Origin of the sequence: Dyella humicola (assembly GCF_026283945.1) — a bacterium.
In the GTDB taxonomy this organism is placed as follows: Bacteria; Pseudomonadota; Gammaproteobacteria; order Xanthomonadales; family Rhodanobacteraceae; genus Dyella; species Dyella humicola.
Genome location: NZ_JAPDPC010000002.1, coordinates 171657 through 401790, shown reverse-complemented (window position 1 = coordinate 401790; position 230134 = coordinate 171657). Strand labels below are relative to the sequence as shown.

Below are 230134 nucleotides of genomic sequence, written 5' to 3'. Positions count from 1 at the left end.
CGCGAACCGCTCCTCGGGAGACGGCGTTTTATTTCGTCAGGATCAGCTTGTCGTTGCGGGTAAGCCGCAAGTGGTATTCGCTACCCTGATGCTGGATCACCAGCTCACGCTCGCCGTTCAGCAGGAGCTGGCTCGAGATGCGCCGCGTCGCCGGGATGTCGGGAGCAGCGCTTGGCTTGAGGCTGAGCAGGCGAAACGGGCGGACGGGCGCTTCAGCACGTTGAGAAGGTGACAGGACGGGCATCGTCATGATGGAACTCCGCGGTCGGAAGTGGCCATCAGATGATAATGATTCGCATTTGAGTGTCAACACTCTGATTCGCCGCACCAGCTGTTGTTCAATGACCCGACGGGCCTGCGCCCTTCGCCTCCGCTCGTTCCTTGGCGAGGCGTGCCTGCAGCATCGCACGCCCGCTTTCGGCATAAGCGCGGCAGGCGTTAGCGTCGATGAGCGGATTGGGTCTGGTACCGGCATCGCGTCGCGCCACCCTGTCGAGGAAATCACTCTGGTCTGGATGAGGCGTGATCAGGATGTCGCAGGGCAGCGCGGCAATGGCCTCGATCCCGCGGCGATAGTCCTCGACGCGATGCGGATGCGCTGCGTCGTCGGTGAAGTGGTAGCCGTTCGCGCCGTAGGGGTAGAGGCTGTCCGCATAAACCATGTTCACGCAACGACCCGCATCGCACGACTGCCAGGTCCACGTCGTACTGCCCGGCGTATGGCCCGGCGTGTAGTGCGCGGTGATGGCAACGTCGCCTACACGCACCACACCGCCATCGGGCACCAGCGTCACCTTGGCAACTGGCGCAAACAGAGATGCGTCACCGAATTGCGGATCTTCCGGGTCCTTTCCGCCCAACATCAGCGCCTTCGCCCCGGCCTCGCTCGCTTCCACGCGTGCACCGCTGTCACGCGCCAGCGTGGCGATGGCACCGGCATGGTCAAAGTGCGCGTGCGTGTTGAGGATCAGCTTGATATCCGCCACGCGAAAACCCAGCGCTTTGATATTGGCTTCGATCTGCGGCGCATTGCGCTCCATCGGGGCGTCAATCAGCACGAGTCCCTGTGGCGATGCGATAAGAATCGCACTGAGTCCACGCGTGCCCACGTAGTACGAATTGCCGTAGATGCGGAAGGGCTTTTGCGGCTGAGTCCATTCAGGTGATTCGGCAAGCGCGAATGACGTGGATAGTACGGCCAGGCATGTGGAGAGGAGGATGGCGAACGGCTTCATGCAGAGGAATCTCCTTTTCTGACGATGTGTGTCGGCGGTGAGTTTGTTCCGGTGGCCATGCATGGTGACCGCGGAATAGGCGGCGGGAGCGGCCGGGCTCGGCGTTCGGGCGGGCGCAACATGGCTTTATTGAGCAAGCAAGTCCGCGCTACGGATCGGTTCCATGGGGGAGCGCACCCTGTGCGCGACCATCCGGCAGGACGGCCGATTTGCACAGCGCCAGCTGCCCGAAGGGCGAGGGCCAAGGCGGACCCGAGTGAACCGCCAACGACCGTGGTATCGCCGCGATCGCGCACAGGGTGCGGTCCACCAAGTGAAGGCCTCTGCTGCCTAGCGTCCCATCACTGCAGCGCTTCATTGATGCGCTTGAGCACGCCCGCATCCAACTTCGCCACCACCTCCAGCGCCGCCAAATTCTGTTCCAACTGCTCCAGCCGGCTCGCCCCCAGCATCACCGTCGACACGTGCGGATTGACCAGACACCAGGCGATTGACAGCTGCGCCAGCGACACGCCCAGATCGGCGGCGATCGGAGCGAGGCGACGCACCTTGGCGATCTTGTCGCCGCCCTGCTCCAGGATCGCGTCGCGCAACCACTCATAGCCCGGCTGCGCCAAACGCCCATCGGCAGGCACGCCATCGTTGTATTTACCGCTCAGCAATCCCGATGCGAGCGGTGACCAGATCGTGGTGCCCATGCCGAACTTGTCGTAGAGCGGCGCGTATTCCTGCTCCACGCGATCGCGATGCAGCAGGTTGTATTGCGGCTGCTCCATCACCGGTGCGTAAAAATGGTTTTCACGCGCCACCCTGTGCGCTTCCAGAATCGCCTCGGCGGGCCACTCGCTGGTGCCCCAATAGAGCACCTTGCCCTGGCGCACCAGGGTATCCATAGCCGCCACGGTCTCTTCGATCGGCGTGTCAGGATCGGGGCGATGGCAGAAGTACAGATCCAGATGCTCGACGCGCAATCGATGCAAGGCTTGGTGACAGGCTTCAATTACATGCTTGCGCGATAGTCCGCGCTGGGTTGGCAATGGATGTTCGGCGGCGCCAAAGAACACCTTGCTCGACACGCAGTAACTGTCGCGCGGAAAACGCAGGTCGGCGAGTACGTCGCCCATCAGGGTCTCGGCCACGCCATGATTATAGGTTTCGGCATTGTCGAAGAAATTGACGCCGCGATCGTGCGCCAGCGCCAGCAAGTCGCGCGCCAGCGAGCGTCCCACTTGTTTGCCGAAGGTGACCCAGGCGCCAAACGACAGCGCGGACAACTGCAGGCCCGATTTTCCGAGACGTCGATATTGCATGGAGGCACTCCGGTTGAATGGGGATGGACCAGCATGCAAGAGCATGCGGCCTGCGTCCATCTTGGCTGCTGTTGCCCTCGCCTATACGTCACGCCGACGCCCTCCCGGCTACGCTCTCGCGTCTTCGACGTTCAGATCCCATGCTGCGAAGGAATCATGCCATGTCACTCATGAAGGGTTGGGCCGCGCAAGAGGCGGGCAAGCCGCTGGTTCTCGCGGAATTTGATCTCGGGCCGCTCGGCGCTGAGGAGGTGGAAGTGGCCGTGGATTACTGCGGCATATGTCATTCCGACCTGTCCATGATCGACAACGAATGGGGCATGTCGCGCTTTCCGTTCGTACCAGGGCATGAGGTGATTGGTCGCGTCATTGCCGTCGGCTCGCATGCCAAGGGGGTCAAGGTCGGCCAGCGCGTGGGCATCGGCTGGACCGCGGAAAGCTGCATGCATTGCCATCAATGCCTGTCGGGCCACCAGAACCTGTGCCCCGAATCCGTGCCCACCATGGGCGTCCATCACGGGGGCTTTGCCGATAAAGTGCGCGCGCACTGGGCCTGGGTCATTGCGTTGCCGGAGAACATCCACTTGCCCAGCGCCGGCCCGCTGTTCTGCGGCGGCATTACCGTGCTCAAACCCTTCCTCGCCTACAACATCAGCCCCAGCGCCCGCGTCGGCGTGGTCGGCATCGGCGGCCTTGGCCATATGGCGATCAAGTTTGCCAATGCCTGGGGCTGCGAGGTGACAGCCTTTACGTCCACCGCGGCCAAGGAAGGTGAGGCACGCAGTTTCGGCGCACACCACGTGGTCGCCAGTCGCGATGCCGCGGCCATCGGCGCCATCGCCGGCTCGCTGGATCTGCTGTTGGTGACCGTCAATGTGCCCATGGACTGGAATGCGTTCATCGGCACGCTGGCGCCGCGCGGCCGCATGCATGTCGTCGGCGCCGTATTGGAGCCTATTCCCGTATCCGCCTTTGCGTTGATCCTTGGGGAACGCGAGGTCTCCGGCTCACCTACCGGCTCGCCCATCGACATCGCCACCCTGCTCGACTTCGCGGCCCGCCACGACGTGCGTCCACAGGTGGAAATGTTCCCCATGAACGAGGTCAATCAAGCGCTCAAGCATCTTGCCGATGGCAAGGCGCGCTATCGCGTCGTGTTGGAGGCAACAGCGGGCTAGCGCCTGGATTGTGCCCGGGCCGGGCAACGCACTACTCGCCAGAGGCTGGCTCCATGGTTGCTGGCAACCCTGCGCGGCCAGCAGCGCGTTTCGCCGCTCGCGGGCATCGGCATCGATGTCCGCGAGCGGCGAAACGGCACAATCAAACGACTCTTATCGCGATCCCCTGGTCACGCTCAGGGAAGCACATGGACGGCTGTGCGCCCGTCGAGGCCCTCGTCCGCATCTGAACGCCATAGCGCCTTGCGGATCCGGTCGCTCGTTCCCCACGTCTTCAGCGCCGCGAGGACCGCCTCATCCTGGGTGTCCTTCCTCACGTAGAAGTCCAGATAACGGTGGTCCTCGCAGGCAACGTCGCAGTGGAAGCTGGAGAATCCCAAGGCCTGGATCTGGCCGAACTCGTTGAGGATCACCACTGCCGCGTCACCCCCACGGTCATGTGATGGGACGGCCGCAAACAGGAAACGCTTGTCGTCCAGCAGTACGACGTGTTCCGGCGTACCCCCAAGGACCGTGAGCGCCTGTTCGCTCAAGGAACGATTGGAACGGAAGTAGTTGGCTTTCGCGCTGTTCGCGAAGTGTCCCAAAGCCTGGGCAAAGCCGGAGGACTTCACCAGTTCGTTGGCGTTGGGGCACGTCGACGGGTCGATCAACCTGCATGGTCCCGGAGGTAAGCTGCCCGCGGCTGAGGCCAACGATGGCGCGATCAGCACCGCGACCAGACATGCACTCTTGATAAGAAGCCTACGCATAACACCCCCTAGAAGTGAATCGAGAGCCTTGAACCGGCGTCGAGCCGTGCAGCACGCGAGTACTACGCCAGTAACCGCTGACGCCGCCAGATGGCTGCAACGTCAAAGTCCGGAAAATCGTTGTCCCCGATGTCAGCAACCCGGCCCGTGAACGCCTCACGTGGCGCTCCCGCAACCGCAGGATCGAACGCCCAATGTGCTCAAGAAATGACGCATCGGCATGCGTACTGCCGCCATATGGCAGGCAAAAGTCAGTGCGCCACGGACGTCCAAACGCCCCCTGTCCCGGATGGGACAAGATGTAACACTGCTATGCATGACACGTAAAGGCTTTAGGCAGCGAATGCCGCCTATGCAGGAATTATTCCTATGCTGCGCCTGCGCTGGCCTGCAGCACAGGGCACACACGTTCGATGAAGCTCGGGCTGGGCCCGCCACCGTCGGTGGAATGGGGCGCCCATCGTGCCACCCGAGCTCAGGCGCGCGTTAAAGCCGGCACTACCGCCAGCACGATGGCGGCAAACACGCCAGCCACGACATCATCCACCATCACACCGAGGCCTCCCTTGAGGCGTCGATCCAGCCAACCAATCGGCCAGGGTTTCCAGACATCGAACAGACGAAACAGGGCGAAGCCGATCACGACACTCCACCAAGGCGCCAGCAGCGCTGGAATCAGGGCGATCCACAAACCGACGAATTCGTCCCACACGATGCTGCGGTGATCGTCGACACCGAGCGCGCGCCCCGCGAGGCTGCAAGCCCATACGCCGATGGAGAACGCCACCAACAAGGTGAACATGTAGAGCTGCAACGGCAGGGACCGCAACAGCAGCCAGGGCAGGATGGCCGCCAATGAGCCGAAGGTGCCTTGCGCCACCGGCGCCAGCCCGGAGCCGAAACCGCAAGCGAGCCAGCCCGCCGGCGTGGCGAGCAGGCGTCGACGTTGCTCGGAGGTGAGGTTCTTCTTGTCGCTCATGCGGCGAAATGATCCCAGCCGCGGCGTGTCACTTCCAGCCATTGGCCATGTTCGTCACGCACCCGCACACCAGGGCTTTCGACCATGCGGCCGATACGTGTTGCGCCACAGCCCATGCGTGCCAGATCCGTCTGCACTTCGGCCACCCGCGCAGGTGGCACCGTAAAGCACAGCTCGTAGTCGTCGCCGCCGCTCAGGGCGAAGTCGCGTGCGGCGATATCGTCAAATGCACCAAGCAGCATGGACGAGCGCGGCAGCAAGGCTGCATCAATCTCCGCCCCGAGCCCGCTCGCTGCGCAGAGATGGCCGAGGTCGGCCAGCAGGCCATCGGAAATATCGATGCAGGCGCTGGCCCGCTCACGCAGGGCGAGGCCTGCGGCCAGCCGTGGCGTGGGGCGGTTCAGGCGTTCAATCAGATAGGCTGCACGTCCGTTGCCTTCGTCGATACGGGCGCCCTGCTGCAACAACTGCAGACCGGCGGCGGCATCGCCCAAGGTACCTGTCACCAGCACCACGTCACCTGCGCGCGCACCGGCGCGCGTCAACGCCTTGCCCGGCGGCACGAAGCCATGCACGGCGACGCTTACCGACAGCGTGCCGCGCGTCGTGTCGCCGCCGATCAGGGCCAGCCGGTGTGGCTGCGCCAGCAAGGCGAAACCTTCGGCGAAGCCGTCAATGAAATGCCGGACCTGTTCGGGCGCTTGCGTTGGCAAGGTGAGCGCAAGCAGCGCCCATGCAGGGCTCGCCCCCATGGCGGCGAGATCGGACAGGTTCACCGCCAATGATTTCCAGCCGATATCGGCCGGCACCGTGCCCTGCGGGAAATGCACGCCCTCGACCAGGGTGTCGATCGCGATGGCGATCTCCTGCCCTGGCGGCGGCGCCACCAGGGCAGCGTCGTCGCCAATACCCAGGCGAACGTCTTCGCGGCCTTGCGCAGTGCGTTCGCGAATGCGACCGATCAGTTGGAATTCCATGCGTGCGGCGACCTTGGATCAGTCAGCAGGAGAACATCTGGCCGCCGCCAGTGCAAGCCAGCATGGAACAAACGCAGGGTTTGGCCGTGCGATCACTTCAACGCAGCCGAGTTAGGCGCAAGCAGCGCAGCGCTGTCCTAGCGGGAGAACACCAGGGTGGGACTGCCGTGATAGGTGGTTTCCTGCCACCGTTGAAAGCCGGCTTTCTCAGCCACGCGAATCGACGGCAGGTTCTCCGGGGCAATGATGCAGACCGCGCGCAGCGCGCCGACATGCTGATCGCCCCAGGCGGTGACAGCGGCGACGGCTTCACTTGCATAGCCCCTGCCATGCGCCGATGGGGCCAGCACCCAGCCAAACTCCAGCATGCCGTCCAACGAAGGCAGCAGATCACGTTTGAGATCTGCATAGCCGATGTCGCCGATGTAGCGGCCGCTGTGCTTTTCCTCGACGGCCCAGTAGCCGTAGCCCAGCAGGCTCCACATGCCGGCGTACTGCAGCAGCCGCCTCCACACTTCTTCGGCGGTAAACGGACGGCCACCGATATAGCGGGTGACCTGTGGATCAGACCAGATCGCCGTGCAGGCCGCATGATCATCGGCCCGATGCGCACGCAGCCGCAGCCGCTCGGTTTCGAGCACGGGCACCGGACTTTCGACCAACCGCCCGTGGGGGCCAGTCATCAGCCGCGCTTCTCGGTGGCACGCAGGGTGCCGGCCAGCTTGTCGAGCACGCCGTTGACGTAGCTATGGCCGTGGTCGGCGCCAAAGCGCTTGGTCACTTCGATGGCCTCGTTAATGATCACGCGATACGGCACGTCCGGGCGGTACTTCAACTCGTAGGCGGCCAGGCGCAGCGCCGCGCGCTCGATCGGGTCGATCTGGCCAACGTCACGGTCCACGAAGGGCTTCAGGCTGATATCGATGGCGTCGATGTTGCGCTCCACCCCGTGCAGCAGATCCTCGAAGTATTCGAGATCGGCCACTTCCATGTCCTGCTCGTGGCGGAACTGATCGATCACCGCGTTCATGTGGCTGCCGCTGAGCTGCCACGCGTACAGCGCCTGCAGTGCGCGCCGGCGGGCGCGCGAGCGGGCGGCGAGATCGATGCCTTCGGGACGACTCATCACAGCTTCCCGTACAGGTTGACCATCTCGAGCGCGGCCAGCGCCGCATCGGCGCCCTTGTTACCGGCCTTGGTGCCGGAACGCTCGATGGCCTGCTCGATGCTGTCGGTGGTTAATACGCCAAACGCCACCGGCACGCCGGAAGCATACGCCGCCTGGGCCAGGCCCTTGGCGCATTCGCCGGCGACAAAGTCAAAATGCGGGGTGGAACCACGGATCACCGCGCCCAGCGCGATCACCGCGGCGTATTTGCCGGAGTTGGCGAGCTTATGGGCCGCCAGCGCGATTTCCCAGGCGCCGGGCACGCGGATCAGCTCGATCGCGTCGTCCTTCACGCCATGGCGCACCAGCACGTCACGCGCGCCGGCCACCAGGGGCTCGACGACAAAACCGTTGAAACGGCCGGCGACAATGGCAAAACGGCCTTTGGGCGTGGCGAAATCGCCTTCGATGGTCTTCATGGGGTGCGCTTCCTGAGGGCTCGGTGGCCCATGCGGGCCGGCTATTTTACGGGATTTGGGGCAACTTGCCCGGATCGGGCCGGGAAACCGCCCGAGAAAGGTGGGGATGACCGGAAAACTGCAGGTTGGCCTGCCCGTTCGCCACCTGCAGCCGGGCCGGCACGCCGAATGGCAAGGTGAACTTGTCCGGCTCGTGGCCGAACGGCAGGCCCCGTACCACCGGCACCCGTGCCACGCGGCTGATCTGCTCGAACGCTGCGTCGACGTCGTAGCCATTGTCGTAGCTATGCGGCCGACATTGGCTGAAATGGCCTAGCACCAGCGCGCGCTGGCGATCCAGTACGCCGGAGAGATGCAGCTGATACAGCAGACGCTCGATCCGGAACGGCGGTTCGCCCACGTCCTCGACGAACAGGATGCCGCCGTCGATGCGCGGGAAGTACGGCGTACCGAGCAGGCTGCACAGCATGGCGAGATTGCCGCCCCACAGAGGGCCGTGGACGTCCAGCTCCGTGGTGGTTCCGGTGCGCCAGCTCGCCGTCACCTCGGGCTCGCTGAGCGCGCGCCAGAAGTGTTCCCACATCAGCGGGTTCAAGGTCGGTGCCCCGAAGTCCGGCCCGAGCATGGGTCCGCCGAAGGTGCTGAGGCCGCTTTTCGCGTACAAGGCCATCTGGATCGCCGTGAAATCGCTGTGCCCGACCAGCAGCGTGTTCGACCCATCGAGCCGTTCGCGCAGCGCGCCGTAGTGGATGTGTTCAAGCAGCCGCGTGGCCCCGTAGCCGCCGCGGACGGCCAGCACGATATCGGGCAAGGACGGATGGATGGCCAAGGCGTTGAGATCCGCCACACGTTCGATATCGCTACCGGCGTAGCGGTGTTCGACGCGGTCGAGCACGTCCAGTCCATCCACCGTGCAACCGGCGGCGCGCAGACGCGCCGCGCCCCGCGTCATGGCGTCACGGTCATGCGGGTAGCCGGAGGGAGCGATCAGCTGGAATCGGGTCATGGCGGCGTCTGGTCTGGAGATGGGTCTGGAGTATGTGCTCAGAGAACTGGCGCCAGGAGGGCGCGCGTGGGCGAAAACCCTGCACCGCCTTCACACCGCCCCTCACCGTCATCCCAGCGAAAGCTGGGGTCCAGCGACTTTAAGCTTTAAGGCACTGGATCCCAGCATTCGCTGGGATGACGGAAGGGATGCGTGGCGGGGCGACGTATCCCCTCAAACGTACTCCACCACCTCAAGCCCAAAGCCGCCCAGACCGACCATCTTGCGCGGTGTACCCAGCACGCGCAGCTGGCAGATCCCCAGGTCGGCCAGGATCTGCGCACCAAGGCCGAGCTGACGCCACTCCTGCTGCTGCACTTCTTCCGGTGCCTGGGTCACGGGCTGGCGATTGAGGCGGCGCAGCAAGGCGTCCGCGGTGTCCGCACCGGAAAGCACCAACAACGCACCACGGCCTTCATCGGCAATCCGGCGCAGCCCTGACGTCACAGTAAGGCCAAGATCGTCGCGCTGCAGATGCAGCACGTCCGAGAGCGTATTGCGCACATGTACGCGGGTCAGCACCGGCGCGCCGTCATTCACCGTGCCGCGAACCAGGGCGAAATGCAGGCCGTGATGGATGGCGTCGCGATAAGCCACCAGGCGGAACGGGCCGAACTCGGTCTGCACGTCTTCTTCGTAGACGCGCTCGACGGTCTTTTCAGTTTCCAGGCGATAACGGATCAGGTCGGCGATGGTGCCGATCTTCAAGCCGTGCTTCCTGGCGAAAATTTCCAGCTCGGGGCGACGCGCCATCGAGCCATCTTCATGCAGGATCTCGATCAGCACCGCCGAAGGCTCGAGCCCGGCCAACGCCGCGAGATCGCAGCCCGCCTCGGTATGGCCTGCCCGCGTGAGCACACCACCGGGCTGGGCAGTGAGCGGAAAGATATGGCCGGGCTGCGAGAGGTCCTGCGGTTTCGCATCCGACTTCACTGCCACCTGGATCGTGCGTGCGCGATCGTGTGCGGAGATGCCGGTAGTGACGCCTTCGGCGGCTTCGATCGAGACGGTGAAATTGGTCTGGTAGGGCGAGGTGTTGTCGATGACCATGGGCTTGAGGCCCAACTGGCGCGTGCGCTGCTCGGTCAGCGTCAGGCAGACCAGGCCACGGGCTTCGCGCACCATGAAGTTGATGTCCTCGGGCCGCACCATCTGCGCTGCCATGATCAGGTCGCCTTCGTTCTCGCGATCCTCATCGTCGAGAATCACGACCATGCGGCCGGCGCGGATGTCTTCGAGGATTTCGGGGATGGTATTAAAGCTCATGGCGATTCCTTGGAATGTAGTACTTACTCCCTCCCCCGCCTGCAGGGGGAGGGGTTGGAGATCTCACGCAAAACCGTGCTGCTTGAGAAACGCCTCGTCGAGCTTCGGCGCATCACCGCTCCCAATCAGTCGCTCGATATAGCGCGCCACCACATCCACCTCGATGTTCACCGCGTCGCCCACGCGACGCGCGTGAAACGCGGTGTGTTCAACCGTATGGGGAATCAGGTTGACGCCGAAGCGATGGCCGGTCACTTCGTTGACGGTCAGGCTGGTGCCATCGATGCAGATCGAACCCTTGGCGGCGATATAGCGCGACAGCGCGGCCGGCACTTCAAACGTCCAGCGCAGCGAGCGCCCATCTGGCGTGATCGATACGACTTTGCCCAAACCATCGACATGGCCGGACACCAGATGGCCACCCAAACGATCGGCCAGGCGCAAGGCCTTTTCGAGATTGACCGGGTCGCCAGCTTTCAGTTTGCCCAGCGTGGTGAGCGACAGCGTCTCGTTGGAGACGTCCGCGCCGAAGCCTTGCGATTCCAGCGTCACGGCAGTCAGGCACACACCGGACACGGCGATGCTGTCGCCCAGCTGCACATCGGCAAGGTCAAGGTCGGCGGTATCGACATGCAGTCGCACGTCACCGCCACGCGGTTCGAGCCGCGCAATGCGGCCCACGGTCTGGATGATCCCGGTGAACATCAGCACACCTCCTTGGCGAAGGTGGCGACCGAACGGCAACGAAGCCGGTTGTAACGATGCTTGGACATGAAACGTTTCCCGCGTGGATAGCATGCGAAAAACGCCCCAAGGCGTCTGGCAGGCACGCGCCCGCGAGGGTGTGCGCCGTACCGTCTTCTCTCATCCGGACTTTCTGGAGGCTGTCGCCAGCTTCCAACCGTCGGCTCCGGATTTTGACCGGATCTGCTGACCTTCCGGCAGGACCGGAAGCGCTCGCGGGCTCGTACCTGTGACCTATCGGGTCTTGGGTACCTACCGCCGGTGGGGAGTCTCACCCCGCCCTGAAGACGTCGTTGTGATTTTGCCGGCGAACCGGCCGGGCCAGTCTACCACCTTCCCCGAAGGCGCCCTGCGCGAGATCGTGCATGCAGGTGAACAATCTGTCCGGCCAGCGGCTTGCGCGGGCTACGCCCCTATGGGTTGCCCCGCCTGGCGGCGATAGTCCCTCAACACCTGATCCATCACCCAGCTCGTGCGCGCGCCGCTTTCCGCCGTGGACGGACAGGCGCCCGCCTGACCAGTCAGCTCGGCCACGATGGTTTCCACCAGCGGCTGCTGGATATGCAGCGGATTGTTGATGCGCAGTTCCTTGGCACCCTCGGCATTCTCGACCCGGATGGGGCCGTCGCCAAAGGTGGCGAAGCTGATGCGGCCGCGATCACCGATCACTTCGATCTGATCGTGATGCTTGTAGCTGCCGAAATGCCACAAGCCGGTACCAAGCATGCCGTTGCCGAAGGCAAATGATATCGCCACGGTATCCTCCACCGGATAGGCGCCGAGCTGATTGCTCGCCTGGCCGCTGGCCGAAACGATGGGGCCAAACAGCCAGTCCAGGATATCCAGCGTGTGGCAGCCGATATCCATGAAGATGCCGCCACCGGAAATCTCCGGCCGCACATGCCAGGGCAGGTTCTTGGGATCGTGGTAGCGCGGATGATGCGGCTCATGCAACACGGTGTTGACGATGCGCGGCTTGCCGATGACCTGCTGATCGAAGATCAGCTCGCGTACCTTCAGGAAACGTGGCAGGCCACGGCGATAGTAGGCTACGAAGACGGGCACGTTCGCCTCGCGACCGGCATGGATGATCGCATCACATTCGGCGGCATCCATGGCCATGGGCTTTTCCACATACACCGGCTTGCCCGCGGCGATGCTCATCAGCGCGTATTGCTTGTGTGTCGACGGCGGCGTTGCCACGTAGACGGCATTGACCTCCGGGTCGGCAATCAACGCGGCGGCATCGTCGTACCAGCGCGCCACGCCATGGCGCTGCGCATAGTCGCGCGCCTTGTCGCCATCGCGGCGCATCACCGCTACCAGCGAGGAATTTGGTGTCTTGCTGAAAGCAGGCCCGCTCTTCACCTCGGTGACGTTGCCGCAACCGATGATGCCCCAGCGAATCGATGGCGTCGTCATGTGGTCTTGAACTCCTTGCCGAGAAACTGCTGGTGATAGGCGTGGAACATATTCACTTCCGGATGCTTCGCGCGCTCAACCAGATGAATACGCAAGGCCTCGCGCACGTTCGGTTCCAACGATGACAGATAGTCCAGCGTGTATTCGCTGTGATCGAGCACGCCGAAGTGGCAGGTCGGCGGGCGCGTACTGGAATGGAAGCCGAGATGGATGGTGATGCGCCGGTCCTTGAGCACGCCGCCGTAACCGCGATGGACCGCATAGTTGTTGTAGAACACCGCCTCGCCCGGCTGCACCACGATTTGCATGCCGCCGCTCAGTTCGGCGGCGTCCACCGGCGCCATCTTCTCCGTATTGCCGAAGATCGCACGCTCCTCCGCATTGAGCTGGCGACGGTGACTGCCCGGCACGATCCACAGGCAGCCATCCACGGTCAGCGGCATATTCATCTGCACGTAGTTGTAGGCGTAGTCGTCACTGAACCAATTCAGGTCGACCAGCTCATCGGGGACCTGCAGCACATCGCGATGCCAGCCCTGCCGGTAATCGATACCCGCGTCGCCGTAGAACAGCGAAGCACCATCAACGACGATGCTGTCACCGAGCAGATCACGGCATACGGCGAGAATGTCCGGATGACAGATGATGTCCTGGATGCCGCGAATGGCCTTGCCGGGTTGGAGGAATTGCAGGTTGCTCATACGCTGGGAATCGCCCCGTTCGCGGCGCGACGCTTCGATGGCGGCCACGTATCGGGCGACGCTGGCGGCATCCAGAATCTTGCGAATCAGATAACCCTGCTCGCGAAACGACGCGCGCTCCGACTCCGTCAATACGCTCGCCTGCGGGAACTGCGGCTGTGCCATGCCTGATACCTTTGGTCTCGAATTCTAAAAAAACGTTGCGCCTATGCGACTGGTCGCAATAGCAAACGCAGATCATCACCAACGGCGCGGCGATCGATCGTCTGCAGCTTCCAGCGCGATGCCATATCCGTCAGCGAAGGCAGATTCAGCAGCGGCCGCGCCATGTCGCCAAGCAGCAAGGGCGCCACGTAAATCAACAGCTCGTCGACCAGGCCCGCGGCGAAAAATGCGCCACACAAGGTGGGACCGGCTTCCACATGCACTTCGCTGCAATGGCGGCGTGCGAGCACGCCAAGCACGGCCGACAAATCCAGCGCACCGCCCTGCTCGGCTACCGCCGCATGTTCAGTCGCCTTGAAGCGCTCGTCGCTCGCCTTGGCATGCTCGCCGTGAAGCATCAGGGTCGGCGCGGCACCGTCCAGCACATGGCTACCCGCAGGCGTACGCAGCTGGCGATCAAGTACAACGCGCAACGGTGGCGCAAACGCCTCTCCTGCAGGCAGGCGCACATTCAATCGTGGATTGTCCGCCAGCACCGTGCCGGAACCGGTCAGGATCGCCGAGCTACGGGCGCGCCAGCGCTGCACATCGGCACGCGCCGCTTCGCCGGTAATCCACTTCGACTCGCCATCGGCAAGCGCGGTGCGCCCATCCAGACTCATGGCGAGCTTTACCCGTACCCAGGGGCGCCCACGCTCGATGCGGCTGAAGAAGCCGATATTGAGTTCGCGTGCGCGCTCGCGCATCAGCCCCGCCTCGACCACGATACCGGCATCGCGCAGCTTGCCTATGCCACGGCCGGCGACTTGCGGAAACGGGTCCTCGGCGGCAATCACCACACGCGCCACGCCAGCGGCGATCAGCGCATCAGCACAGGGCGGTGTGCGGCCATGATGTGCGCAAGGTTCCAATGTGACGTAGGCCGTCGCGCCAAGTGCCCGCTCGCCGGCCTCGCGGAGTGCGAACACTTCCGCATGGGGTTCGCCAGTGCGTTGATGAAAGCCCGCGCCAACCACCTGTTCACCATGCGCGATCACACAACCGACGCGTGGGTTGGGCTGGGTGGTGAACAGGCCGCGCTCGGCCACGCGCAGGGCCTGCGCCATGTGGGTGTGGTCGAGGGCAGTGAAGGTGGACGTCATTACCGAGCCGTTTCGCAGTGCGGTGGCGTCAGTCTATGCGAAGTGGTGACTTTTACTTCCTCTCCCCTCCGGGGAGAGGATTGAGGTGAGGGGTGGGTGCTCGCCGGATCGTATCAACGAAAGCCCGCTCTGGCTCAACGCTTCCGCAAGATTGCCCCCTCACCCCAGCCCTCTCCCCTTTGGGGAGAGGGAGAAGTGTCACGACTTCTTGCGCCGCGCGACACTCTCGCCCAAGAGCGAAAGCTGCAACGCCTCCAGGTCCGGCAAGTCGCGCTCCAGCTTCTCGATTTCCTCGCGGAACGCCTGCACGTCCTCGAACTTGCGATAAACGGAGGCGAAGCGCACATAAGCCACCTGGTCGAGCTTCTTCAGCTCACGCATCACCAGCTCGCCGACCTGCCGCGACGGCACTTCGCGCTCGCCGCAACGGCACAGGTCGTTGACGATCTCGCGCACGGCGGCATCCACCGAATGGGTCGGCACGGGCCGCTTTTGCAGGGCGCGCTCGAAGCTCACACGCAACTTGCGCTCGTCGAACGGCTCGCGGCGCTCGCCGCTCTTGACGATGGTGGGCAGCTTCAGCTCCGCCGTTTCGAACGTATTGAAGCGTTCACTGCACTTGGGACACTCGCGGCGGCGACGCACCGTGGCACCGTCTTCGGCAAGACGAGAGTCGATGACTCGCGTGTCTTCGTGCTGGCAGAAAGGGCAATGCATGGGTCAGGAGTGAGTATGCAGGAGTGGGAAAGGCGTGACCATGTCTGTGCTCTTTTCCCGCTCCTGTCTGCTCATGCCAGGCCTCAGCCGTAAACCGGGAACTTGTGGCACTGCGCCGTGACCTGCTCGCGTACGCGGGCGATCACCGCCTCGTCGTGCGGAGCGTCCAGCACGTCGCAGATCCACTGGGTCAGCTCGACCACGTCCGCTTCCTGGTAGCCGCGCGTGGTGATGGCAGGCGTGCCTACGCGCAGGCCCGACGTGACGAAAGGCTTGCGGGGGTCGTTCGGCACGGCGTTCTTGTTGACCGTGATGTGGGCCTTGCCCAACGCTTCTTCTGCGTCCTTGCCGGTGATGTCGCGGCCGATCATGTCGACCAGCATCAGGTGGTTCTCGGTGCCGCCGGACACGATCTTGTAGCCGCGCTCGATAAAGGTCTTGGCCATGGCCTTGGCGTTCTTCACTACCTGTTCCTGGTAGGTCTTGAACGACGGCTCCAGCGCTTCCTTGAAGGCGACCGCCTTGGCGGCGATCACATGCATCAACGGGCCGCCCTGGATGCCCGGGAACACGATCGACTGCAGCTTTTTCTCGATCTCTTCGCCCGCGTCCTTAGCCACGATGATGCCGCCGCGCGGACCGCGCAGCGTCTTGTGCGTGGTGGAGGTCACCACGTGAGCGTGCGGCACCGGGTTCGGGTACACGCCCGCGGCGACCAGGCCTGCGACGTGCGCCATATCCACGAACAGATACGCACCCACCTTGTCGGCGATGGCGCGGAAACGGGCCCAATCCATCACCTGCGAGTAGGCACTGAAACCGGCCACGACCATCTTCGGCTTGTGCTCGACGGCAAGGCGCTCGATTTCGTCGTAGTCGACCAGGCCCTGCTCGTTGACGCCATACTGCACTGCGTTGAACAGCTTGCCGGAGATGTTGACCTTGGCGCCGTGGGTGAGGTGGCCGCCGTGGGCCAGGCTCATGCCCAGGATGGTGTCACCCGGCTGCAGCAGCGCGAGGTAGACCGCCTGGTTCGCCTGCGAGCCGGAGTGCGGCTGCACGTTCGCGTAAGTGGCGCCGAACAGCTGCTTGAGGCGATCGATGGCCAGACGCTCGGCGATGTCGACGTATTCGCAGCCGCCGTAGTAACGCTTGCCCGGGTAACCCTCGGCGTACTTGTTGGTCAGCACGCTGCCCTGCGCTTCCATCACGCGCGGGCTGGCGTAGTTCTCGGAAGCGATCAGTTCGACGTGATCTTCCTGGCGACGCGCTTCGTCAGCCATGGCCTGGGCCAGTTCATTGTCATAACCGGCGATCGTCTCGTGCTTCGGGAACATCCTGACCTCATGGTGTGGCAAGCGGGTTCGAACGAGAAAGTGTAGCTGTCAAGGGGCTTGCCGGCCACCTCGAACGGTGGGCCCACCCCCCGGTGCGGCCCCGTGCCGGGGGTGCACGGCGTCGTTGCGCCGTCCGAAACGGCACGCCACCCAGGGTGACGCCCCGTCCCCTGGGGTAAGGCGGTTGGGAAAGGGAAACGAGGCCGCGGCACATGGCAATCGCATCGCCCGAGCGCATCATGCGCCGTTGCCTCCCACGGAGCTCTCCCCATGCAGCAACGCACCCTCGGCAAGCACGGCCCCCAGGTCTCCGCCCTCGGCCTCGGCTGCATGGGCATGTCCGGCATGTACGGCGCCGCCGACCGCAGCGAAGGCATCGCCACCATCCATGCCGCGCTCGATGCCGGCGTCGATCTGCTCGATACCGGCGATTTCTACGGCATGGGTCACAACGAGCTGTTGATCGGCGATGCGCTGGTCGGACGCCCGCGCGACAGCTATCGACTTAGCGTGAAGTTCGGCGCCCAGCGCGGCCCCGCCGGCGACTGGCTGGGCTACGACGCGCGCCCTGCCGCGGTGAAGACGGCTCTCGCCTATACGCTACAGCGCCTGCGCACCGACTACGTCGACATCTATCGCCCTGCTCGGTTGGACCCCAAGGTGCCGATCGAAGAGACCGTGGGCGCCATCGCCGACCTGGTCAAAGCCGGCTACGTGCGCCATCTGGGACTGTCCGAAGTGGGTGCCGATACGATCCGGCGCGCTCATTCGGTGATGCCGGTGGCCGACCTGCAGATCGAGTACTCACTGATCTCGCGTGGCATCGAGACGGCGATCCTGCCTACGTGTCGCGAGCTGGGCATCGGCGTCACCGCCTATGGCGTGCTCTCGCGCGGACTGATCAGTGGCCATTGGTCCAGGGACCAGGCCACGGACGCACGCGATTTCCGCCAGCACAGCCCGCGCTTCCAGGGCGACAACCTCGCGCACAACCTCGGCCTGGTCGAACTGCTGCGCGAGCTGGCCAAGGCACGCGGCGTCAGCGTGGCCCAGTTGGCGATCGCCTGGGTGCTGGCGCGCGGCGGAGACATCGTTCCTCTGATCGGTGCGCGTACCCGAGCACGCCTGACCGAAGCGCTGGGAGCGCTGGATATCCGCCTTGGCGCCGATGATCTGGCCGCCATCGAGCGCGCCATCCCGCCCGGCGCGGCCGCCGGCGAGCGCTACAACACGCAGGGCATGGCATCGCTCGATAGCGAGCGCTGAGCCGCCGCACCGTGACCGGGTGGCGCCGACCGCCCGTGGCATCAGCTGTCACCGGGATCGCCCCACAAGCCGCTATAATGAGTGGTTTACACCCACTCTGAATGCACCGCCTGCCCTCCTCGGCCGGCGTCGTGCACGCCGCCGGAGGCTCCATGCAATACATCTACACCATGAACGGGGTGAGCAAGATCGTCCCCCCGAAGCGCCAGATCATCAAGGACATCTCGCTCAGCTTCTTCCCCGGCGCCAAGATCGGCCTGCTGGGCCTGAACGGCGCGGGCAAGTCGACGGTGCTGAAGATCATGGCCGGCGTGGACAAGGACTTCCAGGGCGAAGCCCGCCCGCAGCCGGGCATCAAGGTCGGCTACCTGGCCCAGGAACCGCAGCTCGATCCCGAAAAGACCGTGCGTGAAGCGGTCGAGGAAGGCGTGTCGGTGATCCTCGATGCGCAGAAGCGTCTGGACGAGGTCTACGCCGCCTACGGTGAGGAAGGCGCCGACTTCGACAAACTGGCCAAGGAGCAGCAGGAGCTGGAAAGCATCCTGGCGGTGAACGACGCCCACGCGCTGGAGCGCCAGCTCGAAGTGGCGGCCGACGCCCTGCGCCTGCCGCCGTGGGACGCGAAGATCGGCCCGCTGTCCGGTGGCGAGAAGCGCCGCGTGGCGCTGTGCCGCCTGCTGCTGTCCAAGCCGGACATGCTGCTGCTCGACGAACCGACCAACCATCTGGACGCCGAGTCCGTCGACTGGCTGGAGCAGTTCCTGCAGGACTACCCCGGCACCGTGGTGGCGGTGACGCATGATCGCTACTTCCTCGAGCACGCCGCCGAGTGGATTCTCGAGCTCGACCGCGGCCGCGGCATTCCCTGGAAGGGCAACTACACCGACTGGCTGGAACAGAAGAGCGAGCGCCTAGCCCGCGAAGAAGCCGCCGAAAAGGGCCGCCAGAAGGCTCTTGCACGCGAGCTGGAGTGGGTGCGTTCGGCCGCCAAGGGCCGTCAGTCCAAGGGCAAGGCGCGTATCAACCGCTTCGAGGAACTGAACTCGGTCGAGTACCAGAAGCGCAACGAAACCAACGAACTCTACATCCCGCCGGGCGAGCGCCTGGGCCAGGAAGTGATCGAGTTCAAGAACGTGTCGAAGTCGTTCGGCGATCGCCTGCTGATCGACGACCTGTCGATGAAGATTCCGCCGGGCGCCATCGTCGGCGTGATCGGTCCGAACGGCGCCGGCAAGTCCACCCTGTTCAAGCTGATCACCGGCCAGGAAACGGCGGACCAGGGCGAAGTGAAGCTCGGCCACACCGTGCAGCTGGCCTATGTCGACCAGTCGCGCGACAGCCTCGATCCGAACAAGAACGTGTGGCAGGAAGTTTCCGACGGCGCCGACATCATCACCATCGGTCGCTACGAACTGCAGTCACGCGCGTACATCGGTCGCTTCAACTTCAAGGGCACCGACCAGCAGAAGCTCGTTGGCAGCCTGTCGGGTGGTGAGCGCGGTCGCCTGCATCTGGCCAAGACCCTGATGCAGGGCGGCAACGTGTTGCTGCTCGACGAACCGTCGAACGATCTGGACGTCGAAACGCTGCGCGCGCTGGAAGACGCGATGCTGGAATTCCCGGGTTGCGCGATGGTGATCTCGCATGACCGCTGGTTCCTCGATCGCATCGCCACGCACATCATCGCGTTCGAAGGCGACTCGCACGTCGAGTTCTTCCCCGGCAACTACAACGAATACGAAGCGGACAAGAAGCGCCGCCTCGGCGACGAAGCGGCCAGGCCGCATCGCGTGAAGTACAAGAAGCTGGCGTAAGGCCGCTCTTCCCCCTCTCCCCGTTGGGGAGAGGGTTGGGGTGAGGGGTCACGACTGGCCCCTGTCCTCCATAGAACCGCACCATCTTTTAGCGATACGGCAAGATTGTCCCCTCACCCTGCCTTCTCCCCGGAGGGGAGAGGGACAAAGCCGCGAGGAGACCCCGATGCACTTCATGCAATCCCTGCAACAGGCATGGACCCGCAACAACTCATTGGTCTGCGTCGGCCTCGATCCTGAACCCGCAAAGTTTCCGGCGCATTTACAAGGCTCCGCCGACGCCGTGTTCGAGTTCTGCCGCGCCATCGTCGACGCCACGGCCGACCTGGTGTGCTCGTACAAGCCGCAGATCGCGCATTTCGCCGCGTTACGCGCGGAAGATGCGCTAGAGCGCTTGATCGCGCACATCCACGCCAGGCATCCCGGCGTGCCGGTGATCCTCGACGCCAAGCGCGGTGATATCGGCAGTACCGCCCAGCATTACGCCACCGAAGCATTTGAACGTTATGGCGCCGATGCGGTGACGCTCAACCCGTATCTCGGCCGCGATTCCATCCAGCCCTTTCTCAATCGCGCCGACAAAGGCGTGATCCTGCTGTGCCACACGTCCAATCCAGGTGCCGCCGACCTGCAGGACCTGAAGGTCACTGACGAGGACGGCAACACGCTGCCGCTCTATCAACACGTGGCAAAGATCATTGCCAACGATTGGAACGGCAATCGGAACTGCGCGCTGGTTACCGGCGCAACATGGCCCGAGCAGTTGCGGGAAGTGCGCGCCCTGGTCGGCGACATGCCGCTGCTGGTTCCCGGCATCGGCGCGCAAGGCGGTGATGTGGAAGCCGTGGTGCGCAATGGTCGCAGTGCTGACGGTACGGGCCTGCTGATCAGCTCGTCCCGCGCGATTCTCTACGCCGGCAACGGCGAAGATTTCGCCCAGGCCGCACGCGCTGCCACGCTGGAACTGCGCGATAGCATCAATCGCTATCGCTGAACGAACCAAGCCCGGTTACGCCGGGCTCAGTCCGTTGCACTCGCCGGCTGTATCGCTTGCTGCCGTGGCACGGAAGACGAGAGCAGCCTCGTGCGCAAACGGCGCTCCGCTGGGGTGGAGATGAAACGCGCCACCATCGCGCCCAGCAGCCAACACAGCGGCAGCACAGGCAGGTACCACAGGAAGCCGAGCAGCGGATCGCCGCCCGTCGCCTTGTATGCACGCACGATCGCGAACACCACGAACATGTGGGTGAGATAGATCTCGTAGCTGAGCTGGCCCCATCGACGCAGCCAACCCAGGCCCCGCAGCGCCGGCAAGTCCTGCCGCCATTGGCAGGCGACCACCAGGCTCAGCGACGACAAGGTCAGTACCAGCATGGAACCGTCGTGCAAAAGCGGCCACAGCCAGTGCTCGGCCAGCAAGACCGCGAGCAGTCCAACGACGCCGATCCACTGCACAGCTCTCGCCACAACCGCTGACGGCGCGGGCCAACGTGACGTCAACAGCGCACCGATTACGCCCGTCGCGATCGCTGCCATGCCCGGCAGATAAGCCTTCTCCTGCCAGATCTCGTTGCCTTCGAGCGCTGCACGCGTGAACGGCAGCGACAGCGCCAATACCGCGAGCATCGGCACGAGTAGCCAGGCGCGCCTTGTCAGCAGGCACACGATGGGGAAACCGATGTAGAACACTTCCTCGATCGACAACGACCACAACACATCCCAGTTGCCCGGCAGGTAACCCGTCACGCCTTCGTACCAGTTCAAATGGAAACCCAATGCAGCCACGATGGCACGCGGCAGCGACTGCCCTTCGCGCTTGATCGCGTAGTCGTCCACGCCCAGCAAGTGCAAGACACTGAGCACGGCCACCAGCAACAGGAGGCAGGGCGCAATGCGCGAAAAGCGCCGGGCGTAAAACGCGCGCAGATCGATCTGTGCCAGCGAGCCACTGCGGCGAAGCGCGTGGCTGGTGATCAGGAAGCCTGAAATGACGAAGAACACGAAAACGGCCTCATAGCCGTTGTAGTTCAACGCACTCAGCAACCGTGTCGGCAAGACATCCGCGAGCAGGCTTTTCTTGAGCGGAATGCGCAGGCCGATGTGATGCAGCACGACCAGCAGGATGGAAATGCCGCGCAGCAGATCGATGCCGTGGTTGCGCGTATTCGTCGCGGCATTGCTCTGCATGATGCTCATCAACCCGGCTAATCCATGATTAAGTCGAACGACATGCGCGAAGTTGCTGCCGGCCGGGTTCGCCGTAGCGAGGCATTCCCGTTCAATGCTGCCAGGCCTGCCGGCTCAGAGCCCCAACGCTGAGCTTGCCGTAACTTCAGTGCGCGCCAGCGGAGGCTGGCACTGCGGCCGGCAGATCATCAATCATCTGCCGCGCCAGCCCTTCGTAGTTGTAGTCGAAGTGGTGGTCGCCGGTCTTCTCGTAGACCTTGATCCAGGACGGCAGGCCAGGATCGGCGCAGATGGTGTCGTCCTTGTCCTTGATGCCGTAGTAGCACACCACCGGCGGGTGGCCATTCAACGCCAGCAGCGGCGGCTTCGCATCCGAGTGATGGACGGGATTGATCCACTGGAAGAAGTCCTGGGTATGGGTCTTCCACCAGCCCTCCTTCATATAGCCTTCCATTTCAATCTCGAAGTTCACGTCCCTGCTGGGCGAAAGCATGACGATCTGGGCGATCCGGGCACGCCCTTCGGCGCTGAGATTGCCAACGATCGACGGCAGCACGTCGGCGCCGAACGAGAAGCCGATCAGCCAGATACGACGCTTATCGCCCTGGGCCGTCATGCGCGTGATCAACGCATCGAGGTCGGCCGCGGAGTCAGCGGCGGAGCGCTCACGCCAGTAGTACTTGAGCAGACTGATGCCCACCACCGGGATGCCGTGCGACGCCATGATCTTGCCCAGCGACTGATCAAGATCACGCCAGCCGCCATCACCCGAATAGAAGATCGCGACCACGTCCTCGCGTCCCGCCGGCGGCGTGACGCCTGGCGCGACAGGCACCATCACGATCGATTCGTCGATGCTGGCGTGATGCCACGGTTGCCAGGCCCACAGCCCAACGGCCGCAGCCAATACCAGAGCCAGCGCTACGTACTTCCAAAGTCGTTTCAACGGCGCACCATGCCCGAAAGTCCACCCGAAATGAGGCTCGCCACGTTGGCGAACACCAGCGGCAACGCAATGCCGTTAGGCACGGCGAGGTAGCGAGGTTCCCACACCGGGTCGAATTTGTCCTTGTACTTGTGCAGGCCGCGGAAGTTGTAGAAGCGCTCGCCGCGTCCAAACAGCATCGCGCCCAGACGGCTCCACAGCGGCGCGCTGCGTCGGTTCTGCAGGCCGGAAAGCGGCGCCATGCCGAGATTGAACCAACGGTAGCCTTCCTGCCTGGCCCAGGTCATCAGTTCGACGAACATGAAATCCATGATGCCGGCGGTGCCTTCAGGCAGGTGACGCATCAGGTCCAGCGATGCCTCCTCCTTGCTATCGGTGAGGAACAGGTTGGAAAACGCCACCAGCTCCTCGCCCTGCCATACCAGGGCCATCGGCGTGCGCTGCAGGTAGTGCGGATCGAACGTGCCCAGCGAGAAGCCTTTCTCGCGCACGCCCTTGTCGCGCATCCAGGCATCCGAGATTTTCTTCAGGCGTGGCAGCAGCGACTCCACCGCTTCCGCCGGCACGATCTCCAACCGCATGCCTTCGCGGGTGAGCTTGTTGACGGTGTTGCGCAGTACCTTCTTCGACTTGCCGTCGAGATTGAAGCTGCCAAGCAAGACCCGGGCTTCCTCGCCGATCTTCAGCAAGTTCATGCCCACTTCGAGATAGAGATCCAGATCTTCCGGCCGTACCTGGTAGAACAGCGGCCATCCGCCTGCGCGCTCGCACTGGTCACGAAAGGTCCACACCAGCTCACGACGCGCTGCTTCCGACTCACCCACCGGATCGCCCATGGCAACCCAGCTGCGGCCTTCCACGTCGTACATGATGAAGGCCTTGCCCTCGGGATCGAATAGCAGCGTCTTGTCGCCCATCAGCGCCAGATGTGCCTGCGCCGACGAATACTCCTTGATCAGCGGCAGTGCGCGCTCCAGCTCCGCTTCGTTCGGCAAGCGCAGGTCCGGTCGTGCCGGGCGGATCAGGTTGGCCAGTGCAAACAGCAGACCCGCTGCCGCCGCACCCACCAGTGCGCGCAAGGCGCGCGGCGCACCGCCGTGATAGAAGCTGAATTCCCACCACAGGTTGTTGCTGTATTCCACGTGCTTGTAGCTGAAGGCGACCAGCCAGCCGGCACAGACCAGCACGGCGAGAATCGCGATGATCCAGCCCATCGAGAAGCTGGCACTGAACAGCGACGTGCGCCGGTAGAACAGCTGATGCGCTGGCGCCAGTGCCAGGGCCAGCAGTGACAGCAGGATGGCTTCTTCGTAGTCGATGCCCTTGAGCAGCGACAGCACCGCGCCCAGCACCAGCAGCACGAGCGTCAGCACATAGGCCGCATCCAGCCGGCGCTGCAGGCCGCGCGCGAGAATCAGCAGCATCATGCCGACCACGCTGCTCAGGAAGTGGGAGACTTCCAGCACCGCCAGCGGCAATACATCGCGCAGGATCGCCATGCGCGTCGGCAGCCCCGAGGTGGCGCCGGAGAACAGCAGCACCGCACCTGAAACCAAGGTCAAGCCAGCGAAGAAAGGTGGCAGTAACGCCGTGAACCACGGCGCCAGCAGCGCCTTGGTGCGCAGACCGCGCGCTTCGCGCACCAGCACCACCAGCGTCGCGGCCAGCAACGGCAGGAAATAGTAGATCAGGCGGTAGGCGGCCAGCGCACCGAGGATCGGCGCCTCCAGTCCCTGGTTACCCGCGGCACCGAAGCCGGCCAGCATCACCGCTTCGAACACGCCCAGCCCGCCTGGCACATGGCTGATTAGACCGGCGATCTGCGCCAGCACGAAGATCGCCAGGAAATGTCCGAAGCCGGTATCCACCTGGTCCGGCATCAGCAGGTAGAGCACGTACGCGGCCAGCCCCCAGTCCACCGCACCCACCAGGATCTGGCGCGCGGCGACGCGCGCCGACGGCAGGCTCACCCGCCAGCGCCAAATGCGCAGCGGACGTCCCAACAGGCGATTGCCCACCAGCCATAGCAAGGGAATGGCGGTGAGCACGGCGGCCACCGGCAAGCGCCAACTGGCCAAGGGCAACGATGGGGGCACGGGCACGAACAACAGCGTCACGCCAGTCAACGCGCACAGGCCGAGCCAGAAACTGAGCGTGCAATACAACACGACCTTGGCCACCTCCGCGGTGGTCAGGCCGGCCTGGATATAGAAGCGGTAGCGGATCGAACCAGAAATCAGCAAAGCCATACCCAGCGCATTGCTGAAGGCGTAACTGATAAAGGAAATCAAGCTGACCTGGGCGCGCGGCAGGCGCTTGCCGACATAGGCCAGACCGAACCAGTCGTACAGGGTCATTACGCCATAACTGCCGGCGGTCAGCAGTACGGCCAGCGCAACGCGATAGTTCTCTAGGCCGTGAACGTAGCGGGCCACCTCGCGGTAGCTCACCTCGCTGGCCAGGCGCCGCAGCGCCCACAGCGCCAGGCACAGCATTGCCACTGAAAGCAGGGGACCGGCCAACCGGCGCAGCCTGGCCATCAGGCCAGGACGAGCCAGCACATCTCCGGAAATCGGGGCCTCCACCCCAGTCTGCTCCACCACGCGTTTACCGCCTCCACATCGACCTGCACGCAGGACCTTCGCTGCGACCGTCTAGGATAGCCGGTCAAGGCGCTCTCCTGTTCGATCGTGGCATGCAGGGATGACATTTGGTCGCGGCCGCTTCAGGCAGGCCGCGACCAGGATGATCAGGGTTTGGACGGCAGGTTGCGGGCCATGCCGGCCACCCAACGGTACATCACCACCACGATGGCCGCGAAGGCGATGCCGCCGATCCACTGCGCGGCGTCTGCGAAGCCCGGCCCCACCAGCGCTAGCGGTGCTGCCGGGTTGCTGAAGCCCAGCTTGTCGGCGAACGCCACAATGGCGGCGATCAGCACACCAACGATGCTCTCGCCCACGATCAGGCCCGAGGCCAGCAGTACGCCAAGCTGCTTGGTGCTCTCCGGCTTGGCTGAGCGATCCGCACGACGGTCGAAATACCAACCAACGATGGAACCCACCACCACCATCAGCGTGCTGACCGTGGGCAGATAGATACCCAGGCCCACCGCCAGGGGCGGCATGCTCAGCCGCTTGGTGGTACGGCGCAGGACCTCATCGATCGCGATGATGGCCACACCGATCCAGATGCCGGTAATGATCAGGCTCCAGTCGATGTTGTTGGTGACCACGCCCTGCGCCAGCGCCGAGATCAGGCCCGCCTGTGGCGCCGGCAGCGCATGCGCGCCAACACCGGCCACACCGACGAAACCGTAGGCCTTGTTGAGCAGATCCAGCACCGGCGGAATCACGGCTGCGCCTGCGACCACGCCGATCACCAGCGCCACCTGCTGGCGCCACGGCGTGGCGTCCACCAGCTGGCCGGTCTTCAGGTCCTGCAGGTTGTTGTTGGCAATCGCCGCCACCGTGAACACTACCGAGGTGATGAACAGCGCGAACGCCACCAGCGCCTTGCCCGCTTCCGGGCCCACGTACGGCTTGACGAACGCCACCAGCAGCAAGGCCGCGGCGATCACCACCAGGATGCCCACGCCCGACAGCGGGCTGTTCGACGAGCCGATCAGGCCGGCCATGTAGCCGCACACGGTGGAAACGAAGAAGCCCATCAGCACCACGAAGGCCACGCCGCCGACGGCAAGCACCATCAGGTGGTCGCCCAGACCGCTGATCGAACCGAAGTAGCCGAGCAGCCATGCGATCGGAATGAAGCACGCCAGTGTGATCAGGCCGACGATACCGATCGGGATGTCGCGCTCCGTGCGCGGCAGCGAATCGGCGTTGCCAGCCTTGCGCACGCGCGAGGCGGCCATGGCTGAAGTCAGGCCGCTGATCACCGGCTTGACCAGCTTGGCAAGGGTCCAGATCGCCGAGACGCCGATCGCGCCCGCCCCCACGAAACGCACCTTGTGGCTCCAGGTGGCATTGGCCACGTCGGCCACGGCACCGGAGGCCTGCGCCAGCAACGAGAAATGCGGCACGCCCCAGCCCCAGCCGATCACCGCGCCGATTAGCATCGCGATACCTACCGACAGGCCGACCAGGTGGCCAATGGCGAACAGCGCGAAGGAAAGATTGAAATCGAAGCCGCTGACCGAACCCTTGCTGCCCACGCGGAAGTACTGCACCACGTCACTGGCAAACACCTGGGTGGCCACCACCACGGCGAACACGGCCGACACGATCGAGCCCCACAGCACGGCCATCAGGCCGGCCTTGCCTTCCTCGACAGTGCCGTCGCCATCCTCTCCGCCACTGCCCACCTTCAGCACTTCGGCGCAGGCCAGGCCTTCCGGATACGGCAGGTCGGAATTGGTCACCAAGGCGCGGCGCAGCGGGATCGAGTACATCACGCCCAGGATGCCGCCCAGCGCGCACACGGCGAACGAAGTCCAGAACGGGAACCCGGTCCACCAGCCGATCATGATCATGCCGGGCAGCACGAAGATGATGGAAGACAAGGTGCCGGCCGCCGAGGCGATCGTCTGCACAATGTTGTTTTCCTGGATGGTCGAGTCCTTGAAGGCCCGCAACAGCGCCATCGAGATCACCGCCGCCGGAATCGAGGTGGCAAACGTGAGGCCAGCCTTGAGGCCGAAGAACACATTGGCGGCGGTGAACACCACGGTGATCACGACGCCGAGGATAAGACCGCGAAGGGTCAGCTCTTTGCGCGACTGGGCGCTGGGATGGTTGCCGCTCACGAATGTCTGCCCGTCATGGTGGTGGTCCCCTGCTGGCCGCCCTTGGGCGACATGAATGCGATGGCTGCCGGCGGCCGGCAGGACAGCGCGTAGATTTGCCAGATTTCGGGGGATACGCAATGGGTTTTTTTCACCTCCACCCGTGCCCAGAGGGCCGGGGTGAGGGGGCGGTCTAGTGATGAGGCGCATTCGGAGCGGGTTTCTTGTGGCCTTGCCGCGAGCACCCGCCCTTTACCCCCCTTTTCGGGGCTCACCTCGATCCTCCCCCCCATAGGGAGAGGAAGTAACGCGGCCTACTCGTCCGCGCCTGGGTCCATCCCCGGAAACAACACCTCGGTATACCCAAACCGGCTGAAGTCGGTGATGCGCGACGGATACAAGCGGCCGATCAGATGATCGCACTCGTGCTGCACGACGCGCGCATGAAACCCCTCGGCATTGCGGTCGATGCGCTCCCCTTTCGGGTCCAGCCCCTGATAGCGGATCAGCGAGTAGCGGCTCACTACGCCACGCAACCCCGGCACCGAGAGACAACCCTCCCAGCCCTCTTCCATGTCCTGCGAAAGCGGCGTGATCATGGGATTCAGCAGGATGGTACGCGGCACCGCCGGCGCATCGGGATAACGCTCGGACTGGTCGAAGCCGAAGATCACCAGTTGCAGGTCCACGCCGATCTGCGGCGCGGCAAGGCCGACCCCACCGGCATCATGCATGGTGTCGAACATGTCCGCGATCAGCGAATCCAGCCCTGCGCTGCCGATCATCGCATCAGGAACCGGTGGCGCCACCCGCAACAGCCGCGCATCGCCCATCTTCAGGATCTCTCGGATCATGGAACGCCTCGCTTGTCGCAGGTTTGCCGCCCAGCAGGCATTGGGCCAGCCGAAGCGCCAGTCTACCGCGCAGATGGCGATGCCAGCGTGCCCTGCGCCGCCGGGGAGCATTCGACCAATGGCTAATGTTGCCGAGCGCATAATGGCATTGACCACCGGGTCGGCCGGGACGACCCTTGCCGGGGACTGCTCAGGAGCCATTGCGCATGCATACCGCCGTTGCCAAACCGAGTCCCGCCGGCAAGATCCTCTGGGCCGTCATTGCCATCGTCGGCGCCTGGTGCCTGGGCGTCGTCGCCCTGCGCCGAGGTGAGCCGATCAATGCCATCTGGGTGGTGGCCGCCGCCATCTCCGTCTTCCTGATCGGCTATCGCTTCTACGGCAAGTTCATCAACGACAACGTCCTGCGCATGGATCCGAGCCGGGCCACACCCGCGGTCCTGCGCAACGACGGTCTCGACTACGTGCCGACCGACAAGTGGGTGGTGTTCGGTCACCACTTCGCCGCGATCGCGGGCGCCGGGCCGCTGGTCGGTCCGGTGCTGGCGGCGCAGATGGGTTACCTGCCCGGCACGCTATGGATCCTGTTCGGCGTGGTGTTCGCAGGTGCCGTACAGGACTTCATGATCCTCGGCCTTTCGCTGCGTCGCGATGGCCGTTCGCTGGGCAATATGCTGCGCGACGAGTTGGGGACCGTGGCCGGCGTGGTCGCCATGTTCGGTGTGCTGGTCCTGATGATGATCGTGCTGGCGGTGCTCGCCCTGGTGGTAGTCAAGGCGCTGACGCACAGCCCCTGGGGCACGTTCACCGTAGCCTGCACCATTCCCATCGCGCTGCTGATGGGCATCTACCTGCGCTGGATTCGTCCAGGCAAGATTCTCGAAGTGTCGATCATCGGCCTGGTGCTGCTGCTGACCTCGATCTGGTTCGGTGCGCACGTCAGCGCCTCGTCGACGCTCGCTCCGATGTTCAACTTCGACGCCAAGGCGCTCGCCTGGTTGCTGATCGGCTATGGCTTCTGCGCCTCGGTGCTGCCGGTATGGCTGCTGCTGGCGCCACGCGACTACCTGTCCACCTTCCTCAAAATTGGCACCATCATGTTGTTGGCGCTGGCGATTTTCCTGGCCGCGCCAACACTGCAGATGCCGGCCGTGACCAAGTTCATCGATGGCACCGGCCCGGTGTTCCAGGGCAACCTGTTCCCGTTCCTGTTCATCACCATCGCCTGCGGCGCGGTGTCCGGCTGGCATTCCATCATCGCTTCCGGCACTACGCCGAAACTGCTCGCCAGTGAGGGCGAGGCCCGCATGGTGGGTTACGGCGGCATGCTGATGGAGGCTTTCGTCGCCATCATGGCGCTGATCGCCGCTGCATCCCTGCATCCGGGCGTGTACTTTGCCATGAACTCGCCATCCGCCCTGATCGGCACCACGGCACAGCAGGCCGCCACCACGATCAGCGAATGGGGTTTCGTGGTGACACCGGACGAGCTGCTCAATACCGCCAAGAATATCGGCGAGACGAGCATACTCAGCCGCGCCGGCGGTGCGCCAACGCTCGCTGTCGGCATGGCCCAGCTACTGCACGGCATCATTCCTGGCGCAGGCATGATGGCGTTCTGGTACCACTACGCGATCCTGTTCGAAGCGTTGTTCATCCTTACCACGGTGGATGCGGGTACGCGCGTGGGGCGCTTCATGATCCAGGAGATCGCCGGCCTGGTGTACAAACCGCTGCAACACACCGAGTCGTGGACCGGCAACCTGCTCGCCACCGCCATCTGCGTGGGTCTGTGGGGCTACTTCCTGTACCAGGGCGCGGTCGATCCGCTGGGTGGCATCAACACCCTGTGGCCGCTGTTCGGCATCGCCAACCAGATGCTCGCTGCCGTGGCGCTGATGCTGGCGACCGTGGTCACGGTCAAGCTCAAACGCGAGCGCTACGTGCTGGTGCCGGGCATTCCCGCCGCCTGGCTGGTCGTGTGCACGCTCACCGCCGGCTGGCAGAAACTCAGCGGTCCCATCAGCTTCTCTGCCGCCGCGCAGAAGTACGCCCAGGCCGCCGCTGACGGCAAACTGCTGGCACCCGCCAAGGATGCCGCGGAGATGCAGCGCATCATCACCAACAACTATGTGGATGCCGCGCTGACTGGCATCTTCATCCTGCTGATCCTCGCCATGCTTGGCTTCACCATCAACGCCATACTCAAGGCCTGGCGCGTCAACCATCCGACCGCGCACGAAGAACCGTACATAGCCTTGGGGAGCATGCCCACGCTTTGAGGGCAACGATTATGAAACTCGACTTCCAGGCCATACGTAAGTGGGCGGTGCAAACCGCCCGCCTCTGCTGCGGCGTCCCCGACTACGACGTCTATGTGAAACACCTGCGCGAACACCATCCCGAGCGCCCGGTGCCCAGCTACAAGGAATTCTTCCGCGAGCGCCAGATCGCCCGCTACAAGGGCACCGGCGGACGTTGCTGCTGAGTCGCCGACGCGTTCCCGAAAGGCCATGCCTCGAAGCGGGGCGTGGCCTTTCTCGTTTGCATAAGCACCATGACGGACGGCGCTGGGCTTTCCATGCCGTTCCCTTCATGATCGGGCCGTGAATATGCATTGCCCTGAGCCACACGTCTCACCATGAGCGAACACCACCTTACCCAGCCGACCTCGGAAGTCGAAGCTCAGCACAGCATCGGCTTGCGCGTCATCGCCATCTACAAGGCGGTGAAAACCGTCTGCCTGATTCTGGTGGCGGCGTTCGCTTTTCATCTCGACCGCGAGCAAAACTTCGAGAAGCTGGTGCACTGGCTGGAACACCTGTCGCTCAGCGACAGCAATGGTTTGCGTTGGCGTTTGGTCGAGCTATTGCAGCAAATGGGCCCGAGCAAGTTTGTCGCGATCGGGCTGGTCGCGCTGGCCTATGCGGCGATCTTCGCCACCGAAGGTACCGGGCTTTGGTTGCGCAAGCATTGGGCGGAATGGTTCACGGTGGTCGCCACGGGTTCGCTGATTCCGATCGAGTTCTACGAGACGCTGCATCGCTTCAGCTGGTTGAAGCTGGGAGCGTTGGTGGCGAATGTCGCCATCGTGATTTACCTGGTGAGAATTGCGTTGCAGCCGCGGCCGCCGAAGGTTCGTTGAGCTGTGGCTCCTTCTCCCTTTTGGAGAGAAGGTTGGGATGAGGGGTCGGTGCTCGCGACAGCGCGACAACTGAACGAGATGGCCAGCTTGCCGCTTACGCAGCGGGCGTTTCGACTGCCTGCCGGCAGCCGAGTCACTTTTCTTTTGCTGGCCCAAAAGAAAAGTAACCCAAAGAAAATGGCCTCAAAGAGCTCATAGCATTGCGAGAGATACGAGCCTGAAGGGCGTAGACAGATTGGTTGCGGCCCATGGCCTACACACAGCGGCTACACCGCAACGCGCCGAGGCGAAGAGGGCTTAAGGCGTGAATGGTGGGGTGGTCATCCGGGCATCGGAATACTGCAAGCGTATCGACCATCGGCCGGACCTGCTTTAAGTCCTCATCGCTTTGGCGCGTTGCGGGGCAGCCGCTGTGTCTCGCCGTGGGCAACCAGCTATTGGCTCGCGGAAACCTTCCAACGCTTCTATCCCACGGAGTGCTACCAGCTCTTAGGGCCGTTTTCTTTGGGTTACTTTTCTTTTGGGCCAGCAAAAGAAAAGTGACTCGAGCGCCGGCAGGCGATCGAAACGCCCGCTGCGTAAGCGGCAAGCTGGCGGAGAGGCACGGTTGTAGCGTCGTCGCAAGCACCCGCCCCTCATCCCAGCCTTCTCCCCGAAGGGGAGAAGGAGCAGAGCGCGGCACCCGCCGCATCCCACGACGAGAAAATCGCGCTACACCTCGTGGTGCAAACCCTCAACCGTCATCCCACCGCGCCGCGGCGCCAACTCCACCAGATACATCGCCGCCAACACCAACATGCCGCCAGCAAGCATTCGCCAGGTCAACGCGTCGTGGCCAAAACTCACTGCAAAGCCGGCGGCAAACACCGGCTCAAGCGTCATCACGATCGCTGCGCGCGTCGGCGACAGATGCGCCTGTGCCCATGTCTGCACCAGCATGGCCCCTGCGCCGGCAGCCAACGCCATGTAGACGACCGCCATCCATGCATCGCGATCGGGAGGCAGGACCGGACCGGCCGGCAAGGTCGCGAACAGACAGATGGCCGCGATCACCATCACCTGCACGGTAGACAGCGCAAAGGCGCTTCCCGCCCGCGACCACGCGCCCAAGCCAACAATGTGCAAGCCGTACAGGGCTGCCGAGGCCAGCGTGAGCCATACGCCGTAGCCGATGCTAAGACCATGCAAGGCGAGCAGGCCCAGGCCGCCCACCGAGAGCAGCACAGCAATCCAGGTGACGGGCGGCAGGCGTTGGCGCATCAGCACGGTGCCGAGCAGCGGCGTAAACACCACGTACATGCCGGTGACGAATCCGCTGATGCTCGCCGACGTGTGCTCCAGGCCGGAGGTCTGCAACAACTGTGCGATGCCAAAAATCGCGCCAAGCGCGACGCCCTGCCCCCACTCCCGCCGGCTCAATCGCATTAATGGGCGGTGGAAGAACACCAGCATGACGAACGCGGCGATGAGGAAGCGAACGGCCAGGAAATCGGCCACTGGCATGCGCGTCACCAGATCCTTGATCAGGAAGAAAGTGGAGCCCCAGACCGCGGTGACAGAAATTAGCCCGACCGTTGCGAACGTCGCCGTGCGCGACGACAGAGCACTCATGCGCCAGGTTTCCCGCCAGCGGGCTTGCGCCGCATCAGACGCAGCCATTGGCCGGGAATCTGCAACAGAAAATGCGTCCAGATGCCGAGCCACACCAAGGCCGACAGCCACGGCTTGCGGGCGGCCGGATCGAACTTGCGGAACCAGCGCCACATGCCGCGATGCTTGTGTCGACTGACGAAAACGGGTCGATGCCGACTCGAACTGCCCTTGCCGTGCAGCACGCGCACATCACCTGCCAGCATTACGCGGTAACCGGCGTCGCGTACCCGGCGGCACAGGTCCAGGTCCTCGCAGTGCAAGAAGTAGTCTTCGTCGAAACCGGCGAGATATTCGAAGACGCGGTGCGGCAACAGCATCAGCGCGCCTGAAACCGCCTCCACCTCTACCAACTCCTGCGGTATCGGCCCTTCGATATTGACGCCTTCACCCGGGCGCTTGAACAGGGTATTCAGGGCGCGACTCAACAGGGGATCGCGACGATACGAGGCCGGGTCGGGCACACCGTTCTCGTCGCACACGACGGCGCCAATCACGCCGGCGCGCGGATGGGTGGCCAGCATCTCCAGCAGGCGCCGCAACGTGTCGGTGTCGATCAGGCAATCCGGATTGAGCACCAGCACGGACTTGCCATGTGCCTGCGCCACGCCACGATTCACCGCCGGACCAAAGCCCAGGTTGGCGTGGTTGTAGACGACGTGCAGGCGCGCATCGTTCTCGTACGCGCGCGCAATGGCCTGGGGAACACCATCGCCCGAGGCATTGTCGACCAGGATGAATTCCAGCGGGACTTCGCAGGCCAGCACGCGGCGCGCGCACTCGCGCAACGAGGGGCCGCTGTCGGCAGCCACCACGATCACGCTGACCGGCAGTACCGAGGACAAGGATGGTTGGGCGGAGTTGTTCACAGGATCCAAGTATGCGCGAGGTGTGGCGTGTCGAGGAGTGTAGAAACGTAGAGCAGGCGTTGCAGGGCCTGGCTAGGATAGGCGCCCAAGTCCCAGCACCTCGTGCAGTGACGTGGGCACGCCGTCAGGGCTGCGCGCCAGCCAGGGTTGCTCGCCTTCCCAGCCGCATAACTCCCATCCCGACAAACGGTGCAAGCGATCGGCCTGGCGGTCCCACAGGGTGTCGCCCCGCCCTTCAGGCAGGCTCGCCACGAACCAGCGTCCGCCCGGCCCGAAACAGCAACGCGGACTCACGTTGTCGATCACCCGCCCCTTCGCGAACACGTAGCGCCCCTGATCACTCCCGCCGGATTCGTAGCGCAGCGGCTCCCCGCAAGGATCGGTCAATTCGTCGCCTGCCTCGCACCAAGCGGCGCGCGATAGCTCAATGATCTGCGCCGGCGGCCCCATCGGCGCAAGCGCCATTTCCTGCCAGGCCGGCGCAGGCGACGCATAGGGCGCACGCCGCACGCGTCGGTCCAGCAGGGACTCCATCAGCGCCACCAGCGAGAAGCCCACCAGCGCCCCCAACAAAGCCGCACCCCACGCCACGAGGTCGCCACCCAGCGCTCGCTGGACGGCAAACAGCAGCCCCGGCAAACCCCAACGCAAACCGCGACGGCACAGCGCTGCGTAATGCACGATGCGCCGCGCAAACACGACAGCGCCCACGACCAGCAACAGCAACAGCGGCAAGCCCAGCCACCAGGGACATAGCCCCAGCAAACAGGTCCAGGCCAACGCCGGTAGCACCCGCACGAGCCAACGCGCCACCGGGGTGGTCACGCTAGAGCCGCGCGAATAGTACACGCCACGCGGAGAACCGGAACCGGCTCCCAGCGCGGTCGCCAACCATCAGCCGCACCATACCCGTGCATTGCGGAACATGCGCATCCACGGCGAATCCTCGCCCCACTTCTCCGGATGCCAGCTCATCTGTACCGAGCGGTGCACGCGCTCGGGGTGCGGCATCAGGATCGTCACACGACCGTCCGCGGCGGTGAAGCCGGTAAGGCCGCCCGGCGAACCGTTCGGGTTCAGCGGATAGTCTTCGGTCGGCCGGCCACGGTTGTCGACAAAGCGCAGTGCGCCGCCCGCCTTGGACGGACTGCAGGCCTGCGGGAAGCTCACGCGTCCCTCGCCATGCGCCACCGCCACCGGAATGCGCGAACCGGCCATGCCCTTGAAGAAGATGCTCGGCGAATCGAGCACCTCGATCGTGGCCAGGCGCGCCTCGTACTGTTCCGAGGTGTTGCGCAGGAACTTCGGCCAATGCTGTGCGCCCGGAATGATGTCCTTGAGCTGGCTCATCATCTGGCAGCCATTGCAGACGCCCAGCGCGAAGCGCGTGTTGTCGGCGAAGAACGCGCTGAACTCGGCGCGCAGGTAGTCGTTGTAGAGGATGGATGTGGCCCAGCCACGACCGGCGCCCAGCACGTCGCCATACGAGAAACCGCCGCAAGCAGCGAAGCCGCGGAAGTCGGCCAGCTTGATGCGGCCGCTGGCGAGGTCGGACATATGCACGTCCACCGCCTCGAAGCCGGCACGCGTAAACGCCGCGGCCATTTCCACCTGGCCGTTGACGCCCTGCTCGCGCACCACCGCCACGCGCGGTCGCGCACCCTTGGCGATATACGGCGCGGCGATGTCTTCCGCCGGATTGAAGCTGAGCTTGGGCGAGATGCCCGGGTCGGCATCGTCGAGGCGCCATTCGCGCTCGGCATCAGCCGTCATCGGGTTGTCGCGCAGACGTTGCATGGCTGAGCTGGTCTCGTTCCACGCTTCGAACAGCGTGGTCCAGTTCCACTTGAACAAGGTGTCGCCGTTGTGGAACAACTTGATGCCCAGCTTTTCCTTCGGGCGGCCGATGCGATAAGCCATGCCGGTGAGGCCGTGCTTGACCAGCAGCGCCTCGAACGCCTCGCGATTGGCGGATGCCACCTGCACGACCGCGCCAAGCTCTTCGTTGAACAAGGCGCGCAGCGTTGCTTCGGCCCAACCGTCAAGCTGGATCTCGAGGCCACAATGACCGGCGAACGCCATTTCCAGCAGGGTCACGATGACGCCGCCGTCGGAGCGATCGTGATAGGCCAACAGCAAGCCACCCGCGTTCGCTTCCTGGACCAGATCGAACAGCCCCTTGAGGCGCTTCGCGTCATCGAGATCCGGCGGCACCCCGCCGCCACGGTTGAACACCTGGGTAAGCGCGGAGCCGCCCAGGCGGTCGCGGCAGGCACCGAGGTCAAGCAGCCACAGTTCGGAATCGCCGCGATCCAGGCGCAGTTGCGGGGTCAGCGTGCGGCGCACGTCGGTGACGCGCGCAAAACCAGTGATCACCAGCGATACCGGCGACACCGTGCGCTGCGGCTGGTCGCCGTCCATCCAAACAGTCTGCATGGACAGCGAGTCCTTGCCGACCGGGATGGAAATGTCCAGCTCCGGGCACAACTCCATGCCCACGGCCTTCACCGCATCGAACAGGGCCGCGTCTTCGCCCGGATAGTTCACCGCGGCCATCCAGTTCGCCGACAAGCGCACTTCGCTGAGCGCCGCGATGGGTGCGGCAGCCAGGTTGGTGATGGCTTCGCCGACCGCGAGGCGGGCAGCGTCGGCACTGTTGAGCAAGGCCACCGGCGCACGCTCGGCCATCGCCATCGCTTCGCCGGTGTAGCCGTCGAAATCAGTGATGGTGACCGCGGCATCGGCGACCGGTACCTGCCACGGGCCCACCATCGGGTCGCGATGGTTGAGGCCGCCGACGGTGCGGTCGCCGATGGTGATGAGGAAGCTCTTGCTGCCCACCGTGGGCAGGCGCAATACGCGCAGCAGCGCCTCGTCCATGCCGATGCCGGTGAGATCCGGCACCAGGTCGACGCGCGGCTTCAGGCGCGTGGCATCGCGATGCATGCGCGGCGGCTTGCCGAACAGCACATCCATCGGCAAGTCGATCACCAGCGTATCGGTGCGCGGATCGTGCAGCACCAGCTGGCGCTCCGCCGTCGCGTCGCCCACGACGGCATACGGGCAGCGCTCGCGTGCACAGTAGGCTTCGAATTCGGCCAGGTCCTCGGCGCCGATCGCCAGCACGTAGCGTTCCTGCGACTCGTTGCTCCACACCTGCATCGGCGACAGCGACGGGTCATCGCACGGCAAGCGCGAAAGATCGATACGACCACCCACGCCGGCATCGTTGAGCAGCTCGGGGATGGCGTTGGACAAACCACCTGCGCCCACGTCATGAACGCTGACGATCGGGTTCTTGTCGCCGCGGCGCCAGCACGCGTCGATCACTTCCTGGCAGCGGCGTTCCATCTCGGCGTTGTCACGCTGCACCGAGGCGAAATCCAGTTCCTTGCTCGAGGTGCCCGAGGCCACCGACGACGCGGCGCCACCGCCCAGGCCGATCAGCATGGCCGGGCCGCCCAGCACGATCACCTTGTTGCCCGGCTGCACTTCGCGCTTCTGCACATCGCTGCTGCGAATATTGGCGAGGCCACCGGCGAGCATGATCGGCTTGTCATAACCACGGCGAACACCGGTTTCGCCGGTTTCGTGCTCGTAGGCACGGAAATAGCCGCCCAAACAGGGACGTCCGAATTCGTTGTTGAACGCGGCGGCACCCAAGGGACCATCGCGCATGATCTCGAACGCGGTGGCCATATGCGGTGGCAGCGGACGATCGACCTCCCACGGCCGCGGAGTACCCGGGATGCGCAGATCCGATACCGAGAAGCCGGTGAGGCCAGCCTTGGGCTTGGCACCACGACCGGTGGCACCTTCGTCACGAATCTCGCCGCCCGCGCCGGTCGCCGCGCCAGGCCACGGCGCGATCGCGGTCGGATGGTTATGCGTCTCCACCTTGATCGCGTAATCGACGCGTTCCCGATGGGCACGCCACACGCCGTCCTTGTCGGCGAAGAAGCGCATGCCTTCGTAGCCTTCGATCACCGCCGCATTGTCCTTATAGGCAGACAACGTATGCGCCGGCGAATGCTGATGGGTGTTCTTGATCATGCCGAACAGGCTCTTTTCCTGTTCGTTGCCGTCGAGCGTCCAACTCGCGTTGAACACCTTGTGGCGGCAATGCTCGGAGTTGGCCTGGGCGAACATGAAGAGTTCGGCGTCGGTCGGGTCGCGACCGAGTTCGGCATAGCGCTCTGCGAGGTAGTCGATCTCGTCGTCGGCCAGCGCCAAGCCCAGTTCGGCATTGGCCTTGGCGAGGGCGGCGCGGGCATCGCCGCCGAGGGCGATATGCACCAGCGGACCCGGCTGCCCCGCCAGGAACAAGCCCTGGGCGTCACGCAGATGGGTCAGCACGGATTGCGTCATCGCATCGTGCAGCACCGTCATCACGGCTTCGTGCTGCGGCGAGCCCTCCTCCGGCAACCCGGCGACCTGCCAGGCCGTGCCACGCTCGACGCGATGTACGTCAAAGCCGGCGCCGTGCAGGATGTCGGTGGCCTTGCTCGACCAGGGCGAAATGGTGCCCAGTCGCGGCACGACCCAGAGCGAGGCCGTCTCCGGCTCCGCATCCTTGGCCTCCAGCACCTCGAGCAGACGCCGGCGCTGTTCGCCCTGCGGCATCACCGCGGCATCGATGAAATAGACAAACCAGGAAGACTGGACGCGAGTGCCACGATGAATGGCTTCCAGGCGTGCGTTCAGGCGTTCGAGGCGGAAAGGAGAGAGGGCGCTCTGCCCGTCGAGTGCGATCATTCGGGGAGGGGAGCTATGCGAAAACGCCTATTGTACCCCATGGCGGGTCAAGGCTACCGCGCCGCAGCATCCGAGCGCGCAGGAGGCCCCCGCTTCCCTCGCCGTCATCCCCGCGAAAGCGGGAGGCGCTTTACAACGGCGAAGCTGGTCACCCAGTGCCTTTCGCTCTGTTGTGACGTGACTGCGACCTGGCTCGCCTGCCGCGGGCTTCCGGCCTCCTACCGGAGGCCGGGTCACTTTCTCTTGCGTGCCCAAGAGAAAGTAACCAAAGAGAAGGGCACCCCGCTTGGCGCTTGCCGAGCTCACGCTCGGCAAGTCCGTGAGGGTCGGCCGGGCTTTTCGACAGGGCTCCTGCCCTGACGAAAAGGCATCGGCTTCCCTGCCGATGCCCCCTGCGGGGCCTGATCGTCCGCCCCTCACCGCCGCACAGGGGCCCCAAAAGTCAAAAGCAGAGCCGAAGGCTCGAGCAGCGCGTGGCGCTGCTCATCGCACTTGGCCGGTTGCACTTGGCAAGTTGCTCTCGGCTTTGGTTTTGGCCTTGGGGGTTGCTCTGCCGCTCTCCGGGTCCCCTATGGCGCGGCGGGTGGGTCGAGGAAAAGCCCGTAGGGTGGCCGGCACGGATGCCGGCCAGTTTGTCGTCAGGGCAGGAGGCCCTGTCGACAAACCTCCGTAACCTACCCGCGCACCTGGAGGGCGTAGCCTGGAAGGCGCGCTATCGGGGTGGCCTCTCTTTTGGTTGCTTTTCTCTGGCCACGCAGAGAAAAGTGACCCGGGCCGCGGCAGCGGCTCTGAAGCCCGCCGCAGGCGAGCCCGGTTGCGGGAGCCCAACACCAAGAGCGAAAGTCACTGGATGACTCGCTGCGCTCGCCCCTTCGGGGCCGCCCTACGGGCGTTCTGCGCGCTTCGCGCTTGTCCCGCCTTCTCGGGGATGACGGTGAGGGACGTTGCGGGGGTTCGCGGGGATGCGGGTGCGGGCCTGAGCAACGCCCCCGACAGACGCCAGGCGACCCTCTCAGCCGCCCGCCTTACCCTTGTTCAACAACTCCAACATCTGCTCCGGCGTCACATAGCCGCCAAGCATGGTGCCGTCTTCCGCGAAGATGGTCGGCGTACCGGTGACGCCCAACTTCACGCCCAGCTCAAACTGATCCTTGACTGGGTTAGCGCAGGTGGCCGACTTAGGCGTCTTGCCTTCCTTCGCCGCGGTAAAGGCCAGCTTGCGGTCGGCGGCGCACCAGACCGAGACCATTTCGTTGTAGATCTTGGTGTTGCGGCCGGCCGGATCGGTCACGCCATCGCGTGGCCACGCCACGTACTCCAGTGCAATGCCGGCCTTGGTGAACGCTGCCACGTGTTCGTGCAGTGCACGGCAGTAACCGCAATTCACATCAGTGAACACCGTGACCCGGTAGCGTGGATTGGCCGGACCAAACACAATGCGCGCGGATTCGGGCACCTTGGCCAACTCGGCCTTGCGAAACGCCGCCCAACCGGCTTCGTTCAAATTCTTCTGGGCAGTCAAGTCGAGGAGATCGCCGTTCATCATGTATTTGCCGTCGGCGCTGACGTAAACCAGCAGCCCGCCGGTAATCACCTGATAGAACCCCGGCACCGGCGCCGGCTTGATCGAATCGATCTTCGCCGTCGGCACCACCGACAGCACAGCCTTGCGCACAACGTCCTCCGAGCCCGACGGCGCACCTTCGCTGGCAGCACAGGCGTTGAGCGCGAACCCGCTGACGCACAGGGCCAGCAACCATTTCTTGAACATCTCGAACCTCACGAGCATTCGTTTCCGCAGACGGAAACGCGGGGAAGGAGCCATTCTGGCACAGGCGACCGAATGGTTCCGTCAGGCGGTTGGCAGCCTCCATGCCTCCGCTGAGCTCAGCCTCGCGGATGGTGCTGGGCGTGCAGGCGCTTCAGGCCTTCCTTCGCCACCAGGGTGTAGATCTGCGTGGTGCTTAGTGCGCTATGGCCCAACAGCATCTGCAAGGCGCGCAGGTCCGCGCCGTGATTCAACAGGTGCGTGGCGAAGGAATGACGCAGCACGTGCGGCGAAATGCGCTTGGGCGTGATGCCGGCCACCAGGGCATAGCGTTTCACCAGGGTCCAGAACATCTGGCGCGTCATGCCTGCGCCGCGATTGCTGAGAAACAGCGCGACGGGCTGACGTCCTCGTGCCAGCGCGGGCCGCGCGCCATGGAGATAGGCCTCGATATGTTCCGCCGCCACCTCGCCGATCGGCACCAGACGATCCTTGCCACCCTTGCCGGTCACCCGCACCACGCCCTGGCGCAGGTTGAGCGATGCGAGCGGCAGCTCGACCAGTTCGGACACGCGCAGCCCCGAGGCGTACATCAGCTCGAGCATGGCGCGGTCGCGCAGTCCCAGCGTGCTGCCGAGGTCCGGCGCATCGAGCAGGCCTTCGATCTCGCGCTCGGCCAGCGCCTTGGGCAGGCTGCGCGGCGTCTTGGGACGCTCGATCAGCAGGGTCGGATCGTCGAAGCCCGGCTCGGTACGCGCCAGAAAGGCGTAGTAGCGGCGGAACGCCGATTGCCGCCGCGCCAGTGAACGCACGGCGACCGCCTGGCGGCCGTGATAGGCGGACAAGTGGTGGCGCTGCGCGCGGCGCAGGTCGAGTCCCTGCATGGCCAGCCACCGCGCGAGCGCCTCGAGGTCCTGGCGATAGGCGTCCAGCGTGCGGTCGGCCAGGCCATCCTCGGACCAGACGCGTTCGATGAAGGCGTCGATGCTGCGGCGGTCCGCATCGGTAATACTTGGTTTTTCTTCCTGCATGGACGCGATGCTCGCCGCCGGCCACGTCGCGTGCAAGCGCTCATTAATCAGTGGCCGCACCCCGATGACCTCCAGCACGCTTTCCGCCGATGTGACCTGCCCGCTGTGGCGCCGCCTGGCCGCGCTGATCTACGACTTGCTGGCCGTGGTCGCGATGGTCATGGTGGTGGGCTACGTCTGCCAGCGCGTCACCGGCGGCACCCTGATCCGCACGGATGGCCATACCCAGATCGCCTGGTGGTATCAGCCGCTGCAGGCGCTGGTGGTGTCGGCTTACTTCGTCGTGTCCTGGCTGCGCGGTGGCCAGACCCTGGGCATGCGCGCGTGGCGCATTCGCGTCACCGCCAGCGACGGCGGTCGCCCGACGCGGGCCCAAGCCCTGATACGACTGCTGGCGGCGGCGCTACCGATGCTGCTGCTGGGGCTGGCACCCTGGATCGGCACGCGGGGTGCCCTATGGGCCGTCGTCCTCGGTTGGGTGACATGGTTTGGCGTGGCCGCTATTGATCCTCGACGACGCGCCCTGCACGATCTTGCGGCCCGCACCGAGTTGCGCCGCATCAGCTGAGCTATACGTCCGCATCAGGCACCAGCTGGCAACACGGCAGGCTGGACTCGGCAGCACAGCCCCAGTAGCCGAGATCCTGCTGCTCTGCGAGCGCTCGTAAGCAACTGATTCAACAGGCGTGAGACGATGCGGCGGCGCAGCACAGGACGCCCAAACCGGGTACCATGTGGCCTCTCCGATGCTTCCGGTTCAGCCGCATGCTTTATCAGATCCACGAGTGGCAGCGCGCCATCCTCGGCCCGCTTAGCCACTACGCCGATGCCAGCGCGAAGATGTTCAGCGAGCTCACCAGTCCGCTGTCGCATGTTCCGGGGGCCCAGCGCCTCGCCGCTGGCTATGAGCTGCTGCACCGACTGGGCAAGGAATACGAGAAGCCGTCCTTCAACCTGCCGCAGGTCAATGCGCATGGTGAGGAAATCGCTGTTATCGAGCGCGTGGTGCTGGACAAGCCGTTCTGCCAGCTGAAGCGCTTCAAGCGCTTCAGCGACGATCCGGACACCATCGAGAAGATGAAGAATGATCCCGTCGTGCTGGTGGTGGCGCCGCTGTCAGGACATCACGCCACCTTGTTGCGCGACACCGTGCGTACCCTGTTGCACGACCACAAGGTGTTCATCACCGACTGGGTCGATGCGCGCATGGTGCCGACCAGCGAAGGCGCGTTCCATCTCGACGACTACGTGGCTTATATTCAGGAATTCATCCGCCACATCGGCGCGCATCGCCTGCATGTGATCTCGGTATGCCAGCCGACCGTGCCGGTGCTCGCTGCCGTGTCGCTGATGGCTGCACGCGGCGAACAGACGCCGCTCAGCATGACCATGATGGGTGGTCCGATCGAGCCGCGCAGCAATCCGACCGGGGTGAACAACCTTGCCACCACGCGGCCGCTGAGCTGGTTCAAGGGCAACGTCATCCACACCGTGCCGGCGAACTATCCGGGGCGCGGTCGCGAGGTCTACCCGGGCTTCCTGCAGCATGCAGGCTTCATCGCCATGAACCCGGGCCGCCACGTCAACTCGCACTGGGATTTCTACGAAAACCTGCTGCGTGGCGACGAGGACGATGCCGAGTCGCACCGCAAGTTCTACGACGAATACAACGCCGTGCTCGACATGCCGGCCGAGTACTACCTCGACACCATCTCCACTGTGTTCCAGCAATTCCTGCTGCCGCGCGGCCTGTGGGATGTGGCCGGCGAACGCGTGAAGCCCAGCGCCATCACCACCACCTCGCTACTCACCATCGAAGGCGAGTTGGACGACATCGCCGGTATCGGCCAGACCGAGGCCGCCCACGATCTGTGCACCGGCATTCCGGTTGACCGCCGCCTGCACCGGGTGATCGAGAGCGCCGGCCACTACGGCATCTTCAGCGGCAGGCGCTGGCGCGAAGTGGTCTATCCGCAGGTGAAGGATTTCATCCGCAAGTTCGATCGCCCGCAGGGCTGATCGAACTTGCGCCGCCGTAGCGAGCCGGGCGCGAACGCTTAGCTACGGACGAAGAAGCGCTGGAAAGCATCGACCGTTCGCGCGATGCCTTCGTCATCAATGTCCAGATGCGTCACCAGTCGCAACGTCGGCAGATAACCGATGCTGATGCGCACGCCAGCCTCGCGCAAATGGACGTCCAGTTCGCGCAGGCGATCAGCCGGCACGTCGACAAAGACCATGTTGGTGAAGTGACCCAGCAGCTTGACGCCCGGAACATCTCCTAGCCCCGCCGCCAAGGTTGCCGCACGCGCATGATCGTCGGCCAGGCGCGCCACATGATGGTCCAGCGCATAACTGGCTGCCGCCGCGAGCAGGCCCGCCTGGCGCCAGCCGCCGCCGGTGACCTTGCGCCAGCGGCGCGCTTTCTCGATCAACGCCGCATTGCCCACCAGCACCGAACCCACCGGTGCGCCCAGTCCCTTGGACAGGCACACCGACACGCTATCGAAGTGTTTGGCAATCTCGCGTGCGGCCACACCGCTGGCGACGGCGGCGTTGTAAAGGCGTGCGCCGTCCAGGTGCAGGCCCAGCCCGCGCTCGCGGGTGAACTCACGCGCCGCCCGAATATAGTCCAGCGACATCACCCGGCCATGCCAGGTGTTTTCCAGCGCAAGCACACGCGTACGGGCAAAATGGGGGTCGATCGGCTTGATCGCCGCCGCGACCTTGTCCAGCGGCAGCGATCCATCCACGTCGTGAGGAATCGGTTGCGGCTGGATCGAGCCCAGCACCGCCGCGCCACCGCCCTCGAACTTGTAGGTATGCGCGTCCGCGCCGACCAGATACTCGTCACCGCGCTCGCAGTGCGCCATCAGCGCCAACAGGTTCGACTGCGTGCCGGTGGGCACGAACAACGCCGCCTCGAAGCCGAGCTCATCCGCGACACGGCGTTGCAATGCATTGACGGTCGGATCTTCGCCATACACATCGTCGCCCACGGCGGCATCCAGCATGGCCGCGCGCATGGCTTGGGTGGGACGGGTCACGGTATCGCTACGCAGGTCGATCGGTTCCACGGTGGCTGCTCTTTCAGGGACAGGCGAACAGCTTGCGCACTTGCCGGCTGCCAGGCAAGCGCTTCCAGATCAGGGAGCGAATGATCGCCTGGATCTACGCTTGGACACCCCACACCGAGGCTGGAAGGAGCCACCGCCATGAACAAGAGCGACGTGATCAGGGAAGTAGCCGCCAAGACAGGACAATCGCCGGAGCAATGCGAGGCGGCACTTAAGGCTTTCGAAGCTATTTGCGGCGACGCCTTGACCCACAAGTTCAAGGGCATCAAGCACGATCACGGTCACGTCATCAGCGAGATGGCCCGTAAGACCGGCGAGAACGAGCCAGCATGCCAGCTCATGATGAAGGCGTTCGAGGAGGTGTTCGACGAAGCCTTGAGCGCCAAGCTTGGCTTCCTCCGCAAGAGCGCCTCGTAAGAGCTCTTCAGTATTCCTGCGAGGGGTAGGCATCGGAATATACGCCCGCCCTACTCGTCGTCCCAGCGGCCTCAACAGCCTGGATGGCGAAGCTCGCCAGGAAGAGGCGTGATCGCTAGATTGGCCCCTCATCCCAGCCCTCTCCCTTCGGGGAGAAGGCGGGGATGAGGGGCGGGGCTTGCGATCACGCGTTGACCGAGCGATATCGCCAGGTTGCCGCTTACGCAGCGGGCGTTTCGATCGCCTGCCGGCGCTCGAGTCACTTTTCTTTTGCTGGCCCAAAAGAAAAGTAACCCAAAGAAAACGGCCTCAAGAGCTGGTAGCACTCCGTGGGATAGAAGCGTTGGAAGGTTTGCGCGATCGGGGAGTTGGTTGCCCACGGCGAGACACAGCGGCTACCCCGCAACGCGCCAACGCGGTGAGGACCTAAAGCAGGTCCGGCCGAGGGTGGAAACGCTTGCGGTATCCGGAGGTGCAGATGGCCACCCCAACGTCCACGCCTTAAGCCCTCTGCGCTATGGCGCGTTGCGGGGTAGCCGCTGTGTCTCGCCTTGGGCCGCCACTAATTCAGCTGGCCACGCCCGTCAGGCTCGTATTCCGCGCCATGCTATGAGCTCTGGCTCTTTAGGCCATTTTCTTTGGGTTACTTTTATTTTGGGCCAGCAAAAGAAAAGTGACCCGGACCGCGGCAGCGGTTCGGAACGCCCGCTGCGTAAGCGGCAAGCTGGCGATATCGCTCGGTCAACGCGTGACCGCAAGCACCCGCCCCTCATCCCACCTTCTCCCCAAAGGGGAGAGGGCAAAGGCGGGCTTAGCCGTGCTTGCGGAAGTACAGCCAGGCCACCAGTGCCAGCACGACGGCGGGCAGCAAGTTGGCGAGGAACGGCGGTACGCCATAGACGGTGCCGAAGTTCACCATCGCCTTCTGCAGGAAGTACCAGCCGATGGCGAGCAGCATGCCGATGAACATGCGCTTGCCCAGGCCGCCCGAACGCAGCGTGCCGAACGCGAACGGCATGGCGCACAACACCAGCACCAGCACGTTCAGCGGATAGAGCGCTCGCGTCCAGAACGCCGAGGCATACACGCCGGGATTCTGATTGTTCGCTTCCAGATAGGAGATATTGCGCCGCAGATCGCGCATCGGCAGGTATTGCGGCTGGATCACCGATTGCTCGAGCACCTGCGGATTCAGGTGCGAGTCCCAGCGCTGGCTGGGGATCGTGGTGCTATGCACGCCCTGCTCATCGAGGGTGGAGCTGCGTACCTGGCTCATCACCCACTGCCGCCCGTCGTGCTCGGCCGTCTGCGCCCAGTCGAAGTGGGTCACCTGCCCGTCGGGCGTGAGCGTGAACACGCGCACGTCGTGCAGCTGCACCGTGGCATGCGTGCCATGGCGTTTGGCCGTCCAACCCTTGGCATTGATGATGCGATCGCCGTCGCGCGCCCACAGGCCGGAAGCGCCACCCAGGCCCACGTTGTTGGTCTTCAGGCGCAACTGCATTGCCTGGGCCTGCTGGTCGCCCCAGGGTGCCGCGGTCTCGCCCAGGATGACCACGCCCACGATCAGGATGGCCACCACGCCCACGGCCGCCACGGCGATGCGCAACTTCGACAGGCCACACGCGCGCAGCGCGGTGAGTTCGTTGCTGCTGGCCAGGCCGCCCAGGCCAAGCAGGCCACCGATCAGCGCGGCATTGCCGAACATCTCGTACAGGCGACGTGGAAAAGTGACCAGCACGTAGACGACGGCATTGGTCAAGGTGAAGCCGTTCTTGCCTACGTTGCCGAGCTGGCGCAGGAACTGAAACACGGCGTCGAGGCCGGTGATTACCAGCCACACCATCAACATGGCGCTGAGCACGGTGATGCCGACCAGCCAGTCGACCCGCTTGATGCGCAACGCAGCGATCACGCGGCCACCTTGCGCGGCTTGCGCTCGACGTATTGGCTACGGAACATCCACGCGGCAATGCCAAACACGATCAAACTCACCATCCACATCGGTCCCGCGTGATGCCAGTGGCCCTTGATGATCTGGCCACGACACAGCGCCAGCAGCAGGTAATAGAAGTAGAAGCTGAGCACGGCCAGCAGCAGGCGGCCAAAGCGCGGCTCGCGCGGCGTCTGACGCGAAAGCGGCATCGCCAACATCAGCAGCACCAGGGTCATCGCTGGCGCAATGGTGCGCCAGGCGAACTCGGCGCGGGTATCGGGCGTCTCCATGTTCAGCAACGCCATCGTGGTCAACGATGCGGCGGGATCTTCCTCGCTGTTGTCCGCCTGGACGCTGGACAGCGACGCGTCGTTGCGCTCGTACTTCATCTTGCGCCAGTTATCCGCGCCCAGCGGGAGGTCGTACTGCCAGCCGTCCTTCAACGCCAGGAAGCGGTCGTTGCCGTCGCTTTCCTGATACAGCTGGCCACGCTTGCCGGTAACCACCTTCACATGCGTCACTTTGTCAGCGCCGACGCGCTCGGTCGCAATGAATGTATTGCCAAGCTGGCTGCCATCGCGACTGAGCTCATCGACGAAGATGATGCCGCCCCGGCCTGGCAATTCGGTGAAGCGTCCGGCATCGAGGCCGGCGGCGATCACCGAGCGGTTGGCCGCGGCCACCAAGGCGTCGGACGTGCGCACGGCCCAGGGCCCCAGCCATAGCGACACCGCGCCCACCAGGACGGCCACGCTCAACGCGAGTATCGCCATCGGGCGCAATAGACCGTCGGCACCCATGCCCGACGAGGCGAGCACGTGCATTTCGCTCTCACGGTACATGCGACCCAGGCCAAGCAGGACACCGAGGAAGGCCGACAGCGGCAACAGCGTGGTGAGGCCGGTAAGCATGTTCAGGCCCAGCACCTGGAACATCACGCTGGCCGGAAAACTGCCGTTGGCCACCTGCTGCAGCACGTGCGCGAACTGGGTGCCGGACATGATGGCCAGCAGCACGATGGCGGTCGCGGCTACGTTCTGAGCCAGCTCACGCAGGAAATATCGATCGAGGATGCTCAGAAACGGTCCTCACGCACGAAGTAGCCCGCGGCGCGAGGGGCGCGCCTGAAGGACGGGAAACAACCGTTAAGTGTACGTGCTATCGCCCGGGTCATGGGGACAGGTTCTCCACATGCGATAAGATGAAGGGCTTGGCGCCGCGCCTTTCGAGGCCGGCAAACCCCAAGTCTAGCCTGTCCGAACCTTTCCGGACCTTTCTGCAGGACATTACATGACTCTCCAGTTCAGCCTTGGCTCCGCCGCTCCCGAAACCGTCGATACCGCTTGCGTGGTGGTCGGCGTCTATGAGAACGGGATGTTCACCAGTGCCGCTGCCCGCGTCGACACTGCCGCGCACGGCGCCATCAAGCGCCAGGTCGAGAGCGGTGACATCAACGGCAAGGCCGGCACCACGACGCTGCTGTATGCGCCCGAGGGCGTCACGGCCAAGCGCGTGCTGGTGGTGGGACTGGGAACGCAGAAGACCCTGGATGGTGCACGCTACCAGCGCGTGAACGGCGAAGCGGTCCGTGCGCTCGGTCGCCTGCCGATCGACAGCGCCGTGTCCTACCTCAGTGAAGTCGACGTGCCCGGCCACGATGCGATCTGGCGTGTGCGTACCGCCGCGCTGGCCGCCGATCACGCCGCCTACCGCTACACCGCCACGTTCAAGCCGCGCGACAAGAGCCCGCAGCCGGAGCTGGGCGCCCTCACCCTGGCCGCCAGCCACGAGGCGCAAACCGGCCTCGACCAGGCTGTGGCGATCGCCGAAGGCGTGCGCTTTGCGCGTGAGCTGGCCAACCTGCCGCCGAACATCTGCAATCCGGCTTACATCGCCACCCAGGCCAGCCAGTTCGCCGAGCAGCACGACAAGGTCAGCTGCACGGTGCTCGATCACGTAGCCATGGACGAACTCGGCTTCGGCTCGCTGCTCGCGGTCGGTCGCGGCTCGGCCAACAAGCCCAAGCTGGTGGTGCTTGAGTACAAGGGCGGCGCCGACGGTGACAAGCCCTACGCGTTCGTGGGCAAGGGCATCACCTTCGACACCGGCGGCATCAGCCTCAAGCCGGGCCCCGGCATGGAAGAGATGAAGTTCGACATGGGCGGCGCCGCCGGCGTGCTCGGCAGCTTCGTCGCGACGGTGAAGCTGGGCCTGCCGGTCAACCTGGTGTGCGTGGTGCCGGCGGTGGAAAACATGCCCGACGGCGACGCCTATCGTCCCGGCGACGTGCTGACCAGCCTTTCCGGCCTCACCATCGAAGTGCTCAACACCGATGCCGAGGGCCGCCTAATCCTGTGCGACGCGCTCACCTACACCGCGCAAACCTTCCAGCCGAAGGTGCTGATCGATGCCGCCACGCTTACCGGCGCCTGCGTCATCGCCCTGGGCAAGCATGCCAGCGGCGTGATGAGCAAGCACGACGACCTCGCCGCCGAACTCGTCGCCGCCGGTGAAAAGGCACTCGACCGCGCCTGGCGCCTGCCGCTGTGGGACGACTACCAGGTGCAGCTCGAATCGGGCTTTGCCGACGTCGCCAATATCGGCGGCAAGAACGCCGGCGCGATCACCGCTGGCTGCTTCCTGGCGCGCTTCACCGAAGGTCAGCGCTGGGCGCATCTGGACATCGCCGGTACCGCCTGGGATGAAGGCCGCAAGGGCCTGGCCACCGGTCGCCCAGTGTCGCTGCTGGTGCAGTGGCTGATCGACCGCAGCGTCTGAGTTCCAACCAACGTCATTCCGGCACCTGCCGGAATGACGATCCCCGTCCACTCGCCCCGGCTATCAGCCCATGCCCCGTGCCGATTTCTATCTGATCGACAAGCCGCGCTTTCGCGAGCAACCGCTATTGCTGGTGTGCGAGTTGGCCAAACGCGCCTATGCATCGCAACAGCCCACGCTGATCCTCGCCCGCGACTTCGCCCAGGCGGAGGCGATCGATGAAATGCTGTGGGCGTTCGAGGAAGACGGCTATATCCCGCATCAGCTGGCCGGTGACGACGACGACGCGAACACGGCCGTGCTGATCGTTCCGCCAGGCATCGATACCGCCGACCGGCCCTTGCAGATCAATCTGCGCGAGGTCTGCCCGGCGGGCCAATACGATCGCGTGCTTGAAGTGGTGGCCGCCGATCCGGCGGAGCGCGAGGGCTCGCGTACGCGCTGGGGCGAGTACAAGCGGCGCGGTTTTGAGGTGAACAAGTTCGATATGTAGGCGGGGTGGTTTGCCCGCCTGGATGCAGGTGAGGTGACGTGGTTGCGGCGACGCTCAGGAGAGCTAAGAGATCGCCTGGTCAACCCGCATCAGCAACCTCCCGGACATCCGCTTCCGCCGCCTCCAGATGCTCCATGATGGCGTCGACAAGCTGCTCGCCGGTAAGCGGTTTGCGCAGGAACCCGTCCATCCCTGCCGCGCGCGCAAGCGCCTCCTCGTCACCACCCGAGCGAGCAGTGATCGCCACAATGGGCACGCGATGACCCGCTTCCTCACGCTGCCGGATGAGTCGCGCGATCTGGAAGCCATCGATACCCGGCAGGTCCAGATCCAGCAGGATCACATCGCACGGCGCCTGGGCGAGTTCGGCCAGGGCTGCCAGGCCGTTCACCACATAGCGCACGTCATGGCCCGCTCGCTCCAGCAAGCCACGGATCACGGCTGCGACGATCGCGTCGTCTTCGACCAGTAGCACGTTGAGCAAGGGTGCGGGTGCACGTTCGCCGCGCACCATGGATGCGTCATGCCATTCCGGTGCGAGCGGTAGTGGCAAGCGCACATGGAACGTGCTGCCGTAGGCCACCTTCGACTCCAGCTCGATGCTGCCGCCCATCATCGCCACCAGTTCGCGGCAAATGGCCAGGCCGAGCCCGCTGCCGGCCCGCCGTTTTGGACCGGTCGCCTGTTCAAAACGCTCAAACAAGCGCGCCCGGCTGGCTTCAGGAATGCCAGGACCGGTGTCGATGATGCTGAAGCACAAGCCGTGCTGGGTGCGCCGCGCACGCAGCGTAACACTGCCGCGCTCGGTGAACTTCATGGCGTTATTGGCCATGTTGAGCAACACCTGCTTGATACGCACGGCATCGCCAATCATGCGGTGCGGCAGGTCGTCGGCTATGTCCACATCGAAGCGCAGGCCCTTGGCATGCGCCTGACTCTGTTCGAGATGAGCCACGTCGTTGACCAGCGAACGCGGATCGAAGGGCGCGAGTTCCAGATCCAGCTTGCCCGCCTCGATACGTGCCAGATCGAGGGCGTCGTTGAGCAACTTCAGCAGCATACCGCCCGAGCGTTGCATGGCTTCGGCGTAATGATGCTGGATCTGGCTAAGTGGTGTGCTCAACAACAATTCCGCCATGCCGATGACACCGGTCATCGGCGTGCGTATCTCGTGACTGAGCGTGGCGAGGAATTGGGTTTTTGCCGCACTCGCCTGTTCTGCCAGACGGCTGCGCTGCTCGGCCAGCTGGATCTGATGGCGATGTGCCAGTCGACGGCGCCATGCCTGCAAGGCCAGCCAGATCGCGAGCACGGCCAGCAGCACGTAGCCGCACCACGCCCACCAGCGCGCCCACGGCGGCGCCTGCACGTGGATCTGCAGGGGCGCTGACAGACTTACCCATTCGCCATCGGCGCCTGCCGCCATCACGTCCAGGGTGTAGTCGCCCGTCCCCAGGCCGGCGAAGTCGCGTTCGCCACGGCTGCCGGTGTCCACCCATGCGGTATCCACGCCATGCAGGCGAAAACGGTAACGGTTGGCGGCGGGGTCGATGTACGAGAACACGCGCGACTCGACATTGAGGCCACGATCCTTCCAGCCGACGAACAGCTCGCCGGATGAAGTGATCGGAATATCCTCCACGATGCCGTCGCGAAGAACGCTGACGCGCGTGATCCCCAGCTGCGGTGGCGTGACGTGCTCGTCAATGCGATTGGGATTGAAGCCCATCACGCCGCCAAGGGTGGGCGCGTAGATGGTGCCATCCGCGGAGCGTCCGAATCCGCGCAGAAATTCGCCGTTGCTCAGGCCATCCTGCAAGCCGAGTTGGCGGAAGCGGCCGCTGACCGGGTCGAAACGCCAGAGGCCATCGCGGCCGAAGATCCACACGCGCCGATGCCTGTCCACCGCCAGATCGACCACGTTGATGGACGGCCACCCGCGCGCACCATCAACCTTGCGGTCCAGCGCCAGGCCATCGCCTTCGTAGTGATAGTGTTCGAGTCCGTCGGGTCGCGCCATCCACAGGCCGTCTTCGGTAAAGTCGAAGGCATCCACGGCCTGGTTGTTGTTGACACCCGGCACGGGCTCGAAATGATCGCGGGTGCGATCCAGTCGCAACATGCCACCATCGCTGGCGTACCAGAAGGTTCCGCGGTTGAGCGTAATCTGGCTGCCCCAACGAGTCTTTTCGTCCGCCGGCAAGAACGGCACCGGCGAGACTTCCATGGTCTCCTGATCGACACGGAACAAACCCTCGCCAAACGTACGTGCATAGAGCTTGTCATCAGGTCCGACCTCCACTTCGAGCGGATGCCGCATACCCTTGCTGCTTGAAGGCACCATATCGAGCTTGCCGTTGCTGTAGCGAAACAGCGCGCCCTGCACGGTGATCCACAAACGCGACTGCGCGTCCTGGGTCATCCCCAGCACATCGCCGCGTAAGCCGGACAGCACATGCTCGACCGCGCCGGTGGCCGGCCACAGCTTGTCCACGCGCCCATTGCGTTCACCCACCCAGATCGAGCTGTCCCAGCCTCGGGCAATCGCATGCGCCACCGAGTCGCGCAGGCTTAACTCATCGTCGGGGATATGGGTGAAACGGCTGACACTGTTCCAACCGGGAGCCAGATAGGCCACGCCGCCATCGAACAGGGCGATCCACAGGCCGCCTTCGTTGTCCGTATGGATTTGCCACACCCACGTGCCTGGCAGGTTGCCGTAAAGCACAGGCTGGTTGATGACCCCTTGTAACGGCGCATCCTTGCCGTTCTGCAGGAACAGTCCGCGCTGGGTGCCCACCCATAAACGCTTGGCACCGTCACGAACACTTGTCAGCACATTGGTTTCGGGAAGCTCGCCACGCCCGACCTGTCGAGCGACGTCATGACGGCCGACCACGAACAGGCCATGCGACGAAGCGATGCGTATCTCGTCGCCGTCCCCTTCGATGCGCCAGGCGTCCAGCGCCTGTCCGGCTCGATCCGTCGTAATCGCATGAAATACGCCAGCCGCATCGCGACGAAATACGCCGTTGTCACTGCCGACCCACAGCTGCCCGCGCGCGTCCACGAACAGGGCGCCGACCGTCCCCAGCGCGGCCGGCTGGTCGCCCGCCGGCGGCACCACCACGTGATCGAAGCCACGACCATCGACACGCATGTGATCAAGACCCGCAGCCGTGCCGACCCAGAGGGTGCCATCGCCGGTCTGCGCGATCGACCAGGCCTTGTCGCTGCTCAGGCTCGACGGATCCTTCGGCTCGTGTCCCCAATGCTGGAACGCATCGGAGCGCTCGTCATAACGATTGAGGCCCGCTTCCAGCCCGGCCGCCCACAGATGCCCACCCCGGTCGAACACCAGGGCGGAGATGCCATTGTTGAACAGTGATTGCGGCTCGTCCGCCACATGGCGGAACACCTTGAAGCGGACCCCGTCGTAGCGGGCGATGCCACTTTTGGTGCCAAACCACATCGCACCATCCGGCGCTTGCGCCATGGTGTACACACTGCTGCTGGGAAGCCCTTCGGCCGTGCCGTAGCGACGGAACTGCGGCGTTGGCAACGTAGCGGCAGCCGGAGGCGCAACTGTGGTGGTGGTCACCGCAGCCGTGGGTGTGGTTCCGAACAGGAACACGCTGAGCAGCAAAGACGGCAGCATGGACTCCCCCCAAGTCGTTCGATGATGCCAGACCCTTCGCGTCAGGACGAGCCGCGGCCCCGTGAGGACCGTCGAGGCGGCGGTTGATCGGCGTATCCCTACCCGGTGAAGGCGGCGCCACGCTCGACCCGCGCCCCGATGCCTCCCAGGCTCTACCATGCAGCGATGTCCCGACGACTACGCTGGCTGCTCGCTGCTATCGCCCTCGCCGCCCTGCTATGGCTGTTGCTGGCCATTGCCGAACGGGCACTCGCCCTGGCGCAGCGCTTTCTTGGCCTGCCAACCTGGCTGCAATGGACCTTGGGCGCCACGCTGGCCGTGTTCGCCATTGCCGGGCTTGCCGTGCTTTGGTGGCTGGTAAGACCTCGGCGGAAGCGCAAGGCCGTACCCGCGCCCGATCGCGGCGCGCTGGAACGCCGCGTGGAACGCCTGCGCGAGCAGGGCGCCGATACGCATGCGCTCGGCACCGAGCTGCTCGAACTGGATCGACGCCGCGCCACCGCCCGGGTGTACGTGGCATTGTTCGGCGAAATTTCGACCGGCAAGTCCACCTTGATCCGCGCGCTGTCGCCGTCATCCGCTGCGCGCAGCGATGTCCGCGGCGGCACGACGCGGCAGGTGGCGCACTTCGACAGCGCTCTCCCCGATGGCCGCACGCTGGTCATCGCCGATGTGCCCGGCAGCCGCGAGGCCGATGGCGCGACCCACGAAACCCTGGCCCGCGACGAGGCGTTGCGCGCGCATGTCGTCATCTACCTCTGCGCGGGCGATCTCACCCGCACGCAGGTGGAGGAAGTGCGTTGGCTCGCCGACTTCGGTAAACCCCTGCTGTTGGTGCTCAACAAGGCCGATCAATGGAGCGCGCACGAGCTGGATCTACTGCGCCAGCGGCTGCGTGAGCAGACCAGGGGAATGGCGAGCAGCGTGGTCACGGTCAGCGCAGGCGGCTCCGAGCACTTCCGGCGACAGCTGGCCGACGGCGGCATGGAACAGGTGGAACGCCAACGCAAGCCGGCGATCCAGGGCCTGATCGGCGCCTTGTCGCGCCTTACCGCCGCCGGCACCGAAAGCCTTGAGCCGCAACGCGAGCATGCGGTACTGGCCGGCCTGCACGAACGCACCGGGGCCCTGGAAGCGCAGACGCGTGCCGCAGAAAGCGAGCGCGTCGTTCGCAAGTACGCGCGCCGCGCCATCGTGGGTGCGATGGCGGCAGTGGCGCCCGGCAGTGACCTGATCATCCAGGGTGCACTGGCTGCCGCGCTGACGCGCGAACTGGCAGCCCTGTACGAGGTCCGCGTGAGCGACGTGCAGATCGAGGACTTCGTGCAGCAAGCCAAACTCACCCTGCGCACCGGCAGCTCCATCGTGCTCGCGATTGCGGGCAATGCACTCAAGGCATTTCCCGGCCTGGGCACCCTCGGTGGCGGCGTCCTGCATGCGTTTGCCTACGCACTGATCTTCGACAGCATGGGGCGCGCCCTGGCCAGCTCGCTGGCCGAGCGCAAGGCGCTGGACCAGGACGATGCCAGCGCGCGACTCAAGACCTTGCTCACCGAGACCGGCGGTTCCCGCCTTCGCCAATTGGCCACGCTTACCATGGATACGCTGCGCGAACGCGACGAGGGTCATGGTCCTACACCCGGCTGAACGCGACTGACTGAGCTTCATTCGGGAAACAATATGTTCTGTCGAGGCTGCTGGCATCGCCGCCGCCGTTCGTCCAGACTTCGGCCCATGACCAGGTCGCGCCTCCAACGCTGGGCCCTATCCCTGTTCGCCGGCTTGCTGCTAAGCGCTGGCGCGCAGGCGGCGCCCGTCGCTTATCGCTACGACACGACGCACAGCCAGATCGTTTTCAGCATCGACCACAACGGTTTCTCGCGCCCGTTCGGGCGATTGCATATCGCCCAGGGTTGGCTACGCTTCGATCCAGCGGACTGGAGCCAGTCGGCGACCGAGCTGGACATCGACCTGACCAGCATCGACATGGGTGACGAGGCGTGGAACGCCGCCGTGCGCAAGCCCGCCTATCTGGATGCCGAGCGCACGCGCTACGCGCATTTTGTCAGCACCTCGGTAGAGCGAAAGGACGATCAGCACGGCGTGCTGCACGGCAACCTCACGCTGCGCGGGGTAACCCGCCCGATCGATCTTGCTTTCACCGTCAACCGCATCGGCACCACCATCTACGGCCTGCGTACCACCGCTGGCTTTTCCGCCAACACCATGCTCAATCGCGATGACTTTGGCATCACCGCCACCCCGAATTCGATCGGCCATGGCGTCAGCGTATGGCTGGAACTGGAAGCGATCCAGGACGATCACGTTCAAACCACCAAGGAATCACCATGAGTCTGCGCAGCACCCGTCGCCAATGGGGCTCGGTCGCCAAGTTTTTCCATTGGACGACCGCGCTGTTGATCATCGGCAACGGCATCTTCGGCCTGGCCATGGACCTGGCCAGTTCGCCGATGCAGAAGATCAATTGGCTGGCCCTGCACAAATCGATCGGCCTCACCGTGCTGGCCTTGCTGCTGTTGCGATTGCTTTGGCGCTGGGGCGACCAGCGCCCGGTGGAGGAACCCGCACCGCGCTGGCAGAAGATCGTCGCGCATGCCGTGCATGGCACGCTTTACCTGCTGATCGCCGCCTTGCCGCTCAGCGGATGGTGGTTCAACTCGATCGTGGGCAAGCCGCTGCAGTTCTTCAAGCTGTTCAATCTGCCGGCGCTGACGGCCGCTGATCCTGCCATGCGTCACACCGCGCACGAGTTGCACGAATATTTGTTCTGGATTCTGGTGGCCGTGCTGGTGCCGCACATCGCCGGCGCGCTGAAGCATCACCTGCTCGATCGCGACAATGTCTTGCTGCGCATGCTCCCCTTCCGTCGCCTGCGCGAGAGCTCCCCCTCCCAAGGAGAACCCCGATGAAACACCTTGCCCTCAGGCACCTCGCCCCGTTGTTGCTCGCCCTGGCCTTGCCCGGCCTGGCCAGCGCCGCTGACTACACCGTGCAGCCGGCCGCCAGCAAGCTCGGTTTCACCAGCAGCTTCCAGGGCCAGTCATTCGATGGCACGTTCGGCAAGTGGACGGCTGCGATCAGCTTCGACGCGGCCAAGCTCGCCGCCTCCAAGTTCGACGTCCAGGTGGATCTGACCAGCGCCAAGACGGGCGACAACGACCGCGACGGCGCCCTGCCCGGTCCGGACTTCTTTAGTGCTGCGAAATTTCCGCAGGCGCATTTCGTCACGACGGGCTTTCGTCAGAACGGCGCGCAAGTGATTGCCGATGGCAACCTCACGCTGCGAGGTGTAACCAAGCCGGTGAGTCTCAATATCACGTTCAAGCCGCAAGGCAGTGGCGCGACGCTGGACGTGAGCGGCTCGGTGAAGCGCCTCGATTTCGGCGTGGGCGGCGGCGACTATGCCGACACCTCGGTGATCGGTGCCGACGTGAAGATCAACGCACATCTCGTGCTCGCCGCAAAGTAACTCGCTGACATGGCGGTGGATACGCTGTGGCGACGCTTGCGTGGCTGGCTCAAGCCAGACGCGTCCGTCGCCGCAGCGCCCGGCGCTACCGCCAGCACCGATACGGCGCAGTCGCGCATGACGGCAAGTCTGCGCAGCCTGCTCGACGACCCCACCATATCCCCATCCATCCGCAGCGATCTTGCTGCGGATTTCGGCCGCATCGAAGCGATGCTTGAGCGGCTGGAGCGCGGCGAGTTGCACGTGGCGGTGTTCGGCCGCGTCTCCGCCGGCAAGTCGGCACTGGGCAACGCCTTGCTGGGACGCGAGGCGTTCGCCGTGGGGGTGCTTCACGGCACCACCAGCGCAGCCCAGCAAGCCACGCTCGATGAAGCGATCCAGGACGGCCTGGTGCTAATCGATACACCGGGCATCAATGAACTGGATGGCGAGGCTCGCGAGCGCCTGGCGTTCGATGTGGCCGAGGTCAGCGACCTGGTGATCTTCGTTGCCGATGGCGACCTCACTCGCGATGAGCTGGACGCCATCCACACGCTCGCCGCCACACAGCGCCCCGTGCTGCTTGCCTTGAACAAAGCCGACCGTTATCGCGCGGATGAACGCGAAGCCCTGCTCGATCGATTGCGCGAGCGCACGTCCGGACTGGTACGGCCGGAGGATGTGATCGCCGTCGCCGCGCGCCCCTCGCCTGAGCGTGTGCTGGACGTCGATGCGCGTGGCCGCGAACATGCACAGGAACAGCAGCGTCTACCTGATGTCGCGGCGCTGCGCGAACGCCTGCTGGCCATCGCACAACGCGAAGGCAAGACGCTGTCCGCACTCAATGCAGGCCTGTATGCCGGGCGTCTCACCGATCAGGTGAGTGCACGCATTGCCGCCAGCCGGCGCCAGTTGGCGAGCCGCCTGATCCGCCAGTACTGCATCGCCAAGGGTCTGGCGGTGGCGCTGAATCCGATCCCGGTGGCGGATCTGTTGGCCGCGGCGGGGCTCGATGCAGCAATGGTGGTGCAGCTGTCACGCGTCTATGGTTTGCCGCTGACCCGCGCTGAATCCGGCCGCCTGGTCGCGGTCATTTCCGCGCAGCTCGCGGCCCTGATGGGCGCGATCTGGGGCGTGCAGTTGGTGGCGTCCACGCTCAAGGGCGTGAGTGCTGGGCTTTCCGTGCTGGTCACCGCCGCCGCACAGGGCGCCTTGGGCTGGTATGCCACGGTCTTGATCGGGCGCGCCGCGGAGCGCTATCTCGTCGCGGGAAAATCTTGGGGCGACCAGGGCGCCAAGCGCGTGGTCGCGGAGATCATGGCCAGCCTCGATCGCGATTCGATCCTGCGCGAAGCACGCGAGGAAATTCTCAGGCGCCTGAAATCACGCTGAGTCGCCAGCACGAGCCCCGGCCAGAAACGTCTTGACGGTGACCGCATCAAATGGCCAGTCCAGCTCGCGGCCATCGTGATCATCCCGCAGCACCGGCACGCGAACGCCGTAACGCTCTTCCAAGGATGCATCGTCATCGACCCAAACGCTGTCGAAATCCGGCGCGCGCGCCTCCGCCATCACGGCCAGCGCCTGGTCGCAAAGATGGCAGTAGTCGCGTTGGTAGAGCACGAATCGCATCGACATGGACGGCAGACGATACGCCAGGCTGCGATCGTCGGCGAGTACGTTGTGACTGGAACCCATGCTGAGGGGCGCCGACCGAACGAACATGCGCTCGCCATACGCATACGCACTGAAACGGCACCGCTGCGGCGCGGCAACCATCGCGGCGCAGCCTGCGTAGAATAGGCGCTCCTCCTCGCCCACATTGCGCATTCCATGGCTGTCAGCGTATTCGACCTGTTCAAGATCGGCATCGGCCCATCCTCCTCGCACACCGTCGGTCCCATGCGTGCGGCGGCGCGTTTCGCCGAGCGCTGGCTGGAAGAAAAAGGTGTACTTGATCGCGTCACGCGCGTGCGTGCCGAGTTGTATGGCTCACTCGCCATGACCGGCCGCGGCCATGGCACCGATAAAGCCGTGCTGCTGGGCTTCGAAGGCGCGCATCCGGACACGGTCGATCCCGACCGGATTCCCGAGACGCTGGCACGCATCCGCTCGACCCATCGCCTGCGCGTACTCGGCAAGCACGAGATCGAGTTCGAGGAAAAGCGCGACCTGGTCTTCAACAAGCGCCAGAAGCTGCCGTTCCACACCAATGGCATGCGCTTCTCGGCCTACGACGCTGAAGGCCATGAATTGGCCACGCGTGACTATTACTCCGTCGGCGGTGGCTTCGTGGTGAATCACGACGAAGCCGCCGAAGACCGCATCGTGGCCGATACCACCGAGCAGCCGTATTCGTTCTCCACCGGCGATCAGATGCTTGCGCTGTGTGAGAAGCACGGCATGACCATCGCCCAGTTGATGATGGAAAACGAAAAGGTCTGGCGCAGCGAGGCAGAAACACGCGCCGGTCTGCTGGTCATCTGGAAGGCCATGCAGGACTGTGTCAATCGCGGCCTGCGCTCGCCCGGCGTGCTGCCCGGCGGCCTCAAGGTGACGCGCCGCGCACCGGGCATGGCCGCTGAGCTGCGCAACGAGCCGGAGGCCGCACTGAAGGACCCGCTGACCATTCTCGACTGGGTGAACCTGTACGCGCTCGCGGTGAACGAAGAGAACGCGGCCGGTGGCCGCGTGGTGACCGCGCCGACCAACGGCGCAGCCGGCATCGTGCCGGCGGTGCTGCACTACTACCACCGCTTCTGCCCGAAGTCGGACGAGAACGGCATCATCGATTTCATGCTCACCGCTGGCGCCATCGGCATTCTCTACAAGGAAAATGCTTCGATCTCCGGCGCCGAAGTGGGCTGCCAGGGCGAAGTGGGCGTGGCCTGCTCGATGGCCGCCGGCGGCCTCACCGCCGCGTTGGGCGGTAACGTGCTGCAGGTGGAGAATGCCGCCGAGATCGGCATGGAACACAACCTCGGCCTTACCTGCGACCCGATCGGCGGCCTGGTGCAGATTCCCTGCATCGAACGCAATGCGATGGGTTCGGTCAAGGCCATCAACGCCAGCCGCATGGCGCTCAAGAGCGACGGCAAGCACCGCGTATCGCTCGACAAGGTGATCGCCACCATGCGCGAGACTGGCCGCGACATGAAGGACAAGTACAAGGAAACCTCGCGCGGCGGGCTGGCGGTCAATGTGATCGAGTGCTGAGCTTCTAACCCCCTCTCCCCTTTGGGCAGAGGGCTGGGGTGAGGGGCGGGTGCTTGCGGCCACGCGTTGACCGAGCGATATCGCCAGGGTGCCGCTTACGCAGCGGGCGTTCCGAACCGCTGCCGCGGTCCGGGTCACTTTTCTTTTGCTGGCCCAAAATAAAAGTAACCCAAAGAAAATGGCCTAAAGAGCCAGAGCTCATAGCATGGCGCGGGATACGAGCCTGACGGGCGTGGCCAGCCGAATGAGTGGCGGCCCATGGCCTAAACACCGCCGCTACCCCGCAACGCGCCGTAGCGCAGAGGGCTTAAAGCGTCGGTGGTGTGGTGGCTAGCTAGGCACACGGTTACGGCAACCGTTTCGACCGTCGGCCAGACCTGTTTTAAGTCCTCATCGCATCGGCGCGTTGCGGGGTAGCCGCTGTGTCTCGCCGTGGGCAGCCAACTACCCGCTCGCGCAAACCTTCCAACGCTTCTATCCCACGGAGTGCTACCAGCTCTTAAGGCCGTTTTCTTTGGGTTACTTTTCTTTTGGGCCAGCAAAAGAAAAGTGACTCGAGCGCCGGCAGGCGATCGAAACGCCCGCGGCGTAAGCGGCACCCTGGCGATATCGCTCGGTCAACGCGTGATCGCAAGCACCCGCCCCTCATCCCAGCCTTCTCGCCCACAGGGACTACCTTCGGGTCGCCCCAAGGGAAGAAGGAGCTGAGGATTGTCCCTTTCCACAAGCGATTCAATCACCTGCCTGTTGCAGCACGGCACGGCCCGTGATTCCTGCCGGGCTGACAGCGCCGCGCCGGGTCTGTCATGATCCGCCCCTTGCGTCGCCCGGGTGGCGACCCGTCGATCCACTGACCTCGGAACCCGCATGTCTTCATCCAGCCCCATCCGCCGCGATGTCGGTCCCTTCGCCCTCATGCTTACCGGCCTGGGCTCGATCATCGGCTCAGGTTGGCTGTTTGGCGCCTGGCGCGCGGCCGGCCTGGCGGGTCCTGGCGCCGTCTGGGCGTGGGTACTTGGCGCGGCCATCATCATGACCATCGCACTGACCTATGCCGAACTCGGTGCCATGTTCCCGGAGTCGGGCGGCATGGTGCGCTATAGCCATTACTCGCATGGCTCGCTGGTCGGCTTCATCGGCGCGTGGGCGAACTGGATTGCGATCGTCTCGGTGATCCCGGTGGAAGCCGAGGCGTCGGTGCAGTACATGGCCTCGTGGCCATGGCAGTGGGCGCATGATCTGTACATGCACATGCCTGATGGCCATGGCGAGTTGGCGCCTGCCGGCCTGGCCATCGCCGCGGTGTTGGTCATCATCTACTTCTTGCTCAACTTCTGGAGCGTGAAGCTGTTCGCGCGCTCCAATACCGCCATCACCGTGTTCAAGCTGGTGGTGCCTGCCGCCACGGGTCTCGCACTGATCGCCAGCGGCTTCCACACCGAAAACTTCTCGGTCGGCGTGCATGGCGATGCGCATGCCCTCGACTTCGCCGCCGTGCTCACCGCCGTCGCGACCGCCGGCATCGTCTTCAGCTTCAACGGCTTCCAGAGCCCGGTGAATCTTGCCGGCGAAGCGCGCAATCCGGGCAAGAGCATTCCGTTCGCGGTGATCGGCTCGATCGCGCTGGCCACTGTCGTCTACATCATATTGCAGGTGGCCTATATCGGCGCGGTGCCACCGGACTTGCTGGCCAAAGCCGGCTGGCACGGTGTCGACTTCCGCTCGCCGTTCGCCGAACTGGCCATCCTGGTCAACCTGCACTGGCTGGCGATGCTGTTGTACGTCGACGCCTTCATCAGCCCCAGCGGCACCGGCATGACGTATACCGCCACCACCGCCCGCATGATCTACGGCATGGAGCGCAACGGTACGCTGCCGAAGATCCTCGGTCGCATTCACCCGAAGTGGGGCGTGCCGCGCCCGGCAATGTGGTTCAACCTGGCGGTGTCGTTCGTCTTCCTGCTGTGCTTCCGCGGCTGGGGCACGCTGGCGGCGGTGATCTCGGTGGCCACCATCATTTCCTACCTCACCGGCCCGGTGAGCGCGATGACGCTGCGCCGCACGGCGCCGGACCTGCACCGCCCGCTGCGCATCAAGGGCCTGCCGATTCTCGCCGGCCTCGCCTTCATCCTCGCGACCGAGCTGCTATTTTGGGCGAGGTGGCCGCTGACAGGCGAGATCATCCTGCTGATGGTGGTGGCCCTGCCGGTATACCTGTATTACCAGGCCAAGACGGGCTGGCACGATTTCGGGCGCCAGATGAAGGGTGCCTGGTGGCTGGTGGTCTATCTCCCGGTGATCGCCGCCCTGTCGTGGGCCGGCAGTGATCAGTTCGGCGGCAAAGGTCTCTTGCCTTACGGCTGGGACCTGCTCGTGGTTGCCGTGTTTGGCCTGGTGTTCTATGTCTGGGGTGTGAAGTCCGGCTGGCGCACGCCGTCGGTGGAAACGGCAGAAATCGAAGCACTCAGCAACTCGCCGCACCACTGAGCCACGCTCGACGGCGCAAACAGAAACGCGCGGTGATGAGCCGCGCGTTTTTTTGTGGTGAATCGCCGAGTGTTCCAGTCATCCCCACCCAGCTAACTGAAACATCACCGCGGCGCCAACGCGAGTACGTCACCAAGCAGGGCTTGCGCCGTCACCTCCGGCCCCGCGCCCGGCCCCTGGATCACCAGCGGCTGGGTGTTGTAGCGCGTGGTGGTGAGGGCGAACTGGTTGTCGGTGCCATACAACCGTGTGGCCGGATGATTGGCCGGCACTTCGACCAGACCGACGCGGGCACGGCCACGCTGATTGAGCCGTGCCAGGAAGCGTAGCGAGCCACCGCGCGATTTGGCCTCTGCGTGGCGGGTGGCGAGCGGCTCATCCAGTTCTTCCAGGCGTGCAAGGAAGGTTTCCACGTTCACCGAGCGCAGCGACTCAGGCACCAGGCTCTCCACTTCCACTTCATCCGGGCGCAACGCGAAACCCGCGCAACGGGCGAGGATCAACAGCTTGCGCGCGACGTCTTCACCCGAAAGATCCGAACGCGGATCGGGCTCGGTGTAACCCAGTTCGCGCGCGCGACGCAGCAGGGCAGAGAACGGCTGGCTGCCGTCGTACTGGTTGAACAGGTAGGAAAGCGAACCGGAAAACACGCCTTCCAAGGTGAGCAAGGCATCGCCGCAATGGCGCAGGCGACGCAGCGTGGATAGCACCGGCAAGCCCGCACCCACGGTGGCCGAATCGCCATAGGTGCCGCCCTGCGCCAGGGCGCTTTGCAGCGAGCGCCAGCCCGGCAAGTCACCACCGGCAAGCGATTTGTTGGCGGTGACTACGTGATAGCCACGCGCCAACCAATCCGCATGGCGAGAGGCGAGCGTGCCGCAAGCAGTGGCGTCAATGATCACCTTGACCCGGGCATCGCTCGCATCGAGTGCGCTGAGCAGCGCAGCATCGTCGCGGTGGTCACCCTGACTCTTGAGCTTTTCGCGCAAGGCGCGATCGGCCAGCGGCTCGACCTGGATCTGCTGGCGACGCGAATTGGCGGCTCCCACCAAGCGGATCGAGGCCGCCGCCGGCGTGTTGAGTAACTTGAGGAACGCTCCGCCCACCACGCCCGTGCCGAGCAAGACCGTGGCGATGGACGACGGCGCCTGCTGTTTCGTTGCGCATGCGGCTTCGTCGATCCGGATGGCGCTCATGCGCTGACCCTGCGTTTGGCGTAACCCAGCGCTTGCGCGCGGCCCAGCGCGGCATCGAGATCGCGCAGCAGGTCGTCACCATCTTCGATGCCGATCGAAAGACGTAGCAGGCTGTCGGCGATACCGGCGGCGCGACGCGCCTCCGGCGCCATGGAGGCGTGCGTCATCGACGCAGGATGCGCGATCAAGCTTTCCACCCCACCGAGCGATTCGGCCAGCGAGAAATAGTGCAGCCCATCGACAAAGGCTTCGATGTTGGACGCATCGCCTTGCAGTTCAAAGCTGAGCATGGCGCCAAAGCCCAACTGCTGGCGCGCCGCCAGCGCATGACCCACGTGACTCTCCAGGCCTGGGTAATAGACTTTGCTCACGGCTGCATGGCCGTCCAAACGATCCGCAATGCGAACCGCGTTTTCCTGATGCTGACGCAGGCGCACACTTAGCGTGCGCAGGCCGCGCAAGGTCAGGAAGCTATCAAAGGGGGCGCCGGTGAGGCCGTTGCAGTTGCCCCACCACTTCAGCTGCTCGGCGACCGCGGGATCGCGCGCCACGACCGCACCGCCCACGACATCGCTGTGACCGTTGATGTACTTGGTGGTGGAGTGCACCACCACGTCCGCCCCCAGGGCCAGCGGTTGTTGCAAGGCCGGCGACAGGAAGGTGTTGTCGACCACGACCAAGGCACCCACCGCATGCGCAGCCTGCGCCACGTGGCGGATGTCGGTAATGCGCAGCAACGGGTTCGATGGCGTCTCCACCCACACCAGCGCAGGCTTGCCGGCGAGGCCTTCGGCCAGGGCATGGCCGTTGGTGAGGTCGATGAACTTCACCTGGAAGCGTCCCTTCTTGGCCCAGGCATCGAGCAGGCGCCAGGTACCGCCGTAGCAGTCGTGCGCGGCGATGATCGTCGCCCCGGCCGGCACCAGTTCCAGCGCTAGCGCCACCGCCGCCATGCCACTAGCGGTGACGACGGCGCCAGCGCCCTGCTCCAGCTCAGCCAGTGCCTCACCGAGCAGGTCGCGCGTGGGATTGCCACTGCGCGAGTAATCGTAGGTGCGCTTGCCGCCCAGCCCGGTGAACGCGTAGTTGGTCGACAAATGCAATGGTGGTACCACGGCACCGTGTTGGGTATCGGACTCGATGCCGGCACGCACAGCGCGGGTACAGGGGGATGGGGTCTCGCTCATGGGTGAATCTCCGTGCTTGTGGCGTTGCCGCGGGCGGCATGCATTGGTATCGGGGTCAACAACCGGCCAGCGCCTCGCGCAGCAACGGCGCGAGGCGATCGGTTTCCTTGAGGAAGGCGTCATGCCCGTACGGCGACTCGACCACTTCGAGCGTGGCCGGACCATGCAGGCGGCGCTGCAGCTCGCACAGGTCGGCGAGCGGTACCAGCCGGTCGGAAGGGAAGCCGATCAACGTGGCCGGCGCCGCGATCTGCTCCGGCGGCACGTCGTGCAGGTCGATGGATTCGGACAGGGCCAGAAAGCGCTCGACATCGAAACGCTCGACGAAGCGGCGGCCGGCGTGCTCCAGATAGTCCTCTACCGGGAAATGGAAACGACCGTCGCGAAACTCCGGTGCGGCGCCGAAACGGCGGGCAAACTCGTCGCTGCCGCGATACGTGGTCATGGCCAGTTGGCGGGCCAGCGCCAGCGCCTGTCCGGGCTGGCCGCAGTCCTGGCCCAGCCGCACGATCCCGCGCTGGACCGAGCGCTGCGCCGTGGCCAGCGGATGCGGGCGATGTGCACCGGCCAGCAAAACCAGCCGCCCCAGCGCATACGGATGACGCGCGGCAAACGCCAGCGCCGCCATGGCGCCATAGGACGAGCCGATGAAGGCATGTACACGCCCGATGCCGAGGGCCTCGATCAAGGCAGCCAGGGCATCGGCCTGGTCCTCGCTGGAAATGGCCTGTACATCTTCGAGGTCGGCTGGGGTGATCCAATCGATCGAGAGCACGCGGTAACGCTCCAGATCCAGCGCAAGCCCGCTACCGACCAGGGCCTGCCACCAGCCGGGAGAGGCATCGCCGTCGAGCGCCACCACGTCGCGACTGGCCGAGATGCCGCCCTGCACGATCACCGTGGGGGCGTCCGGGGCGCCACACCACAGGTAGTTCACATCGAGCTCGCACGGCGCGCTGCCGTACTTCGGCGTGATGGTGATGCGGCGGGTGCAGCGCTGGGTGGTGAGGTCCGGCCGCATGCCGCCAGCGGCCGCGGCAACGGCGGAGGCGATGGGCGTAACGGCTTGCTGCGGGCTGGACATCTCGGCTCTCTCCGGTCGGCATCGACCTGCGGACCGGAGAGGAGAGGAGAGCGCGTGGCGGCGCAACAACAGCGCGGCGGTGCGGATCTACCCTCATCTCGCGGCGTGCGCCCTAAGCGCTGCCGCAGGAATTGGCACCGTCGCGGAACTGTTCCGCAGGTTGCCCCGGCTTCAAAGGGCCTGTCCCTCCGCCGGTCTCGATGAGTTCGGTAGAATCTATCGTCGAAGGACATGCCTGTCAATAGACGTCTAAACGTCTAGGTGCATAGACCCCAATAGATGAACTGCCACGACGCCTTTTTGACATGACCGAAAGCCAGGCCAGGCAACGCTTTGAGCCCGATCGCACCAGGGCCTCACGCAGCCCTGGCGCGGCACCGGAAACTACTGCTTGATGGCTGTATACGACATGGTCCGGCCCTGCAATTTGTCTTCGAAGACCATTTCCATGCTCTTGCCGTCGGCACTCAGGGTCGACCTCACCACGGCAATGATCTTGCCCTCGCGCTTGTCGGTCTCCACCAGGGAGTTCTTGCCGACCTGCTTTACCATCACCGTGGTAATGCCTGGGTCGCCCTTGTAGGGGGCCTCGGTGCCATCCGTCTTGACGTCATAGGACTGCCCGGTCGGCGTAGTCATGCTCAGCTTGCCGCCATCTTCCTTATAGGTGAACAGCAGGCCATTGTCGGAGAAGCCCGTGATATCGGAGGTCACCCATGAGCCGGAGATGGCGTGCGAGCCACCCGGGCCCTTCGCCACCTGCTTCATGTCACCCTTGCCGGTGACCGGCTCGCTATTGGTGTTGCTGCTGTCGGTGAAGTCGAAATGGGCCGTCCTGCCGTCCGCCGACACGGTCGTCGTCGACGTGGCCACTACCTTGCCGCCCTTTTTCTCGGTTTCCTTCACCGTATGGTCGTCCACCACCTGCACGATCATGGTGTCGAAATACGGATGACCGGTAACCGTCTGGTCCGTTCCGTCGGCTTTGACGCTGATCGGCGGCACGCAGGTCTTGCACTCGTACATCCCTTTCTGCAGCACGATGACATCGGGCTTCTTGGACATCTGGACCTTGTTGGTATCGATCTTCCACGTGCCATCGAAGGTGTTCTGTGCCATCGCGCACAGCGGGCAAAACAAGACCAGCAGACCGATCCACAGTGACTTCTTCATGGTTGCGACTCCCCAGGTAGTGAGTGTGGCCAGGCATTGCCCATCGTCCCCGTGCAGACGTCTCTGCCGTTCGAGCAAGCTTCCCTTCCGAACCCAGCTGCTCGAACCTACGCCCGCCCTTCACCCCTAGCAATCAGCTGAATGGGTTAGAAAAAGCCAGCACATGGCAGGCGAATTTGCGACACGGCATGCAGGCTGCAACACTGCATCGACCCTAGGCCACGCACCGGCAAAAACCATGTCCATCGCCGCCAACCTCGTCATCGCCCTGGTCGCCCTGCTCCACGTCTGGTTCCTGATCCTGGAAATGTTCCTGTGGGAAAAACCGTCGGGGCGGCGAGCGTTCGGGCTCACGGCCGAATTCGCCGCGCAGTCCAAGGTGCTGGCGGCCAACCAGGGGCTCTACAACGGCTTTCTCGCCGCCGGCCTGTGCTGGGGTCTCTGGCTGGGCCGCAACGGCACCGATATCAAGCTGTTCTTTCTCGGTTGCGTGTTGATCGCCGGGCTGTTCGGCGGGCTGACTGCGAGCCGGAAAATACTCGTGATCCAGGCTCTGCCGGCCCTGCTTGGGCTAGTACTGGTGATGCTGGCCTGAACGCTTACTGGCATGGCGTCTCCTGCATCTGACGTGACGCTGTGCCATGCTTTTCGCTTGATCGCGATCCCGGACCAGCCCATGAGCCCCATTCAACAGGAAGCGGTGGGCAACCGCTTCGATCCCCGCCTGATGCAACACGCGCGCGAACGCACCTGGGCTGCGGTACAGGGCATCCGCGACCGGATGCGGCCCGGTATCAGCGAGGACCAGGCAAGGGCCGAAGCCGCCGAGGTCTTCCGTGCACTGGGCATGGAACGACTGTGGCACCCGGTGATCATTCGCATCGGGCCCAACACCACCAAGACCTACCGCGAGCGCTCCGACGCCAGCGTGCGCCTGGGCGAGAACGACATTTACTTCATCGACCTCGGACTGGTGTTCGATGGGCATGAGGGTGATGCGGGGGACACCTTCGTGGTGGGCCACGCTCCGGAGCACCAAGCCTGTGCCGATGCCGCGCGGGCACTGTTCAAAGTGGTCGCCGATGCATGGCGCAGCCAGGGCCTTAGCGGCGAGGCACTCTATGCCTTTGCCCAACAGCATGCCCAGGCGATGGGCTGGCAGCTGAACCACGAGATCAAGGGGCATCGCGTCAGCGACTTTCCCCATTCGGTGCACAAGGCCGGCGATCTCGGTGAACTGGGCGAACGGCCCTCCAGCGGCCTGTGGATCCTGGAAATCCAGATCGCCCACCCCAGCCAATCCTACGGCGCTTTCTACGAGGACCTGCTAAGCGTCGACTAGAACTTGTTCACGAGGAGTCCCGGCATGAGCAACGACGAAGCGATCCTTGAAGGCGGCTGCGACTGCGGCGAGCTGCGTTACCGCTTGATCGGCCCGCCGCTGTTCGTGCATTGCTGCCATTGCCGCTGGTGCCAGCGCGAGACGGGCACCGCGTTCGCCTTGAACGCCCTCATCGAAACCGAGCGGCTGAGCCTGCTCAAAGGCATGACCGAGGCCATCGTGACGCCCTCGCTCAGCGGCAAGGGCCAGACCATCATGCGCTGCCCAACCTGCCGCCTGGCCTTGTGGAGCCATTACGCCGGCGGCGGCCATGCGGTGGCCTTCGTGCGGGTGGGCACCCTGGACGAGCCCGATCGGCTCAGGCCCGACATCCACATCTACACGACGACCAAGCAGCCCTGGGTGGTGATCCCCGCCGGCGCGCCGGCGGTGGACGAGTTCTACCAAGCCGACCGGTACTGGCCGCCGGCAAGCCTGGAGCGGAGCCGGATCCTGCGGGAAAAGCTGGCAAGGGCCTAGTACAATGGCCGGTTCGCAAGCCTGATACCCCGCCATGTCCACGCATCTGACCGAAACCCGCCGTCGCCGCACCTTCGCCATCGTCAGCCATCCTGACGCGGGCAAGACCACGTTGACCGAAAAGCTGCTGCTGTTTGGCGGCGCCATCCAGATGGCCGGCTCGGTCAAGGGCCGCAAGGCTGCCCGCCACGCCACCTCCGACTGGATGGCGCTGGAAAAGGAGCGCGGCATTTCGGTGACCTCGTCGGTGATGCAGTTCCCCTACGAGGAGCGCATCGTCAACCTGCTCGACACCCCAGGCCACGCGGACTTCTCCGAAGATACCTACCGCGTGCTCACCGCGGTCGACTCGGCGCTGATGGTGATCGACTGCGCCAAAGGCGTGGAAGAACGCACGATCAAGCTGATGGAGGTGTGCCGCCTGCGCGATACGCCGATCATGACCTTCATCAACAAGCTCGATCGCGAGGGCCGCTCGCCGATCGAGCTGCTGGACGAAGTCGAGTCGGTGCTGGGCATCGCCTGTGCGCCGGTAACCTGGCCCATCGGCATGGGCAAGCGCCTGAAGGGTGTGTATCACCTGTTGCTCGACGAAGTGCATGTATTCGAGCAAGGCAAGAACTTCACCCGCCAAGACTCGACCATCTTCAGGGGCCTCGACGCACCCGGCCTTGCCGAGAAGATTGGCGCCGAAGCGCTGGCCGAACTGCGCGACGAACTGGAGCTGGTGCAAGGCGCCTCGCACCCATTCGAGCTGGATAAATACCTCGCTGGCAAGCTGACGCCCGTGTTCTTCGGCTCGGCGGTGAACAACTTCGGCGTGCAGCTGCTGCTGGACTTCTTTGTCGAGCACGCACCCTCGCCGCGCCAGCGCGCGACGCTGACGCGCGAGGTGAAGCCCGACGAAGAAAAGCTCACCGGCTTCGTGTTCAAGATCCAGGCGAACATGGACCCGGCGCACCGCGACCGGATCGCCTTCATGCGCGTGTGCTCCGGCACCTATACCGCCGGCATGAAGATGATCCAGACGCGCACCGGCAAGGAAGTGCGTATCGCCAACGCGCTGACCTTCATGGCCAGTGATCGCGAGATCGTCGAGTCGGCTTATCCCGGCGACGTGATCGGCCTGCATAACCACGGCACCATCGGCATCGGCGACACGTTCAGTGAAGGCGAGATGGTGAACTTCACCGGCATTCCGAACTTCGCGCCGGAATTGTTCCGCCGCGCACGCCTGCGCGACCCCATGAAGATGAAGGCGCTGCAGAAGGGCCTCGCACAGCTGTCCGAGGAAGGCGCGACCCAGTTCTTCCGTCCGCTGATGAGCAACGACCTCGTGCTTGGTGCGGTCGGCGTGCTGCAGTTTGACGTAGTGGCCTACCGCCTCAAGGACGAATACAGCGTCGACGCCAGCTTCGAAACCGTCGGTGTCGTCACCGCGCGCTGGGTGCATTGCGATGATGCAAAGAAACTCGAGGAATTCCGCGAGAAAAACGCCATGAACCTGGGCATCGACGCTGCCGGCGAACTGGTCTATCTCGCTCCCTCGCGCGTGAACCTGCAGTTGGCACAGGAGCGCTGGCCACAGGTCCGTTTCTCGGCCACGCGCGAGCACGCCACGTCAGTCGATCTCTGAGCAGCCGCCAGCGGTCCTCGCGCCACGCGCGTGGATGGCGAACATCGAAAACCGCGTCCAGGCTGCGAGTCCCATGGATGGCGCTCCATTGATCGCCATCGACGCGACGACATCGCGTCTCGTGAGTAATCGAGCCCCGTCAATGCCGCCGCTGCAACTAGAAGGCGTCTCGCTGCTAGCCTACCCCTTCATCCAGGGGGAACTACAACGCATGCAACAGGGACAAATCGCCTTCTCCACGCCAGCCTCTGCCACCCGCTGGCAACGCTGGATGGTGTTCTCGCCAGTAGCGCGCATCGTGTTCTTTGCCGCACTCATGTTCGTGCTGTACAAGCTGACCTACATGACGGTGGTCGGTCTTGGCGTGGTCGGCAAAGGCGTCGACCCGCTCATCCGTTCGCTGGGCATCCTGGCCATGTCGCTGCTGCCGGCCGTCATCAGCTACTTCGTCCTGGTCAAGGCGGTCGAGCGCCGCCCCATGCGTGAACTCGCGTGGCGCGATCTACCCAAGTGGGGCACGGCCGGCCTGGTCCTCGGCGCCGTGCTATTCAGTACGGTGGTGCTGGTACTTTGGCTGGCCGGCAGTTACCACGTCAGCGGCACCGACCCCCATGTGAATTGGCTGCCCGCCGTACTGGTCGTCGGCGTGGGCGCGGGTGTCGGCGAGGAAATCATTACGCGTGGCGTGTTGTTTCGCATGGTGGAAGAAGGGCTGGGCACCTGGTGGGCGCTAGCCATTTCCGCCCTGTTCTTCGGCGCCGCACACATCTTCAATCCAGGCGCCACCTGGTGGAGTTCGTTGGCCATCGCCATCGAAGCCGGCGTGCTGCTGGCCCTGCTCTATCACGTGACCCGCTCACTATGGGCCTGCATCGGCCTGCACGCGGCCTGGAACGTGATGCAGGGCACGGTGTTCGGCATTCCAGTATCCGGCACGGCAGCACACGGCTGGCTGATTTCCTCGCGCACCGGCTCCGACTGGCTGAGCGGCGGCGTGTTCGGTGCCGAGGCTTCGGTTGTCGCACTGATCATCTGCTCATCCTGCTCTGCCGTGCTGCTCGCCATCGCATGGCGCCGAGGTTCCATCGTCCCGCCGGCCTGGCGTCGTCGCTCACCCTCCATCGACCCGGTCACGGCCGCGTAGACCAGGCTGCGCCGACCCTGGACTGCCGATACCGAGGACAGCGACTAGAACTGCGGCGCGATGGCGCCGCAGGCTTTCGCTCAGTGTCGACTGCGCGCAGAGACCCACATGTCGATGCGGGCGCGGAATACTTCCTCACCGGCATCGTTGCGGACGTTGACCGTCACCGGCCATGCGTAGCCGTTGGTGGACTCGACCGCAGCGCTCTCAGGCTTCGCCAGCGCATGCATGGTCCCGACTGCCTTGGCCACGTACTCGACCGTCATGCCCTTCGGAATCCAACGCATGCTGGGCGGGATGGTGACATCGGTCATCACGCCCGCGCTCAATTCCGCGACGTTGCATAGGGCGATCGCATGCACGGTGCCGATATGGTTATGCACGCGACGGCGATCACGGATGCGCACCTCGCAACGGCCCGGCTCCAGTGCCATGAAGTACGGTGCAATGGTGGCGAAGTAAGGCGCCTTGAAGCAGATGAGGCGCGAGAAGATCCAGCGTCCGCCTGGCAGTGAAGCCAGGCGACGGTAAAGCGACAGCACCCGGCTCATGCAAACTCTCCAGTCAGGACGGAGCAGACGCTCCGTCCTTGCCCCGCGATGGGAGCGATTACGCTGCGTCCGCCAGCATCTTGTGATCCGCGCGGGTCACCGCCGCACGCAACTCGGACGGATCGAAATCGTCCACCGAGATGAACTCGAATACGCGCTCGCGCACGCGCTTGAGCAACTCGTACTCCGCAGCGGTGATCACGCCCGCCTGCATCGCCTCGACCAACTGGCCGCTGTAGTCGTGCGATTTGAACTGGCCCGCCTTCTGCGCCTTGCCAAACTTGCGCTCCACCGGCTCAGCCGCGATCACGTCTGGCAGCAGCGCATTCATGCGACCGATGGTGTTGTTGGCGGTCGGGGTGAGATAAGTCCACTCGGTGAGTCGATCGCGCGCTTCGCCCGGCGCCGTGATCAGGGCGGCTACGCGGCGACCCAGACGATCGGAAGGTGGCACTTCGCGACGGCCCAGGGGGAACACCAGTGCACGCAGCAACCAGGACACCGGACGCACCGGGAAGTTGCGGATCGCGCCATCCAGCGCCATCTGCATGCGCCAGACGCACTCATGGAACGCCCAGGCCAGCAACGGACGGTCCGCTTCCGGACGACCCGTATCTTCGTAGCGCTTGAGCATCGCGCTGGCGATGTACAAGTAGCTCAGCACGTCACCCAGCCGGGCCGACAGCTTTTCCTTGAACTTCAACTTGCCGCCGAGCACACCCATGAAGGTGTCGGCGCACAGCGCCAAGGCAGCCGAGTAGCGGTTGAGCTTGCGGTAGTAGCGGCGCGTATAGGCATCACCGGCGGTGTCGCCGAAGCGTGAGCCGGTGAGACCCAGGGTGAAGCTGCGTACCGCATTGGAAATGCCGAAGCCGATATGGCCGAACAGCGCGCGGTCGAACGTCTTCAGGCGATCGCCGTAATCGGCGATCGACAGCGCCTGCATTTCCTTCAGCACATAAGGATGGCAGCGGATCGCACCCTGGCCGAAGATCATCAGGCTGCGCGTCATGATGTTCGCGCCTTCCACGGTGATGGCGATCGGCACACCCTGCCAGGCGCGGCCCGCGTAGTTCTTCGGACCCAGCTGCACGGCCTTGCCGCCATGCACGTCCATCGCATCGCCGGCGATCACGCGCCCCCATTCGGTAGCGTGGTACTTGGCGATCGCCGACGGCACGGCCGGCTTCTCGCCGCGATCCACCGCCGCTGCGGTCGCACGCGACAGTGCGGCGGTGGCATAGGTCAGGCCGCCAATGCGAGCCAGCGCCTCTTCCACACCCTCGAAGCGGGCGATCGACAGTCCGAACTGCTTGCGCATGCGCGCATACGCACCGGTGGCCGCCACTGCAGCCCGCACACCGCCCGTTGCATTGGATGGCAGGGAGATCGCGCGACCGACCGACAGACACTCCACCAGCATGCGCCAGCCATGACCGGCCATGTGCGGGCCGCCGATCAGCACCGACATCGGTACAAACACGTCCTTGCCGTGCAACGGTCCGTTTTGGAATGGCACGTTCAACGGCAGGTGGCGACGACCGATTTCCAGACCCGGCGTCGAACGCGGCAACAGCGCCAGCGTGATACCGAGGTCTTCCTTTTCACCCAGAAGCTGCTCAGGGTCGTACAAGCGGAAGGCCAGGCCCACCACGGTGGCGATCGGTGCCAGGGTGATGTAGCGCTTGTCGAACGTGAGCTTCATGCCCAGCGTTTCGACGCCATCGACCATCTGTTTGCACACGATGCCGTAGTCGGTGATCGAAGTAGCGTCCGAACCCGCATACGGGCCGGTGAGTGCAAAGCAGGGAATCTCGTCGCCCACCGCGAGGCGCGGCAGGTAGTGGTTCTTCTGCTCGTCGCTGCCGTAGTGCAGCAGCAGCTCGGCCGGGCCCAGCGAGTTGGGCACGGCGACGGTCGATGCCACAGTGGCGGACATCGAGGCGAGCTTCTGCAGTACGGCGGAGTGCGCCAGCGCCGAGAAGCCCAGCCCGCCGTAGGATTTCGGAATGATCATGCCGAAGAACTTGTGCTTCTTCACGAAGGCCCAGACGTCCGGCGGCAGGTCGGCCAGCTCGTGAGTGATCTGCCAGTCGTCGATCATGCCGCACAGCTGCTCTACCGGGCCGTCCATGAAGGCCTGTTCTTCCACGCTCAGCTCGGGCTTGGGCTGCTTGAGCAGCTCGTGCCAGTCGGGCTTGCCGGAGAACAACTCACCTTCGAAGCCGACCGTGCCGGCTTCCAGCGCGGTCTGCTCGGTTTCGGAGAGCTTGGGCGTCACCTGGGCAAAAAGCTTCAGCAGCGGTGCGCTGATCTGCTTGCGACGGAAGCCGTCCATCAGCAAGGGCACGGCGATCGCCAGCTCGATCACCAGCAGGATGAACATCGTCCAGGGCGCGCCGGCCATCAGGCCGACCACGGCGGTGGCAATCACCGTGGCAATCGCCCAGGTGCGCAGGCTGCTGCGATGGTAGGCACAGGCGCCGGTGGCGATAAGCGCCGCCAACAGAGTCAGGATCACGGACATCACAACACCTCGTTACGAATGACGGCTTGGCGGATTACAGGCATCACGCGGGTTCAAACGGGAACCGCATCGCTGCGGTCCTGGGCGGAAAATGGGCCCACGAATCGTGCAATTTCGCGGGTGAATGCATCGTTGGCGTCGCCGGCCACCATATGGGTGGCTCGCGGCAACTCCACATGCTCGGCATGCGGCACCAGCTTCAGGAACTCGTCGACGTTATCGCGCGACACCACATCGCTGCGACCGCCGGACAGCAGCAGCACAGGCGCCTGAACTTTGGCGGCAGCGGCCATCAGGCGCGGCTGGTAGCGCTCGCTCTCGCTAATGAGGCCGCCGAGCAGTGCCGGGTCCCAGTGCCAACGCAAGCGGCCGTCAGCACCTTCGCGCAACAGCGGGCGCAGCTGGTCTTCGGATTTGCGCCCCGCGCGATGCGGCATGTACACCGCGATTTCATCCGCGGCCTCGGCATAACTGGTGAAGCCATCCGGATGCGCCTGCATGAAAGCGAGAATGCGTTCGACGCCAGCGGTCTCCCAGCGCGGGGTGATATCCACCAGCACCATCGCGCGGAACGCCTGCGGATCGATCTCTCCCGCAATGACCAGACCCAGCAGGCCGCCCATCGAGGCACCCACCAGGATGGGCTTGTGCTCCTCGGCATGGGCCAGCAGGCGCAGATCGCCAACGAACTGTTCCATGTGGTACTCGCCGCCTGGAACACGATCGCTTTCGCCATGGCCGCGGCTGTCGTAGCTCACGCAACGACAACCCAGCGATGCCAGGGCTGCGGCCGTGCCGAGCCACGCGCCGCGCGTCTGGCCAAAGCCATGCGCGAACAGCAGGGTCGGGCTACCTGACGGATTGCACACTTCGACCGCCAGCCCAAGGCCATCGGCGGCTTCGACACGTGTCACGCTTTTCGCAACGGAGGAATTAGCTACCATACGCACGAGTATGTAATCGCTTTCCCATCGCGTCAATACGCACCGCAAGCGACCCTCCCACGGATTCAATCACTTGCACGGGCGGCGATTACAAAGGCGGCCAACTGGGGCTACCATGCGCCAATGAATGTAAGCGCCAAACCCGAACGCACCCGCCTTTCCGCCGAAGACTGGGAGGACGCCGCTCTCAGGCTGATCGCCGAGCAAGGCGTCGGAGCCTTGGCCGTCGAGGCCCTGGCCCGCCAGCTTGGGGTGACCAAAGGCAGCTTTTACTGGCATTTCCGCACCCGCGAAGCCCTGCTGCAGGCGGCACTTGAGCGCTGGGAGCAGTACGGCGAACGCGAGATCATCAGCCAGATCGAGGCCATGCCCGACCCACGTGGACGCCTACCGGAACTGTTCCGTCGCGTGGCACATGAGCTGGCGCCGCACCGCGTCTATGCCGCCCTGTTGAAGGCGCTGGATCATCCCCAGGTCGTGCCGGTGATGGCCCGCGTGTCTCAGCGGCGCCTGGAGTTCCTTACCAATATTTATCGCGAAGCTGGCCTGCCGCCCGCGGAAGCGCTCAATCGCGCCCGCCTGACCTATGCGGCCTATGTCGGCTTCCTGCAGCTCAATTTCACGCTCGGCCTGCCCCGCATCAGCCATGACGAGTTCGATGCCTACGTCGAGCACATGATCAGAACGCTAACGCCGAGCTGAGCCTTTCTCTACATCGGGTTTGCCAACCTATCGACCGACGACAGCGCCGCCATGCGGCGCTGTCGTTTTTTTGCTTGTCGGAAAGCAGGCCTGATCGCGCTCGGAAACGGCGCTAAACCCTCGACACGCCAACGGTTTTCCTACAGGTACATAGGTTTTTTGCTGCACGTCGCCTTGCAATGCCAGTGCACGCAAACTACCGTTTCTGCTCTTTTTTGGCTTAAGACCAGAGTGAGGAACGTGATGTCGAGCAAGCTGGAAGCGCTGCAACGCTGGGTTGACGAAGTGGCGGCGCTGACCCGTCCTGCGCAGATCCACTGGTGCGATGGCTCGGATGCCGAGTACCACAGCCTGGTGCAGCAGATGCTGCAGACCGGCGACCTGATCGAACTGAACCAGCAGACCCATCCGGGCTGCTATCTGCACCGCTCCAGTCCGTCGGACGTGGCGCGCGTCGAACACCTGACCTTTGTCTGCACCAAGGACGCCGAAGACGCCGGCCCGAACAACCACTGGATGGCCCCGGCCGAGGCGCATGCCAAGATGGATGCGCTGTTCGAAGGCTGCATGGCAGGCCGCACCATGTACGTGATTCCGTACTGCATGGGCCCGATCGACTCGCCGCTGGCCCGTTGCGGCGTCGAGATCACCGATAGCCCCTACGTGGTGGCCAACATGCGCACCATGACGCGCATGGGTGCCGCCGCACAGGCGCGCATCGAGCGCGAGGGTCGCTTCGTGAAGGGGCTTCACTCTACCGGTGAGCTGGACCCGGAGCGTCGCTTCATCATGCATTTCCCAGAGGAGCTGACCATCAAGTCGTATGGCTCCGGCTACGGCGGCAATGCGTTGCTGGGCAAGAAGTGCCACGCCCTGCGCATTGCCAGCTACCAGGCCGAGTCGGAAGGCTGGCTGGCCGAGCACATGTTGATCGTAGGCATCGAGAACCCCAGGGGCGAAACCCATTACGTCGCGGCCGCCTTCCCGTCGGCTTGCGGCAAGACCAACCTGGCCATGCTGATTCCGCCAGAAGGCTATCGCCAGGACGGCTGGAAGGTGTGGACGGTCGGCGACGACATCTGCTGGATGCGTCCCGGCGCCGACGGCCGCTTGTACGCCATCAACCCGGAAGCCGGCTTCTTCGGCGTGGCGCCGGGTACCAGCGAGTCGACCAACCCGAACGCGCTGGCGTCCATCGCCCGCGATACCATCTTCACCAATGTCGCCGTCACCGCCGACAACCAGCCGTGGTGGGAAGGCCTGCCGGGCACGCCGGTCACCGACTGGCAGGGTCGCCCGTACGACGCGGCCAATGGTCCCGCCGCGCATCCGAACTCGCGCTTCACCGTCAGCGCCAGGCAGTGCCCGACCTGGTCACCGCATGCCGAGGACGCCCAGGGCGTGCCGATCAGCGCCATCGTGTTTGGTGGCCGTCGCCCGTCGCTGGTGCCGCTGGTATTCGAGGCGCGCGACTGGACCCACGGCGTCCTCGTGGGCGCTGCCATGGGCTCGGAAACCACGGCCGCAGCGACTGGCGCCGTGGGCGTCCTACGCCGCGACTCGATGGCGATGAAGCCGTTCGCCGGCTATCACTACGGCGACTACTTCCGCCACTGGCTGTCGTTTGACCAGGCCGGCACGAAGCTGCCGAAGATCTTCCACGTCAACTGGTTCCGCAAGGGCGAGGACGGCAGCTTCCTGTGGCCAGGCTTTGGCGACAACCTGCGCGTGCTGGAATGGATGATCGATCGCGTCGAGGGTCGCGCCAGCGGCCGGCAGACGCCGATCGGCATCGTGCCGGCGGCAGGCGAACTGAAGCTGGACGCACTAGCCCTCGATCGCCAGACGCTCGACACGCTGCTGCATATCGACCAGGCCGGCTGGCAAGCCGAGTTGGCCGATATCGGCGAGTACCTGCGCAGTTTCGGCGAGCGCATGCCACAGCAACTGCATGACGAGCAGCAACGTGTCGCCAAGGCGCTGGCCGATGCCGCGGTGACGCTGCGCGCCGCTGCCGCACGCTGAGCCACGCCGCCCGCCAGCCGCGCCAAGCGGCTGGCGGGCTTTTTCGCATGGCGTCTTCTAAACCTTGCCAGGCAGCCGCGCATCCAAGCTGGCAAGATGATTGCTACCTGCCCAGCCAACGGAAACGCAATGCCGCCTGCACCCGCCGCGGATCCTTCCGACAAGGATGACGTGCACGCGGCTGCCGCGGGTGACCGGCAGGCTTTTCAGCGGCTTTATCGCCTGCACGTGGGTCGCGTGTACGGCGCCGTCTACCGACTCGCCGGTTATGACCACGCCCGCGCGGAAGACCTCACCCAGGACGCTTTCGTACGCGCCTGGCAGAAACTCGCCGGCTTTCGCCATGAAAGCGCGTTCGGAACCTGGCTCTATCGGCTGGCGGTCAACGTTGCGCTGATGGATATCCGTGCACGTAGCGCGGATCCGGTCAGTGTAATGGACGAGGATACGATCCCCGATCATGGTGAAACGCCGTTCTGCGCGGCGGAACGCGAAGAGCTGGAGCGGGCCATCGGCAAGCTGCCGCCACGCGCGCGTGCGGTGCTGGTGTTGCATGACATTGAAGGCTGGCGGCACGAGGACATCGGTGCCGAGCTTGGTATGGCGGTCGGCTCGTCAAAAGCGCAATTGCATCGCGCACGCGGCCTGCTGCGCAAGATCTTGGGAGAACGCTCATGAACGAATTCGAATGGCTCCGCCAGACCCGCGCCCTGCGCGAACCGGTGACGCCAAGCCGTGACCTATGGCCCGAAATCGAGGCCGCGCTCGACCCAGCGGACCATGCCGCGCTACCGACGCGCCAACGATCCCAGCGACGCCAGGCATGGTTGCTCGCCGCCAGTTTCGCGGGCCTCTCGTTGTTCGCCGGGAGCATCGCCGTGCATCTGCGTGATCAACCCGTGAGCACGGCCGCCGAAACGACGCCGGATGTGGCGCGCTGGCATCCTTCCGATCCGCGCCTGGCCGGCGCCGCCGTCCAACTGGATGCGGCAAACATGGAGTTGCGCCAGGCCATGGAACAGGCGCCCGATTCACCCGCGTTGCAGCGCTTGCTGTACCGCACCCAGAAACAGCAATCGCAATTGCGTCAGATGGAACACCAGGCTGGTTGAGTCCAGCGGAGCCTTCAGCATGAAAACCGCACGCATCATTCCACTCCTGCTCAGCCTGTCGATCGGCCAGGCGCTGGCCGATACGCCCATCAACCTCAGCCATGACGCCACCTCTACCGTTCACGTCAGCATCGGCAACGTTAAGGGGGCGGTTACCGTCACTGCATGGGACCGCGACCAGGTGCAGGTCGGCGGCCATCTTGGCGAGGGTGCCAAGCCGCTGACCATCGAAGGCAGCAACAGCGACCTGACGATCAAGGTGCAATCGCAGGGCAAATCCGGCTGGCTCAACTGGAACAGCGATACGTCGATGGGCGGCACCACGCTCGACGTGCGCGTGCCCAAGGGAGCCTCGCTGGACGTTGACGTAGTGAGCGCGCCGATCAGCATCGACGGCATCGATGGCGGCAAGATCAAGATCAATGCCGTCAGCGGCAAGGCGCGCGTGAATGCCCGCACGCCCTCCGCCGAGATGGAGACTGTCAGCGGCAATATTGAACTGGCCGGCCACGCGGATCGCGTCTCTTTGCAAACGGTCAGCGGCGACATCCTCGCGCCCAGCGTAGGCAATAACGCGGAACTACAAACCGTGTCAGGCCGCATCCGCGTCAGCGGCGGCCCGTGGCAGAAGCTCAACCTCAGCACGGTTTCCGGCGATGTCCAGCTCGCTGGCGGCCTCGCTGCGAGTGGCACGCTGGACGTCGACAGCATGAGTGGCGACGTGCAGCTGCAGATACCCGCCAATACCTCGGCGGCCATTCACGCCAACACGTTCAGCGGCGACCTGCGCAGTGATTTCGGTACGGTGAAGAAAGCGGAACACGGACCCGGCAGTGCGCTCCAGACCACCCTCGGCTCGGGCAGCGGCAAGATCGCCATCGAGACCTTCAGCGGCGACCTGCGCATCCGTCAGCAAGATTGAGCACGCGCTGCAAACGACAAGGGCCGCATGGCGTCATGTCATGCGGCCCTTCGCTTGATCGGGATGAAACCACGAGCTGGATGCGGCGCCATGACCGCGCGACGCGCCGCAAAGGCGATTACAGGTCCTGGTGATATTGCACGTACGGGGTGCGCGACTGGTCAGGCTCAGGGCCGGTCGGCGTGTTGATCGCATTGCCCGACGACCACACGTTCTGCGCACCGATGCTCAGCTGGCCCTGCCACGGCAGACGCCAGGTCACGCCCAGGTCGATGCTGCTCCAGCGCCGATCCGGGTTATATGCCGCGCCCGGCACCGCCGTTTCAGGCTGCATGACGCGACCGACGATGCTGCCGCTCAGCGGACCGCGATCAACACCGAAGCTCACCGCTTTCTGATCCAGCGTATTGACGCCCAGCAGGTTGCCCGGCAGCAGGCGTACGCGCCCCACACTGGCACCCAGGTCGATGCCACTCTTACTGTCCAGTGCCAGTCGACCGCGTGCGTTGAGCTGCGTGCTGCTATCGAAGCCGGACAAGCCGTTGACACCAGGTACCGCACCCGGCAACAGACGCGGAAGCGTCGCGCCATTGGGGATGGTGTCGGAACCCAGGCTCAGCCCCAGGCTGTAACGGCCCGCATCGTAAGTGGCGCCGACTTCGGTGCCGATGACGCGCGGGGCCCGATTGTTGGCCCAGTTGTGCTCGGTCACGCCTGCGTGTGCCTGCAGATTCGGACCCAGCCCATACTGCAACTGGCTGGATAGCACCGTAGCGGCATCCACCGCGCGGAACTGCAGCGGCGCATCTGCGCGCTGGGCCGCCGTCAACGTGTCACTCTCCGCCTGGAGAGCCAGCCAGCGGCCATCCGCACCACGCCATAGGGGCACGGCCACGCTCGGACCAATCTGCGCCATCTGGTCAGGCTGCTGCATGAGCAAGCGCCCGGCCATGTCGTAGGGATCATTGGCCGCAGACTGTCCTGCCGCGATAAACGGCATGAGCAGCAAGGGCAATGACAACAACCAACGACGCATGGACGCGAGAGTCCCCCGGAACGACGGATGAACGGGATGGGTCGCCCCCTCCCAGAGACGATCTGGCTATCAAGATATCACGTTTTACTTTTTACTAACACCTTAAATGTACCCCTGAAGGTGTGACGGAACCTACGAAATCACCACTTTTTGACATCGGGCCTACGAAAGGGTTCCTTGGACCCGAGTCCGGGGGTACCGCAAAACCTTGGAGCAGCGGCTCAATTGAATCAGCGGGCGACAAAGCTGAATGGAGGCGATATATAGTCCTCCCCGTCACCATGCGCGAATTCGCCTGCGACCGATGACTTCGGCTTCCACCAGCAACACACTCGTGCCCTGGCCCGCGGACGGTAACGTCGCGGCCATGCACGCGGCCGTGGAGCGGTTGTTCCGCGCCAGCGATGCCGCCAGCGTGCTCGAGATTTGCGAGGCCATGCTGGGTGAACTCGGCATCGGCGGGCGTCTGCATTGGCGCCTGATCGGTGACGAGCCTTCCAGCAGTGGCGGCGCCGCCCAGCTTGACCTGGCCGAAGATCCGCAGGGGCTGCGCACCCTGGTGCTGGAGTTGCCCGATGTTGTCACGCCGGAGTGGCTTTACGATCATCTGGCCTGGCTCGGCCGACTGTCTGCGTCGCGACTGCGCCAGCTGGCCGAAACGTCGCGACTGTATGAGGCCATTTCACGACTCGCGCTAGCCGAGCGGCTGCAGCGCGCGCTCTACGCCATCGCCGACCAGGCGAGCGGCGAGCACAACATGACCGAGATGATGCATTCGTTGCACGCGATTCTCGGCAGCCTCATGTATGCGGAAAACTTCTACATCGCGCTGTACGACGCGGCCACGGACAGCGTGCGCTTCCCGTACTACGTCGACACCATGGACAGGGAGCCGCCCTCGCCCGACGAGAGCGTGCCACTGCAGGAAATGCGTCACAGCCTCACCTGGAACCTGTTGCAGTGCGGCCAGGCGATTATGGGTTCGGTCGCCGAACTGACCCAGCAGTTCCAGGGCCGATTTGTGCTGTTGGGCCCGGTGTGCGAGCACTGGCTGGGCGTACCGCTGCTGCGCGATGGTCGCGTGGTGGGTGGCATCGTGATGCAAAGCTATCGCGAGGACACGCATTACACCCAGCACGACCGCGAACTGCTCAGCTACGTCGCCAAGCATGTGCAGACCGCGCTGGAGCGGCGCGAAGCACATGAAGAGCTGGAACGGCGCGTCTCCAGCCGTACGGCTGCGCTGCGCGAGGCCAATCGGGTCCTGCGCCAGCAGGTGCTGCAGCGTCAGCGTGGCGAGCGGCTGCAAGCGGCGTTGTTCCGCATTGCGGAACTGGCCAATGCCTCCGAAAGCCTGGACAACTTCTACGCCGCGGTGCATCGCGTGATCGGCGGCCTGCTGTATGCGCGCAATTTCTACATCGCGCTGCTGGATGAAGAGCAGAAAACGCTCAGTTTCCCCTACTCCGTGGACGAATTCGACACCATTCGCCTGCCGCGTGCCCACGGCCGCGGCGTGACCGAGTACGTGCTGCGCCACGCCAAGCCGCTGCTGGCCGACCCGGAGGAATTCGAACGCCTTTCGCGCATGGGTGAACTCACCCATCGGGGCTCGCGTTCGGTCTGCTGGCTTGGCGTGCCCTTGGTCTGGGGTGACCGCGCCATGGGCGTACTGGCCGTGCAGAGCTATTCGCCTGAGCATACGTACGATGTGCGTGACCAGGAATTGCTGACCTTCGTGGGCTACCACGTGGCCAATGCCCTGCAACGCAAGCACACCACGGAATCGCTGAAGCAGGCCTATGCCAGCCTCGAGCGCCGGGTGACCGAGCGCACTCGCGCGCTCGCGCTGGCCAATCGCGACCTGCGCGAGCAGATCGCCGAGCGCGAGCGGGTCGAGCGCCGCCTGAAGTACGAAACGCTGCACGACTCGCTGACCGGCCTGCCTAACCGCACCCTCCTGCTCCAACGCATGGAACAGGCGCTGCAGCGCTACCACAGCGATACGCAGGAACTCTTCGCCATACTCTTTATCGACCTGGACCGCTTCAAGGTCATCAACGACTCGGTGGGCCATCTGGTCGGCGACGACCTCCTGTTCCAGGTGGGTGGGCGCATTCGCGCCTGCCTGAAAACGCGAGACGTGGTGGCGCGCCTGGGCGGTGACGAATTCGCCGTGCTGGCCGAAGGCATCACCGATCCGAAGATGGCGCTACTGATTGCCGAGCGCATCATTGACGAGTTGCAGACGCCGTTCCGTCTCGGCGCAAAGGAGATCTTCACGTCGGCCTCGATCGGCATCGCCCTGCCCAGCCCGCATTACCAGCGCCCGGAAGAGCTGCTGCGTGACGCCGATGCCGCCATGTACCGCGCTAAGGACGAGGGCCGCCACCGTGCGGCGATATTCGATGATCGTCTGCGCCGAGAGGCACTATCCCTGCTGGAGATGGAGGGTGACCTTCGTCGCGCCTTGAGTCGCAACGAGTTCGTGCCGTTCTACCAGCCGATCGTGGAGCTCCAGAGCGGTCGCACGGTGGGCTACGAGGCCCTGCTCCGCTGGCGCCATCCCGACCGCGGCCTGCTCACGCCAGGAGACTTCCTGGCCGTGGCCGAAGAGAGCGGCTGCGCGGAAAGTATCGACTGGCAGATTTTCGAACAGGTGTGCGCGCAGGCCGAGGCGCTGGCGGGCCCCGATGGATTTGTCAGCATCAACGTCTCGGGCCGCCACTTCCGCTCACCGGACCTGGACCGCAGCCTGCTGGACCTGATCGCATCCCACCAGTTGCCACCGCACTGTCTGCGCATCGAAGTGACCGAACGCGCGCTGCTGGAGAACGCCATCCAGGTGAAGCGCATGCTCGACAACCTGCGCTCGCACGGCGTCAGCATCGCGCTGGACGATTTCGGCACCGGCTATTCATCGCTGAGTTATTTGCACCAATACCCAATCGAAACACTGAAGATCGACCGCTCGTTCATCGTGGAACTGCCGCGCGAGGGCGGACACGGCACGGCCGTGGTGCGCGCGATCCAAGCGCTGGCCGATTCGCTGCAGATGCAGGTGATTGCCGAGGGCATCGAGGAAGAAGAGCAGCGCGATGCCTTGTTGCGCATCGGCTGCCGCTATGGCCAGGGCTTCCTGTTCGCCACACCCAAGATGGCCGAGGTATGGCTGCAGCGCGAGCATCACTTCGCGCTGCCCTAGGCGCCTGTTCCTCATCGCCAGTTTGCCGGTTACGCACTTGGACTCCTTCTCCCCTTTGGGGAGAAGGTTGGGATGAGGGGTGCGTGCTTGCGATGACGCGATGACCGAGCGATATCGCCAGCTTGCCGCCTACGCAGCGGGCGTTCCGAACCGCTGCCGCGGTCCGGGTCACTTTTCTTTTGCTGGCCCAAAATAAAAGTAACCCAAAGAAAATGGCCTAAAGAGCTCATAGCATGGCGTTGGATACGAGCCTGACGGGCGTGGCCAGCCAGATCGGTGGCGGCCCATGGCCGATACACAGCGGCTACGCCGCAACGCGCCATGGCGCAGAGGGATTAAAGCGTGGGTGGTGCGGTGGCCATCTGCGCACCCGGATACCGCAATCGTCACGACCCTCGGCCGACCCTGCCTTAAGTCCTCGCCGCGGTGGCGCGTTGCGGGGTAGCCGCTGTGTCTCGCCGTGGGCGACCAGCTATTGGCTCGCGCAAACCTTCCAACGCTTCTATCCCACGGAGTGCTACCAGCCTTTAAGGCCGTTTTCTTTGGGTTACTTTTCTTTTGGGCCAGCAAAAGAAAAGTGACTCGAGCGCCGGCAGGCGATCGAAACGCCCGCTGCGTAAGCGGCAAGCTGGCCACAACGCTTAGTTGTCGCGTGATCGCCAGCACCCATCATCCCAGCCTTCTCCCCGCAGGGGAGAAGGAGCGGAGCGAATGACAGGCTACTGCGCCGTGGTCGGCGCGCTCGCCGCGGGACTCACGCTGAGCAGATGCTCGGCGTCGATGCGGTCGAACGTATAGCGCTGTGCGCAAAACTCGCAGATCACCTCGATCTCACCTTCGCGATCTTCCAGTGTCGCTTCAACCTCATCGCGTCCCAGCGCACGCAGCATCGCCTCTACCCGCTCGCGCGTACAGCTGCAGCCGAAGGCCAGCGGACGTGGCTCGAACAGACGCACCGATTCCTCGTGATAGAGCCGGTACAGCAGCTGTTCTGGCGCCGTGCTCAACAACTCCTTGTCACCTAAGGTGGCGGTGAGATGCTGGATGCGCGTCCAGGCATCTTCATCCTCCACCGCATCGTGACCACCCTCGCCGGGCAGCTTCTGCAGCATCAGGCCTACGGCATGCTCGCCATCGGCGGCCAACACGATGCGCGCGGGCAGTTGCTCGGACTGGCTGAAATAGTTCTCCAGCGCCGAGGACAGGTTCGGATGCTGCAGATCAACCAGGCCCTGGTAGCGCTGGCCCCGTTCAGCATGACCGATGGTAATGGCCATGATGGCCTTGGGCAGCGCGGCCAGATCCAACATCTCGGGCAACGGATCGTTCCAGCGAGCCAGACCACGCAGACGCCCCTGGTCGGTGCATTCGGCGAACAGCATGCGTAACGGACCGCCGCTCTTCAGCTCGACCGATAGCGCACCCTCCAGCTTGATGTTGCCGGTGAGCAGCGCGCTCGCGGCCATGGCCTGCCCCAGCACCGAGCGCAAGGCGGCCGGGTACTCCGCACGCCCCGCTATCTCGCGCCATGCTGGCCCCAGCCGGACCAGCACGCCGCGCACGCCAGCGCGTTCAAGCATGAAGCGGTGCAGCACATCTTCGACAAGCACGGTTTCCACGGAAAGGACCTCGCAAGAACAATCCCACTAAGTGGGGGCATGGCCGCCGCAGCTCAACGGCCAATGACCCCGGCCGTCGGGCTGCCACCTAGCCGCACTTATACTGCTGGGAACCCCTCCAGCAAACCGCCATGACGCCACGACGCCCGTTCCTTGCCCGCCTGCTGCGTTCTCTCATGATCATTGTCGTGTCCTGGCTGGCGCTGAGCTGGCTGGCGGTGCTGGCGCTGCGCTTCGTGCCGCCATGGACCTCGGCGGTCATGATGGAGCGCCGACTTGGCGCGCTTATCCACGGCGAGACTGGCTTCCAACTGCGCCATCGCTGGGTGCCCTGGTCGCAGGTGTCGACCTATGTACCTCTGGCGATGGTGGCCGGGGAGGATCAGAAGTTTCCGTTCCACCATGGGTTTGATTTTGACTCCATCGAGAACGCCATGGACGCGGCCGACGAGGGCAAGCGCCTGCGTGGCGCCAGCACGATCAGCCAGCAGACGGCGAAGAACCTGTTCCTATGGAATGGCCGCAGTTTCGTGCGCAAGGGACTGGAAGCGTATTTCACGGTGCTGCTCGAGCTGACCTGGCCCAAGCAGCGCATTCTCGAGGTTTATATGAACATCGCCGAGCTGGGCAATGGGATCTACGGCGTCGGCGCAGCCAGCGATGCGTTCTTCCACCAGCCGCCATCTCGCCTCAGCGCGGCCCAGGCGGCTCGGCTGGCGGCGGTGCTGCCCAATCCCCGTCTATTGCATGCCGACAACCCCAGCGCCTACGTGCAAAGGCGCGCCAACTGGATCCAGCAGCAGATGGCTCAGCTTGGAGGCCCGGACTATCTGCAGAGCCGCCGGCCGCCGCGCGTGCAACGCCAACGTTGAGGCTCGCCGCGGCGCCGCCACTGCACTAGCATGCAGCGTCCTTCTGAGAATCCTTGGCGCCGCCCATGCCCCGCCTAACCGTCGTTGTGCCTGCCCACAATGAAGTCGCCGTACTGGAAGCCTTCCACGCCAGGCTCGGACGCGTGCTTGCGGAGCTGCCGCTGGATAGCCACGTGCTGTACGTCGACGATGGAAGCACCGACGCGACCTGGCGACTGATCGAAGAGCTGCTGGCCCGCGACCCGCGCGTCGGGGCTATCAAACTTTCCCGCAACTTCGGCAAGGAGGCGGCGCTTACGGCGGGTCTCGACCACGTGGATGCGGACGCCGTGGTGGTGATCGACGCGGACCTGCAAGACCCGCCGGAACTGATTCCCTCGCTGGTGGAACGGTGGCATGCAGGCTTCGACGTGGTCTATGCCACCCGCACCGCCCGCGCCGGCGAAACCGGTTTCAAACGCCTCACCGCGGCGATGTTCTACCGCGGCATGGAGCGTCTGTCGGATACGCCGATCCCGCGCGACACCGGCGACTTTCGCCTGCTGTCGCGCCGGGCACTGGAGGCGCTGCGCCAGCTGCGTGAGCGCCAGCGCTTCATGAAGGGGCTGTTCGCCTGGATTGGCTATCGGCAAACCGCCGTGCACTACCTGCGCGAGTCGCGCCAGGCCGGCACGACCAAGTGGAATTACTGGCGACTGCTGCAGCTGGCCATGGAGGGTGTGACTTCGTTCTCCACCGCGCCACTGCGGCTGGCCACCTGGGTGGGCCTGTTGTCATCGCTGCTGGCGTTTCTCTATGGGCTGTGGGTGTTCGGCAAGGCCGCCTTGCTCGGCGACCCCGTACAGGGCTACCCGTCCTTGATGGTAGCGATCCTGTTCCTGGGTGGCGTGCAGTTGCTGGCGCTGGGCGTCATCGGCGAGTACCTCGGACGCAACTACGCGGAGAGCAAGCAGCGACCCCTGTATTTCATCGAAGAACAGCGAGCCCCACGGGCGAAATGACCCCCTCGTGGTGCCTGCCGCGCCGATCTTCAAGTCGTCTCTACCAGCTTCACATCACCCCAACACCATGTCCCCCACAGCGGCGCTAGACTCACCGCATGCGGCCCGTCCGCGGTCGCGTGGGAGGTTCAAGCATGCGTCAAGTCAAGCATTTGCTGGCAGGCAAGGGCAACGACATCTTCAGCATCGCGCCGGATGCACCTGTGCTCGATGCGATCAAGCACATGGCGGAACGCCGCGTCGGCGCGCTGCTGGTGATGCGAGGCGAGCGACTGGTTGGCATCCTTTCCGAGCGCGACTATGCCCGCAAGGTGATCCTGCAGGGTCGGTCCTCCGCCCAGACGGCCGTGTCGGAGATCATGAGCAGTCCACCGCTCACGGTAGGCCCGGATACCGATGTGTTCGACTGCATGCGCCTTTGCACCGACAGCCGCATTCGCCACTTGCCGGTGGTCAGTGGTGAGCAGGTGATCGGCGTAATTTCGATCGGCGATCTGGTAAAGGAAGTGATCGACGCCCAGGCCGAACAGATCGAGCAGTTGCAGCGCTATATCACCAGCTAGATAGCACCAGCTAATCGAAGCGGGCTCTCAAGCTTCGGCCGGTCGCGCCTGCCCCGCATTCGCCGGCACATCCTGCTGCTCCGGCAGCAGGTCTGGCGAGCGGCCTGCGCGCGCGGCCACCCAGGTGGCCAGTGCGGAGACTCCCGCACCGATCGCCGCCATGCCACCCACGGCCACACCGAACTTGCCCAGCAAGGTCACCCCGCTGGTGACCACGACATCGCCGAAACGCCAGATCGCCGTCTCGACGAAATTCTTGCCCTTGTAGCGCGTCTCTCGCGGCACCCGCGTATACAGCGCATCCACCGCCGGCTTGGTCATGCCATAGGCAAAACCGCGCGAGCCGACCAGCGTCACCGATAGCATCGGCACGGCGAAACCAAGCAAGGCAACGTTGCCGTGGCCAAGCATCACCAAGGCGCCGAGCAACGCCAGATTGACCAGCGACGGCACCACCAGCCCCCACGTCGTGCCCCGGCGAATCAGCATCCAGCGGGTGAACGTGAGCTGCAGGATCACACCGAGCACATTCGCCGCCAGATCCAGATCGTTGTAGAAGGACGTGCGTGCGATCTTGTCTGGCAAATGGATCTTGGTGTAGTCCGCCATCAAAGCGTAGGCCAGCGTGCCGATGCCATCGCCCAGGACCATCAGGATCGCCATGTAACGCAGGAAAGGCCGCGTCCACAGTTCCTTGATGCCGGCCCAGAGCGAACCGCCGATGACTTCATCGCGCTGCATCGGTGCGCGGCAATCAAGGCGCGATGAAAGCGCCAGCAGCAACGCCAGAGCGGCCAGCAGAGCGGCCGCCGACACCGTCAGCAACGGCGCCACGCCGATCGTTTGCACCAGCAGCTTGGTCACCAGCGGTCCGAAGATGGCGCCCGCCATGCCACCCAGCGCGATCAACGGAAACACACGACGCGCCTGCACGCTGTGGAAGATGTCGGCCATGAAGCTCCAGAACAGCGACACCACGAACAGGTTGAACACGCTGACCCAGACGAAGAACACCACACCCAACTGGCGTGCGCCAAGGCGGTCCTGCGCCATAAAGGCGGGCACGAAAGCGAGCAGGCAGGCGATGAAAAAACTGTACGTCCAGCCAAGCAGGCGCCTGCGTGGAAAATGCGCCACCAACGCGCCGAACACCGGCGTCAGCAGTAACATCACAGCGAACACGCTGCCGTAGAACAAGGGCAGGGACTGCGAGCCGACGGCGCCACTGAGCTGGTCTCGCACCGGCCGGATGATGTAGTAAGCCGTCATCACGAAGAAGAAGGCTATGGCCGACAGGGTCGAGGCGAGGCCTTCGTTCGCTGCGGCGGGTCGAGGGGTATTCACCGAGGATTCCAGCGTGGCTCGTACCCAGACTAGCATGTGACCATGACGGACATGGACAGGGGAACGTCGTGACTTACGACTACATCATCGTGGGTGCCGGCTCGGCGGGCTGCGTGCTGGCCCATCGGCTTAGTGCATACGCAGGCAAGCGCGTGCTGTTGCTCGAGGCTGGCCCCAGCGACTGGCATCCGCTGATCCACATGCCGGCGGGCATTGCGCGCCTTGCCAACCATCGTCGACTCAACTGGAACTATCGCACCGAGCCGGAACCACAGTTACTCAACCGCTGTTTGTGGTGGCCGCGCGGCAAGACGCTCGGCGGCTCCAGTTCGATCAATGCGATGTGCTACGTGCGCGGGGTTCCCGGCGATTACGACGCTTGGGCGCGCGTAACCGGCGATGCGCGCTGGTCGTGGCCGCAGGTGCTGCCCTGGTTTCTGAAGAGCGAAGACAACGGCCGCGGCGCCAGCCCGTTGCACGCCGCCGGCGGCCCTCTCGGGGTCAACGATCTGCGCTATCACAACCCGTTGTCGGCAGCCTTTATTGAAGCGGCGGCGAGCGCCGGCCATGCGCGCAACGACGACTTCAACGGTCCACGGCAGGAGGGCTTTGGTCTCTATCAGGTCACCCAGCGCGGTGGCGCCCGCTGCTCCACCGCTACGGGTTTTCTGCAGCCCGTGCGGCAGCGGGAGAACCTGGAGGTGCGCACGAAGGCCGCCGTCGCCCGCGTCGTCGTCCGCAACGGCCGCGCCGTTGGCGTGCAGCTGCAGGGCGGGACGGCGTTGCTTGAGGCGGGCGAAGTGATCCTTGCCGGTGGCGCGATCAATACACCGCAGCTGTTGATGCTCTCGGGCCTGGGCCCCGCCGATCATCTGCGCGAGCACGGCATCGCCGTGGTGGCCGATCTGCCCGAGCTAGGCGCCAACCTGCAGGACCATCTGGATATCTGCACGCTCGACGGCAGCACCCAGCGCATCACTTACGACCATCTCAACGAACTCGCGGCGGGTTGGCGCTTCCTGCGCCATCGCGATGGGCCGGGCAGCTCCAACGTGGCCGAGGCCGGAGGTTTCGTACGTAGCCGCCTGGCCACGGACGAGCGCTGCGACCTGCAGTTCCATTTCGTGCCCGCGCTGCTCGACGATCACGGCCGTCATCGACTGCCCGGTTACGGTTACACGGTGCACGCCTGCTATCTGCATCCACGCAGCCGCGGTCGCTTGCGCCTGCGTTCGGCCAACCCGGCGCACCCCATCGCCATCCACGCGAACTATCTCAGCGATCCGGAAGGTCACGATCTGCAGCGGATGATTGAGGCCGCACGTCTCTCTCGCGACATCCTGGCCCAGGCGGCTTTTACGCCTTACCGCGGTGCAACCGTATTTCCCGAGCGGGCGCTAAGTACCGATGCCGAATACACCGATTTCATTCGCCGCAAGGCGGAGACGATTTACCACCCGGCCGGCAGCTGCCGCATGGGCAACGATGCCGACGCACCGCTGGACAGCGAGCTGCGTGTGCGCGGTGTGGATGGCCTGCGCGTGGTGGATGCCTCGGTGATGCCAAGCCTGCCCAGCGGCAACACCAATGCGCCCGTCATCATGATCGCCGAGCGCGCCAGTGCCTTGATCCTGAACGAAACTTTGCAGAGATAGGGCTAGCACCTCTTGCAGGCAGACAGCTCCCAAACGTCCATGAGGCAACGGGGACTTTCGGCCTGACCTGAGTTACTCTCGGCCACGCGTCACGGAGGGATCCGACTCGCATCCACCTGGCCCGGTCCGTCCGGCGCCGTTCTAGTTCCAACGGCGCCCAGCAGGCTCCACCAAAGCGTTCGAGTAGTATGACGTTACGCACGATTCCCCTCTTGATCGCCGCGGCGCTGTGCCTGGACAGCGCGCCGGCGCTCGCCAGTCCTATCGATCCCCCTGCGGCACAGCCTGCCGGCGCCTCCGCGCAGACGCCCGCCCTGCCCGCCGATCGCATCAAGGAAACGCTGGACGCCTATCAGCAGTGGCTGCAGAAACTAGATGAGCGCAATTCGGTGGCGGGCCTAGCGACGGCCGTCGTCGTGGGCGACAAGGTCGTGTTCGAGGACACGATTGGCTACGCCAATGCGGCCACGCGCGAGCCGGTGACGCCGGAAACCGTGTTTCGCCTGGCATCGCTGTCCAAGGCATTCGCCACCGCACTGACCGGCGTGCTGGTGAATGAAGGCAAGCTGGATTGGGATACCAAGTTGGCCAGCGTATTGCCGTTCTTCAAACTCAAGGACGACTCGGCGCAGCAGCAGGCGACCGTGCGCGACATTCTCGGCCAGCGCGTGGGCCTGCCCAAGAACACCTACGACACCATGCTCGAGGAGAACATCCCCTACGAGGAACTGGTGCGTAAGCTCGACGAGGTCGACCTCACCTGCGGCGTGGGCCAATGCTATGGCTACCAAAACGTTGCCTTCAGCCTGATCGGCGACGTGATCTACGCGCAGACCGGTGACTTCTTCAACCGCCAGGTCGACAAGCGCATTTTTTTCCCGCTGGGCATGAAGACCGCGAGTTATGGCCGCGAAGCATTGGAGGCGAGCAAGAGTTGGGCGCGCCCGCATCGCCCCAGCGGCGGCGGCTGGACACCCTTCGAACCGAAGGAAGCCTATTACCGCGTGGCGCCGGCCGCCGGCGTAAACGCGAGCCTGCGTGACATGGAGCAGTGGCTGATTGCACAGATGGGCGGCCGCCCCGACGTGCTGCCCCCTCAACTACTGGAAACGCTGCACTCGCCGGAAGTCGCCACCCCGGTCGAATTGCGCTCCACGCCATGGCGACGCGCACGCCTGAGCGACGCGAGTTACGCCCTCGGCTGGCGCGTGTTCGAATACGGTGGCGAAACCCTGGTCTTCCATGCCGGGGCGGTCGAGGGCTATCGCACCATGATCGGCTTCTTCCCGAAATACCACGTCGGCGTGGTGACGCTGTGGAATTCCGCTGGCCCTGTCCCCTCGGGCCTGATGCCCGAGGTCCTGGATGGCCTGCTTGGCTTGCCGCATGTCGATTGGGCTGGCCTCGACAGCGATGCGCCTGCCAAGGCGGCCGCAACCTCCAAAGGCAAGACACGCAACAAGACCAAGACCGCGGCGAGCGGTCACGCCACGAGCCGCTGATCCATCCTGCGGATCACCCCAGCCCTGGAAGCAAAGAGGCGCTGCATGGACCCATGCAGCGCCTCTTTCGTTCGTACGGGTCGCACGCCCGTGCCGCCCGCTACTGATCAGTTGAGCTTGAAGACGATGCGTCGCTTGTCCTGCGAGGCCACCGGTGCGCCATTCTGGGTCGCCGGCTGGTACTTCCAACGGGTCACTGCTTCGACCGCTGCGCGATCGAATACGTGACGCGGCTCCGCATCGACCACCTTCACATCATCCACGTTGCCTTCCGGCGTGACGGTGAAAGTCAGCTCCACCCAGCCCTCCTGGTTGGATCGCATCGCCGTCGCCGGATAACGCGGACTGACATTTCTCATCAGCACCGCGCCATGTGAGCCGCCTGCACTGGAGCCTTCGCTCGCCGCTGCCGCCGTGCTCGCCTGCGACTGGCGCGCCGACTCGGACGGTGCCTGCTGTTGCTGAGCGAGGCGTGCTTGCGCAGCCTTCTGCTGCTGTTCGGCGAGCGCCTTCTGCTGCGCCTCGGCCACCTGGCGATCGGCCTCGGCCTTGTCGGACACGGCCTTCTGGGCAGCCAGCTGTGCCTGCTTCTCCTTGTCCGATGCCATCTGTTGTTCGCGATCCTGCAGCTTGCGCTGAGCATCCAGCTTCGAACGCAGGATCGTCAGCGTGTAGTTCGCCGGATCGGCCTTGGCGAGCAGATCGATCTGCCGCTGGGCCTCAGTGAAGTCGCGCTGGTTGATCGCCTGTTCGGCGACGCTGGAACCGACCGGGAAGGTCTCACGGAGTGCATCCGATGCGACCTGGTTACCCGGCTGCTTCTCGAGCACCTTGAGATAGAACTCGAAGGCGTTGTTGCCGGCGGGCGCCAGCAGGCGCTGCTCGTTCACCGCCTTGCGGGCTTCGGACAGCAGCTGATTGGTACTCATGGCCGCCACGTTGGCTGGCGGCGGAGGCGCTTCATGACCCGCCACCACCGGTGTCGACGGATGCGCGCCCGCGTCAGTGTCGGCCAGGTCTTGGTGCGGCTTGATGATAAGGAACCAAGATGCTGCCGCAAGCACGGCGACGACGGCAACAATGGCGATGGCGGCTGGGCGAACGGCCCCGCGCGCACGGCGACGCGCATGACGTGTATTTCGGGTATCCATGGTCTCTCACTGAGTGTCATCAGATACCCGCGCTTTTTCCCCCTGTGAATCCAGGAGCGGGAACCTCCCCAGGCTCTCGCGGCGCGGATGTACGAAAGGTAACCGTAATGTGGCACCACGGCAAATCGTGCGTAGCGTCACGTCGCACAGGCCAGGATCGGGCCGGTATGTCACGGCCGCGTCATCGTGGCGATATCCGAGGTCGCCTACGAATTTTTCGTACCCCGGAAACGAAGCGTCCCGGCATGGGCCGGGACGAATCGCGCTTTCGAAGACTCTCCCCGCGCTGGGCACCGCGGGGAGAAAAGTCGGTGAAGCTAGTTATGTAAGTTGATACTTACTTCTTCGCGACCTTGGTGGTCTTGGTGGTCTTGGTGGTCTTGGTAGCCTTTACCACCTTGGCGGCGGCAGCCTTCTTCACGGTCCTCTTGGCGGCCTTCTTGGCAACCTTCTTCGCGACCTTCTTGACAGCGACCTTCTTCACGGCAGCCTTCTTGGCGGCCGCCGGACGCTTCTTGGCGACAGCTTTCTTGGCGACCTTCTTGGCGGCAGCCTTCTTGGCGACCGGCTTACGGGCAACCGGCTTCTTGGCGGCGGCCTTCTTCACGGCGGTCTTCTTGGTCGCCTTCTTGGCGGCCGGCTTCTTTGCAGCGGCTTTCTTGGCAGTGGCCATAGTTCGTCTCAGCTCCTCATCAGTTGGCAGTGGTTGCCCAGTAAAAGCATGTAGGAACGCCTCCACAAGCAGATCGCTATTGGTGGCGTGCCGAAGATTGTTCACCTGACGACGGGTGCGTTCGTCAGAAAGGGGCCTTAGAACGTGCAGTGGGATCGAGACCGTGATCTTGCGTACTGCGCTGGCCTTTTCTCCATGCTCGATATAAGGCGGTATGAATTTCGAAGTTGCCATAGCACCCGTTCTCCGTGTTCCGTTGCGAAAGCTATTCCTGAAGATTTCAACTGTCAATTGATTTTAGCTACGAAATCAATTCGTTTCATCCACCCCCGGGAGGGTCCAAACCCCCACCGGATAAGGCCTGAGGGGGGTCGAAGGGTATTTAGTATCGGACGTCCATACCGCTAAATTTAAATACACCCATATAACGCGTTAATGTAATAAAACCGCTTAAAACAAGGCGTTTTATGCTACACCGCAACATGACGCCGACATGCTGACTTAGCACGTATCCCAGTGAATACACAGGGTAAGTTGCAAGCCAAATGAGGGGGCTAAAGAATGAACAGAACACGACTGAAATCGTCCGATCGCCCACCCCGGGAAGAAGCCCGCGCGCCCCTCCATCGGACACCGAATCGGTCGCGAAGGCCCTTCATCGGGACCCTGCACGCTCCTGCGAACCCCTCCCTGATCTGCCTCATGGACATCTATCGGCATAGCCGTCGGTAACTTTTGCGGCCACCAAACTGCCGCCCCTCGAGCTGCCGACATGACCCCATCGCGGGCTTGCAGGGGTTCGCTGCCGACGTGTGCATTCCTCGCGAACTCATCATGCAGTCGATGCGGTGGCAGCCGGCAAAGTCAGTGCCTGTTGATGAGGATCACGGATGCCCGCCGCTTAAAAAGACGCCGGCCGCTTGGTGGCGGCCGGCGTCGGGTGAAGCGGCGAACGAGGACTTAGTGGTCTTCGTTCTCGATCAGTTCGGCATAGGCGTCGGCGTCGAGCAACTCGTCCAGCTCGGCCCGGTCGCTGGCGCGAACCAGGAAAATCCAGCCGTCACCGAAGGCGTCTTCGTTGATCGTCTCGGGCTTGTCGTTGAGGCCTTCGTTGACCGCCACGATCTCGCCGGACACCGGGCTGTAGATGTCCGAGGCGGCCTTGACCGACTCGACCACGGCCACGCCGTGGCCGGCCTGCACGCTGGCGCCGATCTCCGGCAACTCCACGTACACCAGGTCACCGAGCTGGCCCTGGGCATGGTCGGAAATACCCACGCGAACCAGGCCGTCGTCTTCGACGCGGGCCCATTCGTGGGACTTGAGGAATTTCAGATCGCCGGGAATCTCGCTCATGATCGAATCCAGTCGTTGATATTGGGTCGGGGATGGAGCGGCAATTCTAGCCGCTTCATTCTTGTGGCAACACCGCTCGTGATGTTGCCGTCGAGATCAAATGCCTTCGCAGGGCTTGCCGTCGCGAACGAACGGGTACTTCACCAGCCGCACCGGCACCTCGCGTCCACGGATATCCACGCGCACGTCGCCCGCCTCGCCCGCCGGAATGCGTGCAAAGGCGACTGCCTTGTTGAGCGTCGGCGCGAAACTGCCGGAGAGGATCTCGCCCGCACCGTTTGCCGTGAGCACGGGCTGGCCATGACGCAGCACACCCTTGTCGTCGAGCACCAGGCCGACCATCACGCGCTTCACACCCTCGGCCTTCTGCGCCTCGAGCGCCTTGCGGCCGATGAAGTCACGCCCCTCGTCTAGCGCGATGGTCCAGCCGAGGTTGGCCTCCCACGGCGACACGGTCTCGTCCATGTCCTGCCCGTAAAGATTCATGCCGGCTTCCAGGCGCAGCGTGTCACGGGCACCGAGGCCGGCCGGCGCGACGCCGGCGGCGACCAGCGCCTGCCACAAGGCCACGGCATGCTCTTGCGGCACGATGATCTCGAAACCATCTTCACCGGTGTAACCGGTACGGGCGACGAACAGCGGCATGCCATGCGGCCCCTGCGCAGCGGCGGCGGCGAACTTGCCCAGCTTGCCGATACGCTGGTGGTCGATCTCGGCCAGCAGGCCGATGGTCTTGGCGCGGGCGTTGGGACCCTGCACGGCGATCATGGCGAAGTCCGGACGCTCCTTCACCTGCACATCGAAGGCCTTGGCCTGCTGTTCAATCCAGGCCAGGTCCTTCTCGCGGGTGGCCGCATTGACCACCAGGCGGAAGAATTCTTCACCCAGGAAATACACGATGAGGTCGTCGATGACGCCGCCCTGCGGGTTGAGCATGCACGAATACAGCGCCTTGCCATGGACCTTCAGCTTGTCGACGCTGTTGGCCAGCAGGTGACGCAGGAAGTCCCGCGTGCGCGGGCCATGCAGGTCGACCACGGTCATATGCGAGACGTCGAACATGCCGGCATCGCGACGCACGACGTGGTGCTCCTCGATCTGCGAGCCGTAGTTGATCGGCATGTCCCAGCCACCGAAATCGACCATACGCGCTCCGAGCGCGCGATGGGTGTCATTAAGTACGGTCTTCTCGGTCATCGCAGTCGTGCTCTGGGGAAAACAACATTATCGCCGCGCGAACAAGGCATTCCAAGCCGAGCGACGCCGGCTTACCGTGCGTCGCCGTATCGATGACCGCGTCGTGCAACGCCGTACTCTACGCACCCGTGCATTTAGCGCGAGTGATGCGGCCCCAACCCCGCGAGCAACTGCTCCACCACCTGCTCGGCCAGCTGTTCGGGGCGCAAGCCGGCGGTGCGCAGATGCAACTCCGCCTGTTCGGGCGCCTCGTAGGGTGAGTCGATACCGGTGAAGTTGATGATCTCGCCGGCACGGGCCTTGCGGTACAAGCCCTTCGAATCGCGCCGCTCGCACTCCTCCAAAGTGGTGTCCACGAAGACCTCGAGGAACTCGCCGCCGTCGAACAGGCTGCGGGCGAACCGACGTTCGCTCTGGAACGGCGAAATCACACAGACCAGCACGATCAGGCCGGCATCGACCATCAGATGGGCTACCTCGGCCACACGCCGCACGTTTTCCACTCGCGCCTCTGCCGTGAAGCCAAGATCCTTGTTGAGGCCGTGGCGCAGGTTGTCACCGTCCAACATATAGGTGTGGTAGCCGAGTGCGTGCAGACGGCGCTCGACCAGGTTGGCCACGGTGGACTTGCCCGCGCCCGACAGGCCGGTGAACCACAGGCAGCGCGACTGCTGCCCCTTGCTGGCGCTACGGACATCCTTATTGAGGTCGGTGTGCTGCCAGTGCACATTGGCAGCGCGGCGCAAGGCGAAGTCGAGCATGCCGCAGCCGACCGTGGCATGCGTCTGGCGATCGATCAGGATGAAGCCACCGAGCGTGCGGTTGTCCGCATAGGTCTCAAAGGGTATGGCGTGGTCCAGGTCGATATTGCAGTAGCCGACCTCGTTGAGGTCGAGCCGACGCGCGGCCAGCTCGGCCTGGGTATTCACGTCGACCTTGTGCTTGATCGTGGTAACCCGCGCATTGACGGTACGGGAACCCATCTTCAGCCAGTAAGCGCGATTGGGCAGCAATGGCTCATCACCCATCCATAACAGGTGCGCGGCGAACTGGTCCGCCACCGGGGCCGGCCGCGTGGCATCGGCAATCACATCGCCGCGACTCACATCGACCTCGCGATCCAGGGTCAGCGTCACCGCCTGCCCAGCCATCGCCTCCCCAAGGTCGCCATCGGCCGTGACGATGCGTTCGATGCGTGCCCGCCGCATGGCCGGCTGCACGACGATCTCACTGCCCACCGCCACACGGCCTCCACAGATCGTGCCGGCATAACCGCGGAATGAGGCATCCGGCCGGTTCACCCACTGGACCGGCATGCGGAAGTCGGCCGCTTGCGTGGCCGTCGTATCGGCCGACTCCAGCAACTCCAGCAGGCAGGGACCTCGGTACCAGGGCATGCGCGTGGAACGCTGGCCGACGTTTTCGCCACTCGGGGCGACCACGGGCAGGCAATGTACGGTGGTGATACCCAGATGCGCGGCCAGTTCGCGGTATTCGTTCGCGATGGCGGCGTAGACATCATCCCGGTAGTCGATCAGATCCATCTTGTTCACCGCCAAAACGACCTGACGGATACCCATCAACGCGCAGATATAGGTATGCCGCCGCGTCTGCGGCAGCAATCCCTTGCGCGCATCCACCAGCACCACCGCCAGCTCGGCATTCGAGGCGCCGGTGGCCATGTTGCGCGTGTACTGCTCGTGCCCCGGGCAGTCGGCCACGATGAAGCTGCGCCGCTGCGTATGGAAATAGCGGTAAGCCACATCGATGGTGATGCCCTGCTGACGCTCAGCATCGAGACCGTCGGTGAGCAGGGAAAAGTCCAGCTGATCAGGCGCATCGGCGTGCAGCTTGCGGCTGTCACGGATCAGCGCGGCGACCTGGTCCTCCGGCAACATGCCCGCGTCGTACAGCAGGCGGCCGAGCAGCGTGCTCTTGCCGTCATCGACGCTGCCGCAGGTGATGAAGCGCAGCAAGTTGGTCGTGTCCTGCGCGGCCGGGGTGATTTCCATCGTTGTCATCAGAAATAACCCTCCTGCTTCTTGCGCTCCATGGACGCGCTGGCGTCGTGGTCGATCACGCGCCCCTGGCGTTCGGAGCTGCGCGACGTCGCCATCTCGTCAATGATCTTGTCCAGGGTGTCGGCGCTGGATGCCACCGCGCCGGTCAGCGGGTAGCAGCCCAGCGTGCGAAAGCGCACTTCGCGCATGGCTACCGCCTCACCCTCGCGCAGGGTGAAACGGTCGTCGTCGATCATGATCAGCGCGCCGTCGCGCTCCACTACCGGCCTCGGCTTGGCGAAATACAGCGGCACCACCGGAATGCCCTCCCGGCGGATGTAGTGCCACACGTCCATCTCGGTCCAGTTGGACAACGGAAACACACGGACACTTTCGCCCTTGTGGATCTGCGTGTTGTACGTGTGCCAGAACTCCGGGCGCTGGTTTTTCGGGTCCCAGCGATGCTGGGCATTGCGGAAGGAGAACACGCGCTCCTTGGCGCGCGACTTCTCCTCGTCGCGCCGCGCACCGCCAATGGCGGCGTCGAAGCGGTATTTGTCCAGCGCCTGCTTCAGGCCAACCGTCTTCATGACATCGGTGTGCACCGCCGAGCCGTGGACCAGCGGCGAAATGCCCTGGCGCACGCCATCTTCATTGATGTGCACCAGAACTTCGACATCACCTGCCGCCGCCACCTGGTCGCGAAAGGCGATCATCTCGCGGAACTTCCAGGTCGTGTCGACATGCAGCAGCGGCATCGGCGGGCGCGCAGGATAGAACGCCTTGCGCAGCAGATGCAGCAGCACGGAGGAGTCCTTGCCGATGGAATAGAGCATGACCGGGCGCTCGAAAGCAGCCGCCGTCTCTCGAAAAATATGGATGCTCTCGGCCTCAAGTGCATCCAGGTAGGACATAGGGGACATAGATTGCTTCACTGGCCTCTGGCTTGATCGCCCCGGGGTAGCGGCAGATCATCCGTGGAAATCTAACGAAAGTCACCTGAAGGAACGCGGTTGGCCGTCGCAGACAGCAGGAAAACACGCCAGGACGATCCGTCCCGATCGGCGTGATCTTTTCGTCACCTCCCTGGCGCAACACTCGCTTAAGATCGGCCGCATGAGCACATCGATGGCGACGGGAAGCGCACAACTCGATGCCACTGCTACGCCCCCCTGCCTGCGTGTTGCGGGTGACTGGACGTTGGCCCATTACGCTGATCTCGAGCGGGCCGTCGGCCTGATCAAGACGCCGTTGAGCGGCGACACCACCATCGACCTGGGCCAGCTCGGATCGCTGGATACCGCTGGCGCTTCCTTGCTGGTCGGCCTGTTGGGCGCCACCCGCCTGGGCGACCTGGCGCAGGAGGCACCGGGAATGTCGGCGGCCCGCCGCGCCCTGTTGCAGACCGTGGGGACGGCGCTGGCCGGCTACCGCGAGCCGAGCCGAAAGACGCATCAAGGCAACGCCATCACCGACCTGCTCGCGCGCATCGGCGCCGCAATGGAGGCAGTCTGGCGACAGCAGCTTGCGCTATTGGGCTTCATCGGGCTTACCTTGCAGACGCTGGCCCAGACCATAGCGCGACCACGCCGCTGGCGGGTCACCTCGCTGGCGGCGCATATCGAGCAGACCGGCCTGGATGCCGTACCCATCATCGTCCTGCTCACCTTCATGGTGGGCGCCGTGGTGGCCTTCCTCGGCTCCACCATTTTGGCCGACTTCGGCGCGACCATTTATACCGTCAACCTGGTGGCGTTTTCCTTCATGCGCGAATTCGGCGTCTTGCTTACCGCGATCCTGATGGCCGGCCGCACCGCCAGCGCCTTCACGGCGCAGATCGGCTCGATGAAGGCGAACGAAGAGATTGACGCGATTCGTGCGCTGGGCCTGGATCCGATGGAGTTGCTGGTGTTGCCGCGAGTGCTCGCGCTGCTGATATCGCTACCCATGCTCGCCTTCCTGGCCACGATGGCCGGCATTATTGGCGGCGGCGTGGTCTGCGCGCTGATCCTGGATATCTCGCCGATCATGTTCATCAACGTGGTCAAGACCAATATCGGCGTCGAGCATTTCCTGGTAGGTATCGCCAAGGCGCCTGTATTCGCCTTCCTGATCGGGGTGATCGGCTGCCTCGAAGGTTTCAAGGTCGCCGGCAGCGCCGAATCCGTGGGCGAACACACCACCTCGAGCGTGGTGCAGTGCATCTTCGTGGTGATTCTCATCGATGCCATCGCCGCGCTGTTCTATATGGAGATGGGCTGGTGAGCGCGGTGACCGCCAGGGCGCAGGACGACGTGATCCAGGTGCGTAACCTGGTCAACCGCTTCGGCTCGCAGACCGTGCACGAGCATCTGGACCTGGATGTTCGTCGCGGCGAGATTCTTGGCGTGGTCGGCGGCTCCGGCACCGGCAAGTCGGTCTTGCTGCGCAGCATCGTGGGTCTGCTTCGCCCCACCTCGGGACAGGTGCAAGTGTTTGGCGAGGATCTGCTGAGCCTGTCGCCCGAACGACGTTCGCTGGTCGAGCGTCGTTTCGGCGTGCTGTTTCAGAACGGCGCGCTGTTCTCCTCACTCAATGTTGTCGAGAACGTGGCCATGCCGCTGATCGAGCATGCCGGCCTCGGGCGCCCCGATGCCCAGCAACTGGCTGGGGTCAAACTCGCCCTGGCGGGCCTGCCGGCCGGCACCGAAACGAAGTATCCATCGGAGCTGTCAGGCGGCATGGTGAAGCGCGCGGCGCTGGCGCGCTCGCTCTCGCTCGATCCGGAAATCCTGTTCCTGGATGAACCCACCGCCGGTTTGGACCCGATCAGCGCAGCCGCTTTCGACCAGCTGATCCTGACCCTGCGCGACGCGCTGGGGCTCACCGTGTTCCTGGTCACGCATGACCTCGACACGCTTTACACCACCTGCGATCGCGTCGCCGTGTTGTCGCAGAAAAAGGTCTTGGTGATTGGCCCCATCGACGTAGTGGCGAAAACCGACGACGCCTGGGTGCAAGCCTATTTTCACGGTCCGCGTGGCCGCGCCGCCGAAGACGCGCGTGCCGCCGAGCTCTCGCACGAGGTGAAGTGATATGGAAACGCGAGCCCATCACGTACTCATCGGCCTGTTCACGGTAATCGTGGTGGCCGCGGCCCTGCTGTTCGCACTATGGCTGGCCAGGTCCAGCTCCGACCGCCAGTTCACCCAGGTGCAGATCGTCTTCCAGGAGGCGGTGACCGGCCTCTCCCAAGGCAGCGCCGTGGAAATGAACGGCATCCGCGTCGGCGAAGTCACCCAGCTCAGGCTCGACCCCGCGGACCCACGCAAGGTGCTTGCACGAGTCCGCCTTGGCGCGGACACCCCGATGCACCAGGACACCCGTGCCGTGATGGCGCTGACCGGCGTTACCGGGCTGTCGATCATCCAGCTCAGCGGCGGTTCGCCGGGGAGCCCTCCGCTGGTGGGGAGCAATGGTAACCTGCCGGTGATCGTGGCCGATCCCTCGCCGCTTGCCCGCCTGCGCGCCGGCGGCGGAGACCTGCTGGTCAGCATCAACGAAGTCGTCGACCGCGCCACCGAACTGTTGTCACCAAAGAACATCGAGCACATCAATCAGACGCTCGAGCACGTCGACAGGGTGACCGGCGCCTTCGCCGACCAGCGCGACGATATTCGCCAACTGGTGCAGCAGCTGGCCCAGGCGAGCAAACAGGTCAACGCGACGCTGGCGCAGACGGATCAACTGGTACGCAATGCGAACGGCCTGGTCGACAACCAGGCACGTGCCACCCTGGACAGCGCGCAGAAGACGATGGCCTCGCTACAGAGCTCCTCCGCCACCATCGACCAGTTGCTCAACGACAACCGCGCCGCCGTCAACGGCGGCTTGCAAGGCCTTAGCGAGCTTGGCCCGGCGATTCGCGAGCTGCGCGATGCGGCCGGCACGATGCGCGGCATCTCGAGCCGCCTGGACGACAACCCGGCTCGCTTTCTGCTAGGCCGTGACCGTAGCAAGGAGTTTGTGCCATGAGGCTTTTCGTCCGCTTCCTGCCGGTGTTGACGGCCACCATGCTGCTTGGCGCCTGCTCGATCTTCCCCAAGCCGGAACCGCAGGAAACCTATCGCTTGCCGAGTACGCCGCTGCCGCACGCCGATGCGCAGCCCGTCAACTGGTCCTTGCGCGTCGATACGCCGCAAGGCGGGCGCATGATCGATAGCGCGCGCATCGCAGTATTGCCGCAGGGCGACGTGATCACGGTATACCGGGGCGCCCGATGGAGCGACCCGGCGACGACCTTGCTGCGCAATCGCCTGATCGATGCCTTTAAAGACGATGGACGCATTGCAGCCCTCAGCAGCGACGAATCCAGCCTGCAGGCCGACTACATTCTTACCGGCGACATGCGCGCGTTTCAGACCGAGTATCAGGGCGACCATCCTGTGGTGGTCATCCGCTTCGACGCCCGGCTGATCAGCAACGCCGGCCTACGCATCGTCGCCACGCACCGCTTCGAGGTCACCCAACCCGTGAACGGCTCGGCCGTGCCGCAAGTGGTGACCGCCTTTGGACAGGCCAGCGATGCCCTGGCCGCGCAGCTGGTGTCATGGACGCTGCAGCAACCCGCACGCCATCGGTCCACCGCCAACTAGCCTCAGCGCAGAGCCGCAAACGCCGCTTTCGCAGCCACCTGCCGAAAGGTGAGGTTGATCCGCGGCCCTACCGCGCTCGTCGTCTTGGGCAGATCGTGTACATAAAGATGCTGCGTGTCCCCGGCCATGCGCAGCAAACTGCCGTGTCCCAGTTCGACCACATGCACCTGGCGCTTGCCTTCGCCGCGTTTGGCACGCAGGCGGAACCGGCGTTCCGCTCCCAGGCTCAATGATGCAATCACCGGCTGCGCGCCCAACTCCGGCTCGTTGTCGCTGTGCCAGCCCATCGAGTCCTGACCGTTACGGTAGAGGTTCGCCAGCACGCTGTTGAAGCGTGTCGCACAGGCTTCTTCCACACGGGCACGCAAGGCCGTCAGCGCTGGAGTCCATGGGTGAGGTTCAAAGCGCGTGCGCGAATAGACGTAGGTGGCGTCCGGGTCGCCGATCCAGCAACTCAATCGAGGCGACTCGACCTCGCGACCGTAGATGCGAATCCGATGGATCTCCCAGGCAATGGTGGCCAGAAGGTCGGCGAACAGCTCGTCCGCTTCGGCCGACGCCAGCCACGGTGACCACAATGACAGTTCGGCACCCGGCAGCGGCAATCGCTGCCAGCTACGAGAGGACGATTCATCGAACAGACTCACCCAAACATCTCCCTACAGTCCCACCCAGCTCACCGGTCAGACAATGGCCGGATACGCGGGCTCGACATCGAGCGTGGAGGCGCACACCGAAGCCAGTTCCAGCAGGCGCAGATCGGACCCGCGAGCACCCACCAGCTGCAAGCCGATTGGCATGCCGTTGGGCAGGTAGCCCATCGGAATGCTCACCGCGGGGCAGCCGGCCAGGCTGGCGAAACTGGTGAGGTCGGCCTGGGAATCCGGCACCGGACCATCCAACGGGAACGCGCCCTGCGGTGTGGTGGGCATGACGAGTACGTCGATCTGGGCGAACAGTCGACGCATCTTGAGTGTGGCCGCATCCAGCACGCGATCGGCAGCGGCGTAATCCGCCGCGGTCTTGGCAGCGGCATAGCCCAGCAGGCGTCGAAAATGTTCGGACACGCGATGGTCGGTGTCGGCAAGATCGTCGGCAAAGGTGCCGAGCATCTCTGCCTCCATCAACAGCAAGCCTGCGCGCCGGGTACGCGCGAAATCCCAGTCGGAGAAATCGACGGTCCGGCGCTCGCCCAGCTCCCGCGGCCATTTCGCCAGCGCCGCTTCGAATACTTCGATCACTTCGGGCTGCACGCCGAGCCCGGCCAGATTCGGCAACAGGCCCGCGCGCAGGTTGCCCGGCTCCCAGTCCGGCGGCGAAAGCGCCACGCGGCGGCGACGCGAGCGTGCGTCGTCGGCGTCATAGCCAGCCAGCACCTGTAGCAGCACGGTGAGGTCGTCGGCGCTGCGCGCGATCAAGCCTACCGTGTCCAGCCGCCGCGCTGCCGGCACGACGCCGCGCGCGGAAATTTCACCATGGGTCGGCTTGATCGCGTACACGCCGCAATAGCTGGCCGGGATACGGATCGAGCCAAGGCTGTCCGAACCCAGGGCGGCCACCGCCAACCCAGCAGCCACCGCCGCCGCCGCACCACCCGATGAGCCGCCAGCGGTATAGCCGTGACGATGAGGGTTATGCGTTGGCCCATAATGAGGGTTGTCAGTGACCGCCCCCAGCGCCCCTTCATCCATATTGGTCTTGCCGATCAAGAGCGCGCCGGAAGCGCGCAGCCGCGCCACCACGTGCGCATCCTCCGTCACCGGCTTCAAGCGACCAATCAGCCCGGCGTGGGTGGGCCACCCCGCGATGTCGAAATTGTCCTTGAGCGCCACCGGGAGGCCGTCGAGCCTGCCGATGACCCCGTCGCGTCGACGATGCTGGGCTGCCAGGGCCTGCTCTTGCAGCATCGCTGGACTCAGGCTGACATAAGCGTTGAGCTGGGGATTGATCCGCTCGATGGCCTCCTGATAGACCTCGGCCAGCGCCTGGGGCTGCACGCGCTCCGCGGCCAGCCAATGCAAGAGCTGGCACATGGTGGCCCGACGAAGGTCGAGATCGCTGATCGGGGGCTGTTGACTCATGGTCTCGTCCTTGGCGCTGGCTGCAGTGGATTATCCCCTTCATTGATGAAGGGTTTGCAAGGATCTGACCCGCGCCGTTGCCCGGCACGGCCCGAACCCGGACAATGACGGATTGCCCGCTCCGTACGCCACGGAACGGTTCCGTGCCGCACTAGCCAGAGGGAGCCCGCCATGAGCGAACGCGAAACAATGGAATACGACGTCATCGTCGTCGGCGCGGGCCCCTCAGGCCTCTCGTTCGCCATTCGCCTGAAGCAGCTCAAGCCCGAAATCAGCGTGTGTGTGATCGAGAAAGCTTCGACCATCGGCGCGCAAATCCTCTCGGGCGCGGTGATCGAACCGCAGCCGCTGGACGCACTGCTGCCAGGCTGGCGCGACAATCCGCCGCCCATCTGCGTAGCGGCCGGCGAGGACGAGTTCTGGCTGCTCAGCAAGACCGGCGCGCGCAAGCTGCCGGTGCCGCCGGGCATGAACAACCACGGCAACTTCATCGTGTCGCTTGGCGCGATGTGCGCCTGGATGGCGCCTCAGGCCGAAGCGCTGGGCGTGGACGTGTTCCCCGGTTTCGCCGCTGCCGACAACATCTACAACGACGATGGCTCCGTCGCCGGCGTACGCATCGGCGATATGGGCGTGGCCAAGGACGGTTCACACAAGCCCGGTTACACCGAGGGCATCGACATCAAGGCCAAGGTCACCGTGCTCGCCGAAGGTGCGCGTGGCAGCCTGACCAAGCAGCTGATCAAGCGCTTCAAGCTGGACCAGGACAGTGACCCGCAAGGTTACTCCATCGGCATCAAGGAGCTGTGGCAGCTTCCCGCGGGGCGCGTCGTGCCCGGCAAGATCGTGCACAGCTTCGGCTGGCCGGCCGACAGCCACACCTATGGCGGCAGCTTCCTGTATCACCTGGACAAGGATCGGGTCGCGCTCGGCTACGTCAGCGGCCTCGACTACACCGACCCCAACTACCAGCCGTGGGAAGCGTTCCAGCAGTGGAAGAACCACCCGTCGGTGAAAGCGCTGCTGGAAGGTGGCACCATTCTTTCGGCAGGCGCACGCGCCATCGTCACCGGCGGCTATCAGTCGCTACCGAAGCTGGAAATGCCTGGCGCCTTGCTGATCGGCGACACCGCCGGCCTGCTCAACGTACCCAAGATCAAGGGCACGCATCAGGCCATCAAGAGCGGCATGCTCGCTGCCGAGCACCTGGCCGCGAACGATCTCAATCCCGCCGGATTCGACGCCAAGCTGCGCAGCTCTGACGTGATGGCCGAACTGAAGCAGGTGCGCAACATCAAGCCCGCATTCAAGAAGGGCCTGTGGTTCGGCATGCTCAACGCGGCATGGGAAACCGCGACCGGCGGCGCGTCGCCGTGGACGCTCAAGAACAAGGCGGACTGGTCCTCACTGCACAAACTCGGCGAGTGCGAGGAACCCAAGCGCGACTACGTTCAGCGCGAACTGGCGCCGCGCGATCGCCTCGCCGGCGTGTATTTCGCTGCCACGGAACACGACGAGGACCAACCGATCCACCTGCACGTGGCCGATACCTCGGTGTGCGTGACGAAATGCGCGGTGGAATACGGCAACCCCTGCACCCGCTTCTGTCCCGCTGGCGTCTATGAGATCGTCGACGATGAAGCCGGCAAGCGCCTGCAGATCAATGCCGCCAACTGTGTGCACTGCAAGACCTGTGACATCAAGGACCCGTACGAGATCATTACCTGGGTGACGCCGGAAGGTGGTTCGGGGCCGAATTACCAGAATCTGTGAGGCATGCCCTGTCCGCATTCCTACACGATGAATTGAGGATTTCACCCTGATCAGCACGATGCATTGGCGCTTGAGGCGCCTGCACTATCTACTGCAGCGCGCTGCCAACAGCATGGCGCAGCGCGGTGTACGCAGCACGGTATCCCGCATTGCACAGGAGTTCCGGCGACGCCCCGCGCAGGAGGCTGCGTGGCAACTGGAAGCATTGGACGCGCCGTTTTCGCCGTTTGCCTTGCCGAACGCCGTCACACCACGTGTATCGGTGATCATTCCGACTTACGGCAAGCTCCCGTATACATTGGCCTGCCTGCGCTCGATCGCCCGACATGGTGCACAGGCGCCCTTCGAAGTCATCGTCGTTGACGATGCTGCATCTGACGAGGACGTGTCGCCGCTGCAACAGATCGAAAACCTGCGCCTGCTGCGGAATCCGCGCAACCTGGGCTTTGGGGGCAGCTGCAACGCGGGTGCAGCCATGGCTCGCGGCGAGTATCTGTTGTTCCTCAATAACGACACCCAGGTCACGCCGGGCTGGCTGGACGAACTACTCGCGTGTTTCGACGACGCCCGCTGCGGCATCGCCGGCAGCCGGCTTGCCTATCCGGACGGCCGCCTGCAGGAAGCCGGCGCCATCGTCTATGCCAATGGCGAAGCCTGGAACTACGGGCGCTTTGAAGACCGCGACGACCCACGCCTGCTGTACCGGCGCGATGCGGATTACGTGTCCGGTGCCGCCCTGATGATTGATGCCAGGCTGTTCGCCAGCGTGGGCGGCTTCGACCCGCGTTATTCGCCCGCCTATTGCGAAGACATGGACTTGGCCTTTGCGGTGCGCGCAGCGGGACGACGGGTGATCTACCAGCCGGCCAGCCTGGTGATTCATTGCGAAGGCGTGAGTTCTGGCGTGGACCCCTTCGTAGGCGTCAAGCAGTACCAGATCACCAACCGCGCAAAGTTTGTCGAGAAGTGGCGGGGCCAGCTGCAGCGGCATCCCGCGCCCAAGACTCCCGTCGAACGTGCATTGCATCATGCAGCCTGGCGCCACCTGCTCATCGTGGATGCCTTGGCACCCGACCCCACCCGTGACTCAGGCTCACTGCGCCTGATCAACATCATGAAGCTGATCATCGACATGGGATGGCGGATCAGCTTCATGCCGGACAACGGCCGGGCCAGTACCGATGAGATCGCCTTGCTGGGAAAGCTTGGTGTACAGACGCTTTGCAGGCCGTGGGCACCATCGCTGGCCACCTGGCTCAAGCGCGAGGGCTCATCCCTCGATGCCATCATGTTTTGCCGCCATTACGTCGCCGACCCTCACATGGCACTGGCACGCCAATTTGCGCCTAACGCAAAGCTGTTGTTCGACACCGTCGATCTGCATTTTCTCCGCGAGCAGCGCGCCGCCGAACACACGGGCAACGCCGCACTTAGCCGCCAGGCGAAACTGTCGCGACAGCGTGAGCTCTCGCTCATTGAAGCCAGCGACGTCACCTTTGTGGTCAGCCCGATCGAGCAAGCACTTCTGGCGGAACAGATGACGCATGCCCGCGTGGAGTTGCTGTCCAACGTGCACGAGCTTTATGGGCGGGCGGCGGGCTTTGCGGAACGGCGTGACCTCGTCTTCGTAGGTGGCTTTGGACATCCGCCCAACGAGGACGCTGTGCACTGGTTGGTGACGGAGGTATTCCCACGGGTCCGCCAGCAAAATCCGCTAATCCAGCTCCATGTCATTGGCGACATGCCCGAAGCGGCGCAGAAACGCTACGCGAGCGATGGCGTCCTGATCCACGGCCGCGTCCCCGAGCTTACGCCGTGGATGAATGGATGTCGCATTGCACTCGCGCCGCTGCGCTATGGTGCGGGCGTGAAAGGCAAGGTGAATATGGCCATGAGCCATGGCTTGCCTGTCGTGGGCACGTCGGTGGCGGCTGAAGGCATGATGTTCGTCGACGGCGTCGACATTTTGCTGGCCGATGATGCCGATGCGTTCGCAGCGGCCATCCTGCGGCTTTATGACGACGAGGCCTTGTGGTATCGCCTTTCGGATGCGGGACTCGACAACGTCCGGAAATACTTTTCGTTCGAGGCGGCGCGCCTGACCCTGCAGCGCGTCCTCGATTGAGATCCGCCGTCGACGGCATATTCCACTTGCTTCATACGCCCGTTTGAATACGGGTAATATAGACGACCCCAGTTCCCCGAAGACGACCTTACCGTTGAAGGACCCGCAGATGAAGATTCTCGTTGGCTACAAGCGCGTTGTGGACTACAACGTGCGCATCCAGGTCAAGCCCGATGGCACCGGCGTGATCACCGATGGCGTCAAGCTTTCCGCCAATCCGTTTGACGACATCGCGCTGGAAGAGGCACTGCGCCTTCGCGAAAAAGGTGTCGCGGAAGAGGTGGTGGTGGTTGGCATTGGCCCGGCGGACCTGACCGCACACCTGCGCAACGGCCTGGCCATGGGTGCCAATCGTGCGATCCACGTGCTGACGGCGGATGCCGTGCAACCGCTGACGGCTGCGCGAGTGTTTCAGAAGCTGGTCGAGAAGGAACAGCCCGGCCTCGTCATTCTTGGTAAGCAAGCCATCGACGATGACGCCAACCAGACCGGCCAGATGCTGGCTGCGTTGTGGGATCGCCCGCAGGCGACGTTCGCCAGCAAGGTCGAGATCGCCGATGGCAAAGCCACGGTAACGCGCGAAGTCGATGCCGGCCTGGAGGTGATCGAAGCAGAGCTGCCCGCGGTCATCACCACCGATCTGCGCCTCAACGAGCCACGCTTCATCAAGTTGCCGGACATCATGAAGGCCAAGTCCAAGCCGATCGACCTGGTCGAACTTGGTTCCTTGGGCGTCGAGAGCAACGCCCATCTGAAGACCACGCATTACGCCGCGCCGGCCAAACGCAGCAAGGGCGTGATGGTCAAGGACGCGGCCGAACTGGTCGCAGCGCTGAAGCAGAAAGGTCTGCTTTAAGCAGCCCGGGAGACAGATCATGAGCAAAATTCTCGTCATCGCCGAACATCTGGGCGGCAAGCTGAACCCTTCCACCGCGCGCGCCGTGAGTGCTGCCGTGGCCGTCAAGCCGGAGACCATCGACGTGTTGGTGCTGGCTGATCAAGTCGAGCCCATCGCCGCCGAGGCAGCGAAGATCGAAGGCGTCAGTCGCGTACTGACCATCGCCCGGGCCGAGAATGCGCATCCACTGGCAGCCGTACTGGCGCCGCAGATCGCCAAGGTCGCCGCTGGCTACAGCCACGTGTTCGCGCCGTCCACTACGTTCGGCAAGGATGTCGCCCCGCGCGTTGCGGCGCTGCTCGGCGTGGCCCAGGTCAGCGACGTGATGAGCGTGGAATCCAGCCACACGTTCAAGCGCCCGATGTACGCCGGCAACGCCATCGTTACCGTCGAGGCGGATGGCGACACCACCGTCGTCGCCACCATCCGCACGGCGTCATGGCCCGCCGCCAATATCGGTGCCAACGCGGCTCCCGTAGAAGCGATGTCCATCGATGTGTCCCTGCCTGCACACACCCGCTTCGTGGAGTTGCGCCAGGGCAAGAGCGACCGTCCGGACCTGCAGAGCGCCAGCAAGGTGGTTTCTGGCGGTCGTGGCGTCGGCTCGAAGGAAAACTTCGAGATCATCTATAAATTTGCCGACAAAATTGGCGCCGCCGTCGGAGCATCGCGCGCCGCCGTGGACGCCGGCTATGTACCCAATGAGCTGCAAGTCGGCCAGACTGGCAAGATCATCGCGCCGGAGCTCTACATGGCCATCGGCATCTCCGGAGCCATCCAGCATCTGACTGGCATCAAGGACGCCGGCACGATCGTGGCGATCAACAAGGACGGCGAAGCGCCAATCTTTGAGATCGCGGATATCGGCCTGGTGGGTGATCTCTTCAAACTGATCCCGGAACTCGAGCAGGCGCTGGGATAAACCGGGGCATTGGCCGGTGCCTGCGCTCACATCTTGATCGCGGGCACCTTGCCAAACCTCCTGATCGACTCAGCCTGCCCGGGCACGCGTCACCTCGAGCCGGCATCGATCCAGCCAACGCTGCGCAAGACGGGACCAGCCGTAAGCGGCGATGCGTGCTACGTCGTTCGACAACTCGCCATAGCAACGCTCCGGCGACTCCGTCAGCACCTGCAGAAATGCGCGCAAGTCGGCACTTCGATTACGGCAGGACCAACCCCGTCCGGTCTGCGCGATCAACGCGTTGGCCGGATCGTCTTCGACCGAATAGCAGTGCAGCACGGGCTTGCCGCTGCCCAGATATTCGAACAGCTTCCCCGGCGTCTGCGCGTCCAGGGCATTGCCAATATTCACCAGCACATCGCACGCCTGCTGCAGCGCCAGCGCGCGCGCATGAGGCTGTTCGCCTAGAAAAACGATCCGCCCCTGGCTGCGCTCGATCAAGGCAAGGTGATCCGCACTTATTTCCGGAGCGACGATCGTAAGCTGAACATCATCCTGCTCCAGCACGGCCTCCAGCAATGCCGTCGGGTCCCGAAAAGCGTAGAAGCGGCCCGTATACAACAGCTGCAACGGTTGCTGGCGATTAATCGGTGGGGCCGCGCTGAACTCAATGGGCAAAGCGTCATCGTAGCCCTGCGGCAGCACGAGAATCTTGTCAGGAGCGGCCCCATGCCGCTCGATCAGCAACTTGCGCGTCGCCTCAGTGGTGACGCTCACGGCCGCTGCCGAATCGCATACGCTCTCCTCCAGCGCCCAGGCGCGCCGATGCCAGCGTTTGGGCGTATAGGGCGCCAATACGGGATCCCCGAGATCAGCCAACCATACGCGTCCGCGCCCGCATTGCAGGCCGACCTCGAGGGAAACGGGCGGTTCGTGCGAGCTGACGATGGCATCGGGCTGAATGGCTTCGATGACCCGCCGGGCCTCGCCGAGTGCGAACTTCCGCCATTGGCCACGGTTGTCCGAGTAAGTCCACAAGCCAATCAATGCATCAAGCTTCTGGTATAGCCGCCCCTTCCAGTTGAGCCCTCTTTTGGCGGGAACGCTAGCGGAGGAAGACGGAGCGGACGCGGCAGCTCTGGGCCGTTTCAGTTGCGCCACCCATGCGGCGAAGCCACCGGCATGGCATCGATGCACAACGACACCAGCGGGAAGCTCCAGCGCGGAGCGGCCCGCGCTGGGCAAATCCGGCGCCAGTACATGAACATCAACGCCAAGCTTGACGAGTTCGCGCGTCAGGTAATACCAGCGTATTGCCTGCGGCGAAGCCAGCGGTGGAAAACCATATGCGATGAGAAGTATGCGCACTAAGAATGCCTTGAAGCGTCTACCCGGAGCAGGACAGTCGGCATCTTGGCGTGGCGGACCACAAGGATCAATCCTCACCAAAAGCATGCCGCTTTCCGCTCCTCCTACGCCTTCCAGCTGAGGACCTGTCCAGGGCATGCCCGAGGACCTGCTTAATGCATCTGGACGCCGCTTCGGCGCGCTCGCAAGGGCCTGGTATGGCAATGACCGAGCGGGAGAATGCGCTTCTGAAGCGGCCAGAACCGACCTTACTCATTTCCTTAGACGATCTTGAGCCCATCTTCATCGAGCTTATCGGCCGCGCTTCCGGCGCCGCTAGAACCCTAGATGCACAACCTGGAGCGCTGCATCATCGCGCACAACGTCACAGCGACTTCAATCGCATATCATCAGGCAGTGGCTTTGGCTCATTGGCCCAGCATGGTATGACAAGCAGCCAGGCTTGCTCTTCATCCCTGCTGATGGGTCCCGACAACGATACCCCATTGCGTTGACGGCATTTGCATCGACCGCCAACGCAAAACATTTCTCGCCGTACATGATGCATGGATCTTCGACGGACTCCGGACTTACCAATGAACAAACAGAATGCACTCGCGACAGTTCGCAAACACGGCCCACGGCTCCTCGCCGTCATCGTGTCGATCGCGGTTGTCGCGCTGAGCGGTTGTCATAAGTCCCCTCACATGTCCATTTCGCCATCGGCGGTGCCCAATTGCGGAGCCCATACGCAGCCCGTCAGCATCACTCTGCAATGGGATGCTACTTATGCAACCGACGGGCGAGTCCGATTCTGGATCCGCGATCGCCGGGCCGACACGTCGACTCCAGAGCTCTGGACCGAGCAGGGCTGGAAAGGAACGATGCAAAGCGGCCCCTGGATGCTTCCAGGAACCATCATCAGCATGACGGACGCGAGCGGAGAGAAAACCTTGGCTAAGGTGCGCATCGGAAGCGCTCCCTGCAAGCAATGAGTTGCGCTGGCGGAACAGACCGGGCGCGCCCGGTCCGCTGAGCGCGCCCTAGGGCGAATTCACCATGCCGGAAAGCCCGGCCCACTTGCTACGGTAGACTGCGTGCATCTCGGTACCTCGACTACCCTGCGCCCACAGGATCGCCTCTTCCACTACTGCCTGGATAATCAGGGCGCGGTCATCGGCATTCTCAAGGTCGAAGTTTGCCGCGTAGGAAACATCTACCAGGCGCCACAGGAAAGCATTGCGCAAATAGCAATTGACGGGGAGAAAATACCGGGCGAGCTGGTCGGTAATATCCTCGCTACGAATGCCCTCGAAACAACTCGCTGAAAAATCCGTATCGGGAATAACCTCGTCCCGTACGCCGGTATGGCGATTGATACGCTTTTCTGCCGGCCAAGTCGCAAATATCTGGTTGGCCAGGTCCAGCGCCTCAGGCCACAAGCGATTGCCATTCCGCCCCACCTGCTCTCCGATCAACCAGAACTCGCCATCCTGCGTCAGCGACATCGCTATGGCGCTCAGCACCTTTTCCAGTTCCACCAGATGATGCAGCCCGGACGTGATGCAGATGACATCGAAATGGCCAAGCTGTGGCCCGATGTCGTTTGCGTCTCCCAGCACTCGGTCGACTATCACGCCCGACGGCATTTGCAGGGCTGCCCGCTCAAGCAACTCGGCGTTAACATCGACAATACAAAGCTCCACGGGGACCGCAGCCGCCGCCAGTATCTGGCCCTCCACGGCGGCCTCGCCTGCGCATAGGGCAAGCATTCTCAAGCGGCCTCCCGCTCGCTTCCCGGCCAAGGCTTGCAAGCGCCCTGGAAAATCCGGCGCCTGAGCAGGAATCACGGTACCGAGCACACGCATGGCGTAATTGAAGGCATTCTCGCCAGGCTGCGCCAGTATGCTGCTCAGCCGGCTTGCCAGTGCATCACGCAGCCCGAGAACAGCCTCCTGCGCCGGCTTAGACGGCGGTAAAGGCCGGATCGGCTGCATCAAAGGCAGGTCGGCCCCACGGTCCCGATGGCGGTCCTTGTAGAAGTCACCGCTATAGACATTCTGGAAATGTGCGATCTCGTTCTTTAGCCGCCAAGCGTGGTGTGAGCGGGCACGCGTCAGGGGAAGGTCCTCGCGTGCACAGACCACAAGTCCAAGCAAACCCAGCCGGTCAGCGCGATGAAAGAATCCCCTTTTTCCTCCTTCGCAGCGTAATTCCAACTCCACCATCTGACCTGCGGCCAACGGCAGATCGACGAGCATTTCCCATGCGCTCGCGGCGGGCTCATCGTTCATCAGGTGCTGCTTGACCAGCAAGCGCGCCTCGCCGCCGTCGAATCTGCACCAAATCTCGACACTGATACCGTGCTTGCTGATTTCGGGGAGCCCGCGCAGACAACGCATCCATAGCACCGGTTCGCGTGGAACCGTCAGGGCTGGCAGGTGAAGACTCTCTTCGGACAGCAACACGAGGCCACGCTCGCGCTGCGAGAAATGCGCGAATTCGGTCCATCGATTCGGCACTGATGCCTTTTCGACAAGTCGAACGGGCGCCTCTTCTTCAAGTACAAAAGATGAGCGCATAGGCTCCCTCATTCTTGAATCGGTAGAAAAGAAGATCATTTCTTTCCGCTGAACGAGCTCCCGCGGCTGCTCAGCACACGGGTAGGAGCCTACCATCATCCCCAGTCAAGGGGCATCGCATCGCCCTGCGAGACTGATGGAGTGCCCGCAAAGCACCTCCATTCGCGCGGCATTGAGGATCGTCTCGGATCGTTGCGCCTCATTTTCGGATGGCGTTTCCAAACGTTTTTGACGCATCGATGCACTGAAGGCGAGATAGCCATCCTCTGGCAGCCCGATGTAGTCGAAAAGAAGGCCAGGGAGTTCGTAAGCGCTCAGATCGCGCTGTTTATGCTCGATCGGACGATTGGATACCAACACATACCGTGTACGCTCCTCGCCATTGGCGCCCCCATCATCGAAGCCGCGCTCGGCGAAAGCATGCTCGAGCGCCGGCAGATGATCACCGTAGAACAGCAGCACGGTCCATTGCGGGCGCGCCAGTAGCCGCTGCGCGAAATCACCCAGCGCCTTGTCACCGTTGACCAGGTGAGAAAGGTAATAAGTCATCTCCTGCGTAGCCGCAGGCGACAAGCCGGCAGGCACCTTGCGTCCATCGAGAAGACTGGAGAGTTCGCCGATGTCCCCATCCCAAGGGCCATGATTCTCTATCGTGATCACCAGTGCATATCGCGGGCCACTGGCTTTCTGGTCCAACTGGGTCAGCACCGAATCGAACAAGGCGTGATCCGACACATAGACCCCGGCGCGCTCGGCCTCGCTAAATTGATCGTCGTAGAAACTACGCCGCATGCCTAGCGCGGACACGGCCTCGTCCCTGTTCCAGAAACTCCCATGATAGGGATGGAAAATCATGGTCTCGTAACCAAAAGAGTCCAGACGCCGCGGAACACTCGGCATCCATCGGGCGGCCAGGCCATAGTAAGGGTACTCAATAACGGGGAACGCCTGCATCGGATAACCGGTGAGTGCTTCGAACTCCGTGCGTATGGTGCCGCCACCGTAGGTGGGCGCCTTGAGAAAACCGCTGATGCCGGAGCTGGAGAGCCCCTCGAAATTGGCTTCGTAGTCGCCCGGTTCAATACCCTTGAGGATGCCGGGATCAAAAAACGCCTCACTTTGCACCACGACGATGTCCGGCAACTCTTTCGGCACCGCGCGAGCAGCGCGAGCCTTGAGATCGTCGATGTTGACCCGCGCATAATCCTCGACAAGCTTGGACTGCACGTGCGGGACGGCAACCTTTGACTCCTCCGCCATCCTCACCAACCCCGCCATCAGACCCACACGATCCACGGCCACGATGGGATTCCACAACTCGAAACCGTCGAGCGCGTCGTCCGAATAGAGTCCGGCGCACGGTCCCAGATCTTCATAAATCCCATAGAGCCCGGTCATGGGCAGCAGAATACATAGCAGCCTGAGTCCCCAGACAGGGCGACGTCGGTGATGCTCCAGTCGGCCCATCACCCAAGCGCCCGCCAAGAACGCGAGCGCGGCGAATGCCGCCAGCCAGTGCGCCTGAAGGTAGCGCGAAAAGAAGCCGAGGTTATGGATTAGCTGGCTTTCCAACACAACGTCGCTCGGCATCACGGGCGCATTCATATTGCGTTCCTTGATGCCATTCACAACAAATAAAAGCCACACAACACCGCCTATGATCCAGGCGGAAAGCCATGCCCTGCCGCTGATGCCAAACAGCACCAGCGCAACGAGCATGATGGGCAACACATTGAGCCAAAGCAGCCTCCATCCCGGAAACGGACTCATAGCCGGGTCGAGCGCCAGGACAAGAATTAAACAGGCCGCGATGACGAAGGCGATACCGAAAAATGGCCGCAATTGTCGTCCACTGAGCTGCAAGACCTCTGCGACCTTCTTCCAATTCGTCATCAGATTGATGGCGCCCCCCGCCGATCCAGCGTTCTCAGAATCCTCAATACGGGGAGCCAAGTGCACGGTGAGCTTCAGTCAGCCGCCCGCGCTCCCAAAACGTCCCCGGAAATAGGCTGCATCTGCATGACCAAGTACCTGACAAGGAAGTACGAGACTTCCTGGCACGAGCTATAGGCTGGCCCACAGCAAACGTCAGCTTGGCGAAAGGATAGAGGAGCTGGGCCTGGTCTCGTCACGCTGCAACGCAGCACGGCACGCCGCTAGTAGGGCACCACGAAAGACCTGGGTAGCACGGCGGGGCGTCCGGTCAACGCAGACGTTGTCATGCGCCAAGCTCATGTCGTCAGTCGGAAGGTTCGAGATCAAATTCCTGCGCAGCGCCGCGACGATGCGCGCGGCGGCCAATCCATCTCCATACGGCGATACGCGTTTGGCCAATGCCCCGTATGCGGCGTAGCCATCCAGTAACGGTGATACGTCCCGCACGATGAAGTCTTCGACCGTTCTCACCACGCGCACGACGCCCTCGTCCACGGCTTCGGAGATTTCCGTTTCGATGCGCAATACCTTCAACGACTCTGCACCGAACTGGCGTCGGCATATATCTTCTCCAGATGCCAGTTCTCGTCCTGCAGCTCGCATCTGGGCGGTTTGCCAGGCGTCCTAGGGACCGAATGACGAAGGGCCATGCTCGTTATCACTCCCTGCCAACAAAATCCCCGCTCTGTAGTGAGGTACTTGTCCATTTCTGGGATACTTCGGACAGGCCGCTCTTTCGACGGCAATCGTTTCACCGGAATGCCGTAATGAATGACTCCAGCAAGCCCGAATTCGACCAATACGCCAACAGCTACACCCAGCTTCATGCCGCCAATATCAAGGCGAGCGGCGAGGAGCCCCCCTACTTTGCCGCCTACAAGGCGAAATTCATGGCGGGCAAATCTCCAACGCGTGCCGACGCTGTGCCACTGGAAATCCTTGATTTCGGCTGCGGTGTCGGCAACTCGATTCCTCACCTGCAGCAGGCCTTTCCCAAGGCGAACCTGAATGGCGCGGATCTCTCTGGCGAAAGTGTTGCCGTGGCCAGTGCCTCCCACGGAGCGATCGCGTCGTTCAAAGTCATCGACTCGAACAACCTACCGTATGAGGACGCATCGTTCGACCTCATTCTGGTGGCCTGCGTGTTCCACCATATTCCGCCCGAACAGCGTCGCCACTGGATGGCTGAATTGCGGCGGGTCCTTAAGCCCACCGGCCAGCTGTTCGTATTCGAGCACAACATCCTCAACCCGCTTACGGTCAAGGCGGTTAATGACTGCCCCTTCGACGAAGACGCCATCCTGCTGCCTCGCAAGGAGCTTCTCGGGCTAGCGAAGGGTGCCAGCTTTACCCGCGTGAACGCGCAGTACGTGGTGTTCTTCCCACGCCCTCTTTCGGCACTGCGTCAGCTGGAGCCTCTCATGGGATGGATTCCGTTCGGTGCACAGTATGTTGTCTATGCCACTCCGTGACCGACTGGCCGGCCGTCTGGCCGCGTTTTCTTTGGCCGGCGTTGCCAACACGCTGATTGGCATCTCGGCAATCGTGCTCTGCGGGATGTTGGGCGTAGGTGCCATGGCATCCAACGTGGTCGGATATGCCATCGGACTCGTTGTCAGTTTTACATTGAACTCGCGGGTAACGTTTCACGACCGTCCGCGTGATCGGCATACGGTCAGTCGTTTTCTCGCGGCTTTCGGCATCGCATTCGCCGCAAATTTGGGCGTCGTGTCGTTGGCCATGCACCATCTCGCGCTTGACCATCGAATCACCAGCCTTGCAGGCACGCCGGCTTATATGGTCGTGTTTTTTGTGCTATGTGAGATTTGGGTGTTCAAGGTAAGTCCCGAGGTGCCGAGCTAGCGATAGCTGCGGCGCCCAGGAACGGTATGCGGCTTCAACATAGTGGATCGCAGGGCGATGTCAGCCCCTCGTTCCAGTGAAGATTTGCGCCCCGGCGGTTGTGGAAGCCGATTGCCGCCCGAGTAATCATTTGTGCGTCGCAGTCTTCACTCTCCAGCCATGATTACCCGCCGCATACTCAGCAAGTGGAGGATCGCCTCTGCCTCGCTTTGCAAAACCATTTGCCCGCAAAGGCAGGGCCGTCCTTCGTCAGGCTCTAGGTCAGCTGACCAACCTGAGGAACTTCCTGTTCAAGAACGACGGTCAGGAGATGCCTACTGTCGCCAATGCTGTCACGCCTCTGACTGATGGGCGAAACCGGGAGTCGACGCGGAAACCGTCGGATGCGCCTCTTCGATCACGATATAGCCGGGCCTCTTGTAGGCGGCGCTCATGAGCTTGCCGACGTACTCACCCAATACGCCAAGGATGACCAGCTGAATGCCGCACGCAAAGAGCACGACTGACATCAACGAGGTATAGCCGGGGTTGCTGATGGTGCCTGACAGTTTTCCGTACACGAAGTAAATGATCGACAGGAAGCTGACGCCAGCGAGCCCGAGCCCTCCGTAAGTCGCCATCCGCAAGGGCAGCGGTGAGAACGTGACAAAAATATTGACGGCATGCGCCACCAACTTCTTCAACGTGTAGGCACTCTCACCATGCGTGCGAACGCTGTGACTCACCTCCACCGAGCGCGCGCCCGACGTGATCCAGGAGAGCATTCCATCGATATACGGTTTGCTTAGGCTGAACGCACTGAGTTGCCGCGCGACGGATGAATGGATGGCCCGGAACGAACAATAGTTCTCGTTCAAGTCGGGGAACGCTCGCTTTAGCGTCCACCGCATCAGGTCGGACGAGATGTTTCGATAGGCCGCGTGAGTCCGCCTGCCAAAAGCCCCATAGACGAGGCGACAACCATCGGTTCCCGCTGCAACCATAGCCGGAATGGATTCCGGGGGATGTTCGAGGTCGTCGTCCATGGTGACGACCCATTCACCACGGGCTCGATTGATGCCGCACATGGTGGCGGCGTGCTGACCAAAATTCTTGCTGAGGCGCAGCCCAATGACCTGGGGATCCATGCGGGCGAGCTCGACAATCACAGGCCAGGCATTGCCCGGGCCGTGGTCGTCGACCAGGATGATTTCGTATCGCCAACCCGCTTCGCGCATGGTCCGTCCGACCCGCTCGCAAAGTTCGGGTAGCGCCGCCATGCCGCCGTATACTGGGACCACCACCGAGACATCGATCTCCGAGTCCGCGACCGGAATTTCCACGCTCGATGCGCTAGCAGAGGACATGCAATCCACCTTGTAGAAGCCAGAGAGCGATCTAGTAGCCCTCGAAAAAAATACCGAAGACGCCCCGGACTTAGCGGACATACCTCATGTTTTCGACAACAGTGCTCGGCACATAGTACTTGGCAATCGTTCGCTTCAGATAACCGTCACCGAGGTCGATGCCAAGTCGGCGTGCCGCGGCTGACGCCCCCCGGCTATCCAACGGCATGGCCTTGCCCCTGGGGACCAGGGAATAATTCCCTTGCTTCCCTAGAACGTCTTCCAGTGCATGGACAATATTCGTCATGGGGGACGACTTTTCGGCCGCTATATTGATGACCCTTTCAACTGCCGCTGGCGCGCGCAGAAGCTCTTCGGCGATGGCCGCAACATCGTCCACATCAATGATATTGCGCTCGGCAAACTGCCATACATCAAAATGCTCACCGGACACTATCTTGTTGCGCAGATAGTTCATCAATGTATGGGGATTGTCGGTCGCCCCGACCACCTGCGGCAGCCGCAGTATGACGGTGCCTTCCATCGTCATCACTAGCGACTCCATGCGCCGCTTGTGGCACATATATGGCGTGTCGACCGTGTCACCATTCACGAGGCCGCAGCTGCTGAAATAGACCAACGGCGCCTGCGCCTTTTTCAGCCAGGATTCAAGCAACGACTCTTCCCGCAGGAACTCACCTGGATCATTTCCTCCGGAATTGGAAACACCCGAAGCAAATATTACCCAGTCCGAACTACCCTCGAAGGCCGGCGCAAAAGCGCTAGCCAATAGGCCGCGACCAACAATCACGCCTGCTCTCCTGCCCCATCTGAAGGGCCTTCGGTAAAATTGATTCCGCGCGAAATCGCCAAAGCGATAGGGCAGCCGCCTATGGGGCTGCGCCTCAACGACATGGGAGACGCTTCCGAGCCCCTACTTCAGGCCAAATACCAATGCCGAAGTGATTACTTTATACGAACTTACGAAGCACTGGAAATCCATCGGAGCCATGGCCGCATTTCGACGGGTGGCTCCGATTGCACATAAGGCCGCGACGACCCGGCACTGCCTGCGAGGTCGCCGCGATCGAATTCGTCCCCGGCTGGCGGATCAAGGGCCGATATTGAGCACAGCAATATCGTTCGCGGTGCCGACGTACCGAATGCCCTCGCCGCCACTCCCGCTCTTGACGTTGAGCCGCTCGCTCAGAACGTCACAAACGTCACTCTTCGTCATGCAGTTAATATAGGAGGGGGCGCCCACCGCTTGAACAATCGCCACCATCTGTGGAGGGCTATTGAGAATGCGGGACTCCGGGAATTTCGAGTCCATTTCACCAAAAATTGCCACCGCCTGGTACCCATATGGCGCGTGTGGAAGTGCGTTTTCAATGCCACGCAAGACGAACTCGTTGCCGTTCTTCTGGCGCTCGAATGACGTGTGCGCATAAACCATCATGTTCCAGCCAGCCCAAGTGAGCAGCACGATACTAAGCACGCGCGCCAGGAAACGCTGCTCATAGGGGACAAGCGCGATGAGTGTCAGTGCGATGGATAGCGTGATGACGCTTCGCGTCTGGATAATCGGGGCCAGTGGCACGGAAAAGGCGAAAAAGCTCAACCCAACCGCCGAAATCACCAACAGGCGCGGAATCTCGTGCCGCCAAGCCGGCACGCGCAGGACGGCGAGAATAGCCACAAGTACGCCGAAGACCGCGCTTTGCTTTGTCGCTATCCCAACGAGAAAGCGTTTCTGCTCCTTCAGGTTCGCACCGACATAGTGAATATTCCTGATGACATCGTGCAGGTTGTGGGCGGGCATGGCGTGCCGCCACGGCGCAGGCACAATACCGAGCTGCCCCGTCAGGAAATAAACGGCTGCGACTGAGCAAATCAGACCCACGATCGAGCCTGCAATCCAGTACATGCCGTGGCTCAGCAGGCGCGCCGCGTAAGGACGGGGCTCAAGCTTGTTGGGCGAAAAGTCGCGAAGAAAGAACAGGGGCAGGATGAAGTAATAGTTCTGGAGCATGCCAAACAGCAAGCCCCCTCCCAGTAGATAAACGAGCCGATAGTTGCCGTAACGTGAGGCGAGCAGTGAGAGGCCCAGCAACGTGACCATGGTTGGCAGGGAGGACGCGGCCCAAGGGCTCAGGTCAGCGAATGGCGCTGCCACCAGTAGCACTGAGGCGATCAAGCAGGCATCCGCACGACGTGTCGTCATGTTGAGGCCGATTCGGTAAAGGACCACCCAAGCGACGATCACGAACAGCACCGCGTCGCCAGTCAGCGGGGAAGTTCTCAGAAAGTCATGAAGAAGGAAATTGATCCAGCGACCTTCTTCCTTGAGCTTGAAGGTCCAGTCCAGGTAATAGTGTGGTTCGTCGTATCCATAAACTTGAAAGCTAAAAAGAAGGTAGTACGCGAAGACGACCAGGATCATCGCTATCGCGATGACCAACGCGCTGTCGAGTTTCCAAGTTGAAAGTGACTTAACCCAATGACTATGTGACACGTGGTGCGAATTATTCTTTGACGTATCCATGGCAATGCGGCTCACCGTATCCATAAACGTTCTGTCCAATCAGAAGATATTGCGCGAAGGCAAACAGGACGCATGCTAGCCTGAACACCGCTGTACTGCCCAATTTTCACGTCTACAGCCCCCCATGAAACCGCCCCGGCCTCGTCGGCGGCTCCCCATCCTCAGGAGATGGAGGCCCGACCAAGCAACCCTTTCCAAGAAAGTCCGCGTCGGCAGTTCGCGGGGTGCGCGTGCACCAGCCCGGCCATCCGTCGGAGTGGACCACGACCCAATTGTTGGCCGCCAAGCTTCGCGATCGAGCATTCGCCGCATAGCTTCGCCAGCCAGATAGCGCGAGGCAAGTAGCCGCCGTGCCCCGCGCTCCCGTGCAAAGAGACAATGCGCCGGTGTTACCTGTGATGCTGGCGTTACTTGGCGGCCGCACCCGTGCCCAAGGCGTCACGCAGTATCGCAACAATGCGCCGGGATGCATGGCCATCCCCGTACGGTGAAACCCCTCGCGCCATGTTTCCATAGGCCGCGGCGTCGTTGAGCAAGCGCGAGGCCTCCTCGACAATGCGAAACTCGTCGGTACCCACAAGACTGACAACGCCCTCGTCAACCGCTTCGGGGCGTTCCGTCTCGGAGCGCATGACAAGCACCGGCTTACCCAGTGCAGGCGCCTCCTCTTGTACGCCACCGGAATCGGTGAGGATCAGGTACGCGCGCTTCTGGGCCTCCACAAACGGAGCATAGTCGAGTGGGCTGCAGAGACGGATCCTCGGGTGGTCCCCAAGCAATTCATGTGCGACGTTACTCACATTCGGATTCGGGTGAACTGGATAGAGCACCTCGATATCGGCATGCCGATCGACGAGCACTCGGATAGCGCGGCACACTGCCCTGAAGGGTTCGCCGAAGTTCTCACGGCGATGCGCTGTCACCAGGATGAGGCGCCGAGTCGGATCGAGGGGAATATCGAGAGGCCTGTCAGTGGCTGCCACGTCAAGCAGGGCGTCAATGACCGTATTGCCCGTAACGTGAATGGCCTGCTCATCAATCCCTTCGCGCAGAAGATTCTGGCGTGACCGCTGCGTTGGCACGAAGTGCCAGCGCGCCAGGTGGCCCGCGACCAGGCGATTCATCTCCTCTGGAAATGGGTTGTCCATGTCATGGGTTCGAAGTCCAGCCTCGACATGACCAAACGGTATACGAAGATAGAACGCCACGAGCGCAGCCGTCATCACCGTCGTCGTGTCACCCTGGGCGAGCACGACGTCGGGGCGTAACTCCGTGAACTTGACATCCAACGTCGTAATCAGCCGCGCAGTGAGCTCCGGCAGGGTCTGATTCGCGCGCATGATATCCAAATCAATGTCAGGGCGAATACCGAAGAGCTCCAACACCTGATCCAGCAGCTCGCGATGTTGAGCGGTCGCAAGCACGGTTACGCGAGCCCAAGGCTCACGCTTCAACGCCTGGATAAGCGGCGCCATCTTAATGCCCTCGGGTCGGGTCCCGACAATGCAAACGATGTGTTTTTTTTCCACGACAACCTCGATTAAGACGTACGTTGCAATTGGCGCAGAGGCACGCGGAATTTTGTCGAGCGCCCCTTGAGCACCATTGGCTGGAATAAAGGTCCTGCGCCAGTATTGAATTCGCGTCAGGCGGACATGATTTGCATCCCTACCTCACGGCCTCGCACTGTCGCTTTCCCGATGGCCGCCATGAACAGGTGCTCAACCGGTGCCCTTCACCTCGCCTGGCTCGCCGTGATCTCCAAGAGTTCACGTGGTCGATCGGTATGAATGCGGCACCCACTCACCCCACTTCGCCTCGTAAATCGCCCTGTTCGCCTCGAACAGCGCCTTCCTCTTTTCCTGCTTTAGCTTGTTGAAGGATGCGGACAGGTTGTGGTGCACGAAGACGTCGTCCGCACACGCAATACTCCAGCCCGCCTGCTCCACACGACGGCAGTAATCGTCGTCCTCGAAAAATCCTATGCCGAAGGCCTCGTCAAGAGGCCCCACTTTTTCGTAGACGTCGCGGCGCATCATCACGCAGAAGAATGCAGCAGTGCGCAGGCTGGTCAGCACGCCCACGTGACGTGATGTATAGGCCGCCGACACCTTGAGCATGGTCGCCATGTCATCGTAAAGAATGTCGATGCGCGCCTCATTGCCGATATTGTTGGTGACCGGGCCAATCATCCCCAACCGCGTATTGCGCCGCAGATGCGCAACAAGCGTGGAGATCCAGCCTGGCGTGACGTGCGTGTCGTTGTTAAGCAGCACCAGGTATTCGCCGTCGGCGACTTCCAGGCCCTGGTTGTTGGCGGCTGCGAACCCGCGATTGTCGTCATTGAGGATGATGCGTCGTCCCGGACCGGCGGATACCCATTCCTGCAGGTACACCGGCGTCTCGTCGCTCGACGCGTTGTCGACCACGATGACGTCGAGATTCGAATAATCGGAGAGCTGCTCGAGACTGCGCAAGCAGATCTTCGTCAAGTCGAGATTGTTATACGTGACGACAATGACGCTGACCCTCGGCTGTTCCAGCGCCGCCACGCCTTTGGTCAGATCCGTGGCGCGATGCGCCCACGTCTGGCTCGCTGCGAATTGCCTGCGCCGCTCCACGAGTTCCGCGCCAGGCGGGGTCGCCAGTGCGCTCTCGAGTGCCCGAATGAACGATGCATGGTCAGTACCGGTGCGCACGAGATCGCCAAACTGCCGGATTTCCGGCAAATCAATCGAGACCACTTCCTTGCCGGCGCTGAGGTACTCGTAAACCTTGACCGGATTGGTCGCCAGGGTGAGCGGGATGACCTGGAACGGAAGCAGACACACGTCAATGCCATCGAGATAGGCGGGCAGCGCCGCATACGGCACTTCGCCGGTAAACTCGACGTTGGCCAGATGCTTCAGGCGTTGTTTTGCGCCCACCGTGTCCGCACCAACCAGCAGGACGAGGCAGTCTGAAAAGCGTCGTGCCACTTTTTCGACAAGATCGAGATCGAACCACTCTGCAATGGCACCGTAATAGCCGATGACCTTGCGTCCTTTCGGATCCCGGAATGGCCGGTCCGAATGCCGGGCGAAATGCTCATACTGGCATGCATTGCGCACCATCAGGCGCCGCGGATTATGCTTGCCGGCCTCGTCATACAGCCAGTCCGAGGTGACCACTAACAGGTCGGACGTACCCATCAATTCCCGTTCACGCGCCAGCACTTCAGGACTGTTGTCCGCAAAGCCGCCATGATGGTCCATGCAATCGTAAGCCAGCGAGCTGTTCGGCAAGATCCTCGCCGTTTCCAGCCAATACGGATGTTGAACCAGCGAAACGCATGCCGTGCTCCTGGTCCAATTCAGCAATATGCCAAGTCCTGCGCGTAATTGTTCGCGCGCATCGGGCGTGGGGATGCCATCGTAGATCGCCGGGCTACCCTGCAAGCGCAGTTGTACCTGGAAAAGCCGCCCCTGCTGGTCGAGCGGCTCGACCGCGAATCCCGGCAAGGGGTGGTTGACGAAATTGTTCGAGATATAGAACACGCGATGCCCGGCCGCAGACAACTCGCGCGCCAAGTGCTGGGGGCGCTGCGTGCGAAAATGCCAGTCGATGACGGCCCAGATGAAATAGTCCCGCTTCCCCGCCATCGCGGGAGCCAGGCTCACTGCCTTCGCCGGCAAGGTGTCCGCACTAGCCCCCGGCGAAATTGCCGCCTGCGTGGCGTCCGCGCTGCGCCTGACGAGGTCGATGATGCGTTGCTGGTCTGCGCTTGCCAGGCCGCCGTGGCGAACGGTACGCATCAGAAAGCGCAGCGGGCGCGTCAACCGCCAGGATCGACTCGCCTTGATTTGTTCCAGCTCCGCACGAACCACATCCAAGGAACACTGTCGCGCAAACGCCTTGGCGCTCTCTCCCTTGGTGATCACCAGGTCCCCACGCAGCGACTGTACTTCCTCGCTTAGCTCGCTCAGCTCCTCCAGGAGGCGCTGCCGTTCCGCCTTTGCATGGGCCAGTTCCGCCTCGTGTGCAGCACGCACCGCTTTCGCCTCCTCGATGTCTTGGAGGTGAAGCTCCATCACGGCCCTCTTTTCGTCAAAGATGCGCTGGGCCTCGGCCTTGTAAACCTCGATGTCCTGGAGATGGAGGTCCATCACTCCGCTCTTTTCGTCGAAGATTCGCTGGGCTTCTGCCTTGTAGGCGTCGCGCTCTTTCTCCACCTGGTGCAGGTCTGACGACATCTTGTCGAGGATCGATAGCGGAACAAGATCAGCGATGGCAGGCTCAACAATGGCCAGTCGCGCCGTTATGGCGGCCAGTTCGCCGTCAACCTCTGGCCATTTGCCGGCACGATCGATCGCCACGACGCGCCTGTACAGGCCGTCAAGGTAATCATGCCAGCCGCCAGGCAGTACATCTTTGCTCGCGGCGAGATGCTGATGCCGAAGATCGTGCCGCAGATATTCATTGACCTCATTGGCCACTTGCTGCGAAGACAACGGCCAATGGATGTCGAGTTCGGACTCGATACGCCCCAGGCAGGTCTGCCAGTCCTGCAACAGGTCGTGGTAGCTCACCACGCAGCGAGGCAGGTGGCGGGAGGCTTCCAACGGCTCGCACAAGTAGCGCAACCACAACAGTGAAGAGCTGGCGGCCGAAAGGTCATTCCGCCGCATCAACGAACCGGAAACTTCGCTGGGGTGGCGTAGCGCGAAGACCAGCTTGGGCTGGATACCCAGGCCGGCAAGGGCTTCAAACCATAGCGGCAGCAACCGGCAAATGCGCGGGTCCTTGACGGCCCAAAGCGCTGACCCGCCGAACTCCGCCTGGATCAGGGCGGACAGTTTGTCCACAAAGCCCGCATCACTCAGTTGAGCCAGCCAGTCTTCGCGAAGTTTGCGCGGATCGTCCCAGCTTGAACCGAGGAATTGCAGGATCTCCTCATGCAGGTCAACGACTCGCTTGTTTTCCCAAAAGCCCGTCGCATTGTCGTTTGCCGGCTCAAGCAGTTCGGAGCCGAGCGGCACGCCGTGTAGATTGAGAACACCAGTCAACGCGGACGTGCCGCTCCTATGCATTCCGATGACCAGCAGGGCCTGTCTAAGTGCGGATGATGGTTGGGTCATACAGAAACCTTGCTGGACAGGGGCACAACTACGTCGGGAACAACGCAGAAATCAACTAGGCCGGTTGCGGTGCGCTCGGGCTCTGGCATAACGCGGAACATGGCTGCGTCAATCAAACGGTCAATATAAGTTTCTTCTCCACCTACGTTGGCGAGTACTCCTGCGTTGAGGAAGTAAGTCCCGCCGTCCAGCAGGCAACGGAAGCGAAATCGAACCTCCATTTCCCCTCCGGCCTCGATCGCCGGTATCGCACGTGGGAGATTGGTGGCTCCCCCGCCGAGCTCCAGGCCCGTCAACGTTTTGATGAGCATGCCGAAGCGCACCAGGAATGCCGGTTGATCGAATTGCACGCGGTAGGTATAGACATACTCACCGCCGCCGCGGAGCACATTGACCTTGGTCCCTTCGAGAGTCTGGATATGTGGATGGACAATCGTGGCCCCGCGTGCGTCGTAGCGCACCGTACTCTTGGGCTCCATGCCTTCGTCAAACCAGCCGGCACTTTTCGGCGCGTGCTCACGCCCACCCTCAGGCTCGGTGGTGGCCGATCGCACCAAGTCGGCATCCTCGCGATCGATCTGAGAAAGAGACGACGGAGCCTCGAGCTCCGATGCGTCCTCGCGCTCGCCACGAATCATTTCACGCACCTGATTTGCGCGGTCAACCGGCACGTAGAGCATCTTGTGGTAGCGCGAGACAACGAACTTGGGCGAGCCACTGGCCAGCATCTCGCCCCGATCCAGCAGGAGCGCACGGTCGCACAGCTGGGTGACGATGCCCGCTGAATGCGATACGAACAGAACGGTCGCCCCGTCGTCCCTGATGCGATTGATGCGAGCAAAGCACTTTCGCTGGAACGCTTCGTCGCCGACCGAGAGTGCCTCGTCGACAACAAGAATGTCGGGCGTCACATTGATCGCTACCGCAAAGGCGAGGCGCACATACATCCCGCTCGAGTAGCTTTTGACAGGCTGCTCGACGAACTCCCCGATATCGGCAAAGGCCACGATGTCGTCGAACCGTTCCTCAACTTGCTGGCGAGTCAGTCCGAGCACTGCGCCATAGAGAAATACGTTTTCACGACCTGTGAACTCAGGATTGAATCCGGCGCCGAGTTCGAGCAGCGCAGCGATGCGGCCATCCACTCGGACCTGCCCCGACGATGGGCTAAGTGTTCCGCAGATGATCTGGAGCAACGTGGATTTGCCTGAGCCATTTCTGCCCACGATGCCGAGCGTCTCTCCACGCCGCACCTGGAGGTCGATGTTTTTGAGCGCCTGAAACTCTCGATACCAGCGATGTTTGGCCTGGCGCGGGGACAGCATCTGACAGAGCCGATGAAAGGGCTTTTCATAGATCGGAAACGACTTGTTCAGCCGATCGATCTGGATCACTGCCTCAGATGACATCGGCAAAGCCTCGTCGGGTCAGACGAAATACCCCGTAGCCGCCGTAGAGGACAACCAGCGCACAAAGCGTGTAGACCCCAAGTCCCAGCCAGTCAGGCAGGCGTCCCCAAAGCGTAACGTCGCGCGCCTGATCGATGATGAAAGTCAATGGATTAAGCCTTAGCGGCCATCTATACGCAGGCGGCAGCGCCTCGATCGGAAACATGGCGGTCGACGTGAATAGCATGGCGGTCGCAATCACGCCGGTAATCTGGCCGATGTCCCGCAGGTACACGCCGAGCGCGGCAAGGAACCAGGACATGCCCAGGGCAAAGATCACCAGCGGCAGCATGACAAGAGGCAGCAACAGGGTCGTCCAGGCCAGCGTGTGGTCCAGGGCAAGATGCAATACGAGGAAGACCAGGAAGTTCATCACCGCATGAAACAGTGCCGACATCACCATGGGCCAGGGCAATATCTCAAGCGGAAAAATCACCCGCTTTACGAAGTTCACGTTCCCCGTCACCAGGTGTGGCGAACGACTGAGACACTCCGCAAAAAACCCATGCACGATCAGTCCGACAAACAGAATGATCGAATAGTGCGTTTGCCCGTTTTCGGCTTGAGGCCAGCGTGCCTTCATGACAAAACCGAACGCAAACGAATACACGAGCAGCATGAGGAAGGGGCTGATCAGCGACCACAACAGCCCGAAACTCGCACCCTTATAGCGACCCAGCACATCTCGCTTGGCAAGCTCTTTCGTCAGCGACCAATGCCGACCGATCGCGCTGAATGGCCCGGTATCCGACCGTGACGCCGCGATATTTGAGGGAAACTCCAAACTCATAACCTCAGACTGTTGCGTTAGGGGTGGACATGGGCATCAACCCAAGGCTGCAGCGAGCTCACTCCTGAGATCTGCAACATCCTCGACCCCCACCGAGAGGCGTATCAGCCCATCGCTGATGCCCAAGCGCTTGCGGTTGGCAACCGGTACCGAGGCGTGCGTCATGATCGCCGGATGTTCGATCAGGCTCTCGACTCCACCCAACGACTCCGCCAAAGCGAACAATTCGCAACGCTCGAGCATCCGGCGCGCCTTCTTCAGGCCACCTTTGATTTCCGCACTGATGATGCCGCCGAAGCCGTCCATCTGCCTTTTGGCCAAGGCATGTTGCGGATGACTTTTGAGGCCCGGATAAATCACCGTTTCGACGCCGGGGTGCTTCTCGAGCCACTTGGCCAATTCCATGGCACTTTCACAGTGCGCCCGCATGCGCAGGTGCAGTGTCTTGAGTCCCCGCATCGCCAGGAATGAGTCAAACGGGCCTGCGATGGCACCCACGGAGTTCTGCAGGAACGCCATCTTATCTACGAGCTCAGTGTCATCGCCCGCAACGACGATGCCGCCGACCATGTCGGAGTGGCCATTGAGGTACTTCGTCGCCGAGTGCAATACCAGGTGTGCGCCATGCTCGAGAGGTCGCTGAAGCATGGGCGAGCAAAACGTATTATCTACCACCAGGATCAGGCCATGTTTCCTGGCAAAGCTGGCGAGCTTGGCCAGATCAACCAATTTGAGCATCGGGTTGGTCGGCGTCTCGGCCCAGATCATCCTGGTATTGGGTTTCAGGGCAGCCTTCAGCGCCTGCAGGTCATTGAGATCTGCAAAAGTGAAGTCGAGACCCGCCGACCGGCGACGGACTCGTTCAAAAAGGCGATACGTGCCGCCATAGAGATCGTCCATGGCAATGACGTGGCTGCCACTATCCAGCAAGTCCAGAACGGTACTGGCCGCAGCCAAGCCGGACGCGAAGGCGTAACCGGCCTTGCCCCCCTCAAGCTCCGCCACGCAGCGTTCGTAGGCCATCCGCGTGGGATTCTGTGACCTGGAATATTCATATCCCTTATGCACACCGGGACTGGTCTGCACATAAGTCGACGTGGCGTAGATGGGCGTCATGATCGCACCCGTGGCCGGATCAGGGTGCTGACCGGCATGAATGGCGCGCGTACCCAGGCCGAGTGGGGTCTTGGTCATTTTTGCCTTCATATACAATCACTTGTGTGCAGGCGAAGTGCCCGCCGCCAGTTAAAAGGAAGCTATCTTAAACCAACTGGGCCCCCGCCCCCGTGGGAAGGTCATTTCTGAACGCCGCCCTACCCAAGCATTTTCAATCTCCACGTAGAAATTTTCCATTCGACGGGAATGGGCAAGTTTTTCAGGCCGTCTTGGCGTGACACAATGTCCTAATTGCATCCAGCGGTCATAAGGAACTATGAAGACACTGCTCGTCACCGGCGGCGCCGGCTTTATTGGCGCCAATTTCGTGCTCCAGTCCATAGCCCAGGGACTTGGGGTTGTTAACCTGGACAAGCTCACTTATGCCGGCAACCTGGATACGCTGTCCTCCTTGAATGGCAACGACAGGCACATCTTCGTTCAAGGCGATATCGGTGACCGCACCCTGGTTGCCCGGTTGCTTGAACGGCATCGCCCAGATGCGATCGTGAATTTCGCCGCAGAGTCGCATGTCGATCGCTCCATCGACGGGCCTGCGGCATTCATCGACACCAATGTCGTAGGCACGCTAGGGCTCCTGGAGTGCGCGCGCGACCACTGGCGCAGCCTGGACGGGGATGACCGCGCAGCATTTCGCTTCCTGCATGTTTCGACGGATGAAGTGTATGGCTCTCTTGGCGCCGACGGCTTGTTCACCGAACAAACACCTTATGCGCCTAACTCGCCCTATTCCGCCTCGAAAGCGGCCTCGGACCATTTGGTCCGCGCCTTCCATCACACCTACGGCTTGCCGACGCTAACTACGAATTGCTCGAATAACTACGGCCCATTCCAGTTTCCCGAGAAGCTTATCCCTCTGATTATCCAGAAGGCGTTGGCGGCTCAAGCATTGCCCGTCTACGGCGACGGCCTGAATATTCGCGACTGGCTCTACGTGGGTGATCATTGCACGGCCATCCAGAGCGTGCTGGAGAATGGTCGCGTCGGCGAGACCTATAACGTGGGCGGCAATGCCGAACGCGAGAACATCGTGGTCGTAAAGACCATCTGCGCGCTGCTCGACCAGCGCCGGCCTATGGCTGACGGGCGCAAGCGCGAATCGCTGATCACCTTCGTCAAGGATCGCCCGGGGCACGACCGGCGTTACGCGATAGATTCGAGCAAACTTCAGTCCGAACTCGGCTGGAAGCCCTCGCAGACGTTTGAAAGCGGTATCGCGCACACGATCGACTGGTATCTAGCCAATCAGCGCTGGACCGACCGAGTGACGGATGGCAGCTACCGCATGGAGCGACTCGGCGCATGACAGCCAACAAAGGCATCATCCTGGCCGGCGGTTCCGGCACACGGCTCTACCCCATCACCCAGGCAGTGAGCAAACAGCTGCTGCCGGTATACGACAAGCCCATGGTGTACTACCCGTTGGCCACCCTGATGCTGGCCGGCATTCGCCAAATATTGATGATCAACACGCCCCACGAACAGGCCTTGTTTCAACGCCTGCTTGGCGATGGTTCGCAATGGGGCATCGAGATCAGCTATGCCGTTCAACCCTCACCAGATGGCCTTGCTCAGGCGTTTGTCATTGGCCGCGACTTCATTGGAACCGATCCGAGTTGCCTGGTCCTGGGCGACAACATTTTCTATGGGGTCGGGCTGACCGAGCGCCTCAAGCGCGCCACCTCACGCGAACATGGCGCCACCGTCTTCGGTTACTGGGTGCGCGATCCGGAGCGCTATGGCGTGGCAGATTTCGATAGCCAGGGCAAGGTTATTGGCCTTGAAGAGAAACCTGCCAAACCCAAGTCCAACTATGCGGTTACGGGCCTTTATTTCTACGATGGCCGTGCGTGCGATTTCGCCTCCGAACTGAAGCCGTCACTTCGCGGAGAACTCGAAATCACCGACTTGAACCGCTGCTATCTCGACGACGGTTCACTGCAGCTCGAGCAGCTCGGCCGCGGCTACGCCTGGCTCGACACCGGCACACACGAATCGCTGATGGAAGCGGGCAACTTCATTCAAACCATCGAGCACCGACAGGGACTGAAAGTCTGCTGCCCCGAGGAAATCGCCTACCTCAGTGGCTGGATCGACGCCGAACAGCTCTTGCGCCTGGCCGCACCACTGGCCAAGACGGGCTACGGACAGTATCTGCGCAATTTGACCGTGCAAGGCTACGTTCGATGAAGGTGATCGAGACTTCGTTGCCTGGGGCTGTGGTTATCGAGCCGCAGGTATTTGGCGACGCGCGCGGCTTTTTCTACGAGAGCTACAACAAGGCCAAGTATCACGAGGCCGGCATCACCGCAGAATTCGTGCAGTCCAATGTCTCGCGCTCCGCCAAGGGCGTACTTCGCGGCCTGCACTATCAGTGGCCCAACCCCCAGGGCAAGCTGGTAAGCGTGCTCGAAGGAGAGGTATTCGACGTGGCGGTCGATGTCCGTCGTGGTTCGCCCACGTTCGGGCAATGGACCGGGGTCATGCTGACTGCCGACAACCATCGCCATTTCTGGATACCCGAAGGCTTTGCTCACGGCTTCTGTGTGCTCTCGGATGCCGCAACCTTCTCGTATCAATGCACGGCGCTGTACGACCGCATCGCTGACGCCAGCGTGCGCTGGGACGACCCGGACATCGGCATCGACTGGCCGGTCAGCCAGCCACTGCTGTCCGAGAAAGACCAGAAGGCCCCGCGGCTGAAGGACGTGGCGGCCGACCGCCTGCCGGAGCTCCTTCGTTGAAGATCGTCTTGCTCGGTGCCAATGGCCAGCTCGGGCGCAGCTTCCTGCTCGATCGCGGCCTCGCCAGCCTTGGCACATTGATACCCGTAACCCGCGACGGCAACCTGGCCGACGGCGGCCATGGCGAGACGGGTGACCTAGCGTCTCTTGCTGGCATTCGCGACCTGCTTGAACGCACGCGACCCGACATCATCGTGAACGCGGCCGCTTATACGGCGGTCGACCGGGCCGAGCAGGAAGAGGACCTCGCCACCCGGGTCAACGGCGCGGCGCTGGCCACGATCGGCGAATGGGCTGCTCGAAATCGGGCGCTCGTGGTGCACTATTCGACGGACTACGTCTTCGATGGGGAAGCCCGACACCCCTACCCGACCGACGCACCCACTTCCCCGATCGGAGCTTACGGCCGCGGCAAGTTGGCAGGCGAACGGGAGTTACGCGCCAGTGGCGCGCAACACCTCATTCTCCGTACGGCATGGGTCTATGCGGCCCACGGGCATAACTTCCTGCGCACCATGCTCCGCCTAGGGGCTGAACGCGACCAGCTGCGCGTGGTCGCTGATCAGCATGGCGCGCCGACCTCCACCAACCTTATCGTGGCTGGAACGGTGGCCGCGCTGAAGCGCTGGTTGGAGTCGCCGGAAACGGTACGCGGCGAACTCGAAGGGACGCACCATCTTGTCGCCAGTGGTGAAACGACGTGGCACGGCTTCGCCTCAGCCATCTTCGATCAGGCGTTGGAACACGGCCTGCTTGCCCGCAAGCCAGACGTCCAGGCCATCGGCACCCTTGACTTCCCAACTCCGGCGAAGCGCCCAGCCTTTTCTGTGCTGGACAACACCGGATTCCAGAAACGGTTCGCTTTTACGCTCCCTCACTGGAGCAATGGCCTTACCGAGGTCATCCGCGAACTCTCTTCCAAGAGATCCTGAAGCCATGTTGATTCCTCTCATACTCAGCGGTGGCAGCGGCACGCGGCTGTGGCCGGTATCGCGCAAAAATTTGCCCAAGCAGTTTCTGTCGCTGACCGGACAAGGCACCTTGTTCCAGCAGACGCTGGAGCGCACGCACCTGCTGCAGGATGTGACCGCCCCCATCGTTGTTGCCAGTGAGGATCATCGCTTCCTGGCCGCCGAGCAGCTTTTGGAATCAGGCGTCGAAGGCGCCACGATCGTGCTTGAACCCATGCCACGCAACACGGCGCCGGCTATCGCGCTGGGCGCCCTGCAGGCGATCGAGCGAGATCCGGAAGCAGTCCTGCTGGTGTTGCCCGCCGATCACCTGATCGGCGACGCAAAGAGCTTTACTGACGGCGTCCAGAGAGCTCTGCCGGCAGCTCGCGAGGGCTGGCTGGTCACCTTCGGCATCCGTCCGGATCGTCCCGAAACGGGCTTTGGATACATACGGCGGGCAGAGTCAATTGATGAAGATGCTTACCGTGTAGACCGATTCGTCGAGAAGCCTGCTTTCGCTACTGCCGAGACCTATCTCGCCGAGGGCGGCTACGACTGGAACTCCGGTATGTTTCTGTTCAAGGCCTCGCGCTACCTCGAAGAGTTGGCCGAACATGCACCGGCGATGCTCAGCGCCGTGCGCGCCGCCCATGCGTCGGCCAAAACGGATCTGGATTTCGTACGTATCGATGGAGACACCTTTGCCAAGGTGCCCGACAACTCGATCGACTATGCCGTCATGGAAAAGACCCAGCGAGCAGCGGTGATCCCCGTCGCCTGCGACTGGAGCGACATTGGCTCATGGTCCGCCCTCTGGCTTGCCGGAGCACGTGACGCAGAAGGCAACCTACGCGAGGGCGACACCATAACGGTGGATACTCGAAACTCCCTGCTGCGTTCGCACGACCATCATCTGCTGGCCACAGTAGGCGTCGACAACCTCATCGTGGTCACAACGCCCGATGCCACCCTGGTCGCGCATCGCGATGCCGCGCAGGACGTCAAGCGCGTGGTCGACGAACTCAAGGCGGCGGGCCGCACCGAGCATTCACTGCATCGCGTGGTTCGTCGTCCCTGGGGTAGCTACGATTCGCTCGAATCCGGCGAACGCTTCCAGGTAAAACGTATCATGGTCAAGCCTGACGCAGCACTGAGTCTCCAGAAGCACCACCATCGTGCAGAGCACTGGATCGTGGTGTCCGGCACGGCGGAAGTCACCTGCGACGACAAGGTATTTCTGCTCGGCGAAAACCAAAGCACCTATATCCCGCTGGGCAGCGTCCACCGGCTGCGCAACCCTGGGAAGGTACCTTTAGAGATCATCGAAGTGCAATCAGGAAGCTATCTCGGTGAGGACGATATTGTCCGCCTTGAGGACGTCTACGGCCGCTCCTGAGCCACCGCTGCACTTGCCGGCGCTCGTGAGCCCATACCCGCGGGACCGGCTAGTTATTGTCGCTAAGATGCCGGAGGGGCAAGGGGAGCTACACAGCTCACGTGGCCATCCTTCGCCACCGCTGTATTTCATTGCCCGTCCGACGGAAAAGCCTGATGCACACCCACCCCTCGCCCATGGCCAACGCTGCCGCATCCGCGAACGCCCGCGTGTTGAGCATCGTTTCCACGCTGTACCGGTCCGAGTCCTATCTGGTGCGCTTCATCGAGGCTTGCGAGGCGGCAGCTGCTTCGTTGGGCATCGACGATTATGAATTCGTCTTCGTCGATGACGGCTCCCCCGACCATTCCGTAGCGCTGTTGCGGTCACTCCAGCCAGAAAAACCCCGCATCCGTATTATCGAGCTGGCGCGCAATTTCGGGCACCACCAGGCCGCCCTTGCTGGATTGCATCACGCAAAGGGCGCTCGCATCTTCCTGATCGACTGCGACCTGGAGGTGGACCCTGCCGTGCTCGTCGCCTTCTGGAGAAAGTTTGAGCAATGCGATGCAGACGTCGTCTACGGGTACCAGGAAGAGCGCAAGGGTGGGCTCGTCGAACGGGGCGCCGGTGGCCTGTTCTGGCGCCTGTTCAATTTGATGAGCGATACGCGCGTCCCGGTCAACCTGGTTACTGAGCGCCTCATGACGCGTCGCTACGTCGATGCCCTGCTATCACTCAATGACCGCAACATCTTCCTAGCCGGCATGATGGCCTGGGCAGGCTTCAGCCAGGTCGGCATGCCGGTGACAAAGTTGCAAAGGCAGGGGCGATCGACCTATTCCTTCGCCAAGCGCCTGCGGCTACTGGCCCGCGCCATCACCTCGTTCTCCGCCAAACCGCTCTATGTCAGCCTATGGATAGGGATCCTGGCGCTGGCCGCCTCCTGCTCCCATGCTGCCTACATCATCGTGCGCAAGCTGCTGCATCCAGAGTCGACGCTCGTGGGCTTTCCTTCGATCGTGGCTCTGCTCACGGGCATGTTCGGCGTCATGATGCTGGCACTGGGCATCATCGGGCTATACGTCGCGCGCATCTTCGTGCAGACGCAGGGGCGCCCCATCTTCATCATCAAGCATATCGACTGACCTTGTTGGATACCCACACGCACATGACCATCGAACAGGATCGCGACGCCTACATTCCCGGCTTCGCCTACTACGGGGACAATATCCTTCTTCTCAAGGCGACGCTGGAACAAATCGTCCGCCGTACGCGTGAGATGTCGTCCATCCGCCTGCTGAGCCTTGGCGTTGGCCATCGTTTCGTGGTGAAGGGGCTCTTGGACAGCTTGGGAGATCGTCTCTCGCGCCACGTGATCATCGAGGGATCTGCTGAAATCATCGACCTCTTCAACCAGGAGATGGCACCGCCCGCAAAACTGGAGCTGGTCCAGTCCTTCTTCGAAGACTTTCACACCGATGAACGTTTTGACGTGATTGAGATGGGCTTCATTCTTGAGCACGTCGAGGACCCGGGTCTCGTCCTGCAGCGCTTCAAGTCGTTTCTGGCACCGGGTGGCCGCATGATGATCGCTGTGCCCAACGCGTTCTCCCTGCATCGCCTCATCGGCCAACGGGCTGGCCTGATGGACGATCTTCACTCGCTGAGCGAAGCTGACCGCGCTCTTGGGCATCGACGTTATTTCGATCCTGCACAACTGGATGCGCTGATCTCAGCTGCTGGCCTGGACATCATCGGCCGCGCTGGACTCATGCTAAAGCCGTTCACGACGGGCCAAATGGATTCGCTACAGCTCAGTGACAAGGTACGGGAGGCCATGGATCAGATCGGCTTCGACCTTCCGGACATTTGCAATGGCCTCTTTGTCGAAGCGCGTCCATGCCGCTGACGGTTCTGGTGGTGGCGGGAGGGGGACTCCAGGGTGAATCTCTCGTTTCAAGCATCCGGGCCATTCCGGACGCCCGGATTATTGTGGCGGACACCATTGCCGATAATCTCGGACGCTTCTTCGCGGACCGTTATCTCGTGTCGCCAGCGGTCGCCGAGCTGGAGCCATTCGCGCAGTTTCTCGAAGCAACGATCCGACGCGAGCATGTGGACCTGGTACTGCCCTGCTCAAACCTGGTGATCAAGCCGCTTGCTTCGTTGCGCGATCTCATCGAGGCCGCTGGTGCCCGCCTGGGCTCGCCGGGAGGACGGCTGGTCGAGGTCCTGCTGGACAAGCAGTTGACCTACGAAGCCCTGCTGGATGCGGGCGTGCCCGTACAACGTCCGGTCCCGCTGTCGCTGCACTGCGAGCTTCCGCTATGCGGCAAGCCACGCAGCGGCTGGGGTGGGCGTGACATGCATGTCGTGCACACGGCCAGCGAGCTGGCGACGCTGGATATCGATGGCCTGGCGAGGAGTCATTGCTGGGTACCCTGGGTCCGCGAATTCGACGAATTCTCGGCCGATTTCGCCATCGATTTTGACGGACGCGTCTCGCCCATCACGTTGCGGCGAAGAGTCCGGACATCTGGCGGGTTCGCGGTGATCAGCGAATCGGTGTGCGAGGCCTCTCTAGAGAAGGTTGTCCAGGACGTCTCCCAGTGGCTGGCTTCGCAGCATGGCAGCGGCATTTTTAACGTCCAGGTACTGCGGCTACCCGACGGAACACTCTACGTTTCCGACATAAATCCCCGCCATGGAACATCGAGCTGCCACGCCTATGCGGAAGGAAACGGACTCGTCGCCTTCCTGATGGGTTTGCCGCAACGTCAGCCCACACGTTCCGTTCGGACCGTGCGCACACTGGGTCAACACAGTATGCCGACGCCGATCGACGGTCGCTGGCGCGGCATCGTGTTCGATCTGGACGACACCTTGATCGACCATAAGCGCTGGCTGATGGACAAGATGGCCGCCGCAGCGCCGGCCCTGTCTTCGCTGGTCGCTGCCGAGCGACTGCTTCGGACGACCTATGCCATCGTGGAGGAGGGACACTACGATCGGCTCATCGACTTGCTTGCCAGCCGGCTGCAACTGAATCACGTGCATGCAGAGCTGCTCGCAGCCTATCGGGCGGCGACGCCGGACCGGGCAACGTTTTTTGCCGAGGTCCCCGATGTGCTGTCCTCGCTAAGGGCCGCGGGCTTTCGCCTTGCCTTGCTGACCGACAACCCTCCGGCCAGCCAGCGCGCGAAGCTGGCAACCATTCCGGAGATCAGCAGCCTCTTCGACACGATGGTGTTCAGTCGTGAGCACGGCGACGAAAAGCCGGATACCAAGGCATTCCTGGTGACTTCCCAGCAACTCGGACTGGCTCCGGAAACTCTGCTGATGGTAGGCGACAATGTTGCCCGTGATGCCTTGGGCGCAGTGAAGGCGGGCTTTGATTCGTGCCTGTTGGTTGCGCGCCCGGGCGTACGCCATCACCACCATCACGAGTTGCTGCAGCACTACTGGCCAGAGGTATCTCAGCGCAGCTGGACTGCTTCTGACTTGCGCGTCCTGGCCACGCTGGGCCGTGCTTCCTCAGGGCTTTAATTCATGCGCGTTGCGATCATTCAATCGAGCTATATCCCCTGGAAGGGCTATTTCGACCTCATCCGTTCCGTTGATACCTTCGTGTTCTATGACGACGTGCAGTTCACCACGCGCGATTGGCGCACCCGTAACAAGATCAAGACGGCCAACGGCGCGCAATGGCTGACCATCCCCGTGGGGAACAAGACCGACCGGCTTATTCACGAGGTAAAGATCGAAGACCACAGCTGGCAGCGGAAGCACTGGGCCAGCATCGTGCACAATTACTCCAGGGCGCCATTCTTCAAGCAATACGAAGCTCTCTTTCGGGACATATACCTCGGAGTCGAGTGGCGCTCGCTCTCGGAGTTCAACCAGCACCTCACGCGCGTCATCGCTACGGAACTACTGGGCCTGAAAACCGAGTTTCGTGACTCGCGCGAATTCCACGTGAGCGGCAGGAAACAGGACCGTCTGATCGAGCTACTCCGCTGTATCGGCGGAACGCACTATCTTTCTGGCCCTTCGGCGAGAAACTACATTGACCCGCGCCAATTTGAGGCCAGTGGCATCGAGCTGACCTTCCACGATTACCCGCCCTACCCCGAGTACCCGCAACTGTATCCTCCCTTTGAACATGCAGTCAGCGTGCTGGACCTGCTGTTCAATGTGGGACCCACCGCCGCGCATTACATCTGGGGATGGCGCGAGGAGTAGCCAATGGCCTATATCTGCATAGCACTGACCATACTTTTCACGGTTTATGGTCAGCTCGTTCTCAAGTGGCAGGCATCGCTAAGTCTCCAGCAATGGGGCCAGGCGGCGCCGCTGCGATACGTCGTAAGCATGCTGCTCAATCCCTGGGTCATCAGTGGCCTGGGGGCGGCCTTCGCCGCTTCATTGTGCTGGATGCTCGCGGTGTCACGAATGGACTTGAGTAAAGCCTACCCGTTCACGGCACTCAACTTTGTCTTCGTGGGTTTGGCCGCGGTCCCGTTATTTGGGGAAGCCTATAGTTTGCCGAAGGTGCTGGGGCTCATCCTGGTGGTGGCCGGCATCCTTGTTTCCAGCCAGGGCTAAAAACGTGATTCCATTCAACAAACCGTTCATGACGGGCACAGAGCTCTCCTACATCGAGAGAGCCCATACCAACATGCAGCTTTCTGGTGATGGCCCGTTTACCCGGCAGTGCCATGCCTGGCTGGAACATCGCATCGGCTGTCAAAAGGCCCTTCTTACCCACTCTTGCACCGCGGCGCTCGAGATGGCGGCCATGCTTCTGGACCTGCAGCCGGGGGACGAGGTGATCATGCCCTCGTTTACGTTCGTGTCCACCGCGAACGCGTTCGTGCTTCGCGGTGCCCTGCCGGTATTCGTGGATATACGCCCAGACACGCTCAATATCGACGAACGACTCATTGAAGCCGCCATCACGCCGCGAACAAGAGCGATCTGCGTCGTCCACTACGCAGGTGTCGGCTGCGCCATGGACGTCATCATGGACATCGCCGACCGCCACGGGCTGATGGTCGTCGAGGACGCCGCCCAAGCCATCATGTCCACCTTCAAGGGACGCCCGTTGGGCAGTTTTGGCCACCTGGCGGCATTAAGCTTCCACGAGACCAAGAACGTCATTTCCGGCGAAGGCGGTGCGCTGCTGATCAATGATCCGCGACTGGTCGAGCGCGCCGAAATCATCCGGGAGAAAGGCACCAATCGCAGCCGCTTCTTTCGGGGCCAGGTGGACAAATACACCTGGGTCGATATCGGTTCCTCCTATCTGCCCAGCGAGATCCTGGCTGCCTTCCTGTTCGCGCAACTGGAGCGGGCGGAGGAGATTACAGCCAAGCGGAAGGCGCTTTGGGACCGCTACCAAAACTGGTTTCACGCGTGTGCTTTCCCCGGGGTGACGACGCCAACCATTCCGACGCAGTGCGGACACAACGCGCACATGTACCAGGTGCTGCTGGGCAGCTTAGACGCACGGACACGGTTTATCGACACAATGCGGCAGCAGGGAGTGCAGACTGTATTCCACTATCTGCCCCTGCATTCATCGCCTGCCGGACTTCGTTATGGCCGGGCGCACGGCTCGCTCGGGGTAACTGAAAGTGTCAGCGAACGATTGGTGCGCATGCCCTTCTGGCTGGGCCTTGAAGACAAGCTTGCGGACGTATTTCGCGCCAGCGAACAGGCCATCGGGGACCTGCTCATGAGAGTGCGCGCACGCCCAGAGGATCTCATGGCTGTCGATTAGCGGGCGCCTGCGACGGCGGCCTCACCAAGCATGCTGCAAGCGAAGCGTCACTATATTGGCGCCGCCCATCACTGGACAGGCGTGTCAAATGGCGCTCTATCAGGGCGCCACGGCCTTTTCGAACACCATCCACCGGCCCCCCACCCCGGCGACCTGCCTGTAGTGCGCTGAAGCAAGATAAGGCTCGACTTCAGCGCGAGCAGAGCCTGCGATGACTACGGTGCCGGGCTGTTCGCGTTGCAGCACGTCGACTAGGTCCTGACCAAGTCCGCCCTCCCCCGTAATGAATTTCGCTGCGCTGTAGCGTCGATTGAATTCATCCGGCTCGTTGAAAAGGGCATTCTTCAAGAAATCGACGCGCGTAATAAGCAGCGTATGCTCTGCCGAAAGCAGGACCATATCCTGGGCCAACGGTATGGGGGCCAGTACCGACCCGGGCTTTGCCAACGCCAGGCAAGCACGGGCGTCCGCCGCATAGGCATCAAGCGTCAAACCGGGAGGTGCGATGCGGACCCCGTTGTCCTTGCGGGTGACGGACGTCGGCGCAACCACGACCGCGAGGCCAAAAGCCAGTAACGCCAACCACGGCAGGTGTCGGCCGGCCCTGGCATCGGGGCCGATGCGATCCAGGCCGTATCCAAGCGCCATGCCGATCATCAGAGGCACCGGCAGCAGGTAGAAAAGCCGCCAATAGATGTTCTCCGTGGCGACAAATTTCATGATACCCGGCGCAGACCACGGGTTCAGATACAGCGCGAAGGCAATCGCCGTCCACAGCAACAAGAATGCGTGCCGACGAACGCGCCAGGAATAGAGGCAAATACCCGCTGCCAGCGCGAAGACGACAAATGCGGTTGGCAGGCTCGATCCGCCAGTGACCAGGTCCAGCTGACCCATGAACGTGTTGGGAAAGCCCGCATTGAGATCCGATCCGTAACCGGCGCGCTCCAAGGCATACCGACGATAGTCGAGCGCGAATGCGGCAACCGGCAGCAACGCCAGGCCGTAGGCGACACCCACGGGTATGACGCGGCGATGCGACTCGGTGCACCACCACGATACAAACAGTGGTATGGCGAGCAAGGGGAGCATGATCAGCGCGGTGGTCGTCATGCCAACTACCGCCAAAAACCCTACCAGCAGGGTGACCCAACGGGCCGCCTTCGGCTCCTTGAAGAAAAGTAGCGAGACCGCGATAGACGCCTGCAAGCCGACGAAAATAAATGCACACTTGGCCTGAAACATGCGCACCAGCGTGAAATTGCCAAAACTGCGATGGCTCTCGCCCATGAGTAGGAGCACGGGAACCAGCAGCGCCGCGCAGATGGCCGCTGTACGTGCAGACAGGCCAAGCAGCCGCAGGTTCAAAATGATGAACAAGACGCCGAAGGCGGCAGCCGCACAAGGGGCAAGCACGTAGTAGACCTTCAGGAAGTCCAAGCCGCTCACATGGGCGAATACGGCCTGGACGAATTCGTAGGACGTTGGATAGTACGGTGCTGCGGCGATGGGAAGTGATAGTGCTGGTGAGTGAGCCAGTTCGGGGATCAAACCGTCTATTCGGGCGTCCGAATGCGCCAGCAGATAAAGCACTTTCGGAAGATAGATCACGTCATCCGCATCGGGGCGATGCAGGCAAGTGGCAGCCAGAGCTCCCAGTGCGCATGCCACCAACATCCAAACCAGCGCCTCTTTGTTCGCGGCTCTCGCCAACGCCCACAGGTCGCGGCGATAGACCATCGCCAACACCAACGCGCCTGCCGCGAGCGAGAGCGTCAGGCCCGTCTGCAGTAATGCCGCTAAGTGGAACGAGAGACCGCCATAGACCGCCACGCGGACCAACAGCGTCGCCGCCGCCAGGGGAGACAGCAGGAGCGCCAGGGTCAACGAAACGAGATCGTCGCAACCACCAGCATGCGGCGCTCGCTGTGCAGGGGCTTTCTTGAGCCAGGACAATGCACGCATCGGATTCAGCCAAGCGTCTTTAAGGCTGAATCCGCCGGAGCGGAAACAGGGAGCCATCGATCAGCCTCACGCTCGCACCCGCAAAGTGATGTCGAGCGCTCGTCGTCATGGGACTTCAGCATCATTGACCGCACGCCCTTAGCCATTTTCTTCTCCAAAAATTCCTTCGCCGTCCTGCTGACATGGCCTGCGGCCGGCCGGTCCTGGGCGCGAAGACGGCATTTCCTTTCCAGGAACACAGAGGCCAGTCTGCGTTGCCTATAGCGATTCAACCAAGGCTTCGTCAGGAACAACCTGCGTAGGCCGCAACTTGCCGGCCTCAACGAGGCGCTATTCCACCGTGACCGACTTGGCCAGGTTACGCGGCTGGTCGACGTCGGTACCGCGCAGCACGGCCACGTGATAAGCGAGCAACTGCAGTGGCACGGTGAACACAGCGGGAGCGATGAAATCACCACCACCGTTGATGCGCAGTGTGACGCCACGAGCGTTGTTGCCTTCGAGGCAGGCTTCGCCATCGGCGAACACGAGCAATTCGCCGCCACGCGCCCGCACTTCCTGCAGGTTGGACTTGAGCTTGTCCAGCAGCGGACCGTTGGGGGCCACCGCGATGACGGGCATGTCTTCGTCGACCAGCGCCAACGGACCGTGTTTGAGTTCGCCGGCAGGATAAGCCTCGGCGTGGATATAGGAGATTTCCTTGAGCTTCAGCGAGCCTTCCAATGCCACCGGATATTGCGCACCGCGCCCGAGGAACAGCGCGTGCTGGCGATGGATCAGATGCGCCGAAAGCTCGATGATCTGCGGCTCCAGCTTGAGCGCGTCTTCGAGGGCTCGCGGCAGGTGCTGCAGCTGTGTGCACAGATCCACATAGCGCGCGCGATCCAGTCCACGCGATTGCGCCAGATGAAGGGTAAGCAGGGCCAGCGCAGCCAACTGGGTCGTGAACGCCTTGGTCGATGCCACACCGATTTCCGGGCCAGCACGCGTCATCAGCTTGAGATCAGCCTCGCGAACCACCGACGATTCGGGCACGTTGCAGATGGCCAAGGTGCCGAGATAGCCGCGGCGACGAGACTCGCGCATGGCAGCCAGCGTGTCTGCCGTTTCGCCCGACTGAGAGATGGCAACAAACAGCGTGCCATCGGGCACCACCGCTTCGCGATAGCGATACTCGCTCGCTACTTCGACGCTCACCGGCAGGCGCGCGTACTCCTCGAGCCAGTACTTGGCGACCAGGCCCGCGTGATAGCTGGTGCCGCAGGCGATGATATGCAGGCCGCGCACGCGATTCAGCAGCTCATCGCCATCAACGCCGAAGATATTGGGCAGTACGCCATGCGGACCGATGCGCGCCTCCAGCGTTGCCGCCACGGCATGGGGCTGTTCGAAGATCTCCTTCTGCATGTAGTGGCGATACTCACCACGTTCCACCGCATCGGCCGACAACTCGCTTTCATGCATGGAGCGCTCGACACGCTGACCGTCGAGACCGAAGATCGCCACGCTATCGCGCGTGATCTCGGCAACGTCGTCCTCGTCGAGATAGATGATCTTGTTGGTGACCTGGATCAGGGCCTGCGCATCCGAACCCAGGAAATGCTCGCCAATACCCACGCCAATCAGCAGCGGCGCGCCATGGCGTGCTCCGATGACGCGACCCGGCTCCTTGCTGCTGATCACGGCAATGGCATAGGCACCCTCGAGCTCCCGCACGGTCGCCATCACGGCATCGCGAAGGCTCAAGCCCGACTCGACGTGTTCGTTGATCAGGGCGGCCATCACCTCGGTGTCGGTCTCCGAGGTAAATACGTGACCGCGCGCCTGCAGATCGGCGCGCAGGCTGGCGTAGTTCTCGATGATGCCGTTGTGCACCAGCGCTACGCTGCCGGCCATGTGCGGATGCGCATTCGCCTCATTGGGCACGCCATGCGTGGCCCAGCGGGTGTGCGCGATGCCGGTGCCACCAGGGAAGGGCTCGGCCAGATACAGCGATTCCATCTCGCGCACCTTGCCCTTCGCGCGTACGCGGCGAATCTCGCCGCGATCCAGCACGGCCAGACCGGCCGAGTCGTATCCGCGATATTCCAGCGCCTTCAGGCCGGCGATCAACAGCGGCGCCACATCACGCTGGGCGGCAGCGGCAACGATTCCACACATCGGGTGTTACTCCTTCGAAACAGGTGCGATCCAGGCGGCCGCGAACGGCGACTTTCCACGCACGCGATTTCAACAAGCTTTCATGGCAACGGGCGGGCGATCGGATCATTCATCCTGGACTCGCCTCAAGCCGCCATTCAATGCACCTTGCGGCGTAGATAGTTCAGCAGATCGATCCGGGTGATCAGGCCCAGGAACTGCTCGCCATCGACGACGATGGCCACGTGGCCACGATCGAATACCGGTAGCAACGCTTCGATCGGCGAACGCACGTCGAGCATCTCCAGGTTGCTGGTCATCGCGGTGGACACGACATCACGGAACCGGCTCTCGTCGGAGTGCACGTGCATCAGCACATCGGACTCGTCCAGGATGCCTACCAGGCGATCCCCGTCCATCACGGGAAGCTGGGAGACGTCGTATAGCTTCATGCGTGTATAGGCTGTCATCAGCAGCTCGTTCGACCCGATCACCACCGTGTCGCGCTGCGCGAACGGGCGCAGCAGCAAGTCGCGCAGATCGCCATACTGCTCGCGCTCGATGAAGCCGTTGTCGAGCATCCAGTAATCGTTGTACATCTTCGACAGGTACTTGTTGCCCGTATCGCAGACCAAGGTCACCACACGCTTGGGACTGGTCTGTTCGCGGCAGTAGCGCAGCGCCGCTGCCAGCAACGTGCCGGTGGATGACCCGCCGAGGATGCCCTCTTTCGCCAGCAGTTCGCGTGCCACAAGGAAGCTTTCCTTGTCGGGAATCGCATAGGCCTTCTTCACGCGGGTGAAGTCGCTGATGCTCGGCAGAAAATCCTCACCGATGCCCTCCACCATCCAGCTGCCGGACTTGGCCGACAGCGTGCCTTCGTTGATGTATTGCGCAAGGATTGAGCCAACCGGATCGGCCAGCACGAACTCGGTGCTTGGCGAATGCTCGGCGAAGAACTTGGACAGTCCGCTGAGCGTGCCCGACGAGCCGCAACCGACCACGATGGCATCGACCTGCCCGTCCAGCTGCTCGAGAATCTCCGGTCCCGTCGTGGCGATATGCGCGGCCGGGTTGTCCATGTTGCCGAACTGGTTGATGAAGTACGCACCCGGGGTCTCGCGCGCGATGCGCTCGGCCATGTCCTGGTAGTACTCCGGATGGCCCTTGGCGACATCGGAGCGGGTGAGCACCACTTCGGCACCCATGGCCTTGAGGTTGAAGATCTTCTCGCGGCTCATCTTGTCGGGCACCACCAGGATCAGGCGGTAGCCCTTCTGCTGGGCCACCAGGGCCAAGCCAAGACCGGTATTGCCCGCGGTACCCTCCACCAGGGTGTCGCCGGGACGAATCTTTCCGGCGCGCTCGGCGCCCTCGATCATCGAGAGACCAATGCGATCCTTGATCGATCCGCCAGGATTGGTGCTCTCCAGCTTGAGGAAAAGCTGACACGGTCCGACGTCCAGGCGCTGCGCGCGTACCATCGGGGTACGTCCGATCAGTTCGAGGACACTCTGGTGGACCGTCATGGGGACTCCTTGCAGAAAGCACCGGTCGCGTCATCACGACCAGAAGGGGCTCTGATGATAACCGAGCCGCGGTACCCCCTTCCCCCATGCCAAAAACGGAGCGGCCCCGGAAACCGTTCCCTTGCGGGAGGTACCGGGGCCGCGTTCATGCGAAAACTCGCAGATTTAGTTGATGCGGTGCGCGTGATTGTCCCACATGCGCTGGAGCCGCTCCTTCGCGTGGAGTTTCTCCTTCTTCATGCCCGATAACGTCATGTCGTCGATGGGAAGCACGCCAATCTCGGCGTCGTGCACCTTGCTGTCGAGTTCTTGGTGGTGTTGGTAGAGCCGACGAAACTCCGCGTCGGCCTTCATCAAGGCTTCGACATCATCACGCTGCTGGTTTTCAAACATGATTCGACCTCCTCTGGAGAGAACGACGGGCGACCCGTGGGGGCGCCCTCAGACGCTGAACGACATGCACGCGCCCGCCATCCATGCCGGTTGAGCGGGCCATGGACTTCGATGTAGGGGGTGGGTAGCTGCATGATTCCGGTCAATGACCCAAGGGGCGAAGTGCGCCTTGGGAACTTGACCCTACTCCCCGGATCCGGGTCATGCAAGCGTCACAAAGGGACTAGATCGACCGCCAAATATTCGAAAAAAAGGCTGCCAGAACAGTCTTTTGCACGAATACAACGAAGACTTTCCGGATCTTGAACGAAACCTCGCAGCAAGCGACTTCGCCTTGCCCTACTCACCGAAAGTAGGAAGGCCGACAGGATCACCCTGCCGGCCTTCGGACGGGCTCGCGTCTTACTTGCCCTGATCTTTCTTTGAACTGCTGTCGTCAGAGGACGAGCTGTCGCCCTGCATCTGCGCACGCATCGCTCGCGCTGCCTGGGCTGCCAAGTCGGCTTGCTTTTTGGCGGCATTGGCGGCCTTGGCCTGCGCGGCGGCGAGCTTCTTGGCCTGCAGCGCCTCGGCCTGCGCCTGGGCGGTGGCTTCGGCACCTTCTGCCTGCTGGCGTGCGGCCTCTTCCTGCGCCATCTGGTACTGCAGGCGCTGGCGATCGAGCTCACGGCGGGCCTGATCGGCCTCGCGGCGACTGCCGTCGAGCAGGATCTGGTCGTGCTCGCGGTCGAGCTGGTTGATCTTCAGCTGCGCGTCCTGCAGCTGTGCCGTGGCGCGTGCGAGGTCGACCCGGCGCTCGGCCAGATAGAGCGCATGGGCACGGTCGCGGGAGCGGGCCTGAGCCAGCTGGTTGATGGCGTCGCGGGCGCGTGCCTGCTCAGCCTGGGCGTAGCTGCCCAGCGCCGGGTCGCTGGCGAGCTGGTCAAGGCTGCTGTTCAAGCGGGCGATGTCCATGTCGTCCTTGTTGCTGGCGTGAGCGATACCCACGGCAGCCATCGCCAGAACGAGCGCCGAACAACGGAGGGTCAAGGTATTCATGGATGACCTCCCTGGTCAGTGGTCGACTGGGGTACGGTCTGGAAACCCTGCCCCTGGGGGATGGGCTCGGCAAGCGAGGAAGCAGCGGGAGCCGGCATATCCGCCGGGGCCTGCTGCTGGACCGGAAGGGCCGGATTCTGGCTCTGGTCCTGCTGCTGTTCATGGCTCAGCGACTGGTCGATCTGATCACGCAGCTGGCGGTTGGCGTCGCCCTTGCTCTGGATCTGCGACCGGGCCGCGGCAAGGCGGGCCTTGGCGCGGGCCAACTCAGCATCCGCTCGGGCTTCGTCGGCCAGGGTAGCGGCATCGTCATATTTGCCCTTGGCCATGGCGGCCTGGGCCTGCTGGAACTTGTTTTGCGCAAAACCCAGGTCCACCGGCGCGTAATCGGCGGCGTCGGCATCGCGGGCAGCCTGCAGCTGCACCTGGGCCTGGTTCATGATCCCGTCCGGCGGCGGCGTGGAGGCGCAGCCGGAAAGCGCCAGCGTGAATGCCAGCGTCAGGGTCGAAACCGCCAGGCGAGCACCCCTAGGGCGCCCGAACAGCGGGAAAAAGATGTGCACCATCACTCATTCCTCTCGGAGTGTCGCAGCGTATTGTGGGCGGGCATAATCCACTTTAGCAATGCGCGCGAAATTCAGGGGATTCGAGTGGACATTGGTTACTTCCTCAAGCTAATGGTTGACAAGGGCGCGTCGGATATGTTCCTGACGACGGGCGCACCTGTGAACATAAAAGTCGAGGGCAAGCTGTACCCGCTGGGCAATACCGGCCTGCCTAGCGGCATGGTCAAGAAGATCGCCTATTCGTTGATGGACGAGGGCCAGGTACCGCAGTTCGAGCGGGACCTGGAGCTGAATATGGCGCTGGCGGTGAAAGAAGCCGGCCGCTTCCGCATCAACGTCTTCAAGCAGCGTGGCGAAGTAGGCATGGTGATCCGTGCCATCAAGAGCGAGATTCCCAGCGTCGATCAGCTGCAGCTGCCGGGCATTTTCCGCGAACTGATCATGGAGCCGCGTGGGTTGATCCTGGTGGTCGGCGCCACCGGCTCCGGCAAGTCGACCACGCTGGCGGCGATGATCGATCACCGCAACCAGCACTCGTCGGGCCACATCCTCACCATCGAGGATCCGATCGAGTACCTGCACCGCCACAAGCGCTCGATCGTGAACCAGCGCGAAGTCGGCCTGGACACGCACAGCTATCACGAGGCCCTGCGCAATGCGATGCGCGAGGCACCGGACGTGATCATGATCGGCGAGATCCGCGATACCGACACCATGGAAGCGGCCATCGCGTTCTCCGAAACCGGCCACCTGTGCCTGGCCACGTTGCACTCCAACAACGCCGACCAGACGCTGGAACGCATCCTCAACTTCTTCCCGGAATCGGCGCACAAGAACGTATTGATGAACCTCGCGCTCAATTTGCGCGCGGTAATCAGCCAGCGTCTGGTGGTCGGCAAGGACGGTCGCCGCCTGCCGGCTACCGAGGTGCTGCTCAACACGCCGCTGATCCGCGACATGATTCGCCGCGGCCAGGTGCACGACGTCAAGGAAGCGATGGACCGCAGCCTGCAGGAAGGCATGCAGACGTTCGACCAGTCGCTCTACCGCCTGTACAAGGAAGGCCGCATCGAGCTGGATGAGGCACTTAACAAGGCCGACTCCCGCGACGGCCTGTCGCTCAAGATTCGCTTGTCTGAAGGCAGCGGATCGGAGAGCACCGAACTGGTCGGCAACGATCCGTACGGGCTGGGCTTCTAGTAAACGAGGGGCGACGAGGGCCGGGACGATCGCTCAAGTCCCCGTCTCCTGGGTTGGCTGTCATTCCAGCGCGAGCCGCTGGAATGACAGCTTATTCATTGTCCTAACTTGCAGCAGGCGCGTCTGACTGCGCTTCCGGGGCCGCCTGCTGGAACGCCTCCAGCGCCTGGCACGCCGCATAGATACGCTGGATCGTCGGGAAGTCGTCCAGCGGCAGTTTCCAACGCACGGCGTTGTAGACCTGCGGCGCCAGGCAGGCATCCGCCATGCCGGGCTGATCGCCATGGCAGAAGCGGCCGGTCGCGACGTTGCCAGCCAGCATCGCTTCAAGCGCCCTGAAGCCCTCCCCAATCCAGTGTCGCGACCACACGCCCTTGGCGGCTTCGTCAGCATCGAACTGCGCCACGACATGCTGCAGCACCCGCAGATTGCCCAACGGATGGACATCGCAGGCCAATACCTGAGACAACGCCCGCACGCGGGCACGACCAGCCGGGTCGGCGGGTAGCAGGGGTGGCGTGGGCCGGGTCTCGTCGAGGTATTCGATGATGGCCATCGACTGGGTAAACACCTGCCCGCCGTCGACGAGGCAAGGCACCAGCTCCTGCGGATTCAAGGCCCGATAGTCCGGGGCATGCTGTTCGCCACCGTCCCGGACCAGGTGGACCGGCTGCGACTCATAGGCCAAGCCTTTGAGATTCAAGGCAATACGAACGCGATAGGCGGCACTCGAACGCCAGTAGCCATACAAGACCAAATCCGGGGTCATGATCGTGTCCTTTGCGGGCAGACTGAAATAGTGATTGCCTAGGATACCTGTCGCCTGGTTTGCATCGCCGGCGGCCGGACGGGACAATACGCGGTTCGCGCCTCCGGGCGTCCGTTTCCACGAATCCAAGCAAGGGAGTTCCGCCGTGTCCGTCACCCGCATGAGCGATCTGGAGCTGCGCGGCAAGCGCGTACTGATCCGCGAAGATCTGAACGTACCGATCGAGAACGGCCGGATCACCTCGACCCAGCGCCTGGAAGCGGCCCTGCCTACGCTCAAGCTGGCTCGCGACGCGGGTGCCAAGGTCATGGTGCTGTCGCACCTGGGCCGCCCCAAGGAAGGCCAGTTCGACGCCGAATCCTCGCTGGCCGCGGTCTCCACCTGGTTGAGCGACAAGCTCGGCCAGCCGGTGCGACTGATCGCCGACTACCTCGACGGCGTCGATGTCGCCGATGGCGAAGTCGTGGTGCTCGAAAACTGCCGCATGAACGTCGGCGAGGGCAAGGACGACGAGACGCTGTCGAAGAAATACGCCGCCCTGTGCGACATTTTCGTCATGGACGCCTTCGGTACCGCGCATCGCGCCCAGGCTTCCACCCATGGCGTGATCAAGTTCGCCCCGATCGCCGCCGCCGGCCCGCTGCTCTGCGCCGAGCTGGACGCGCTGGGCAAGGCGCTGGAGCATCCGGCCCGTCCGTTGTTGGCCATCGTCGCCGGCTCCAAGGTCTCCACCAAGCTCACCTTGCTGGAAAACCTGATCGGCAAGGTCGACCAACTCATCGTTGGTGGCGGCATCGCCAACACCTTTATCGCGGCCATGGGCTGGTCGGTCGGCAATTCGCTGTACGAGCCCGACCTCATCCCGGCGGCCAAGAAAGTCATCGCCGAGGCCAAGCGTCGTAATGCCGATGTGCCCGTGCCGGTAGACGTCGTGGTGGCTCCGGAGTTCTCGGCGCATGCGTCGGCCACGGTCAAGCCCGTCGACGCAGTGAAGGACGGCGAGCTGATCCTGGACATCGGGCCGGAGACGGCGCGCCGCTATGCCGAAATGATCGCCAAGGCCGGCACCGTCGTCTGGAACGGCCCGGTCGGCGTCTTCGAATTCGACGCCTTCAGCGCCGGCACCGAAACGCTGGCGCGCGCCATCGCCGCATCGCCCGCTTTCTCGATCGCCGGTGGCGGTGACACGCTTGCCGCGGTCGACAAGTACGGCATCGAGAAGGATGTCTCGTACATCTCCACCGGTGGTGGCGCCTTCCTCGAATTCCTCGAGGGCAAGGAGCTGCCGGCCGTGGCTGCACTCAGGGCACGCGCGGGTCGCTGATGCTCTGTCTGTTCGACCTCGACGGCACGCTGATCGATTCGGAGCTCGGCATTCTCGGCTGCGTGCGGCACGCCCTGACACAACTGGGCGTGCCCGCGCCTGCCGAGATGCGCCACTGGATCGGCCCTCCGTTGCGGCACAGCTTCGCGCCACTGCTGGATCACGATCACGATCGTATCGAACAGGCTGTCGAGCACTACCACGATCGCTTCCACACCATCGGCTGGCGCGAGCACACGGTGTATCCCGGTATCGAAGCGATGATCCGGCAACTGCAGACCGCTGGCCATCAGCTTGCCGTGGTTACCAGCAAGCCTGAGCGTCACGCGCGGCCGATCATCGAACATCTGCCATTCGGGTCTGCCTTCAGCCGCCTTTACGGCCCCGATCCGTCGAGTCCGCATAGCGAGAAGGCGGCGATGATTGCGGCGGCCCTGACCGACTTTGGCGCCGCACCAGAACAGGCCGCCATGATCGGGGACCGCCACTTCGATATCGATGGTGCGGTGGCCAATCGCGTACGCGGCGTGGGCGTGCTGTGGGGGTTCGGCAGTCGCGAGGAACTGGAAACCGCCGGTGCCCATGCGCTTGCACAGGATCCGGAACATCTGGCGACGCTACTGGTCGCCTGAGATCTTTTGGTAAGAGCGCACCCAGTGCGCGACAGCCTTCGAAGCGATAGTGGCGAAACTCTACGATCGCGCATAGGGTGCGCTCCTACAGGGAATCCGCGCATAAAAAACGCCGCGATAATCGCGGCGTTTTTTATGGTGGGGTTTGGGCGAGCACCTGCCCCTCATCCCAACCCTCTCCCCGGAGGGGAGAGGGAGTCCAGCATTAGCCAATCACGCGCTTCACGGCATCGACCACGTGGGTCACGGTGAAACCGAAGTGCTCGAACAGATGCGGCGCGGGCGCCGAGGCGCCGAACGTGGTCATGCCAACCACATCGCCGTCCAGGCCCACATACTTGCGCCAGAAGTCGGACGTCGCCGCCTCCACCGCCACGCGGGCACGGCACCAACCTGGCAGCACGCCTTCGCGGTATTCCAGCGGCTGTGCATCGAACACTTCGGTGCACGGCATCGACACCACACGCACCGGCACGCCCTGCTGGGCCAAGGCCTGTGCCGCTTCCGTCGCCAGCCCCACTTCCGAGCCCGTGGCGATCAGGATCGCCTTAAACTTGGTGTCCTGTGGATCGGACAGCACATAGCCGCCACGGGCAATGTCAGCCACCTGCTGCGCGGTGCGCGGCTGGTGCTTCAGGTTCTGGCGCGAGAACACGAGGCACGCCGGATTGCCCTTGCGCTCGATCGCCAGCTTCCACGACATCGCCGATTCCACCGCATCGCACGGACGCCACACCTGGTTGTTCGGGATGTAGCGCAGCGAGGCCAGATGCTCCACCGCCTGATGGGTCGGGCCGTCTTCGCCCAGGCCAATGGAGTCATGCGTGTACACGTGGATCGCATGGGCCGGGATCAAGGCGCTCATGCGCACGGCGTTGCGCGCGTAGTCGGAGAACACCAGGAAGGTGGCGTCGTACGGAATGAAGCCGCCATGCAGCGCCAGGCCATTGGCGATCGCGCTCATGCCGAACTCGCGCACGCCGTAATAGACATAGTTGCCCTTGCCATCACTGCTGTTGCCGTTGGCGGCATCCAGGCTGCCCTTCCACTTGGTCAGGTTGGAACCGGCCAGGTCGGCCGAGCCGCCGATCAGTTCCGGCAGCAACGGCGCGAACGCCTCGATGCTCATCTGCGAGGCTTTGCGCGAGGCAATTTCCGGACCGTCAGCCTGCAGCTTGTCGACGAAGGCCTGCGACTTGTCCGCCCAATCGACCGGCAGCTCGCCCGACATGCGGCGGGTGAACTCGGCCGCCAGCTCCGGATGCGCCGACGAGTACTTGGCCAGCGCATCGTGCCAAGCCCGCTCACGCTCAGTGCCAGCCTGCTTGTGATCCCAGCCGGCGTAGATATCGGCCGGAATTTCGAACGGGGCATAGCGCCAGTCCAGTGCGTCGCGGGCACCGGCGACTTCGTCCTTGCCCAGCGCCGCGCCGTGGCTCTCTTCCTTGCCCTGCTTATGCGGTGCACCGAAACCGATGATGGTGCGGGCGCAGATCAGCGTCGGCTTGTCGGACGAGCCCGTGGCCTGGGCCAGCGCCTGCTTGATGGCCTCGGCGTCATGACCGTCGACACCGCGAATCACGTTCCAGCCATAGGCCTCGAAACGCTCCGGCGTGTTGTCGGTGAACCAGCCGTGGACTTCGCCGTCGATCGAAATGCCGTTGTCGTCATACACCGCCACCAGCTTGTTCAGCTTCCAGGTACCGGCCAGCGAAGCAACCTCGTGCGAGATGCCTTCCATCAGGCAGCCGTCGCCCAGGAACACGTAGGTATGGTGGTTGACGATCTCGTGACCCGGACGGTTGAAGTGCGCGGCCAGTACTTTTTCGGCCAGCGCAAAACCCACCGCATTGGCCAGGCCCTGGCCCAGCGGACCGGTGGTGGTTTCCACGCCTGGGGTTTCGCTGGCTTCCGGATGGCCGGCGGTCTTCGAGTGCAGCTGTCGGAAGCGCTTGAGCTGCTCCATCGGCAAGTCATAGCCGGTCAGGTGCAGCAGCGCGTACTGCAGCATCGAGCCATGGCCATTGGAAAGCACGAAACGATCGCGGTTGAACCACTTCGGGTTGGTCGGGTTGTGCTTGAGGAAATCGTTCCACAGCACTTCGGCGATGTCCGCCATGCCCATGGGCATACCTGGGTGGCCGGAGTTGGCCTTTTCCACGGCGTCCATGGCGAGAGCGCGCACGGCATTGGCGAGTTCGCGGCGGGTAGTCATCTAGAGAATTCTCCGGGGCTGGGCGGCAGCTAAAAACGCTTATTGTCGCCGATCCGCGCGCGCCGTGTCGCCCATCGATGAATCGGGGCCATGCCAGTTTCGTGATTAACTGAAGCTTAATACTGCACTAACAAGTATTGAAACTCTTCAGCACGCTCCCCATCTAATTCCCCGGCACCGTCACAGACGGGTGCACGGGCCGCGTATGACCGAACCCCCGGCGACGCGGCCTGAACTTATAAGACGAAGAGGAATCCCCCAAATGAAGAAGACGCTTTTTGCTCTGGCCCTCGCTACCGCTGGCGTGATGGCTATTCCGGCTGCTTTTGCTCAGGACGCGGCCCCGACGGCTCAACAGGGTTGGTATGTCGGCGCGAACGCCGGCTATGCCGACGTGAGCCGTGGCGCCTATGACAATGGTGAATTCGCCGGTGGCATCAAGGGCGGCTACCGTTTCGCGATCAATCCCGAGACCTCGCTCGGTGCGGAAGTGGGTTATGTCTACCTGGGTCGCGTCAGCGCCAAGAACAGCTACTCGCAGAATTTCGCCGGCAGCAACGACAAGTCCAAGCTGCAGGGCGCTACCGCCGGCCTGAACCTGCGCTACAACTTCAACCCGAGCTGGTACGGCGAAGTGCGTGGTGGTGCCTTCTTCGCCAAGGGCGAGGGTCTGACCGACGACCGCGCCAACCCGCAGTTCACCAACTTCAACAGCACCCGCTACTACGCCGGCGCAGGCGTTGGCTACAACATCGCCCAGAACTGGAGCGTGGGCCTGAACTGGGACTACTACGACGGCAGCCAGAGCGACAAGAACATCCACCTGCCGACCAACCTGTACAGCGTCAGTGCGGAATACCGCTTCTGATCGACCTGTCACCAGACAATAAAAAACGGGCGCCGCGAGGCGCCCGTTCTTTTTGCAGCGATGGTGGGAAACGCAGTCTTACTTGGCGTTCCACTGACCCAGCGCGGCCAGGCCGTTTTCCTTGGCACGTGCGGCGATGGTCTTCTGCGCGTCGGCGTAGTTGGCCTTCATGTCCTTTGCCCACAGCTTCAGCGCGGCCTGCTGCATGGCGCGACCGTAGGAGAAGCTCAGCGGCCACGGGTGCGGGCCCATGCGGTTCATCGCATTGAGGTGCGCCGTCGACTGCTCGTCGGACTGACCGCCCGAGAGGAACACGATGCCCGGCAAGGTCGCCGGCACGGTGGTCTTGAGTACGCGCACGGTGGCTTCGGCCACTTCTTCGACCTCGACCTGTTCGTCTGAGTCCTTGCCCGGGATGACCATGCTGGTCTTCAGGATGGTGCCTTCCAGCATCACGTTCTGCTCGTACAGCGCATTGAACAGGCTGCGCAGCACGGCTTCGTGCACCTCGTAGCTGACTTCGATGCTGTGGTCGCCGTCCATGATCACTTCCGGCTCGACCATCGGCACCAGGCCGGCTTCCTGGCACAGCGCGGCATAACGGGCCAGGGCGTGGCAGTTCGCCTCGATGGCGGTGGAGCTGGGATTGTCTTCGCTGATGTTGATCACCGCGCGCCACTTGGCGAACTGCGCGCCCAGCTTGACGTATTCCTGCAGGCGCTCGCGCAGGCCATCCAGGCCTTCGGTGATCACGTCACCCGGGAAACCCGCCAGCGGCACCGGGCCCTTGTCGACCTTGATGCCCGGGATGATGCCGTTCTTCTTCATCACCTGGGTGAACGGCACGCCGTCCTTGGTCGACTGGCGAATGGTTTCGTCGTACAGGATCGCACCCGAAATATGCTCGGAAATGCCCGGCGCGGTGAGCAGCAGCTCACGGTAGGCGCGGCGATTCTCTTCGGTGTTCTCGATGCCGACGGCCTCGAAACGCTTCTTGATGGTGTTGGTCGACTCGTCGATGGCGATGATGCCCTTGCCGGGCGCGACCATCGCCAGGGCGATGCTTTCGAGGTCTTCGATGCTCATGACAACTCCGGATACTAGGCGGTGTGGGCCGCACAAGGTTAAGCCGCCCGCGAGGGCGGCAAGGCTCAAAGTCCGTAATTATATGCCATAAGGCCAAACAGGGTCCGGAGGGGCCCTGGATGGCACCGTGGCGGCCTCGGCCCGCCTCAGGCCTGGTCGAAGCCTGGCAGCTTGCAGGCGGCGACGATCGCCTTGCGCTGTGCCTCGTCGGCCGGCAGGTTGAACGGCACGATGAAGTAGGTGGAAACCGGCTCGCTATTGCGGTTGGTCAACGACGGGCCGTAGCGGAAATTGTTCACCACGCTCTTGGCCACCGCATCCAGGCCGCTCGGCGGCACGACCTTGCGCACGGTAACGTTCTGCGGAACGCCATCGGAACCGATCAGGTAGCTCACCGCCACGCAGCCCGGCTTGTCCATGTTGCTGCCGCTGTTGGGAATGTCGGCATCGACCTTGGTGTTGAGCATGATCCAGTACGACTGGATGTGCTCCGGCCCCACCATGCGCGCCTGCGACTGCGCCAGCAGTGGTGCCGCCCCGGACATGGCCAGTGCCAGCAACCATGCCTGGGTACAGCGTCGTGACGTCGTGTTCATGGAAAGCCTCCTGGGCTTGCATGGGGGAATGGGTCGCCCGAATTCTAGCCGCATGCAAGCTGCACGGACGTCTAGGGATGCTTACAGATCCCGCAGGCACTCCACCACGCCCTCGGCGCCCACCGACAGCAGCTTGAGCGTATTGGTACCGCCACCCTGGCCGATGTGGTCGCCATGGGTCAGCACCACGCGATCACCCTCGGCCAGCCGGCCTTGCACAAACAACTGGCGCACCGCGTCGCGGGCCGAACCAGCCGGTGTCTGCGATACGTGGGTGAATTTCACCGCCGTCACATCGCGGAAGATCGACATGCGGCGACGAGCATCGTCGAACGGCGACAGGGCGTAGATAGGCACTGCACTGCGATAGCGCGAAAGCCACTGTGCGGTGGCACCGGATTCGGTCAGCGCCACGATAGCGCGCACGCCCAGCTGCGCCGCCAGCACCATCGCCGCGAGGGCGATAGCCTGATCGGTACGATCCAGCAGATGGCCCTGGGTGGCCGGATCTTCCTTCGGCTCGAACTGACGCTCGGCACCCAGGCAAATGCGGCGCAGAGCGGCGACTGCCTTGTCCGGATGCGCACCTGCGGCCGACTCTTCGGACAGCATCACCGCATCGGTGCCGTCGATGACGGCGTTGGCGACGTCCATGACCTCGGCGCGAGTCGGGATGGGCGAACGCACCATTGACTGCAACATCTGCGTCGCGGTGATCACGGCGCGATTGCGCTGCACCGATTCGCGAATGATCTTCTTCTGCAGGCCCGGCAGTTCGGCATCGCCGATTTCCACGCCCAGGTCACCGCGCGCCACCATCACCACGTCGGAGGCGTCGATGATTTCGCCCAGTACGGGAATCGCATCGGCGCGCTCGATCTTGGACACCAGCGACGCCTTGCCGCCGGCTTCCTCCAGCAGGCGACGCGCTTCGTGCATATCAGCAGCCGAGCGTACGAAGGACACGGCCAGGAAGTCGCAGCCGATCTCCGCAGCCAGCTTGATATCGGCCCGGTCCTTGTCCGACAAGGCAGATACCGAAAGTCCGCCGCCCTGGCGATTGAGGCCCTTGCGATCAGACAGACGACCGGCGATCAGCACGCGGCAATGGATCTCGACGCCCGCAACTTGTTCCACCGTCATGGCGACCAGGCCATCGTCGAACAACAAAACGTCGCCGGCGACCACGTCGTTGGGCAAACCGTAGTAGCTCACGCCCACGCGGGTGGCGTCGCCCAGCGGCGCATCGGGACGGCAATCGAGCACGAAGGCATCGCCGACGCGCAGTTCGACCGGACCGTTGGCGAAACGCTCGACGCGGATCTTGGGGCCCTGCAGGTCGGCCAGGACGCCGACTTCGCGGCCAAGCTTGGCCGCCGCCTCACGCACGGCGACGGCGCGCGCGCGGTGATCGTCAGGCTGTCCGTGCGACAGGTTCAGGCGAACCACGTCGACGCCTTCGGCGATGATTTTTTCGAGCATGCCAGGCGCGTCGGTAGCAGGACCGAGGGTGGCAACTATCTTTGTGCGGCGCAGCGGATTTTCATTTGTCATGCTTCGAGGCTAGCAGAACTGACAGCTTGCGCCAGGGGGTTTTTCCGGGCTTTTTTGCCCCCATTAGGCAAGCTCAACTGGACTGCTTGTGGCATGCGGACCACCACGAGCCACTGGTATTACCAATTGATAAGTAAGTTAACGTCAGCGACATGAACTGGTCTTCTTCATAGACGTCGAAACGCCCAAACACTGGTGTCATCCGAAGCCCATCGCGAATCCACTCCGGGGCGAGCCCTGAGTCAGCGGTAAGCGGCTCGAGATGACCGGAGAGAGGCGGTCTTTCGCGCAAGGATTGAAATGCGGCGACGCAGCAAAATAGAGCCTCGGGGTGGCCTGCAGGAATCGCGCATCAGGACCAGGGGCACTGGGAATCCATGCACACGATGATCGACTTAAGCCAGTGAGGCTCCAACCCTCCATCGACCCCGCAAAAGCAGGTGTTGCGCGTGCTGCTGACGGAAGCGGACCACCGGTTGGCGGCCCGCCTGGAAAACTCAGTGCGCCAAGGCGATGTTGAGCACGTCGGCCAATCGACGCCCGGCCTGACGCAGGCGCAGCTCGGCGATCGGCAGCTCCTTGTCGACATAGGCCTGGTCGATCTTGTGGCCGTCCGGGTAAATGTCGCGGGAGATGGCGCAGGACTCCTCGGCCCACTGCGCGTAGTCGTTGTCCAACGGCGGCATTCGCGGCGGCAGATCGACCGGGCCGCGGGCATCGAGCTCGTCCGCGTAGGCTTTCCATTCCAGGCCACGCGTCTTGAGCAAGCCGGAGTCCCACACGCTGTGCAGGTTTGTGCCCTTGCCGTTGAACTGCACCTGGTAAGCGTTGCCGCCCTTGTCGTCACGGGAGCCGCCGTGCAGTGGCTGATGTTCGTCGCCAATGAAATGCACCACGAACTTCAACGCTTCGAGTCGCACCGCATCGGGCTGACCCTTGTCGCCCAGTACCTTGACGTAATGGTCAATGCCGGCGACCACGCAAACGCCATCGCGACAGTCACGCGGTGGTTGGTAGTCGCAGTCGCCCGAGGTGAAATCGACATAATGCAGGCCACGGGTCTTGTTCCACAGCTCGGCCTGCTTGGGGTCGTTGCGAATCTCATCGGGCCAGCTGGCGATATCAGCCAGCGAGCGCGTGTGCTCGGGAGCCAACAATCGCTCCACCACAGCCTCTGCCGCCGGGCTCAACTGACGCTGCGCCAGATCCGCTACAACGCTATGCCCCAACGGACCCCATGCCTGGGCGGCAGGTGCCAAGGCTAGGCAAATCAGTATGGCGGCGGCGGATCGACGAAGAGAAGCCATGGCACGGGTGACCTTGGGTAAGCGGGCCGCGGAGTGTGCCACAGCCCTATGACAGCTTGCCGCAAGATAACGGGTCAGGCTGCGGCAGGCTTCGCCAGCAACTGCCCTGCCCCATCGCGTACCGCGACGTCCACCGCGATGCCTTGCCGCACGCTCTCGGTAACGATGCAGAAGTCCTCGAACTGGGCGAGCACGCGGTCCAGATGCTCGAGCGTCGCCGCCGCATCGGCCAGCTGCAGATCGACGGCAATATGGGTCACGCGCCAGCGGCCGTGCTCGTTGCGTGTCAGCGTCGCCTTGGCATGCGCGCCCAAGGTTCCCGGCGCATTCTTGTACTTGCGCAACGCGAACAGCAGGCTCGCCGTCAGGCAGTTGGCTACCGCAACGGCCAGCAGTCGCGAGGGATTGGGACCAGCGTCATGGCCCAACGGAGCGTTTTCATCGGTGATCAGGTCAGGGATCGAGGTGTCATCGAAACGGACCCGGAACTCGTAGTCGGCGGTCTGCTGCAGGGAAATCTCGATGATCTGCTGCGTGTCGCTCATGGCGCTTTTCCTTCCCGGTCGGCTGACCATAGAGCGTCGATTCAAGCGCTTCGGGACCCTCCTGAACAGCCCCAGATGAGGCCGCCCCCCGGTTCAGGCTAAAATGACGGTTTTACGGCGGCTACCAGCCGCCACTTTCGTCATCTCACCCCGGAGGACGCTGTCCCATGGCAATTAAGGTCGCCATCAACGGTTACGGTCGCATTGGCCGCAACATTCTGCGCGCGCTGTACGAAGCCGGTCGCACCCAAGAGATCCAGATCGTCGCGATCAACGACCTCGGCGATGCCGAGACGAACGCGCACCTGACCCAGTACGACACCGCCCACGGCAAGTTCCCGGGCACCGTGTCGGTGGAGGGCGGCGACCTGATCGTCAACGGCGACCGCATCAAGGTGTGCGCTGAGCGTGACCCGTCCAAGCTGCCGTGGGGCGCCCTGGGCGTCGACGTGGTGCTCGAGTGCACTGGCCTGTTCACTTCCAAGGCCAAGGCCAGCGCGCACCTCGCCGCCGGCGCCAAGAAGGTGATCATCTCGGCACCGGGCGACAAGGACGTGGACGGGACCTTCGTCTTCGGCGTCAACGACGACAAGCTCACCTCCAAGCTGGAAGTGATCTCCAACGCCTCCTGCACCACCAACTGCCTGGCCCCGCTGGCCAAGGTGCTGCATGCCAAGATCGGCATCGTGCGCGGCCTGATGACCACCATCCACGCCTACACCAATGACCAGGTGCTGACGGATGTGTACCACTCCGACCTGCGTCGCGCCCGTTCGGCAACGATGAGCCAGATCCCGACCAAGACCGGCGCCGCCGCTGCGGTGGGCCTGGTGCTGCCGGAGCTCAACGGCAAGCTGGACGGCTTCGCCATGCGCGTGCCGACCATCAACGTGTCGGTGGTCGACCTGACCTTCGACGCCGCCCGCGCGACCACCAAGGAAGAAGTCGATGCCGCCATCAACGAAGCCGCCAACGGCGCGCTGAAGGGCATCCTTGCGGTGAACACCAAGCCGCTGGTATCGATCGACTTCAACCACAACTCCGCCTCCTCCACCTATGACGCCACCCAGACTCGCGTCATGGATGGCACGCTGGTGAAAGTGCTGAGCTGGTACGACAACGAGTGGGGCTTCTCCAACCGCATGCTCGACATGACCATCGCGCTGATGGCGGCGAAGTAAGCCAAAGCGTCAAGCGTCTTCAAAAGGCCGGGCACATGCCCGGCCTTTTGCTTTGAGCGCGGCGCTCACGACAGCCACTACAGAAGAGTCACGAGGCAAGCGATACTTGGCCGACACCATGGGGGGATGGAACGCAATGAAAAGCCTACAAGGGGTAGCGCTATGGACAGCCGTGGGCGTGTGCCTCGCATGCGCAACGGCCCGACCTGCCGCAGCGACGGAAGACACCGGCTCGCCGGCATCGATGGACACCAGTACGTCACCGCCCATGTCCGATCAGGCTTGGGCCGCCTTGTTCGACCAAGACATTCCCCTCGACGAGCGGCAACGCACCCTGGCCAGCCTCGAGCACCGGCCGAGACTGGAAGACCCGCAGGACCTGTACATGCTCGGCTCGCTCTACCACATGGGCCAGCACGCCCATGGCTCTCCCGTGCAGGCGGATACCGAGAAGGCCGGCTTGTACTTTGCCAATGCCGCCGTTCGCGGCAGCGTTCTGGCCATGGCCAAGATGGCCGAGCTCAAGCTGGCGGCGAAGGACTATCACGAAGCCATGAATTGGGCGCAGATCTATGCCCACTACGCCCTGGCGTCGACGGAAAGAGACACCGCTGGGGAAAGCTATGCCGCGGAACTGATCAAGCGCATCGATGACCACGTCGAGCGTTCCGCGATGGACGCGATCATCAAGGACGTGCGCAGCTTCGAGATGGCATACGACGCGAGCATCCGCGCTGGAATGACCAGCGCCGTCGCACACCACGACCTGCATCCCACCACGCACCGGCACCACGTCGATGTGACACCAGGCACACGTGGGCCCGATTCGGGCATGGCTGATGTCCTCGTCGCCTTCCGCGCCGATGGCACCGCGGCGAGCGTGCAGGTGCTCGACGCCGTGCCGTTGACTACGCCCGACGACAGCGTGGTCGCCCACGCTAGGTCGATGACCGTCTCGCCAAGCGATGGCGCCGCGCTGCGCTATGCCTGGGTACCCATCATTCTCGGCGACGGCCGTTACTACGTTCACTACCGGCAATAACCCGCCATTCGGCGACACGAAAAGGCCTGGCACTGCCCGGCCTTTTCGTGCCTGAGACCGGCATGAACCGTGAGCACCAAGTCACGATCAAGCGCGGATCAGGCAATCACGACTTACGGGCCGGCCGCATCGCGTATGCCCTCAACCAAGAACAGCCAGAGCGGCGTCATAGTTCGGTTCGTCCGCAATCTCAGCCACCAGCTCGGTGTGGATCACGTTGTCGTGCTGATCGAGCACCACCACCGCACGCGCGGCCAAGCCGCCGAGTGGACCCGACGCGATCGCCACGCCGTAGTGCTTGAGGAACTCATGACCGCGCTGCGTGGACAGCGTCACTACATTGTCCAGGCCTTCCGCGCCGCAGAAGCGCGACTGGGCAAACGGCAGGTCGGCAGAAATGCACAGCACCACCGCGTTATCGAGCTTGCTGGCCTTTTCGTTGAAGCGGCGCACCGAAGTGGCGCAGGTGGGTGTGTCCACGCTCGGGAAGATGTTCAGCACCTTGCGCTTGCCGGCGAACTTGGCCAGCGTGACGTCGGCCAGATCCTTGCCGACCAGAGAGAACGCGGGCGCATGATCGCCCTTGGCGAGAAAGTGGCCGTCGACCTGGACCGGCTGGCCCTTGAGAGTAACTTGGGACATGGGACACCTCGTTGGATGGGGCCTACAAGTAGAACATGCCGCCGACCCGAAGCACGATAGCTGGCCCGGCCGGGACCACCCTGTACCACGGGCTTGACCTGCGTCATGGCAGCTAACCGCGACGACATCAAGGATCCACGTCCCAGCCATGTCCCCAGGATGTCCGCATGAACTTCGCCCTGCTCGGCTACGGCCGCTTTGGACAGGCGTTCGCCCCATTGCTGCAACAGGCCGGGCATCGCGTCCGCGTCTACGACCCTCAGGCCAACGTACCCGAGGCGCTTACGGCCTCGTCGACCGCTGCCGCCGTTGCCAATGCAAGCTGGGTGGTCCTGGCCATGCCCGTACCAAGCATGCATGAGGCTTTGCTGGAGCTGCGGCCCCTGCTTCATCCGAAGCAAACGGTCATCGACGTTGGCAGCGTCAAACTGCGTCCGTGCGCCTTGATTGGTGACGTGCTCGGCGCGCAGATTCCGCATGCCGGTACCCATCCGTTATTCGGCCCGCTGAGCCTGGCGCGCGACGAGCGCCCGCTGCGCATCGTGCTATGTCGGAGTCTCCAGCACCCGGACGCGGCCAGGCGCACGCGTCAACTGTTCAAGTCACTGGGCTGTGAAGTCATCGACCAGGATCCGGTCGCTCATGATCGCGCCATGGCCGAAACGCACGCACTGACGTTCTTTATCGCCAAGGCGCTGGTGGACATGGGCATCGGCGAGGATCTCTCGATGGCGCCGCCTTCCTTTCTAGGCCTGGCCAACATGCTGGCCGCCGTGCGCGGCGACGCGGGCCACCTGTTTTCGGCGATTCAACGCGAAAACCCTTATGCACCCGAAGCGCGCGCACGCTTGTTGGATTCCTTGAACGCCATCCACCAAGGACTGTTAGCGGATGGCGACCGTAACTCGATGTCCATTCCCGATCTGACGAACCCCTGATCCAGGGGTGGCCTGATCGCCATTGCATTGGCCCGCCAAGGCCCGGTGTGTCAAACCCTGGCGAATAGCAGACTCGCATTGGTGCCGCCGAAACCAAAACTATTCGACATCACCGTCGTGAGCTTCGCATCCCGCGTCTCGTGCAGAATCGGATAGCCCGCGGCGCGCGGGTCCAACTCGGTGATATGCGCCGACCCCGCCATGAAGTCGCCCTTGAGCATGAGCAAGCTGTAGATCGCCTCATGCACGCTGGCCGCACCCAGCGCATGGCCGCTGAGTGCCTTGGTCGATGACAGCGGCGGTACGCTGCTGCCGAATACCTCGCGCACTGCCGTCAGCTCGACGATGTCTCCCAGCGGCGTGGCCGTGCCGTGCGTATTGAGATAGCTGACGGGAGTATCTAAACCGGACAGCGCCATGCGCATGCAGCGCGCCGCGCCTTCGCCGCTTGGCGCGACCATATCGGCGCCATCGGAGGTGACCCCATAACCCACCAGTTCGGCATGTATCTGCGCGCCACGCGCCCTGGCGTGCTCGTAGGCCTCAAGCACCAGCATGCCGCCACCACCGCCGATGACAAAGCCGTCGCGCCCGGCGTCATAGGGACGCGATGCTGATTCCGGGATGTCGTTATAGCCTGTCGATAGCGCACCCATCGCATCGAATTGCGCGGTCATCCCCCAATGCAGTTCCTCGCCGCCGCCAGCAAACATCACATCCTGCGCGCCGTGTCGAATCAGGTCCGCTGCCGCACCGATGCAATGGGCCGATGTGGCGCATGCCGCGGCGATCGAATAGCTCAACCCGAGTATCCCGAACGCGGTAGCGAGCGACGCGGATACGGTCGAGCACATCGTGCGTGGCACCATGCAGGGTCCGATCTTGCGCACACCTTTCTCCTGCAGCAAATCGGCGGCCTCGATTTGCCAGCGCGCTGAGCCACCGCCCGAGCCGGCGATAACGCCACAGCGGGGATGTCGAATTTGCTCGATGGCCAATCCGGCGTCCGCAATGGCATTGCGCATCGCGATATAGGCATAGGCCGCGGCATCGCCCATAAAGCGCCGCAGCTTGCGGTCAATCGACGCATCGAGATCAGTCTGTGGCACGCCGGCCACCTGGCTGCGCAAGCCGCGCAGCGCATACTCGGGTACGGCTCGAATTCCGCTGCGCAGATCGCGCAACGCGCCTGTAACGACATCACTCGTGTTGCCGAGGCAAGACACGATGCCGAGCCCAGTCACGACCACGCGCCGCATCAGAAGCCCTCCGTCGAATCAAACAGTCCCACACGCATATCCGTCGCTACGTAGATCTGCCGCTCGTCAACGTACATACGGCCATCAGCCACCACCAGGGCCATCTTGCTGCGCATCACGCGTCGGATATCCACCTCGTAGCGCACCAGCTTGGCACTTGGCAGCACCTGTCCGGAGAACTTTACCTGCCCCACCCCCAGCGCCCGGCCGCGTCCCGGCACGCCAAGCCACGGCAGAAAGAACCCACTCAGCTGCCACAATGCGTCCAGGCCGAGACAGCCCGGCATCACCGGATCGCCATCGAAATGACAGCCGAAGAACCATAGCCCCGGACTGATATCCAGTTCGGCATGAAGCGAGCCTTTACCGAACTGGCCGCTGTAGTCATCGATATGCGTAATGCGATCGAACATCAACATGGGTGGCGATGGCAAACGAGCATTGCCCGGGCCAAACAGCTCGCCACGCGCACAAGCGAGCAATTGTTCGCGGTCAAACGAGGAGGGGTAGGACATCAAGGCACTCACAGGAGGGATAGGACATGAAAGAACTCACAGTTATGGTTCTGCGAGTCTGTGTGCACAATCCTTCATCGGCCCTGATGTGGATCAGGTCTTCAGGTTAAACTCCGTCAGCCGAAACGCCCGTTTCGATCAAATGGTTCGTGAATAGCGCGGCGTATCCGACGGTATCGACAAATACGCATCGAAGCACATCGCGATGTTGCGCAAAAGCAATCTGCCGCGGGCCGTCACGCGAATCGTGTCTTCGTCCAGCGTCACCAGTTCATCGGCAGCGAGTCTTTGAAGGCGTTCAATCTCTGCCGCGAAGTAGTCATTGAAGTTCAACTGATGAAGTGCGCTGAAGGCGGGGATGCACAGCTCGCCATGGCACATCAATTCGCCGATCAGGGAGCGGCGTATCAAGTCATCTTCGTTCAGCAATATTCCGCGCACCAACGGCATACGCCCCGCATCCAACGCGGCGTAGTACCCAGGGAGGTCACGGGCGTTCTGGCTATACGTATTGCCGATACGACCGATCGAGCTTACCCCAAGGCCGATGATGTCGCAGTCGCCGTGCGTCGAATAGCCCTGGAAATTCCGTTGGAGCGTCCCCGCACGCTGGGCGCGCACCAACTCGTCATCGGCGCGCGCAAAATGATCCATGCCGACATAGACGTAGCCGGCACCGCACAGCTTTTCCAGAGCTCGACCAAATAGCGCGAGACGGGTGGACGGGTCAGGCAGCTCGCCACCGTCGATTTGCCGCTGTGCCTTGAAAAGACTTGGCAGGTGCGCGTAGCCGTAGACCGCCACGCGGTCAGGTGACAACGCGATCACTTCATCCAGGGTGTGGTCGAAGCCATCCAGAGTTTGGCGCGGCAGGCCATAAATCAGGTCGACGCTCACCGAGTCGAAGCCCGAGTCTCGAGCCACTTCCAGTAGCTCGCGCGTCTGTTCGACGCTCTGGATGCGATTGACCGCCGCCTGCACCACAGGATCAAAGTCCTGGATACCGACAGAGACGCGATTGAAGCCCAATGCACCCAGCTCGCGTATGTACGCGCCATCGGCATAGCGCGGATCGATTTCGATGCCGTATTCGCGGGACGCATCCGGGTTGACGTTGAAATGATGCGCGATCGAACCGAACAGGGCTCGCATCCTCGGCATATCGAGGAAGTTAGGTGTACCGCCCCCCATATGCAGTTGTCGCAACGGCCGATCGCGATCGAACTTTGGTGCCGTGAGTGCCAGTTCCTTCTGCAGGTACCGCAGATAGATATCTGCATGAGCAGGGTCACGCGTGATCGTTCGCGTGCAACCGCAGTAGAAACACGGACTGAAACAGAACGGCACGTGCACGTATAGCGACAAAGGACGCGGAACGGCCGCATGGTTCGAGGATTCAATCGCAGCGCGCAGCGCCGTCTCATCGAAGCCCGCATGGAACTGGGGCGCGGTCGGGTAACTCGTGTATCGAGGACCTGCGACGTCGTGCCGGGCGATGAGTTCCGGGTCAAATTCAGGGGCGGTGGTGTGGGCGCGCATGGGCGAAATTATCCCCACCGCCCTGGATGACACGCCTGATGATGGTCAACTCATAGCGACAATTTGACCCGCAAAGCCGCGACCACATCATTGTGATCGCGGCTTTGCGCTGTTAGCCCTTGAGCGGTGCGACGACCTGTTCGATGGCACCGAAGATCGACGCGCCGGTTTTGTCCGTGACATCGATACGCAAACTATCGCCGAACTTCAGGAACGGTGTGCTCGGCTTGCCGTCGCGAAGCGTTTCCACCGTACGCTGCTCGGCCAGGCACGAGGCGCCCTTGCTGGTGTCTTCGTTGGCAATCGTGCCGGAGCCAACGATAGTGCCTGCGGTCAGCGGCCGCGTCTTGGCGGCATGTGCTACCAGCTCGGCGAAGCTGAATTGCATGTCGACTCCGCACTCGGCCTCGCCGAACCACTTGCCGTTGAGCCAGGTGCGCATCGGCAGATGCAGCTTCTCGCCCAGCCACGCGTCACCCAGTTCGTCCGGAGTCACCAGCACGGGCGACAGCGCGGAGCGCGGCTTGGACTGCAGGAAGCCGAAGCCCTTGGCCAGTTCGCCCGGAATCAGGCCACGCAGCGATACGTCGTTGATCAAGCCGATTAGCTGGATGTGTTCAGCGGCCTGCGCAGGCGTCGGTGCCATCGGCACATCATCGGTGACCACCACCACTTCAGCTTCCAGATCGATGCCGTAGTCTTCGCTGGGTACGACCACCGGGTCGCGCGGGCCGAGAAAGCCGGCACTGGTGGCCTGGTACATCAACGGGTCGGTGTAAAACGATTCGGGCACTTCGGCGCCGCGGGCGCGACGCACACGCTCGACGTGGGGCAGATAGGCACTGCCGTCCACGAACTCGTAGGCGCGCGGCAGCGGCGAGGCCAAGGCAGACGGATCGAGCGTAAACGCACCTGCCGCGTTGCCGGCGTTGAGATCTTCCGACAAGGCGTTGAGCCGCGGTGCGACATTCGACCAGTCGTCCAGCGCCGCCTGCAGCGTGGTTGCAATGCCAGTCGCCTTGACCGCCTGCTTCAAGTCACGGCTGACGACTACCAGCGTGCCGTCGCGGCCGCCTTCCTTCAGAGAACCGAGTTTCATGCCTTCGCTCCGTATGCTGCGCTCAACTGCAGCCGTTCACGTCTTTGATTCGGATGACTCAAGCCATCCTGGGTTTGTTGTTGCCAGGGCTTAGCCGCCAGTGAAGTGCTTGCGGATGCCCTGCCAGCATTCGTAGTAGTTGCCCTGCAGCTGCGGCGCTTCCAATGCCTGTTGGGTCGGGTGAATCACCCGACGCGTCTCGAACATGAAGGCCATGGTGCTGGTAATCACGTCGGGCTTGGACAGGTCCGCTGCCGAGGCTTTCTCGAACGTAGCTGCATCCGGCCCGTGGCCGCTCATGCAATTATGCAGCGAGGCGCCGCCGGGCACGAAACCTTCGGCCTTCGCGTCATAGGCACCAGTAATCAGGCCCATGAACTCGCTGGCGATATTGCGATGGAACCACGGCGGGCGGAATGTGTTCTGTGCCACCAGCCAGCGCGGCGGGAAGATCACGAAGTCCATATTGCTGACCCCTGGCGTGTCGCTGGGCGCATGCAGCACCAGGAAGATGCTCGGGTCCGGATGGTCGTAGCTGATCGAGCCGATGGTGTTGAAGCGACGCAGATCGTACTTGTACGGCGCGTAGTTGCCGTGCCAGCCGACCACGTCGAGCGGCGAATGATCGATGGCGGCGCGCCACAGTTCGCCCTGGAATTTCGCAATCAGCTCGAACTGGCCTTCTGCATCCTCGTAAGCCGCGACGGGCGTGAGGAAGTCGCGCGGATTGGCCAGGCCGTTGCTGCCGAGAGGACCGAGATCCGGCAGGCGCAACAACGCGCCGAAGTTTTCGCATACGTAGCCACGCGCCGTATCGTCCAACAGCTCGACGCGGAAGCGCACACCGCGCGGAATCACCGCGATTTCCAGCGGCTCGATGTCGATGATGCCCAGCTCGGTGGCCAGACGCAGGCGGCCTAGCTGCGGCACGATCAGCAACTCGCCGTCGGCGTCATAGAAGAAGCGGCCCTGCATCGAACGATTGGCGGCGTAAATGTGGATGCCCACGCCCAACTGATCCGCCGCGCTGCCGTTGCCGGCCAGGGTGACCAGACCGTCGATGAAATCGGTCGGCTCGCTCGGCAGCGGCCACGGGTCCCAACGCAACTGGTTGGGCGAGGCGGGTGCTTCGCTAAAGCGGTTATGAAAACGCCCCTGGGGCATCGACTCGAACGGGTGGTGCATCGCCGCGGGGCGAATGCGATACAGCCAGCTGCGGCGATTGCTATGCCGTGGCGCGGTAAACGCCGTGCCCGAGAGCTGCTCGGCATAGAGGCCGTGGGCCACCCGCTGCGGCGAGTTCTGCCCTTCAGGCAGTACGCCAGGCAGCGCCTCGGTGGCGAATTCATTGGCGAAACCGGACTGGTACTGCTGCTTGCTGGCTGACATGGAATCTCCGCGCTCTGTCCGATGGGCGGTGTCATGCACGACGCCGCACGATCCTATTACTCTTGCCTACGACTGCTGGCCCGCCTCGTTCAATGGATGAGGCTCTGTTGTTCATTCACTGCAATGACACCTAAGGAAACCACATGTCCGACTCTTTCTCGTCGCTAGGCCAAGCCACTGCCGTCCCTTCGATCAAAGATCTCAGCCAGCCGCTTGCCTCGGGCAAGGGATGGATGAAGTTCGTCGGCATCGTGTCCATCATCCATGGGGCCCTTATCGCCCTCTCCATTATCGGCCTGGTCATCGCCTGGCTGCCGATCTGGATGGGTTTGCTGCTGATGCGCTCCGCCAGCGCCATCGAACGCGCCCAGCTCAGCGGCGATGCCGACGCCTTGAAGGAATCACTCGCCAAGCTCCGCACCTATTTCGTGGTCCTGGGCGTGCTCATCCTCGTCGGCATCGTCATCTCGGCGGTTTACTTCATGTTCTTTGGCGCGATGATCGCCACCATGATCAGGAATGGCGGTTTTACGCACTGATCGTAGCCGGCACGGTGACCGCCCATGGCGGCCACCGTGCCAGCGTTTTACAGCACGCCGCGCTTCATCTGGTCGCGTTCAATCGATTCGAACAGCGCCTGGAAGTTGCCTTCGCCAAAGCCCTCGTTGCCCTTGCGCTGGATGATCTCGAAGAAGATCGGGCCAATATTGTTCTGCGTGAAGATCTGCAGCAGCTTGCGCTGCTTGGTCTCCGGGTCGGCGTCGATCAGGATCTTGTTCTTCGCCAGGCGCGGCACGTCCTCGCCATGGTTCGGAATGCGCAGGTCGATCACTTCGAAATAGGCATCCGGCGTATCGAGGAAGGTCACGCCCTTCGCCCGCATCGCTTCCACCGTGTCATAGATATTGTCGGTGAAGCAGGCGATGTGCTGGATGCCTTCGCCGTGATACGCATCCAGGTACTCGTTGATCTGCGACTTCGGATCGCTCGATTCATTGAGCGGAATACGCACGATGCCGTCCGGCGCGGTCATCGCCTTGGACACCAGGCCGGTCTTGGCACCCTTGATGTCGAAGTAGCGGATCTCGCGGAAGTTGAACAGGCGCTCGTAGTAATCCGACCACTTCTGCATATTGCCGAAGTAGAGGTTGTGCGTCAGGTGATCGATGAAGGTGAGGCCAAAGCCGGTCGGATGCTGATCAACGCCGGGAATCGGCTCGTAGTCGCCGTCGTAGATGCTGCCCTTGTCGCCGTAGCGGTCGACCAGATAAAGCATGCAGTCGCCAATGCCCTTCACCACCGGCGCATTCACCGCCTTGGTCTGGGCCTTCTCGCTGATCGCCTCGCCACCGTTGCCCAGCACGGTGCTCAGGACCTCGGCCGCGGGCTTCTGGAAGCGGATGGCGAAGCCGGCCGCGCACGGACCATGCGCCTTGGCGAAATCAGCCGCGAACGAATCGGGATCTTCGTTGACTAAGACATTCACGCCGCCCTGGCGATAGACCGTGATGGGACGCGATTTGTGCTTGAGTACGGCGGTGAAACCCATGTTCTTGAACAGCGTATGCAGTTCATGGGCGCGGCCCGTCGGAGCGGCGAATTCGACAAACTCGAATCCGTTGATGCCCATGGGGTTTTCGAAGGTGGTGACCTGCATGCCAAGATTGGGCTGCGCGCTCATGGGGATCTCCTGATAGATCAATGCTCAATGGCCCTACGCCCAAGCGTGCGACCATCCGTATAAGATGAACGTTATAGTTACATATGAAACCATTTGCAAGGAGCGTTGCAGCAGTGCCCGTTGAAACCCGTCCCGACCATGCGCCACTCGAACTCGAGCACTTCCTGCCGTACCGGCTCTCGATCCTGTCCAATGCCGTCAGCCAAGGCATCGCCGACGAGTATCAGCGCCGCTTTGACCTGAGCATGACGGAATGGCGCGTGATGGCCGTGTTGGCGCGCTTCGATGGCCTGTCAGCGCGCGAGGTCGCCGAGCGTACGCTGATGGATAAAGTGGCTGTCAGCCGTGCCCTGGCGCGCTTGGTGGAATCGGGCCGGGTCAACCGCGGCACCCACGACGGCGACAAGCGCCGTTCCGTGCTCGGCCTCAGCGAGGCCGGCTGGCAGGTTCATGATGAGGTGGCGCCGATGGCGCGGGCCAGGGAGCGCGAGCTGCTGGCCAAGCTGGATGCCGAGGAGCGTGACTGGCTCATGCGCATCCTCGACAAGCTACAGCCTGTCGATCAGCCGTAAGGAACCGAGGGGGAAGCATTCCTCCCCCTCCCCTTCCGTCGCTTACTTCACGCCATGCATCAGGCGGTTGATCAACGGCGCGACAAGGAACAGCAGCGCGCCCGCTCCCAGCAGCGACCAGAAGCCGAAGGTATAGCCGGCAAGCGCGGACTGCACGGTCATGCCGCTTTCGCCGCTGACATGGCCCGCAAAGATGCCGGACAGGTTGTTGCCGATGCCGGTGGACAGGAACCAGCCGCCCATGCCGAAGCCGACCAGGCGCACCGGGGCCAGCTTGGTGACCATGGACAGGCCGATCGGCGACAGGCACAACTCGCCGACCGACTGGATCACGTAGACCATGAACAGGGTCCAGAACGGAATCTTGCCGGCCTCGCTGACCAGGCTGGACAGCGCGAACATCAGCAGCAGGAATGCCAGGCCGTTGAAGATCAGGCCGAGGCCGAACTTGCGCGGGATCGACGGATTGCGACGGCCCATGGCCACCCAGATCCAGGCAATCAGCGGCGCCAGCGCGATGATTGCGATGGAGTTCACCGACTGGAACCAGGCATTGGGGAAGGTGAAGCTGCCCAGCTGGCGATTGACGATCTGGTCGGCGAGGAAGGTGAAGGAACTGCCGGCCTGCTCGAAGAACATCCAGAACAGCACGTTGAAGACAAAGATGATCAGCATCGCGATCACCTTGTCGCGCTGCACCCTGCCCTCGCGAATGCCCTCGATCAACAGGAGCAGCGACAAGCCGGCGAACAGCGCGCCTAGCACCCAGGCCAGCACGGTGGCCGCGGCGAGCGTCTTCTCGTAGTCCACCGCGCCATTGACCAGCACGGGATGAATGGCGCCGAAGCTCAGCAGCGCCTTTGTCACCAGGGTGGAAAAACCGCCGCCCATCAGGAAGTACACCACCGGCACCGTCACCACCACGCCGATCAGCACGTAAACCACGCGCATTGGGCTTTCGCCGCCCGGCGGCGGCAGGCCCACGTCCTTCAGGCCGCGCCGGCCGATCCAGAACCACACCAGGCTGATCAGCATGCCCACGCCGGAGGCGATGAACACGTACTTGTAGCTAGGCATGCCCTGGGTGCCAAACACCGATTCGGCCAAATACTGGGTAATCACCGGCGAAATCATCGCACCCAGATTGATGCCCATGTAGAAGATGGTGAAGCCGCTGTCGCGGCGACCGTCGGCCACGCCATAGAGCTGGCCCACCATGGTCGAGATATTCGGTTTGAACAAACCGTTGCCGGCGATGATGGTGGCCAGCCCGAACTCGAACACCTGCTGGTTGGGTATTGCGATGGCAAACAGGCCGGCCATCATCACGGCCGCGCCGAGCAGGATCGAACGCTGGTAACCCAGCACCCGATCGGCGATGTAGCCGCCGAAGATCGCCGCCGCATAGACCAGGGCCAGATACGCGCCATAGGTGCGGCTGGCCGGCGCCTGGCCGGCGGCGTCACCGCCGAAGAATTGCGCCACGATGTAGAGCACCAGCGCCCAGCGAATGCCGTAGAACGCAAAGCGTTCCCAGAACTCGGTCATGAACAACATCCACAGGGGCCGCGGGTGACCCAGGGTCTGCGGGTAATCAGGCACACGCGGTGCGGTGGTGAGGGTGTCGCTCATGCCTTCCCCTATGGGTACGAGCCGGCACGTCGGGTGCGGACCGGATGGTTGCCGACGGAGAGATGTAACCGGCAGCTATCGAACCCGTCAAATGCACCGCAACATTTTACGATCCCAGCGGGACTCCGCGCAAAGCCTTGGCTGTCGCGGGAAACGCGGTGAGGCGGCGCCAACGCTGCCCCACCGGTCGACTCAGCGTACGCCGTGCATCAGCCGGTTGATCAGCGGCGAGATCAACAACAGGAACACACCGGCACCGGCCAGCAGCCAGAAGCTGAAGGTGAAACCGCTCAGCGCGGAAGCGGCGGTCATGCCGCTCTCGCCGCTGATGCGGCCGGCCAGCAGGCCCGACAGGTTGCCGCCCACCGCCAGCGACAGGAACCAGCCGCCCATGGCCACGCCGGTCAGGCGCGGCGGCGCCAGCTTGGTCACCATCGACAAGCCGATTGGCGACAGGCACAGCTCGCCCACGGTTTGCAGCACGTAGCACAGCGTCAGCGGCCAGAACGGAATCAGTCCATGGCCATCGACCAACCGCGACAAGGCAAACATCAACGCCGTGAAGCCCAGGCCGTTGAACACCAGGCCGAGGCCAAACTTGCGCGGAATCGACGGCTCCTGATGGCGCCGCGCCAGGAACGACCAGACCTGGGTGACCAGCGGCGCCAGCACGATGATCGCCAGCGGGCTGACCGACTGGAACCAGCCGATCGGGAATTCCCAGCCGCCGAACATGCGCCGGTCGACCATGTTCGCCGCCAGGAAGTTGAACGACGTACCCAACTGGAAATAGAACATCCAGAACAGGATGTTGAAGGCGAAGATGATCAGCATCGCCAGCACCCGGTGCAGCTGCACGCGATCGTGGCGCATCGCCTCGACGATCAGCATCGCCGCCACGCCGACAAACAGCAGGCCCAGCAGCCATTGCAGGCCATTGGCGCCGACAAAGGCCAGCAGCAGATAGATCAGCGGCACCGCCGCCATCAGGCCCAGCAGCACCCACACCACGCGCATGCGGCTGGCGGCTTCCGGCGCCGGCCGTCCCACCCCGCCCAGGCCGCGCCGGCCGAACCAGAACCAGAACAGGCTCAGCACCATGCCGACGCCGGCCGCGCCGAACACCAGGCGGTAGTTCTGCTGCATCGGGGTGTCGGTGAAATAGCTGGCCAGCCAGCCGGTCAGCAGGGGCGCCAGCAAGGCGCCACCGTTGATGCCCATGTAGAACAGGATGAAACCGCGGTCGCGGCGATCGTCCTTGGGCCCGTAGAGCTGGCCGACCATGGTGGAGATATTCGGCTTGAACAAGCCGTTGCCCACGATCACCATCGACAATCCGAACAGGAACAATTCCTTGCTCGGCAGCATCACCACGAACAGGCCCGCCGCCATCACCAGGGCGCCGAGCAGGATCGAGCGCTGGTAGCCAATGATCTTGTCAGCGATATAGCCGCCGAAGATGCTGGTGGCATAGATCAATGCCGTATACGCGCCGTAGATCTTGCTGGCCCAGGCTTCGCCGGCGGGATCGCCATGAAAGAAGTGGGCCACGATGTACAAGGCCAGCGCCCAACTGACGCTGTAGAACGCAAAGCGCTCCCAGAATTCGGTCATGAACAGCATCCACAACGGCCGTGGATGACCAAGCATTTGCGGATAGTCAGGCACCGTTGAAGCGGCGGTCGTGGTGGTGTCGCTCATTCATTGCCCCGTTGGGTTCAGATCGGCACGACGCGTGCCGACCGGTATGGTCACGGGCCGGCGCCTGCGCCTGCGCCAGCCTGTCAAAGCCTTGGTGCGCCAGCACGGATCAGCTGCTGAGCTCGGTACGTACATCCAGCAACTCGGGAAAGAACTCCAGCTCCAGGGCCTTCTTCAGGAACGCCACGCCAGAGGAGCCACCCGTGCCGCGTCGGTTCCCGATGATTCGCTCCACGGTTTTCATATGGCGGAAACGCCAGAGCTGGAAACTCTCCTCCACGTCCACCAGCTGTTCGCACATGTGGTATTCCGGCCAGAACTCGGAGCGGTTCTCGTAAATGCGCTTCAACACCGGCAACAAGGCCTCATGCCGTTGATAAGGCTGCGTCCAGTCCCGCTCGATCAAGGCGGCCGGCACCTCATGCCCCCGGCGCTTGAGATAGCGCAGGAATTCGTCGTAGAGGCTCGGTGCCTCGAGCACGCCGCGCAGCTCGGCCTGCGCCGCGGCGTCATAGGCGAACACCTGCAGCATCTGCGCGTTCTTGTTGCCGAGCATGAACTCGATCTGCCGATACTGCAGCGACTGGAAGCCCGACGAGGCACCCAGAACACCGCGAAATTCCAGGTATTCCGACGGCGTCAACGTTTCCAGCACCGCCCACTGCTCGAACAACTGGCGCTGCACCTGCTTCACCCGCGCCAGGATCTTCAGGCAGGTATCCATGTCGTCGGCGCGCAGATGCGCCAGCGCGGCCTTCAGCTCATGGATCAGCAGCTTCATCCACAGCTCGGCCACCTGGTGCTGCACGATGAACAGCATTTCGTCGTGATGCGGCGGGTTGCTCAGCGGACGCTGGGCCGACAGCAGGGCATCCAGTCGCAGATAGCCGCCATAGGTCAGTCGCCCGTTCAGGTCGAGTTCGATACCGGCCTCAAGGTCGCGCTGGTTCTCGGTCATGGCCTTCCTGTTAGCGGCAAAAGACGCATGTTAACCGCTGTGAAAGCCCCCTCCGTACCGCCGCGAATGCTGCGCTGTACCTTGCAGCGCAACATACGCCCCTGTTATCAAATGCGGTCTTGTCAGGGCCTTACGCGAGCCTGACCCCACTGGATGGGTCACCGCCTCCCTACACCCAATTCCTACCATTACTCACTCCGGGAGCGAGTCGTGTCCATCGCCGCCAAGTTTGAAATCGAATACCTGCAGTATCTCGATGCCGAAGGCAAACAGGTCCGTGACGATCTGCCTGAATTTGCCAAAGACCTCGACCACATGGTCGAGCTGTACAAACTGATGTTGTCGACCCGCGTGTTCGACGCCAAGTCGGTCGCCTTGCAGCGTACCGGCAAGCTCGGCACCTATGCCAGCTGCCTGGGCCACGAAGCGGCCCACGTCGGCATCGGCAGCGCCATGCGCCCGGAAGACGTGTTCGCCCCCAGCTACCGCGAGTACGGCGCGCAGCTGTACCGCGGCGTGCAGCCGCGCGAGGTCTACATGTACTGGGGCGGCGACGAGCGCGGCAACGACTACCAGAAGGAACCTGCACGCCACGACTTTGCCTGGTCGGTGCCGATCGCCACGCAGTGCCTGCATGCCGCCGGTTCCGCGCTGGCGTTCAAGATCCGCAACGAGCCGCGCGTGGCCGTGTGCACGATCGGTGACGGTGGTTCGTCCAAGGGCGACTTCTACGGCGCCATCAACATCGCCGGCGCGCAGAACCTGCCGCTGGTGGCGGCCATCGTGAACAACCAGTGGGCCATCTCGGTGCCGCGCAAGATCCAGTCCGGCGCGCCGACGCTGGCGCAGAAGGGCATCGCTGCGGGCCTGTACTGCATCCAGGTCGACGGCAACGACATCATTGCCGTGCGCAAGGCGATGGGCGACGCGATCGAGCGTGCACGCGCCGGTCAGGGCGGTTCGGTGGTCGAGCTGGTGACCTATCGCCTGTCCGACCACACCACCGCCGATGACGCCCGCCGCTACCGCGGCGAAGACGAAGTGAAGGACGCCTGGGCCAAGGAGCCGATGAAGCGCCTGCGCAACTGGCTGGTGGCCAAGGGCGTGTGGGACGACGCCAAGGAAGAGGCCTGGAAGGCCGAGTGCGACGAGTGGATGGACAACGAGGTGAATGCCTACCTCGAGACCAAGACGCAGCCGGTCACGGCGATGTTCGACTACACCTTCGCCGAAGTTCCTGCCGATCTCGCCAAGCAGCGCGATTACGTCCTTTCGCTTGAGAACAAGGGTCACTGAGTCATGGCACAAATCACTCTTATCGAAGCCGTCACCCAGGCGCTGGCCTATGAAATGGCCCATGACGACAGCGTCGTCGTGCTCGGTGAGGACGTGGGCGTCAACGGCGGCGTGTTCCGCGCCACCCAGGGCCTGCAGGAAAAGTTCGGCGAGCTGCGCGTGCTCGACACGCCGCTGGACGAAACCACCATTGCCGGCGTCACCGTAGGCCTCGCCGCCCAGGGCATGAAGCCGGTGGCCGAAGCGCAGTTCGAAGGCTTCATCTATCCGATGATGGAGCAGATCGCCTGCCACGCCGCCCGCCTGCGCAACCGCACGCGCGGCCGCATCACCGTGCCGGCCGTGTGGCGTGCACCGTGGGGCGGCGGTATCCGCGCGCCGGAGCATCACTCCGAGGCGAACGAGCACCTGTTCACCAACATCCCGGGCCTGCGCGTGGTGATGCCGTCGTCGCCGGCACGCGCCTATGGCCTGCTGCTCGCCGCGATCCGCGATCCGGATCCGGTGATGTTCTTCGAGCCCAAGCGCATCTACCGTCAGTACAAGGAAGAAGTGCCGGATGACGGCGAGGCCCTGCCGCTCGACGTCTGCTTCGTGCTGCGCGACGGCACCGACGTCACCATCGTGACCTGGGGCGCCCAGGTGAAGGAAGCGCTGGAAGCCGCCGATGAACTCGCCGCCGATGGCATCAGCGCCGAAGTGATCGACGTCGCCACGCTGACGCCGCTGGACTTCGACACCATCGCCGAGTCGGTGCAGAAGACCGGCCGCTGCGTGATCGTGCACGAGGCACCGAAGACCGCCGGTTTCGGTGCCGAAATCGCCGCCCGCCTGGCTGAGGAATGCATGTACGACCTGCTCGCCCCGGTCGAGCGCGTGACCGGCTTCGACACGCATATCCCGCTGTTCCGCCTGGAAATGAAGTACCTGCCGAGCACCGAGCGCGTGGTGGCTGCCGCCAAGCGCACGCTGGCCGCCAGCTAACGGATCAAGCCCCTCTCCTTGCTTGCAGGGGGAGGTCGGGAGGGGATGGCTCTACCCCTCCCCCACCCTTCCCTGCTGCACGCAGGGGAGGGAGTCCAGCAACGAATACCCCAAAACTTTCGGAACTCCGATCATGGCCGACATCAAGACGTTCTATCTGCCCGACCTCGGCGAGGGCCTGCCCGACGCCACCATCGTCGAGTGGCATGTGAAGGAAGGCGACTACATCAAGCTCGACGCACCGCTGTGCTCGATGGAAACGGCCAAGGCCGTCGTCGACGTGCCGTCGCCGTACACCGGCAAGGTCACCAAGCTGCACGGCGCGGCCGGCGACATCATCGAAACCGGCTCGGCGCTGGCCGAGTTCGAGCCCGACCCGAATGCCAAGCAGCGCGCCGAAGCCGAATCGACCGGCCACCACCACGGCCCGAAGAAGGGCGTGGGCAGCGCCACCGCTGACGCGCACAAGGTCGTCGCCTCCGACGAAGGCGGCGAAATCGACGCCGAAGACAAGCCGGAGCGCGAAGACGAAGGCACCGTGGTCGGCGCCATGATCAGCGGCAGCCACGTGCACGTCGAACAGGCCAGCAGCGTCGGTGGCGTCAAGGCCGTGCCGGCCGTGCGCGCCCTGGCCAAGAAGCTCAAGGTCGACCTCAGCCGCGTGCGCCCCACCGGCGCCGATGGCGTGGTGACCCTGCAGGACGTGAAGAACGCTGCCGCCAATGGCACGGCCGCCCTCGGCGGCGCACCGGCTCGCGCTGTGCCTGCTTCCGCCGGCCGCCACCTGGCCCCCGAACTGCCCCAGCCTGAGCCGGCCCGTACGGCCACCTCGCTGGCCGGCAAGCCCGTGCGCACGGCACCGCCGAGCGTGCATGCCAGCGGCCAGCCCGAGCAGCTGAAGGGCGTTCGTCGCAACATGGCGCGCGTGATGGCCGAAGCCCACGCCAACGTAGTGCCGACCTCCATCGTCGACGACGCCGACCTGCATGCCTGGATCGGCAAGCAGGACATCACCGCCCGCCTGATCCGCGCCATCGTGGCCGCCTGCAAGGCGGTGCCTGCGATGAATGCCTGGTTCGACGGCAAGAACCTCACGCGCACCCTGCATCCGCACGTGGACATCGGCATCGCCGTGGATACCGACGACGGCCTGTTCGTGCCGGCACTGCGCAATGCCGACGTGCTGGACGGCGCCGGCGTGCGTGCCGCGATCAAGCGCCTGCGTTCGCAGGTGGAAGACCGCAGCATTCCGGCTTCGGAACTGTCCGGCTACACCATCAGCCTGTCGAACTTCGGCATGTTCGCCGGTCGCTACGCCACGCCAGTGGTAGTGCCGCCGACCGTCGCCATCATTGGCGCCGGCAAGCTGAGCCACGACGTGGTGGCCGTGATGGGCGGCATCGAAGTGCATCGCCGCATGCCGCTGTCGGTGACGTTTGATCACCGCGCCGTGACCGGTGGCGAAGCCGCGCGCTTCCTCAAGGCCATGATCGACGATCTGGGCCTGCCGAACTAAGCAGCAACAGCGTGATGAGAAGCCCCGGTCCATGCCGGGGCTTTTTTTATGCATCGGCCGATGCATGGATCGATGACGATTCCGGTCGCGCGCCTCGCGCCCACGCGCGTCGATTGACGACATCTCTACAGCGGGACAGTTATATGGATGTCATCGACACCCGCAGAGGAGCATGCCATGCACCACAGCAGGCTGTGCACGATCGTGATCGACTGCCAGACCGACGACCTCGCGGCGGCCACCACGTTCTGGAGCCACGCGCTCGGCAAGTCCATCGTCACGCTCGACCAGGATGGCGACGGGCGTTATGCGGAGCTGGCAACGGCTGATGATGAGCCGATCATCCTGCTACAGCGCGTCGAGCACGACAGCCGCGTGCACCTGGATATCGAGACGGATGATCTGGCGGCCGAAGTCGAGCGACTTGAAAAACTCGGCGCCAGTCGCGTGGCCTGCGTGCGCGACCGCTGGTGGGTCATGCAGGCGCCCAGCGGTCATCGCTTTTGTGTGATCCGCCAGCAGCGGGAACGCTTCGGCCCGCACCTCAATCGGTGGGAATGATCCGCTGGCACCCGCCCATCGCACCACACCAGGCATCCATCGCATGGTGCGAGCGGGAATAGGGTTGAAGCACGACCTCAATAATCGCGGACATCCAACGCAACAAAGCCGCGAACACTGTAGCCGGCACCCGCTGCCGGCCATGCCAAGGACGCCAACAGACGGTCGCCGGCCGGCCACGGCTCATTGTCGAGCAGCGCTTCGGCGCTCACCTGGCCGTCTTCGGCACGACGGTGGAACAGGCGCACCCAGTGCAGCTCCGGGCTGAGTGATTCGTTCTGCAATGCGCTGTGCAACGCCGGCACGAGCTCGCTTGGCGCCTCAACGCCATCGCGACTCGACACCAGCGGGCCGATGAACGCGTCCCACGTGCGTACGCCGATGTCCCAGCTCTGCAGCTGCATCCGGCGATCGTCGGTGACATACCAGCATGCCGCCAGCACGACATGGAACACGCTACGCTCGAACGTTTCCAGCGCGTTGCGGCAAGCGTCCTCGCCAACACCCACGCCGGCGAAACTCTCTTCGATGTGGCGGTCCTCGCTGATCACGATATCGACGTCCAGACGTCCGGGCTCGCCTGCCGAGCCCTCGTGCCAGAGAGCCCGGACGGCCGGAAAATCGCCGTCTGTCATCAGCCACTCTTCGTCGGGTTCCAGCTCTACGTCATGCCGCTCGAACAGGCGAAGCAGATAGCGTTGCAGCGTTGCGTCGTCCATGGGAATTCTCGTCGTTTCTATGAGCGGGCGCGGGGACGCCAGAGAAGATGGCGGATGATGATCGCCAACACCAACACCAGCACACAGGCACCGTAACCATAAAGAGCCGGCAATACCTGCTGCCAGATGGCACCGCTTGAAGGGCCGTATTCACCAACGGCGGGCACGCTTGCCGTATCAAAAGCCACGATGTCGCACTGCACCGCAGCGAAGGCGGCCAGCAGCAAGGCGGCCACGTCAAAGCTGCGACGTGCGCGCGTGCGCGGCAAACTCTTGGGGTAGGCCCAATAAGCCCAACCGAGGATGAGCAGCCAAGGCGCCAACAACAGGATGGCGAGAAAACGCATAAGTCAGGTCACTCCGTAAGCGCCAGCGCTCACCGCACTCAATCCTGTGCAGCGAGCTGATCCAGTGCCCCACGCAAACGCGCGAGGGCTTCGTCCCGCGTCTGTTCGTCGCCGTAGGTCGGCGTTGTGGCCACATGTTCGCCATCCAATTCCAACGCCAGCGCCCTCGGTTGTGCCTGCAGCACGGCCGAGACCGCACCCAGTTCCTTGATGCGCTTCTGCAACGCGCCAGCCGACTTGGGATCGGCAAACGATTTCGACAGCAGCAACTCTTCGCCATCGGCGGAGAACAGGCGGAAACGGAAGCTACCATCGCCATCACGAAAACTGGCGAAGCGCGGCAATTTGCCCGTCTTGGCTGCGGCCTTGGACGCTGCCTGCGGCGCGGCCACGCTACCCGAGCGCAGGCCAATCGCATCGCGCAGCTCGGCAATCTTGGGGGCTGCGATCGCCCGCGCTTTTTTCGCACCTTCGTGCAAAATCTCTTCGATCACCGCGGGACGCGCAATCAACGCATCGTAGCTCTCGCGCATGGGCGCGACATCCACTTCAATGCGCTCGAACAACACCTGCTTGGCCTCGCCCCAACCGATCCCGTCGACCAGGGCCTGGCGGAACGCCGCCGACTCGGCTTCGCTGGCGAACGCGCGAAAAATGGTGAAGAGCGCGGAGTTGTCCGGGTCCTTCGCCTCGCCGGGAAGGCGCGAGTCGGTGACGATACGCATGATCGTGTCACGCAAATGCTTCTGACCGCCAGCGAATAGCGGAATGGTGTTGTCGTAACTCTTGGACATCTTGCGGCCGTCCAGACCCGGCAACGTCGCCACCTGCTCTTCGATGACCACGTCCGGCAGCGCGAAAAACTCGCGACCATAGATGTGATTGAAGCGCTGCGCGATATCGCGCGTCATCTCGACGTGCTGAATCTGGTCGCGCCCCACCGGTACCTTGTTGGCGTTGAAGGCGAGGATGTCGGCGGCCATCAGCACCGGATACATGTACAGGCCCGCGGTGACGCCGGCGTCGGCGTCCTCGCCTGCCGCGCTGTTCTTGTCGACGGCGGCCTTGTAGGCGTGCGCGCGATTGAGCAGGCCCTTGGCCGTGACGCAGGTGAGGAACCAGGTCAGTTCCGGGATTTCCGGAATATCAGACTGGCGATAGAACGTGACCTTCTGCGGATCGAGGCCGGCGGCCAGCCAGGTGGCGGCAATCTCCAGGCGCGAACGCTCGATGCGGGCCGCGTTGTCACTCTTGATCAGTGCGTGATAGTCGGCCATGAAGTAGAACGCGTCGACGTCGTCACGCAGGCTGGCGGCCACCGCCGGGCGGATGGCACCGACGTAGTTGCCCAGATGCGGTGTGCCGGTGGTGGTGATACCAGTGAGTACGCGGGTCTTCATGTGCGCTTCTTTATGCTTGTTGTCGTGACAGAGCGTTAACGGATCAGGGTGGACTTGCCGAACAGCGATTCGACCAGATCCACCGCCAGCCTTGCCGTCTGATTGCGCTTGTCGAAGGCCGGATTGAGTTCGACGATATCCAGTGAACTCACGCGACCGGTGTCGGCAATCATCTCCATGCACAGCTGCGCCTCGCGATAATTCGGGCCACCTCGCACGGTCGTACCCACGCCAGGCGCAATGGTCGGATCGAGGAAGTCGACATCGAAACTCACGTGCAGATGCGTGTTCTCATCCACATCGGCGAGCGCCTCTTCCATCGTACGCTTCATGCCCACTTCGTCGATGCGACGCATGTCGAAGATACTGACCTGTGCCTCGCGCACCAGTCGCTTCTCGCCCTCGTCCACCGAGCGGATGCCGATCTGGCGAAACACATCCGGCGTGGTGGCGGGCACATGCCCGCCGACTTCGACCAGTGCCTTGGGCCCGTTGCCGCACAGGCAAGCCACCGGCATGCCATGGATATTGCCCGAGGGCGTGACGTCAGCCGTGTTGAAGTCGGCATGCGCATCGAGCCAGAGCACGCGAAGTTTCTTACCCTGCTCGCGGCAATAGCGCGCCACGGCGCTGATCGAGCCGATGGCCAGGCAATGGTCGCCACCCAGCATGACCGGCACCCGCCCATCTGTCAGCTCGGTATAGACGGCCGTATGCACCGCCTCATTCCACGCGACGACCTGGGGCAGATGGCGATAACCGTCCTGCGGCGGCTGCCAGGGATTGACCGGCCCCTGCAGATTGCCGTGATCGATCACCTCGAAACCGCGCCGCTCCAGCTTGCTGGCCAGGTTGGCCACGCGCAGCGCCTCCGGGCCCATCGAGGCGCCACGATGTCCAGCGCCGATGTCGGTGGGAACACCAATCAGGGATAGTGCCTTGTTGCGCATGAAGTCTCGTCAGTGAAGAGGGATTGAATCGGCAGCGCTCTCGCGCACCAGCGGAAGATGACGTTGCCGCCATCCATCGAGGCTGCCTTCGAGCTGGCGCACATGGGTGAACCCCAGGCCCAGCAAGGTTTCCTGCGCACGCGCGGCACGCCGCCCGGACACGCAGTACACCACGATTTCGCGATCGCGCGGCACACCCAGGGCGCCGGCGCGACTGGCCAGCTCCTCCACCGGGATATTCAGCGCACCCGCAATATGGCCGTCGCGGAATTCATCCGTGTGACGCACATCGAGCAGCAAGGGCGTTTGCCCCGTCTGTTGCTGCGCCAGCAGCTGGTCGGCTGCGAGCGGGGCGTCCATCGCCATAGCCACGTTCGCCCCCGCCAGCATGAGTAGGGCGGCCAAGGACGCATTGCGCATGGGGGATCCTCGAATGGTGCGGCAGCAGGAGTACAAAGTTAGCTGCAATACAGTGATTTCTCTACTTTTATCAGATAACCATTCGCATGGTTACCACCAAAGTTACCGTCATAACGCGCCAGTAACCCCAGCTCGCCGGCACGGCAAACACCGTCATTCTACCCGGCCGCACCGATTAGTCAGCCCACTGGGGCGCCGCCCACGCAGGGCGTAGCCAGCCTCCAAAAGGCTCGTCTGTCCGTTGACGCGGCAACGACGAGCACTAGCTCAACTTGCCCGCCAAGCCTCAATCCTGATGCCCCTCCGTCGCAGATTCATGAGGATAACCGTGGTTACGCCGACGCCCCTGGTGAGATATCCGGGCTAATGCGCGCCAAATTCAGCTACGCGATTCCCTGTAGAGCCCGAAGTTGAGTTCCTTCCTAACTAAGGAGAGTTGCTTCATGAATACAGCTTCGCTGCAACACGGGACCGCCCGCACCGGACGTTTCCTGACGTCGGTCCTTGCGCTCGCCGTGAGCCTGGTCGCGCCGGTTGCCGCACAGGCGGTGCAACCCGCGACCGTGCTGTTCGACAACGTGCGCGTCTTTGACGGCAAGAGTGCGTCGCTCACGGGGCCATCGAATGTGCTCGTGCGCGGCAACCGGATCGAGAAGATCTCGACCGCGCCCCTCCCGGCCGAGGCCACCAAGGGCGCCACGGTCATCGACGGCGGTGGTCGCACGCTGATGCCGGGGCTGATCGATGCGCACTGGCATGCCATGTTGGTGCGGCCGTCGCCCGCGCAGGCGCTGACTGCCGACCTCGGCTACACCACGCTGCTTGCTGCCGCCGAGGCCACCGATACGCTGATGCGTGGCTTCACCACCGTACGCGACCTGGGCGGCCCGGCCTTCTCCCTGAAGCGCGCCATCGATGACGGTTTAGTGGTGGGTCCGCGCATCTTTCCGTCGGGGGCCATACTCACGGTCACCGGCGGCCACGGTGATTTCCGCCAGTTGTTCGAGGTGCCGCGGATCGAAGGAATGCCTTTGGCGCGCATGGAGGAACTCGGCGCGGCCAAGGTCACCGATTCGCCCGACGAGGTGACGCGGCGTGCCCGCGAGCAAATGCTGCTTGGGGCTTCGCAGATCAAGCTTACGGCGAGCGGTGGCGTGTCGTCGCCACACAGCCCGATCGACGTCATCACGTTCACGCCGGCCGAGCTGAGCGCCGCAGTGCAGGTGGCGAAAGACCGAGGCACCTACGTCACCGCGCATGCGTACACGCCGCTGGCGATGCAGCGCGCCGTCAATGCAGGCGCCCAGTGCATCGAGCACGGGCAGTTAATGGACGAGGCCACCGCGAAGCTGATGGCCGAAAAGGGCACCTGGCTCAGCATCCAGCCGTTTCCGGACGGAATGGAGCAAATCTTCCCGCCCGGCTCCGACGAACGCGAGAAGGCGCTGGAGGTGATGAAGGGCACGGATCGCGCCTACGAGCTCGCAAAGAAATATCACCTCAAGACCGCCTTTGGCTCCGACGTCCTGTTCTCACCTGATCTGGCCAGGCGCCAAGGTGCGCTGCTGGCAAGTCTCACCAAGTGGTACACGCCGGCCGAGGCGCTGGCCATGGCCACCGGCACCAACGGCGAACTGCTCGCACTATCGGGCGAGCGCAGTCCCTACCGGGGCAAGCTGGGCGTCGTCGAGGAGGGTGCGCTCGCTGATCTGCTGCTGGTCGACGGCGATCCGATCGCCAACATCAAGCTCGTCGCCGACCCGGCGAAGAACTTCGTGGTGATCATGAAGGACGGCAAGATCTTCAAGAACACGCTGGGGCAGCACCCGTAGAACCTCACGCGCCTCCCCGGCCAAGGGCATAGGGCTAACAAGGTCCATCAGCATCAGCCACAAAAAAGGCCAGAACCGCCAGTATTACTGGGGTTTCTGGCCTGAATTGGATAGGGCTGGATGCCCATTTGGTGCCGGCAGCAGGCATGTAAAAATGACCCAAACCACTTGAATTTACTGCATTAAATTCAATCGGTATATGCATGATACCCCCAAAAATACCCCCAGACACGAGCTGCTTGCCGATTGATATTATCGGTGCCATGGCCCGCAGCAAGAAGAAAACGCCCATCCATGGAATAACTTCCGCCGTGTCCGAGGCACAGGACAAAGCGCTGTGGCATCGTGCCTATCGTCGCGGCGAGCGTCAGCGAATCCAGCAAGATGCCGATCCGGTGCTAGTCGACGAGAACCAGTATTCGAGTCCATGGAAGATGGACAAGGACGGCAAGGTTTATGTGCCCGACCAGCCGACCTTGCTGAGAAAATAAAGAAGTCAGGAGCTGGTCGGCTCCCGACTTCTTTATACCCATACGACGTTCCGGACGTTCCGGCGTTCCAATGCCCGGCAAACCGCACCACTAAGCCATTTGTGGCTCGACGCTTCGCGTTCCGGCTGCCGCGGGCAAAACGTTCCACGTTCCATCAGTCACCTGCGTGCACAGCGCCCCCGTCGAAAACATAGAGGCGAGCGCGCTTACCTAAGCCGTCGACCCGAATGCTCTGGGGCGCGCAATCCTTGCCAGGCTTGAGCCAGTCGGCCTTGATAAGCACGTCGATAGCCCATTTCTGGTTGTGTCCCTCGATGATCTGCTTAAACGCCTCGGGGAAAACCAGATACTCCACAGCATGTTCGTCATCGCCTTTGCGACGGAAACCCGCACGTTCGCGAATAAGTAACTTCTCGCTCTGGCGTCCCTCGGGCTCGAATCGGCTTTCGCCATGCGCTTCAAAGAATGCGCGAACCTGAGATAGGAGTGCCTCGGGTTCCGAGTTTCCATTGGTGCCGCGCGCCTCTTGCCAATTTGCGAAGCACTTCTTCGCAGCTGCGGCTGCTTCGCCCTCAGGCCAGTCCGTGAGCCCGTAACTTGTCGCCAGCTCACCTGCCGCGCCGATCAGTGCAAACCGCTGAGCGACACGCCGCACCTGTCCGTCTGCCTGACGCCCAGCAAGCTCGTTAGCAAGGCTGTCGCGAATCGCTCGCAGCTTGGCCCTTGCCACCTCAGGGTTTGCCGTTACAGCCTGAAGCAGAGCCGGGAGCGCGTGTCCAAAATGCGCGCGCGCCGCGGTCTTTAGTTGATCCGCGAATTCGCCAGCGCTCAACCCTGCGGGTAACCTTTCAAACATACCGAAACCGGCACCCGCATCCGCCGCCATATCAATTACGCGGACTTCTTGTCCTGCACGCCGCTTGCCTCCCGACTCGGTAACCAGATCGCCAAGGCTGATCTCGCCAGACGAAAGGAAGATCAATTGAAACTTTGCGATGGCGCGAGCGCTGCCGTCGCGGGCGGAACGACCTTTTCCTTGCCCGTTGGCGAGCATGTAAGCCACTGCACCGGCCTTGCTGGGGTCGAGTTGGCCGATTTCATCCAAGGGCAGCATCAGATCGGAATGGAGTGAAGCCGTTCCTTCCAGCGCATTGTCTGTTTGTCGCCAGGTGCGCATGAATTCGGGCGGACCAAAGATCGATGACGCGACAAGCACGGCAGTTGTTTTGCCAAGGCTTGATCCGCCACGCAGGTGCACGCCTCCGCCTTCGCTGTTCAGCAGTCCAAGACAGGGACCGGCGAACCCTGTGGAAAGCGCGAGCAACAGCCGCGAGTTACCGGCGCACGGGGCGGCCACATGGGAACGCCAGCCATCTAGCGTGCCGCTCCTCCCGAGAGCGACGGAGTCAGGTGCCGTCGTCTGAAAGATGATGGGCTCGGCCTGCGGGGCGCCGTAGGTCTCCTTGGGGAGAACGAATGCATCGCCGTGCCAGCCGGTGCGCGTGACACACCTCGCCGTCACCTTAGGGCTGGCCTGCTGTATGTAGTCGTTCAGGAGCTTTCGCGCCCTCGACGCGCTCGATATGTCGAGACCCTGTCGCAGTAGTTCCGCGCGAAGATCAGCACCGTCCGTCGCCAGCATTGAGCAAGGCATAGCCCATTGATGACGCCGACGGTCGCGATCGTCGAACACCAAGAGGCGACCCCATTCGCTACCTGTTTCATCTCGGGTGAGAGCGCCGATATGCAGGGGTGAGCAAATCCAAGTCGGTGCCTGATCGACATCAGTGCCGTCCTGTTCGTTTTTGCAATCGATCCAGTGCACGCCGTCCTTATAGCCCTTTCGGCCAATGGTTACTTCGAAGCGCGTGCCGGCGGGCTTGAGAGAGGGGGCCGCCAGGGAAAGGTCGATGATTTCGGTAATGGATGGCAGATCAACGGTTGCGCTGCTGCTTAGAAAGTTCGGAGGCTTGCGTTTGTGCGTATGCGCGGATTGACTACTAGTTTGTGACTGGATCACTGGGTAATGCCTCGATGATTTCTGGATTGCCGCTATGCGCGGCGTAAAGGTCATTGAAGTCGCCGGGGATGGGAGGAACTGCTAGGAAGCCGCTCACTGCAGCAGCAGCGGCGGTTGCCGCCTTAACACCGGGGTTGCTGCCATCTGGTTTCGCATCATTGTCGGCGCACACCGTGATGCGAATGGACGGATATTTGCTGCGCAGCACTTGAGCGACGGCAATTAGATTGCCCGCAGAAAAAGCCACAGCTACGGGAAGCCCTGTTGCCGCGTATAACGTTTTGCCGGTTGCCCAGCCCTCGCAAATCAGCAAATGGTCGCCAGCGCTGCCGATGGTGGCGTACAGGCCAGACACTCGGCCGTCACGTAGGAAACGCTTTTCCCCATCAGCTCTGATGCGCTGCACGTTGTGAACTTTTCCGGTCCCGTCGCGCAATGGAACAAGCAGAAAGCCCGAGCGATCCCGCAACCCTGACGCGTCAATCCCTTTGCGCATGAGGTATGGGTGATGCTCAGACGCAGGGGTTGCCTGCGTCCATTGCTCATTCGCCAAGCGTGAGGCTGCCGCCTGCTTGGCTCGCAGCTCGGACGCGCGCGAGACTTTCGCTTGCTCAATCGCGATTCGCAGGCACTCACGCTCGCCAGGTGTTAGTGCGCCATCGCCACCAAGCACCATGGTTTCCTTTAGGTCTTTCGCCCAGTCACCGAAGGCCACCACTGGGCGGGAGCCGTCCGTAAATACAACGGCCCACCCGTTCCGTTTGCGCCGGGAGCGGTCGCGATCGCTAGTGCTGAAACGGCAAAGAACACCGTCCAGCCGAAGGCGCTCAGGCTCGGCTACGTCGACGCCCGCGCGGTGCATTGCCGTCAGAACGCCTTGTTGAATATCGCCGTGGATCAACGGCGAAGCTCCATCAAGGCGAGCACGGCATTCCGATGGCCCAGGCCTGTCTGTCGCTGATGGAAATCCACCATGTCACCGCGCCTATCGCACGCCAGGCAGCTCCAGCTGCTGGGGCGACCGTACAGGCGCACGGAAAAGCACCGGTGACCGGTCCCGCAAAAAGGACAATGCCCTTGCGCATATCCTTGACGGCATGTATCGCGGAGGCTGGTGCCACATAACCCCGGCACACGTGACCCGTAGTAGTCGGCCGGCTCCGGCAAACGCAGTTGCCAATTACGGGGCAGGTCTTCCACGTGACCTGACCGACTCATGCCGCCACCCCGACACCACGCGAGGCTGCGATGCGTTCGGCGACCCAACTTTGTACTTCCGACTCGATCCAGCCCGACGCGGATACGCCTAGCTTGATACGGCGAGGGAAGCGCCCATCAGCCTCAAGCCGATATGTCTGGGAGCGGGACAAACCGGTTGTTTCGCAAACGTCGTTCAACCGGAGAATGCGGATATTTTTGAGCTTGGATTCCACTTTGGTATCGCCTTAGATAGGTATCGCCGTAGCAAGTCGCTACGGCGGCCCTTGGACGGGGCGACACGAACATTAGACACGTCGGGGCTTGCTTCCCTCACTGGGGACTTCCGCCCGTACATTGCGTCTTAATGGTGCCGCACAGCCCAAAGCAAGGCGATGATCATGGACGCCAAACGCGAATCCCTCGGTGGGGATTTCCGCACATGTCTTGCGTCTTAATGGTGTCGCCTAGCCGCGAGCAAGCCAACTCTAAGCAAGCCTTGTGTGCGCTCCCTCGGTGGGGATGTCCGCTTTTCACGCGAATTCACACGACCGGACGAATGCAATGACAGACAACACGACGCCTCGCACCTTCGGCGAAACGCTCGACATCAAAGAAGCCGCCGCGCTGCTTCGGCTCGGCTATGACTCAATGAAAGAGCGGATGGACGAAGGCGCTGTCCCGGCCGTCGTACTGAATCAGAAGCACACCGTATTGCGACGCGACGACTTGCTGGCCTACGTCCGCGACGAAGGCCGCAAGCAGGCCGAAGAACGTCGGCGCAAGCAGCGGACGCCCATCGTTCGCGCCGTCAAACCATCCACCGGCGGCCGTGCTCGAACTGTGCTCGCCGACCTGGACGCACTCGACCGAGCTACCAAAGACGATCGGCCAGACTCGTCTGCTAACGTCGACCGCTTGCTGCGGATTGCGGTGATGACTGAACAGCGTTCCGGTACGTTTTGAGCAACGTGCTGGTGTTGGGCACCTTGCTGCTGTACCCAATTTAGGCCAACCGAAAGGTCGGCTGTGGGTCGGGAGCGGACCTTTTCACTTACGTGCGATCTTGCTTCAGATATGCCAGGGCGGCGTCCAGTTGGTCAAACACCCCTGGCTGCTCTGTTGCCTGCCTCTCAGTGTCCAAGCCAAACCAGAGCGTCGCTAGCGCGCCGGCACAGGCAGAACCGACCACGATAGCGATTGGCCTGCTTCCCGGCGGATCAAGGGCGACCTCAATCATGTCGCCCCATTCGTAGCTCAGCTTCGATATGTCGATAACCAGGCTTTTATGCCACCAGATGCCGGAAGCAAGGCCTACGATGCCCTTCATGAAGGCCGCATTTGGGTCTCCTGCGGAGCCATCGCGGTAGCGTCCGGAAAAGCTCACGATCAAAGACCGGTTGCTTTTATAGGGCCCACCGTCCGTCAGGTGAATCTCGTAGGCCATAGTCGGACATGCGTCCGCCAAGCTTAGCTTTTGCATTAGGTCCTTCTAGCTTCCTGTGATTGCACTAGATGTCCGCTGTGGGTCGGAAGCGGACACTGGCTTGTTTCATCCTATTGGCCTGACTCGTAACTTCCAAAGGGGTCGATGCATGGAATATTCGGCACAGGCTCACCTATTCGTCGGATCGCGAGGCGGATGGCGCTAGCAGAAACCGCCGGTGCGTTTTCACAGGGGCGATCCTCAAGGGCTTTTACCAGCGCCGGCACCGCACGCTTGGCGCGCGGTCCAAGCTGTCCAAGCGCACCCGCAATCCATCCCCGTATTGCGTCATCCTGGTCACGCATCAAGATTGCCAGCGCATCAATGTCACTATCCGAAACGGATCGAGCCACAGGTCCTGCTGCCCAGAGCGCCAGGTCCTGGGCGTACTGGATGCGCCTCTTCCTAGCCGGCTCATGCCTTATGAGAGTAAGTACCTGCTCAACATGCGAGTCCTGGACCTGGGCGTCCTGGTTTCTCACGCCTAAGGAAAATGGTGGCGACGCCGCGTATATGCACGAATGCCAGCAAATGCTGGCAATCGACAAACCTACGAATGTAAGCGCGCTCGCGATCGGCCGCATCTTTCTTCCTATAACGTGAACTGTCTGCTTCGGGTCGGAAGCGGACTAAATCTGTGCGGAGCTTACAGGCGCTCGACAATGGGCTCGCCTGGTCCTCGCCAGAAGACGTGGTCAACCGAACCAGCAACAAGTCCCTCGGACGCCAGAAGCTCGAAAACATCCGCAGGCGGGTTGGGGCCTGCGGACACGAACGGCACCTTCAGCAATTGCAGGGAAGTCAAAAGGCTAGCCAGCTCCGACTTTCCCGCATAAGCGATAGCAACGGACTCTGTGCCGGGCATCGCCGTTCCGCCGAGCGCCTCACGTAGCCGTTCGGACTCGCAGTGAACGACGACCGATTTGGCGAGCACGCTCTCTACATAGTCCATCACCACCCCTATCTTGTTGGCGAAAACCTAGCAGCGGAAAGGTCCGCTATGGGTCGGAAGCGGACCTTCTCACTTTTGACCAATTTCGCTTTTTAGGATCCGGTTGTAAGCCAAGACGTACGCAGTGGCAACATCGATGAGGTGCTGATGCTCAGCACTTTCCGGAGCATCCGAGGTTCCATCCAGGCATCGAACGCCAACCCTTGGCGGAGGATTATTTCCGTCAGGGCCTGGAACGCTACATGTATACCCGTTGATGCCAACGGGCCGGAAGTCACCCGCTGCTACATGTGCCTTCACGTCCTGGCCGGGGTTGTCCAGATTAAGGGCCGAAAGCGTCACTCTGAGCATCGCTGTCTGAGTATCCAATTGCTTCGCAGCACTTGCCTGACTTGCCCAGCCAATGAACAGTCCAACCACGCAGATCGCGATGGTCGCGCGAGCCCTAAACATCGAAGTCTCCCCCTAAGAAAATGCATTCCGACCATCAACAGCTATGTCCGCAATGGGTCGGTAGCGGACATTTCAGACGACCACGGCACACTCTATACAACCACGAATTTATCGCCAAGAAATTGCATAGCCGCCACCATGTGCTCAGCAATTTTGCGACGCTCGCTATGGTCCAGCTCTACGTCGGCATGGGGTGGTAGCCATGGTCCAATGCGATCCACAAATACTGGCTGGACAGAGCCGGGTGCAAGGTTTTCTAAAGCATGGCGCAAAGTTCGCCCACCTCGCGAGTATTCGATACAGAACTCTGTCACTGGGCTGCCGCAACGAATCACGGTGAATCCGTCGCTACTTGACGCACCCCACACGCCGGTGAGTTTCGCGAACATGGCTTCTCCCATAGCTAGACAATGTGGCGTTCCTGGACTGAGTCGGAGATGTCCGCTCTGGGTCGCAAGCGGACCTTAGCTTAACCACTCGGCTAGCCACTTCACCTAGTTCTAAGCCAAGAGATGGCGCCGCCCTGGGCTTGGTATTCCTCGATCGACATGTCTCGCACTACCGTTGCCTCTTTGTCGTCCGCGTAGATGCTGCCGTAAAACAAAACGGGTGGCTTCCATCGCGCCCTAAATTCTTGAAAGCTAAGGCCGGTGCCGGGCGAGCCTTCTTCGGCGCGCAGCAATGGGACCACTTTGAGGTCATCGCGGCCCAGCAATTTGTTCATTCTGGCCTCAAAGAGGCCGCGACTCCGCGCATCTCCACGGAGCTCGTCTACATTCAACTGCGAAACGATAACTTCGTTGCCCCTGGTGCTAGTTAGCGCACCAATTCCCATGGTGACCATATCCGTATCACCAGAAGGGACGAAGACGGGAAACTCATTAGCGCCATCACTGAGCCAGCTGACATACCCTGAAGCCATCCCCATCTCATCCTTAGCCACTACGTGCTCCTCCGGCGTACTACTTCGTAACACGACTTCAGCTTGAAGGTCATGTCCGCTCCGGGTCGGTAGCGGACCTTACGGCGCTTCAAATCTTCTTGTGAAACGCGAAGCTTTGAGCATCCCGCTGCAGCTTTCCCCGGGCGTAAAGGCCGACCAGATGGTCCTGACGAGAGGCATCAGGAGGCACGAAGAAATGTTCCCCGGGGAACCTCAGTTCGTCCTGCCGAGCCACGACTTCAGACTCGATGCTGCGGTACTCGTCCTCTCCTACGAACACAGCTACGGCTTTGTGAAAGGCGACCATGTAGCCGCCCTCCTTCAAAGGGACAACACGGAAGTCAATCAGGAAGCGTGCTTCATGCATGGCCTTGCGCGCATCGTCGACGTCGTCCACCCCGGCCGTCAGTGACAGCAGGGTGCCATTCTTCATGATCGTTATTCCGCCACGGCCCTTTGTGTCGGCCATGAGGCGCTCCTCAATCTCATTGAGTGGCGTGAGATTTTCGGGTTCCCATCCGAGCCTCAGATCCTGCATAGCGTCCCCTGCGCCCTTAGCCGAGTTCCTGCCAGATTATGTCTGCTTTGGGTCGACAGCGGACTCTTTTAGCGTACGAACGACGGGCTAGGAAGTCCAAGCCCGTATGCGCCTGATTACCCGCCATCCGTCCTTTGCGCGCTGGAGTTCAACGAACTCTCCGTGCGCACATAGCCCCCCACAGTCCTCGGAGAAATAGACGACCGCAGTGTCCTTAGTTTCGGAAAAGACAGGCATGCTGACCCTGAGCAGGACGCCGATGTCCGGAAACGTGTCCTTGAAGCCAGTGTTCGCTCCAATTGGGATCAAGACGCCTGGAGGAACCGGGAACTCCATAGGGTGTTTCGCTGGCCTATCGAATGCTGCCTTGAGCCGCGCGTACGACACCACTCGAACTCGCGGACACTCTATGCTTTTCGGTAATGCATCAGTTGCTTCGCTACGGCTTACGAGGCCCGCGATCTGGTCACTGGTGATGCCACTCGGGTGGCCCATCTGGGTTGCATCTGGAGCTAACGGCTTCGAGGAAAGTAAGACTTTCCCTCGGTCCTTCCCGTCGCATTGAAGGGCGACCACCGCAGCTAAAACAGCTCTGTCCGCTTTGGCATCAAAGGCCGTCACTTGGTCGCCATGCGCGATCTTCGCTACCGAGACCGTCGCGACTGCTAAGAGCAACATCCTTGCCAAACGAGCCATCAACTCCCCCTTAGTCTCAGCTTCACAACAACCCGGGAATGTCCGCTGTGGGTCGGAAGCAGACCTTTCTAGTATGCCGACGCCCTCGCCGCCGACAAGCATAGTTGCTTCCCCATAGCAGGCAGATTGTCGAAGTCCGCCATTCGGCCTAAGAAGGCAACAACGACGCGTGTTTGTGCGCGATCTGACACCAAGCTTCGAGGCGTCCGTCCCACCCGGAAGCACCAAACAGCTTGAACGTCAGCCACTCGTCACCGGCCGATGAGGCAGGCTCGGCACCAACGTCAATTGCCGGTCCTGCTTCACTCAGCGGAAGCCTTAAGGCCATTGATGTCATGCCCTCGGCGAAGGCGAATATCGTTCCATTGGTATAAGCCACGACGTACCCGAAGCGCTCTCGATCTGAGCAGTAAAGTTGCGTGTTCGGCAGCAGACGAACCGCGTGAACAAGCGGCAAAGCAATGTCCGAATGGGCCGATTTCCCATCCAGATACGACAGCACCAGCTCGTTCTCACGTCGGACCAATTCGCGAGGAAGTTTCGTCAACATTGGACAATCCTTGGATGACTTGGCCTTACGCATGTCTGCTCTGGGTCGAAAGCGGACTCATTTCGTGCGGCGCTACGGGCGCTCAAGAATAGGTTGGCCTGGACCCCGCCAGAAGACATGGTCAACAGAACCGGCAACCAGTCCCTCTGCCGCAAGCAGCTCGAAAACGTCGGAAGGCGGGTTGGGACCTGCGGACACAAAGGGCACTTTCAGGGATTGCAGGGTCGTCAAAATGTTAGCCAGATCTGACTTTCCCGCATAAGCGATAGCAACAGATTCAGTGCCCAGCATCTTCGTTCCACCGAGCCTCTGACGTAACTCATCGGACTCACAGTGAACGATGACGGATTTGGCGAGCACGCTCTCGACGTAGTCCATTACTACCCCCTATTTCGATCGCAAAAACTTAGCACGGGAAAGGTCCGCTGTGGGTCGTAAGCGGGCCCTCGGTTCAGCTACCAACTTGCACGCGTGCCTCTTGTTCGAAATACGCGACAACCGCCTTGATCTTGAACAGATAAAGCCCGGCGGCTACCACAACCAGTGCACCGACCAATCCAAGTACCCAGTTCCCAAAGATTGGATAAGGAATGACTAGTCCGATGGTTGCAAAGCCAAGATAGGCCATGCGCGCCCAAGGCTTCTTCCTAAGAATGGCCACACCGGCCGCCAGACCAAAGATGCCGATGATGGATGCAAAGAACCCGGCTCCGCTGCTCCACCATTCCGCCTGGGAGACGTGACGTCCATTAATAGCGAAGGATTCGTTCGGCACGACGGACACGATAAGAAAAATCACGCACGCCAACGCGTGACCCGTCATGAATCTAAGCAGTTTTGGCATCGCCCAAAAATTCGCCCACATTTACCCACCCCCTTGCGCCGTCCCCAGCAGTCGAAAATCCAGGGGCCATTTCAACACAAACCGAAATGTCCGCTTCGGGTCGAGAGCGGACCCTTTCAGAATATAACCAGTAGCACCTGACAACAGCAGGCTACGCCCCAGGTCAGCAACTGTAGGGCGCTCAGCGCTTGCCGGGACGGGTGTTCAGCCTGACCGGAATCCCCAGCTTGCTACGCTTCAAGGAAGTAATGGCATGCACGGGCATCAGCGAAAGCTTCCTGTACGAGCTGATGCAGAAAAATGAGTTCCCGCGCCCGGTGAAAATCGGCCGCATGAGTGCGTGGCCGGCGAGTGAGGTCGTCGCCTACATCGAGGGCCGAAAGAGACTCGGGGCGCATCCTTGAGGATTGCCATTCGGCCAGAAAGATGGTCAAGACTCGGCTGATTACTATAAGAATGACGTGTAATCTGGCGAAATGGATCGGATTCGTGACTCATAAGTAGTCGAAAGAACGATTTCGAAAAAATCACCCAGATATGAAGTTTTGCGGTGTCTGACGCGCCGCGGGCCCTACCCTGTCGGGAAGGACCCTTTTTTTGGTGCACGGACTGGAACGCCGGAACGTTTGTCGAGAGAGGATGGAACGTCCTTTCATTGCCTGACTATTGGCTTTGCATAGCCATATAGAGCACTTTTGGAACGTCGGAACGCTGGAACGCCTATCCACGCAGCCGAAGGAGATATGGGGACTACTCTGCTATCGATGGGCGAATGAGCAGCGATGACAGTGACGCCATCGGGGAGGCGGCGTGATGTCAGCCCTTTGGAACCACTGGGAACGGCACGCACCAAGACTTCACCTCCAGCGAGAAATCGTTCTGGAGCAATCGTGCCCTGCCAATACCCAGCGAGTCTGCCGTGGCCTGAGCGAGCTCAAGCGTCGGCATCGGCTCGTCCGTCAGCGCGGATTCGATCACCTTCCAATCGTCACCGTTACCGGAGGCGGACTCAAGGATCGAATAATGGCCGTAGTTCGCCACCCAGTTGCCGTTCTTAAGCACCGAGCCGGCACCGGTAATCACAAGGTACTTCCCAACGAGGCCGTACATGCGTGAGTTCCCCATCCTGACGAATGGCCAGATGGTGCCACAACCGTGACCACGGACATCTTGCTAGCCCGTGATGAGCTCACCGAGCTGTTCCGTAACTCGTGACAGACTGGCCAGCCGTCGCCGGGGCAACAGTCGGGCTAGAGCCTGCCGACGGACCAAACCGCTTAGGCCATAGCGTCTGAATCTGACTATCGACTAGCCCTGATGGCAGGGGCTAGCAAATGGGCGTCCAAGTCACCTAGATCGGATGCAAAAAGCCCCGCCGAAGCGGGGCTCTTTGTGGCCAGACGACTGCATTCAGTGCTCGTTGTCAGCCTTGCGTTCCAAGCTATCGACCAAAGCGAATGCCTGCATAAGTTCGGCTTTCTGCTCGGGTGACCATTCGAACGGCTTAGCTCCTGTGGGAGCCGAAATGGTGAAGTTCGCTGCTTCTGCGTTGACGGTGCCGGCAGCGGCTTTGCGTGCAATAAACTCTTGGTAATCACACACTGGTTGTCTCGTTTTGCTGTTCATAACCGATCCTCGCTGGACCATATCGTTTCGTACTTGAGCAGCATTGCTAGTCACTGGTGGAACATTTGTGTCACCGGTCGCTACTTCCACATGAAGCACCGTGCCGCCAGTACGCACGTCCGAACCTGAAGCGGTTGTGACGGACGTCTTCACACATCGGCGTTGGGCGTAGCAGTCGCGTGCATATTCGGCGCCCGTTCCCGCAAACCGTGCCTCATTGTTGAAATCCAACGTGCCATAGCCAGGATCTCGAATTTCGCCATTTCGAAATACAAGGTGGAAGACGATGTACTGGAGTTCCAAGCCTTCCCAGCGATTTAGCCGTGGCGGATTGGCCAGATCGAGGACCGGGGCCCGAAACCAATCCATCCAAGCTTCAATCAGGAGCAGGTCGCCAGCGACAACCAAGCACACGACTGGCCGCTGAGCAATCTTATGGAAACCGCTGTCGTCGAGAACCAGAAAATGGTCGTCGTCTAGTTTTGCTGACCAACGAGAATCGCTAGCGACGACAAGACGCTGCTTGTCGATTGCGTTTGTTGTCACACGCACCATCCTTTCTTGCCGTCATCAACCCTCGCCTCCAGGCGAAAGCCCCCTGTAACTGATGCGACGAACGCCCCGTACCAAAGCGAGGCGTCCTGCTAAACCCAAGCAGTATAACAATACATGTCGTATGCAATGAGGAATATCTATAGTGAGCCTGATATTCGTCAATAGGCCGTTTGTCCGACAGCTCGGACCCCAACATCTAGGTATCTAGATCGGCCAGGACCACAAGGCCTTGAGTGACCGCCCTTCGCCTAGCGCGTGAATTTCTCCCGGCGAGCGGCAAATCTGTGCCCGTAAGAGGGCTGGGCGCGGTCATCCAAAATGGCGTACATCGTCCTCACGTTTCCCGGACCGGGGTTTAGCCAGGCACCGACGTGCTCTGGCTTGATGGGGACGATGGAGCTGTCGTGGCCGCCTGCGGCTGGCTCAAACACCACCTATCGCGTGACGGATTTACGGCCAATGGCGACCACCTTGCCGTCTGCACGCAAACCATCTAGGTAATCCGCCCATGCCTGCATCATGCGCTTACGCTCATTCATGTACTGGGCGCGGTTGTAAGCGGCTCGCACCTTATTTCGCTCCGCATGGGCTAGCTGGCGCTCGATCACGTCCGGCGACCATCCCATTTCGTTGAGGCGGGTTGACGCCATCGCCCGGAAACCGTGTCCGGTCATGGTGTCCTTGTCGAAGCCCATCCGGCGTAGCGCGGCATTGACCGTGCCGTCCGACATGGGGCGCTGGCGGCTACGTTCGCTGGGGAACACGAATTGCCCGTTACCCGTCAGCGGCTGCAGTTCGCGCAGCACCGCGACGGCCTGCGGCGGCAGAGGAACCGTATGCTCCTCCCGCATCTTCATCTTGCCGGCAGGGATGCGCCATAGCGCCCCATCCAGGTCAATTTCTGACCATTCGGCCTGGCGCAGTTCACCGGGACGCGCGAACACCAGCGGCGCCAGCTTCAAGGCGGACCGGACAACAAAACTGCCGGTGTAGCCGTCGATGGCCCGCAGCAACTCCCCCACCTTGGCCGGGTCGGTGACCGCGGCGCGATGCGTGACCTTCGCCGGGGTGAGTGCGCCGCGCAGGTCAGCGGTTGGATCGCGGGTCGCTCGATGGGTGGCTATCGCGTAGCGGAATATCTGGCCGCAGCGCTGCTTGGTGCGGTGGGCTGTCTCGTGCGCCCCGCGCTCCTCAATCCGTTGCAGCAGCTTGAGCATCTCGGGCGGATCGATTTCGGCGATAGGCCGGTTGCCGATCCACGGGAGCACTAGGTCATCCAAGGTCCAACGGGCCTTTTCAAGCGTAGCAGCGGCCATCCGGGGCTTTTGCTTTTTCAGCCACTCCTCGGCGATGGCCGCAAACGTATTGGCTGCTACCTCTGTAAGCGTGATCTTGCGTTCGCGTTTCGCTACGCCAGGATCGTTGCCATCGCGGAGTTGGGCGCGTGCAGCATCACGCCTCTGACGGGCCTCGCTGAGGTTCACTTCGGGGAACACACCGAGCGCCAGCAACTTCTCCTTGCCGCTGTGGCGGTATTTCATTCGCCAGTACCGCCCTACCCCTGTCACGTGTAGGAACAGACCGCCGCCATCGAAGTGCTTGCCAGCCTTCGCGGCCTTGATCCTAAGGACGGTGAGTTTGCCGGTATCGCTCGCCATTACTTATCCCATCGAGATACCCCCAATGGGGCCAAGTACCCCCGAAGATACCCCCGCGCTGCGCGGGCTTCAATAGGATGTCGCTGGACGCTATGGCACAAAAAAACCCGCTGCTATGCGGGTTTCGGGCAATTCATGGGACGTGTCTGGACGGTATGAAATCGCCATTTGGTGCCGGCAGCAGGAATCGAACCCGCGACCTACTGATTACAAATCAGTTGCTCTACCAACTGAGCTATGCCGGCGACGAAGGCGAAGTCTAGCAAACCCGCGCGCGTTGACGCCAAGACATCGGCATCAGAAACAACCCGTGCTGTGCGAGCCCACGCCACGCACCCGATTGCGCCAATCCTGATGGCCGCTATCGGCCATCACCACGTCCAGCCAGTACTCCGGCACCGCCTCGGTACGCTCGCTCATCTGGGCCGGGAATCCGGCCGACACCACCTGGTCGCGACGACGGCGCGCATTGGCCGGGTCCTTGAACAGCCCTAGCGAAATCGTGTTGGACTGGTCGCCCGTACCGACGATGAAATACTCGCCAACGTTGGCGGCGGTCAGCCGGCGCGCCAGCTCCAGCGACTTGTCGCGACCACCGCCACCGGGAAGGTAGACCCACCAGCCCGTGGTCTGGGTGGTTTGCTCCTGGCGCGAACGCATGCGTGCGGCCTGGTTGCTGAGCGCGGTACGGGCATTGCGCAAGTCGATCGGCGTGGCAAATGGCCCCAGTGCCATGCAGGTGTAGCTGGCCTGCCGCGACGGTGACGATGGGGCTGCCGCCATCGACGACGCCGGCGACGCCGATGAAGCCGCCGCGACGGCGGATGCAGCGGCCACGGGCGCCGACGCCACGGTGGCGGGCGGCGTCGGTCGCTCGGACAGCAATTTCAGGGCCGGCACACCCGGGTCGGCGGCGCTGCGACCGTGCACGTCGTCCTGCCCCAGCAGCAACCAGGCACCCACCGCGATATTGAGGGCGATCAGCAGAACGAAGAGCAGGCGCAGGAACATCGTCGATCCGTCAGGCAAACGACACGAGCCGGCATTCTAGAGAGCCGACCCGAGAGGGGAATGTGCGTCCGACCACACGACCAGACCACGCAGCACGCTATCAGTGCTAAGCCTTGCCGGCACGGACATCAGCGGCAACAACGCTTCCGCGTCGCCGCCACCCAGAATCAGCAAGGGCGCACCGCCGAGCGATGGCGCCAGGCGCGCCACGAAACGCTCGATCAGCGCTGCCGCCGCTTGCCAGCAACCGGAAGCCACGGCATCGGGCGTGTTGTCTGCGACATCGAGCACGCGCCCCGGCCGCTCGACCAGCACGCGCGCAGTCGCGCCAAGCAGGGACTGCTGCATCAGCTGCGGCCCGGGGGCGATAAGGCCACCCAGGTGCAGGCCATCCGCCGCCAGCGCATCGAGGGTTAGCGCCGTGCCCACGCCAGCCAGCACGCAGGGCCCCAGACCATCGGCGCGTGCCGCCACCATCGCGAGGAAGCGGTCCACGCCCAGACGCGACGGATCGGCGTAGGCGTTGCGCACGCCGCAGGCTTCGGCCGGCGTGCGCAACCACTGCGTATCGCGCGCAAAGCAGGCCGACACCACGGCAGCGACCTGAGCCTCGCGCCCAGCGTCCACCACCGAAGCACCCACCACGGCAATAGGTACGGGCAAGTCGCGCCAGGCCTCGTGCAGGGCCAGCACGACGTCTTCGTTCCAGCTCACGGCGCCCTGAGACTGCCAGCCGCCGTCGCACAGCGCCCACTTGAGTCGTGTGTTGCCCAGATCAAGCAGAAGTCTCATACGCGACGCACCGTGACATCGGCACTGTCGATCGACAACACGCCAGCGGGTGTTTGCAACAACAGTGCACCACGCCCGTCCACGCCAGCGCCGACGCCATCCAGCTCACCCAGCGCACCCTGCAGGTGTAAGGGCTTGCCGCGGAGCAAGTCGTGGCCGCCGTAGGCGTCGACGAACCCGGCGAAGCCTTCACGTTCGAATTGGCGCAATCCCTCGACAAGCGCGGCGATCAAGCTTGCCGCAACCAGGTTTCGATCGGGGGCCTTGCCATGCGCAAGGTTTGCCAGGTCGTTGATGGGCTGCCCGGCCTGCTCGCGCAGCGCCGCGGTAAGCCGCACGTTGACGCCAACGCCGATGATGGCGGCGCAGGGCCCCTGATACTCCCCGCTCAGTTCGACCAGGATGCCGGCCAGCTTGCCGCCATCGCTCAGCACGTCGTTGGGCCACTTGAGGCCCGCGCCCTGGATACCCAGGGTCGCCAGCGCGCGCATCACGATGACACCCACTGCCAGTGACAAGCCCGACAGCGCAGCGAAGCCCGCGTCAAAACGCTTCAGGCAGGACAGATAGACATTCAAGCCCGGCGGCGACAGCCACGCGCGACCGCGGCGGCCCCGGCCAGCGCTCTGGGTTTCGGCGAGGACCATGCTCAAGTCGGGCAAAGCGCCCAGGCGGCGCTGAATCTCATTGGAGGTCGAGTCGATCTCCCAATGCAGCTCCAGCGCGCCAACCTCTTTGCGCACATGCACGGGCAACGCCGCCCGAATCTCCTGCAAACCTAGCACCTGCACTGGCCAGGGCAGGCAATAGCCCGCCGTGCCCCGCGATTCCACCGGCACGCCCCGCGTACGCAATGCCTCAATCTGCTTCCAGATGGCCGCGCGGGTCACGCCAGCGCGCTCAGCCAGCAAAGCACCGGACACGGTGTCTCCGTCCGCCAGTGCTACAAGCAGCTCGTGCGCCTGCATCAGCGTAAGCCAACGCCGGGGAGGCCACGTGAGCGGCTTTCGGTCATGCAATCACGCGGGGATGGGAGATGTGACATCGGGCGATTCTAGCCTGCCGCGTGCACGCCCCAAAGATCGGCGCGCGCGCCAAACGCCATGACTTCTGGGACTCGCGGGTTCTTGCGGGTGGCTTGAAGGGCACTGGCATAGGATGCCCATTTCTGCCAGCATCCAGTACTTGGATTGCGGATCAAGGGGTTGCGCCGCGATGGGCGTCGGGAAGTTCTTGATAGGTTGTGCTCTGTGCGTCGGCAGCATTGGTGCTGCGTCGGCGACGGACGCTGACACCCAAGATCTGACCTCCATGCAGCGTTCAGTGGACAGCAGCTCCAGCAATCACGATGGCGGTGGCAACAGCAGCGGCGACGCACTGGGCCTGCCACGCGATGCATCCCCGTCATCGGGGTCCGCATCCTCCTCATCGAGCAACGACAACTGCCCGAGTGCCACACCGCCGGTGGCACCGAGCGGTCACCGCGCCTATCTTGGCTGGCAGTCACTGCTGCCCGGCTCTATCCAGTAAGTCTTCGGCCTGTGCCGGAATCATGGTGGCGGCGCTTCCGCTCCTATTTCACGGCTCAACCACTCCCTGATTCGCTTTGGCAGCGTGCGCTCGCGGCATGTCCGCTGGCGCTACGGCTGGATGGTGCGCGCCAGGATGAATTGCGGCGATTGGTGGCGGTTTTCCTCGCACGCAAGCGCTTTCACGCCCTGGCTGGGGCGGAACTTACCGAGCATCTGCGTATCCTGATCGCCATGCAGGCCTGCCTGCCAGCGCTCCAGCAAGGCCCGCGCGCCTTGCGCGGCTGGCGCGAGGTGCTGGTCTATCCCGGCGAGTTCAAGGTGCATCGCAGCCACCACGACGAGCGCAGCGGCATCGTCAGCGAAGGCGAAGACGTGCTTATCGGTGAAGCGTGGGAGCACGGGCCGCTGGTGCTGTCACTGGCCGATGTGCAACTCGACCTGGAACATCCCTGGGACGGCTACAACGTGGTCGTGCACGAGATCGCGCACAAACTCGACATGCTCGATGGCCCACCCGACGGTGTGCCGCCACTGCCCGCGCATATGGTCCGTCGGCAATGGATCGTGGCTTTTCAGCGTGCCTTCGATCATCTCGCCAACGACGTGGCACGCGGGCGCGAAACCTTGATCGATGCATATGCCGCCGAAGGTGCTGATGAATTCTTCGCCGTGGTCAGCGAGCTGCACTGGTCGCAGCCGGCCGTTTTGCGTCGTGCCGACGCGTCGGTAGCCGATCTGCTGGATGCGTATTACGGACCGTCGCCGGCGCCTGGCCACACTTAGCCCGGCGGCAACCGCACACTGAAGCGCGCACCATTGAGTTCCGGCGAGCGGTCGACAATCAATTCGCCCTGATAGGCACGAACGATGTCCTGCACGATGGACAGGCCGATGCCATGGCCCTGCACGCGCTCATCGCCGCGCACGCCACGTTGCAGCACGCTCTCGATCTTGTCTTCGTCGATGCCCGGGCCGTCGTCCTCGACACTCAGCCAAAGGCCTGGGCGCTGGCGACCCGCGACAGGGCGCATCTTCACCACCAGCAAGACCTGGTGACGGGCCCACTTGAACGCGTTCTCCAGCAAATTGCCCATCAACTCGAGCAGATCACCCTGCTCTCCGTAGAACGCCGCGTTGTCGTCGATATCGAATTCGCACAACACATTCTTCGCCGCATAGACCTTCTCGAGGCTTTGCACCAGGTCCTCGGCGTGGCCGGCAATCGGAATGGCGGTTGCAGCGAAAGTCTGTCGACCGGATGTCGCCGCGCGTGCCAACTGGTAGGCCACCAATTCGTCCATCTTGCGCACCTGGTCAAGGACCTGGTTGCGCAAACCCGATTCGTCGCTCACCGTTTCGAGTCCGGAGCGGATCACGGCCAACGGCGTCTTCAGGCTGTGTGCGAGATCCGACAGGGTATTGCGCGTGCGCACGCGTTGCTCGCGCTCACTGTCGACGAAAGCGTTGATGCGTTCGGTAAGACCCGTGAGCTCGGCCGGGTACTGGTCACCCAGATGCTCGCTTTCGCCGCGCTCCACGCGCGACATCGCGCTGGCCACCTTGCGCAACGGTGTGAGGCTCCAGCGCAGCAGCAGCATCTGCAGCAGGATCAACATCACACCTAGCGAGGCGAGCCAGAAAATCAGGCTGCGGCGAAAGACGGCGTTGCGGCCTTCGAGCTGGTCCTCGGTTTGCGCCACCATGAAGGTGAGATGCACCGACTTCTTCTCGGCGGTATCGAGCGCCACACCATAGCTGTAGTAGTAAAGCCGCCCCATGCGCGTATCGACAGGACCGACAAACTGCCCTTCGCCCGGCGCCAGCGGCTTCAGGAAACCAAAGTCGCGCCCGATCGCCGAAGGCGATTCCCACTTGAAACCGTTGTCGCCGATGGCGACGGCATAAAGGCCCGAGCCTGGCCGCGAGAAGCTCGGGTCGGGCGGCGTGTCTGGCAGCAGCACCTTGCCGGAACGACCGACCTCGGTCCCCGCCAGATACGCCACGACGAAGTTCTGCAGACGATCCTGCAGACCTTGTAGTGCGCTATCCGCGCTGGTGCGCGTCAGCGTGAGTCCGACGACGCCGAGGAAGGCCGCCAGCACGAAGCTGGTGGCTAGCGCCGCTCGCGCCGCCAGTGAAAATGGGCGGCGCGGCGGTTGCGAATCACTCGTCGTCGGCTTCGCTGCGAGGGATGGCAAAGCGGTATCCGCGTCCACGTACCGTCTCGATGGGCTTGAGGTTGCCGTCTGGGTCCAGCTTGCGGCGCAGACGGCCAATGAAAACTTCCAGCACGTTCGAGTCGCGGTCGAAATCCTGCTGATAGATGTGCTCGGTGAGGTCGGCCTTGGAGACCAGTTCGCCGGCATGCAGCATCAGGTATTCCAGCACCTTGTACTCATAGCTGGTCAGGTCGACGACCTTGCCTTCCACCGTCACGGTCTGCGCCGTGGTATCGAGCTTGATCGGGCCGCAGGCCAGCACCGGCTTGGACCAGCCGCTGGCCCGGCGTACCAGCGCGTTGATGCGCGCCAGCAACTCTTCGACGTGGAACGGCTTGACCAGATAGTCGTCCGCACCGTGCTTCAGGCCCTCGACCTTGTCCTGCCAGCCACCACGGGCGGTGAGGATAAGGATCGGGTAGCGCTGACCGGCCTCGCGCAGCGCCTTGATCAGGTCCATGCCCGACATCCGGGGCAGGCCCAGGTCGATGATGGCCAGGTCGAACGGCACCTCGCGACCGAGGTAGATACCCTCCTCACCGTCCTGGGCTGCATCGACAGCAAAACCGTCGCGCTTCAGACGGGCAGCAAGCGTTTCGCGCAGCGGCGCCTCGTCCTCAACCAAAAGGATGCGCATCAGTGTTTCTCCTTGTTGCTATCACCGTCAGCGGACGGGTTCTTGGTCGAATCGTTGGAAGCCGGCCCCTTGCTGGCCTCCGTGGTCACGGTCACTACCCGCACATGGCCGGTAGGGGTCAACACTTTTACCCGATGCTCGAAAGAGCTTCGCCCACGCCGAACGGTACTGGCCGACAGCACCTTGCCGCCAGTCTCCTGCTGTACCTGGCTCACCGCCTGCTCCAGCGTCATGGCTGGCTCGGTGGTCTGCGCAGCAAGCGCAGCCGGTCCCGCTGACAGCGAGAGCAGCAACACCGAGCCATACAGAATTGTTTTAATTTTGTTAAACAAGCCCGGATAACCTGCGGGGACGAGAGCCATCTTCGTTCAGACTATGGAATCGGGGCTGAATATTGACCGGACGGGCCTGCAACGTCACGCGGCAATCTGCGTTGGCGCCATGGCCTGCTCGATCAGCGCCCAGCCTGCACCGGGCAAATGGGAGCCTTCGCTCAGTAGGCGCCGGAACCCTCGCGCGCCCGGCTCACCCTGATAAAGCCCCAGCAAATGGCGACTTATGTGCTTCAACGCGGTGCCACGGGCCAGTTCGGCCTCGATGTACGGCCGCATGCGCAACAGGACGTCTTCACGCGTAGGCATGGGCTCGCCGTATAGCACTGCCTCGACGTGCGCCAGCACATAGGGGTCGTGATAAGCGGCCCGACCCACCATCACGCCATCGACCTGGCTCAGATGCGCCTGCACCGCTTGCGCCGTAGTGATGCCACCGTTGATGACCACGACCAGCTGGGGAAACTCGCGCTTGAGCCGATACACGCGCTCGTAATCGAGCGGCGGAATCTCGCGATTCTCCTTCGGGCTCAGACCCTGCAGCCACGCTTTGCGCGCGTGCACCACCAAGACTTCAACGCCGGCACCGATCATGGTCTCGGTGAAATGCTGTAGATCGGCGTATTCGTCCTGGTCGTCCACGCCAATGCGGCACTTCACCGTTATCGGTACATCCACCGCATCGCGCATCGCCTTCACGCAATCGCCCACCAGGGCAGGCTCGCGCATCAGGCACGCACCGAAGCGGCCAGACTGCACGCGATCGGACGGGCAACCCACATTGAGATTGATCTCGTCGTAGCCCGCGTCCATGCCGTAACGCGCCGCCACCGCCAACTCCTGTGGATCGCTGCCGCCAAGCTGCAACGCCACGGGGTGTTCTTGCTGGCTGTGCTCCAGCAAGCGCAGCTGTTTGCCGCGCACCAGCGCCGCACTCGTCACCATCTCGGTATACAGGCGCGCATGCGGCGACAGCAGCCGATGAAAGTACCGGCAGTGGCGATCCGTCCAGTCCATCATCGGGGCGACGGTGAGGCGCCAATCTTCCTTTTGAACGGACTTGGCGGTGGGGATAGTGGATGCAGACATGGCGGCTATTGTACGTGCTGGCGCCGAAGCGCATGGCAGAGGTGGCGGAGTCGTCCGCGGGCCAGGCATGGCGACGAAGCGGCTCGCGTCACGATGCCGCAGTGACTTGCCCGCAACTGGACGGTCCCTGCGCCGATATCACCGATTCGGCTGCAAGACTGCACCGGGCATGGTTTACCGTGATGTGCGCTGCAGGTGCGGCCCGCCATGAACAGCCCGCCCGGCAATGGCATAATGGCGCCCCTGGCTGCATCTGCGGCAGCACTCGTCAGGCGCAGCGGCTTCCGCCTTCCCCATACGAGTCCGGTACCGGTCCCCAGCCGGGACCTTGCCCGCGGCCCCTCTACTCTGGACGGTAACCGGCAATGGTGGCATTGGCGACGGAGCACGTGATCGACGTGCACCACTGGAACGACAGTCTTTTCAGCTTCCGCACCACGCGCGATCCTGGCTTTCGCTTCGACAGCGGACAGTTCGTGATGATTGGCCTGGAGGTGGATGGACGTCCGTTGATGCGCGCGTATTCCATTGCGAGTGCGAACTACGAGGAACACCTGGAATTCTTCAGCATCAAGGTGCCGAACGGGCCGTTGACCTCACGCCTGCAACACCTCAGGCCGGGCGATCCACTCATCGTCAGCCGCAAGCCGACTGGCACGCTAGTGCTCAATGACCTCAAGCCGGGCAGGCGTCTCTATCTGCTTGGCACGGGCACGGGCCTGGCACCGTTCCTCAGCCTGGTGCGCGATCCGGAAACCTACGAGCGCTTCGACAAGATCGTGATTGCCCACGGGGTGCGCAACATCAGCGACCTCGCCTACGCCGATTACCTGCAGCATGAATTGCTGCAGCATGAATACCTGGGTGAGCTGGCTCGCGAGAAACTTATCTACCACCCCACGGTGACGCGCGAAGCGTTTCGCAACCAGGGCCGCATCACTGACGCCATCGTTGACGGCGCCATGAGTCGGGCCATCGGCCTGCCTCCGCTCGATCCAGCCACGGATCGCGTCATGCTTTGCGGTAGTCCTGCCATGCTGGAGGATACCTGCGCCCTGCTCGATAGCCGCGGTTTTAAGATTTCGCCGCGCACCCGCGAACCGGGCGACTATGTGATCGAGCGCGCGTTCGTCGAGAAGTAAGCGGCGGCGCGGCAAGTACCCAAGAGAGGGAGTCACCATGCTGGAGATTGCGCTCTACGTACTCGCCGCCGTGCTGATGGTGGGTGGACTGGCCGGCAATTTCCTGCCCGCGCTCCCAGGCATCCCGATGATCTTCGGCGGCATCTGGCTGGCCGCTGCAGTGAATCAGTACCAGCACGTCGGCCTGTGGTGGCTGGTGGTCATCGGTGTACTTGGCACCCTGGGTGTCATCGTCGACTTCGTCGCCGCCACCCTGGGAGCCAAACGGGTAGGGGCGAGCCCGCTGGCATTGTCGGGGGCGGGCCTGGGTACGCTGATAGGCATGTTCTTCGGCATCGTGGGCCTGCTGCTGGGCCCCTTCGTGGGCGCACTGCTGGGTGAACTTGCCTCGGGCACGAGCGTGCTGCGCTCGGCCCATGTGGGCGCGGCCACCTGGATGGGCCTGCTGTTCGGCACCCTGATCAAGCTGGTGATCTCGTTCATCATGATCGGCCTGTTCGCTTTCGCCATGCTCGTCGCCTAAGTGCGCCGCAGCGCCGTCCCGAGACCTTCGGCACATGGCGCCCGTCGCCGCTGCCCTTATAGGCTCCGGGTACCACTCTCTGGGGAACAACATGTCCAAACGTCTCGCCCTTGCCATGGCGGTCTCGCTGGCTGCTGTCGGATCGGTTCACGCGGCAACCAAGACACCTACCTGGATCGAGCGCAGCAACACCGACGCCAAAGTGATGCTCGATGTGCTCGCCAAGTTCAGTCCGGAATTCGCCTCGCAGATCGGCCTGCCTGAGTACGACGCCAAGGTCGCCGATCTCAAGCCCGACGTTGATGCGCGCTCCCGCGCCGCGCTGGTCGAGGCGAAGGGCAAGCTCGAGCAGATGCTGGCCGCCGAGAAAGACGCCAATGTGAAGCAGGATCTGCAGATCATGATCAAGGCCGCCAATCAGCAGATCGAAGGCATCGACCTCAACCACAAGTACCTGCTCCCGTATCAGGACGTGGGCCAGCTGATTTTTGGTGGCGAGTTCGCCTTGCTGAAGGACGATGTCGCCGCCAAGCGCCGGCCCGCCGCGCTCAAGCGACTGCAATGCTATGTAGGCAAGGCGCCCGGCTGCACGCCGATCACGGAGCTGGCCAAGGCGCAGACCCAGGCGCGCCTGGGCGAGAAAGACCTGATCGGTCCGTACAAGGGCGAAGTGGAGCAGAAGCTCGCCAACACGCAGCGCTACGCGCAGGGCATCCGCCAGCTGTTCGCCAAGTACAAGCTGGACGATGCCGAAGGCAAGGCCGCGCTCGATGCGCTGGACAGCCAGCTCAAGGACTACGACACCTGGGTGCGCGCCACCATCGTGCCGCGCGCACGCGCGGACTTCCGCCTGCCCGAGCCGCTGTATGCGTACAACCTCAAGCAGGTGGGCGTCGATATTCCGCCGGAGGAGCTGATCAAGCAGGCGCAGCTGGAATTCGTCGAACTGCGCTCGATGATGCAGGTATTGGCGCCGGTAGTGGCCAAGGCCGAAGGCATCCAGGCGACGGACTACCGTGACGTGCTGAAAGCGCTCAAGCAGCAGCAGCTGGGCAAGGACGACGTGGTGCCGTGGTATCACGAGATCATCGGCAAGATCGAAGACACTATCCGTCGCGAAAACATCATCACGCTGCCGCAGCGCAAGATGCAGATGCGTCTGGCGTCAGAGGCTGAAACCGCCGCCGTGCCCGCGCCGCACATGGACCCGCCGCCCTTCATCAACAACCACGGTGAGCAGGGCACCTTCGTGTTGACCATGGGCAACCCCTCGTCGAACGGCGACAAGTCGCAGTCGTACGACGACTTCACCTATAAGGCCGCCGCCTGGACGCTTACTTCGCACGAAGGCCGTCCAGGACATGAGCTGCAGTTTGCCGCCATGGTGGAGCGCGGCGTGTCGCTGGCGCGCAGCCTGTTCGCCTTCAATAGCGTCAACGTGGAAGGTTGGGCGCTGTACGCAGAATCGGAAATGCTGCCGTACGAAACGCCGGCCGGCCAGTTTGTCGCCCTCCAGGCTCGCTTGCAGCGCGCCGCCCGCGCGTATCTCGACCCGATGCTCAACCTGGGCCTGATCAGCAAGGAGCGCGCGCACGATGTGCTGCGCAACGACGTGGGCCTGTCGGAGGCGATGACCCAGCAGGAGCTGGACCGCTACACCTTCAACAGTCCGGGTCAGGCCACGGCGTATTTCTATGGCTATATGCGCCTGCAGCAGACGCGCCTGGAAACCGAACTTGCGCTGGGCAAGGACTTCAATCGCAAGGCCTTCAACGACTTCGTGATCGGCCAGGGCCTGTTGCCACCGGAGCAGCTGGCCGAAGCGGTGCGTACGCAGTTCATCCCGTCGCAGAAAAAAACTGATCTAGCCGCGCAGGGACGATAACGTCCCCGCTGACCATCAGGGCCGCGTCTTAGGGCGCGGCCTTTTCTTTTTGGGGATCGGTAGTACTTGTGCGCTGCGCTCCAGCCACAGGGCCAGCTGGGCTGTATCACGGCAGAGCGACGAAGGCAGCACGATGTAGTGTCGGCTCGGCGGCAAGCCCGGCTTCGCTTCCAGGCGCTGGGCACCCTCGCACGCCAACAGCGCGGATTGGTCACCCGGAGCGAGCTTGAGCGCCAGCCCTTGCGTTGATAGCCACGCGCACGGCTTCTCTCCGACGTAGGCCATCAAGCCACCGAACATGGGATGGAAACGTAGATCATGCGGCCGCCCCAGGTGGGTGGCGGCATCCTCGAGGTCGCGCCGCAGCGCTTCGAGCAGCGCTTTCACACCGGCGCGTCGGGAATCACGTAGAGCAACACCGCCAGGTAATGCAGCACGCTTCCGGCGAGCACGAAGCCGTGCCACACCGAATGGTGGTAAGGCAGTTTGCGCCACAGATAGAACGGCACGCCAAGCGTGTAGGTCACTCCCCCAGCGATCAACAGCACCATGCCGCCGAACTGCAGGTGCTCGCTCAGCGGCTTGAACGCGATCAAGCCGACCCAGCCCATCGCCACGTACATCAACACGGCAAGGCGGCGGTAACGTTTGAGCAAGCCAAGCTCTAGCGCGCTGCCCATCAACGCGAGCCCCCAGATCGTGCCGAACAGCGCCCAGCCCCACACACCGGGCAACGCGATCAAGGTGAAAGGCGTATAGGTACCGGCGATCAGCAAGAAAATCGCGATGTGGTCAAACGTGCGCAGCACCCGCTTGGCCAGCACACCGTGAATCGAGTGATAGAGCGTCGATGCGGTGTAACAAAGAATCAGCGTCGTACCGAATATCGCACTGGCGACGACAGCGCGCATATCACCATAGCGTGCGGAGAACGCCACCAGGGTAGCCAGGCCGGCGATGCTGAGCACGATGCCAATGCCGTGGATGACACTGCTGGCGAGCTCATCGCCGAAGGCATAGCGGGGGAGTGCCGTGCCGGGGTTGGCGGACATGCTGGGGATTCCTTGTCAATCGAAACGTACGGAGCCGTACGCGCTCGGACACCTTAGCCATCTCCGGATGGAATGCAAAGCCTGGCGCAGCGCATGAAACGCCACGCCAGACCCTAGGTCATTCGAGGATGAAAGCGCCGAATGCCACGCCGAGATCCCAGCCCTTGCCCGTTCCGCTAAGTGCCAGCGACACATTGCCCTTGGTCATCACGCGCGCGCCGGCGGACTTCGACGCGCCAGCGTGAACCCCTGCATCGGCGTAATGCCCCTTGATCTCGCTGATGCTGGTTATCCCGGAGAACTTGCCAAGGCCGTGGTCAATCTCGTTCTTTCCGAACGTAAGGCCACCGCCCTTCACACGGATTCGCACACCCATGCTCTGGCCGTTGTTGCAATGGACCGTGCCGCTTCCGGTGGCCGTCTGATAGAACACCGACCAGCCGGACAGGCGGAAATCCATCTTGCATTCAATGTCCCCCGCATGGGCCGAGGCCGAGGCCATCCAACAGGTCAGGACCACCGCCAACGCACCCAGACTCTTCCACTTCATCATTCCAGTCTCTCCCGTATGGCCATGCCCACGCCAACGCGAGGCGGAGCGTGATTCTGGCAAGCATCCTCCTTCTGACACGTGAATGCCTCTTTCACCCGGGCTGTACACCAAATCAAGCCTGCCGCCGGGAAAATACGCGGGCCGGCATCCCCTCTCTCTCCCCCGATGCTCGGCTTTGCCGCCCCGCCACCCTGTGCGGGGCTTTTTTTTGGCATTCCGTACGTATCTGCCCGCGCCGCGGCCAGGCTGCGGCGACATGGGCTACGCAGAGCCATGGAACAGGCTCTAAGCTGAGCAGGGATTGGGAACAGGAGGACCGCGCGATGTCAGCCATCGATCTGCTGTTGCATCTGGACCATTGTGACCTGGACGTACCCGCCCCGCGTGCCGCCATGGCACTGGCTCAACGCCTGGGTGCGCGGCTGGACGCGCTTTACGTGGCCGACCTGCCCGCCGCTGCCTTCAGCCTGCCGGAGGCAGTCCCCGTGCAACTGGAAGAAACCCAGCGGCGGGTCGCCGAAGCCCATACGCACGCGATCCCCTGGCAACAACTGCTCGGCGCCCACGGCTTGACCGGTGCCTGGCGGGTCACCCAGGGGGACACCGTGCAAACCGTCAGTCAGGCCGCCTCCGGCTACGATTTCCTGATCATGGAACGCAGTCAGCAGCGCAGCGACGCGCCCGTGGGTTTTGGATCGGTGTCGCGTTGCGTCTTCGCCAGCGGCCGGCCAGTGCTGGTCGTGCCGGATCTGGCACCCGTCGCCGACATCGGCGCCCGTGTGCTGGTGGCATGGAACGGCAGCCGCGAATCTGCCCTCGCGCTCGCCGCGGCCCTACCCATCCTGCAGAAAGCGGACGACGTGCTGGTACTGGACGGCAGCGCAATGAATGAGGACCTGTTGCCCGTTCTACCGCCGCCCGGACTCGCCGATTGGCTGCAACGTCACGGCATCCGTGCACGCCTGGAGGTCTTCGATAGCGGCCCCAGCCACGCCGCTGGCCCCGCCGTGCTGGACGCGGCGCACAAGCACGGTGCCGACCTTATCGTGATGGGCGCATGGAGCCGCTCGCGGCTTGCCCAGATGATGTTGGGCGGCACGACCCGGCACCTGTTCATGCACGGGGATGTGCCGATGCTGGTTGCGCACTGAAAATCCACGCTCACGCGCCCAACGGCCCCGCCGTACAGAATAGCCTTCCATACGGCCGCTTGCGCAAGTCATTTTTGCGGGCTTAGGCTGGTCTCGCATTCGCACGATCCCCACTGCGTCCCCACGCGGCGTTGCGGATGCCATTCCAACATCGAGCCGTCAGGAGGTCGCTTATGTCGTCCGCAAGCCTGGCTGTACCCCGTATTGCCCATCCCGATAGCGTGCGCATCGCCGCGCTCAGTGCCGCCATCGCGCTCAATCTCGCCGCCCTGCTCGCCGTCATGCGGCCCCTGGCGCCTCACCTCGCCGAACAGGTCCAGCGCTTGGCCGACATGCAGATCCACTGGGTCACGACGCCGCCCGAAGTAAAGCCGCCGCCAACACTCGACATAAAACCCCTGGTCCAGCCCAAGCCCATGGCCCATCCGCAGGTGCAGCCACGGCCCGTGGTCGCGCCAGAGCCGATGGCGAGCGACGACAGCCCCATGGCGGTACCGACCGTTACGCCCACGATGGTCTCCGATGCACCCGACACCGGAGCGCAGGCAGCGCCGGTCGAAGCCACCCTCGCCTACAAGGCGGTCCCCCTGAAGTATCCGCCACAGGCATTGCACGCACACATGGAAGGCACCGTCTTGCTGAGAGTGCTGGTGGATGAGCAAGGCGTGCCGCAGGACGTGGTGATTGCCAAAAGCAGCGGCTATGCCCTGCTCGATCGCAGCGCGCGCGAGCAGGTGCTGAAAGGCTGGAAGTTTGAACCCGCCATGGCTAACGGACGCGCCATACGCGCGTGGGCGCGAGTGCCGGTCAGCTTCAACCTCAACGAGCTTTGAGGGGGTCGGCTTTGATCGGCACGGCGTAGATCCGCGTGGAAAGCGCGATACCCGACGCGCGGATCGATGGACAAGAGAGGCCCGGCCTGCATGGACTGCCAGGCCGGGCCGTTCCACGGCAAACGGAATTTAGCGCGCCGTCACCGGTGCCGGCGACGCCGGCCGGTGCGTGGCGCGTGCGATGGCCCAGACCACGGCCACCAGCAGAATCACCGGTAGACAGAACGGCAAAACGGCCAACGCCACCAGCGGCGCAATCACCAGCAGGGCCAGTCCACCGAACAGCAATCCCAGCGCCGCCCCGACGATGCTGAACAGCCCGCCGATCAGCGCGAAGGTCAACTTGAATACGACCCCGATAACGGCGGCCATAAGCCATAACGTCACTACCAGCATCAAGAGCAGGCTTATCGCGATCATGGCGCTCCTCCTTCCAGTAAAGCCCAGGGGCTTCATACGACGTCGTCATATTGGCGGCCGACGCAAGTTTCAAGGCCTCGACGGCATTGATCTTGCGCGCTTGCAACATCGTTCGCATGTTGCGGAAGTCATAGGCTGCCGGAGCCTTCCGGCACACTCGAGGTTACGGGACTTTAACGATGTGCATGGTCCACTGCGCCCCCGGTTCCTGACGAGGCCCTCGCATGGCGAAACACATGCAACACCTGAAGGCGCTGCGTGACATCGCATTTTCCTGTGGTGTAGGCGAGCATCCGGACCTTGCCTCGATGGCAAGAGAGCTCAGCCGCATGGTGTATCAGCACCGGCAGTCGCTGAACGACGACCTGGCCGATCTGCGTACACATAACAAGGGCTTCGAGCGTTGGCTGGTTGCCATGCGTAGCAAGCCGGACATCACCGTGCTGGTGAACGCCTGGCCTTCCAACCATGCCACCCCAATCCACGACCATGGCGGCCTGTGGGGGCTGGAGCTGGCCTTGCATGGCGCGCTCGAAGTGGAGTCGTGGGAACGCGACCCGCAGGGCCGCTCCCTGAGACCCGTGGGACGCGACTGGCTGGGCCCCGGCGATGCCAGCTGGTTCGATGCCGATGATCACTATGCGCATCGCTGCCGCAATCTCTCCCGGCACGACACCGCATTGACGCTTCACGTCTACGGTGGCGATCTGGCACAGTACTTCACTTACGAAAGAACCGGGGAAACCGGTCAATGGCTCACCAGGCCGCAGCGCAGCGCCATCGCTGGGCACCTGCACGCCTGAGCCGTACAACGCAATCATTTAAGGGAGTGGCATGTATCGAAGGGTCGCCATTATCGGCGGCGGCGCGGCAGCGGCAGCGCTGCTAAGCGAGCTGCTGGAACGCCAGCCGGCGCAGCCGTTGCATCTGGACTGGTACACCGGCGGCGACACGTCGGCGCGTGGCGTCGCCTATGGCACACGTTCGGACCGGCATCTGCTGAACGTGCGTGCAGCATCGATGAGCATGTTCGTCGCCAAGCCGCGCGGCTTCCTCGACTTTGCCCAGCGTGGCGATCACACCATTGCGGGAACCGACTTCCTGCCGCGACGTCTCTACGGCGACTACCTGGAAGCGGAAATGGCACGCGCACTGGAAAACGCTCGCGACGCTGGCCATGACATACGCGTGCTGCCGTTTGCGGTCGAAGCTGTGGTCCCGGAAAACGAAGGTGTCACCATCCTTCATGGTGAGGAGAACAGTCGCGTCGACGCCGCCGTACTCGCACTGGGATCGCTGCCGCCACTGCCCCTGGGTGGCGTGAGCGAAGCGGCCCTCGAGAGCGGCCACTACGTGACCGAACCGTGGGGTTTCCTCGCCTCGGTAAAGCCCGACAGCCGACCGCTCAAAGTGGTGCTGATTGGTCTTGGCCTCACCGCGGTGGATGTGCTTCTAGAGCTATCCGCGCAATGGCCGAATGCGCAATTCACTGCCATATCGCGACACGGCTTGTTGCCGGAGTCGCATCTGGAAGCGGCTTCCGCACCCGTGGATGACAGCAGCGACCTGATCGAATCGATGCGCGATGCGCCGGATATTCGCACTTGGGTCCGTCTGCTGCGCGAAACCGCGGCGCAGAGCAGCGACTGGCGCACGGTCATCGACAGCCTGCGTCCGCATACGCCATCGTTGTGGCGCCTGCTTCCCCTGGCCGAACGGGCGCGTTTCCTGCGCCATGCGCGCTGGGCCTGGGAGCGTGTGCGTCATCGCATGGCACCTCAAGTCATGACATCGATGGTGGAGCTGGAAGTCGACGGCCGGCTGCAACGCCGTCGCGGTCGCTTGCAGGCGGTCGATGTGGCCGGCGGCAAACTGCATTTGGATATTCGGTCGCCACGCGATGGCACGATCTCGTCGATGGACGCCGATGTGGTGATCCAGACGGTCGGCCTCAATACCGATGTGCGACGCACCAAGCATCGCCTGATTCGTCAGTTGGCGACCAACGGGCACGTGACACCCGATCCACTTGGGCTGGGCTGCGAAGGAACCACCGAAGGCCGCCTGCAGCATGACGGCCAGACCTGGCCACACCTCTACGCCATCGGCACCCTGCTGCGCGGCACGCTGTGGGAATCCACGGCGATGCCAGAGATCCGCCAGCAGGCACGTAACCTGGCCGACCGCATCCTGAGTCCTTGAATGACCCACGGCGGATGCCTCGGCATCCGCCGTGCGACAGTCGTTTTTTAGGCAAAACCGCCGAGCACGAGCTTGCCGATCGTGCTGGCGCTCTCCACCTGCGCATGCGCGCGGCGCAGGTTCGCCGCATTGATGGTGCCGAGGTTTTCACGCAAGCTGCTTCGCAGCACGCCGGCATCCACCAGATTGGCGACTTCATCCAGCAATACGTGCTGCGCCTGCATGTCATCCGTATGATGCAGCGAACGCGTATACATGAACTCCCAATGCAACGAGAGGCTCTTGGATTTCATCAGTCGGATGTCCAGCGGCGTTGCCGGGTCGTCGATCAGACCCAGTTTGCCCTGCGGCTTGAGCAGCTCCACCAGCGCGGGAAAGTGTTGCTCCGTATGGGTGAGGCTCAACACATAGTCGACGCCTGGCGGCGAGATGGCCTTGACCTGGGCGACGAGGTCGCCGCGATGATCGATCACATGATGCGCCCCCATGTCCCTTACCCACGCGCGGCTGTCGTCGCGCGACGCCGTAGCGATGACGGTGAGGTTGGTCAGGCGGCGCGCCAGCTGGATCGCCATGGAACCCACACCACCGGCTCCGCCGACCACCAGCACGACACCGCCGCGTGCCGTACTTCCGCGTGGCACGCCAAGGCGATCGAACAGAAGCTCCCATGCGGTGATGGTCGTAAGCGGCATCGCCGCCGCCTGAGCAAAATCCAGCGAGGCCGGTTTGCGCCCCACGATGCGTTCATCGACGAGATGAAGCTCGGCATTGCTGCCGGAGCGGTCGATGGCACCCGCGTAATAGACCGCATCGCCCGGCTTGAACAAACTGACGTCCGCACCGATCGCCACCACCGTACCGGCAGCATCCCAGCCAAGCACCTTGTCCGCTCCCTGCGGATCGGTGCGCATGCGTATCTTGGTGTCGACGGGATTGACCGAAACGGCTTCGACCTTTACCAGCAAGTCGCGCCCCTGTGCGATCGGCGCGGGCAAGTCGACATCCAGCAGACTTTGCGGATCGGTGACCGGCAGGCTATGTCGATAAGCGACGGCTTTCATGCGGTACTCCTGAGACGTGCTTCAGATAGCTGATACGAGACACCAGAGAACGATTCTGCGCTGGCAAAAATCCACGAACAAGCGCATGAACAGCGCCGCCGGCTCGATCGCATCGCCCATTGACGGCGTTAGCACGCAACTAAGCGCTGGCGACGGCCACCCCCATGGCCGTGGTTTGACGACGCCCCAGCGCCACGCTGGCCAGCGTGACCAGCAAACCGAGTACGGTGACCACGGCACCGGCGATGCTGACCGACGGCAGTCCAAAACCGAGATCGATCATCGAACCGCCGATAAAAGCGCCGATCGCATTGCCCAGATTGAACGCGCCGATATTGAGCGTCGATGCCAGATGCGGCCCGTCGCCGGCCTGCTGCACGACGCGCATCTGCAACAGCGGCACCGTGGCGAACGCCGCAACGCCCCAAACGAATACCGTGATGATGGCCGCCGTGGTGTCATGCATGGTCCAGGTGAATGCCAACATGATCAGGGCCAGCACCACCAGCACGCCGACCAGCGACGACATCAGGCGCCAGTCGGCCAGCCGGCCGCCAAGCATGTTGCCCACCGTCGTGCCGGCACCGAACAGCACCAGCACCCAACCCGTGGCGCCAACGCTCACATGGGACTGCTGTTGAAGAATCGGCGCGATATAAGTGAAGACGGTGAACACGCCGCCAAAACCAAGCACCGTCATCGCCAGTGCGAGCAACACCTGGGGTTGTCGCAACACCACCAGTTCGCGACGCATGTGCGGCATGGGGAGATCCGGCAATGCCGGCACCAGCCGCCATACGGCCATGGCCGCCACCACGCCCAACCCGGTGACCGCCCCGAAGGTCGAGCGCCAACCGGCCCATTGGCCGAGAAAGGTGCCAAACGGTACGCCCAGCACATTGGCCAGGGTCAAGCCGGTAAACATCAGGGCGATGGCGCGTGCCGCCTGATCACGCGGCACGATATGCGACGCCACGACCGCGCCGATGCCAAAGAACGAGCCGTGACAGAACGCGGCGACCACACGCGCCACCATCAGCACGCCATAGTTCGGTGCCACGGCACAAAGCGCATTGCCGACGATAAACAGGCCCAGCAACAGCAGCAAGGCGTTGCGGCGTTCCATCCGGGCGGTGAGCGCGGCCAGCACGGGTGCCCCTGCCGCCACGCCCAGCGCATAGCCCGATACCAGCAGACCCGCCGAGGGAATGCTGACATGCAGGTCGCCGGCCACTTCCGGCAACAGACCCATGATCACGAATTCGGTAGTGCCTATGGCAAAGGCCGCCACGGATAGGGCGAACAGTGCCCATTTGGAGGAAACGGCGCTCATCGTCGCCGTCCAACGGATCGGAGCGTCATGAGAATGGCTCTAACTAAGGAATGGTGCCCACTCTGCGCCTTGTCGAGCCCTGTGTTAATTGAGCAAACTAGAGAGGCATCTTTTCCAAAAAGTTGAAGATGGTCGATTTCGAAGACATGCGGCTGTTTGTCCGCGCGGTTACCGATGGCAGCCTCTCGGCCGCCGGGCGGGAGCTCGGCTTGTCCCCCGCCGCCGCCAGCAAGCGCCTCAACCGGCTGGAGCAGGCGCTGGGGGTAAGGCTCATGCAGCGCAGCTCACGCCGTCTCACGCTGACCGGAGAAGGCAGCATCTATTACGAACGCTGCCTGGCCATCATTGCCGACGTGGACGACGCCAATTCGGCGGTCGGCCTGGGGCAACTGGAGGTGCGCGGGCAGCTGCATGTATCCGCCTCGGTCGATATGGGCCGACAGTACATCGGCCCGATCGCGGCCGACTTCGCCGCCCAGCACCCGCAATTGACGCTACGCCTGACCAACACCGACGCGATGCTCGACCTGTTCGAGCATGGCGTGGACGTGGCCGTTCGCGGCGGCAACCTCACCGATTCGCGACTGGTCTCGCGCCGGCTCGCGCGCAACTTCCGCGTGGTGTGCGCGGCGCCTTCCTACCTGGCCCGACGCGGCCGCCCGTCCAGCGCCGACGAGCTGTCGCAGCACGACTGCCTGATGCTGCATCGCCCGGGACACGGCATCCTGCCGTGGATCCTGCAAACGCCGGAAGGCCCCCGCACCCTGCGCATCGACGCCAGCATTACCTGCGACAACGGCGACCTGATGCGCACGTTGGCGGTGGCCGGCCATGGCCTCGCCTTCAAGTCCGCCTGGGATATCGCCGACGATGTGCGCGCCGGAAGGCTGGTGCCGCTGCTGGCCGATGTGATCCTGCCGGAGGCAAACTTCTACGCGATCTATCCCAGTCGTTGCTACCTCCCGGCACGCATCCGTCTTTTCGTCGATCATCTGCAGCACCAGTTGGAGCAGCGCGAAAGCGATGTACTGAATACCGTACGCCACGCCATGACCTGAGGCCCCGACTGCAAGCCTCCTCTACCACTGGACGTTATCCACGAGGACATCATGTCGATCCACGGCAACACGCCCGCCTTCTGCACGACTGAGCGCCACGCATGCTGAGCAGCATCATCGGTGCCGTCGTCATCCTGCTGCATGCGGCCGGCGTGCTCGCGGCCATGCATGCGGTGATGAACACGCGCACGCCACAAGGCGCGTTCGCGTGGGCGCTCGGCCTGGTATTGCTGCCCTATGTCACCCTGGTGCCCTACCTCTACCTGGGCCGTAGCCGCTTCCATGGCTATGTCGACCTACATCGCCTGCGGCGCGAGCAGATGCAGGCGATGGCCGAAATCCAGCTCGAGTCCACGCAGCCGACACCCGAGACCTGCGCGCGCTACGCCGAAATCGCCCATATGCTGCGCACGCGCTTCCATGCCGGCCAGAAGCTGCGCCTGCTGGTCAATGGCGAGGCCGCGTTCGATGCCATGCTCGCCGCCATCAGCGGGGCGAAGCATTGCGTGCTGGTGCAATTTTTTATCATTCACGACGATATCCTGGGACGGCGGCTGCAACAGGTGTTGCTGGAACGCGCGCGCGCCAAGGTCGAGATATGCGTGCTCTACGACGGCATTGGCAGTCACGCCCTGCCGCATCAGTATGTGGATACGTTGCGCGATGCCGGCATCGCCATCCATCCGTTCGCCACACAGCGGCGCAGCAATCGCTTCCAGCTCAACTTCCGCAACCACCGGAAGATCGTGGTGATCGACGGCACCTATGGCTTTGTCGGTGGCCTCAACGTGGGCGACGAATATCTCGGGCTCAAGCCACCGCTTGCGCCCTGGCGCGATACGCATCTGCAGATCGAAGGGCCAGCCGTTGCCGACCTGCAGCGCAGCTTTGCGGAGGACTGGCATTGGGTCACCGGCGCGTTGCCACCGCTGTTGTCGCCCACGCTCAACGAGGGCCGTGCGCACACGCTGGTTGTCGCCACCGGCCCCGCTGACCGGCAGGAAAGCTGCTCGCTGTTCTTCGTCGCCGCCATTCATGCGGCGCGCAGACGGCTATGGATCACCACGCCGTATTTCGTTCCCGACCAGGCCGTGATGTCGGCCTTGCGTCTAGCCGTGTTTCGCGGCGTGGACGTACGCGTGCTGATTCCGTCGCGGCCCGATCACCGCACCGTGTTTCTCGCCACCGGGCTTTATGCGCACGATGCGGTGGGCGCCGGCATTCGCATCTTCCGCTACCAGCCCGGCTTCCTGCATCAGAAGGTGATGCTGATCGACGACGATACCGCGTCGATTGGCAGCATGAATCTCGACAACCGCTCGTTCCGCCTCAATTTCGAGATCGGCGCGCTCAATGTGGATGGCGATTTCGCCATGCAGGTGGAAGCCATGTTGCTCGAGGACTTCTCACACGCGCACGAGGTGACCGAGGCGGAGTATCTCAGGGCGCCGTATCACCAGCGACTGGCCATGCATGTCGCGCGGCTGTTCGACCCTGTGTTGTAAGTATCAGCCACGCATCGTGTTGCCGTACGTCATGTACAGCACGCCGGTAAGCACGGCCGCAGCCAGGGACATAAGCGCAGCGACGACGAACATTGGCGCGTAGCGACCGCCGGACGCGATCCAGCCGCCGAGCGGGCCGGTGATGCCCAGCGCCACATCGATGAAGACCGAATACGCCCCCAGCGCGGAGCCACGATTGCTCACGCTCACTCTTTCCACCGCGACCACGCCAAGCGAGGGAAAGATCAGGGAGAAGCCGATGCCGGTCAGTGCCGCCCCCAACATCGCCACCCCGACGTGGTTCGCGCTGCCCAGCACCAGCAGGCCCAGGCACTCGACCAGCAGCGACACCAGCGCCACGCGATAGCCACCGAAATGCGCAATGGTCCAGCCGAACACCAGGCGCACGCCCACGAAACACAGCCCGAACAGGCTCAGCGTAGGTGCCGCGCCCGCCCAGCCCTGGCTGGCGTAGTACAGCGTGATGAAGGTCGCCAGGACGCCGAAGCCGATCGAACCCAGCGCCAGCCCCATGCCATATGGCGCAACACGTCCGAACACATGGCGCATCGGCAGGCGCTCGCCCGTTTCGACGCGCACGGCCGGGCGCCGCCATGCCAGCAGCAGGGAGAACAGCATCAGCGCAACGCTGGCGATACCGATGACAACGAAGCCAAAGGCCGAGGTGAGTAGCACGCCGACCGGCGCTCCCACGGCGAGGGCGCCGTACGTGGCGATGCCGTTCCAGGAAATCACCTTGGCCGTGTGCTGGTTACCCACCCGCCCAATGCCCCACATGATGCAGCCCGTGGCCACGCAGCTCTCGCCCATGCCCAGCGCCAGCCGGGCCAGCAACATCACGCCCAGCGATACGGCTGGCAGGTCGTGCAACAACGCTGCGCCCATCATCAACAGACCGCTGCCGCCACAGGCAGCCAGGCCGATCAGCGCCGCCCGCTTGGGGCCGGCCGTGTCGGACGTGCGTCCGGCGAACCCGCGGCTGAGCAAGGTGGCGACGTACTGCGTGCTGATCACCAGGCCCGCCAGCACCGCGCCAAAGCCCAGGTCGTTATGCACGAAGGGCGGCAGCACCGCCAACTGCATGCCGATGACCAGGTAGGCCAGAAAGGTGAAACAAACGATCTGGACGATGCGGAGGGTCAATGGCAGGCCGCTGCCGGCCACTTCAGCTTGGGTATTCATGGCCACAACGTGCGTGGAGAGGAAGGCAAAACGTCCGAGCCGGGCACCAGGCTTGGCAGCCTGGGCTCCGCCACGGCAAGATCAGGACAGTCGGCGCCGGGCGAACAGCAACCAGCCGAGATACACGCCGATGACAACACCAACGAGTTCGCACAGCACGCGCAAGCCGATGCTGTCGGGATCGTGCACTTCGGCCAGGCGCGCCCGCAGCAACTCCAGCGATTGCAATCGTCCATAGTTGAAATAGAACAGGTTCCACAGGTCGCCACCGCCGGCCAGCAGCATGCTCAGCACGGCCGTCCAGCTGATTTCCAGGCCCAGGCTCCAGCCTTGGGTCCGGCCGACCCAGTGGATCAGACCAAACAACAGAAAAGCCACCACGGCCGCGATGACACCGGCTTCCAGGCCACCTGTCAGGCCGTACCCCATCCACGACTGGTCGTAAGGCATACCCCTGTCCACCATTGTTGTTGTTTGCAGGCATTATGCCCTTAGCGAAGCGGCTTACGAACGGCCTGATGGCTCAATGTAGGAAATACCCTACCCTGAACAGCACACATTGCGTACACATCACTCGTCGAATTAGTCACATCGTTACAAGCAGTTGGACGGCTAGACTCGGTGAACGCAACCTATTACGAGCTCCGGACGACGCATGAGCCAGCCCATCAGCAGTCGCGCCGCCCTGATCCTGGTCGACGTGCAGCCAGACTTCATGCCCGGCGGTGCCCTGGCCTGCCATGAGGGCGATGCCATCGTCCCCGGCATCGATCAGTTGCTGAAGCGGCACCTGTTCCGACATGCGGTTGCTACCCAGGACTGGCACCCTGCCGGTCACGTCTCCTTTGCCAGCACCCATCCGGGCCGCGAACCGTTCGAGCGCATTCCGCTGTATGGCCATGCCCAAACGCTATGGCCCACCCACTGCGTGCAGGACACAGCAGGAGCGGCGCTGCACCCTGGGATCGACTGGTCTGGCGTGGACACGGTTATTCGCAAGGGCGACGATCCGCGCGTGGATTCCTATAGCGGCTTTCGTGAAAACCACGGACCCGACGGCCAGCGCCCCTCGACCGGACTCGCCGACTGGCTGCGCGAACATGACGTTGACGAAGTGTATGTCTGCGGGCTGGCGCGAGACGTATGCGTGTTGTGGACGGCGCAGGATGCGGTCGAACTGGGCTTTCGCACGCATGTGCTGTGGGACCTGACCCGCCCGGTTTCGCCCGATGCCGATGCCGACCTCGCGACCCGCGTGCGTTATGACCAGTTGGGCGTCAACGTGATCGACTCGAATGCACTGGGCTGAGTCGGGGCGACACGATCAACCGTCGTTCTCCGAGCTGACGCCGACATGCAGTTCGCCGTCCTCGCCGACGTCGACGGCAATCTCGATGGGACGGCAGCAGACCTGGCAGTCTTCGATATAGCGCTGACTGTCCACCGAGCCGTCGACCAGGATCTCGATCGGCTCACCGCAATACGGACAATGGATCAGGACAGGGTCAAGCATGGCGCTCACTCCATCATGTCACCCCGGCACCGGAGCGGCAGTCACTCAGCGCTTCGCCATCGACAGCGACGATCCCCGCGCATTCACTTGCACGGTGCTGTCCTGGCCAGCGCCCAGGGTCGCATCCACCCTGGCATCCCTCAAGCGGCGACAGGCGCCGGAGTTCTGCAGCGAGATCGCATGCGTGCCACTGGGTAGGCGGAACGCCGCCTGCTCACCGATTTCCAGCTGCGCTGCCTGCTTGTCGTCAATGAAGATCTGGCTGGAGCAGCCGCCGCCGAACAAGCCGTTGTCGCGGACCACCAGCAAGGTGGCATCGCCATCGCCCGGTGCCTGGTACAGGAACAATCGATTGCTGACGGCGTTGCGGATCGCAGTGTCATGGGTGGTTGCCGTACCGCAGCCGGCCAGCACGATGGCAGCCAATCCACCTAGCATCGCTTTCATCGCCTGAGCTCCTCGCGTCGACACGGCACGAGCGAGCATCGCGTTTGTGCGATCAAACCGACGTGAATCGCGCCCTTACGTGACCGGTGGCACCCAGGCCGACGGCGTCAGGATCTCGAACCATCCCTCGCGCGCGGTGCGCCGGGCGAGCTGCAGCACGGCCTTGTCCTTGCTGAGCAGCCATCGCGCGCCGGCTGCCAGCGCCAGTTCGAGGAATTTCTGGTCATCCGGATCGGCACAGCGCGGAAGCCTCGCATCGCGGGGCAGCGACAAGCTCGACTCGGACAACCGTTGTATCCACTGATCGAACGCCGCGCCGGCCTCGCACTGGACATCCTCCGGCAGCGCCAGCGCCGGGTAGCCAAGTACGGCCAGCCATTCCTCGCGGCAGACGTCGTCCACCACGGCTTGCACCGTGCCCGCCTGCAACGCCGACCACAGGCGGGCGCAACCGGCGTCGCGGAACACGAAAAGGTCAAGCGCCACATTGGTGTCGAGGACAAGGCGGGGCGTACGGTCGGGCATGGCGCGCATGGTGGCACAGCCGGCCGCCTGCGGCGCGCAAGGTACACTAACGCCCCTGCCCTCCGGACGACCGCCATGACTGAACGCCTTTTCGACGACTTTGTGGTCCGTTCTACGGCGGTCGCCGAAGGCTCCCGCTTCAGCGCCTGCATCGTCGTCACGCCGCGTGGACGCCACGGTTACCCGGTGTATTACGCGGTATGCGAGAACCGCAGCTTCCGTCAGGAAGAGCTGGCCGAGCAGGCCGCAGCGAACGCGTTGGCCGCAATCGTGTCGCTGGAAGGCGATGGCACGCCCGTGTTTCCGGAAGGCTATACCGGCTTCGACGATGCGCCGCCCGAGCACACGGATGCATGACAGCGCTCAAGTATCTCGGCGGCTATCCTCCCGCGCTGCTGGACAAAGTGCGGCAGCTGATTGCACGCGACGAGCTTGGCGACTATCTGCAAC

Annotated in this window: 214 protein-coding genes, 1 tRNA gene and 2 riboswitches (1 of these 217 running past the window's edge); of the genes, 89 read left to right on the top strand and 126 right to left on the bottom strand. The window is 63.1% G+C overall.

The annotated features are described in order from the left end of the window. Positions 1–28 precede the first annotated feature (28 nt). From hemP to OUZ30_RS16480, 3 genes are all read right to left on the bottom strand, one after another. A complete protein-coding gene (gene hemP, locus OUZ30_RS16490; RefSeq protein WP_425601528.1) occupies positions 29–250 on the bottom strand; it encodes a hemin uptake protein HemP in 222 nt (73 codons plus the stop codon). A gap of 88 nt (positions 251–338) precedes the next feature. Continuing rightward, entirely contained in the window at positions 339–1235 is an 897-nt protein-coding gene (bla, locus tag OUZ30_RS16485) for a subclass B3 metallo-beta-lactamase (RefSeq protein ID WP_266183518.1), read from the bottom strand. A gap of 341 nt (positions 1236–1576) precedes the next feature. After that, positions 1577–2545 carry a potassium channel beta subunit family protein gene (locus OUZ30_RS16480; RefSeq protein WP_266183517.1) on the bottom strand — a complete coding sequence of 323 codons (969 nt, stop codon included), beginning with the start codon at positions 2543–2545 and terminating at the stop codon, positions 1577–1579. Between the two features lie 161 nt (positions 2546–2706). On the opposite strand from OUZ30_RS16480, the gene ahr reads away from it, so the two are divergent. Further along, positions 2707–3723, top strand: a complete 1017-nt coding sequence (gene ahr / locus OUZ30_RS16475) for an NADPH-dependent aldehyde reductase Ahr (protein WP_266183516.1) — start codon at positions 2707–2709, stop codon at positions 3721–3723. Positions 3724–3899: 176 nt separating this feature from the next. On the opposite strand, the gene OUZ30_RS16470 is transcribed toward ahr, so the two are convergent. The 14 genes from OUZ30_RS16470 to glyA form a co-directional block, all read right to left on the bottom strand. Beyond that, positions 3900–4376 carry a hypothetical protein gene (locus OUZ30_RS16470; protein WP_266183515.1) on the bottom strand — a complete coding sequence of 159 codons (477 nt, stop codon included), beginning with the start codon at positions 4374–4376 and terminating at the stop codon, positions 3900–3902. Positions 4377–4950: 574 nt separating this feature from the next. Beyond that, positions 4951–5454, bottom strand: coding sequence for a phosphatidylglycerophosphatase A family protein (locus OUZ30_RS16465; protein ID WP_266183514.1), 504 nt, complete (start codon positions 5452–5454; stop codon positions 4951–4953). Next, on the bottom strand, positions 5451–6431 hold the full coding sequence (gene thiL, locus OUZ30_RS16460) for a thiamine-phosphate kinase (RefSeq protein WP_266183513.1): 981 nt from the start codon (positions 6429–6431) through the stop codon (positions 5451–5453). The genes OUZ30_RS16465 and thiL overlap by 4 nt, the downstream gene beginning before the upstream one ends. Positions 6432–6568: 137 nt before the next feature. Next, positions 6569–7114, bottom strand: coding sequence for a GNAT family N-acetyltransferase (locus OUZ30_RS16455; RefSeq protein ID WP_266183512.1), 546 nt, complete (start codon positions 7112–7114; stop codon positions 6569–6571). Further along, positions 7114–7557: a transcription antitermination factor NusB gene (nusB, locus tag OUZ30_RS16450; protein ID WP_266183511.1), complete on the bottom strand. Its 444-nt coding sequence runs from the start codon at positions 7555–7557 to the stop codon at positions 7114–7116. Before nusB ends, OUZ30_RS16455 begins: the two co-directional genes overlap by 1 nt. Continuing rightward, a complete protein-coding gene (gene ribH, locus OUZ30_RS16445) occupies positions 7557–8018 on the bottom strand; it encodes a 6,7-dimethyl-8-ribityllumazine synthase (RefSeq protein ID WP_266183510.1) in 462 nt (153 codons plus the stop codon). Before ribH ends, nusB begins: the two co-directional genes overlap by 1 nt. Positions 8019–8064: 46 nt before the next feature. After that, positions 8065–9024 carry a muramoyltetrapeptide carboxypeptidase gene (ldcA, locus tag OUZ30_RS16440; protein WP_266183509.1) on the bottom strand — a complete coding sequence of 320 codons (960 nt, stop codon included), beginning with the start codon at positions 9022–9024 and terminating at the stop codon, positions 8065–8067. Between the two features lie 213 nt (positions 9025–9237). Beyond that, the gene (gene ribBA / locus OUZ30_RS16435; protein WP_266183508.1) at positions 9238–10329 is read right to left on the bottom strand and encodes a bifunctional 3,4-dihydroxy-2-butanone-4-phosphate synthase/GTP cyclohydrolase II; all 1092 of its coding nucleotides are present in this window, start codon (positions 10327–10329) and stop codon (positions 9238–9240) included. 63 nt (positions 10330–10392) lie between these two features. Further along, positions 10393–11034, bottom strand: a complete 642-nt coding sequence (locus OUZ30_RS16430) for a riboflavin synthase (RefSeq protein WP_266183507.1) — start codon at positions 11032–11034, stop codon at positions 10393–10395. 147 nt (positions 11035–11181) lie between these two features. Then, positions 11182–11366, bottom strand: a riboswitch (FMN riboswitch). 112 nt (positions 11367–11478) lie between these two features. Beyond that, positions 11479–12495: a Gfo/Idh/MocA family protein gene (locus tag OUZ30_RS16425; RefSeq protein WP_266183506.1), complete on the bottom strand. Its 1017-nt coding sequence runs from the start codon at positions 12493–12495 to the stop codon at positions 11479–11481. After that, complete coding sequence (locus tag OUZ30_RS16420; RefSeq protein ID WP_266183505.1) at positions 12492–13361, bottom strand: phytanoyl-CoA dioxygenase family protein; 870 nt, start codon at positions 13359–13361, stop codon at positions 12492–12494. Before OUZ30_RS16420 ends, OUZ30_RS16425 begins: the two co-directional genes overlap by 4 nt. Positions 13362–13402: 41 nt before the next feature. Further along, on the bottom strand, positions 13403–14503 hold the full coding sequence (gene ribD, locus OUZ30_RS16415) for a bifunctional diaminohydroxyphosphoribosylaminopyrimidine deaminase/5-amino-6-(5-phosphoribosylamino)uracil reductase RibD (RefSeq protein WP_266183504.1): 1101 nt from the start codon (positions 14501–14503) through the stop codon (positions 13403–13405). A 198-nt stretch (positions 14504–14701) separates the two neighbouring features. Continuing rightward, positions 14702–15220, bottom strand: a complete 519-nt coding sequence (nrdR, locus tag OUZ30_RS16410; RefSeq protein WP_266183503.1) for a transcriptional regulator NrdR — start codon at positions 15218–15220, stop codon at positions 14702–14704. 83 nt (positions 15221–15303) lie between these two features. Further along, positions 15304–16557, bottom strand: a complete 1254-nt coding sequence (glyA, locus tag OUZ30_RS16405) for a serine hydroxymethyltransferase (RefSeq protein WP_266183502.1) — start codon at positions 16555–16557, stop codon at positions 15304–15306. Positions 16558–16827: 270 nt separating this feature from the next. Here glyA and OUZ30_RS16400 point away from each other — a divergent pair, with 270 nt between their 5' ends. The 3 genes from OUZ30_RS16400 (at position 16828) to pyrF (ending at position 20631) form a co-directional block, all read left to right on the top strand. Next, the gene (locus OUZ30_RS16400; RefSeq protein WP_266183501.1) at positions 16828–17823 is read left to right on the top strand and encodes an aldo/keto reductase; all 996 of its coding nucleotides are present in this window, start codon (positions 16828–16830) and stop codon (positions 17821–17823) included. Positions 17824–17975: 152 nt separating this feature from the next. Beyond that, a complete protein-coding gene (ettA, locus tag OUZ30_RS16395) occupies positions 17976–19637 on the top strand; it encodes an energy-dependent translational throttle protein EttA (RefSeq protein WP_266183500.1) in 1662 nt (553 codons plus the stop codon). Positions 19638–19803: 166 nt separating this feature from the next. Next, positions 19804–20631, top strand: a complete 828-nt coding sequence (gene pyrF, locus OUZ30_RS16390; protein WP_266183499.1) for an orotidine-5'-phosphate decarboxylase — start codon at positions 19804–19806, stop codon at positions 20629–20631. Positions 20632–20657: 26 nt separating this feature from the next. On the opposite strand, the gene OUZ30_RS16385 is transcribed toward pyrF, so the two are convergent. From OUZ30_RS16385 to def, 5 genes are all read right to left on the bottom strand, one after another. Beyond that, entirely contained in the window at positions 20658–21833 is a 1176-nt protein-coding gene (locus OUZ30_RS16385) for an acyltransferase family protein (RefSeq protein WP_266183498.1), read from the bottom strand. Positions 21834–21969: 136 nt separating this feature from the next. Beyond that, positions 21970–22770: an AcvB/VirJ family lysyl-phosphatidylglycerol hydrolase gene (locus OUZ30_RS16380; protein WP_266183497.1), complete on the bottom strand. Its 801-nt coding sequence runs from the start codon at positions 22768–22770 to the stop codon at positions 21970–21972. Next, positions 22767–25373 (bottom strand): bifunctional lysylphosphatidylglycerol flippase/synthetase MprF, encoded by a 2607-nt coding sequence (mprF, locus tag OUZ30_RS16375; RefSeq protein ID WP_266183496.1) that lies wholly within the window; start codon positions 25371–25373, stop codon positions 22767–22769. The genes OUZ30_RS16380 and mprF overlap by 4 nt, the downstream gene beginning before the upstream one ends. Positions 25374–25519: 146 nt before the next feature. Further along, positions 25520–27535 carry an OPT family oligopeptide transporter gene (locus tag OUZ30_RS16370; RefSeq protein WP_266183495.1) on the bottom strand — a complete coding sequence of 672 codons (2016 nt, stop codon included), beginning with the start codon at positions 27533–27535 and terminating at the stop codon, positions 25520–25522. A 293-nt stretch (positions 27536–27828) separates the two neighbouring features. Further along, a complete protein-coding gene (gene def, locus OUZ30_RS16365; RefSeq protein ID WP_266149697.1) occupies positions 27829–28368 on the bottom strand; it encodes a peptide deformylase in 540 nt (179 codons plus the stop codon). A 206-nt stretch (positions 28369–28574) separates the two neighbouring features. On the opposite strand from def, the gene OUZ30_RS16360 reads away from it, so the two are divergent. From OUZ30_RS16360 to OUZ30_RS16350, 3 genes are all read left to right on the top strand, one after another. Beyond that, the gene (locus OUZ30_RS16360) at positions 28575–30650 is read left to right on the top strand and encodes a carbon starvation CstA family protein (protein WP_266183494.1); all 2076 of its coding nucleotides are present in this window, start codon (positions 28575–28577) and stop codon (positions 30648–30650) included. A gap of 11 nt (positions 30651–30661) precedes the next feature. Next, complete coding sequence (locus OUZ30_RS16355) at positions 30662–30856, top strand: YbdD/YjiX family protein (protein ID WP_266183493.1); 195 nt, start codon at positions 30662–30664, stop codon at positions 30854–30856. Between the two features lie 153 nt (positions 30857–31009). Next, positions 31010–31513, top strand: coding sequence for a DUF2127 domain-containing protein (locus tag OUZ30_RS16350; RefSeq protein ID WP_266183492.1), 504 nt, complete (start codon positions 31010–31012; stop codon positions 31511–31513). A 711-nt stretch (positions 31514–32224) separates the two neighbouring features. Here OUZ30_RS16350 and OUZ30_RS16345 read toward each other — a convergent pair. The 6 genes from OUZ30_RS16345 to xerD form a co-directional block, all read right to left on the bottom strand. Next, positions 32225–33124 carry a DMT family transporter gene (locus tag OUZ30_RS16345; protein WP_266183491.1) on the bottom strand — a complete coding sequence of 300 codons (900 nt, stop codon included), beginning with the start codon at positions 33122–33124 and terminating at the stop codon, positions 32225–32227. After that, positions 33121–34032, bottom strand: a complete 912-nt coding sequence (locus tag OUZ30_RS16340; RefSeq protein WP_266183490.1) for a glycosyltransferase family 2 protein — start codon at positions 34030–34032, stop codon at positions 33121–33123. The genes OUZ30_RS16345 and OUZ30_RS16340 overlap by 4 nt, the downstream gene beginning before the upstream one ends. 72 nt (positions 34033–34104) lie before the next feature. Continuing rightward, positions 34105–34857: a hypothetical protein gene (locus tag OUZ30_RS16335; RefSeq protein WP_266183489.1), complete on the bottom strand. Its 753-nt coding sequence runs from the start codon at positions 34855–34857 to the stop codon at positions 34105–34107. 69 nt (positions 34858–34926) lie between these two features. Further along, positions 34927–38787 carry a phosphoribosylformylglycinamidine synthase gene (gene purL / locus OUZ30_RS16330; RefSeq protein ID WP_266183488.1) on the bottom strand — a complete coding sequence of 1287 codons (3861 nt, stop codon included), beginning with the start codon at positions 38785–38787 and terminating at the stop codon, positions 34927–34929. A 1012-nt stretch (positions 38788–39799) separates the two neighbouring features. Then, positions 39800–40558, bottom strand: a complete 759-nt coding sequence (locus tag OUZ30_RS16325) for a DsbC family protein (RefSeq protein WP_266183487.1) — start codon at positions 40556–40558, stop codon at positions 39800–39802. A gap of 116 nt (positions 40559–40674) precedes the next feature. After that, positions 40675–41586 carry a site-specific tyrosine recombinase XerD gene (gene xerD / locus OUZ30_RS16320; RefSeq protein ID WP_266183486.1) on the bottom strand — a complete coding sequence of 304 codons (912 nt, stop codon included), beginning with the start codon at positions 41584–41586 and terminating at the stop codon, positions 40675–40677. Here xerD and OUZ30_RS16315 point away from each other — a divergent pair. Both OUZ30_RS16315 and OUZ30_RS16310 read left to right on the top strand, forming a co-directional pair. Then, positions 41585–42154: an RDD family protein gene (locus OUZ30_RS16315; RefSeq protein WP_266183485.1), complete on the top strand. Its 570-nt coding sequence runs from the start codon at positions 41585–41587 to the stop codon at positions 42152–42154. The two genes, xerD and OUZ30_RS16315, sit on opposite strands and share 2 nt — an antisense overlap. Positions 42155–42351: 197 nt before the next feature. Next, positions 42352–43605, top strand: a complete 1254-nt coding sequence (locus OUZ30_RS16310; protein ID WP_266183484.1) for a polyhydroxyalkanoate depolymerase — start codon at positions 42352–42354, stop codon at positions 43603–43605. A 38-nt stretch (positions 43606–43643) separates the two neighbouring features. On the opposite strand, the gene ltaE is transcribed toward OUZ30_RS16310, so the two are convergent. Then, positions 43644–44663 (bottom strand): low-specificity L-threonine aldolase, encoded by a 1020-nt coding sequence (gene ltaE / locus OUZ30_RS16305; protein WP_266183483.1) that lies wholly within the window; start codon positions 44661–44663, stop codon positions 43644–43646. A 138-nt stretch (positions 44664–44801) separates the two neighbouring features. Between ltaE and OUZ30_RS16300 the strand changes: the two genes are divergently transcribed. Beyond that, positions 44802–45080 carry an HU family DNA-binding protein gene (locus tag OUZ30_RS16300; protein WP_266183482.1) on the top strand — a complete coding sequence of 93 codons (279 nt, stop codon included), beginning with the start codon at positions 44802–44804 and terminating at the stop codon, positions 45078–45080. An 811-nt stretch (positions 45081–45891) separates the two neighbouring features. On the opposite strand, the gene lptG is transcribed toward OUZ30_RS16300, so the two are convergent. Both lptG and lptF read right to left on the bottom strand, forming a co-directional pair. Next, on the bottom strand, positions 45892–46992 hold the full coding sequence (gene lptG / locus OUZ30_RS16295) for an LPS export ABC transporter permease LptG (protein WP_266183562.1): 1101 nt from the start codon (positions 46990–46992) through the stop codon (positions 45892–45894). Next, the gene (lptF, locus tag OUZ30_RS16290; RefSeq protein ID WP_266183561.1) at positions 46992–48089 is read right to left on the bottom strand and encodes an LPS export ABC transporter permease LptF; all 1098 of its coding nucleotides are present in this window, start codon (positions 48087–48089) and stop codon (positions 46992–46994) included. The genes lptG and lptF overlap by 1 nt, the downstream gene beginning before the upstream one ends. 217 nt (positions 48090–48306) lie before the next feature. Between lptF and OUZ30_RS16285 the strand changes: the two genes are divergently transcribed. Both OUZ30_RS16285 and OUZ30_RS16280 read left to right on the top strand, forming a co-directional pair. Next, on the top strand, positions 48307–49794 hold the full coding sequence (locus OUZ30_RS16285) for a leucyl aminopeptidase (protein ID WP_266183481.1): 1488 nt from the start codon (positions 48307–48309) through the stop codon (positions 49792–49794). A 70-nt stretch (positions 49795–49864) separates the two neighbouring features. After that, entirely contained in the window at positions 49865–50287 is a 423-nt protein-coding gene (locus OUZ30_RS16280; RefSeq protein ID WP_266183480.1) for a DNA polymerase III subunit chi, read from the top strand. A 79-nt stretch (positions 50288–50366) separates the two neighbouring features. Here OUZ30_RS16280 and OUZ30_RS16275 read toward each other — a convergent pair whose 3' ends face one another. After that, the gene (locus tag OUZ30_RS16275; protein ID WP_266183479.1) at positions 50367–53945 is read right to left on the bottom strand and encodes a hybrid sensor histidine kinase/response regulator; all 3579 of its coding nucleotides are present in this window, start codon (positions 53943–53945) and stop codon (positions 50367–50369) included. A gap of 165 nt (positions 53946–54110) precedes the next feature. Between OUZ30_RS16275 and OUZ30_RS16270 the strand changes: the two genes are divergently transcribed. The 5 genes from OUZ30_RS16270 to OUZ30_RS16250 all read left to right on the top strand — a co-directional run bounded on the left by OUZ30_RS16270 (position 54111) and on the right by OUZ30_RS16250 (position 58806). Next, the gene (locus OUZ30_RS16270) at positions 54111–55592 is read left to right on the top strand and encodes a GTPase (RefSeq protein ID WP_266183478.1); all 1482 of its coding nucleotides are present in this window, start codon (positions 54111–54113) and stop codon (positions 55590–55592) included. Positions 55593–55679: 87 nt separating this feature from the next. Beyond that, on the top strand, positions 55680–56297 hold the full coding sequence (locus OUZ30_RS16265; RefSeq protein WP_266183477.1) for a YceI family protein: 618 nt from the start codon (positions 55680–55682) through the stop codon (positions 56295–56297). After that, positions 56294–56875 (top strand): cytochrome b, encoded by a 582-nt coding sequence (locus OUZ30_RS16260; RefSeq protein WP_266183476.1) that lies wholly within the window; start codon positions 56294–56296, stop codon positions 56873–56875. The genes OUZ30_RS16265 and OUZ30_RS16260 overlap by 4 nt, the downstream gene beginning before the upstream one ends. Beyond that, positions 56872–57435, top strand: a complete 564-nt coding sequence (locus OUZ30_RS16255) for a YceI family protein (protein ID WP_266183475.1) — start codon at positions 56872–56874, stop codon at positions 57433–57435. Before OUZ30_RS16260 ends, OUZ30_RS16255 begins: the two co-directional genes overlap by 4 nt. A gap of 9 nt (positions 57436–57444) precedes the next feature. Next, on the top strand, positions 57445–58806 hold the full coding sequence (locus tag OUZ30_RS16250; protein ID WP_266183474.1) for a GTP-binding protein: 1362 nt from the start codon (positions 57445–57447) through the stop codon (positions 58804–58806). Here the strand turns inward: OUZ30_RS16250 and OUZ30_RS16245 are convergent. Next, the gene (locus OUZ30_RS16245; RefSeq protein ID WP_266183560.1) at positions 58798–59046 is read right to left on the bottom strand and encodes a glutaredoxin family protein; all 249 of its coding nucleotides are present in this window, start codon (positions 59044–59046) and stop codon (positions 58798–58800) included. The genes OUZ30_RS16250 and OUZ30_RS16245 overlap by 9 nt on opposite strands. A gap of 201 nt (positions 59047–59247) precedes the next feature. On the opposite strand from OUZ30_RS16245, the gene OUZ30_RS16240 reads away from it, so the two are divergent. Next, positions 59248–60630, top strand: a complete 1383-nt coding sequence (locus tag OUZ30_RS16240) for an L-serine ammonia-lyase (protein WP_266183473.1) — start codon at positions 59248–59250, stop codon at positions 60628–60630. 867 nt (positions 60631–61497) lie between these two features. Then, entirely contained in the window at positions 61498–63117 is a 1620-nt protein-coding gene (locus OUZ30_RS16235) for an APC family permease (RefSeq protein WP_266183472.1), read from the top strand. A 104-nt stretch (positions 63118–63221) separates the two neighbouring features. Here the strand turns inward: OUZ30_RS16235 and OUZ30_RS16230 are convergent, their stop codons facing one another. From OUZ30_RS16230 to OUZ30_RS16215, 4 genes are all read right to left on the bottom strand, one after another. Further along, positions 63222–64313, bottom strand: a complete 1092-nt coding sequence (locus OUZ30_RS16230; protein ID WP_266183471.1) for a homoserine dehydrogenase family protein — start codon at positions 64311–64313, stop codon at positions 63222–63224. Beyond that, positions 64310–65500, bottom strand: a complete 1191-nt coding sequence (metB, locus tag OUZ30_RS16225) for a cystathionine gamma-synthase (protein WP_266183470.1) — start codon at positions 65498–65500, stop codon at positions 64310–64312. The genes OUZ30_RS16230 and metB overlap by 4 nt, the downstream gene beginning before the upstream one ends. Before the next feature lie 55 nt (positions 65501–65555). Next, entirely contained in the window at positions 65556–66584 is a 1029-nt protein-coding gene (gene metX / locus OUZ30_RS16220) for a homoserine O-succinyltransferase MetX (protein WP_266183469.1), read from the bottom strand. A gap of 90 nt (positions 66585–66674) precedes the next feature. Beyond that, a riboswitch (SAM riboswitch) is annotated at positions 66675–66791 on the bottom strand. Positions 66792–66968: 177 nt separating this feature from the next. Continuing rightward, positions 66969–67757 (bottom strand): hypothetical protein, encoded by a 789-nt coding sequence (locus tag OUZ30_RS16215; RefSeq protein ID WP_266183468.1) that lies wholly within the window; start codon positions 67755–67757, stop codon positions 66969–66971. A gap of 238 nt (positions 67758–67995) precedes the next feature. On the opposite strand from OUZ30_RS16215, the gene OUZ30_RS16210 reads away from it, so the two are divergent. The 5 genes from OUZ30_RS16210 to OUZ30_RS16190 all read left to right on the top strand — a co-directional run bounded on the left by OUZ30_RS16210 (position 67996) and on the right by OUZ30_RS16190 (position 72398). Further along, complete coding sequence (locus OUZ30_RS16210; RefSeq protein WP_266183467.1) at positions 67996–68352, top strand: DUF1304 domain-containing protein; 357 nt, start codon at positions 67996–67998, stop codon at positions 68350–68352. An 81-nt stretch (positions 68353–68433) separates the two neighbouring features. Next, a complete protein-coding gene (locus tag OUZ30_RS16205; RefSeq protein WP_266183466.1) occupies positions 68434–69099 on the top strand; it encodes a M24 family metallopeptidase in 666 nt (221 codons plus the stop codon). A 24-nt stretch (positions 69100–69123) separates the two neighbouring features. Then, entirely contained in the window at positions 69124–69618 is a 495-nt protein-coding gene (locus tag OUZ30_RS16200; protein ID WP_266183465.1) for a GFA family protein, read from the top strand. A 34-nt stretch (positions 69619–69652) separates the two neighbouring features. Continuing rightward, on the top strand, positions 69653–71254 hold the full coding sequence (locus OUZ30_RS16195; protein ID WP_266183464.1) for a peptide chain release factor 3: 1602 nt from the start codon (positions 69653–69655) through the stop codon (positions 71252–71254). Between the two features lie 211 nt (positions 71255–71465). Continuing rightward, positions 71466–72398, top strand: a complete 933-nt coding sequence (locus OUZ30_RS16190) for a CPBP family intramembrane glutamic endopeptidase (RefSeq protein WP_266183463.1) — start codon at positions 71466–71468, stop codon at positions 72396–72398. A gap of 80 nt (positions 72399–72478) precedes the next feature. On the opposite strand, the gene OUZ30_RS16185 is transcribed toward OUZ30_RS16190, so the two are convergent. Genes OUZ30_RS16185 through OUZ30_RS16175 form a run of 3 tightly spaced genes read right to left on the bottom strand, consistent with a single transcriptional unit; the run spans position 72479 to position 76420 of the window. Further along, the gene (locus OUZ30_RS16185) at positions 72479–72949 is read right to left on the bottom strand and encodes a hotdog fold domain-containing protein (protein WP_266183462.1); all 471 of its coding nucleotides are present in this window, start codon (positions 72947–72949) and stop codon (positions 72479–72481) included. A 58-nt stretch (positions 72950–73007) separates the two neighbouring features. Beyond that, on the bottom strand, positions 73008–75476 hold the full coding sequence (locus OUZ30_RS16180; protein ID WP_266183461.1) for an acyl-CoA dehydrogenase: 2469 nt from the start codon (positions 75474–75476) through the stop codon (positions 73008–73010). 53 nt (positions 75477–75529) lie between these two features. Further along, positions 75530–76420 (bottom strand): alpha/beta fold hydrolase, encoded by an 891-nt coding sequence (locus OUZ30_RS16175; protein ID WP_266183559.1) that lies wholly within the window; start codon positions 76418–76420, stop codon positions 75530–75532. A gap of 123 nt (positions 76421–76543) precedes the next feature. Between OUZ30_RS16175 and OUZ30_RS16170 the strand changes: the two genes are divergently transcribed. The 5 genes from OUZ30_RS16170 (at position 76544) to OUZ30_RS16150 (ending at position 81181) form a co-directional block, all read left to right on the top strand. Beyond that, positions 76544–77122 carry a TetR/AcrR family transcriptional regulator gene (locus OUZ30_RS16170; protein ID WP_266183460.1) on the top strand — a complete coding sequence of 193 codons (579 nt, stop codon included), beginning with the start codon at positions 76544–76546 and terminating at the stop codon, positions 77120–77122. Positions 77123–77173: 51 nt separating this feature from the next. Next, on the top strand, positions 77174–79147 hold the full coding sequence (locus tag OUZ30_RS16165; protein ID WP_266183459.1) for a phosphoenolpyruvate carboxykinase (GTP): 1974 nt from the start codon (positions 77174–77176) through the stop codon (positions 79145–79147). Between the two features lie 129 nt (positions 79148–79276). Further along, positions 79277–79825, top strand: a complete 549-nt coding sequence (locus tag OUZ30_RS16160; protein WP_266183458.1) for an RNA polymerase sigma factor — start codon at positions 79277–79279, stop codon at positions 79823–79825. Then, complete coding sequence (locus OUZ30_RS16155; RefSeq protein WP_266183457.1) at positions 79822–80259, top strand: hypothetical protein; 438 nt, start codon at positions 79822–79824, stop codon at positions 80257–80259. The genes OUZ30_RS16160 and OUZ30_RS16155 overlap by 4 nt, the downstream gene beginning before the upstream one ends. 19 nt (positions 80260–80278) lie before the next feature. Beyond that, positions 80279–81181 carry a DUF4097 family beta strand repeat-containing protein gene (locus OUZ30_RS16150; protein ID WP_266183456.1) on the top strand — a complete coding sequence of 301 codons (903 nt, stop codon included), beginning with the start codon at positions 80279–80281 and terminating at the stop codon, positions 81179–81181. A gap of 118 nt (positions 81182–81299) precedes the next feature. Here OUZ30_RS16150 and OUZ30_RS16145 read toward each other — a convergent pair whose 3' ends face one another. Further along, entirely contained in the window at positions 81300–82217 is a 918-nt protein-coding gene (locus OUZ30_RS16145) for a hypothetical protein (protein WP_266183455.1), read from the bottom strand. A gap of 304 nt (positions 82218–82521) precedes the next feature. Here OUZ30_RS16145 and OUZ30_RS16140 point away from each other — a divergent pair, with 304 nt between their 5' ends. Beyond that, a complete protein-coding gene (locus tag OUZ30_RS16140) occupies positions 82522–85422 on the top strand; it encodes a bifunctional diguanylate cyclase/phosphodiesterase (RefSeq protein WP_266183454.1) in 2901 nt (966 codons plus the stop codon). 719 nt (positions 85423–86141) lie between these two features. Here the strand turns inward: OUZ30_RS16140 and hslO are convergent. Next, positions 86142–87041: an Hsp33 family molecular chaperone HslO gene (gene hslO / locus OUZ30_RS16135; protein ID WP_266183453.1), complete on the bottom strand. Its 900-nt coding sequence runs from the start codon at positions 87039–87041 to the stop codon at positions 86142–86144. A 131-nt stretch (positions 87042–87172) separates the two neighbouring features. On the opposite strand from hslO, the gene mtgA reads away from it, so the two are divergent. The 3 genes from mtgA to OUZ30_RS16120 all read left to right on the top strand — a co-directional run bounded on the left by mtgA (position 87173) and on the right by OUZ30_RS16120 (position 89477). Continuing rightward, positions 87173–87913 (top strand): monofunctional biosynthetic peptidoglycan transglycosylase, encoded by a 741-nt coding sequence (mtgA, locus tag OUZ30_RS16130; protein WP_266183452.1) that lies wholly within the window; start codon positions 87173–87175, stop codon positions 87911–87913. 65 nt (positions 87914–87978) lie between these two features. Beyond that, positions 87979–88914 carry a glycosyltransferase family 2 protein gene (locus OUZ30_RS16125; RefSeq protein WP_266183451.1) on the top strand — a complete coding sequence of 312 codons (936 nt, stop codon included), beginning with the start codon at positions 87979–87981 and terminating at the stop codon, positions 88912–88914. Positions 88915–89048: 134 nt separating this feature from the next. Next, entirely contained in the window at positions 89049–89477 is a 429-nt protein-coding gene (locus OUZ30_RS16120; protein ID WP_266183450.1) for a CBS domain-containing protein, read from the top strand. A 27-nt stretch (positions 89478–89504) separates the two neighbouring features. On the opposite strand, the gene OUZ30_RS16115 is transcribed toward OUZ30_RS16120, so the two are convergent. Further along, positions 89505–90821, bottom strand: a complete 1317-nt coding sequence (locus OUZ30_RS16115) for an NTP/NDP exchange transporter (RefSeq protein ID WP_425601527.1) — start codon at positions 90819–90821, stop codon at positions 89505–89507. 68 nt (positions 90822–90889) lie between these two features. On the opposite strand from OUZ30_RS16115, the gene OUZ30_RS16110 reads away from it, so the two are divergent. Beyond that, a complete protein-coding gene (locus OUZ30_RS16110) occupies positions 90890–92476 on the top strand; it encodes a GMC family oxidoreductase (RefSeq protein WP_266183449.1) in 1587 nt (528 codons plus the stop codon). Positions 92477–92664: 188 nt separating this feature from the next. Next, positions 92665–93978, top strand: a complete 1314-nt coding sequence (locus tag OUZ30_RS16105) for a serine hydrolase domain-containing protein (RefSeq protein WP_266183448.1) — start codon at positions 92665–92667, stop codon at positions 93976–93978. A gap of 107 nt (positions 93979–94085) precedes the next feature. Here the strand turns inward: OUZ30_RS16105 and OUZ30_RS16100 are convergent, their stop codons facing one another. The 6 genes from OUZ30_RS16100 to cysD form a co-directional block, all read right to left on the bottom strand. Continuing rightward, positions 94086–95129 (bottom strand): energy transducer TonB, encoded by a 1044-nt coding sequence (locus OUZ30_RS16100; RefSeq protein ID WP_266183447.1) that lies wholly within the window; start codon positions 95127–95129, stop codon positions 94086–94088. 337 nt (positions 95130–95466) lie between these two features. Further along, a complete protein-coding gene (gene metJ, locus OUZ30_RS16095) occupies positions 95467–96036 on the bottom strand; it encodes a met regulon transcriptional regulator MetJ (RefSeq protein ID WP_266183446.1) in 570 nt (189 codons plus the stop codon). A 726-nt stretch (positions 96037–96762) separates the two neighbouring features. Then, a complete protein-coding gene (gene gcvH, locus OUZ30_RS16090) occupies positions 96763–97158 on the bottom strand; it encodes a glycine cleavage system protein GcvH (RefSeq protein ID WP_266183445.1) in 396 nt (131 codons plus the stop codon). Between the two features lie 96 nt (positions 97159–97254). Beyond that, positions 97255–98355, bottom strand: coding sequence for a glycine cleavage system aminomethyltransferase GcvT (gene gcvT / locus OUZ30_RS16085; RefSeq protein ID WP_266183444.1), 1101 nt, complete (start codon positions 98353–98355; stop codon positions 97255–97257). Between the two features lie 134 nt (positions 98356–98489). Beyond that, positions 98490–100376: an adenylyl-sulfate kinase gene (gene cysC, locus OUZ30_RS16080; protein WP_266183443.1), complete on the bottom strand. Its 1887-nt coding sequence runs from the start codon at positions 100374–100376 to the stop codon at positions 98490–98492. Beyond that, entirely contained in the window at positions 100376–101278 is a 903-nt protein-coding gene (cysD, locus tag OUZ30_RS16075) for a sulfate adenylyltransferase subunit CysD (RefSeq protein ID WP_425601526.1), read from the bottom strand. Before cysD ends, cysC begins: the two co-directional genes overlap by 1 nt. A gap of 193 nt (positions 101279–101471) precedes the next feature. Here cysD and OUZ30_RS16070 point away from each other — a divergent pair, with 193 nt between their 5' ends. Genes OUZ30_RS16070 through OUZ30_RS16055 form a run of 4 tightly spaced genes read left to right on the top strand, consistent with a single transcriptional unit; the run spans position 101472 to position 104989 of the window. Next, the gene (locus OUZ30_RS16070; RefSeq protein WP_266183442.1) at positions 101472–102620 is read left to right on the top strand and encodes an MlaE family ABC transporter permease; all 1149 of its coding nucleotides are present in this window, start codon (positions 101472–101474) and stop codon (positions 102618–102620) included. Next, positions 102617–103429, top strand: coding sequence for an ABC transporter ATP-binding protein (locus OUZ30_RS16065; RefSeq protein ID WP_266183441.1), 813 nt, complete (start codon positions 102617–102619; stop codon positions 103427–103429). Before OUZ30_RS16070 ends, OUZ30_RS16065 begins: the two co-directional genes overlap by 4 nt. 1 nt (position 103430) lies before the next feature. Further along, a complete protein-coding gene (locus tag OUZ30_RS16060; RefSeq protein WP_266183440.1) occupies positions 103431–104369 on the top strand; it encodes an MlaD family protein in 939 nt (312 codons plus the stop codon). Beyond that, positions 104366–104989, top strand: a complete 624-nt coding sequence (locus tag OUZ30_RS16055; RefSeq protein ID WP_266183439.1) for an ABC-type transport auxiliary lipoprotein family protein — start codon at positions 104366–104368, stop codon at positions 104987–104989. The genes OUZ30_RS16060 and OUZ30_RS16055 overlap by 4 nt, the downstream gene beginning before the upstream one ends. 2 nt (positions 104990–104991) lie before the next feature. Here OUZ30_RS16055 and OUZ30_RS16050 read toward each other — a convergent pair whose 3' ends face one another. Together OUZ30_RS16050 and OUZ30_RS16045 are read right to left on the bottom strand one after the other, a co-directional pair. Next, positions 104992–105636: an alpha-ketoglutarate-dependent dioxygenase AlkB family protein gene (locus OUZ30_RS16050; RefSeq protein WP_266183438.1), complete on the bottom strand. Its 645-nt coding sequence runs from the start codon at positions 105634–105636 to the stop codon at positions 104992–104994. Between the two features lie 36 nt (positions 105637–105672). Next, positions 105673–107070 (bottom strand): amidase, encoded by a 1398-nt coding sequence (locus tag OUZ30_RS16045; RefSeq protein ID WP_266183437.1) that lies wholly within the window; start codon positions 107068–107070, stop codon positions 105673–105675. A 171-nt stretch (positions 107071–107241) separates the two neighbouring features. On the opposite strand from OUZ30_RS16045, the gene OUZ30_RS16040 reads away from it, so the two are divergent. From OUZ30_RS16040 to OUZ30_RS16025, 4 genes are all read left to right on the top strand, one after another. Next, on the top strand, positions 107242–108843 hold the full coding sequence (locus tag OUZ30_RS16040; RefSeq protein WP_266183436.1) for an electron transfer flavoprotein-ubiquinone oxidoreductase: 1602 nt from the start codon (positions 107242–107244) through the stop codon (positions 108841–108843). A gap of 70 nt (positions 108844–108913) precedes the next feature. After that, a complete protein-coding gene (locus OUZ30_RS16035; protein ID WP_266183435.1) occupies positions 108914–110968 on the top strand; it encodes a glycosyltransferase in 2055 nt (684 codons plus the stop codon). Positions 110969–111077: 109 nt separating this feature from the next. Beyond that, the gene (locus OUZ30_RS16030) at positions 111078–111824 is read left to right on the top strand and encodes an electron transfer flavoprotein subunit beta/FixA family protein (RefSeq protein ID WP_266183434.1); all 747 of its coding nucleotides are present in this window, start codon (positions 111078–111080) and stop codon (positions 111822–111824) included. A 19-nt stretch (positions 111825–111843) separates the two neighbouring features. Next, positions 111844–112788 carry an electron transfer flavoprotein subunit alpha/FixB family protein gene (locus OUZ30_RS16025; RefSeq protein WP_266183433.1) on the top strand — a complete coding sequence of 315 codons (945 nt, stop codon included), beginning with the start codon at positions 111844–111846 and terminating at the stop codon, positions 112786–112788. A 69-nt stretch (positions 112789–112857) separates the two neighbouring features. Here OUZ30_RS16025 and OUZ30_RS16020 read toward each other — a convergent pair whose 3' ends face one another. Continuing rightward, the gene (locus tag OUZ30_RS16020; protein WP_266183432.1) at positions 112858–114138 is read right to left on the bottom strand and encodes a glycosyltransferase; all 1281 of its coding nucleotides are present in this window, start codon (positions 114136–114138) and stop codon (positions 112858–112860) included. Positions 114139–114293: 155 nt separating this feature from the next. On the opposite strand from OUZ30_RS16020, the gene OUZ30_RS16015 reads away from it, so the two are divergent. Together OUZ30_RS16015 and OUZ30_RS16010 are read left to right on the top strand one after the other, a co-directional pair. Next, entirely contained in the window at positions 114294–114632 is a 339-nt protein-coding gene (locus OUZ30_RS16015) for a hypothetical protein (RefSeq protein WP_266183431.1), read from the top strand. Between the two features lie 81 nt (positions 114633–114713). Then, positions 114714–115112: a hypothetical protein gene (locus OUZ30_RS16010; RefSeq protein WP_266183430.1), complete on the top strand. Its 399-nt coding sequence runs from the start codon at positions 114714–114716 to the stop codon at positions 115110–115112. Positions 115113–115160: 48 nt separating this feature from the next. On the opposite strand, the gene OUZ30_RS16005 is transcribed toward OUZ30_RS16010, so the two are convergent. The 3 genes from OUZ30_RS16005 to OUZ30_RS15995 form a co-directional block, all read right to left on the bottom strand. Next, positions 115161–116699, bottom strand: a complete 1539-nt coding sequence (locus tag OUZ30_RS16005) for a class I SAM-dependent methyltransferase (RefSeq protein ID WP_266183429.1) — start codon at positions 116697–116699, stop codon at positions 115161–115163. 105 nt (positions 116700–116804) lie between these two features. After that, complete coding sequence (locus tag OUZ30_RS16000) at positions 116805–118592, bottom strand: LTA synthase family protein (protein WP_266183428.1); 1788 nt, start codon at positions 118590–118592, stop codon at positions 116805–116807. Positions 118593–118787: 195 nt separating this feature from the next. After that, positions 118788–119168, bottom strand: coding sequence for a UDP-N-acetylglucosamine 2-epimerase (locus OUZ30_RS15995; RefSeq protein ID WP_266183427.1), 381 nt, complete (start codon positions 119166–119168; stop codon positions 118788–118790). Positions 119169–119401: 233 nt separating this feature from the next. On the opposite strand from OUZ30_RS15995, the gene OUZ30_RS15990 reads away from it, so the two are divergent. Both OUZ30_RS15990 and OUZ30_RS15985 read left to right on the top strand, forming a co-directional pair. Continuing rightward, positions 119402–120106 (top strand): class I SAM-dependent methyltransferase, encoded by a 705-nt coding sequence (locus OUZ30_RS15990; RefSeq protein ID WP_266183426.1) that lies wholly within the window; start codon positions 119402–119404, stop codon positions 120104–120106. Next, positions 120084–120497, top strand: coding sequence for a GtrA family protein (locus OUZ30_RS15985; RefSeq protein ID WP_266183425.1), 414 nt, complete (start codon positions 120084–120086; stop codon positions 120495–120497). The genes OUZ30_RS15990 and OUZ30_RS15985 overlap by 23 nt, the downstream gene beginning before the upstream one ends. A gap of 332 nt (positions 120498–120829) precedes the next feature. Here the strand turns inward: OUZ30_RS15985 and OUZ30_RS15980 are convergent, their stop codons facing one another. The 8 genes from OUZ30_RS15980 to OUZ30_RS15945 all read right to left on the bottom strand — a co-directional run bounded on the left by OUZ30_RS15980 (position 120830) and on the right by OUZ30_RS15945 (position 132916). Beyond that, on the bottom strand, positions 120830–121819 hold the full coding sequence (locus OUZ30_RS15980) for a glycosyltransferase family 2 protein (RefSeq protein ID WP_266183424.1): 990 nt from the start codon (positions 121817–121819) through the stop codon (positions 120830–120832). 94 nt (positions 121820–121913) lie between these two features. Then, positions 121914–122633: an NAD-dependent epimerase/dehydratase family protein gene (locus OUZ30_RS15975; protein WP_266183423.1), complete on the bottom strand. Its 720-nt coding sequence runs from the start codon at positions 122631–122633 to the stop codon at positions 121914–121916. Positions 122634–122933: 300 nt separating this feature from the next. Continuing rightward, positions 122934–124391, bottom strand: coding sequence for a hypothetical protein (locus OUZ30_RS15970; RefSeq protein ID WP_266183422.1), 1458 nt, complete (start codon positions 124389–124391; stop codon positions 122934–122936). A 383-nt stretch (positions 124392–124774) separates the two neighbouring features. Further along, positions 124775–125896, bottom strand: a complete 1122-nt coding sequence (wecB, locus tag OUZ30_RS15965; RefSeq protein ID WP_266183421.1) for a non-hydrolyzing UDP-N-acetylglucosamine 2-epimerase — start codon at positions 125894–125896, stop codon at positions 124775–124777. A 240-nt stretch (positions 125897–126136) separates the two neighbouring features. Beyond that, positions 126137–128917, bottom strand: a complete 2781-nt coding sequence (locus OUZ30_RS15960) for a glycosyltransferase (RefSeq protein WP_266183420.1) — start codon at positions 128915–128917, stop codon at positions 126137–126139. A gap of 563 nt (positions 128918–129480) precedes the next feature. Further along, positions 129481–130893, bottom strand: a complete 1413-nt coding sequence (locus OUZ30_RS15955; protein WP_266183419.1) for an ABC transporter ATP-binding protein — start codon at positions 130891–130893, stop codon at positions 129481–129483. Beyond that, positions 130883–131722: an ABC transporter permease gene (locus OUZ30_RS15950; protein WP_266183418.1), complete on the bottom strand. Its 840-nt coding sequence runs from the start codon at positions 131720–131722 to the stop codon at positions 130883–130885. The genes OUZ30_RS15955 and OUZ30_RS15950 overlap by 11 nt, the downstream gene beginning before the upstream one ends. Positions 131723–131758: 36 nt before the next feature. Continuing rightward, complete coding sequence (locus OUZ30_RS15945) at positions 131759–132916, bottom strand: trans-sulfuration enzyme family protein (protein WP_425601525.1); 1158 nt, start codon at positions 132914–132916, stop codon at positions 131759–131761. Positions 132917–133154: 238 nt separating this feature from the next. Between OUZ30_RS15945 and rfbB the strand changes: the two genes are divergently transcribed. From rfbB to rffA, 11 genes are all read left to right on the top strand, one after another. Beyond that, a complete protein-coding gene (gene rfbB, locus OUZ30_RS15940) occupies positions 133155–134204 on the top strand; it encodes a dTDP-glucose 4,6-dehydratase (RefSeq protein WP_266183416.1) in 1050 nt (349 codons plus the stop codon). Then, positions 134201–135088, top strand: a complete 888-nt coding sequence (gene rfbA, locus OUZ30_RS15935) for a glucose-1-phosphate thymidylyltransferase RfbA (protein WP_266183415.1) — start codon at positions 134201–134203, stop codon at positions 135086–135088. The genes rfbB and rfbA overlap by 4 nt, the downstream gene beginning before the upstream one ends. Beyond that, the gene (rfbC, locus tag OUZ30_RS15930) at positions 135085–135642 is read left to right on the top strand and encodes a dTDP-4-dehydrorhamnose 3,5-epimerase (RefSeq protein ID WP_266183414.1); all 558 of its coding nucleotides are present in this window, start codon (positions 135085–135087) and stop codon (positions 135640–135642) included. Before rfbA ends, rfbC begins: the two co-directional genes overlap by 4 nt. Next, positions 135639–136574, top strand: a complete 936-nt coding sequence (rfbD, locus tag OUZ30_RS15925) for a dTDP-4-dehydrorhamnose reductase (RefSeq protein WP_266183413.1) — start codon at positions 135639–135641, stop codon at positions 136572–136574. Before rfbC ends, rfbD begins: the two co-directional genes overlap by 4 nt. A gap of 4 nt (positions 136575–136578) precedes the next feature. Then, positions 136579–137991 (top strand): mannose-1-phosphate guanylyltransferase/mannose-6-phosphate isomerase, encoded by a 1413-nt coding sequence (locus OUZ30_RS15920; protein WP_266183557.1) that lies wholly within the window; start codon positions 136579–136581, stop codon positions 137989–137991. Between the two features lie 101 nt (positions 137992–138092). Further along, positions 138093–139118 carry a glycosyltransferase family 2 protein gene (locus OUZ30_RS15915; RefSeq protein ID WP_266183412.1) on the top strand — a complete coding sequence of 342 codons (1026 nt, stop codon included), beginning with the start codon at positions 138093–138095 and terminating at the stop codon, positions 139116–139118. Between the two features lie 23 nt (positions 139119–139141). Continuing rightward, entirely contained in the window at positions 139142–139882 is a 741-nt protein-coding gene (locus OUZ30_RS15910) for a class I SAM-dependent methyltransferase (RefSeq protein WP_266183411.1), read from the top strand. Then, positions 139873–141519 (top strand): HAD-IA family hydrolase, encoded by a 1647-nt coding sequence (locus tag OUZ30_RS15905; RefSeq protein ID WP_266183410.1) that lies wholly within the window; start codon positions 139873–139875, stop codon positions 141517–141519. Before OUZ30_RS15910 ends, OUZ30_RS15905 begins: the two co-directional genes overlap by 10 nt. Before the next feature lie 3 nt (positions 141520–141522). Next, positions 141523–142215 (top strand): WbqC family protein, encoded by a 693-nt coding sequence (locus OUZ30_RS15900; RefSeq protein ID WP_266183409.1) that lies wholly within the window; start codon positions 141523–141525, stop codon positions 142213–142215. Between the two features lie 3 nt (positions 142216–142218). Further along, positions 142219–142578 carry a DMT family transporter gene (locus OUZ30_RS15895; RefSeq protein ID WP_266183408.1) on the top strand — a complete coding sequence of 120 codons (360 nt, stop codon included), beginning with the start codon at positions 142219–142221 and terminating at the stop codon, positions 142576–142578. Positions 142579–142582: 4 nt separating this feature from the next. After that, positions 142583–143755, top strand: coding sequence for a dTDP-4-amino-4,6-dideoxygalactose transaminase (gene rffA / locus OUZ30_RS15890; RefSeq protein ID WP_266183407.1), 1173 nt, complete (start codon positions 142583–142585; stop codon positions 143753–143755). Between the two features lie 99 nt (positions 143756–143854). On the opposite strand, the gene OUZ30_RS15885 is transcribed toward rffA, so the two are convergent. From OUZ30_RS15885 to OUZ30_RS15860, 6 genes are all read right to left on the bottom strand, one after another. Continuing rightward, on the bottom strand, positions 143855–145777 hold the full coding sequence (locus tag OUZ30_RS15885) for a hypothetical protein (protein WP_266183406.1): 1923 nt from the start codon (positions 145775–145777) through the stop codon (positions 143855–143857). Between the two features lie 273 nt (positions 145778–146050). Beyond that, positions 146051–147880: a glutamine--fructose-6-phosphate transaminase (isomerizing) gene (gene glmS, locus OUZ30_RS15880; RefSeq protein WP_266183405.1), complete on the bottom strand. Its 1830-nt coding sequence runs from the start codon at positions 147878–147880 to the stop codon at positions 146051–146053. 137 nt (positions 147881–148017) lie between these two features. After that, positions 148018–149388 carry a pyridoxal-phosphate dependent enzyme gene (locus OUZ30_RS15875; protein ID WP_266183404.1) on the bottom strand — a complete coding sequence of 457 codons (1371 nt, stop codon included), beginning with the start codon at positions 149386–149388 and terminating at the stop codon, positions 148018–148020. Positions 149389–149553: 165 nt separating this feature from the next. Then, entirely contained in the window at positions 149554–149781 is a 228-nt protein-coding gene (locus OUZ30_RS15870) for an HP1242/YdcH family protein (RefSeq protein ID WP_266149805.1), read from the bottom strand. A 402-nt stretch (positions 149782–150183) separates the two neighbouring features. Then, positions 150184–150819 carry a DUF4398 domain-containing protein gene (locus OUZ30_RS15865; RefSeq protein WP_266183403.1) on the bottom strand — a complete coding sequence of 212 codons (636 nt, stop codon included), beginning with the start codon at positions 150817–150819 and terminating at the stop codon, positions 150184–150186. Then, positions 150816–151385 carry a DUF4398 domain-containing protein gene (locus OUZ30_RS15860; protein WP_266183402.1) on the bottom strand — a complete coding sequence of 190 codons (570 nt, stop codon included), beginning with the start codon at positions 151383–151385 and terminating at the stop codon, positions 150816–150818. The genes OUZ30_RS15865 and OUZ30_RS15860 overlap by 4 nt, the downstream gene beginning before the upstream one ends. An 84-nt stretch (positions 151386–151469) precedes the next feature. Between OUZ30_RS15860 and OUZ30_RS15855 the strand changes: the two genes are divergently transcribed. Next, positions 151470–152585: a PilT/PilU family type 4a pilus ATPase gene (locus OUZ30_RS15855; RefSeq protein WP_266183401.1), complete on the top strand. Its 1116-nt coding sequence runs from the start codon at positions 151470–151472 to the stop codon at positions 152583–152585. 103 nt (positions 152586–152688) lie between these two features. Here the strand turns inward: OUZ30_RS15855 and maiA are convergent, their stop codons facing one another. After that, positions 152689–153354 carry a maleylacetoacetate isomerase gene (gene maiA, locus OUZ30_RS15850; RefSeq protein WP_266183400.1) on the bottom strand — a complete coding sequence of 222 codons (666 nt, stop codon included), beginning with the start codon at positions 153352–153354 and terminating at the stop codon, positions 152689–152691. Between the two features lie 145 nt (positions 153355–153499). Between maiA and OUZ30_RS15845 the strand changes: the two genes are divergently transcribed. After that, positions 153500–154678: a phosphoglycerate kinase gene (locus OUZ30_RS15845; RefSeq protein ID WP_266183399.1), complete on the top strand. Its 1179-nt coding sequence runs from the start codon at positions 153500–153502 to the stop codon at positions 154676–154678. After that, positions 154678–155310: an HAD hydrolase-like protein gene (locus OUZ30_RS15840; protein WP_266183398.1), complete on the top strand. Its 633-nt coding sequence runs from the start codon at positions 154678–154680 to the stop codon at positions 155308–155310. The genes OUZ30_RS15845 and OUZ30_RS15840 overlap by 1 nt, the downstream gene beginning before the upstream one ends. Positions 155311–155515: 205 nt before the next feature. Here the strand turns inward: OUZ30_RS15840 and tkt are convergent, their stop codons facing one another. Continuing rightward, positions 155516–157525: a transketolase gene (tkt, locus tag OUZ30_RS15835; protein ID WP_266183397.1), complete on the bottom strand. Its 2010-nt coding sequence runs from the start codon at positions 157523–157525 to the stop codon at positions 155516–155518. Positions 157526–157787: 262 nt separating this feature from the next. On the opposite strand from tkt, the gene OUZ30_RS15830 reads away from it, so the two are divergent. Then, the gene (locus OUZ30_RS15830; protein WP_266183396.1) at positions 157788–158393 is read left to right on the top strand and encodes an outer membrane protein; all 606 of its coding nucleotides are present in this window, start codon (positions 157788–157790) and stop codon (positions 158391–158393) included. Between the two features lie 78 nt (positions 158394–158471). Here the strand turns inward: OUZ30_RS15830 and OUZ30_RS15825 are convergent, their stop codons facing one another. The 5 genes from OUZ30_RS15825 to OUZ30_RS15805 all read right to left on the bottom strand — a co-directional run bounded on the left by OUZ30_RS15825 (position 158472) and on the right by OUZ30_RS15805 (position 163481). Further along, a complete protein-coding gene (locus OUZ30_RS15825) occupies positions 158472–159479 on the bottom strand; it encodes a class I fructose-bisphosphate aldolase (protein ID WP_266183395.1) in 1008 nt (335 codons plus the stop codon). Between the two features lie 146 nt (positions 159480–159625). Continuing rightward, on the bottom strand, positions 159626–160075 hold the full coding sequence (locus tag OUZ30_RS15820) for an energy transducer TonB (protein ID WP_266183394.1): 450 nt from the start codon (positions 160073–160075) through the stop codon (positions 159626–159628). Positions 160076–160156: 81 nt separating this feature from the next. Beyond that, the gene (pyk, locus tag OUZ30_RS15815) at positions 160157–161629 is read right to left on the bottom strand and encodes a pyruvate kinase (RefSeq protein ID WP_266183393.1); all 1473 of its coding nucleotides are present in this window, start codon (positions 161627–161629) and stop codon (positions 160157–160159) included. 497 nt (positions 161630–162126) lie between these two features. Further along, positions 162127–162936, bottom strand: a complete 810-nt coding sequence (locus OUZ30_RS15810) for a S1/P1 nuclease (protein WP_266183392.1) — start codon at positions 162934–162936, stop codon at positions 162127–162129. Positions 162937–163010: 74 nt separating this feature from the next. Beyond that, on the bottom strand, positions 163011–163481 hold the full coding sequence (locus OUZ30_RS15805; RefSeq protein WP_266183391.1) for an OsmC family protein: 471 nt from the start codon (positions 163479–163481) through the stop codon (positions 163011–163013). Positions 163482–163648: 167 nt separating this feature from the next. On the opposite strand from OUZ30_RS15805, the gene gap reads away from it, so the two are divergent. Beyond that, entirely contained in the window at positions 163649–164662 is a 1014-nt protein-coding gene (gap, locus tag OUZ30_RS15800) for a type I glyceraldehyde-3-phosphate dehydrogenase (protein ID WP_266183390.1), read from the top strand. Positions 164663–164798: 136 nt separating this feature from the next. Then, a complete protein-coding gene (locus OUZ30_RS15795) occupies positions 164799–165704 on the top strand; it encodes an SEL1-like repeat protein (RefSeq protein WP_266183389.1) in 906 nt (301 codons plus the stop codon). 141 nt (positions 165705–165845) lie between these two features. Here the strand turns inward: OUZ30_RS15795 and tpx are convergent, their stop codons facing one another. After that, positions 165846–166346, bottom strand: coding sequence for a thiol peroxidase (tpx, locus tag OUZ30_RS15790; RefSeq protein WP_266183388.1), 501 nt, complete (start codon positions 166344–166346; stop codon positions 165846–165848). Between the two features lie 167 nt (positions 166347–166513). Here tpx and OUZ30_RS15785 point away from each other — a divergent pair, with 167 nt between their 5' ends. After that, positions 166514–167284: a prephenate dehydrogenase/arogenate dehydrogenase family protein gene (locus OUZ30_RS15785; RefSeq protein ID WP_266183387.1), complete on the top strand. Its 771-nt coding sequence runs from the start codon at positions 166514–166516 to the stop codon at positions 167282–167284. A 50-nt stretch (positions 167285–167334) separates the two neighbouring features. Here the strand turns inward: OUZ30_RS15785 and OUZ30_RS15780 are convergent, their stop codons facing one another. The 5 genes from OUZ30_RS15780 to hmgA form a co-directional block, all read right to left on the bottom strand. Next, positions 167335–168543, bottom strand: coding sequence for a beta-ketoacyl synthase N-terminal-like domain-containing protein (locus tag OUZ30_RS15780; RefSeq protein ID WP_266183386.1), 1209 nt, complete (start codon positions 168541–168543; stop codon positions 167335–167337). Continuing rightward, the gene (gene fabA / locus OUZ30_RS15775) at positions 168543–169058 is read right to left on the bottom strand and encodes a 3-hydroxyacyl-[acyl-carrier-protein] dehydratase FabA (protein ID WP_266183385.1); all 516 of its coding nucleotides are present in this window, start codon (positions 169056–169058) and stop codon (positions 168543–168545) included. The genes OUZ30_RS15780 and fabA overlap by 1 nt, the downstream gene beginning before the upstream one ends. 138 nt (positions 169059–169196) lie before the next feature. Further along, on the bottom strand, positions 169197–170597 hold the full coding sequence (gene hemN, locus OUZ30_RS15770; RefSeq protein ID WP_266183384.1) for an oxygen-independent coproporphyrinogen III oxidase: 1401 nt from the start codon (positions 170595–170597) through the stop codon (positions 169197–169199). 112 nt (positions 170598–170709) lie between these two features. Next, positions 170710–171696: a fumarylacetoacetate hydrolase family protein gene (locus OUZ30_RS15765; RefSeq protein WP_266183383.1), complete on the bottom strand. Its 987-nt coding sequence runs from the start codon at positions 171694–171696 to the stop codon at positions 170710–170712. Between the two features lie 90 nt (positions 171697–171786). Next, the gene (hmgA, locus tag OUZ30_RS15760; RefSeq protein WP_266183382.1) at positions 171787–173085 is read right to left on the bottom strand and encodes a homogentisate 1,2-dioxygenase; all 1299 of its coding nucleotides are present in this window, start codon (positions 173083–173085) and stop codon (positions 171787–171789) included. A 143-nt stretch (positions 173086–173228) separates the two neighbouring features. Between hmgA and OUZ30_RS15755 the strand changes: the two genes are divergently transcribed. Then, positions 173229–173624, top strand: coding sequence for a DUF5362 domain-containing protein (locus OUZ30_RS15755; protein ID WP_266183381.1), 396 nt, complete (start codon positions 173229–173231; stop codon positions 173622–173624). Between the two features lie 47 nt (positions 173625–173671). On the opposite strand, the gene hppD is transcribed toward OUZ30_RS15755, so the two are convergent. Then, positions 173672–174766, bottom strand: a complete 1095-nt coding sequence (hppD, locus tag OUZ30_RS15750) for a 4-hydroxyphenylpyruvate dioxygenase (RefSeq protein WP_266183380.1) — start codon at positions 174764–174766, stop codon at positions 173672–173674. Positions 174767–174849: 83 nt separating this feature from the next. On the opposite strand from hppD, the gene OUZ30_RS15745 reads away from it, so the two are divergent. After that, a complete protein-coding gene (locus OUZ30_RS15745; protein WP_266149843.1) occupies positions 174850–175338 on the top strand; it encodes a MarR family winged helix-turn-helix transcriptional regulator in 489 nt (162 codons plus the stop codon). A gap of 42 nt (positions 175339–175380) precedes the next feature. Here the strand turns inward: OUZ30_RS15745 and OUZ30_RS15740 are convergent, their stop codons facing one another. From OUZ30_RS15740 to OUZ30_RS15730, 3 genes are all read right to left on the bottom strand, one after another. Further along, positions 175381–176970 carry a peptide MFS transporter gene (locus tag OUZ30_RS15740; RefSeq protein WP_266183379.1) on the bottom strand — a complete coding sequence of 530 codons (1590 nt, stop codon included), beginning with the start codon at positions 176968–176970 and terminating at the stop codon, positions 175381–175383. A 192-nt stretch (positions 176971–177162) separates the two neighbouring features. Continuing rightward, entirely contained in the window at positions 177163–178671 is a 1509-nt protein-coding gene (locus OUZ30_RS15735; protein WP_266183378.1) for a peptide MFS transporter, read from the bottom strand. 109 nt (positions 178672–178780) lie between these two features. Beyond that, positions 178781–179629: a tryptophan 2,3-dioxygenase gene (locus tag OUZ30_RS15730; RefSeq protein WP_266183377.1), complete on the bottom strand. Its 849-nt coding sequence runs from the start codon at positions 179627–179629 to the stop codon at positions 178781–178783. 210 nt (positions 179630–179839) lie between these two features. Here OUZ30_RS15730 and pdhA point away from each other — a divergent pair, with 210 nt between their 5' ends. The 4 genes from pdhA to OUZ30_RS15710 all read left to right on the top strand — a co-directional run bounded on the left by pdhA (position 179840) and on the right by OUZ30_RS15710 (position 183986). Beyond that, entirely contained in the window at positions 179840–180925 is a 1086-nt protein-coding gene (gene pdhA, locus OUZ30_RS15725; RefSeq protein WP_266149847.1) for a pyruvate dehydrogenase (acetyl-transferring) E1 component subunit alpha, read from the top strand. A 3-nt stretch (positions 180926–180928) separates the two neighbouring features. Then, on the top strand, positions 180929–181909 hold the full coding sequence (locus tag OUZ30_RS15720; RefSeq protein ID WP_266149848.1) for an alpha-ketoacid dehydrogenase subunit beta: 981 nt from the start codon (positions 180929–180931) through the stop codon (positions 181907–181909). Positions 181910–182042: 133 nt separating this feature from the next. After that, a complete protein-coding gene (locus OUZ30_RS15715) occupies positions 182043–183425 on the top strand; it encodes a dihydrolipoamide acetyltransferase family protein (protein WP_266183376.1) in 1383 nt (460 codons plus the stop codon). 177 nt (positions 183426–183602) lie between these two features. Then, positions 183603–183986 (top strand): VOC family protein, encoded by a 384-nt coding sequence (locus tag OUZ30_RS15710; RefSeq protein WP_266183375.1) that lies wholly within the window; start codon positions 183603–183605, stop codon positions 183984–183986. 77 nt (positions 183987–184063) lie between these two features. On the opposite strand, the gene OUZ30_RS15705 is transcribed toward OUZ30_RS15710, so the two are convergent. From OUZ30_RS15705 to OUZ30_RS15685, 5 genes are read right to left on the bottom strand one after another with little or no spacing between them, the layout of a single operon-like run. Beyond that, a complete protein-coding gene (locus tag OUZ30_RS15705) occupies positions 184064–184705 on the bottom strand; it encodes a DUF6348 family protein (protein ID WP_266183374.1) in 642 nt (213 codons plus the stop codon). A 17-nt stretch (positions 184706–184722) separates the two neighbouring features. After that, a complete protein-coding gene (locus OUZ30_RS15700) occupies positions 184723–185052 on the bottom strand; it encodes a hypothetical protein (protein ID WP_266183373.1) in 330 nt (109 codons plus the stop codon). Positions 185053–185090: 38 nt separating this feature from the next. Continuing rightward, positions 185091–186452, bottom strand: coding sequence for a tryptophan--tRNA ligase (locus tag OUZ30_RS15695; protein WP_266183372.1), 1362 nt, complete (start codon positions 186450–186452; stop codon positions 185091–185093). 35 nt (positions 186453–186487) lie between these two features. Then, the gene (gene rocF / locus OUZ30_RS15690; RefSeq protein ID WP_266183371.1) at positions 186488–187402 is read right to left on the bottom strand and encodes an arginase; all 915 of its coding nucleotides are present in this window, start codon (positions 187400–187402) and stop codon (positions 186488–186490) included. 9 nt (positions 187403–187411) lie between these two features. Then, entirely contained in the window at positions 187412–187822 is a 411-nt protein-coding gene (locus OUZ30_RS15685) for a rhodanese-like domain-containing protein (RefSeq protein WP_266183370.1), read from the bottom strand. 515 nt (positions 187823–188337) lie between these two features. Between OUZ30_RS15685 and OUZ30_RS15680 the strand changes: the two genes are divergently transcribed. Then, positions 188338–189654, top strand: coding sequence for a metal-dependent hydrolase family protein (locus tag OUZ30_RS15680; RefSeq protein ID WP_266183369.1), 1317 nt, complete (start codon positions 188338–188340; stop codon positions 189652–189654). A gap of 34 nt (positions 189655–189688) precedes the next feature. Here the strand turns inward: OUZ30_RS15680 and OUZ30_RS15675 are convergent, their stop codons facing one another. After that, positions 189689–189859: a hypothetical protein gene (locus OUZ30_RS15675; protein WP_266183368.1), complete on the bottom strand. Its 171-nt coding sequence runs from the start codon at positions 189857–189859 to the stop codon at positions 189689–189691. A gap of 34 nt (positions 189860–189893) precedes the next feature. On the opposite strand from OUZ30_RS15675, the gene OUZ30_RS15670 reads away from it, so the two are divergent. Next, the gene (locus OUZ30_RS15670) at positions 189894–190145 is read left to right on the top strand and encodes a hypothetical protein (protein WP_266183367.1); all 252 of its coding nucleotides are present in this window, start codon (positions 189894–189896) and stop codon (positions 190143–190145) included. A gap of 154 nt (positions 190146–190299) precedes the next feature. On the opposite strand, the gene OUZ30_RS15665 is transcribed toward OUZ30_RS15670, so the two are convergent. From OUZ30_RS15665 to OUZ30_RS15655, 3 genes are all read right to left on the bottom strand, one after another. After that, positions 190300–192165 (bottom strand): DUF927 domain-containing protein, encoded by a 1866-nt coding sequence (locus OUZ30_RS15665; RefSeq protein ID WP_266183366.1) that lies wholly within the window; start codon positions 192163–192165, stop codon positions 190300–190302. Further along, a complete protein-coding gene (locus OUZ30_RS15660; protein ID WP_266183365.1) occupies positions 192146–193066 on the bottom strand; it encodes a toprim domain-containing protein in 921 nt (306 codons plus the stop codon). The genes OUZ30_RS15665 and OUZ30_RS15660 overlap by 20 nt, the downstream gene beginning before the upstream one ends. Positions 193067–193379: 313 nt before the next feature. Further along, entirely contained in the window at positions 193380–193598 is a 219-nt protein-coding gene (locus OUZ30_RS15655) for a helix-turn-helix transcriptional regulator (protein WP_266183364.1), read from the bottom strand. Positions 193599–193884: 286 nt separating this feature from the next. On the opposite strand from OUZ30_RS15655, the gene OUZ30_RS15650 reads away from it, so the two are divergent. Then, entirely contained in the window at positions 193885–194328 is a 444-nt protein-coding gene (locus tag OUZ30_RS15650) for a hypothetical protein (protein WP_266183363.1), read from the top strand. A gap of 88 nt (positions 194329–194416) precedes the next feature. Here the strand turns inward: OUZ30_RS15650 and OUZ30_RS15645 are convergent, their stop codons facing one another. The 9 genes from OUZ30_RS15645 to OUZ30_RS15610 form a co-directional block, all read right to left on the bottom strand. Further along, positions 194417–194809 carry a hypothetical protein gene (locus OUZ30_RS15645; protein WP_266183362.1) on the bottom strand — a complete coding sequence of 131 codons (393 nt, stop codon included), beginning with the start codon at positions 194807–194809 and terminating at the stop codon, positions 194417–194419. A gap of 110 nt (positions 194810–194919) precedes the next feature. After that, a complete protein-coding gene (locus OUZ30_RS20465; RefSeq protein ID WP_425601530.1) occupies positions 194920–195153 on the bottom strand; it encodes a HEAT repeat domain-containing protein in 234 nt (77 codons plus the stop codon). 341 nt (positions 195154–195494) lie between these two features. Then, positions 195495–195800, bottom strand: a complete 306-nt coding sequence (locus OUZ30_RS15640) for a hypothetical protein (RefSeq protein ID WP_266183361.1) — start codon at positions 195798–195800, stop codon at positions 195495–195497. Positions 195801–196345: 545 nt separating this feature from the next. Beyond that, positions 196346–196642: a hypothetical protein gene (locus tag OUZ30_RS15635; RefSeq protein ID WP_266183360.1), complete on the bottom strand. Its 297-nt coding sequence runs from the start codon at positions 196640–196642 to the stop codon at positions 196346–196348. 101 nt (positions 196643–196743) lie between these two features. Continuing rightward, positions 196744–197196, bottom strand: a complete 453-nt coding sequence (locus OUZ30_RS15630) for a hypothetical protein (protein WP_266183359.1) — start codon at positions 197194–197196, stop codon at positions 196744–196746. Between the two features lie 88 nt (positions 197197–197284). Beyond that, entirely contained in the window at positions 197285–197665 is a 381-nt protein-coding gene (locus OUZ30_RS15625) for a hypothetical protein (protein ID WP_266183358.1), read from the bottom strand. A 913-nt stretch (positions 197666–198578) separates the two neighbouring features. Continuing rightward, positions 198579–198980, bottom strand: a complete 402-nt coding sequence (locus OUZ30_RS15620) for a hypothetical protein (RefSeq protein WP_266183357.1) — start codon at positions 198978–198980, stop codon at positions 198579–198581. A gap of 72 nt (positions 198981–199052) precedes the next feature. Next, entirely contained in the window at positions 199053–199358 is a 306-nt protein-coding gene (locus tag OUZ30_RS15615; RefSeq protein ID WP_266183356.1) for a hypothetical protein, read from the bottom strand. Positions 199359–199431: 73 nt separating this feature from the next. Next, positions 199432–199845, bottom strand: coding sequence for a hypothetical protein (locus OUZ30_RS15610; protein WP_266183355.1), 414 nt, complete (start codon positions 199843–199845; stop codon positions 199432–199434). A gap of 206 nt (positions 199846–200051) precedes the next feature. Between OUZ30_RS15610 and OUZ30_RS15605 the strand changes: the two genes are divergently transcribed. Next, positions 200052–200228, top strand: a complete 177-nt coding sequence (locus tag OUZ30_RS15605) for a helix-turn-helix transcriptional regulator (RefSeq protein WP_266183354.1) — start codon at positions 200052–200054, stop codon at positions 200226–200228. Between the two features lie 412 nt (positions 200229–200640). On the opposite strand, the gene OUZ30_RS15600 is transcribed toward OUZ30_RS15605, so the two are convergent. From OUZ30_RS15600 to OUZ30_RS15570, 7 genes are all read right to left on the bottom strand, one after another. Further along, a complete protein-coding gene (locus OUZ30_RS15600) occupies positions 200641–200934 on the bottom strand; it encodes a hypothetical protein (RefSeq protein ID WP_266183353.1) in 294 nt (97 codons plus the stop codon). A 300-nt stretch (positions 200935–201234) separates the two neighbouring features. After that, entirely contained in the window at positions 201235–201996 is a 762-nt protein-coding gene (locus OUZ30_RS15595; RefSeq protein ID WP_266183352.1) for a hypothetical protein, read from the bottom strand. A 443-nt stretch (positions 201997–202439) separates the two neighbouring features. Continuing rightward, the gene (locus OUZ30_RS15590; RefSeq protein ID WP_266183351.1) at positions 202440–203663 is read right to left on the bottom strand and encodes a tyrosine-type recombinase/integrase; all 1224 of its coding nucleotides are present in this window, start codon (positions 203661–203663) and stop codon (positions 202440–202442) included. 169 nt (positions 203664–203832) lie between these two features. Continuing rightward, a tRNA-Thr gene (locus tag OUZ30_RS15585) sits at positions 203833–203908 on the bottom strand. A gap of 52 nt (positions 203909–203960) precedes the next feature. After that, positions 203961–204674, bottom strand: a complete 714-nt coding sequence (locus OUZ30_RS15580; RefSeq protein ID WP_266183350.1) for an SPOR domain-containing protein — start codon at positions 204672–204674, stop codon at positions 203961–203963. Between the two features lie 36 nt (positions 204675–204710). After that, a complete protein-coding gene (locus OUZ30_RS15575; protein WP_266183349.1) occupies positions 204711–205466 on the bottom strand; it encodes a type III pantothenate kinase in 756 nt (251 codons plus the stop codon). Beyond that, positions 205463–206434, bottom strand: coding sequence for a biotin--[acetyl-CoA-carboxylase] ligase (locus OUZ30_RS15570; protein WP_266183348.1), 972 nt, complete (start codon positions 206432–206434; stop codon positions 205463–205465). The genes OUZ30_RS15575 and OUZ30_RS15570 overlap by 4 nt, the downstream gene beginning before the upstream one ends. A 343-nt stretch (positions 206435–206777) precedes the next feature. Between OUZ30_RS15570 and OUZ30_RS15565 the strand changes: the two genes are divergently transcribed. Next, positions 206778–206996, top strand: coding sequence for a hypothetical protein (locus tag OUZ30_RS15565; protein ID WP_266183347.1), 219 nt, complete (start codon positions 206778–206780; stop codon positions 206994–206996). An 11-nt stretch (positions 206997–207007) separates the two neighbouring features. Beyond that, positions 207008–207781, top strand: a complete 774-nt coding sequence (locus OUZ30_RS15560; protein ID WP_266183346.1) for a M90 family metallopeptidase — start codon at positions 207008–207010, stop codon at positions 207779–207781. On the opposite strand, the gene OUZ30_RS15555 is transcribed toward OUZ30_RS15560, so the two are convergent. From OUZ30_RS15555 to dusA, 4 genes are all read right to left on the bottom strand, one after another. Continuing rightward, positions 207778–209196 carry an ATP-binding protein gene (locus OUZ30_RS15555; RefSeq protein WP_266183345.1) on the bottom strand — a complete coding sequence of 473 codons (1419 nt, stop codon included), beginning with the start codon at positions 209194–209196 and terminating at the stop codon, positions 207778–207780. The genes OUZ30_RS15560 and OUZ30_RS15555 overlap by 4 nt on opposite strands. After that, positions 209162–209854, bottom strand: a complete 693-nt coding sequence (locus OUZ30_RS15550; RefSeq protein WP_266149863.1) for a response regulator transcription factor — start codon at positions 209852–209854, stop codon at positions 209162–209164. The genes OUZ30_RS15555 and OUZ30_RS15550 overlap by 35 nt, the downstream gene beginning before the upstream one ends. Continuing rightward, positions 209854–210186 carry a PepSY domain-containing protein gene (locus tag OUZ30_RS15545; protein WP_266183344.1) on the bottom strand — a complete coding sequence of 111 codons (333 nt, stop codon included), beginning with the start codon at positions 210184–210186 and terminating at the stop codon, positions 209854–209856. Before OUZ30_RS15545 ends, OUZ30_RS15550 begins: the two co-directional genes overlap by 1 nt. Positions 210187–210270: 84 nt before the next feature. After that, complete coding sequence (dusA, locus tag OUZ30_RS15540) at positions 210271–211275, bottom strand: tRNA dihydrouridine(20/20a) synthase DusA (protein ID WP_266183343.1); 1005 nt, start codon at positions 211273–211275, stop codon at positions 210271–210273. A gap of 365 nt (positions 211276–211640) precedes the next feature. Here dusA and OUZ30_RS15535 point away from each other — a divergent pair, with 365 nt between their 5' ends. The 3 genes from OUZ30_RS15535 to OUZ30_RS15525 all read left to right on the top strand — a co-directional run bounded on the left by OUZ30_RS15535 (position 211641) and on the right by OUZ30_RS15525 (position 214825). Further along, positions 211641–212417, top strand: coding sequence for a ferredoxin--NADP reductase (locus OUZ30_RS15535; RefSeq protein ID WP_266183342.1), 777 nt, complete (start codon positions 211641–211643; stop codon positions 212415–212417). A 40-nt stretch (positions 212418–212457) separates the two neighbouring features. Further along, the gene (locus OUZ30_RS15530; protein WP_266183556.1) at positions 212458–212940 is read left to right on the top strand and encodes a DUF456 domain-containing protein; all 483 of its coding nucleotides are present in this window, start codon (positions 212458–212460) and stop codon (positions 212938–212940) included. Between the two features lie 91 nt (positions 212941–213031). After that, positions 213032–214825, top strand: coding sequence for a DUF885 domain-containing protein (locus OUZ30_RS15525; protein WP_266183341.1), 1794 nt, complete (start codon positions 213032–213034; stop codon positions 214823–214825). Positions 214826–214840: 15 nt separating this feature from the next. On the opposite strand, the gene OUZ30_RS15520 is transcribed toward OUZ30_RS15525, so the two are convergent. From OUZ30_RS15520 to OUZ30_RS15510, 3 genes are all read right to left on the bottom strand, one after another. Next, positions 214841–215212 carry a TfoX/Sxy family protein gene (locus OUZ30_RS15520; protein ID WP_266183340.1) on the bottom strand — a complete coding sequence of 124 codons (372 nt, stop codon included), beginning with the start codon at positions 215210–215212 and terminating at the stop codon, positions 214841–214843. After that, positions 215209–215877: a PAQR family membrane homeostasis protein TrhA gene (gene trhA / locus OUZ30_RS15515; RefSeq protein WP_266183339.1), complete on the bottom strand. Its 669-nt coding sequence runs from the start codon at positions 215875–215877 to the stop codon at positions 215209–215211. Before trhA ends, OUZ30_RS15520 begins: the two co-directional genes overlap by 4 nt. Before the next feature lie 118 nt (positions 215878–215995). After that, positions 215996–216427: a hypothetical protein gene (locus OUZ30_RS15510; RefSeq protein WP_425601529.1), complete on the bottom strand. Its 432-nt coding sequence runs from the start codon at positions 216425–216427 to the stop codon at positions 215996–215998. A 326-nt stretch (positions 216428–216753) separates the two neighbouring features. Between OUZ30_RS15510 and OUZ30_RS15505 the strand changes: the two genes are divergently transcribed. After that, positions 216754–217581, top strand: coding sequence for a universal stress protein (locus OUZ30_RS15505; protein ID WP_266183337.1), 828 nt, complete (start codon positions 216754–216756; stop codon positions 217579–217581). A gap of 173 nt (positions 217582–217754) precedes the next feature. Continuing rightward, positions 217755–218414, top strand: a complete 660-nt coding sequence (locus OUZ30_RS15500; protein ID WP_266183336.1) for an energy transducer TonB — start codon at positions 217755–217757, stop codon at positions 218412–218414. A 129-nt stretch (positions 218415–218543) separates the two neighbouring features. Here the strand turns inward: OUZ30_RS15500 and OUZ30_RS15495 are convergent, their stop codons facing one another. Then, positions 218544–218834, bottom strand: a complete 291-nt coding sequence (locus OUZ30_RS15495; protein WP_266183335.1) for a hypothetical protein — start codon at positions 218832–218834, stop codon at positions 218544–218546. Positions 218835–219070: 236 nt separating this feature from the next. Here OUZ30_RS15495 and OUZ30_RS15490 point away from each other — a divergent pair, with 236 nt between their 5' ends. Continuing rightward, positions 219071–219637, top strand: coding sequence for a cysteine dioxygenase (locus tag OUZ30_RS15490; RefSeq protein WP_266183334.1), 567 nt, complete (start codon positions 219071–219073; stop codon positions 219635–219637). Between the two features lie 31 nt (positions 219638–219668). Beyond that, complete coding sequence (locus OUZ30_RS15485) at positions 219669–221036, top strand: FAD/NAD(P)-binding protein (RefSeq protein WP_266183333.1); 1368 nt, start codon at positions 219669–219671, stop codon at positions 221034–221036. A 47-nt stretch (positions 221037–221083) separates the two neighbouring features. Here the strand turns inward: OUZ30_RS15485 and OUZ30_RS15480 are convergent, their stop codons facing one another. Further along, a complete protein-coding gene (locus OUZ30_RS15480; protein ID WP_266183332.1) occupies positions 221084–222100 on the bottom strand; it encodes a zinc-binding alcohol dehydrogenase family protein in 1017 nt (338 codons plus the stop codon). 139 nt (positions 222101–222239) lie between these two features. After that, a complete protein-coding gene (locus OUZ30_RS15475; protein ID WP_266183331.1) occupies positions 222240–223433 on the bottom strand; it encodes an MFS transporter in 1194 nt (397 codons plus the stop codon). Between the two features lie 128 nt (positions 223434–223561). Here OUZ30_RS15475 and OUZ30_RS15470 point away from each other — a divergent pair, with 128 nt between their 5' ends. Both OUZ30_RS15470 and cls read left to right on the top strand, forming a co-directional pair. Then, positions 223562–224491, top strand: coding sequence for a LysR family transcriptional regulator (locus OUZ30_RS15470; protein ID WP_266183330.1), 930 nt, complete (start codon positions 223562–223564; stop codon positions 224489–224491). A 101-nt stretch (positions 224492–224592) separates the two neighbouring features. Beyond that, positions 224593–225996: a cardiolipin synthase gene (cls, locus tag OUZ30_RS15465; protein ID WP_266183329.1), complete on the top strand. Its 1404-nt coding sequence runs from the start codon at positions 224593–224595 to the stop codon at positions 225994–225996. 3 nt (positions 225997–225999) lie between these two features. Here the strand turns inward: cls and OUZ30_RS15460 are convergent, their stop codons facing one another. Together OUZ30_RS15460 and OUZ30_RS15455 are read right to left on the bottom strand one after the other, a co-directional pair. Further along, positions 226000–227199, bottom strand: coding sequence for an MFS transporter (locus OUZ30_RS15460; RefSeq protein ID WP_266183328.1), 1200 nt, complete (start codon positions 227197–227199; stop codon positions 226000–226002). 81 nt (positions 227200–227280) lie between these two features. Next, the gene (locus OUZ30_RS15455; protein ID WP_266183327.1) at positions 227281–227649 is read right to left on the bottom strand and encodes a hypothetical protein; all 369 of its coding nucleotides are present in this window, start codon (positions 227647–227649) and stop codon (positions 227281–227283) included. Between the two features lie 205 nt (positions 227650–227854). On the opposite strand from OUZ30_RS15455, the gene pncA reads away from it, so the two are divergent. After that, positions 227855–228508, top strand: coding sequence for a bifunctional nicotinamidase/pyrazinamidase (pncA, locus tag OUZ30_RS15450; RefSeq protein ID WP_266183326.1), 654 nt, complete (start codon positions 227855–227857; stop codon positions 228506–228508). Positions 228509–228523: 15 nt separating this feature from the next. Here the strand turns inward: pncA and OUZ30_RS15445 are convergent, their stop codons facing one another. The 3 genes from OUZ30_RS15445 to OUZ30_RS15435 form a co-directional block, all read right to left on the bottom strand. Beyond that, positions 228524–228712, bottom strand: a complete 189-nt coding sequence (locus tag OUZ30_RS15445; RefSeq protein WP_266183325.1) for a CPXCG motif-containing cysteine-rich protein — start codon at positions 228710–228712, stop codon at positions 228524–228526. Between the two features lie 45 nt (positions 228713–228757). Then, positions 228758–229159: a hypothetical protein gene (locus OUZ30_RS15440; RefSeq protein ID WP_266183324.1), complete on the bottom strand. Its 402-nt coding sequence runs from the start codon at positions 229157–229159 to the stop codon at positions 228758–228760. A 75-nt stretch (positions 229160–229234) separates the two neighbouring features. Further along, a complete protein-coding gene (locus OUZ30_RS15435; protein WP_266183323.1) occupies positions 229235–229693 on the bottom strand; it encodes a putative toxin-antitoxin system toxin component, PIN family in 459 nt (152 codons plus the stop codon). A 66-nt stretch (positions 229694–229759) separates the two neighbouring features. Here OUZ30_RS15435 and OUZ30_RS15430 point away from each other — a divergent pair, with 66 nt between their 5' ends. Further along, complete coding sequence (locus tag OUZ30_RS15430; protein ID WP_266183322.1) at positions 229760–230041, top strand: hypothetical protein; 282 nt, start codon at positions 229760–229762, stop codon at positions 230039–230041. Then, positions 230038–230134: the 5' end (the start) of a M48 metallopeptidase family protein gene (locus OUZ30_RS15425; RefSeq protein WP_266183321.1), read on the top strand. 410 nt of this gene lie beyond the right edge of the window; 97 of the gene's 507 nt are visible here — the first part of the coding sequence; the start codon lies at positions 230038–230040; its stop codon lies off the right edge, out of view. The genes OUZ30_RS15430 and OUZ30_RS15425 overlap by 4 nt, the downstream gene beginning before the upstream one ends.

Bases quoted from the DNA above. Each gene is read 5' to 3' on its own strand.
- OUZ30_RS15710 (WP_266183375.1), top strand. From the start codon at position 183,603: ATGCACCACAGCAGGCTGTGCACGATCGTGATCGACTGCCAGACCGAC.
- hppD (WP_266183380.1), bottom strand. From the start codon at position 174,766: ATGAGCGCGCAGCCCAATCTTGGCATGCAGGTCACCACCTTCGAAAAC.
- OUZ30_RS15505 (WP_266183337.1), top strand. From the start codon at position 216,754: ATGTCAGCCATCGATCTGCTGTTGCATCTGGACCATTGTGACCTGGAC.
- OUZ30_RS16175 (WP_266183559.1), bottom strand. From the start codon at position 76,420: ATGGTAGCTAATTCCTCCGTTGCGAAAAGCGTGACACGTGTCGAAGCC.
- OUZ30_RS15795 (WP_266183389.1), top strand. From the start codon at position 164,799: ATGAAAAGCCTACAAGGGGTAGCGCTATGGACAGCCGTGGGCGTGTGC.
- OUZ30_RS16155 (WP_266183457.1), top strand. From the start codon at position 79,822: ATGAACGAATTCGAATGGCTCCGCCAGACCCGCGCCCTGCGCGAACCG.
- OUZ30_RS15685 (WP_266183370.1), bottom strand. From the start codon at position 187,822: ATGCGCAATGCGTCCTTGGCCGCCCTACTCATGCTGGCGGGGGCGAAC.
- OUZ30_RS15785 (WP_266183387.1), top strand. From the start codon at position 166,514: ATGAACTTCGCCCTGCTCGGCTACGGCCGCTTTGGACAGGCGTTCGCC.
- OUZ30_RS16105 (WP_266183448.1), top strand. From the start codon at position 92,665: ATGACGTTACGCACGATTCCCCTCTTGATCGCCGCGGCGCTGTGCCTG.
- OUZ30_RS15485 (WP_266183333.1), top strand. From the start codon at position 219,669: ATGTATCGAAGGGTCGCCATTATCGGCGGCGGCGCGGCAGCGGCAGCG.
- OUZ30_RS15610 (WP_266183355.1), bottom strand. From the start codon at position 199,845: ATGTGGGCGAATTTTTGGGCGATGCCAAAACTGCTTAGATTCATGACG.
- OUZ30_RS16250 (WP_266183474.1), top strand. From the start codon at position 57,445: ATGGCGGTGGATACGCTGTGGCGACGCTTGCGTGGCTGGCTCAAGCCA.
- OUZ30_RS15860 (WP_266183402.1), bottom strand. From the start codon at position 151,385: ATGGTGCACATCTTTTTCCCGCTGTTCGGGCGCCCTAGGGGTGCTCGC.
- OUZ30_RS16200 (WP_266183465.1), top strand. From the start codon at position 69,124: ATGAGCAACGACGAAGCGATCCTTGAAGGCGGCTGCGACTGCGGCGAG.
- OUZ30_RS15435 (WP_266183323.1), bottom strand. From the start codon at position 229,693: ATGCGCGCCATGCCCGACCGTACGCCCCGCCTTGTCCTCGACACCAAT.
- OUZ30_RS16425 (WP_266183506.1), bottom strand. From the start codon at position 12,495: ATGACGACGCCATCGATTCGCTGGGGCATCATCGGTTGCGGCAACGTC.
- OUZ30_RS15865 (WP_266183403.1), bottom strand. From the start codon at position 150,819: ATGAATACCTTGACCCTCCGTTGTTCGGCGCTCGTTCTGGCGATGGCT.
- OUZ30_RS15615 (WP_266183356.1), bottom strand. From the start codon at position 199,358: ATGGACTACGTCGAGAGCGTGCTCGCCAAATCCGTCATCGTTCACTGT.
- OUZ30_RS16230 (WP_266183471.1), bottom strand. From the start codon at position 64,313: ATGAGCGCCATCCGGATCGACGAAGCCGCATGCGCAACGAAACAGCAG.
- gap (WP_266183390.1), top strand. From the start codon at position 163,649: ATGGCAATTAAGGTCGCCATCAACGGTTACGGTCGCATTGGCCGCAAC.
- thiL (WP_266183513.1), bottom strand. From the start codon at position 6,431: ATGGAATTCCAACTGATCGGTCGCATTCGCGAACGCACTGCGCAAGGC.
- OUZ30_RS15565 (WP_266183347.1), top strand. From the start codon at position 206,778: ATGCAGCGTTCAGTGGACAGCAGCTCCAGCAATCACGATGGCGGTGGC.
- metX (WP_266183469.1), bottom strand. From the start codon at position 66,584: ATGTCCAGCCCGCAGCAAGCCGTTACGCCCATCGCCTCCGCCGTTGCC.
- rfbC (WP_266183414.1), top strand. From the start codon at position 135,085: ATGAAGGTGATCGAGACTTCGTTGCCTGGGGCTGTGGTTATCGAGCCG.
- OUZ30_RS15805 (WP_266183391.1), bottom strand. From the start codon at position 163,481: ATGAGCGACACGCAGCAGATCATCGAGATTTCCCTGCAGCAGACCGCC.
- nusB (WP_266183511.1), bottom strand. From the start codon at position 7,557: ATGAGTCGTCCCGAAGGCATCGATCTCGCCGCCCGCTCGCGCGCCCGC.
- ribBA (WP_266183508.1), bottom strand. From the start codon at position 10,329: ATGAGCTTTAATACCATCCCCGAAATCCTCGAAGACATCCGCGCCGGC.
- OUZ30_RS15525 (WP_266183341.1), top strand. From the start codon at position 213,032: ATGTCCAAACGTCTCGCCCTTGCCATGGCGGTCTCGCTGGCTGCTGTC.
- OUZ30_RS16260 (WP_266183476.1), top strand. From the start codon at position 56,294: ATGAGTCTGCGCAGCACCCGTCGCCAATGGGGCTCGGTCGCCAAGTTT.
- OUZ30_RS16165 (WP_266183459.1), top strand. From the start codon at position 77,174: ATGCGGCGCTGTCGTTTTTTTGCTTGTCGGAAAGCAGGCCTGATCGCG.
- tpx (WP_266183388.1), bottom strand. From the start codon at position 166,346: ATGTCCCAAGTTACTCTCAAGGGCCAGCCGGTCCAGGTCGACGGCCAC.
- OUZ30_RS15700 (WP_266183373.1), bottom strand. From the start codon at position 185,052: ATGCGTTTTCTCGCCATCCTGTTGTTGGCGCCTTGGCTGCTCATCCTC.
- OUZ30_RS15625 (WP_266183358.1), bottom strand. From the start codon at position 197,665: ATGGCCGACACAAAGGGCCGTGGCGGAATAACGATCATGAAGAATGGC.
- OUZ30_RS16270 (WP_266183478.1), top strand. From the start codon at position 54,111: ATGTCCCGACGACTACGCTGGCTGCTCGCTGCTATCGCCCTCGCCGCC.
- OUZ30_RS16120 (WP_266183450.1), top strand. From the start codon at position 89,049: ATGCGTCAAGTCAAGCATTTGCTGGCAGGCAAGGGCAACGACATCTTC.
- rfbA (WP_266183415.1), top strand. From the start codon at position 134,201: ATGACAGCCAACAAAGGCATCATCCTGGCCGGCGGTTCCGGCACACGG.
- OUZ30_RS15970 (WP_266183422.1), bottom strand. From the start codon at position 124,391: ATGGATACGGTGAGCCGCATTGCCATGGATACGTCAAAGAATAATTCG.
- OUZ30_RS16385 (WP_266183498.1), bottom strand. From the start codon at position 21,833: ATGAGCATCATGCAGAGCAATGCCGCGACGAATACGCGCAACCACGGC.
- OUZ30_RS16185 (WP_266183462.1), bottom strand. From the start codon at position 72,949: ATGAGCCGGGTGCTGTCGCTTTACCGTCGCCTGGCTTCACTGCCAGGC.
- OUZ30_RS16420 (WP_266183505.1), bottom strand. From the start codon at position 13,361: ATGGCACAGCCGCAGTTCCCGCAGGCGAGCGTATTGACGGAGTCGGAG.
- OUZ30_RS16150 (WP_266183456.1), top strand. From the start codon at position 80,279: ATGAAAACCGCACGCATCATTCCACTCCTGCTCAGCCTGTCGATCGGC.
- OUZ30_RS15645 (WP_266183362.1), bottom strand. From the start codon at position 194,809: ATGGCCTACGAGATTCACCTGACGGACGGTGGGCCCTATAAAAGCAAC.
- OUZ30_RS15575 (WP_266183349.1), bottom strand. From the start codon at position 205,466: ATGAGACTTCTGCTTGATCTGGGCAACACACGACTCAAGTGGGCGCTG.
- OUZ30_RS16315 (WP_266183485.1), top strand. From the start codon at position 41,585: ATGGACGCGATGCTCGCCGCCGGCCACGTCGCGTGCAAGCGCTCATTA.
- gcvT (WP_266183444.1), bottom strand. From the start codon at position 98,355: ATGACCGAGAAGACCGTACTTAATGACACCCATCGCGCGCTCGGAGCG.
- OUZ30_RS16285 (WP_266183481.1), top strand. From the start codon at position 48,307: ATGACTCTCCAGTTCAGCCTTGGCTCCGCCGCTCCCGAAACCGTCGAT.
- OUZ30_RS15480 (WP_266183332.1), bottom strand. From the start codon at position 222,100: ATGAAAGCCGTCGCTTATCGACATAGCCTGCCGGTCACCGATCCGCAA.
- OUZ30_RS16280 (WP_266183480.1), top strand. From the start codon at position 49,865: ATGCCCCGTGCCGATTTCTATCTGATCGACAAGCCGCGCTTTCGCGAG.
- OUZ30_RS16025 (WP_266183433.1), top strand. From the start codon at position 111,844: ATGAGCAAAATTCTCGTCATCGCCGAACATCTGGGCGGCAAGCTGAAC.
- OUZ30_RS15730 (WP_266183377.1), bottom strand. From the start codon at position 179,629: ATGACCGAGAACCAGCGCGACCTTGAGGCCGGTATCGAACTCGACCTG.
- OUZ30_RS16030 (WP_266183434.1), top strand. From the start codon at position 111,078: ATGAAGATTCTCGTTGGCTACAAGCGCGTTGTGGACTACAACGTGCGC.
- OUZ30_RS15820 (WP_266183394.1), bottom strand. From the start codon at position 160,075: ATGAACACGACGTCACGACGCTGTACCCAGGCATGGTTGCTGGCACTG.
- OUZ30_RS16125 (WP_266183451.1), top strand. From the start codon at position 87,979: ATGCCCCGCCTAACCGTCGTTGTGCCTGCCCACAATGAAGTCGCCGTA.
- OUZ30_RS15905 (WP_266183410.1), top strand. From the start codon at position 139,873: ATGCCGCTGACGGTTCTGGTGGTGGCGGGAGGGGGACTCCAGGGTGAA.
- OUZ30_RS15955 (WP_266183419.1), bottom strand. From the start codon at position 130,893: ATGTCATCTGAGGCAGTGATCCAGATCGATCGGCTGAACAAGTCGTTT.
- cysD (WP_425601526.1), bottom strand. From the start codon at position 101,278: ATGTCCCCTATGTCCTACCTGGATGCACTTGAGGCCGAGAGCATCCAT.
- OUZ30_RS15640 (WP_266183361.1), bottom strand. From the start codon at position 195,800: ATGGACTATGTAGAGAGCGTGCTCGCCAAATCGGTCGTCGTTCACTGC.
- OUZ30_RS15810 (WP_266183392.1), bottom strand. From the start codon at position 162,936: ATGGCTTCTCTTCGTCGATCCGCCGCCGCCATACTGATTTGCCTAGCC.
- OUZ30_RS15650 (WP_266183363.1), top strand. From the start codon at position 193,885: ATGTCCGCTTTTCACGCGAATTCACACGACCGGACGAATGCAATGACA.
- maiA (WP_266183400.1), bottom strand. From the start codon at position 153,354: ATGACCCCGGATTTGGTCTTGTATGGCTACTGGCGTTCGAGTGCCGCC.
- OUZ30_RS16345 (WP_266183491.1), bottom strand. From the start codon at position 33,124: ATGAGTGCTCTGTCGTCGCGCACGGCGACGTTCGCAACGGTCGGGCTA.
- OUZ30_RS16240 (WP_266183473.1), top strand. From the start codon at position 59,248: ATGGCTGTCAGCGTATTCGACCTGTTCAAGATCGGCATCGGCCCATCC.
- trhA (WP_266183339.1), bottom strand. From the start codon at position 215,877: ATGTCCGCCAACCCCGGCACGGCACTCCCCCGCTATGCCTTCGGCGAT.
- ldcA (WP_266183509.1), bottom strand. From the start codon at position 9,024: ATGACCCGATTCCAGCTGATCGCTCCCTCCGGCTACCCGCATGACCGT.
- OUZ30_RS16215 (WP_266183468.1), bottom strand. From the start codon at position 67,757: ATGAAGAAGTCACTGTGGATCGGTCTGCTGGTCTTGTTTTGCCCGCTG.
- gcvH (WP_266183445.1), bottom strand. From the start codon at position 97,158: ATGAGCGAGATTCCCGGCGATCTGAAATTCCTCAAGTCCCACGAATGG.
- OUZ30_RS16265 (WP_266183477.1), top strand. From the start codon at position 55,680: ATGACCAGGTCGCGCCTCCAACGCTGGGCCCTATCCCTGTTCGCCGGC.
- dusA (WP_266183343.1), bottom strand. From the start codon at position 211,275: ATGTCTGCATCCACTATCCCCACCGCCAAGTCCGTTCAAAAGGAAGAT.
- OUZ30_RS15550 (WP_266149863.1), bottom strand. From the start codon at position 209,854: ATGCGCATCCTTTTGGTTGAGGACGAGGCGCCGCTGCGCGAAACGCTT.
- rfbB (WP_266183416.1), top strand. From the start codon at position 133,155: ATGAAGACACTGCTCGTCACCGGCGGCGCCGGCTTTATTGGCGCCAAT.
- OUZ30_RS15620 (WP_266183357.1), bottom strand. From the start codon at position 198,980: ATGTTGACGAAACTTCCTCGCGAATTGGTCCGACGTGAGAACGAGCTG.
- OUZ30_RS15715 (WP_266183376.1), top strand. From the start codon at position 182,043: ATGGCCGACATCAAGACGTTCTATCTGCCCGACCTCGGCGAGGGCCTG.
- OUZ30_RS15500 (WP_266183336.1), top strand. From the start codon at position 217,755: ATGTCGTCCGCAAGCCTGGCTGTACCCCGTATTGCCCATCCCGATAGC.
- pyk (WP_266183393.1), bottom strand. From the start codon at position 161,629: ATGACAAATGAAAATCCGCTGCGCCGCACAAAGATAGTTGCCACCCTC.
- OUZ30_RS16015 (WP_266183431.1), top strand. From the start codon at position 114,294: ATGCATCTGGACGCCGCTTCGGCGCGCTCGCAAGGGCCTGGTATGGCA.
- OUZ30_RS16245 (WP_266183560.1), bottom strand. From the start codon at position 59,046: ATGCGATTCGTGCTCTACCAACGCGACTACTGCCATCTTTGCGACCAG.
- OUZ30_RS16360 (WP_266183494.1), top strand. From the start codon at position 28,575: ATGCATACCGCCGTTGCCAAACCGAGTCCCGCCGGCAAGATCCTCTGG.
- OUZ30_RS15825 (WP_266183395.1), bottom strand. From the start codon at position 159,479: ATGAGCATCGAAGACCTCGAAAGCATCGCCCTGGCGATGGTCGCGCCC.
- OUZ30_RS15675 (WP_266183368.1), bottom strand. From the start codon at position 189,859: ATGCATATACCGATTGAATTTAATGCAGTAAATTCAAGTGGTTTGGGT.
- OUZ30_RS15745 (WP_266149843.1), top strand. From the start codon at position 174,850: ATGAAACCATTTGCAAGGAGCGTTGCAGCAGTGCCCGTTGAAACCCGT.
- tkt (WP_266183397.1), bottom strand. From the start codon at position 157,525: ATGACTACCCGCCGCGAACTCGCCAATGCCGTGCGCGCTCTCGCCATG.
- OUZ30_RS15510 (WP_425601529.1), bottom strand. From the start codon at position 216,427: ATGAAGTGGAAGAGTCTGGGTGCGTTGGCGGTGGTCCTGACCTGTTGG.
- OUZ30_RS16455 (WP_266183512.1), bottom strand. From the start codon at position 7,114: ATGACTGGCCCCCACGGGCGGTTGGTCGAAAGTCCGGTGCCCGTGCTC.
- OUZ30_RS16205 (WP_266183466.1), top strand. From the start codon at position 68,434: ATGAGCCCCATTCAACAGGAAGCGGTGGGCAACCGCTTCGATCCCCGC.
- OUZ30_RS15830 (WP_266183396.1), top strand. From the start codon at position 157,788: ATGAAGAAGACGCTTTTTGCTCTGGCCCTCGCTACCGCTGGCGTGATG.
- OUZ30_RS15765 (WP_266183383.1), bottom strand. From the start codon at position 171,696: ATGAAACTCGGTTCTCTGAAGGAAGGCGGCCGCGACGGCACGCTGGTA.
- OUZ30_RS15735 (WP_266183378.1), bottom strand. From the start codon at position 178,671: ATGAGCGACACCACCACGACCGCCGCTTCAACGGTGCCTGACTATCCG.
- metB (WP_266183470.1), bottom strand. From the start codon at position 65,500: ATGAGCGAGACCCCATCCCCCTGTACCCGCGCTGTGCGTGCCGGCATC.
- OUZ30_RS16180 (WP_266183461.1), bottom strand. From the start codon at position 75,476: ATGTCCGTGATCCTGACTCTGTTGGCGGCGCTTATCGCCACCGGCGCC.
- cysC (WP_266183443.1), bottom strand. From the start codon at position 100,376: ATGACAACGATGGAAATCACCCCGGCCGCGCAGGACACGACCAACTTG.
- OUZ30_RS15590 (WP_266183351.1), bottom strand. From the start codon at position 203,663: ATGGCGAGCGATACCGGCAAACTCACCGTCCTTAGGATCAAGGCCGCG.
- purL (WP_266183488.1), bottom strand. From the start codon at position 38,787: ATGATCGCACTCGACGGGCAGAGCGCCCTCTCTCCTTTCCGCCTCGAA.
- pncA (WP_266183326.1), top strand. From the start codon at position 227,855: ATGAGCCAGCCCATCAGCAGTCGCGCCGCCCTGATCCTGGTCGACGTG.
- OUZ30_RS15460 (WP_266183328.1), bottom strand. From the start codon at position 227,199: ATGAATACCCAAGCTGAAGTGGCCGGCAGCGGCCTGCCATTGACCCTC.
- OUZ30_RS15920 (WP_266183557.1), top strand. From the start codon at position 136,579: ATGTTGATTCCTCTCATACTCAGCGGTGGCAGCGGCACGCGGCTGTGG.
- OUZ30_RS16000 (WP_266183428.1), bottom strand. From the start codon at position 118,592: ATGACGAATTGGAAGAAGGTCGCAGAGGTCTTGCAGCTCAGTGGACGA.
- OUZ30_RS15635 (WP_266183360.1), bottom strand. From the start codon at position 196,642: ATGTTCGCGAAACTCACCGGCGTGTGGGGTGCGTCAAGTAGCGACGGA.
- OUZ30_RS16060 (WP_266183440.1), top strand. From the start codon at position 103,431: ATGGAAACGCGAGCCCATCACGTACTCATCGGCCTGTTCACGGTAATC.
- OUZ30_RS15900 (WP_266183409.1), top strand. From the start codon at position 141,523: ATGCGCGTTGCGATCATTCAATCGAGCTATATCCCCTGGAAGGGCTAT.
- xerD (WP_266183486.1), bottom strand. From the start codon at position 41,586: ATGCAGGAAGAAAAACCAAGTATTACCGATGCGGACCGCCGCAGCATC.
- mtgA (WP_266183452.1), top strand. From the start codon at position 87,173: ATGACGCCACGACGCCCGTTCCTTGCCCGCCTGCTGCGTTCTCTCATG.
- OUZ30_RS16195 (WP_266183464.1), top strand. From the start codon at position 69,653: ATGTCCACGCATCTGACCGAAACCCGCCGTCGCCGCACCTTCGCCATC.
- bla (WP_266183518.1), bottom strand. From the start codon at position 1,235: ATGAAGCCGTTCGCCATCCTCCTCTCCACATGCCTGGCCGTACTATCC.
- OUZ30_RS15740 (WP_266183379.1), bottom strand. From the start codon at position 176,970: ATGAGCGACACCCTCACCACCGCACCGCGTGTGCCTGATTACCCGCAG.
- rocF (WP_266183371.1), bottom strand. From the start codon at position 187,402: ATGCGCAACAAGGCACTATCCCTGATTGGTGTTCCCACCGACATCGGC.
- OUZ30_RS15490 (WP_266183334.1), top strand. From the start codon at position 219,071: ATGCAACACCTGAAGGCGCTGCGTGACATCGCATTTTCCTGTGGTGTA.
- OUZ30_RS15875 (WP_266183404.1), bottom strand. From the start codon at position 149,388: ATGACGGTCCACCAGAGTGTCCTCGAACTGATCGGACGTACCCCGATG.
- OUZ30_RS16170 (WP_266183460.1), top strand. From the start codon at position 76,544: ATGAATGTAAGCGCCAAACCCGAACGCACCCGCCTTTCCGCCGAAGAC.
- OUZ30_RS15705 (WP_266183374.1), bottom strand. From the start codon at position 184,705: ATGGACGACGCAACGCTGCAACGCTATCTGCTTCGCCTGTTCGAGCGG.
- fabA (WP_266183385.1), bottom strand. From the start codon at position 169,058: ATGTCCTACCCCTCCTCGTTTGACCGCGAACAATTGCTCGCTTGTGCG.
- def (WP_266149697.1), bottom strand. From the start codon at position 28,368: ATGATCCGAGAGATCCTGAAGATGGGCGATGCGCGGCTGTTGCGGGTG.
- OUZ30_RS16430 (WP_266183507.1), bottom strand. From the start codon at position 11,034: ATGTTCACCGGGATCATCCAGACCGTGGGCCGCATTGCGCGGCTCGAA.
- OUZ30_RS15910 (WP_266183411.1), top strand. From the start codon at position 139,142: ATGACCATCGAACAGGATCGCGACGCCTACATTCCCGGCTTCGCCTAC.
- OUZ30_RS16465 (WP_266183514.1), bottom strand. From the start codon at position 5,454: ATGAGCGACAAGAAGAACCTCACCTCCGAGCAACGTCGACGCCTGCTC.
- OUZ30_RS15720 (WP_266149848.1), top strand. From the start codon at position 180,929: ATGGCACAAATCACTCTTATCGAAGCCGTCACCCAGGCGCTGGCCTAT.
- OUZ30_RS15440 (WP_266183324.1), bottom strand. From the start codon at position 229,159: ATGAAAGCGATGCTAGGTGGATTGGCTGCCATCGTGCTGGCCGGCTGC.
- OUZ30_RS15895 (WP_266183408.1), top strand. From the start codon at position 142,219: ATGGCCTATATCTGCATAGCACTGACCATACTTTTCACGGTTTATGGT.
- OUZ30_RS15870 (WP_266149805.1), bottom strand. From the start codon at position 149,781: ATGTTTGAAAACCAGCAGCGTGATGATGTCGAAGCCTTGATGAAGGCC.
- OUZ30_RS15495 (WP_266183335.1), bottom strand. From the start codon at position 218,834: ATGATCGCGATAAGCCTGCTCTTGATGCTGGTAGTGACGTTATGGCTT.
- nrdR (WP_266183503.1), bottom strand. From the start codon at position 15,220: ATGCATTGCCCTTTCTGCCAGCACGAAGACACGCGAGTCATCGACTCT.
- OUZ30_RS16190 (WP_266183463.1), top strand. From the start codon at position 71,466: ATGCAACAGGGACAAATCGCCTTCTCCACGCCAGCCTCTGCCACCCGC.
- hemP (WP_425601528.1), bottom strand. From the start codon at position 250: ATGACGATGCCCGTCCTGTCACCTTCTCAACGTGCTGAAGCGCCCGTC.
- OUZ30_RS16355 (WP_266183493.1), top strand. From the start codon at position 30,662: ATGAAACTCGACTTCCAGGCCATACGTAAGTGGGCGGTGCAAACCGCC.
- OUZ30_RS16310 (WP_266183484.1), top strand. From the start codon at position 42,352: ATGCTTTATCAGATCCACGAGTGGCAGCGCGCCATCCTCGGCCCGCTT.
- OUZ30_RS16210 (WP_266183467.1), top strand. From the start codon at position 67,996: ATGTCCATCGCCGCCAACCTCGTCATCGCCCTGGTCGCCCTGCTCCAC.
- ettA (WP_266183500.1), top strand. From the start codon at position 17,976: ATGCAATACATCTACACCATGAACGGGGTGAGCAAGATCGTCCCCCCG.
- OUZ30_RS16145 (WP_266183455.1), bottom strand. From the start codon at position 82,217: ATGCGTCGTTGGTTGTTGTCATTGCCCTTGCTGCTCATGCCGTTTATC.
- OUZ30_RS16160 (WP_266183458.1), top strand. From the start codon at position 79,277: ATGCCGCCTGCACCCGCCGCGGATCCTTCCGACAAGGATGACGTGCAC.
- OUZ30_RS15475 (WP_266183331.1), bottom strand. From the start codon at position 223,433: ATGAGCGCCGTTTCCTCCAAATGGGCACTGTTCGCCCTATCCGTGGCG.
- OUZ30_RS16235 (WP_266183472.1), top strand. From the start codon at position 61,498: ATGTCTTCATCCAGCCCCATCCGCCGCGATGTCGGTCCCTTCGCCCTC.
- hmgA (WP_266183382.1), bottom strand. From the start codon at position 173,085: ATGTCAGCCAGCAAGCAGCAGTACCAGTCCGGTTTCGCCAATGAATTC.
- OUZ30_RS15990 (WP_266183426.1), top strand. From the start codon at position 119,402: ATGAATGACTCCAGCAAGCCCGAATTCGACCAATACGCCAACAGCTAC.
- OUZ30_RS15695 (WP_266183372.1), bottom strand. From the start codon at position 186,452: ATGAAGACCCGCGTACTCACTGGTATCACCACCACCGGCACACCGCAT.
- OUZ30_RS15600 (WP_266183353.1), bottom strand. From the start codon at position 200,934: ATGTACGGCCTCGTTGGGAAGTACCTTGTGATTACCGGTGCCGGCTCG.
- glyA (WP_266183502.1), bottom strand. From the start codon at position 16,557: ATGTTCCCGAAGCACGAGACGATCGCCGGTTATGACAATGAACTGGCC.
- OUZ30_RS16255 (WP_266183475.1), top strand. From the start codon at position 56,872: ATGAAACACCTTGCCCTCAGGCACCTCGCCCCGTTGTTGCTCGCCCTG.
- OUZ30_RS16140 (WP_266183454.1), top strand. From the start codon at position 82,522: ATGACTTCGGCTTCCACCAGCAACACACTCGTGCCCTGGCCCGCGGAC.
- OUZ30_RS15470 (WP_266183330.1), top strand. From the start codon at position 223,562: ATGGTCGATTTCGAAGACATGCGGCTGTTTGTCCGCGCGGTTACCGAT.
- glmS (WP_266183405.1), bottom strand. From the start codon at position 147,880: ATGTGTGGAATCGTTGCCGCTGCCGCCCAGCGTGATGTGGCGCCGCTG.
- OUZ30_RS15580 (WP_266183350.1), bottom strand. From the start codon at position 204,674: ATGTTCCTGCGCCTGCTCTTCGTTCTGCTGATCGCCCTCAATATCGCG.
- OUZ30_RS15755 (WP_266183381.1), top strand. From the start codon at position 173,229: ATGTCCGACTCTTTCTCGTCGCTAGGCCAAGCCACTGCCGTCCCTTCG.
- OUZ30_RS15950 (WP_266183418.1), bottom strand. From the start codon at position 131,722: ATGAGTTTGGAGTTTCCCTCAAATATCGCGGCGTCACGGTCGGATACC.
- OUZ30_RS16350 (WP_266183492.1), top strand. From the start codon at position 31,010: ATGAGCGAACACCACCTTACCCAGCCGACCTCGGAAGTCGAAGCTCAG.
- pyrF (WP_266183499.1), top strand. From the start codon at position 19,804: ATGCACTTCATGCAATCCCTGCAACAGGCATGGACCCGCAACAACTCA.
- OUZ30_RS15780 (WP_266183386.1), bottom strand. From the start codon at position 168,543: ATGCGGCGCGTGGTCGTGACTGGGCTCGGCATCGTGTCTTGCCTCGGC.
- OUZ30_RS16045 (WP_266183437.1), bottom strand. From the start codon at position 107,070: ATGAGTCAACAGCCCCCGATCAGCGATCTCGACCTTCGTCGGGCCACC.
- OUZ30_RS15455 (WP_266183327.1), bottom strand. From the start codon at position 227,649: ATGCCTTACGACCAGTCGTGGATGGGGTACGGCCTGACAGGTGGCCTG.
- OUZ30_RS16055 (WP_266183439.1), top strand. From the start codon at position 104,366: ATGAGGCTTTTCGTCCGCTTCCTGCCGGTGTTGACGGCCACCATGCTG.
- OUZ30_RS16005 (WP_266183429.1), bottom strand. From the start codon at position 116,699: ATGCGCTCATCTTTTGTACTTGAAGAAGAGGCGCCCGTTCGACTTGTC.
- OUZ30_RS16010 (WP_266183430.1), top strand. From the start codon at position 114,714: ATGAACAAACAGAATGCACTCGCGACAGTTCGCAAACACGGCCCACGG.
- hemN (WP_266183384.1), bottom strand. From the start codon at position 170,597: ATGCGCGCCCACACCACCGCCCCTGAATTTGACCCGGAACTCATCGCC.
- OUZ30_RS16100 (WP_266183447.1), bottom strand. From the start codon at position 95,129: ATGGATACCCGAAATACACGTCATGCGCGTCGCCGTGCGCGCGGGGCC.
- OUZ30_RS16275 (WP_266183479.1), bottom strand. From the start codon at position 53,945: ATGCTGCCGTCTTTGCTGCTCAGCGTGTTCCTGTTCGGAACCACACCC.
- OUZ30_RS15985 (WP_266183425.1), top strand. From the start codon at position 120,084: ATGTTGTCTATGCCACTCCGTGACCGACTGGCCGGCCGTCTGGCCGCG.
- ribH (WP_266183510.1), bottom strand. From the start codon at position 8,018: ATGAAGACCATCGAAGGCGATTTCGCCACGCCCAAAGGCCGTTTTGCC.
- OUZ30_RS15570 (WP_266183348.1), bottom strand. From the start codon at position 206,434: ATGCAGGCGCACGAGCTGCTTGTAGCACTGGCGGACGGAGACACCGTG.
- OUZ30_RS15430 (WP_266183322.1), top strand. From the start codon at position 229,760: ATGACTGAACGCCTTTTCGACGACTTTGTGGTCCGTTCTACGGCGGTC.
- OUZ30_RS20465 (WP_425601530.1), bottom strand. From the start codon at position 195,153: ATGCGTGACCAGGATGACGCAATACGGGGATGGATTGCGGGTGCGCTT.
- metJ (WP_266183446.1), bottom strand. From the start codon at position 96,036: ATGGCAACTTCGAAATTCATACCGCCTTATATCGAGCATGGAGAAAAG.
- OUZ30_RS15445 (WP_266183325.1), bottom strand. From the start codon at position 228,712: ATGCTTGACCCTGTCCTGATCCATTGTCCGTATTGCGGTGAGCCGATC.
- OUZ30_RS16070 (WP_266183442.1), top strand. From the start codon at position 101,472: ATGAGCACATCGATGGCGACGGGAAGCGCACAACTCGATGCCACTGCT.
- OUZ30_RS15840 (WP_266183398.1), top strand. From the start codon at position 154,678: ATGCTCTGTCTGTTCGACCTCGACGGCACGCTGATCGATTCGGAGCTC.
- ahr (WP_266183516.1), top strand. From the start codon at position 2,707: ATGTCACTCATGAAGGGTTGGGCCGCGCAAGAGGCGGGCAAGCCGCTG.
- ribD (WP_266183504.1), bottom strand. From the start codon at position 14,503: ATGACGTCCACCTTCACTGCCCTCGACCACACCCACATGGCGCAGGCC.
- OUZ30_RS16400 (WP_266183501.1), top strand. From the start codon at position 16,828: ATGCAGCAACGCACCCTCGGCAAGCACGGCCCCCAGGTCTCCGCCCTC.
- OUZ30_RS16300 (WP_266183482.1), top strand. From the start codon at position 44,802: ATGAACAAGAGCGACGTGATCAGGGAAGTAGCCGCCAAGACAGGACAA.
- OUZ30_RS16040 (WP_266183436.1), top strand. From the start codon at position 107,242: ATGAGCGAACGCGAAACAATGGAATACGACGTCATCGTCGTCGGCGCG.
- OUZ30_RS15535 (WP_266183342.1), top strand. From the start codon at position 211,641: ATGGTGGCATTGGCGACGGAGCACGTGATCGACGTGCACCACTGGAAC.
- cls (WP_266183329.1), top strand. From the start codon at position 224,593: ATGCTGAGCAGCATCATCGGTGCCGTCGTCATCCTGCTGCATGCGGCC.
- OUZ30_RS15945 (WP_425601525.1), bottom strand. From the start codon at position 132,916: ATGACCAAGACCCCACTCGGCCTGGGTACGCGCGCCATTCATGCCGGT.
- OUZ30_RS16480 (WP_266183517.1), bottom strand. From the start codon at position 2,545: ATGCAATATCGACGTCTCGGAAAATCGGGCCTGCAGTTGTCCGCGCTG.
- OUZ30_RS16325 (WP_266183487.1), bottom strand. From the start codon at position 40,558: ATGTTCAAGAAATGGTTGCTGGCCCTGTGCGTCAGCGGGTTCGCGCTC.
- OUZ30_RS15885 (WP_266183406.1), bottom strand. From the start codon at position 145,777: ATGGCTCCCTGTTTCCGCTCCGGCGGATTCAGCCTTAAAGACGCTTGG.